A 174,155-nucleotide genomic window follows, 5' to 3' on the forward strand; every position below is an offset into this window, starting at 1 on the left:
ACACGAGCCGAAGCTTTGACCGTCCTCTTGCGAGCGATCTCATTAAGTTCCGAAATCGATCAGTTGTTAGAGAGGATGAACTAAGCCATGGCTGCGAACGAATACTACATGCCGACCCGTTGGCGGGTGAAGGGGAACATCTGGGTGATTTATGAGATCTGCTCCGACTTCTTGGACTATCAACGTTGGTGGCCCGAAGTATACTTGCAGATTCAAAAGGGAGGCACGGACAAGGAGACGGGCAACGAGGTCTACGACATTCTCTCGAGGGGCAAGCTGCCGTATAAGCTCCGCTGGAGGTCATGCAAGACGGCCGAACAAGCACCGCATTCCATCTCCTTGAAGTCTTCGGGAGATTTGGTCGGTCACGGAACGTGGCAGTTCGAGCAGGACGGGGAATATGTGAATGTACAGTTCGATTGGTATGTGAATGCCGAGAAGCCCTTGCTCAAGCTGTTCTCGCCGATATTAAAACCGTTCTTCACCTCGAACCACCACTGGGCGATGGAGAGAGGGAGAGAGAGCCTTGAGAAGGAACTGATGCGAAGGCGCGAGTCTTCAGGGGGCTTGCGTTCGAGTCGACAGGTGTCTGATCCAGAGGAAACGCCTGTTCCTCCGCAACATAATTGATCCGGGAAGTTTCCGCACGTGACGACCCCAATCCGATAAGAAGAATGCCCAAAAAGATCGTCCATGAAGATGGCCTCTTCGGACGATCTTTTTTTCACAATGGTCAATTACTTATTCCCCAACACCTCCACTCTGTCCTGCAATTCTTCTACAACCTCCTTCGGTATTTCCCTGACCTTGATATCTGCACCCAAGAAAAGCAGCCAATTTGTGATCTCGGTCAATTCATCCGGATGATGAACATTGAGGAACGCCTTTAAGATCGCTGTAGTTTGATAAGGATTCGTATATGAAATCGTCATTTTTAGAGGATGATACTTTTTGAACTGGGCAATCGCCTTGGGACCAAGCTCGACGACCAGGTTGATGGCTTCTTCCTGTCTGCCTAGTTGTTCCGCGATCTTTTTCTTGCCCATCCTTTTTTTCTCGGGGTATGGTTTGACCTCGGTGAGGTTGTCGACTGGAATAATCCGCCTCTTCTCCTCCACAAGGTCGAAGCCTTCGATTTGCCATGCGCTTTTTTCGCGATACAGGCGCATGAGATAGATGGGATAAGACTTGATTTCTCTTGCTTCTTCGACGGAAATCGTTAAGTAGCGATCTTCAAGAAGGATCTGGATGAGCTGCTCTAACATCGGATGGGGCAGGTCCGAAAGATCAAGCAGGTCAGGATTATGAGGGTTGGTACCTTCGAAAAGCAAAATCTGATTTAACAGAACAAGATCATCCTGCTGGTTTTGAGAGATGAGGCCGAGCAACTTTTCCGCCAAAGAGTGGCGGCTTTTGAGATAAGGGAGCTGCAGATTGCGCGTGGCCATGAAGGCGATAAAAAGGGCCTTAATCTCATTATCGGTAAAGCGGACTGTGGGCAGAACGGAATTGCTCATCACAAAGTAGCCCCCGTCCCTCCCAACTTCGGCGACTAGCGGCATTCCCATCGCTTCAATCTCCCTGATGTCCCGAATCGCCGTCGAACGGGAGATGTTGAACTCACGCATAATTTCAGTAATGGTAAAGTGGGCGCGGTTGTTAATGTACCGCATGATAATGTTAATCCGTTCAACTTTTTTCATGGGGCCCTCTAAACAGTATCATATTTTGACATGATTAATTGTTATTATAAACCCATCAAGCAGAAAAACAAATAATCAAATCGAAAAAGGAGCTGGGATGATGGCAATATTTTGCCGACGTCATGACAGAGGCAGCGGTACCGGAAGAATACAGCGTGATCCAATTCCCTAAAGGACAATATCTCGTCATTCAAGGCGAGGGGAAGACAGCTGATGAGCTCAGCAGCTCGCTTACCGGCATCGCCTTTGGTCAAGTGCTGCCGGCAGCCGATAAATTCGCCTATGTCGGCGGCCCCAATGCAACGGTCGAGAAGGGGCGGCGAGACGGCCCTGTATACGGGGAAATGTGGATTCCGGTTGTGCCGAAATAAACGAGATCAAAGGAGGAATTGGAATGAACACGATTACCGGTAATGAGAAGATCGCTAAGGTTGAAGCTCGTCCTGTCGGAAGGACGGCCGCTTATTGGATCATCACCAGCATTCTCGCATTCTCCATTGCATTAAGCGGGATCGGACAATTGATGAGATATGGCGGCAATGTCGATTTGGTCACCGATATAGGTTTTCCGTTATATATCACGCAAATTCTCGGGGCTTGGAAGTTACTTGGAGTCATTGCGATCCTCATCCCAGGTTTCCCCAGGCTTAAGGAATGGGCTTACAGCGGTATCTTCTTTCTAATGACGGGCGCGTCCTTATCTCATGTGTTCGCACATGATTACGGCGATGGCGGATTCCATGTGATTCTTCCGCTTGTCTATGCCGCTCTGGGCATCGCTTCCTGGGCGCTGCGTCCGAAAAGCCGCAAACTTTAAAAGACCGTGACGCTAAACAGTAGCAGCTTTTGACACGATTTATGGTTATGATAAACCTATCAGGTAATGAACCAAATCAATCCATTCATTCAAAAAAAGGAGCTGGATTCATGGCAACGTATAACTTTGAGGAAAAAGACAGCTTTATCGTGCTTGGTATCGGAACGGAGCTGAAGAGCGATTACACGGACTATGCCGGCATAAATAAGGAGAAGGAGAGCTTTTGGCGGACTGTGGAGCAGGATGGAAGGCTCGACACGTTAAAGGCTGTCGCTGCGAACGCCTACATCTTTGCCGTGAACGAAGCGGTCAATCAGAAGATGATGTATTACGCCGGCGTCATGACGGATTCATCGGTACCGGAAGAGCACAGAGTCATCCAGTTCCCTAAGGGACAATACCTCGTCGTTAAAGGCGAAGGGAAGTCGGCCAACGAGCTCAGCAGCATGCTGACCGGCATTGCCTTTGGTCAAGCCTTGCCGGCAGCCGATAATTACGCCTATGTCGGCGGGCCCAATGCAACGGTTGAGATGGGGCAGCGGGACGGCCTTGTTTATGGCGAAATGTGGGTTCCGGTTGTAGAGAAGTAGAAGTAAACGAGATCAGTAGGAGGAATGAGGATGTCCACTATCGTTGATTTTAAAAACGTGTCTACGTCGGGTCTGGATTCTTCGCCGGTAGCAGAAGCGCTAGCTGGTTTGCGCGCGAACGAAGCCCGTTACTTCATGAACAAATACAAGCATGAATTCACGGTCATACCTGCCGGCGAAAGCCAGGAGACACTAGATTATGTGGAACGAGTGTTAAAAGAAGAACGTGGTATTGTGTTTGCAGCCAAACCGCTGGAAACGGCGCGTTTTCAAGTCGAAAATATCCGGTGGGCCTTCGTCTTCTATGAAGACGGTCTGGCCGTTAACGTCATGTATACGGTAGATGATCCTAAGAAGCGGGCCGTAGGGTTTAAGCTGTCTGAGGGGATGGAAGTACCTCGGGAGCTGGAAGAGAAAGGGTTTAAATTCGCAAGACAGAAGTCCAAGCTAGCCGGGACGATTCGAGGTTCGTTCTTCGTCATTAAAGGGGAGCTTTGAAGCAATTAGGTTCTCGGGATAAAGAATTGCATTGCAGCAAGCTTCAGCTAAACACAACAAATGGCGGCCGCTAGGCCGCCATTTGTTGTGTTTTCGCCGATAGACCCTTTACGGTGAGGCTTATCATAAGTAGGGAGGAGTTTTAATTATTTCAATTGTTTGAGTATAGTTACCCATATTCTCAAACCCGTCATCCATAGAGTCAAAGCTGACCCAAAACCGATAAAAGTAGAAGTCGCAATCAGAGATACACCGCCAATCGTGGCGTCCATGGGTAAAAAGAAAGTGATAATGCCTAAAATACAGAGAACTACACCTGTACCATAATAAAAATTTTCGCGGAATAATTGAGCTAAAGGGAAAAAATGAATGCCAACAATGATAGCCATGATAGGAAAAAAGATTTCAAAATGATTGATCAAGTTACAAATTATACTTGCTATAAAGATCGCAACACCTTCAAGACCAAAGATCAAACCAAATTTTTTATTTATTTTTTTCCAATGTTCCTTCCCTTCCGGTGTAACAGCATTGTTCATATTACGAGCTTTACCAAAAAGCGTAATGGCTCCAATCAGTAAGACTAATGTTACAATACCCGAAAGAACAAGTAGCCATGGAGCTCCAAGCTTATGTGAACCTACAATTCCAATGGAAGCCCAAAGCGCTCCAAAAAACGTCATGAACATTACGCCATTTGCAGCTCCAAAGACAGCAGACTTCGGTAATTTAACTAAATCACTCATTCTCATCAGACTCCTTATAATCCCATTTTTCAAGCATGAACTTCGTTCCCATACTTCATACTCGCAACAATCGGAAAAAGAGAGACTCGCGATTTTTGTATTATGGGGCTGCGCATCTGTGGTTAAAAACTACTTTCATAGGCTACCCAGGAGAAGGGTTTAATAGTTTCTTCAAAATGAATAGTGTCCATATTGTTCCAATCCTTTGAAAAGTTCATCGCGCAATTTGTCATCAAGCACGCATCGGAAGGCGGAGAGACGGCCTCCTATAACTCGAAGGCTTACAATATTCAGGTCAGCACCGATGGTATAAAACGGAAAATAATTCTAGATGCGATCAACAATACGAGTGGTATTTCGGTAAACAAAATAACTGAAGTATCGGCTCGATATATTAAGCTGAACGTAACAATGCCACGCAGACCACCAACGCTGCAGCAAGGATTTATGATTTTGAGGTATATGGACCAGTATTTCAAAATAACATCGCGACGTATGTGTAGCGCAAATCACCATTAGCGCGGATGGACAATGAAATCGAAGATGTAACGGCGGAAATAGCAAAGAGGGGCGCACAATGGAGCCCCCACGACTGGCGGAAAAGCCGAAAATGGGCTGCTGTGCGTTTCATAGAGGCACAGAAAGGGAAGGGGCGATTCAGTTCCTTATCGTTTTCGACCACGCAGCATGGATAGCACCCAGAAAAGTGATCAAGATAACTAGGCTATAATGGGCTAGGGCCGCTTTTTTGTTCTTTCCGCCAGCTTCGTAATCGATTCAATGTCTTGATCGGTTAATTGATCTAGAAAATACTTGCGTATTGCCATTGAGACGATGGGGAGGGCCTCATCCAAAGCAGCTTTTCCAGCAGAAGTAATGATGACCTGGACACCTCGATCTGCGTCTAATGGATTTCTTATAACATGGCCCCGTTTTTCCATCCGCGTCAAATGATGGGATAATCTGCTCTTATCCCAGTTCATCGAGTCGGCTAGTTCCTGTTGGCGAAGCTTGCCATCTCCTAATTGGACTAATCGGTCTAATATTCCAAAGTCCCCTTCCGATAGTCCTGTATGTTCAGTAAGCTCCTTAACAACGCGACCGAAGATTCGCTTAAAGGAGCCTTTCCACAGATTCCATATCCGCATTTCATCGTCACTTACTTTGTTAATATCCATGCAAGTATAATATCACGGTTGACATATCAACCACAAGGTGTTAATCTTCTTCAAGGTTGACATATCAACCATCTGAAGCGGGAACTGGCGGGTTTCAAGTTGATGTATCAACCTTAATGTAAAATCGAGCAGTAAACGCTCAAGAAAGGGGGGACGGCTGCGAAGAGCGTCGGAGCGGATGCCTGTGCCCTTCAACTCGACATTACAAATCAGGATTCCATCTCCGCCGCGGCAGAGCGCATCCGCAGCGAGCTCGAACGAAAGACGCCAACTCCCGTGGTGATGTAGTCTCGAGCATTGGCTCACCGAGATAAGTATAGACAACCTGAAGGCGTAAATGCCTTCTCAATATCCTTAAGGAGTGTGCTATCAAATGGAATATGTAAAACTTGGACGCAGCGGGTTAGAGGTTTCAAAGTTAAGCCTTGGAACCATGAGCTTCGGAGTACCTGAAAGCGGCAATACCCCATGGTCTCTGGGTGAGGAGCAAAGCAGACCGATTATTAAGAAGGCGCTCGAATCGGGCATCAACTTTTTTAGTACCGCCAACATGTATTCCGACGGAACAAGCGAAGAAATTCTCGGGCGTGCCTTAAAGGACTTCTCTCAACGTGACGAAGTCGTCATAGCTACAAAGGTATTTGTTCCGATGCGCAAAGGTCCGAATGCTATGGGACTTTCCCGTAAGGCCATCATGACCGAAATTGATAATAGTCTAAGACGACTCGGAACAGACTACGTCGATGTGTACCAGATTCATCGGTGGGATCCTAATACGCCGATTGAAGAGACGATGGAGGCTCTTCACGATTTAGTTAAGGCGGGCAAGGTCAGATACATCGGAGCATCTTCCATGCTGGCATGGCAATTTGCGAAAGCTCAGCATGTCGCAGAGCGCAACGGTTGGACACGGTTTGTCTCTATGGAGAACAGATTAAACCTGCTCTACCGGGAAGAAGAAAGAGAAATGCTCCCCCTTTGCAGAGACGAGGGAGTTGGCGTCACTCCTTACCTGCCTTTGGCTGCAGGCCGGCTAACCCGGGATTGGAATGAGCAGACCGCGCGATCAGAGAAGGACCAGATAGCAAAGGCCTTGTTTATTAAAACGGAAGACGCTGATCGCAGAGTCGCGGAAAGAGTTGCGGAAATTGCCGCTAACCGGGGAATTTCGCGTGCGCAAATTGCCCTTGCATGGTTGCTGCAAAAGGAAGAGATCACAGCGCCGATTATGGGTTCGACCAAAATCAGCCATCTGGAGGATGCGGTTTCGGCGTTGTCGGTTAAGTTGACTACTGAAGAAATTATCCGTTTAGAAGAATTGTATATTCCACATCCATTCGTATAAATTTGACGCAAGTAAGGTGTGCATCTGCTAATCATGCAAAGCCTCCTCCTGGGTTGGCAATGCTGTCAATGACAAAATGCCATCTGTTAAGATCTATACGGGTTTACCAAATCCATCAGTATCAAAGCCTTCCGAAGTTCCAAGCCACATATGGACATATGCAATGAATGCAGACAATAAATTTGGTAAAGGCGGAGATTTTGCTTTATTGCTGAGTGCTGTTATCAAAAAAGAAAGCAGCTTTGGAGCGGGTTTACCAGGTAGTCCATCAGCCGGCGACGGATTGATGCAGGTAGAACCAAACACACGTAATGCTTATTTATCTCAATTCAGCTCCACATTTGGCCGTGCTTATAATCACAGCAGTGAACAAGATCAGGTGTACTTGGGTGCACTGATTCTAAACGAAAAAATTGTTAGATTCGGCAACATCTATAACGGCTTATTACGCTATAACGGAGGAGATAACTGGTACCCGGGAGCAACAGATTCTTATGGCCGTCCTATTCTGGCAAATCAATATGCAGATTCAGTTTACGCAACATATAAGAGCTATGGAGGTAAGAATTAAGTGGAATAGGAAATGCCCTGGGAAGACGCTGAGCGAATCGGCGTCTTTTTTTGTTTCCCCAGAATGAGGATCAGTTGAACTATGAGCTCGATGGCCAACTTAAATTTGATTTCGTCTAAGTTGTTTTCCGTACCAAGTAAACTGGAACTAGCACGATTCATGATGAAACTTAGAATTTGCTTATTAATGAAAGAATGCAGGGAATAGTGTGTGCGTTATTGAATAATAAAACTAACATATGATATTGAGGTGTGGACTATGGGGGATATTAAGCTTTTCAAACTGGGCGATGGAAGAGTTACTGAGCTGGAGGGTAAATCTGTTGCAGTTGAAAAAACGCTTCAGACCCTAATAGAACGGCATTTAGAAGATATGTTGGGTATTCGGTTCCTGGCTACAGAATATTCAACTGGTAAAACACATAGCGGACGAATAGATACTTTAGGAATAGATGAAAATAATGCTCCAGTAATTATTGAATATAAACGGTCGACAAATGAAAATGTTATTAATCAAGGGTTGTATTACCTTGACTGGCTTCTTGATCACAAAGCGGAATTAACCCTGCTTGTCATGAAAAAGTATGGAATTGACGTGGCTGATAATATCAATTGGTCATCTCCTCGACTGTTATGTATTGCAGGAGGATTCACGAAGTATGATATGCATGCTGTTCAGCAGATCAATAGGAATATTGAGTTGTACAGCTACAAGCAATTTAGTGAAGAATTGTTGTTACTAGATTTGGTAAATGCTACAACTGCTCAGAACATGGAAATAGAAGAAGTAAAGCGTCCTTTCAGTCAAAACAAATCATCTGAAAAAACAGTGTCAGAGTACTTACAACAGTCTAATTCAGAACTTAAGAACCGATTCGAGTCCATCAAGGCCTTTTTATTAGCTTTTGGGGATGATGTGCAGGAAAATATTTTAAAGCAATACATTGCCTTTCGCAGAATTAAAAACTTTGCATGTATTGAGATACACCCCCAAGTAGGGAAAATCACTGTATTTGTTAAAGTTAATCCTGATACTATTGAAATTAAGCCTGGTTTCACAAGAGATGTAAGAAAGATTGGACACTTCGGAACGGGTGATTTAGAAATAACGATTTCTAACGATGAGCATTTTGAGTTGGCAAAGCCACTTTTAATAAAGAGCTATGAAGTGAGTTAATCGGAATTGCAATTACATAGTTGAATGATGAAACGGCGCGTTTTCAAGTCGAAAATATCCGGTGGATGATCCTAAGAAGCGGGCCGTAGGGTTTAAGCTGTCGGAGGGGATGGAAGTATCTCGGGAGCTGGAAGAGAAAGGGTTCAAATTCGCAAGACAGAAGTCCAAGCTTGCCGGGACGATTCGAGGTTCGTTCTTCGTCATTAAAGGGGGCAATCAGGCTCTCTGGATAAAGAATTGCATTACAGCAAGCTCCAGCTAAACACAACGCATGGGCGGCCGCTAGGCCGCCATTTGTTTTCGATGATAGGCCATTGTGGTGAGGCTTGTCATAAGTAGAACAGGACAAATTTTAGGGGCTGCACCTATTTTGAACTTCTCATTGTCAGTTTGATCCGCCCACTAGAGAGCGCACCTGCTCGCAGGAAGCATGTTAAGCTTGGTCGTTCATGGAGTTTCATCTGTGCTTCGACCTGCGAATGAGTTCGGTGTTAAGTAGATCGGGAGCGGACATATTGATTATATATTATTCAATTTGTACTACCTATGTTCCATCGGAGACTATTTCTCCATCCTTTAATTCAATGATGCGATCACATTGATTTGCTACATCTGTATTATGTGTAACAATTATAATTGTGTTTCCAAGTTTATTTAGTCCTTTTAATACCTGCATAATTTCTTCAGTTGTTTTTGAATCTAGTGCTCCTGTTGGTTCATCTGCCAATATAAATGCTGGATTATTCACTATGGCACGAGCAATTGCTACTCTTTGTTGCTGTCCGCCAGAAAGCTGTGACGGTAGTTTATTCATGTGGTCTTCAAGGCCTACAGATATTAATGCATCTTTGCTTCTTTGTAATGCCTCTTTATTACTTACTTTTTTCTTGCTATGCAAATTATAAAATTGTAGATTGATCTTAACATTCTCCAACGCAGATAACTCGTTGATTAAATTGAAGTTTTGAAATACAAAACCAATATTTTTATTTCTTGTGAAAGCTCTATCTTTATCTTTTAATAAACTTGTATCCTTACCATCCAAGAAGTACGTACCTTGTGACGGGCGGTCTAGTAATCCCAAAAGATTAAGCAACGTAGATTTACCGGACCCAGATGGACCAATGATGGCAATCATTTCCCCTTTATTGATGCGTAGGGATATGTCTTTTAATACATTCTTTCTTTCCCCGATTTCAAAATGTTTATTAATTTCGTTTAGCCCAATAAAGCTCATCTATCTGTTCACTCCTTTAATCAATTCAATGGGTTCTATCTTCTTTAGTTTTATAAAAGGCATGATTGTAGATAGTATAATGCAAATAATCATAATGACGAATGCAACAGCAACAACAGATATATTCATATTGAGTGCTTCATTACCTAAAAGGGTTGCAAAGAGAATTTTACAAATACCTACAGCCAAAACAAATGAAACTCCAAAGACAGCAATTATTTCTCCAAGCACCAAACGAATCATATTGCTTTTTGTGAATCCTAATGAATAGTAAATGCCAAAATCTCTGTACCTTGTTGAAATACTAGTTAAAATAGCACCAATACTTCCTAGCAAGGATAGTAATAAAAGAATGGCTGCGAAAGTGACTGTACTTATAATAACTACTTTTTGACGCTCATTATAGGAGTCTATTTCTTGGTGTAATGTGGTATATTGCAAACTCAAATCGTTATGCTCAAACACTGACTTAATTTGTTCTAAGCTTTCTTCACGTGTTTCGTGTTTTGGCAATTGAATTAATGAGTTGTATGCATATGTCATAGCCAATTCAAAATCCTTAAATTGTGGAGCTAAGATAAATTCTTTGTTGTTTACGATATTTTCACTAATATAAGTTGAACCCCCACGCCAAAAAAGTGTAGAAGATTTTAGTATTCCAACGACCCTGACATCTATCTTTTCATACTTTTGTGTTTGTCCATCTATATAATATAGCTGATAATTATTTCCTACTTTATATTGATCTTTCATTGCAAAACTAACAACTACAGGTATATATTCAAAAGAACTCACATTGGATTGTAAGGGTTCTATTGTTCCTTCCTGCAATGTAAGCTTTGACATTTCAATATTATCGTTGTTTAGAATATACAAACGTGATTCATTCTTTGTTTCTTCTGAATTAACACTGTCATAAACATACATAGTCTCAAATAAGCCTAGTTTTTCAACTAGATTGCTTTCCCGTAGTTGTTCAAACACATTGCTGTTTTTGTTAAGCATGTTTATATTTTTTTCTGATAAGCCATTATCTTCATTTATATAAGCATGAACGGTATCTAATGGCACTAATGCTTCAATACTTTTTTTATATTGTAACAGATTAAAAATACAGCTTAATCCAAATAACAACGCAGCAAAACCAATTGTAAACTGCACCATCAGCAATATAAATTTACTTTTCTTATTGATAATTGATTGGTAGATCAGTCTTATCAAGTCAGGCACCTCACTTACTATTAATTACACTAATTGGCTCAAAACGCATAGCATTCAACGCAGGAGCTATTGCCGAAATCATTCCGAAGAATAAAGAGACACCCAGTGCAGAGAATAAATTTAACCATGTTACCTGGAAGGTAATCTCTTTTGCGAGGGAAGAACCAGATAAAAGCAGCATTGCAGCATATTGTATTAAGATAGCTAGTAAGCCGCCAATAATAGACATGATTAAGACTTCAAGAAGAACTGTTCTGGCAATATAAGCGTTATTCGCTCCCAAAGCTTTCATAATACCAATTTCTCTTTTTCGCTCAATTAACCAATACATCATTAAATGAATAATGTTGATAACCGCGATTGTATAGATAAGTACTGTGGCCACTACAGTGATAACAAGTGTATTTCGGAAGGAACTATTATCTACATTGCTCACATTCTTGTAAACTAATTTGATTCCTTGCTGAGACGCAGTTTCTATAAGTTCCTTGCTGTTTTGCATAAACTGGTCTTTCCCACTTTTCAAGCGAATGCTAACACCATGAAGATTATTTTCTTCAAGAAAACAATCTTGATATATATCCAGATAACTTTTCCAAGGCATATATATAGCATACTCCCATGGGGTTTCTCGCGAAGAACGCCCACCAATACCAGTCACAAGAAATTTTTCATCCTCAATTACTACGCTATCTCCTAAATTGATATCATGTTTCTCAGCGATACTTTTTCCGATGATAATTGATTTATTTCCCTCCATGTCTTCTGTTGAAAAGTACTTACCTTCTACTAATGGTATATGCCAGTCTGGAGCCTGGTGAAATAATACTGGGACAACGGGGAAGCTTTCATTATATTGGTCGAGCTTTCGATTCCCCATGCTAAGAAGTTGCATTTCACCAAAATCACCTAATCTCTCCACTGTATCTTCTACATCTTTTTGGTTCCATTGGCCATCCTGAGATATAAAAACATCTAATTGCTGATCAGGATTGCCCCCCCTTTGATCATTTATATAAGCAATTGATTCCATAGATGCACTTGTTCCAAGTGACATTACTAAACTGCCGATAAAAAAGCCAATTACAATTAATAAAATCGTGGCCTTTCTATTTTTCCATTGCCGAAAAATAAACTGATACATGTTTAATCCACCTTTACAGTGTACCTCTTTCCTGATATAACCTCTTTTAAGCCAGTACTCATTTCCTCAGGTGATGGTACACAATATATTTCTAATTCATATATTCCTGGTTGAACTGTATTTTCAATATTTATATTTGAAATACTTATCATATTTCTATTAACCTCTAAATTAACATATGGATGCCCGTTTATTTTTACTTGTTTTGAATCCAAATAGGCCCAGATCAAATACTCTCTTGTTTTATTTCCCCCAACACTTAAATCTATTAAGATATCTTCATTTTTTTTAGTTTTAATCATTTATATACACTGTTTCTTTGTTTATTATTTTGGGTTTCACCATTTTTGTTTGTAACATATGGCTTTGTAAGCAACTATAGTTTTTTATACCTACTTAATAAATATCATCATATTATTTCCAAATGTTACTCTTATAGTATGTTATCGCATTTAACTATAAAATTAAACCTTTTTTGAAGGTATGGTTCCAACGAACTTAGGCACCATTTAGATTTGCTTGAAAAATTAAGAGTTTCCCGAGCTTTGTTTTAGCATAAATCTTTGATCCTAGTAGATTGGATTGAAAGAAACGTACCAGGGTATTTGATAGAGAAAGGTCTTTGGGGGAACTTTACATCAGTCAAGCGAGAATTATTGTAGAGTGATGAGAAGATTTTGATTTTCGGCATAAATGGGTGAGTGAACGAAATGATTTAAGTGTGATCTCGAAACGAATAATTTCATAACTTATCATGAGCCATCCGCTTAGGATGGCCCTAACTTAACCAACTGCCGGAATAGTAATAATTATCTGCAGATGAAAAAATACGGATACCCCAAGGGTACCCGTATTTTTTTAAAATAATTCCAGTATTATTGGCAGCAACCGACTTGGTACCATGTCACGCCGTTGTTATCCGACTTGTACGCTGCTCTGGATGCTGGGCAAGCTCCGAATGCACATTTGTACATAGATTTCACCTCCTTTCATAAGGCAGATGACTATTGATACCACTCCGCTTGGGTGCGGAACATGCCTGCATACTCCCCGTCTAATGCCATTAACTCGTCATGGCTTCCCTGCTCAACCAGCCGGCCGTCCTTCAGGACGAGAATTCGGTCAGCCGCCCGGCAAATGCCGAGTCGATGCGAAATGAAGAAAGTGGTTTTACCTTTGGTTAACTGAGCAATATGCTCGAATAGTTGCGCTTCCGCCATCGGATCCAAGGCCGAGGTTGGCTCGTCCAGCACTATAATATCAGAGTCGCGGAAAAAAGCCCGGCTAATCGCGATCTTCTGCCATTGTCCATGGGACAACTCATGCCCGCCAAAAAATTTATGCCCCAGCTCGGTATCAAATCCTTCCGATAGCTCATGGAAGAAATCGTCTACGCCCGATTTTGCGGCTGCTGCTTGCAGCCGGGCCTCCTCTTGCATCCATTCCACATGGCCTACCCCGATGTTCTCGCGCAGTGTAAGTTGATATTGCGCAAAATCTTGAAAAATAGCGGTTACGCGCTCACGGAATTCATTCGTATCCATTTGATCCAGCGGAATACCGTTGTAGGTTATCGTGCCAGCGGTGGGCTGGTAGAGCCCAAGCAAGCATTTGGCAAGGGTGCTTTTCCCCGCACCATTCTCGCCCACGATCGCTATTTTCTCTCCCATGCTGACCTCGAACGAAATATCGCGCAGAATCGTTCTTCCGTTGGTTGGATAAACGAATTCGAGATTTTTCACCGATATGCCATGCTCCAGAGAGGCGGGTAACGGTAACTTAGGTGTGTCGTCTGACTCCTCCTCTTTCATCGCAAGGAAGCGGAACAAATCGGTTGTATATAAGGCTTGCTCATAGATTCCAGCGATGTACACGGCCATCGTTTTCAAATTCGTTTGAACGGAGAATATGGTTTGGATCAATGCTACAAAGCTAGCAATGGTCATGGCCCCGGCAGCAGCCAAGGTGAGCAAGAAACCGCTGATCAGCGTCACCATGACAAGCAGAAACCCATTAACCGCAACCTTGAAAATGGACATTTTCCGTTCCAGATCGATCTGCTCTTGGCCATTCTGCCTGGTGTACTTTCGCCATTGCTGAATGAAATAATCGGCTAAGCCAAAGATACGGACTTCCTTGGCCCATTCCCGTTCGGTTAGCAACGAGGAGAAATAGATCGATCTTCTTCGGAACGGCGTTTGATTCACGAACTGGGATACCTTAAAGCCGCTCTCCTTGATGTCTATATATAAGGATGGGACGATCAACAGCAGAATTCCGAACGCCAGCAGCCAGTGAAAGCCCAGCAATACAATGACGAAGCCGGCAATGGTAATCAGGTTTTTGGCAATCTGCAGAAAGGACTGAAAAAATTGCATCCCCCGGTACTCTAAGCCCGTTGAAACTCTTTGCAGCAGATCATAAAATTCATGGTTTTCAAAATGAAGCAGAGATAGCCGTGAAGATTTCTGATTCACTTCTTGGCCGAAATGCAGCAAGGCGGCCAGCTTTATTTTGTTCACCAGGAAATCTACATACACTTCCAGCGCCAATTGCAATAAGAACAGAAGCAGCTGGTACAGCAGAATGGTGAAGGCAGGTCCAAATTGCGATGACCCGTCTTGAATCACTCGCTCGGTTCGATGCACCAATTCAATCGTTACATAGACTTGCAGCACGGGAATGATCGCGGTAGAAATCTGGGCAGCGCTTAAAAAGGTCATCTTGGCCGGAGTCAGCTTGAACAATATGCGAATCATGCGGACCATCATCTGCAGCGTTAATCGGGTTTGCTCCGCAATACTCTTCAAGGAAGCAGCCTTAAGAAGATTTACCATGCTCTTTTTAAGCGGACCTCATGATCTGCAAGGGTTGAAGCCATAAGGTCGAAATCATTTTCTTTATTCAGATGGCTTTTGGAACAAACAAGCCCGTCTTGGTTAACTGCATAGCCAAATGGGAAAAACTTGGTTTGGAAAAAGTCCGTATCCTCAGGAGTACATGCGAGAACAGGAAGATCAAAGGGATATTTATCAACCGTTTGCTGAATTTGTTCTTCCTGATCCGTGAACAACAGAATATAGATCGAAACGTGCGGATTCCGTTGATGGAATCGGAGCAAGCTCGGATACATCGCTTCACAGGAGCCGCATGCAGTCATCGAACAGATAATCAGCGAGTTTCGAAAATCAGGTACGGCTCCACCCAGCGTTAATCGGCCGTCATTCGGAAAGGGCGCTCCTGTCGGCAAGCCTAAGCCTTCCAATTCATCCGAATCACTCTGTAAATGGGTGTCTTGCTGCAGGCTAGCCGGTTTTCTTTTTAAGAGATGGATGCAAGCAACCGTTAAGAGGATGACCAACGCCCATAATATGACATACGAGACATAGAATATAGCTGACACGATAAGCCCTCCTTTAATCCGTCTGTGATTGTGAAATAGCGTTCAGAACAAATGGAACAATGAAATATAGGCCCAAAATGCCGGTCCACGAAAGCAAATACAGAACCAATTCCTCTAGCTTTATGGCCGTAAAGGAAACAGGCTGATTGGCAATCGTAATGTAGCTGTTCATAACGATTAATAGGGCAATCCTCAGTATCGTGCTCCGCCCGAGATAATCGTCCCGCAGCTTCCCAAAGCAGTTGCATTGGATTCGCTCTTTCTTTAGCAAAGCTACAAGAATAGCATAAATAAACGCTCCGATTAAGCCGAATGCAAGGGTTTGTCCTAGCCATACGGTTGCGCTGGATACCAATAAAACGGCGGTCAGCATCTCGAGCAAAGGAACCAGCCAAGCGCCTGCGGAACCCAGCGGCTTAGGTATACCGAGAGCCACAAGCGTGCTTCTCAAAGAGGACGGAGAATACAATTTCAGCAAGCCAGATAGACCGAAAATAATAGCCAGACCGATTTGAATAAAGCTTGGAATGCTCATCTCAACCTCCCTGGTAGCTATCTTGAGAATATTGTAATTATTGGGCTATCCCATCACAATGTCGTCTATTACTCTAGTTATGTGCAGAATTACTATAAAATGCGCTTTCAATTCCATGTATGAGTATGCGATGTTCGTAACGAAAGAGCGATTAGCAGGCGGAGAAGAGCATGGAAGAGGCAGCAGCCAGATTTAAACTCAAAAGGGGCTCAGCATGCTTTAGGCTGCTGAGCCCCGTAAAGTGTTTGGAGTTAAAGCATTATTTTGAAAGCTGAATGGAGCCGATCCGTTCATTCAATTCGGACTGTAATTGCTGCCGGAACTTCTCTACGATCGAAAAATCCGTGGCCGCAATATAGTAGGCCTTAATTTGAGAATCGATGGCTTCGGCCTCCGCCAGATGGGAGGTGGCCTCTTTCATTTTTGCCGAATAACGTGCTTTAATACCGGCGATTTCGGCAGCATGGGCTTCATCTGTTCCAGGGGCTATAGTCCGTGTATACATATCCAGGATCTCATCCCCGTCCCGATCCGGAAAGTATTCATGCGGAGCGGTACTGTCGAAGATAGCTGTCCCAAGCTTCGGGAATATCAGCATATCCAGACTGTTCGGATCAAAGCCGCAATGGAACACTTGCACTTCGATTCCGTTCGTCTCGGCAGCGGAGGCAAGCTTTTTCAGCAGAGTTGATTTGCCAGAGCCCGCCCTTCCTTTGATGAAGATCCGTCTGTCCAGGTTAGCGGTCAAGCTTTGAATAAAGTCGAATGCACCTCTTGGAGTCGCAGCTCCGAAAAACAAGTGATGCGAGACCGTTGGCGTATCGTTTTCATGGCCGGCGTATAATGCTTGAGTCAAATCCAGCGCAAGCTGGTCGGCCTTCGCGAAGTCCATGTTATCGATATAAAATTTTTCCCACTCGTCATGGATCCGCAATGCCGTTGCGAACGTTTCATACGCTTCTGAATAGGCTCTCTCAAGCTTGTCACGAAGATCTTCTATTGCTATGTTGTGTTCCGGCAGAATAAGGCTGTTATTAAATGCATCGCCGAAAGGGACAGAGACGATTTCACCAGCCCGGATATCCGCAATCTCCTTGCAGGCTCGCCCGTCGACAATACCAACCTTCAATTCCGTAACAATGATGCCATCCAGCTCGTCGGGACGGAGAGGGGAGTGGAAGCATTGCACATGCAAGCCTTTATCCAGCAGGCTATCCGCCAAGCCCCTTATGACTGTCGATTTCCCTGTACCTTGAGGCCCTATAAGGACGAATATTTTGTCCAGCCCATCAAATGCGGATGTATACAAGAAATGAGCTCCGTGCGCAGTGTTGCCGCGGGCAAAATAGTGAGATGATTTTACTGCCAACTTGAAACACTCCTTTGTGCTTATTCCGATTCCCAACAGAATAAGCATGATTGGGATAAATGCCTATTCTTTTGTATATTCCGCATTATAAAAAGTGGTGTTCGCCCTCGCCCATGTTTTTCGCTATTTGTGTTGCAGGAAAACACTATAACACTTGCCAATTATTCATTATAATAGAGTGAATTAAGTGACGGAATGATAGTTGCTACCCTCTTTTTATTTGTACCTCCTCGCTGCTCCAAACGAGTAAAGTTGCCTATTAAGATTTCAAGATTAATTACAATTGAGAAACTAGGTGAAAAATGAAAATGTTGCTGGAGGAGTTAGACAAAGAACTGGGCAAGCTGAAGGATGATGAGAATTACATTATTAAAATATGTGAAAAGTTAAGAGGAACGGATTCTAAGGCTGCATTAGAAGCCTACGAAGCAGCCACTCAATTTGTAAGAGAACATCATATGTTAACCTGTGCTTACCCGTGGATTCTTTATAATAAAGGCTGGGTATACTTTGATTCCACGGACTTTAAAACGGCGACTGCTCTTTATGAAGAGGCTTATCATATTTTTAAAGAAAATAACAATATCGATGGACAATTAGCGACCAGCAGCGCTTTTGTAAGCGGTTATTCGGTACAACAAAAGCTTTCCCAAGCCATAGAGCATGGTATGGAAGGGATAGAGCTTGCAGAAAAAGTAGGCAACTATGAGCGGCTGACCCAAATTAAAGGGAACCTTGCAGCGCTGTATATGGAAATCGATGAGTATGAAAAGGCCAAAGAGCTATTAGATCAGATTGTGAACATACCTCGTGTCTATAGTAATGCTTTTCAAGTGGCTTGTTACACCAATCAAGCCGAATGCTGCAACCATTTGGGCGATCCAGAGCAGGCTATCGTGTACATCACGAAGGCGCTTGAGTTGGCTGAAGAATACATTCCCAAAATGGTGCCCAATGTGTTAAAAGAAATGGCTCATATTTACGCGACTAAAGGGTGCTATGGTACAGCAGAGGAATATTTCGTCAAGAGTGTCGAAATGGCGAAAGCGGGAGGAGCGCAGCTGTATCTTCAAGATGCGCTAATGTACTGGGCAGAGCTGGATCTGGTGCAAGGCCGATATAAGGAGACGGTTGATAAGCTGCAGCGAGTAGAGAAAGGGATAGAAAAGGCCAAATCAACAAGGAATTTAAATAAAGTGTATTTGAATTTGGGCAAGGGCTATAAAGGGCTGGGGAATTATGAGCAAGCCTATGCTTATTTAGAAAAACATATGGCATTAGAAAAACAAATGCAGGCTATTCGCAGTGCTGAGAGTATGGAGATGCTGAATCGAAAAAGAGAAGAGGAAGAGGGGAAGAACTACAAGTTTCTCTACACTCAAACGGAAGCTTTGAATGGTGTGGGACAGAAGATCCTGTCTAACTTGGACAAGGAAAGTATCTTTAGTATTGTTGCCAAGGAAATACAGGATTTGATCCAAGCGGATATTATTCAAATTGGCATTTATAACGAAGAAGAAGGGATCCTTCACAATGAGTTGTCTATCGAAAAGGGGCAACGGTTGGTCGTAGGGCCTAAGTCGATATTAGATGATAGCTTCTGGGCATATAGCGTCAAGCACAAGCAGGATATCCTTATTAAGGACACGGAGAAGGAATACAGCCGTTATTTTGAAGACTTTAAGGAATACTTAGAGAAGATCAGAAAGAAGAAGGAGTATGTCGTAGAGACAGTACCTTACTCTCTTATATTCGTACCTATTATTATGAAGGAGAAGGTAGTTGGGGTGATAAGCACTCAAGCTTATAAGAAAGATTCTTTTAACTTAAAAGACTTGAGTACATTGAAGACCCTGTCCAATTATTTGGCGATTGGATTAGAGAATGCCCGACTGTATATGAAAGTTGAATATGCATCCAAGTATGATGCCTTAACCAAAGTCTTTAATCGGAAAGAGTTGTTCGAAGGAACAATCCAAATGTATGAGCAGCTGAAAGAAAGCAATAACGCCAATAGAACGCTATGCATCCTGATGATTGATGTGGATAATTTCAAGAGAATCAATGATGTTTACGGGCACCAGGAAGGAGATAGGGTGCTGGAGCGTGTGGCAGATCTGATTCAAGCTAGTATAGGAGAAAAGGATAGGGTAGGCAGATATGGCGGGGAAGAGTTTATGGTGGGAATCCCTGATGAAACATTAGAGCAATGTATGCAGAAAGCAGAGAAAATTCGGATAAATGTGGAGAAGGCCGTAATAACCTCAGCTTTAGGGACATCCATTCCTATTACCGTGAGTATAGGGGGAGCCAACCTGCATACAGAGGGGCATACCTTAGAGCAAATGATTAATTATGCGGATAAAGAATTATTCAAAGCCAAACACTCAGGAAAGAATATCGTATGTGTATACCATCAAGGTTTTCTATAAAACGAAGAGCCACCAATACCTTTTCAGAAGGATATTGGTGGCTTTCGTTTATCTGGATTCCTCCGCCGGAGGGATGGGAGCAACATTTAGGCCAGTAATTCTGCAGCAGGCTGCAATTTGTTCCGCAGAGCATACAGCATGACGGCACCAACAAGGAATGCGACGGCATCCGCAATGACGAGCGACCAGATTACCCCGTGAAAGCCGTTCATGCGATCGGCGATAAACAACACAGGAATCAGAGTCATTCCTTGAATAATGGACATCATAAATGCGGCGGTTCCTTGCCCTGTTGCTTGGAAGATCCCGACAAACAATGTCGTCAATCCTGTAATGAACAAGGATAAGAACGTCACATGCAGAATATAGCTGCCCATTTCAATTAATTGCGGGTCGGCTGTAAACAGACCAATCAAATGGTCGGAAATCAAATAGACGATAATGCCGAACACGACTGCTAATGCCAAAATCGCTTTGATCGTAAATCCAATGGTATTTTTCATGCGCAATTTATTAGCTGTAAAAGAGAAAGCGATCAACGGCACGACGCCCTCGCACAAGCCCATTAGAATAAACTCTGGGAATTGCAGCAAACGCGATGAAATTCCGTAAGCCGCTACGGCCTGATCCCCATATTCAACAAGAAAATGGTTGAGGATGAGCGACATGGCACCCAAGAAGACACTCATGACAAAGACGGGAACGCCGATTTTGAAGACATTGGCCAGGATGTCCTTGGTTGCCTTGAACCACTTGATGGAGACGGTTAAGAACTGGCTTTTGTGTCTCATATGGAAGGCGTAGAACATACTCGCAACCAGGTTAGCAATGACTGTGGCGGACGCAACGCCGATTATGCTCCAATGGAAGACGAAGATGACAAGCGCATCGAGAATAATATTTACGACAACGCTGAGGATCATACCAGTCATCGACGTGATTGCGGAACCCTCCGAACGAACGATATTCTCCAGCGTGAAGAACAATACGACGAATGGCGAGCCCAAAAGCATAACCATGACATAGTCCTTCGTGAAGCCGAAGGAGTCAGGCGTTGCCCCCAGCCCATGAACGATCGGATCGATCAACGGGAGGCCGACGGCGATCACGATAAGACCGAGAACCAGACTGCTGTAAAAGGCGAAGGATGACACATGCCTCACATCGTCGTATTTTTTCTCTCCTAGCAACCGGGAGATGAACGTACCGCTGCCTATGCCAATCAAATTGCCAAGCGCCATAATGATGGCGAATAACGGCAAAGTGAGTGCTAGTGCGGTTAACATAGCAGTATTGTGGAGCGTACCGAGAAAATAGGCATTCAAGATGGCGTAGACCACACTCATCGACGTGCCTAACATCATTGGAATTGCGAAGTGAGCTACGGCTTTTGCGACCGGCGCTTTTTCAAAGTAATGAAGGTTTTCTGCATCCATGCGGGTCACTTCTTTCTTTTATTGTTTATCTAACAGTGTTAGATTGAACCTTACAGTGTTAGATGATATCATGAACGTATGAACCTGTAAAGAACAAACTTACACTGTTAGATAAAAGGGCGGATAACGATGAAGAAACAGCAGCCTCAGATTTCGGAGGACATGATTCTGGAAGCCTCTTGGGAGCTTCTGGGGGAGGAAGGAATAGAGAAATTCAGTATGAGGCGATTGGCCGACCGGCTGGGGATTCAGGCTCCCTCTCTATACTGGTACTTCAAGAGCAAGCAAGATCTCTACCAGCGTCTGGCCAACCAGGTGTCCAAAATCATTCTGGAGGAGTTTCACTCCGATGGGGATTGGAAGGAGCAGCTCGCAGGACTTGCCGAGACGGTACGGAGCGTGCTATGCCGATACCCTTGCTCCACGCAGCTTATGATGATGACGCTGCCTCACGAGCCGGACTACATCCGCTTCACCAACCGTACGCTGCTCTGCGTGGAATCGACGCCTCTTGGGCAGGATCAGAAATTTCAAGCGATTCTTACGCTTCTCAATTATGTCTTCTACTTTGTTCTGGACGGTTATCAGCATCAGCGCAATGTAGCCACTATCGTTAAGGAAAAGGGCATGCTTCCGGGTGATGAGATGGTCCGTCTTTTGGATTCCATGACCGAGGCGGAAGCGGGACTGTTCCGGAGGATGTTCCATAACGGCTTGTTCGAGCTGATGGGGACCGATGGGGCGTTCCAGTTCGGCCTCAAGCTGATTCTGTCGGGGATTGAGCAGGTGATAAAGGAGCAGGAGAAGTAGGGGATTCAAGGCAAAGGCTTCATATCGGGTCTAAATATAGAAGCTTACTCAAAAGCCCTTCATCACTCTGAGGGCTTTTGTTCTGGTAACAAACTTGCCATGGAAGGAACTAATGAGGTTCACGGAGGCACACATTTTCCAGATAAGCAGCAAAGCTCCTGATATTCATTCGCATATGCCGATTATTGCCTTCGAGTTTGCTTATCATAATTCCGCCTTCCATGATGGAAAGGGTGAAGGTAGCCAGATCCTCAATATCGAGGTTTTCTTTAAATTCGCCGCTTTGCACGCCTTGGGAAATGATTTTCTTGAGGGATTCCAGCGTGTCTAATAGGGCTTGCTTGGCTCTTTCACGTAAGCCTGGATGGCTGTCATCGCTATCAATGGCGGTGTTGAGGAGCGGGCAGCCTCCGATGAAGGGCGGCGCTTCCACTACTTTCTCGTATACGCGCAAATATGCCAGCAGCTTGCCAGAGGCCGTTTCTTGTTGATTGACTGCATGGGCAAGCTGGGCCCCTACAATTTGGCCGGCATAGCTAAAAGCTTCGTATGCAATTTCGTCTTTACTGGAAAAATGGCGGTAGATGCCGCCTTTTTTGATGCCTGTCAACTCGGTTATATCGGATAAGGATGAACCCGAATATCCTTTTTGGTTAAAAAGTTCAGCAGCCTTAGTGATAATAAACTCACGAGTTTTTTCGCCTTTCTCCATCGTCATCCCCCTATTTAACTGTATTGTACACGTAGTATAACAAATGAATTTCCACTCTTGCAAAACCATGCAGCTGTGTTAATATTGAAGATACCGATCGGTATCTTTTTTGAGTGACAAGGGGGATAAGAGTGGGCGCGACATGGTTTAAGGAATCCAAGCATGCTTGGATTGGATTGGGGTCTCTCTGGATTGTTGGATTTATCGGCGCCTTGACCCGATTTAGCATGGCTTTTTTTCAGGTGCAAATCTCGGAGGATTTACTGATTAGCAGGGGATTTATCTCAATGGCATGGTCAACCAACTTATTCATAACAGCTATATGCGCGCTTGTGGGAGGCTGGCTTGCCGATCGTTACGGCACAAAGAAGGTGCTTTTTTTAAGTGCAGTCATGAGTATTATGGGCACTGGCGTTGTCTTGTTAGGGAACGAACCTATCGTCTTTTTTGTTGGATATGGCGTGATCTCTGGGTTAGCCGGCATTGGGGCAACGACGAGCTATTTATTGATGTTAGAATGGTTTAGGCATCACCGGGCTAAAGCCATGTCGCTGTTGGCGAGCGCATCCTCTGTAGGGTTAGCCATTATTACGCCAATTTTCGTATCCATTGGTTGGCTGACTTGGAAGGATGCCTTTATGGCTTCTTTTGCCCTAGGCATTTTTGTGACATTGCCTGTGATTTGGCTAGGAATCAAGAGCCAGCGGCAGAAAGAGATGGAGAAACCCCAATCGGATCATCCAATAGAAGTTGAAGAGTCTGATGCGCCTCTTACCGCAACCCCATCCTCCAAGAAATTCATTCATCTTCCTGTCTTTATTGTGGTCGCATTTGCGCTTTTCACCTGCGGAGTCAATATGGGATCCGTCGAAATGAATTTAGTAGCCATACATCAGCTGGCAGAGGTGTCACCAAGCATGATCGCCCTATCCATGAGCATACTTGGCATTATGGAAATTACGGGGGCACTCATTTGCGGCTATTTGCTGGACCGGTACAATAAATTAATGATGATGTCTATTTTGTATGGCATACGTATACTGGGCTTTGCTTTCCTCTTTATGCATCTGGGAAGTTCACCTATTGTTTTTGCGATAGCGTTCGGAGTTACCTACTTAAGCGCAGTGCCGGGAGGGATCCTTGTCATCAATGAATTTGCCAACGGAAAAGGGAAACATGCAGGGACATTACTCTTCTTCCACCAGGCCGGTGGCATTATGGGGGCGTTAATAGGAGGCTTTTCCTTCGATTATTTCCGAAATTATCAGAATCTGATCCTTGTTGACATCATGATTTGTATCCTTGTCACGCTGGGATACTTGGTATTATTCATGACACATAGAAGAGGTCTTAGCATACAAAATAAGAAGGCTGCACTAAGCGGGGCACTTTAACTTCGTGTATTTTACAATATCTTTACTATCCTTATGACTATCGGTTTGCTACGATAGTCCAAATGAAGAAGAAGGATAGGATAGCATGCGAGCGACTTCGTTAGAATGGGAAGCATACAATCAAATCAAGGACCGGATCGTGCGGGCGGATGTAATGCCGGGCATGCTCTTGTCGGAGAACGAGCTGGCGGGTGAGCTTGGCATGAGCCGGACGCCGGTTCGTGCGGCGATCTCACTGCTGGAGAAGGAAGGGCTCGTCGAAAGCTTCAAAGGGCGTGGCGTTCTCGTGAAGGAAATCTCTTTTCGGCAATTCAGCCAGATGCTTGAGGTTCTCGTGTCGATGCAGTTATTTGTATTGGAAGCGGCTAAGCAAAGAGAGCTGGCATTCGATCTACAAGCGCTTCATCTTTATTTGCAGCGCCAGGACGCTTCCCGTGAGAACGGGGACTATCTAGGCTACTATAACAATTCGTTAATGTGTATCGAGACGATCTTAAGCGCTATTGGCAACGATTACATGCTGCAGGTGCTGGAATCTTACCGTGGCAAGTTCGTCTGCCGGATGGTTACCTTCCGCAAGCAATTCCCGCAGCTCAAGCCGCAGTGGGCCAATGTAATGAACGGGAAAATTTATCAAGCCCTGCTGCGCAAAGATTATGACGGGGCGAAAGCGGCTATTGAAGAGAATTATAAGTATACGACGGAGCAGCTGATGCTGAGCGGCGTCATCTAAAACTATATCTAATAGACAAGAAGGGTGCCTATAACAGGCATCCTTTTTTGCTTTTTAGCCCAGCATGGAGATTTACATATCATTTAGACTGCGATAACAATTCACTTACATACAACTTGTATACTGATCTCGATTGAACGAGCATCCATTCCGCGATCTGAGAGGAGAAAGACTTGTGACAATACTTCAAGCAAGCCGATATGCTGGCGAGGTATGGTATGATGATGTCCGTTTTCAAACGGACAAGCGGCCTTGGTTCGGCCAACTGCGGGAGATTGCGGCAGGAGATTTTACATTTGCAGTATTGGGCGACCGTTGCGGAATGGCAACGGCAGGAGTATTCGAGAAAGCGCTGGAGGTTGTAGCGGATTTGAAGCCGGATTTTGTCCTGTCAGTAGGGGATTTGATCGAAGGCTACTGGAAGGATGCTGCGGACGCAAGAGCGGAATGGGAGTATATCGATGAGAAAATCGAGGCCACGGGATTGCCTTTCTTCCATGTCGTCGGCAATCATGATTACGGCAATCAAGTGATGCTGGACGTCTGGAGGGAACGAAAAGGCTTCGACTATTATGCTTTTCGGGCAGGAGACGCGCTGTTCCTCGTACTTAACACGGAGGATCCTCCGACAGAGCTTTCTGATGAATTTATCGACATGATCAAAAAAGCGACGTACAACGTTCAGAACGATCCGGAACATATGACGGCGCATATGCAAGCCTTTTACGATGACATCGTAAGCCGCATGTCTCCAGAGCAACTGGAAGGAATGTCCCGCATTGATCTCGCGCTCAGCGACGAGCAAATGGCATTCGCAGAGCGTGTGCTGGAAGAGAACCGCGATGCGAAATGGACGTTTGTCAGCATGCATAAACCAGGATGGAAATCGGAGAACGAGCGATACAATAAGCTGATCGGCTTGCTGGACGGACGGCCTCATACCATCTTCGCTGGTCACCTTCACGCGATGGAATATTCCGTATCCGGCAATGGCGAACATATTCAGCTCGGCAGAACCGGCGGACATGCCCATGGCGAAGGGCCGGAAAGCGATAATGTCCTGTTATGGGTTAACGTGCGTGATGGAAAGCCAACTTACCGGGTTATGCATTTGGACGGAATTGGCGAGATCGGCAGCTACAAGCCGCAAACACATTCCCAGGAGGCAAAAAAATGACAACATCCATTTTCTTCGCACATCTGACTGATACGCATATTAACGTACCTGGTAAAAACCCGCTGTTCGAAATGGACATGACCAAGAAGCTTCGTGAAACGTTCGCGGAGCTAGGAAGACTCAGTCAAAAGCCGGCGTTCGTCGTCATCAGCGGCGACTTGACACAAGACGGCGACACGGAAGATTACCGCCACCTTCGTATGCTGCTGGACGAGGAGAAAGAGAAGCTCGGCGTGCCGGTCTATGTAGCGCTTGGCAATCACGACACGCGATCCTTTTTCCGCGAAGGCTACTTGCGGGAAGAGCCTTCCGAAGAATCCTACTATTACACTGTGATGGAAGGCGGACTGCGCCTGATCGTCCTTAATACGCAAGTTCCAGGCAAGCATGCAGGGGAATTGGACGAGGAGCAGCTTAAGTGGCTGCGCGAAGAGCTGGAGACGCCTGCTCCGAACGGAACGATTATCGTGCATCACCATCCTGTCGTTCCTACGCTGACTCCGCTAATGGACAGCCATCTGCTGGACAACCCCCAGGATCTTGCTGCAGCGATCGCGGGCAGCGACGTTATCGGCATGCTCTCCGGCCACATTCATTGCAACAATATCGGACTGTTCCAAGGCGTTCCAAGCGCTGCGGCAACAGGTGTCGCATTCGGAATCGAACCGACGAGCAATGACAGCATGAAGTTCGTCGACAACAGCGGCTACAACCTCGTGCTGGTGAAGAAAGGGCAAATGGTCGTGCATCCGATGGCGATGGCGGGCGATCATAAAGTCGTTTTCGAGTGGAAGATGGATGCCGCGCACGCCCATGCTTAATGATTGGCAGGCATCGCGTTAAATAGCTTTGAATACAAACAAAAAGCCGAAAGAACTTGCAGAGGAGAGGGAGAAACAATGGCTTACAAGAAAAGATTGGCGGCTGCTCTAGTGTCGCTCGCCTTGATTGCGACAGCGTGCGGCAATGGGGCGACAGGCTCCGGCACGGATGCTGCTAATGGCGGCAATGCGGGTGTAAACGAGCAAATTACGCTGAAGTTTTACAGCTACAATCTGGCGATTGCCAGCCAAGTGCCGGGAACAGAGAAGCTGATCAGCGAATTCGAGGCGGCGCATCCGAATATTAAGATCGATGCCATTCCGGTTTCTTCTACCGACATCAACGCTAAGGTACAGGCGGATATCGTAGCCGGTTCGGCGCCGGATGTCGCACAGCTGACGTTCGACGGCCTTGATTTCGCTGTGAACAATTTCAATGCCAAGCCGCTTGAGGATATCGTGGCTGCGGACGAGTTGAAAAGCAACTTCGAAGGTTTCTCGCCCAACGGCTTGAAGCTCGGTCAATTAAATGGCAAGACATTCGGTCTGCCATTCACGTTCAGCACGCCGGTGCTGTTCTACAATGCCAAGCTGTTCGAGGAAGCAGGCCTTGATCCGGCTGCTCCGCCGACAACCTGGACGCAAGTGAAGGAATATGGCTTGAACATCGCCGAGAAGACCGGCATGACAGGCGCACATGTCGGCGGAGCCACGGGCGGAGACTGGATCATCCAGGCACTGATCGGCAGCAACGGCGGACAAGCTCTCTCCGACGATCGCAAAACGATCAAATTCGGCGAACCGGAAGCGGTTGAAATGGTGCAAATGTGGCAGGATCTGATCAAGAGCGGCGCCAATGGCAAGCTGAATGACGGCGAAGCGATCGAAGCGTTCAGCCAGGGCAAAATCGGGATGCTGCTGTTCACCAGTGCGCTGCAAAGCTCGTTCGTAGCCGCATCGCAAGCAGGCGGCTGGGAGCTGAAGACGGCCAAAATGCCGGCATTCGGCGATAAACCGACGACCCCAGTCAACTCCGGCAGCGCATTGTTCATTTTGTCGGACGACAAAGCGAAGCAGCAAGCGGCATGGGAATTCCTTAAATTTGCAACCAGCGAACGCGGTTATACCATTATCACTTCGGAGATCGGCTACCTGCCCCTTCGTCCAGCTATCATAGACGACCCGAATTACTTGAAGGATTGGGTAGAAGCGAATCCGCTTGTGAAGCCGAACCTGGAACAGCTCGACAGCTTGAAGCCTTGGGTATCGTATCCGGGCCCGAACTGGAAGCAAATCGAGACGATTCTGAACGATTCCGTCTCGAAGGCGATCGCAGGAGACGTCGATGTTGCCGCAATCATGCAGGATGCGCAAAAACGCGCGCAAGCGCTGATCCAATAACAGATGAGAACATATGACATTCATAAGCAAACATGATTTAGGAAGAGGAAGGAAGTTAAGGCGATGAGCTATGAAGCAGTAGGAACGACCCGTCAGGCAGCGGGAGCCAAGGCGCAAAGCAAGGAACGGAAGCCGTTCCTGCTGCGGCTTGGCCGAATCAAGCCGTACCTCTATCTATTGCCGGCCCTGGCATCCATCGGCTTCTGGGTATATAAACCGTTGATCCAGACGTTCCAGTTAAGCGTCTATCAATGGAATCTGCTGCCTACTTCGCCGAAGCAATATGTCGGCATGAAAAATTTCACTAATCTGACGGGCTTGCCGGAGATGGGCATTGCGTTATGGAACACGCTGATCTATACGCTGGGCGTCATTCCGTTCTCGCTTATTATCCCGTTGATCATTGCGATTGCAACCGATAATATCAGCAGAAAGGCGAGCAATCTTTACCGGGCGCTCATCTTCCTGCCGATGATTATGGCTCCGGTAGCGGTATCGTCCGTATGGCGCTGGATCATGCATCCGACGAACGGGATATTGAACAAGGCGCTCACGGACTGGTTCCACCTGTCCGAACCGATCCGGTTTTTTACCGACGAGCGCTGGGCGATTTGGTCGATTACGTTCATAACGGGCTGGAAGCTGATCGGCTTCAGCACGCTTATCTTCTCGGCGGCAATGACGGGCCTTAATAAGGAATATATCGAGGCGGCGAAAATCGACCGGGCCAACCGGTTCCAGATCATCTGGCATGTCATTCTGCCTTTATTGTCGCCGACGATTCTGTTTATGGCGATGATGAGCACATTGTTCGCTTCCGAATGGAGCTTCTCGTATATTAACGTTCTTACGCAAGGCGGACCTTTTAATACAACCACGAATATTTACTACTTGCTGTGGACGTACGGCTTCCAATCGTTCAACATCGGCTCGAGCTCCGCTGCCGCGGTCGTCTTTTTCCTTGGATTCGGCGCGCTGGCTTGGCTGTTTCTGAAGCTGACGAAGAAGCTGTCGTTCTTCGATAATTAGAGGGGGCAGACATAAATGGAGAAGGCAGGTCGTTCCTTCGGTTCCTTTACCGCCGTGACGGTCAAGCATTGCGCGCTTATCGCGCTCGTGCTGCTGGCGGTATTTCCGCTCTATTGGATGGTTGTAACCTCCTTGAAGCCGGAGAGCGAAGTATTTACTTCAAGCTTAATTCCGCTTCATATCACCTTAGACAATTACGTGCAGGCTTGGAACGCCATTCCGATGGGCCGGATGCTGACCAATTCCTTCGTGGTTGCAGTCATTCAGACGGTGATGCAGCTGCTGACGAGCATCTTGGCCGCTTATGCGTTCACGCGCTGGGAATTCCGCGGCAGCAACCTGATCTATGGTTTGATCGCGCTCACTTGGCTGGTTCCGTTTCAAGTGATTATGATTCCAAATTACGTGGCGATCAGCGGGTTTGGCTGGCGGGACCAGTTGGCCGGTCTGATCATACCGAACATCGCATCGGCTTTCGCGGTGCTGCAGCTGTACAATGCGTTCAAGTCTTATCCGAAACCGCTGATCGAAGCCGCAAGGCTGGATGGCGCTTCCGACTGGGGCGTGCTCTGGCGCACGATTATGCCGAATCTGAAAGCACCGATTGCCTCTATCGGCATTCTCTTATTCATTACCTCATGGAATGATTATTTCTGGCCGCTGCTCGTGACGACCAAGCTGGACAATTCCACCGTACAAAAAGGATTGCAAATGTTCATCTCCTCTGACGGCAACATGTGGGGAGCGCTTATGGCGGCAACGACAATTGCCAGCTTGCCTGTATTAATCATCTACTTATTGCTGCAAAGACAAATCATAGATTCTTTCGTAAAAGGCGGGCTGAAATAATGACGATTTCAACGAATGATAACGCACGGCTTCTTAAGCTGGAAGGTGCATTTAATGTAAGGGATATCGGCGGCTACGCAGCTGCTGAAGGACAATCGGTACAAAAGGGACGTTTCCTTCGTGCCGACGGCATGCACAGGTTGACCACGGATGATCAGGAAGCGATATGGGGAGCGGGCGTGCGCATCGTAATCGACCTTCGCCACCAGCTTGAACTCGATACGAAGCCCAACGTATTCGCTGCTTCGGAGCGGATAGCTTACCATAATATCAGCTTGATTAATCCCGCAACCACGGCGACGATGAACATCCGCTGCCTGGGCGATATGTACGTCAGCATGTTGAATGAATGCGGTCCGCTGCTTCGCGAGGTGTTCGAGCGGATGGCGGAAGCGGAGGGTGCAGGCGTCCTGTTCCACTGCACGGCGGGCAAAGACAGGACCGGCGTAATCGCCGGCCTGCTGCTTGATCTCGCGGGCACGCCGCGTTCGGTTATCGTAGCTGATTATGCTGAGACGGAAGTGAACCTGGCACCAATTATGAACGTGCTCCGTGAGGACCGTCCTCCGCAGATGCCGGCTGAGATGTATGAAATATTCCTCGGCAGTGCCCCGGAGAATATGGAGATGATGCTCGACCATCTGTATGAAGCATTCGGCGGCGCAGAAAGCTACTTGGCGGAAATCGGATTAAGCGAGGCGCAAATCACGGGCTTGAAACGGATGCTGCTGCAGCCGTAACCGTTAGTATATTGAAAAAAGCATTCAACGGATATGGTCAAGACCCCATTAGTGGACATTTAGAAAAAGCCCTACCCTATAAGCTGCTTTGGCTATTGTGCCGGAGACAGCTTATTTCACTTTCTCTGCGGGCGATGGTTGTGATTGTTTCATCGGTTTAAACATTTCCACAAATATTCCGCTAATTGATCAAAGGTGCCGGATTATTTCCAAATCCACTATTTTATAAAAAGCTAGACACGCATCCTATTGCGCTCCATCCAGGCCGTGGCCCAGTCCACCAATGGACGTTGTTCCAAGAACCGTACATCGGCATTTCCGACTTTGTGAATCTTCACGTTCTTTTCGGTATCGTAATCCTGTCCCAATTGAATAAAATCTTCGTCGTCTACGGCTTGGGTCTTGTAGGTCACCCATTCGCGCTTGCCGTTAATCATCATGGCGCTGCTTTCCTCCGAGAACTTCTTGCCAGGGAAATTCGCTCTCGTCTCCGCTAAGTGGAGCGATGTGTTTTTATCGTAGCCGACACCAACCAATAGCACGCAGCCGTTTAACTGGTACAGCTTATCGAGCGGGGAGCCTTCTCCAAAAATATTGCTTAAATCATGATTTTCCGTAAGGTATGACGCATGCTTGCCCACCGCCGCTATGGAACGAGCAGGGTGATCGGACCTCTTGGCTCCCGGCCACTTGCAGAACATCTCGGCTACGACACCCATACCGATTGCCGGAGTAACCTCCTTATCATAAGCGGGCCAGTGCGCTCTAATGGCAGGCCACCACTCTATGGGCTCTTCCCAGTGCACGCCTGTGGACGGGTCGAGATTCTTCCATGTTTGGGATGGCATGACCAGGGTTCCTGTTGCTCCGACGATTTCAAGCAGGGATCGAATGAACGTCTCGGCTCCGCCTACAACAAAGCCAAGCTTGCTTAACGAAGTATGGACCATGACGGTCTGTCCTTCCATGAGACCGCATTTTTTGAATTGTGCTATGAGGTCTTCTTTGGTGAGGAGGGCTCTTGTTTCCTGGGTATTCATAATCGGAATCTCCACCTTTTCATTTTAATGAAAAAACAAAAAAACAACCCAGCTACAAGTAGCGGGGTTGTCTCTAGCAAGGCTAGCGATGCAGTGCCCTAAAATTTCATTACTGGCTATATTATACCAACTCTTTTTCTATGCGGCAATAGCTTTGACGTTGTTGTAGGAAGGCTGAGAGGGCAAACTCTTGTCCTAATGGCGAAAAGGATTCGAATAGGAGCTTTTGTCTCATTTTAGTGACGGCCAAAGCTCTGTTGCAAACAGATAAAGCGAGGAATATAATGTGAGAAGGGCAGTTACCCTTCACTAAATTACGGGTAAGTCCGTAGGCTAGTGCAGTAAAAGAGAATGACTCATGCAATATGAGTCAATTAAATGCCCTGATGATGGGTTTGAAGATTCTAAGCTATATGCTTGGCTAATTGCACTCTTTACGAGTGGAGGAGACGACCAATTTGGTCTATACGAATTTGTACTTATCTTCATTCAGCGGTTCTGGAAATAGTGTATAGAAAAAGAGAGGGGTAGGCCACCCCTCTTTTTTGCATTTCGTTGCCACCGTATCGCGCCCAGCGACTTCGTCTTAAGCTGATGAGACGCTGTGAATGCAAAATCTTAGTTGAAAAATTAATTAGGAGTGATGATATGAGCATATTAATTCAGCGCAGAATAAAGAGTGCAGTTGATCGCTTGTTTTATTTCGATAAAGAATTGTTCATCCATAACTCAAGCGAGAGATCCATTACTCATAGATTGGCTATATATCTAGGACAAATGTTTTATAAGTGGGATATTGATGTTGAATATAATCGCGTTGGAAATGATCCTAAGACAATTGATAGAATAAACCAAAGTTTAAGAGAAGAAATTACCGACTTGGATGATGTCTATTCAGGTCGCATGACAGTGTACCCAGACATAATCGTACATAAGCGCGGTGAACCTAAAAATCATCTAGTAATTGAAGTAAAGAAAGTAAATTCAACCAATCATGTTCAAGATCAGTATGATTTAAAGAAACTGCGAAATTATATTTTAGATCCAGCACTTAGATATAAGTATGGCGCCTTTGTTAAACTTGGCTTGAATAATCAGGAGCCAATCTTGGAGATTAAGATTTTTACAAAAGATGATTTTCGGCAGTAGCTCAGTAAGCTCCACTTTGCCGGTCTTCAGGACATTAAACAAAATTCACGTTCGTAAATCGAATCAATTCTCTCTAATACACTCCGCGCCTGATCTTTAAATTTCAATTCCGCAACCTGGCCCTTTAGCAAAAACACGCCTGATTCATTCCGGTGCTGCCCGAAGGCACCTTCATACAGTCTGCCCGCGCCGTGGGTTGGCGGAGAGAAGAACAGCTTCATTAACGGGACGACTAACAGGGGCAGTCCAGATTTTTTTCCTTTCCTAAGCGTGTTGTTGCCGCCGGGGTCAACGCTGCGAATCTTGATGCCGTCCTTGGCAAGCTGCGGAGCGATCGCCTGAGTCCACAGCGAGAGCGCTAGCTTCGAGGTGGCATAAGGCCCAATCAGCTTGCGAAAGCTTGTAGGGCGCTCCAGGCTTTCGATAGTAAACTCCTTCGCAAATTTTAGCGCTGAAGATGAGGTGTTAATCACCGTTTTGTAGCGGCCATTTTTGATAAGCTCCTTTAATTCCATCAGAATGATATACGGAACGACCGTCATCAGCTCATAATGAATCTCGCGTCCTTGTTTCGAATAGCTTAGCTCGGAGAAGGACCCTCCGGCATTGTTGAACAAAATATCGATACGCCGCTCCTTGCTTTTGATTTCTTCCAATGTCCGTCTCAAGCTGGCGTAATCTGCAAGGTCCTCCGTTTTATAAATGCGGAGCCGCCCCAGCTTGATTGCTTCTTGCATCTCCCTATCGTCCTGCGGAAAGCCGGAACGGTTCAAAGCAACCACTTGCCAGTTTTCGGACAACAATCTCCGGGTTAATGCCAATCCGATCCCGGCGTTAGCACCCGTAATTACGGCGATATGTTCACGTTGTTCTTGATTCATCGCATGTCTCCTCCTCATACCGAAATATTTCTCTTGGTAATGCCCACTCTATATCTTGGAGCCGACTCCAAGTCAAGAGGGGAAACCAAGCTTTGTCCAAAGGATAAGAGGCTTGACTTGGAGCCAGCTCCAAGATGTATAATGCACAGCAAATAGCCTTTAGGAGGGGATAGGATGAGGGACGAGCAAACTTTTACGATAAAGCAAACCGCCAGGCAAACCGGAATTTCTGAAGATACAATTCGTTATTACGAAAAGATTGCGCTATTGCCCCGGGCTGAACGGAAGGATAACGGGCATCGTGTCTACCGGGAGGAGGATATTGAAGCAATCCAGTTGATAGCTTGTCTGAAAAAAACAGGGATGCCGCTGGAGGAAATGCGGCCTTTCTTGACGGTCTCTGCAGATGCCGACCCTGCGGAATATCCTGAGCTGGTGGAGCTCTTAAGGGGCCACCGGGAAAGTATCATCAATCAAATCGCCTCTCTGCAGCAGGTCGTCGATTTTATCGACATGAAGCTGGAGAAGGGAAAATACCGACGGGACTGCGCGGATGACATACAGGACGGCGTCCGGACGGAAGAGCCTAAGCCAAAGGCGGTCTCGTCTGTTCAGATGAGTTATTTTTCCGCTTCGCCCGGAACGCCCAAGTCACCCACGTCCCCAAGATAACGCAAAACGCCCAAAACACCTCCAAGAGGAAATGTTTTGGGCGTTTTAAGCCAAAGCTACTATATTATTTGGATTCCGTAAGTCTGCCCACAAGCAACCCGTACAATAATAGAGCGAAGAGGGCAACGCCGGCAAGGATCCATAACACGGTTCCAAAAGATACTACATCCATAAGAGATGCCGTATAGGTGATGCCGATAGAAGCGGCTACGTTCAAGACCAAGTTGTAGAATCCAATGGCTGTTCCTGACTTTTCTGCAGGAATGGAGCGTACACAGGAATCAAGCATAGGCGCATACATGAATGCGAATGACCCCGAGAACAGCAGCATGGAGATCACATATACAGGTACCGAGCCTCCAGTAAGGCCAGGCAAGGCCAAGCTGACTGCGATTAAGCCCATAGCGATAGAAACCGCTTGCTTATTGGACAATACTTTTGCTATTTTGCCAGACAGTGATCCGACGATGATCGCCGTTACATACCCTGGTATCAGCAGCAGTGAGATTGTGTCGAGCTGAAGATCATACATCTTTTGAAGCAGGAACGGAAAAATAAAGATGTAGCCCAGTTGAACGGTATAAATCACAAAGGCGATGGCCAGAACGGCTGCAAATCGTTTATTTTGGAAAAAGGAAATCCCGATGAATGCCTTTTTACTCTTGCTGATATAGCCAAGGAATAGGGCTGCTGTGGCCACGAAGGTCACAATGAAGATCCAGTTGAAATCCGTTAAATACATCAGCACTGAAGTCGTAATAGCGGATATGAGAATCAGGCCGATAAGATCCACATGGCTCTTCCGGGATTGCTCCTTCGGCAAATATTTCAGAATAAAGGGAAGCAGGATCAACGACAGCAGCGGGATTAAGAATAACGTGGTCCAGCTTAGATAGGTGGATACGAAACCGCCTGTAAGGGAACCGATAACAAGAGAAAGCGAATAGCTGCTTGTGCTAAGGCCCAGGAACTTTTTCTGTTCTTCTTTGGGCAGGTGTTTCATGACATAGATGACATATAACGTTTCGGCCGCGGCCAGACCAGCAGTCTGGATCATACGGGCAATAACAATGATTAAATAAGAGTCTTGAAAAATATACCCGATAATCGAGCCTATGCAGATTAAGATTATCCCTGCAACCAGCAGCTTTCTGATGCTGATGGAGTCGGCCAAAGAGGCATAGATGACAGCGCCAATGCCAATGACGAGCCCTGCTAATGAGGCCTGCAAGCTAACCATAGTTGCCGAGATTCCCAGATCATCGCCTATCGCTACCGACACCAGCTTGAATGAGTTATCGATAATTAAGGCAAAAACGAAAAAGAGCAAAATGACGGGCACTGCCCTTTTCGCTTGAAAGGATGGGGTAGTTTGCGGTGCTTGTTCAGTTATTGTAGCCATTCGCCACATTCCCTTCTTGGAATCAGATGATTAAGCAAGTTCCAGTGCAATTTCCATCATTTTAGTGAAAGCGGTCTGTCTCTCTTCAGTAGTCGTGGACTCATGTCTGAAGATATGATCGCTGATCGTCAAGATGCACAGTGCGTTAACGCCAGCATGAGCCGCGTTCATATACAGGCCCGCAGATTCCATCTCGGCGCATAGAATGCCCATCTCGCTCCATCTCTTCAGCGCAGTTTGATCCGCATTGTAGAAGATATCACTGGAGAGCACATTCCCTACATGAACCTTCTGCCCCTGCGCATCCGCGATCTTCTTAGCTTTTTCCAACAGCTCGAACGATGCCGTAATCGAATAGTGGCCTGGGAGATTGTATTGGTGTCCGTAATTGGAATCGGTTGCAGAACCCATCGCAAAAACAATGTCATACAGATTCAAATGATCTTGAATCGCCCCAGCGGAACCAATTCGAATGAGATTTTTAACGCCGAATACATGAATCAGCTCCCATGAATACAGGCTCATGCTCGGAGTTCCCATTCCAGTTCCCATTACGGAAATCTTTCTGCCCTTGAACGTTCCCGTGTAGCCCAGCATACCGCGGACATTATTGAACTGAACGGCATTCTCCAAGTAGTTCTCTGCAATAAACTGCGCTCTTAGGGGATCGCCCGGCAATAGAATCGTTTCGGCGATTTCCACGCCTCCAGGTTTAATATGCGGTGTTTCTTTATGGGATGTGCTCATGTCAAATCTCCTTTTCCTTACAAATTGGTATAGTTGTATAGAAAGTTGTCTAATTGGTACATGGATAAAGTACCACATATCGCGGTCCCTTATCAACACATTTTTTCTGGAGGAATTTCCCGTATTTTATCCCTTATGCCGATCTCCTATGCAAAAAGGGCAGCGGTCTCTCCTGTATGGAGAAGCCACTGCCCTGTAATGGTTATACGTCTTAATTTTTCGAAGCGTTAATCACAATCTGGCTGAATTCTTTGGGAATATAATATTTGTTATAGACAATAGGGTACTGTTCATTGATATACAGACTTTCCAGCAGCAGGTCGCACCCCTCGCCGGCATCCAATTTATATTTTTGCGAGGAGGTATTCATCACCGTGGAATGCTTGACCTCCACAGTTGCAGAATTAGCTAAGTCATAGACCTTATTCTCAAGCATGTCCAGCAGCTGCTCTTCATTCTGAAGGTCCAGGTTCAATTCGGTTACGGCCTCAATGGCCATAAAGGTGAACCCGTAGGCCACTGCTTGCCCTTTGCTCATATACCACCGTTCAATGGCTACTACGGCCGTAGCTTTTCTTTTTAAGACCTCTTTCGTATAGTCGCTCTCCAGGTCCAATCTGAACTGAATATCGACATGATCAATGTCTTCTGTATGGCACTTATAAATAGGGTTGCCGATTGTCTCCAGCCCGTCATTCCTCTGTACCAAGCGAGATCGGGTCACAAAGTTCCCTTTGCCATGAACACTCGTCACCAGCCCGTCATCCTGCAATAGAGCTAATGCTTGTCTTAACGTCATTCGGCTGACGTCGAACATTTTGGCAAGCTCAGGTTCAGTAGGCAATTGGCTATTGGAGGGGAACACGCCGCTCATGATCATTTTGAAAAGTTCATCGTATACGGTAAGGTATAGCGGTTTTTTTGCTTTGGGCAGATGTCCCGGCTTTATATCCATCGGTTCACACACACCTATTCTCTCAATTCATCATTTAGAGCATATTATAGCACACCTGTAATTGTTGCCTATCCAGCCGCAGCGCGCGAGCACAACTCATGGAGATGAAGGGTGACGATCTGCTCAACGGTCTCCGGTGTGTAGAGCTCCGGGCGAAGCATGGCAAGTATCGTCAAGCCTTCGATAACCGCAGCCAATCTTAGTGTTTCGAGTTGAATGTCCGCCGCAGAGGGAAGAAGCTGCGCCTGAGCCAGTATCTCAAGGGCAGCTTTAGTCAGATAGTGGAGTCCGTCCGTGAGCTCGTCTTTTTTTGCCTGTAATGCCAAACTTCTGAGGGATCGGATGGCGAAGATGCACCAGACGCCGGCGGCAGTCCGTTTTTCCGTATCTAGTGGGAGCAGCTGCAACAGAATTTCCCTCGCAGCCTTTATCGGAATATGGCTGATCACCAGCCCCTCTGCCGCTCTGGCAGCTCCTCTTGTCAAATAGTAATCCACGATAAAGAGCAGCAGCTCGTCCTGTGTTGAAAAATAATGCCGCAATGCGCCGGGAGACAATCCTGCCTTCGCGGCGACGGCACGGATAGAGGCATGCTCGAGCCCTTTTTCTTCAATAATTTGCCATGCTGATTCCGCAATCAGCTTTCTTTTTTGCTCATGGTCCACGATTTTCGGCAACGGTAAATGCCCCCTTGCTTTAAATAACACAGTGAACTAAAATAAATAATACAGTGTGTTATTTAGTTTTGTATTTAGTTATAGCGCGTAGTGATGATCACGTCAATAGTATTGAATCTTGTCATAATTGACGGGAGGGAATTCGGTGCAGGAGCAAATCGATGGAGTTTTTCGTTTTCGTTCCACTTGTTATAGTTGCAGAAGAGAGTTTGACGTCATCGAGGGGACTCAAGCTTACGACAATGTGAAAAGAAATTCGAAAGGAATGCATTGCTGCGAAGATTGCAAAAACAGGATCGAGCTTGAAGCACGTCTGAACTTCGGAAGACGACTGTTGACCGGGAAAGATTAAGATTCTTGGAGAAAGACTATGAAGTGAATGCTCCCCTCACGGCAACAGGTTTTACTTAAACGTTGGTCGAGTCCAGATATAAGATTGGAAAACAGGTGCCGTGGCATGCCGCCTGCGGATTGTGTTTATCATTGTATCGGCCCTGATGCTGCGCGAGAGGAAAGGAAGAGGTTCGTTGTGAATAAAACCGATCGGATGTTGGCCATTGTCATCGAGTTACAGCGTAAAGGTGTGCTGCGTGCCGAGGATTTGGCTGCCCGGTTCGAGACGAGTATCCGCACGATTTATCGTGACATGCAAGCGCTTAGCGAGGCGGGCGTTCCTGTGTCGGGTGCGCCTGGCACAGGTTACTCCCTGATGGAGGGCTACTTTCTCCCGCCGGTCAGCTTCACGGCGGATGAAGCGGTATCGCTGCTCGTCGGGGCGGACTTCGTCGAATTGAGGTTAGACGCTGTGTATGGCGCGAAGGCCCGCAGCTCGCAGGAGAAGATTGAGGCGATTCTACCGGAGAATGTACGCGAGGAGACAGCTCGGGTGAGATCGGTGATTCGTCTTCTGAACGAAAGAGCGGCGAGAACGCGGGGGCAGGAGAAAGAAACGTTCGAGCAGTTGCGCGAGGCGATTCTACAGAAGCGCAAGATCCATTTCCGCTATTCCAAAACCTTGCCGGAACCTGATGGAAATCGTCACAGTGAGCGCACGGCTGATCCGTACGGGCTCGTTTTTTCCCAAGGGGCGTGGGTGCTTATCGCGTTCTGCGGGCTGAGGCGCGACATACGGCACTTTCGATTATCCCGCATGAAAGAGCTCGTCGTACTGGAAGAACGGTTTGAGGTCCTTCCCGGCTTTCGCCTTCAGGACCACCAGTCCGCGGACGATAGGCATGTCATTGTGCGGATGCTGGTCGACCCGGCCGTCGCGGACCGGATACAGGAAGCGGACAACTTCTACATGGAATCGTTCGAACCAGGGAAGGAAGGCTGGCTGGCAACGTTCCGCGTCCGGCGGATTGAGGAGCTCCTTCAATGGACGCTTGGCTGGGGCGCAGCGGTGCGGGTACTGGAGCCGGAGTCGCTGCGGGAACGAATGCGAGAGGAAATAGAAAAGATGCTTGAACACTACTGACAGACTGATGTCAGTAGCTTTGTTGTATGCTGGAGCCAGCTTAAGCAAGAAGGAGTTGGATTCAGTAATGGATACAAAGCAAACGTTGGATAAGTTCAAGGAGACAGTCAACAGCTATATTCGGGAATTGGACGGCATCAGCCTTGAGCAGCTGCTGTGGAAGCCAGCGGAAGACGAATGGTCGCTCGGTCAGATGCACATGCATTTGATCCAATCCGCACAGTTCATGCACTTGCGGAATGTCTCGCTGTGCCTCGCGCCCAATGGCGACCCGAGAGTTTCTTCGACGGAGAAGACGAAGCTGGGAGAGGAATTGTACAAGGCGGGAAGCTTTCCGCCGAATCGCGTTCAGGTGCCTCCATCCCCCCAGTACACACCCCAGCAACCAGAAAGTAAAGAGCAGCTCGTGGATGGACTGCGCGACACGGTTCGTCGGATGACCGAGCTCGAACCGGCGGTGGCGGCTTTTAATCGGGCTGCCCAGGAAACCATATCGGAATCAGGGAAGGCCACGGCTTTCCAGCTTGTGCGAAATACGGTTGTCCATCCGGCATTCGGAGGATTGAATGGGCTCGAATGGTTCCAACTGGTCGAAATGCACTTTCGCCATCATTTGCTTCAGAAAAAGCGACTAGATGACGCTTGGAAGTCAGCCAATTTGTGAGGTCAGGCCAGGTGAAAAGAATCGAGATGACAATTTACTAGGAGCTTTCGCGGTACTATATTCTAACAAAGAAACCACCATTCCATGAATGGTGGTTCTGCATTTGTGAAGGATCTGCCTAGGAATTATAACGGCGTCCGTTCATATAGAAATCTTCCTCGCGGCCAACCCGGAAGGAAATCTCCAGATCAGGTATGCCGAGCGAGCGCACATGGCGATCGATCGCCTCGGCCATCTTATCGCGCACTTCAACTCCGCGCTCAAACCACCATACGTCGATGAAAGGGTAGGAATCCGTATATTTTCCGTCGAAGATAGCAGTGACATGCAGGCATTCCAAAGTGAAATTATCCGTTCCGCATTGGCATATGGCAGCCATCTCTTCTACAAGCGGTATGCTAATGGAGCGTATGCCCTCGGCTGGAACTCCTCTAAAAATTAATTGCGGCATCTTATGTTCCTCCTATCGATATATCTTAGCCTTATTGTATATGCACAAGTCTGCCTGAGGCAAACGGCTAGGATTCATCTATTTGTTGTCACCTTCTTATTATTTCCATAGTTTTCATATGATACAATTAACAGAAAGAATAGAAGTTGGCATTTCAGGAATGGAGGGATAGCTTGCTTAAGTGGGATAGCGATGTATGGGGAAAGCTTACAGGTCCGTATAGTTCGGCAGATAACGTGCCTGATTTATTGCAGCGGCTGGAGCAGGAGTATAGCCAAGAGGTTTTTGACGAGCTCTTTCAGGAGTATTTGTACCATCAAAATACGATCTATACGGCGACCTACGCGGCCATGCCGTATTTGGCACAGCTAGCATGCTCCACATCGGATGCGGAAGTGCGCAAAGAGCTGTTTATCAATTGCGGTATTATTGAGGCTAGCCGCGATGGGGGAGACGAATCGCCATTCCCAGCATCATGGGCTGAATTAGCTGAGGATGCAGGCAGCTCCATTTGTACGGAGTTATATCGAGAATACATGGAAGCAATGGATAAGCTCCGAGGGCTTACAAAGGATGTATTCGCCTACGCAGCAGCCCAACAATCCATGGATGAGACAGAGAAAAAATACATTTTGATTGCGGATGCCGCTTATCGCGGCTCATATACCATTGCCAGCATGTTGATGACATTCAGCGAGGGTGATGAATATGTGGCCGTGTGTCCATCTTGCGAGGAGGAAGTGTACATATGGCCCGGTGAAGATGATGCAGGAATTCTACAAGCCTATGAGCAAGACCCCGTCTTTCACGATGGACAGGAGCCTCAAGCCATTATCCCGGTCACATCATTTGCAGACGAAGAGGTACAAGCATTAGCGGAGCGGGCGGAGGCGATCGGTGAGCAGACGTTGGCCCGGCAACTGCGTTATTTGGCGGGGGACACGACATGTCCATCCTGCCAAGAGAACATATCCGTCTGGTCAGCCTTACTAAACACCTTTGCGGAGTAAGATGCAAAGGTAAGGAACGGCAGGGGAGATAGATTTGAGAACTGTAACAGAAGAACAACTGCAGAAGCTTAAAGATGTTGGCTGGGACAGACTTAGCCCTGACGGGATGAGTGCATTTTTGGCTGTAACTTTTATTTATAGCAGCTTTATGAACCTTATTCCCTTCTTTGCCGATCGTTCACACGAAGTGCAAATAGCGTGGATTTCGGTAATCGTTAACCTTTTTTTGGGACTTTGGATTATACAAGGAGCATTTGCACTTTTTTTTCTATCGCTTGATCGTGCATTTCGCTATCAGCGTCTGCAAGCGGTAGTCACCAATTGTGCCTTTATTAAACTGACCCTTGACGGCTATCTTTTGTATTTAGTGGATGTTAAAGAAAAACGAAGCGTACTCTTGTGGCTTGGTCTTGCCTCGTTGGTTTTAGGAATCGTATATATGCTATGGTCTGTTCGTAGAGCGCGAATCAATATTGCTGAAGGCGAAGCTCGAAGGGAAGGACAAGGGCTTCTTTATGCCGGTAATTTTAAAGCATGGACTATCATCCCTATTGTATTTATCATTGCATTGTTTATTACAGCGATTATATTTACATTCACAGGAATAGGAAACATATGGTTTCTCTTTTTGATAGCGCCACTTCAATGGATACTAGGCTATGTATATCCAGAATATTATTTTTTTGCTTACTGCAAGTGGGTTCATCCGTCTTTTATCTTTGAACGGCCCCAAGCAAGAAAGAAAGGATAACTATAAAGCTGAGAACGCTCAATGAACGAAATGGAGGTTATAAAATGGCATTCCCGACACATATCGTATCTGCAGGCGGAATTGTAGAGGATGGCAACGGAAATATTCTGTTGGTCAAGGCACATGATGATGGCTGGGTATATCCCGGCGGCATTACTGAGGTTGGCGAAAATTTGATTGACGGCGTCATTCGTGAAATTAAAGAGGAAAGCGGAATCGATGTTACGGTGAGCCATTTGATTAACATCGTGTCCAGCACAAGTGTACATAAGTGGTATGACGGGGTAACGGATGTCCCGACGAAGGTCATGTTTGATTTCGTGTGCAAAGCTGAAGGAGGAGAATTGGCGACCTCTGATGAAACAAGCGACTGTCGTTGGGTTCCAAAGGACAAGGTTCTTGATTTCATTGTACTGCCGATCATCCGAACCCGCTATGAGGCTTATTTGAACTTCAATGGCTCGGTCAATTATATCGAGTGCACGACTCCGTCCACAACAGAGTTTAATGTCAAGGTGAATAGACACGTGTAATCAACACAGACTGCACGATGAACCATACCTCAGATAAGAAGAGAAGAACCTGATCGGCCCAGTCGCCAATCAGGTTCTTCCTTTTGCTTTTATTTCACTTGATCTTCAATCTTTCTTACAAACACTTCAACCGTGCTGCCGTCTACTTCTTTTCTTATCGATTCATGGGATACGGATGCGTCCTCGATTTGTCCGAAAGCCCAATAAGAAGCCGGAACATCCGGCCATGTTTGTTCTGCGCCCGTTAATGGACCGCGGTACAGCATCCGGTTAATCAGCGTCACCGCTTCGGAACGGACAATGCCGTTCTCAGGCTTGAACGAGCCGTTGGAGTAGCCGGTGATCATACCGTTGCGATATAGCGACTCGATTGCCGGAGCCGCCCAGTGTCCAGCCTTGACGTCCGAGAAGTGAAGCTCAATCGGCTTGCCTGTTTCGAGCTTCAGATAGCGGGTCATGACGGTTGCGAGCTCAGCCCGGCTAACGGGATCGTTCGGACGGAATTTGCCATCCGCACTGCCCTCGAAAATCTTGTATTTGGTAACTGTACTAATATAGCCAGCAGCCCAGAAGTCCTTTGGCACGTCTGTATACGACTTCGCCTCGCTGTCGTACTCGCCAATCATTCTTGCAATGATGGCAGCCAGCTCAGCGCGAAGCAGCAGCTTCTCGGACTTGAAGGTGCCGTCCGGGTAGCCCAAGATATAGCGTTCGCGAACAAGGCTGCCGGCACGTTCCGAGTAGACGAGCAGCTTCAGTGAAGAAGACAACTCCGCTCCGCCCGATACTGTTCCGTCACTGCTTACGAATTCAACTTTAATCGTCACTTGGCGATCCTTCTCTTGATCACCGAGCTCAGGCCATTGAAGCACGATTCCGAAGGCTCCTGATGTATCCTTCTTCACATCTTTAACATTCCACACAATCGCGCCTGCAAGTACGGTGCCGCCATCCGCGCTGATGACCTTCACGCCTTCAGGCAGTGTCACCCGAATTTGTCCTTCTTTCAGGTCTGCATCGGACATGTTCTTATACTGGACAGTCATTTTGCTCTCAGCGGATTCTTGATGAATCGGTCGGTCCGTCTGCAGGTTAACCGTCAATTCGCCGTTTTTATTCGACTCCGGCTTATCCGGGTTCTCAGGATTGGAAGGGAGAGGGCCGCCTCCGCCGCTGCCGGATCTAGGCGTCATCACAAAATCGAATTGCACGATCGAGCGCTCAACCTTAATGGCCATCTTGCCATTTTCGATATAGGTGGAGCTTTCCGGATGCGCCGTAGTATCGTTGCGGCTGTCATACGGATAGTAGCCGTTAGCCTCGGCTGTGATGTAATAGTCGCTGTCTGCATAAACCATCCACGCGTAGAACCCTGCCGTCACGATCTGCGTCGGGCTGGCGTTGTTTTGCGGCGGGAAGCCTGGCAGCGCAGGCAGTGTCACCGGACCAGGGGCAATGCCGTTAGCGGCATTGCGCGCCGTATTGGCGTACCATAACTTAACGGTGACGCTGCGATCATCAATTAGGCTGCCGGTAGCCGAATTTCGAATGCTGCCAAAAGGATCGATCAGCTCTTCGCTAATGTTCATTTCACCGGATGCCTGCACCTTGGCTGTAGGCAGTTCACCGTTACTCTTGGAGTTGATAATCAAGTACGGCCGATCGATTACGGTGCCCGAACTGTCAGAAACATTGTAGTAATAGCGGATTTCCAGTTGATACGTTTCGTTTTCCTGCGGCAGGCCGTCAGCAATGAACAACCCGTTCTCGTCTATCTGGAAGCCGTCCGCTTCGGTCGGAGTGGCCAGCAGTGCGCCGCTTGGATCGCTAGCGTTCACATATTCGTTGTCTTTCTTCAGGAAGACCACGAATGCTGGCTGGCTCGGTTCATTGCCAAGCGAGGCAAAATCAATCAGATGCAGCGAGCCTGCGGAGTCCTTGCTGCCAATTACGCCGGCAACAGCTTTATTGGCCGTGACTTCGTCCGTACCATCGCCCCTTAGCGGCTTGTCCACGACAGCGCGCTGCTTGTACGTGATGGTTTTGCCATCGCTTACCGTCTTGCTGTATTCAATGGTATAGTCTTGTTTGCTCGGAATGAGGAATTCGTACTCCCCGTTCTCGTTTGTTTCGATCGTGGCCACAATGGAACCGTCTTGGCCTCTTACAATAATGGTTTTGCCTGCAACAGGATTTGTGACTCCTGAGCTGTCTGTCTCTGTAATTTTCCCTTTTAGCTTAGGCGGATCGAATGTGATCTTGATCGTCGCCGTTCCGCTGACTTCATTGGGAACGTCAAAGACGGAAGCTGTTACGACGATCTCCTGGGAATCAGTCGATCCAGTGAGGTCTGGGGACTCGTAATAAATAATGGCTTTGCCGTCTGGGCCTGTCGTAACTTCTGTAACCGGATCGCCGTTCTCGTCCACGAATCGTCCGCCCGCATTCGGCGTGCCTGAAGCATCGTCACGGTCGAAGGTTACCTTGGCGCCAGGGAGCGGATTGCCGTTGTCGTCCGTTACGGTTACCGTCACCTTCGTAGGGGTCTCTCCATCGCCCACATTGCGGGAAGGGCCGGCAACAATGCTGACGTTCCCGCCCATCGGAATGGTAGAGTCCATCGTAAATGAGCTGTTTGCGGTTGCACTGGTGTTCAGCTTGCCTTCAGCTGTTGCAGTTACGGTATATACGCCGTTCACGCTAATTGCTGTATCTGGAGTCCATAACCAGAGGCCAGAAATGGGATAGCTGACTACGGAACCGCTTAGTTGGACATTGTTATGGTCTTTTACGATAACAGAGACGGTTGAGCCGGGTTCGCTCGTACCTGTTACTTCTGTAACCGGTTTGCTGCCTGCCCAATCGTTAAGCGGCGTCTCGATCGTGACAAAAACGTTGCTCAGCGGGAAGCCGCCTGTTTGCGGGCCTAGAGGGCTAAGCACCCGCAGAGGATCCCCCGCGTCCACAATGTCGCCGCCGTTTGGCTGGTACACCAGCTCTGCTGCAGCACCGCGCGGAATCTCGTTGCCGCCTGTCAGCTCCAGCGTTAACGTATCGGTACCCGAACCGGATACAACAATGGCTGGTATTACTGTGCCGTCAATCAGGACGCCGAAGCCCGGCTGGCCGATGACATCTACATTGGCAGGAAATTTGACAATGACCTGGTTAGGTTTGCTGCCTATTGCCCCTGCGGTAGGCTCGAATGTCATTTGGTTGTCAACCGGGAAGTCCGCCAGATAGCCTAGACTGCGGCCATTTGGTCCAGATTCCCGGATATCAATAGGCGCATATTCTTCATCTGCTTGTCCCGTTGCATAATGCAAGGTAATATTCGTTGGCGCGTTCTCGTTAGGCAGCGTCGGAATTCCATCTGCCGGGAGGCCCTCGCTAAGCGTGAACACAATGGTCTTGCCGCTGGAGTCCGTGCTGTCGAGAGCAACGCTCGCCGCTGTAAGGGTTTCGACTTGCCCGTCCACTTCCAGAGAGAAGGCAAATGCGCTTAAGCTGTTCATTATACTTGCTTCATCCAGCGGCTGGGCGAATACGACACGGATTTTATCCCGGGTTGTATCGTTGATGACCACGGCTTGAATCGGCTTCATCTGGTTATTCACCGGATCATTGATGAAGGATCCCAGCTCGGCGCTTGAGTCTGTGATGCGGTCAACCGCATCTAATTTCTCTGCCTGATAAGACAAGGAAACGACTGCGTTGAGCGGGATTTGACCGTTCCAATTCGCAGGAAGCGCGCCGTTTGCAAGCACCAGCTGAATTTTGTCAGGGGATTGTCCTGCCTCAATAGCGGCATTGCTGCTGTTCAAATCAAGCTTGAATGGCGGATTGATCCCGTCGTTGATCGTAAGCGCAAATGCTTCGAGCGCGTTGGCCGAAGCAGTAACGAAGGATGGGAACTTCACTTCAACCGTATTGCGCACCATGTTGTTCACAACCTCAATGCTTTCAGGAGCAAAGCGGTTGTTTACCGGAATTTCAGGCGCACCCGGAGCGGGGAAGCTGTCCAGCGGAGCGCCGCCTTCGCCTGCGCCTTGTACAGAGCCCTTGTCTTTGTCGTAGTAAAGCAATGGCGGCGTATTCGGCGGAATGACAAAGTCAGTCGGGAGATCCGGCGGATAAGACGGACTATCCGGATCGATCTCCAGCACAAGGACGAATGGATCGTCAACGCCGTATTTGTCTTTGCCGTGGCCAACTACTTTCAGAGGGATATCCTTTTCGCCTTCAGGTGTCGGAAGCTTGATCGAGAATCCGTCCCGTTCATCCTCGTTGAAATCGGTAGGGCTGTCCATATTGACGATAATAGTGTGACGGTCTGGACCGACCTCTGCCGTCTGAATCTCTGGCGCTATAGCATTGGCGAATAGAACCGGAGCGATGTCGGAATTGCCTCCGCCGTACCGCTTATCACCATACTCCCCGCCGATACTCGCTTTTACGTTGGTAATATGCGGGTACTTGCCAAGGTTCCAGAGGTTAACCCTTGCAATACCGTTAGCATCCGTAAGCACGGTAATCTCGCGGAAAGTGACAAGTGCCCCGTCACGGTCGTATGTGCGGGTTTTGACGGTTTCACCTTCTGCAGTCAGATAGACATCGGCATCATCGACCTGCTTGGCCGCAACCTCCGTCCGGCCGCTGCCGATGCCGACATTGCTGTAGGAATCCACATAGTACATCGAGAAAGTCACCGGATAACCGGCAATGGTCTCGCCATCTACCGTCTTTACTTCTGCTTGCACTTCTGTGTTGGCTTCAATTGCGGATAGACCCGAAGCTGCTGTCGTGCCTGTCACAGGAGTGTTGCCTTTTGGACGATTGCCGAACGCAGCATCTTTTTGGAAATCATAGTTTTCACCTTCTACCACCAAAGGCGTTTTTCCTAGGATAGAGATAGTTGTCGGAGCCTGCTCAACGGATTGAGTGTCAGTGCCGGGAACGATCAAGCCGCTGTAATTGTTGAAATACCAGGAGTTGATGTCATGGAACTGATTGGCCCCGCCAGTCGCGGCTGTAAAGCCCACATAGACGTCGTCCTGCAGCAGATTGCTGCCAAGATCCTTTTTGTCTGCCATGATCGGCTTAATTTCGTACTCTGTTCCATCCGATTTCAATGGCGCGACAAGTCTGCCTTGTGCGTTCAAGTACGGGAATGCGCCAAGCTCTACCGTATCCACCTGGGCATTCTGGCCGCTGCCGGTGGTCTGAATCGTTCCATCGGATTTGATGACTGGGGCGTAGAATGTGCCAGAATTGTTTTCGCGAATCAGATAGACCTCGAAGCTTTTGGTCAGGCCGTTGTAATCGATCCAGGAGTGAAATTGTTTATAAGGATCCGCTTGCGCTTCGGCGGTGGTTTGCGCTAGCGACATGCGTTTCAAATCCAAATTGGCAATATCCTTGCCATATTGATGCACCGTATGGCCAACATCGCCATTCAGGTCGAGCGCAACATGGGACGCCCGCGTATTCGCGATGGAGCCGACAGGCGTCGGATCGTTGCGTACCGGGTTAACTTGGTCCAAGCCATCTTGCCCGACATTGCGGTAGGTATCGTATTCGATGCCAATACTTTTCCCGACGCCGGAATAGCCAAGGCCCCCGCCGACCGCGCCAGCTTCATTGGAAGCAGTCTGCATGACAAATACAATGCCATCGGCTTGCGAGCCTCCATGCATCTTGAAGCTGAAATACGAGCTGAACGAGCGATTGTCCGTAAGCGTTATACGCTCTTTGTTGAACACGCTCCCGAAAGCGTTGCCTGACTGAATGGCCAAGCGAACCTTATCTTGTTGAAAGCCGAGCCCGTTTATCTCGGAACCCGTATAAGAATTGCTGCTAGATTTGCCGTAATTGTATTGCAGCCATGCTGTGGTCTGGCCGCCGAGCTGCCCTAAGCCGCTTCCGGTCGGTGTCGAAGGGCCAGTATGGGTTATAGCGCCTCCTATCATCGGGTTGGACACGGTAAAGTCTGCATTTTTCATGGAGACATACGTCTTGCTGGAATCTGCAGCAGAAGATGGCGCGGCCGCGTATGCAATCGGAGCCGCTGTTACCGTCAGCCCGGATAAGGCGAGGATAAGAGCTAACCCTAGATTTAATAGGCGCCGCCACCTCTTGTTGCCGGGTGAGCTATGTTGTTTCAATTGTTTTTTCTCTCCTTTTCGATAGATTTGTGCTTTCAAAATGGACACAAAACGCCATTTAATATTATACAAACGCGATATAGACAAAATCTAAACAAAAGACGGATTGACGTATGAAAATAAGGGATTTTAGTCCTAGTCCCTACTCTGCAATTTGATTACATCAGCTCAGCTTGGCAGCTTGGACAAGGAGGATAGGCTGGCGGCGTGGAAATAGGTACCAAACCTCTTGGATGCGAGGGTGGTTAACTAAACCTGAAATGGCGGTGAGAGCAGTGAATAATTTGAAGCACGGCGGGTTCTATAAGCTTAGATTCATCCTAACGCCAGAAGAATTTCAAAGTGTGCTGCAGCGCTTAGCGCAAGGGGAAGCGCAGTATCATCAGACGAACCATGACCGGACCAAGCATGATCAGAGTCAGGTGCATGAAGCCTATACAACCTTCTATCAATATTTTACGGCAACGGAAAAGCCTGATTATTTTCCTTTCTTTGTGTACTCGATTTCGCTTACGGTGGGCAATGAAAGCTCAGGATTTTTTGTAAGAAATGAAGGAATCAGCTTTCCCTATAACGAACAATGGGCGGAAGACGAGCTGCCGAATGTCATGCTCTCCTTCCCCAAAGGCTTTCAAATTGACCGGGAAGATGAAAGCGGGAGGCACTATATCTACGAGGATATTCGGGAGCATTGCCCGTTAACATATGGATTATATGGAGATCTAGCAGCTGAAATAAAGAAAATGACCAAGCCGCTTCGATTCTCCGTTCCAGCAGGCGATACGCTACAAGAGCAAAAATCATCTGTTCGTATAAGCAAAGACGCGATGAACGATATGGCGAACTCCTGGATTTTCAGGAAATATCGGCTCGTTATGAATAGCAAATAGGGTGTGACGGGATATGGGGAAAAGGAGGGAGATGTATATCCCTCCTTTTTGCATTTCGTTGTCAAAGCTCCCGAGCAATAAATATTCTGGTAACAGTGGGAATTAATTATAATGAAATCATACGTTTTTTCCGATATGAACATAAAGACCCATTCTCACTTTATTAGGAGGTATTCCGATGTCTTCTTTCTCTGCTGTCTCGAAAACGGATAGAGGGTTAAATAAATTGACTCCAAATGCCGCAAAGGACAAGGAAATGCAAGAACTATATAAACAAAAGATGAAAGTACAGGATGAGATCAACAGAGTAAACAACAACCAGGAGATGGATTCCAAGTTAAAAATGGAACGTGTTAAGACGCTAACAAGCAGCATGCAACAAATTGACTCCAGGATCTCTGAGCTCAAGATGGAGAATATGAAGAAGAATTCTCCTGAAAAAGCCTCATCAGATTCAAAAGCCGCTCCTTCCAAATCGGCTCAGGACCCTGAGCTTGCTATTATTATTGAGAAGAGCGCCACTTATTCTCAGTTAAATAAATCAGTGGAACTGCGGGCTAAGCTGGATGGTGAAATCAAAACCTTAGAGGGTGGAGTTCGATTTGACCGCACACTCTTGGAAAGCAGCCCATCGAATGATAGTGGAAAATCAATGATGCTTCAAAATGCTGAGGACACTGTCTTCAAGATGAAGCGTGAAATGGTGCAAGACATACAGGTCCAGCGAAACGTTGTAGATCAGAGAATTAAAGAGCTTGTTTCAGAGATTAATGACACCGAGGAGAGCGACGAAGCCCGTCCAATTATTATAGAGGATGTTCCTGATCATAATGAAAGCCAAAACAATACGTCTAATACCAAAGTACAGCAAGAAGATGTATCTGCTTCTTCTGGTACCAAGGAACAGCAAGAAGATGTATCTGCTACTTCTGATACCAGGGAACAGCAAGGAAGTGCAGCCGCTTCCTCTGATTCGTCACGCCCAGAAGCTGCATTTATTGATATTCGGGTATAAGAAAAGGTCATTCGTTTGAATTACAGCTTGCAGAAATTAACGTCTCCAAGGTATAGCAACTTATGAGAAAGCCCCTCTGCTGCCAACGCATGCGGAGAGGCCTTTTTTGTGCGAGGCGGCCATAGGCCTTCCTTACTCATCCCTTGGAACCAAGTTTTCTTTTGCAGGCGGGTTATCGAAACTTTCCATTCCATGGAAGCGTAAAGAAACTAACTCTATCGTTCGGAGGTATACACGGATATGGATAAAAAGAAAATGGGCGTTCTCAAGAAGCTGTACCTGGCAACAAACTACACCTATGATCGTGAACGGGAAGTAAGCTTGTATCAGGAGGATTCGTTAACGGACCGGGAGAAAGCGTTGCTGAAGGAAATGAATTGGCCGGCCAATCAGTTGGAGTGGCTTTCTCACGACTCCTGCGTAAAAGAATTGGTCAAGCTTAGAGGGGACAAGCGGTTAACCCGCGAACGCATCATGGACGGTTTTGTGGCAGGGATAGGCGGCAGCTATCCTCGGGGGCTGTCCCCGTTCATCAGCTATTACACCATGCAGAACATGCCGGAGCATGAGTTTCAGGAAGCGGAGCGTTATGCAGCTTGCCGAACCTGCTCCTTTTCGAAGAATAAGAAGGATGGGTTTTGGGAAAATGCTCCTTACCTTCACTATGTCCTTTATTTAGGCAATACGTATGGCTCCAGCCCTTGGGGCGCGCTGCTCGACTTGAAGGAGCTGGCCGGGCAGCCTCCGGTTAAACCAACGAACGAGGATATTGAGGTATTTCGAAGTCTGCTGGACAGCTTGGCCCGTTCGGGGCCGGATGAGACGCCGGGTGAGTTCGAGAAGCGGCTGGCGGCAGAGAAGCTCATGCCGAAGAACAAGTATGTGCGGCGGGGAATATTGAAATCCCTGGCTATAGCAGGGGTTATTCCGAACTCGTTGGTCCAGACTTATTTCCATACATGGATCGATTTCGATGATATGGAGCGCCAAGGAGAGAAGCTTGCGAATACAAAAGGCCGCTCGGACATGGAGATGCCCTGGGCAGCCTGGATCGGAGAGCTAGGAGTGAATTGGGATGTAGCCAAGGAGCTTTTTGGCGATGAATACGTTGTTCAAGGCTAGATTAGCCCTTCCTGGCCACAATGAAATATTCTTGGGAGCTTAGGTTTAAGCAATCTGCCTCCATTAGGGAGAAGTTCGCCTTCTTCATGTTTTCGACGAGTTGGCTGCTTTTGAATGCTTGGATTGCGGGCATCAAGCCTGCTTTACCGGCAACGGATAAGAGGCCCTTAAGCAATCTTTTTTCACCGACGCATGGGGTTGCCGAGATGAATAATGCTCCTGGCTTTAACAGCTCGTGTATTCTTTGTAATTCAGCCCCTTCATCCTCTAGCAAATGCAAAATATGAAAGGCCAAAATAGCATCGAATGACCCTTTTTTATATCTCTCATCGAATATGGTCGTGTGAGCGTAGCTGATATTAGCGATACTCCGTTCGAGAGCCTTCTTCCCGGCAATCTCAACCATATTTGCAGATAGATCTATAGCATGAAGCACCTGCACGCTGTCTGCAATTTCATTGGCAATTAACCCCGTTCCACAGCCGTAGTCCATGACTATGTCACTTGGTTTAAGATAGGTTTTTGTTCTGTTGATGATGGTGTTGTAGATCTGCGCATCCTTCATCTCGATCTGATCATACTTGCTTGCTGTTTTGTCCCAGAAGCGTTCGGATTTGCTCACTTTAGCGGCACCTTCTTTACTGGAATGTCGATTGCAGGTTGAAGCGGCAGTAATAGCAAGGACAGAAACGAAGCAATTTTTAAGAAATTTGGTTATGCATAATATTGTAAAGTAGAAAGGGCGGAAGCTCAAATCTTGGAGGAGTGTGCCTATGAACCATTTGGAATGTATTGAAGCCTACAAGAGCGCTCTACAGCAATATTCGGCAGAACAGCTTCGTTTTATCCCCGCGCAGAAGGTGTGGTCTCTTGGACAGATGTACGACCATGTTATCCTGACGGCACTTGATTATTTGGATCAGGTAGAAAGCTGCGCATCTGCAAGGGAGGAACAGTCCGGCGGCAAGACGGAGGCCGGGGAGCAGCTCTTCCGCGCTGGCGGCTTCCCCGCTATTAAGATCAAATTGCCGGACGGACCGGAGAATAACCCTAACAATTTGAGAACCAAAGATGATCTATCGGAAGGGTTAAGCCAAGTTCTCGCGAGAATAGCGGAATGGGAAGGCCGATTAAAGAATATCCCTCCGAATTATAAAGTAAGGCATGACGGCTTCGGCTGGTTGAATGCGCAGGAGTGGTTCAGTCTTATTGGTATGCACTTTCGGCATCATCTACGACAACAGCGAGAGCTTGAAGCTGCGTATGCTTTGGCAAGCGGGAATATGAACTAACCACTGCAAAGGTGCTGTTCCCAAAAAGCAAAATAGCAGTGCTAATTAAATAGACATTCATTTCCCTACATGCGCTGATCCATATAAACAAAAATTAAGCCGCTGCAGATACTGCAGCGGCTTTCCTACTCCCCAAACTACTGATACAGCCAAATCCCCGATACCGTCATAACTGCTGGCAGCGCGGATTCATCGATGTCAACATTGTCATACCAGCCGCCTACGGCAAGATTAAGTACCAGGTAGAAGGACTTGTCGAACGGCATGTCCGGCTCCATCCGGCGCTCGGCATAACAATGCCCGTCAACGAGCCAGCGGATAGAGCCTTCGCTCCACTCCAACGTGTAATCCCGGAATTGATTAATGGTGCCGTCTTCAAGCTGGAGAGAATACTCGTCAAGCTTCTTATGGTCCCAATCCTTCCCGTAATGCAGCGTGCCGGACACCTGCTGAGGCAGGCGGCCTCTAGCCTCCATAATATCGATCTCTCCGGAAGCGGGCCATGGTCCGTAAGCCTGCTCCTGCGGCAGCAGCCATATGGCGGGCCATAAGCCTTGCCCGACCGGCAGCTTGGCGCGAATGACTAATTTGCCGTAGAGATAGGAGAAGTGGTCCTTTGTATCCAGTCGCGCAGACGTGTAGCGGAAGCTCCGACCGTCTTGCGTCTCGGTAAGCTCGCGACGGGCACACAGGTTAAGGCCGGCTTCATCGATATACAAATTGCTGTCATGGTTCGTATAATATTGCTGCTCGCCGTTCCCCCAGCCCGGGTGGATCGGCTTGCCGTCGTTATCCAGCAAGTCGTTGCCAAGGCGAATATTCCATGAGCTCAAATCCGCGCGGCTGTCCGCGAAATCCTGCTTCCATATCAGCTTGTTCATCCCCTGAACACTCCCTTCTTCTAATCCCAGAATACTGAAATTTGACCCTTGGTGGAACAAATCCAAAAAAATGGGATAGGGTCAAAAATCATGGCCTTTTTTTCCTATGCCTATTTTCATTACGATGAGAGGGAAGGGGGCACAGAATATGTTCCAACAGAGGACAGGACTAGTTAAGTCATTGCTCAGGCAATGGCAGCTGCAGAGCATGGTAATCCCCGGGATTATCTGGATGTTCATCTTTTGCTACATTCCCATGCTATGGCTGATTATCGGATTTATGGACTACAGCATTGCCAAGCCTATGCTGCAATCACCCTTTGTCGGGCTGAAGCACTTTGAGGAATTTATAGGGGATGACCGCTTCTGGCGCTCGATTCGCAACACGCTGGGCATGAGCGCGATCAAGCTGGTATTCGGTTTTCCGATTCCGATTTTTTTTGCTTTGCTATTGAATGAAATCAGGAGCATACGCTTCAAGCGTACGGTCCAGACGATCTCGTATTTGCCGCACTTTATCGCATGGACGATCTTCGGCGGCATTATGCTCAACTGGCTCGGTGAAGGCGGTGTCATGAACCAATTGATGATGGGCCTTGGCATTCAGGAGCGCGAGATTCTATACAACAGCGATCCGAAGTACTTCTGGTGGATTACGTATTTCTCCGACGTGCTCAAGGAGACAGGCTGGAGCGCCATTATTTATATCGCTGCTATTGCCGGCATTGACCCGGCGCTGTATGAGGCAGCGGAACTGGATGGCGCTAACCGATGGCAGCGGATGTGGCATATTACGGTGCAGAGCATTCGTCCGACCATCGCAATCTTGTTCATTCTGGCAGTCGCCGGAATGCTGGGAAGCAACTTCGAGCAGATCTTCATGCTGAAGAACAACATGAACATGAGGATGGCGGAAAGCTTGGATCTGTACATTTATAACATGGGTCTCGTATCCGGGCGTCACTCCTTCTCAACAGCTGTGTTGTTCGCCCGCTCGATCGTGGCGCTGGGACTGTTGTTCCTGGCCAACTACATGTCCAAAAAACTGACAGGCGACAGCATATTCTAACGAAGGGGGCAGATCCATGGAATTACGGGGAAGAATGCGGCGCATCGGAGTGTTTGAAGTCTGCAATACCCTGGTTATGCTGGCGGTTTGTTTTCTGACGCTGTACCCGATCTGGTTCGTATTTATCAATTCGCTTAATGCGCCGGAGAAGGCAATACTAGGCACCGTCAACTGGTTTCCGGAAGCGTTCTCGTGGGCAAGCTACAGCGTTGTCTTTAATGATAAAGGCTTAATGAATGGCTTCTATGTCACGACCATGCGTACCCTTATCGGCACGACGGCGCATGTGCTGTTCACGGCAATCGTAGCGTATGGCATGAGCAAGACTAATCTGATTGGCCGTAAGGTCTATATGAAGATTGCCCTGATTACGATGCTGTTCTCAGGCGGACTTATTCCTACGTTTATTCTCATGACGAAGCTGGGTCTCTACGACAACTTCCTGGTCTTCATCATTCCGGCGATGTACACGTTTTTCAATATGGTCATCTTCATGAGCTTCTTCCGCACGATTCCGGATAGTCTGGAGGAATCGGCGAAGGTAGACGGAGCTTCTGATTACGGCGTATTGTTCCGCATCGTCATGCCGAACAGCATGGCTGTTATTGCGACCATCTCGCTATTCTCGGCTGTCTATCACTGGAACGATTATTATCAAGGCGTCATCTATATCTACTCGCAGGAAAATCTGCCGCTGCAAACGATGCTCTACAAGATTATTGCAGAGAACTCTATGTCGTTCATGCAGCAGCAAGCGATGGCGCAGTTCGGCGCCAGGCTGCCGGGCAACTCCATTAAGTTCGCTTCAATGATGGTAGCCACGCTTCCTATTCTACTGGTGTACCCCTTTATACAGCGCTATCTGGTCAAAGGTGTTATGATTGGCGCCATTAAAGGGTAAGCGTCATACGCCGATCCAAGATAATGAGCGGAGCGGCGTATGATCCATATATACTAAAAAAGGGATAAAAAGAGAGGATGATCACGTAATGAAGCGCAACCGCATGAAGCAAAGCATCGTTATGGCTCTGGCTTTAATTATGGTGCTGAGCTTGGCCGCTTGTACCGGGTCGAAGAACAACGAAAACCAGCCTACCTCCCAGCCTTCGAACAGCTCGCAGCCGCCTGCCGGCGAAGCGACGCCGAATCCTGAGGTTCCGGCATGGCAGCTGGATACTAGTCCGGTAGAATTGTCTTGGTTCGTGGGAGCTTCCTGGTATCCGCATTCCTGGGGCGAAAGCTTGGCTTCCAAGTATGTGACAGAGAAGACTGGCGTCAACATCAAGCTTGAAGTGCCATCAGGCGAAGCGAACGAGCATATTACGCTTATGATGACTTCCGGTAAACTGCCGGACATTATTACAATGGGCTCTTGGGAAAACGCTGTCAAAAAGCTGTGGGAAGGCGACTTTGTCTATGCTTTGAACGAACTGGCAGACCAGTATGACCCATACTTCTACAAAGTAGCGGGCGACGGCACGCTGAAGTGGTATCGCCAAGAGAATGGCAACACATACGGCATACCGAATGATTCGTACAGCCCGAACCTGATGCATGAGACGGGCATGACTGCCGCCAATCAGACGTTCCTGGTCCGCAAGGATTTGTATGAGGAGATGGGAACTCCGAACCTGAGCACGCCGGAGGGCTTCCTGAGCGCTCTGCAATTGCTGAAGGATAAGTATCCGGAATACAAAGGGCAGCCGATCAGCCCGTTCTTTGCGCAAGGCAATGTGCCTTATGGCATGACAGAATATCTGCAAAACCTGCTGGCTATCCCGCATGAGAAAGATGGCAAAGTATATGACCGCATTACGGACCCTGATTATATTGCTTGGCTGAAAACGTTCCGTACCGCTTACGAGCGCGGACTTATCAATGTTGATTTCCTGGTAGACTCCGATACGCAAGTAGAAGAGAAAACAAACAATGCGCGTTACTTCATGATGGTGCGCGAGTGGAATGGCATGGCGGCTGTTAACCCGATGCTGGCTGCAAGCGCCAACCCTGAATCCTACTATGTTGCTGTAGATGGACCACAGAATAGCAGAGGCGACAGCGCGAAGCTGTTCCCGGGCAACATGGATGGCTGGATGGTTACGATGATCAGCAAGAATACGAAGCATCCAGAGCGTGCAATCCGCTTCCTGTCTTACCTGGCAAGTGAAGAAGGACAGCGCGATCTGTTCCTCGGCAAAGAAGGCGAGACATGGGATATGGTCGATGGCAAGCCGACGCTGAAGCCGGAGATGGTGGACCTTCTTTCCAACGATATTGAGAAGCTTGAAAAAGAATATGGTGTTATGGACACGTATTGGATGGTCCGCAACCCGGTTATCATTAATCAGTGGAGACCGGAGAAAGCGCCTGTTCTGAAGCAAATGGAAGACTTTGCGAACGCGCAAGCCGATATCGACAGCGGCATCTACAAAGGGCTCGACCCGCTTGGCGATTCCGATGTAGCGGTAGCATGGGCGCGCATCTCCCAGAACTGGGAGGAAGTCATGCCGGAGCTGATTACGGCTAAGGATGAAGCGACTTTCGATAAAGTGTTCGAGAGCTTCCTTGCACGCCGGGACAGCTATGGCTTCGACAAGGTCTTGGAATTCCGTCAGGCTGAGCTGGATGTGCGCAAAGCCAAGATGGCGGAGTAATCGAATACGTATACAATCTTTATTGCCGGCTGCCGTAATGGCGGCCGGTATTCCCTGCTTTTGCGGGGGGGCGTTCCAAATGGAACAATATGGTCTGATTACCTACCCGCCGGTTCGTCATACATGGTATATTACAGGTGGGGGAGGGCGCTGGAATGAACTATTTGCTGACGAGAATGAAAAAGCTGTATCGCAATTCCCGCATATCTCAAAAGTTTTTTATGGCCTTTAGCCTGACGATCGCCATACCAGCCTTGCTGGTATCCTTCTTGTTTATCCGGACTCAGGAGACCCAGCTTTATAAGGATGCGATGGCTAGCGGAAGCAGCCATGTATCGAGGCTGAATGAGCAATTGCGCAGTCGGATGGATATGATTGAAAACGCTTCCTCTACAGCGCTGACGCAAAAGGCTTTTGTGGATTTCATCCATTCCAATATGCGCGGCGACGGCCTCCGATTGGTGAAGTTCAGGCAGAACCAATACGAACAGATGCACAATATTATTCAAAGCCATGAGCTGATCAGCCAGCTCAGCTTTTATGTCGATAATCCGAATTTGTATGAGATTTGGCCGGAAATCTATCACTATGACAAGTTTTATCCGCAGGATTACTGGACCGCGCTGCGCGACGAAGGGGGAGCGGCATTCCGTCTCTTCGCCTACCAGGATGGGGACCGTACGCTGTCCTATTACCGGCTGGTACGCTTGCAGGGGCAGCAGCAGAAGCGTCCGAGCATTATGGAGATCCGCGTGGAGCACAGCGCATTCTTCCGGGATATGCTGGAGGAGACCGGAGGCAATTTCTTTTCGGTCGTTATGGATGGGTCCAACCCTGACCGCTCGGTATACAATCCGCGGCATGAATTTATAAGCAACGCAGGGGAGGAGCTTGGCGACATTCTGGGCAGCGTTCACCAGGAACTGAATGTGCTGGAGCAAGAAGAGCCGATCAAGCTGAAGGTGGGGGATCATACCTACTACGCGCTCTATCGCTATATTGCTCCGCTAGACGCCTACGTGGTGGACATCGCCTCCCACCAGGCCCTGATGAAGGGCCCGCGCAGCTGGTATACCCTGGTGGTAGCCATTACGCTCAGCGTTCTATTGCTTATGATGTTTTTCGTCTCTCTTACGACCCGGCGCATGTTCCGCAGACTTGATAGTGTGCTTATTTCCATGCGCAAGGTGCGAAGGGGCCAGCTCGATGCCAAGATTCATACAGGTCTTGAGGACAAAGAGAGCGGCGATGAGATTGATGAAGTGGCTGTAAGCTACAACAATATGCTGGATGAGATCACACGCCTCATGACACAGGTGGTGGATAAGCAGCTTATAGCCAAGAACGCGCAGCTTCATTCTCTGCATTCGCAGATTAACTCGCATTTTCTCTATAACGCACTGGAGTCGATCCGAATGCAAGCGGAGGTACAGCGGCAGCCGGCTATTGCCGATGCGCTGGTGTCGCTGGGCTCGCTGCTTCGTTACAGCATGCAGTGGCGCAGCGATACGGTAGCCCTCGGCGAGGAACTGGCGAATATTCAGAGCTATATTCAATTTATTAATTTTATGGAGGGCGGCAGTATTGAATTAAGTGCAGATCTTCCGCCGGAGGTGCTCCGTTACGCCATTCCGAAGATGTGCATGCAGCCGATTGTGGAGAATGCCGTTCATCATGCGGCGCCGCGGGGCGGCAGCATACGGATTGAGATTACGGTGTCCGTGGAGGATGAGCGCCGGCTGCTCATCAAGATAAGGGACAATGGCGCGGGCGTAGAGCCCCAGATGTTAGCCAGCTTGCAGGCTGTGCTGCAGGGCGATTCAGATACGCCGATTGTGGCGAGCAAGAACGGGCTGGGCCTTGAGAATGTGCATAAAAGGCTGCAGCTTCATTATGGCAAAGGCTGCGGTCTATGGATTGAGAGCGAGCGGGGCTCCTATACCTGCGTCACGATTCGTTTGCCTTGGGAAAATGTGAATCTTGGAGGGTGGTAGAGCATGATCAACATATTGATTGTGGACGATCAGAAGCATATACGCGATGGCTTGCAGGCCATGCTGCGCCAATTTCCTCTGGAGCTTGACGCCGTCTATTGCGCCGCCAACGGGGTAGAGGCGCTGAATATCCTGCGCCGGCACAGCATTCAGCTGGTGATTACCGACATTATGATGCCAGATATGGATGGGCTCGAGCTTATGGCGCACACCAAAGAGGAACGGATCAAGGTGGAATATCTGATTATTAGCGGCTATAGCGACTTCGCCTATGCGCAGAAGGCAATCGGGCTTGGAGCCAAAGGGTATCTGCTCAAGCCGGTGAAGCGGGAGGACCTGCAGACTGCAGTTGAGCATGTATGGCAGGAGATCAAGACCCGGCAGGCGCTCTCGCGCAATATGAAGCATGTATCCCGCCGCGCCAAGGAGGCGGACCGCAAGGAGCTGTGCATGTATATGCAAGGCGCAGCCAATGACGAGGCATGGATTATTCAGACCCAGCAGCAGAATCCCGACCTGTGGCGCCATTACCGCCTGTGCCTGCTGCGGGAGGACATGTGGATTAACCAGCCGGGAGCAAGCAGCGCCCACAGCATGGAGTCCATTGCCTACCGGGTCTACGGCAGGCGGGGCTGCATGTGCCTTCAGCATGGCCCGCATCTGATTCTGGCGGTCGCTGCGGACGTCGATACAGGCGCTTTGCCCGCCGCGCTCAAAGCGGAGCAGATTGATGCCACTACCGTGATGACCAGTCCGCAGAAGGGGCTGAAGGGGCTGCCAGCCAGCTATACGCAAGTGCTGGAGCTGTATCGCCACAGCTATCTGTTCCCCGATAAACGCTGCATTCTCCCTTCGCATGCGGATCGGCTGGAGCAGCAGTGGGAGCTTCCATATGAGGAGATCTATGCCCTGTTCCAGCTGATCGGCACGAAGAATAGCGGCAAGATCGCTCAAGGCATCTCTTCGATGTTCCACAAGGATGTGCTGCAGCGCTACCATATCCGCTACACGCAGCAGCTCTGCCGGGCTATGGTGGAGATGTTCGAGGAGTATGAGCGCGTAATCCGACCGTATATGGGGGAGGAAGCGCTGGATATTGACTGCTTGCGCAATTTGTTCGACTATCCGGGCATTCGCGATTATATTCAGTCGCTGCAGCAGCAGCTGCTGCGGCTGAACCAATTCTATTATGAGTTCAAATGCAGCTACCGCAATTCGCAGGATCTGAACGAAGCCATTCGTTTCATACACGAGAGCTACCATAAGCCGCTTGATCTGGCGATGGTCTCCAATCATGTGTCGCTTAATTATGCGTACTTCTCCAATCTGTTCAAGAAAAATATCGGCAAGGGCTTCGCGGAATACTTGCGTGACGTGAGGCTGGATAAGGCGCGGAGGCTGCTTGCAGAGACAGAACACAAGATTGTAGAGGTTGCGGCAATGGTCGGGTATGAAAGCTATAAGAGCTTCACCCGCGCATTCCGGGATGTCATGAATATGCAGCCTACCGAGTATCGGGTGCTCATGCGGCGGAAGTATGAACGGGAAGATAAATACCAGGACACGGCGCTATGATTCCGATCATAGCGCTTTAATCTGCGCTTTAATCTAAAATATTGGGTCATAACAAAAACAATTGTACCTTTTCAGAGGATCGGGATATTCGATAGAATAAAAGTGTTCTCCCATGTAAGCGGTTTCCATAGGCCGAACGGGACATATTCGCATTGTCCAACACAGAAACCGCAGGCTCAATGAAAGCGAAATACTCGGCAGGAAAGCTTGAAGTCTAATGGCCTTGCAGAAGGTGTGCCAGCGGCTGTACATGAGCTAGCCATGTATGCGAAGCGGCAATCCCTATCTGTGCAAGCGGGCCTGCAGCGCGTCAGTCTTCATCTGCTGGCGAGCCTGCCTGGGCTTCACAAGGGAGTAACAGCAGGTCGCCATGATGGACATCGCTGACGAGCGAAGCACGCAATAATCGGGGAGCAAGCTTGGCTATTGGGACATTACTGCGCTTAATGGCACAGTTCCCTGCTTCTAATGAATACCATATTTATGATTTTTACTTAAAATTAACCTATTGATCATGGCGCAACAAACTTCTATGGATTAAAGGAGGACAAGTGTAATGCAATATTACTGGATGGAGAATAGATTAACGCGCAAAACATTGAGTTTGATCTTGGCTATTGCGATGGTCGTCAGCGTAGGGCTGCTGCCGCCGGCGGCGGTGCAGGCCAATGCTTCAACCGTCACCTCTATGGCTTACTTTTCCCCAAATGACGGACCTGTCATCTCCAAATCAGGGGTAGGCCAAGCCAGCTACGGATTTGTAATGCCAATCTTTAACGGCGGCGCTGCTACTTGGAATGATGTATCAGGCGATGTAGGCGTTAAGGTAAAGGTAGGGAGCAATTGGATCGACATTGACAGTGTCAGCGGCTATGTCTACAACCAGAACTGGGGGCATTGGAGCGACGGCGGAATGAACGGCTACTGGTTCATGCTCTCCGCTACTACGGAGATTCAGCTGTATTCCAAGGCTAATCCGGGAGTGACGCTGAATTATACCCTTCAATTCCAGAACATTAACAAAGCGACGATTACGTCCATGGCCTATACGCAAGGGCCTCAGATTACAGCGGGCTTTACGGGCGGAGCAGGCTTCACTTATCCGACCTTCAACAACAATGCGGCCGTTCCTTACGCGGCTGTTGCGGATGATCTGAAGGTATATGTGAAACCGGTGAGCAGCAGCACGTGGATTGATATTGAAAACAACGCAGCCAGCGGCTGGATCTATGACAACAACTTCGGCCAGTTCACGGAAGGCGGCGGCGGCTACTGGTTCACAGTAACGGAGTCCATCAATGTGAAGCTGGAGTCGAAGACATCTGGTGCGAACCTGGTCTACACGATCGTCTTCAATGTGCCGGTCAGAAATTCGTATACCCTGACTCCATATGACGGAACGACTTATACCGCGGATCAAAGCGGCGTCATCGGCATTCCGCTGCCTAAGATCGACGGCGGTGCGGCAATCGGCACGGAGCTGGGCAAGTTCGTCTACCAGATCAATGTGAACGGCCAATGGGTTGACATGGCGAATTCCAGCCAAAGCGGATTCAACTACTCTCCGAACGGCTACAACAATATGTCCGATGCCAATCAGTGGGGCTATTGGGCTGACTACATCTATGGACTTTGGTTCCAGCCGATTCAAGTAGATATGCAGATCCGTATCGGCTATCCGCTGAACGGCCAGTCTGGCGGCAGCGTAGGCAATAACTATGTCTATTACACCTTCATCGGCAACCCGAACGCTCCGCGTCCGGATGTAAGCGACCATGACGATATTGAGATCGGCACGCCAACCAATCCGGCTATCCAGAACTGGAATCTGATCTGGAACGATGAGTTTGCCGGCACCCAGCTCGATACGAGCAAATGGAATTATGAAACAGGCTATTACATTAGCAACGACCCTAACAGCTGGGGCTGGGGCAATGCAGAGCTGGCACATTATACTAACAGCTCGCAGAACGTATTTATTCAAGACGGAAAGCTTAATCTCAGAGCGCTCAACGAGCCGAAAAACTTCCCGCAGGACCCGACTCGTTATGCGCAATACTCCTCCGGCAAGCTGAATACAAAGGATAACTTCTCCTTCCAATACGGCAGAGTGGATATCCGGGCGAAGCTGCCAACAGGCAATGGCGTCTGGCCGGCCCTGTGGATGCTTCCGGAAGATTCGGCTTACGGCGCATGGGCGGCATCCGGCGAGATCGACATTATGGAGGCAAAGGGACGCCTGCCTGGCACAACTAGCGGAGCCTTGCACTTTGGCGGACAATGGCCGGTGAACCGCTATATTGCTGGCGAATACCACTTCCCTCAAGGGCAAACCTTCGCCAATGACTTCCATGTCTACTCCATGGTATGGGAAGAGGATAACTTCAAGTGGTATGTAGACGGCAAGTTCTTCTTTAAGGTATCAAGAGAGCAATGGTATTCCGTCGCTGCTCCGAACAATCCGAACGCTCCGTTCGATCAGCCGTTCTATCTCATTATGAACCTCGCGATCGGCGGATACTTTGACGGACTGCTCAGCCCGGATCCAGGCGATATCCCTGCAACGATGCAGGTCGACTATGTGCGTGTGTACAAGGAGAACGGCGGCGGTGGAAACCCGGGAAACATATCGGTGACTGGGGTTACGCTGAACCAGTCTTCTGCACAAGTGGAAGTAGGCAAGGACGTGCAGTTGAACGCTACGGTAGCGCCGGCTAATGCGACGAATAAGCAAGTGACGTGGACGGTATCGAACCAGAGTGTCGCTTCCGTGAATCAGAGCGGCAAGGTGACGGGGCTCGCCCCAGGCACAGCCACGGTCACAGCGACGACTGTTGACGGCAATAAGACAGCTGTAAGCACAATTACGGTGGTGCCTGCAGCGCCTACGGTCATTGTTATCGGTGACGCGGTACGCGGACTGAAGAAAATCGGCAACAACCTGCAGTTCTATGTCAATGGCGCGACCTTTGCGGACCTGCACTATAAAGTCAATGGCGGAGGCCAGCTTAATGTAGCGATGACTCCGACTGGCAACGGCAACTATACCTATGCGGTTAACAACCTGCAGCAAGGGGATACCGTTGAATATTTCTTCACTTACAATCCAGGTCAAGGCGCGCTAGATACACCTTGGTTCACTTATGTTCATGGGGTAACGCAAGGTACGCCTGAGTAAGCGATGATTTGGAGCATTTAATAGAAATGATATAGATAGGCGAGGGGAAGCATCGTTCCCCTCGCCTTCTTCTTGTTATATCGCCAGTGCTCCATATAGGGTTATGGCATTACATGCAGCGGGCCTGCTGCGCAATTAAGATAGTCCCTTTTGGCTAAACTTAGCAGTTTCAGCAACTTAAGGCGTGCTGCTTCCGTACATAAAAGAAAAGCAGGAGAGCAAAGGAGGAAGATGATGTATTTGGTATCGCAGCCAGGTTCCCTCACATCGGCCCAGATGGAAGCGATAGAGCGGAGTCTGGCCGTCTCATTCCCGCCGGGGTATATCCGGTTTATGGAGCGATTTGGCGCAGGAACGTATAGAGGGTGGATGAATGTCTACTCACCGGATCATGAGGTGCTTCGACCGTTCCCGGAATATGAATTATGGGAGCATGATGCGGACAGTCCGATTACGCAAGAGCAGATTGGCGAATGCATCGCAATAGGCCATACCGCAGATGGCGACTTTCTGGCGGTGCATCCGCAATCGCAGCAGCTGCTTTGGCTGCCCCGGCATGCGGAGCGTATTGAGCGTATGGATGTGCAGATTCAGGAGCCGATAAAGGATGACACATACGCTAAGGTATTAGATGACATCTACAGCCAAGCATACGGGGGCGGACAGCAGGGGGCGGTCTATTATGAGCCATGGTCTGATACGCGCAGTCATCGCTTTTTGCGGCTGCCGCCAGGAACGGATGGGCTGACGCTGCCGGTTCTGTCGGGTATGCTCCGGGAGGTTTTTTTGCCTAATTTGGCCATCGAAAATGAATATACTTGTCTGCTGTTTTATCAAGCGTTAGGCGGTTATGTACGTTTTAATTATGCCTACGGACAAGAAGTGGCGGTCATGTATGACAAGGATGCGATGGAGCCGTTCGCCGCTATGGAGCAATGGCTATTGTCAAACGGATGCGAAGGGTAGCTTCATCGGCGCTTTCTCGCACATTGCTAAAGGAAGGAGAGGAGCTGCTATGAACATAACCTTTGGCTTGGATACGCATGGCACATGTGTAGGCCAATTACAAGACGAGCTGCTGCCGCTCACTGATTTGGCGGAAGCTTGGACGTTTCCTTATCAAATCTATATGATGTGGCGTGTACTGCCGGAGAGCTATGAACGCAAAACCTTCAGGCGATTCGATAGCCGGGATCAGACACTTACGCTGGATATGAGCATCCCCTATGAGCCGTATTCGCGAATGTCCAAAAACGAACAGCGCGAGGCGTTAGGGTTGCTGCTCTATTCGTATTTGGCCGAGTCGATTGCAAAGTACAAGAAGTATGCGGATACGGAGGAGCAACAGCAATTATTGGCGAAGGTGAAGAGCTGGATGCTGGAGCATAATTGGCTGGAGGGGAAGATCGAGCAGGCGAGGAAGCTTCTTGCGCAGGACATCGGGCTATACGATGTCAGTAAGCAGCTGCACATGTCCCTGGAGGAAGTGGAATATATTCTGCTTCGCATGAATGGTTACGAGCAGACTGACGTACATCCCGACAATATCGTTGCCGGCAAAGCGACGCCCTATCATTTATGAGGGAAGTGGTGGGAGAAGGTGAATCAAGCGCAGGCGGCACCGGCTGAGAGGAGAGCATACAATGAATGACGCGCTAATGGAAAGGCTGGCAGCCTTTCTCCATCGAACAAATAATCACACTCTAGTAGGCATTCCGGCAAGCCAAGAGGAAGTGGCCCAGGCTGTGCAGCGCCTGGGCATTTGCTTTCATGTTTCTGAATCCGGCCGGCGAAGTGATGATCTGCTTCCATGTTGAACATAGAACAAAGCCTATTGCAGACGCCGTGGTCTTAAATAGGCTTGCTCCAGATATTGAGTCGCTAGCTTTCGTCGAATCCTAGATTGACCGGTTCGAGGGGCAGTTCTTCCGGTGTCAGCATATTGGTGGAAGGGACGGAGAGATCCACTTCCTCAAAGGAGAAGCCGTCGGCCCACACGGTCCCTGTCCCGATCAATAGCACGCCGAAGTGGATCGAGGCGCTCTCTTCGGGCACATCCAGCACAATGGCATAGTAGTTCCAGTCGGTTGTCCCTTGAACAGGGCGATTGTCCATATTATCGAATTGAATGCTGTCGCTTGCGGCATTGTCCACTCTGCACCAGACGCCGCATTTCACTGCGTCCTCTGTTCTCATGAAGCAGGATACCTTAATGCGCTTGCCTCTCCACTTCTCCGCTGAAAAACTTTGCATCATCGTTCCGAATTGGCCTTCTCCGGCATTTCCAGTTGAAGCCAGCCGCCCCGATCTGGTACCCGTATGAAAAACCTTACTGTCCGATTTTATCTCATACAACTGGGGATGCGAGCCGCTTAAAAACCACCCTTTGATCAACGTTTGTCCACTCATCTTATCGTCCTCCATTCCTTGTAATGTGCGCATGAGCTTGCGGTATTTTCCCGGCGGCAATTGATAGAGCTCCTTGAAAGAACGAGTGAATGCCTCTTGGGATTGAAACTGCAGGTCAAAAGCAATGTGAATAATCGATTCATCCGAATAAAGCAAGTACATCGCAGCGGTAGCTAATCGCCGTTTCCGAATGTAGTCGCCAATCGTAATGCCGGTTTCTTGCTTGAACAGCCGGGACAAATGAAATTTGGAGTACCCGATGCGCGCAGCATAATCCTCCAATTGCCACTCTTCCAGCAAGTGCTGCTCCAAAGAGGAAATGACATCTCTCGTTACTTTGCTATACATATTGCTCACCTCACTTATAAGTTTAGAGGATAGGCGACCATTATTTTTGATTAAAATTGCTATATCCATAGCTTCCATTAGAATAAGCCATCCCTAGGGATGGCTTTTAAGCGCGCAGTGATATTCTTATTCCTGCATCCGTGTTGCTTCAAACACGTAGGTTTGGCTGGCATGAGCAGGCGCCTGGCCGTATTCGAAGTCGGCCGATACGACTATATTGGAGAAACCGATGCTCTCCAGCACGAGCTTAAATTCTTCTATACCATACCATCGCAAGCCAAAACGCTGCATTTCCGTCTGAATCAACGTCCCGTCGCGCCACTTCTCATATCGCAGATGGGAGACCTTATATTGATGAAGCAGGTCGGCTTCTACGAGCTTCTCTTCCAGCGTAATGCTGTCACCGCTCGGCAAATGGTAAGTCGACGTTGGCCCAATTTTGCCAATTTCGAAATGAGTGTCGGGCAGGAACAAGTCCAGAATAAGGCGCCCGCCTGGCTGAAGATGCTGATACAGGTTCTTCAGAACGGTAATGGACTCCTCGCGTTTCTCGATCAGCAGGAAAGAGCCTGCTGGAATAATGATGGCTTCATATTGATCAGGCAGGGACAGCTTGTGGAGATCCGATTGATACAGGCTGGCGGTAAGCCCTCGCTCCTCTAGGCGCTGACGGCAAGAAGCCAGCATATCTGAAGAATAGTCCACGCCGTCGATCTGAAGTCCTGCCTCGAGGAGAGGAATCAGAACACGTCCCGAACCAACCATCGCTTCCAGAATACGCCCCTTGCAGGGTGCCAATCTTTCGCGGTAATAGTCAATCTCTCTCCCGAAGGATTGTCCCACCTTCTTCGTCAGGTCATAAACCTCTGTACACAATTCGCCGTAATAGCTAAAAGACATATTATTTTCCCTCCGCTTTCGTCATGGTTACACGGAACGGGACCGTAGTTGTATTATCCCTTCCGCACCGTATGCATGGATGCTGCGCTTGAAAGGACTGTCATGGAAATCACTCGCCTTTATGTAAAATTACTTCTATTTTAGTTGAGCTGTGGGGAGGACTTCAAGTTACAGAATGGTTTAAATCAAATTGGCTGTTTGTTGACCCGCATACAGATAAAAGGTAAGGTTCTGCAAAGAAAACAGACCCAGTCGAAGCGACTGAGTCTGCCATTTAATTGGATTGGGTTTTTAAGAAACTTCTTTAGTACCGCAAGCGGATGGAATGTTTTTATTCTCGTTCGCTTCGAAGGATACGTATTTCGTATTGTAGCAATTGTAGTAATAGATGGAATAGAAGTTTTTATAGCCTGGTTGCAGCGAATTCCCGTTGCTGCTCCAGCCAACGATACTTTCGGTATTCGTGCTTGTAAAACCATTAGCTTCAGTGAATGGAACCCACGTTCCATCTGATTTCTTCACCTGCACATTGGTCCAGTCCATTTGGGAATACGAAATTTTGGTATAGGCTGCGCCATCATTATAACTGTGGTCATAAGTATCGTTGGTAAACTTAACGTTGAATGTTTTGCCAGTGCCTAGGTTTCTCGTGTGTGTAAAGTAGGTGTTGCCATTAGGTGCGTTCGGGCTCGCAATATAATAAGTGGCGTTGCCGGTGCTGGGGTTGTATTCGAGTGTGAATGTAACGGTCTGTTGCCCGCTTTGGAATTTATCCGTTCCGATCGCTGTTTCGGTTGTGACGAATGTTTTTACAGTATCTCCTCCGTCTGGATCCCACGGTGAACCGCCCGCAAATTTGCAGCCAGGCTCAAATCCGCCCGGTCTGGAGGAAGATCTGGACATGCCGCATTCGGCGACAGATCCGCCGCTCAGGTTGTTAAAGCCGACATAAAAAGCGAGGTAGTCGCCGGCGGTAGGGCTATAATTATGCAGTGTATAGGTTTGAGGTATCTTGACTGTTGCTTTTATGCCGATATAGCCGTTAGAAGTGACTTTTGTTCTTGTAAGGGATGCGTTGTAGTTATTGGCAGGTCTGTCGTTCGTGTAGGCTGATAATTGCTGGGGCACGATCAGGGCCAAGATCAGCAACAAAGAGTATAACAGTCTTGTTTTATTCATCACTGCACCTCATTTGATTTTATTGGAAATATCCGGCCGGATAACGAAAATTATAGCATGCGAAAAATCAAATGGAATGGGTCGAAATTACCATAAATATACTTCCATATATTATATATGGAAGTTCCATAAAATCTTAATATGTGAGCCCTTACATCCCTTTCATAAGTCCGAGGCAGATACATGAAAGACTGATAGATTACCCAACATTTGCTAGGCATGTATCGTATAATAGGGACTATGCTGTCTCTAGAATGTGACTAGGAGAGAATACGACTTGTCTATACTTTCATCAGCAAAACCGTTCCCCAAAATAAAATTGATATTTTGGATTGGTCTGGTACTAGTAGTCGCATCAGGAGCTAGGATGCTATGGATGGAATGGTTCCATCTGCAAAAGCAGGTCACCATTCAGAACGGACAACTAGACCTGCGCGATTGGCGCGTAGAGGATGGAGATGTGCTGCTGCTGGATGGGGAGTGGGAGTTCTATCCCTCACAGTGGCTGATTAGCGGCGGACGCGAGCGAGCTGCTGAAGCCGGTGCAGTGCTCATTCCTGTTCCAGGAGGATGGAATAAGGCGCTGAATGCTGAGCAGCCGACTCCGTACGGCTATGGCTCATATCGCCTTATTCTACATGTAGACCCCGGCAAGAATCAGAATTACAGCGTCCGGGTGCCAAGCGTACGCACTTCATCCGAATTGTACGTCAACGGCCGGCTGCTTGCCGGATCGGGAGGGGTTGCGGATACGGAGGACGGGTATACGGCCAAAAATCTGCCGTACTCCACCACTTTTACAGCCGATGAGAATGGCGTCATTGAACTTGTCATTCAGGCGGCCAATTACGTGGATAGCCGCAATAGCGGCATTGCCCGTTCCATTAAATTCGGTTCAGAGGATGCGATAGCCCGGGAGATGAAAATCTCCGTATCCATGCAGCTGATGGCAACGGTAATCTTCCTCATGCACTCCGTCTATGCGTTTATACTCTTTTTGCTCGGCAATAGGGAGAAGAAGCTGCTTTACTTTTCTTTACTGACTTTATGTATTTCATTTGCCAACTTGTTAAGCAACGATGAGAAGCTGTTTCATCAATTGTTTTATATCGGCACGACTTGGGATTTCCGGCTGGCCAACTGCGCTTTGATGCTCGGCGTCTACGCGTTGCTGCAATGCACGAATCATCGCGAGCTTCGGTATTGGCGCCGCATTTCTCCTTTCGTAACCGTCATGATTTTGGGTGCTGCCGTGATTACGTTGTTCTTGCAGCCTGAGCAGATCATTACTATTTTTCCGGTGTATATGCTGAGCGGAGGCATTGCCATTGTCGTTACGGTTATTGCGATAGCGAAGGCCGTCATCAAAGATATTAGGAGCAATCTGCTGCTGCTGATTGCCTTTCTAGTGCTGGTGCATCATTATGTGTGGTCATTATTTTGGCGGGATAGCGGGCTCAGTCTGGTCTATTATCCGTTCGACCAGATCCTGGCGATGGGATGTCTGGCTTCTGTCTGGTTCAAGCAATACTTCAACATGCATGCCCATACGAAAGAGATTGCAGCCACCCTGCAGCGAATGAATGAGCACAAGGATCAATTCCTGGCTAATACCTCGCATGAGTTTCGGAATCCGCTGCATAGCATTTTGATTATGTCGCAGACAGTCTTGAACAGGGAGCGGCATCTGATGCAGGCCCGGAGCGTCAAGGAGCTGGAGACGGTGCTGACGGTAGGACGCCGCCTTACTTTGATCCTCAATGATTTGATCGATGCCATGAGTCTGCGGGAGGGCAACCCGCGCCTGCACAAGACATCCGTCTCGATTCCGTCCATCGTTACCGGAGTGCTGGATATGCTGCAATATCATGCGGAAGCGAAGTCGCTGCGGATTGCCAATGAAATTCCGGTGAACTTCCCGCCAGTCTATGCGGATGAGAACCGGGTCATTCAGATCATCTTTAATCTCCTGCACAATGCCGTAAAATACACGAACGAGGGAAGTATCGTGATTCAGGCTGCTATTAAGGATGGCAAAGCGCATATCACCATTAAGGATACAGGGATTGGAATGGAGGAAGAACTGCTGAAGCGCTTGTTCCGTCCCTATGAGCAAGCGGGCAGAAGCGAGACGATGATTGAAGGAGGCTTTGGCCTTGGCTTAAGCATATGCAAGCAACTGGTGGAGCTGCATGGCGGTACATTGGATGTGTCCTCTGAAGCTGGAGGAGGCTCTACGTTCACCTTCTCCTTAGAGCTTGCCGAGATGGGCGCTTGGAATGAGGTTGCAGCTGCAAGCTCCTATGACTCGGAAGGCAGGACGATGATAGCATCGGATGAGAGCGCTGCGGCTTTGGCTGATGCTCTGCCAGTACTCCCAGCTGTAGAGACCAAGCGTGATCGTCCGTGTCTGCTCATTGTGGATGATGATCCCGTCAATCTTCAGGTGCTGGAATCGATTCTGCCTTCGGACGAATACGAGACGGCTATGGTCACGAGCGGCAAGGAAGCACTGGTTTTGCTTGATCAGAGGGAGTGGGATCTGGTGATCTCGGATATTATGATGCCGCAGATGTCCGGCTATGAGCTGGCGCGAATCATTCGCGGGCGCTTCACGCTTACGGAGCTGCCGATTCTGCTCATTACTGCAAGAAGCCAGCCGGAGGACATTCAAAGCGGGTTTATGGCAGGTGCCAATGATTATGTGACCAAGCCGGTGGATGCTACGGAATTGAAGTCGCGGATCAAAGCGCTTATTACGATCAAGCAATCCGTTCGGGAGCAGCAGCGATTGGAAGCGGCATGGCTGCAGGCGCAAATTCAGCCGCACTTCCTCTTCAATGCGCTGAATGCCGTAACGGCGCTAAGCAATATTGATTTGAACAAGATGCGACGCTTGCTGGATGAGTTCAGCAATTTCTTGAGGAACAAATTCAAATTTCACAACATGGACGGGCTGGTGCCGATTGAAGAGGAGCTAAGTCTGGTTCACTCCTACCTCTATATTGAGCAGGTTCGGTTCGATGAGCGGCTGAAGGTGAATTGGGAGATCGGGGAGTGCAGGGATTTGAAGGTGCCGTTCCTGTCCATCCAGCCGCTGGTGGAGAATGCGATTATACACGGCGTAATGAAGCGGGTTCGCGGAGGGCGGATTGAAATTCGAATCGCCGTTCACGATACGCATACGGAAGTCATGGTTGAAGATGATGGTGTCGGGATGGATGAATCCCAGTTGGAGCAGCTATTGGAGCGAAAACCGGATAGCCAGTCGGGGGTCGGATTAATCAATACCGATCAGCGGTTGAAGCGGCATTTTGGCACGGGACTGCAGATCAGCAGCGTGCCTGGCAAAGGGACGAAGGTCATCTTTCATGTGCGCAAAAAGTGAATAGGAAAGGAACATTTGTAATATAATTCGTGATTCGAAACCAGCTACCTGCTATTCGACCGAAATGATTTTACCGGGATGCTTTGAGCGAAGCGGAACACATTATGGGGATCATACTTCCGCTTGATCTTCTTCAGCCTGGCGAAGTTTACGCCATAATAAGCTTTGGGCCAATTCTTGATCTGGAGATCGGGGAAGTTCACGTAATCGCCCTTCACATATGGACTCAGCGCTTTGCGGAACTTCTCCACCCACTGAATATTCCGCTGCTGCTCCCGGTTGTTTCTCCATCTTGCTGACAGCTCATAGATCGTCTCTGCCTTCCGGTGCGGATAGGCTGTTGCGGTCGGTGAGACCCTGCTCACTGCGCTGCCGGCCCCCCCTAAGCTTTGGCTCCATACGGAGGAATGCTTGTTAGGCGCTTTGGACAGGAACTCGCGAATAACCCGCACACCGTCGCGGGGCAGGGGATGGAATCCGTAAGCTCCCGTAATCTTGAACTTCGGCTCCAAATTGAGATCAGCCTCGGCGAAGAAGCGAGTGGCTTCAATAAACGGTACAGTCCGCACTATCACCTTTACCGGCGTCCCTGTCCGCAATAAAGGCCGGATTAACCGCCGCAATTCCTTCGCGCTGCCGAGCAGTTGGCCGGTAGACACGATCGTTCCCACCTGTCTCGCAGCTACCTCTATAGTTGAAGTCAATCGGTTCGTCACAGATGGCGCCCAGCGCTGCCAAGCGGGGAATACCTTCTCCAGATCGCGCCATCTCCAGGTGATGCTGTAAATGGACACTGTCTTGATCGGTCTCACCCGGAAGGTATAATCCGCAGCCACTCCAAAATTCCCTCCACCGCCCCCCCGCGATGCCCAGAGCAGATCGGAATGCTTTTTCTTATTGGCAATGATCGTTTTTGCTCCGAAACGACCTGAAGCAACGACCATCTTCACTTGCAGCAGATTATCGCAGGTCAGTCCGTATTTGCGCGACAGAAGTCCAATTCCGCCGCCTAGAGCCAGTCCGCCGACGCCTACATCAGGTGCGGTGCCGGCCGGCAAGGCCACTCTCTTATTCCATAGCTTCCTATATACGCGGGCAAGAGGATTGCCCGTCTGTACATGGGCCACCATCCTCTTGCGATCCACCTGAACTTTATTCATCTCGCTCACGTCGATAATGATGCCGCCATTGACCGAGGAAAATCCCTCATAGCTGTGCCGCCCGCTGCGCACTCGCAGCCGTACGCCCCGCTCGCGAGCCCACTTCACTGCATGGACTACATCCTGCGTCCGCCTGCAAAAAACGATAACCCGCGGAAACTTGGAGAAGCGCCTGTTGAATTCCATTCTGGCTTTATTGTACGTCGGGCTTCCCGGCAATACGATTCTTCCGGTCAAGCGGGTGCCCGTTTTTCTTCGGCTTTGCGCCAATGAATCCACCATCCCTCGTTATGGAGTAAGCTGTGTTGTTGCTTATTCCTATGTCGGGACACTTGACCTGGCAACGGCGTTTGCCTGGGAGAAGAATGACTAGTTGCTTTAGGAAGGCAAGGGGGCGTTTAAATCTATTCAAAATACCGGATGCTAAAAAAAGTTTGGGCGCGATGAAAAATATAAGCCTCCTCAGTTGTATTTAAAGTGAAAGGAGGTGCTGAGGTGTACAATTCATATGAGCTCAATGAATCTGTACGGCGGGCCTTGGATCAATATTCGCAAAGCATGATCAAGATTGCTTTTACGTATCTGAAAAATATAGCGGACGCAGAGGAAGTGGCGCAGGACGTATTTCTCGCCTACTTACAGAAGCGACCCGTATTTGAAAGCAGCGAGCATGAGAAGGCATGGCTGATTAGAACGACGATTAATAAAAGTAAAAATATGCTGAAAACCGGATGGTTCAAAAGCAGGAATCCTGTTCCCGAAGACTTAAGCTACCTCCCGAAAGAAGAAAATGAGGTTCTACAGGCCGTGCTGGCTTTGGACAAGAAGTATCGAATTCCGATTCATCTGCACTATTATGAGGGATATTCTATCCAGGAAATTGCAGCTATTATGCGGACCAAGTCGGCAACGGTTGGAACATGGCTTGCAAGAGGACGCCTTATCTTAAAAGAAAAGATTGGAGGCCTGGAGGATGAAAAAATCAGTTTATAAATCGGCGATGTCTCGTGTGAAGACCAGCGAGAACTTTGAAGAGGCAACGTACCGGAAGCTGATGTCCGAAATGGAAAAAACAACACCATCAAAGATAAATGACCAAAAGGAGCGGGTTAGAATGAATACAGCGAAAAAAAGAACGATTACAGGCTGGTCTATCGGAATTGCGGCATGTGCGGTATTGTCGGTGAGCTTGATTGCCACGAATCAGACGGCGCCCAAGCTGCCGGGCCAGCCCCCAACGACAATTACACAACCGCCGATTTCGGGCAAAGTTGCCGTGAATATCGACGGTGTTATTACGGAAGTAAGCGCGGACGGCAAAAGCTTCAAGGTCGGCGATCTATGGGTTCAAGTAACCGATCAAACGAAGCTAGGCAGCAACGAGCCAACGGCAACAGCGCCTTCTGAAGAGCTTCTTCAAAAGGAATTCAAAGTCGGCAACATCGTCTCGGGTTATACCTCCCAGGATGTGGGCAGCGGCAAAGTAACGGCAGACGTCATCTACAACAACATGGCACCGGCGAAGGAGGAAGCAAGCGCACCGCCGGTTACAGGCAAGGCAATGGTGAATATTGACGGACAAATTACTGAAGTAAGCGCAGACGGCAAGAGCTTCAAAGTAGGCGATCTTTGGGTAACGGTAACCGACGACACGCTTCTCGGCATCCCAGGCCCGACTGCGGCTGAGCCTTCCGAAGAGCTGCTGCAGAAGGAGTTCAAAGTGGGCAATATCGTATCCGGTTATACATCGGAAGATCTGAGCACAGGTAAAGTGAACGCGACACGCATCTACAACAACATGGCTCCGCAACAATAAGATCGGGCTTTAATAATATGCAAATAAACTGCAAGATCGCGTCCTATGGGGGCGGTCTTTGCAGTTTTTTTGTTGCGTGAAGCGGAAAACTGTAGGATCTGAATGGGAGAAAGCCTATCTTGGAATTCTATAAGCGGAGGTGATTCTGGTGAAGATGAAAGAATCCATATCAGAACGGGAGCAGGCAATCCAAAAGGTCCGAGAGTTGATCAAAGGCATCGATGTAGCGATGCTGACCACGATCTCGGGCGAAGATGGCCTCGTATCCCGTCCTATGAAGACGCAGGAAATCGAGTTCGACGGAGATTTATGGTTCGTGACGATGAAGGATACCGCTAAATTCCAAGAAATTCGGATCAGTCCCAGCGTGAACGTCTCATACGCGGGACAATCCTATGTATCGATTAGGGGCAAAGCCGAATTTGTAGAGGATCTGGAGAAGAAGAAGGAATACTGGAACAAGGCGTATGAGAAGCTGCTGCATGCTTCCTACGATGACCCGAATGTCGTCCTGATTAAGGTTCATGCAGAGACAGCGGAATATTGGGAGAGCGGCAGTATCATCAAGTCGGCGAAGCTCCTGCTTCATCAATTGACGGGAGCGGGCGGGGACAGCAAGCTGAACGAGACCGTCCAGCTGAACTAGCGCCCCTAGGCACTGACTGCTTGCTTATGTCCGAGGCGGATGCTGCGGGTCATCCGAGCCGCGTCCTACATATTCCAGGGCTTGCATATGCGTTTTGGTCAGATCAATGAGCTCCTGAATGAACTCTTCCTGGGAGGCTCGGAATCCCGTCTCAATCCAGTGGCGCACCAGCCCATAGAAGCCGTAGGCCGTGTACCGCTTGAAGTAGTCCATATTGACGGGCATCCGATTAATCGTCTCGAACCGGAATTGCTCATGGTAGATCTTCAGCAGCGTCTGAGGAAATCCCGTATGGAGCCCCGGCAGGGTGTCCTCGTACATGATCAGCTCGAAGAAGTCGCGATTCTCGTATATGTACGACAGAATGCGGAAGGAGGGGACGCCGAGCTTGTCCGTATGGACCTTCTGCCCAGGGGAGTAAGGCTCTCCGACAGCCGCTTCCAGTCCTTGCAGCATCGTATTCAGCAGATCTTCCGCCAGCTCGATCTTGTCTTGGTAATGCACATAGAAGGTGCTCCGGTTATAGGCGGCTCCTTCCACGATATCCTTTACCGTCACTGTATGATAGCCCTTCTCCTTCACCAGCTTGATGAAGGCTGAGCGCAGATGCTCTCTCGTCCGGTTCTGCCTGCGGGTTGCGGCCGTCCGTTCTTTATCCATTCTCCAGGCCTCCTTCGAAAAAAGACACTTTTCCCGTGTGTGTCGACGAATGCGACACATCGCAAAAGGTTGCTGATTGTGATCTATATTCAGAGTCGTACAATGAAATTGTAGTCAAAATTAAACAGATGCGTATAGCTTCTGCAAGCATACGACTCTATTATACGGGAGGTTTCCTTAATGGGTAAACTCGAAAACAAAGTCGCCATTATCACAGGCGGAGCATCCGGCATTGGCGCCGCTACAGCACGTCTATTCGTGTCCGAAGGCGCGAAGGTCGTGCTGGTCGATCTGAACGAAGAGAAAGGCAAGGCGTTCGAGCAGGAGCTGAAAGCGTTAGAGGCGGATGCGCTGTTCGTAAAGGCTAATATTACAAGTGAAGAAGAAGTGGCTGGCGTGTTCCAGCAGGCGAAGGATGCTTTTGGACGCGTAGATATCGTGTTCAACAACGCGGGCATCGGACGTGTGCATCCGACGCATGAGCTGGAGTATGCCGAGTGGCGCAATACGGTGAACGTGGACCTTGACGGCGTGTTCCTGGTCGCCCGCGAGGCGATTCGGGCGATGCTGGCATCCGGCGGCGGCACTATCGTCAATACCGCTTCGATGTACGGCTGGGTGGGATCCCCAGGCTCCGCGGCTTATAATGCGGCCAAGGGCGGCGTTGTGAACCTGACTCGTTCGCTTGCGCTTGAATACGCGGAGAAGAATATTCGTGTGAACGCGCTGTGCCCAGGGTTTATTGATACGCCGATCATTCCGGAGGAGAGCAAGCAAGCACTATCAGCTATGACGCCGATGAAGCGTCTTGGACAAGCGGAAGAGATGGCGAAGGCCGTATTGTTCATGGCCAGCGACGATTCTTCCTTCATGACGGGCGGCAGCCTGATCGTGGATGGCGGTTATACGGCTCAGTAATAGATATGGTCCACGGCGGAAGCCTGTTACTCACTCCCAAGGTGAGCGGCAGGCTTTTTTTATTTGGAAAAAACCCTTGAAAGTGACGCTGCGTCATTTTGTATAATCAACCCAGAACACTTCAAGGAGATGATTGTCATGAAATCCGGAGACATTATTATTTATGCTTGCGTCATTGTTGGCGCCGGGATCGGCCTTATGCTGGATCAGGCGCTCCCTGGCGTGCTGGTCGGATTAGGGTTGGGCTATATGATCAAGTATGCTATAGATAACAAAAAGGAAGAATAGATTTCGGTGGTGGGGGGTGCAAGGAATTGATTCATATCAAAGAGGTTGCTAAGCAGACACAAATTACGGTTCGAACGCTCCGTTATTATGATCAGATTGGTCTGCTCTCAGCTCCTTCCAAGACAGAAGGGGGACATCGTCTTTATTCCGAGGAAGAGCTGAAGAAGCTGCAATACATTCACTTTTTCAAGCGTATGGGATACAAATTGCAGGAGATTAAAGACATGCTGTCAGACCCCGAATGGGATTGGTCGTCGGGCTTGAAGAGCCAGCTGGCCTTTATTCTTGAGGAACAGAGGCGCTTGAGAAGCATGGAGCTGTCTATGCGTGAGCTTATTAACGGAATTGCCGTCGAGGGCGGGAATGAGCCGCTGGCGGTCCAGAAGCTTATTCAGCTGTCGAACCAGCACAAGAAGGGGCTGCCGGATTTGAAGGAGCATCAGTTGAAGGCCAAGGAACCGGATCTCTGGGCCAAGCTTCCCAAGATGAATGGCGAAGACCCGGATTCGCTGGAGTGGATTGCGCTGCTGGGCCAGATCAAGCGCTTGATCAAGGGCGATCCGGCTTCATCGAAGGTGCAGAATATTATACGGCGAATGGCAGAGAAGCAGGGGGAGCAATTCGGGGATGAGGAGCAGTTCGTCAATGAGCTGTGGGAGATCAGAAAGTCGCCTAAGCAATCGGAGCAGCTCGGGCTTTATCCAATCGAGCAGGAAGTGCTTGATTTCATGGAGCAAGCATTCCAGATCTATCTCTCTGCTGCAGATAGCAGAATAAGCAAGGAGGAGACAGATGAGCACTGAGCTGCTGATTACAGTGGGAGGGTTGGCTTTATTAGATACGCTAAGTCCTGCGACCTTGGGCGTGACGGTGTACTTGCTGCTTACGGAGAAAGAGCGGCTCAGCTCCCGTCTCATGATCTATCTGGCGACAGTTGCCGTTTTTTATTTTTCCGTAGGCGCTGCTTTGATGCTGGGTCTGGATGCGCTGCTCCCGGCTATGACATCGCTATTGGAGAATCGTACGATCAGCTGGGGATTGTTCATCTTGGGCGCCCTGTTGTTCATCGCAAGCTTCTATTATCCCAAGAACAAAAAATCATCGAATATGCCGCGGCTAAGATCCAAGAGCATGGCTGCCATGATTGCGCTTGGCTTTACAACATCGTTAGTCGAGGTTGGAATGGCTTTTCCGTATTTTGCGGCTATCGGGCTGATGACAGCCCATCAATTGCCGTTGCTCCAATGGCTGCCGCTGCTGGCCGGATACAATTTCATTATGGTGCTGCCGCCGCTGGTCGTATTTGTCCTGCATAGCTTGCTAGGCAGAGTGATGCAGAGACCGCTGGAGAAGCTTCAAGCTTACTTCGCCAAGCATTCGGGATCGGCTGCCTCTTGGATTATGTGTATTGTCGGATTAATCCTGATCTTTAATACGTTGGACTATCTATGAGGAGAGTGCAGGGGAAGCCTGCAGCGCTTTATTCAAAACCAAAGCCGAGTCCCTGGCATATACTGGGGCAAAGCTTTGGTTTTTTGTGTGGATTGGGTTGGTAAAGGAAGCTTTCTCCCGACTTAACAGCAACAGGATCGCAGCACTAAAATTTAACGGCTTTCAAATACCAACTAACTATCATATAATAGTATATATATTAAATTCAAAATATTTTGTTGTTCGGATTAGTTTTTCATTTAGAAAAGGTGCGTGACTGGTTCGCACCCTGCTTTGCTATGTACTTTGAGCGGGAGGTCTTACATCTTTTCTTTAAATATTAGCGTGTAAGGGCGGTAAAAATGGGTGACAAACAAACCAAATCAGACGTTATCTTAATTGGTGCTGGCATTATGAGTGCAACTTTGGGGGCATTGCTGAAGGAACTGGTCCCCAGCTGGAAAATCACGGTGTTTGAGAAGCTGCCAAGCGCAGGCGAAGAAAGCTCGAATGAATGGAACAATGCCGGAACCGGCCATGCGGCTCTGTGCGAGCTGAACTACACTTCCGAGAAGAAGGACGGGTCTGTAGACATCGGCAAAGCGATCCAAATCAATGAGCAATTCCAAGTCTCCATGCAGTTCTGGTCTTACCTGGTGAACAACAATTTGCTTCGCAATCCTCAGGACTTTATTATGCCCATCCCGCATATGAGTCTAGTCCAAGGGGACAAGAATGTCGCTTTCTTGAAGAAGCGCTATGAGGCCATGTCCGCGAATCCATTGTTCAAAGGCATGGAATTCTCCGAAGATCCGAAGAAGCTGATGGAATGGATTCCGCTCATCATGCAGAACCGCAATGTGGGCGAAAAGATTGCAGCTACGAAAATTGACACGGGCACGGACGTGAACTTTGGCGCTTTAACGCGCATGATGTTTGACTATCTGAAGAGCCAGAACGTGGATATCAAGTACAAGCATAGTGTCAATAACATGAAGCGTACGGGCGATGGCGGCTGGGAGCTGAAAGTGCGCAATGAAACCAGCGGCACAACCGAGCATCATACAGCCAAATTCGTATTTATCGGCGGCGGCGGCGGAAGCCTTCATCTGCTCCAGAAATCCGGCATCCCAGAAGGCAAGCGCATGGGAGGTTTCCCGGTCAGCGGTATATTCATGGTGTGCAACAACCCTGAGGTGGTTGAGCAGCATCACGCGAAAGTATACGGCAAAGCGAAGGTCGGCGCGCCTCCGATGTCGGTGCCGCATCTGGATACCCGTTTCATCGACAACAAGAAATCGCTGCTCTTCGGTCCGTTCGCAGGCTTCTCGCCGAAGTTCCTGAAGACGGGCTCCATGTTCGACTTGATCACTTCCGTCAAGCCGAATAACTTGTTCACCATGCTGGCGGCAGGGGCGAAGAACATGTCGCTGACCAAATATCTCATCGAGCAAGTGATGCTGTCGAAGGAGAAACGTATGGAGGAGCTTCGCGAGTTTATCCCGAATGCCCGTATCGAGGACTGGGATCTCGTGGTAGCCGGCCAGCGCGTGCAGGTCATCAAAGATACGGAAGCCGGCGGCAAAGGCACGCTCCAATTCGGAACGGAAGTCGTCAGCGCGGCTGACGGATCAATCGCCGCTCTGTTAGGCGCTTCACCAGGCGCATCGACGGCAGTATCCGTTATGCTTGAAGTATTGAACAAGTGCTTCCCGCAGCATATCAAGGAGTGGGAGCCGAAGATCAAAGCTATGATTCCTTCGTATGGCGAGTCCTTGTTGAATAATCCTGCTCTGCTTGAGGAAGTTCATGCTACGACAGCACAGACGCTTCGCTTAAGCCGGGAATTGCAGCCAGTCTAGCCCTTATATCCATCATCAACGAATGATGCGGCCTTTTATCCATGAATAGATGGATGGGGCCGCTTTTGTTATACCCGGCTGGCTGCAAACCTTAGACAAAGCGCGGCTTCTATGATATGGTATCTGTAATCCATAGGCATTCCACTCTTTCTCGAGTGGGGTGCCTTCGCGCGTATTAAGGGGTTTTTACATTAAATGTATAGCTCTATGGGCGCGAGAAGGGTTATGGGAGGTGATGCTATGTTTCTCTTTGTATCCCCGCCAGGGGAGGGTTCAGCGATTAGGCAATTCACGCTAAATTCATGAAGAGGAGCGAATTTATTATGGCAAAAAGCTTACTAGCAGAAAAACGTACTCATATGAATACATCGGCGCTTCGAAATCTGCGTCACTCGGGCCGCATTCCCGGCATCGTATTCGGCAGGAACAAAAGTAATGAGATGATTCATATTTCAGCCATAGAATTTCAGAGATGGCTCAGGCAAGACGGATCGGGCATTATTCAATTGGAGCTAGAGGGGAACATGCAATTGCCGGTATTGCTGGAAGATCTTCAGCGCCATCCGGTCACACAGGATGTGATCCATATCGACTTCCAGCATGTACAATCGAATGAGAGCGTGCGCACCAAGGTTGCCGTCAAGTTCCTGGGCACAGCAGTGGGCACTAAGTCCGGCGGCGTCGTGCAAATCCATAAGGAATTTATCGAAGTGGAGACGTTGCCTCAGCACTTGCCGAACGTCATTGAACTCGATATTAGCGGCATGGATATTGGCGAGTCGCTGTATATTAGAGACGTCGAGTTTGCCCCGGAAGTAACGGTTCTCTCAGGAGCCAATGATTTCCTCGTATCTGTCGCCAAGCCTTAATTTGACTCAAAAAGAAGCTTTCCTCTCCATGATTATGAAGGGGAAAGCTATTTTTGCAGGGCACAACTATGCACGATAGACTTCAATGACTACAGAGTCTGACCCCTTTTTCCTCGCATGTAATGATTTCAATGGAATCCTCTATGAACTGCCTTCGATTAATGGGAGCACGATGGCCCAATTACTACTGTATAAACTCAGCCAAGCTTATCTCCCGCTTTTCATATTCCGCACCGATCTCCTTCAGCTGTGCCTCTACATTCTCGGCACCTTGATGAATTCCCTTATACACAAGGAGAGGCATCGACTCCATATATGCTCTTGCTTGCGCGTAGTCGCAGGAAAACTTCTTTTTGATAAACGCCAGCGTCTTCAGCTTGTTGCTGCCTTCACCTGTAATGAAGATCTTGTAATAGGTGTATGTTTCGGATTCATCTGTATCCCAATCCAAGGAGCTGCTTGGCGGCAGAAGGACGCTGCGAAGAAAGTCGGTCAGATTGTCGTACGCGATGTCAAAATCCCATGACCCCGTGCCATGCTCCGCGGCATACACAACGGTATCTCCTCTGGAGAGATCGATACAATAGGGATCGCCTTCATCGCTGGCAATGACCAGGTAATGGCTGGGCCATTCTTCGAAGACTTCATTCGTCTCCGGATTATGGCTGTACCCCCATTGCCCTCTCTCCAAATCCATGGCGCCAAAAATGTCCAGGTTTACATAGTCGCCGGTACTCCATGTGACGGATTGCGGAGCATAGCGCTTCAAAAAATACAGGTACTCTTCCGGCAATGCGTACTTGCTGACGATATTATGGAAGGGCTGCTCCTCCGCTTCTCCCGCCAACGACATAGGATATCGGCTGTAATGCTGAGGGTCTTGATCCTGAAGCTCCTGTATGCAGCTCCGCATCTCTTCAATAATATGATCAATGGCTGGGAATGACTGATTCATAAGGCCTCCACCTTTCCTAACTTAAATCCTGCAACACCATTTCAATAATCAGCACCGTATCCTCTTCGAGCTCTGTCTGAATTAATTTGCCGATATGCACATCATAAGAGCTCATCTGCGAACCGATCCTTTCTTACAAGCGTTTATGCAATATTCAACAGGAGAGGCGGCATTCCTGCCCGCGACCGGCAACTTGTATTCCCGTACTTTCCTGATCTAAGTCCCTGGTCGGATGCATTTTGCCGGACGGTTCAACTATACTTTTTGTAAGACTTAGGCAGGAGTGGATAAATCGATGATTAAGCTGAAGGATATCGGAAGGTTCGAGAGTCTTCCGGGCATCGCGATGCATATTTATAACGGCGATATTCCGGCCTTGAAGGAAGCTATTGAGGCAGGCTGGGACACGGAGGAAGGTATAGCGCTCAGCCCCAATACTACGGTAAGCCCGCTGGACATGGCGCTGCTTTCTGAAAAGCTGGAAGTTGTGAAGCTGCTGGTGGAGCATGGCGTTAATTTGAATGATCGCAACAACCCCGCTTTTTTGCGGGCGGTCCGATACTGTAAGGAAAATATCGTGCGCTATGTGACGGAGCAAGGCGCCAAGCTGGATCTGACGAACAAGGTAGGCTCCAACGCTTATAGCGAGGCGTATTACGGCAACAAAAACAATATCCCGCTTATTGCAGAGCTGGGATTGGATATCCAGCAATATGGAGGACGCATATTGCGAACGGCTATTTCTGACTATGACTGGAAGACAGCCTCTTATCTGCTGGATCAAGGAGTGGACATCAATTATAACCAGCCGGATATGGTATATCCGTATGGAGCGACCCCGCTGACTGTAGCGGTGCGCATGGGCAATCAGGGAATGGCAAGAAAGTTGATCGAACGGGGAGCGGACGTAACCCTCATGGAGAAGGACGGCGAACGCCCGTATACGATCGCTGTGGCCAGCAAGAACAAGGAACTGGCCGATTATTTGAAATCGTTGGAGCCGGCAGCGTTCCATGATGCCGCTAACAAAACATACGAGCTGAAGTCCTATCGTTTATCTAAGGAAATTATGGATTTCTTGACCGGCGACCAGCTGCGTGTGGAATTGGCGGCTAATTCGTACGAGATCGGCTATATCGACTTCTTCTCCCTGAGCGATACGATTCCGTTCAAGGCTGGCCGTCAGAAGCTGCTTCGCTTGTCGGCCGACATCGACAACTACTCCCATCTCCAACTGGTATGGAATCCGAAGAAGAAGGGGCTGGGCTGCTATGACTTGGAGCACAAGGAATACGGGGACCTATGCGGGTTTTCCGAATTTCTGGCTGAGCCGGAGAGCTATCTGATCCGGTTCATGGAGGGAGAGCTGCACGCATGACGGCAGTGCAAGTACAACAGCCGATCGTTGAGAGCGCCGCAGCTTCGGCGTCAATGGGACTGGAGCTTACGCTTGGACAGTGCACGGTCGTGCAATGCAACTATGCGCATGGACGCCAGTTCGTTGACTCCATTCTCGGAGAGCCGCTCCATCAAGGTTACAACGTGCAGTACAAGGGCACAACGCTTCATATGCAGCGTACGGAGCTGAAGCATCGAGCCGGCTTTTGCCTATTGGATGACGGCGTCTACAGTTATATGAAGGTCTATGATTTTCTAAGCTTTTGGGCGCGGTTATATAACGCAGGGAAGCCGGTTGACGAGCTGCTGAAGGCGGTGGGACTGGAGGACAAAGCCAAGGTTCGGCTCTCCAGGCTCAGCATGTCTGAGAAGCGGCGGCTCAGCTTCGCCAGAAGCATTGTCCATGATCCAGAGCTGGTCGTATGGGAGGACCCTGAGCAGAATTTGGACCTTGAGGGCTGCATCATCGTCCGGAAGCTGATTGCCAGTCTCATCGATCAGGGCAAGACGGTACTGGTGACCTGTTCTACCATGGAGCAGGCCATCTCGCTGTCCGAGCATGTATACCGGCTGACGGAGAACGGCTTCCACCGGTTCTTGACGCAGGAAGAAGCAGAGCCGGCTGAACAGGCAGCCCCATTAGATGCGGCTGATATTCTGGATATAGAGGAGCCAACCGCGGAACAGCCGGAGACTGCGATGCCTAAGCTGGAGAAGCTAATGGTGAAGGCGGATGATAAATATGTGTTTCTCGATCCGTCGGATATTTATTATGTGGAGAGCAATGACGGATTGTCGCATATTCACTCAGGAGCGGGAGAGTTCGCGGTGACCTGGACGCTCACCGAGATGGAGTCGAGGCTCTCCCGCCAGCAATTCTACCGCTGCCATCGATCCTATCTCGTCAATCTCCAGCATGCGGCGGAATTGATTGTATGGTCACGCAACAGCTACAGCTTGGTAATCGGCGACGGCAAGAAATCGAAGATCCCGATGTCGAAGGCCAAATTCGAGGAGCTTAAGGCGATTGTCGGCTCGCAAACCTGATTCGTTCAACCTCAAAATGACCTATTTCATCCCCCTGACGGCGCAATTCATGGGGGATTTGCTGTGTCTGCGGGGGAATTTCGGTAAGCTTGCCGTGAGCTTGAGAAAAGCTACTAAGCGACAGTGGGTGACGGCAATGGAAAGCATTATTGAAGTGGAGAACCTTCAGAAATCGTACAAAAATAAACAAGCTTTGAAGAACGTCAGCTTCCGGGTGCGGAGAGGAGAGATATTCGGTTTTCTCGGTCCAAGCGGCTCGGGAAAAACAACGACGGTGAAAATTCTCACCTCTCAGCTGCAGCACACATCAGGACGGGTGAGCGTCTTCGGGGCGGATCCACTCCGCAATCGAAGGGCCGGTTTCCTGAGCCGGATTGGCGTGCTGACGGATAACAGCGGCATGTACGACCGGCTTACCGTGTACGACAACCTCAAGCTGTTCTGCGGCTTATATGGTGTCCCGGATAAAGAAATAGGACCGGTGCTGGCGTCTGTTAATATGGCAGCTGACCAGTCGACGCCGGTGCAGAAGCTGTCCAAAGGCATGAAGCAGCGGATCACACTCGCCAGAGCGATTCTGCATAGGCCGGAAATTCTGTTCCTGGACGAACCGACCTCAGCGCTCGATCCCGTTAATATGGGGCAGATTCATGATACCCTTAGACGGCTTAACCGCGAGGGCACCACGATCTTTCTGACGACGCACAATATGCAAGAGGCGGAGACGCTCTGCGACCGGGTAGCGTTTCTGAACAATGGAGAGATATCTGCGCTGGATACGCCGCTGGAATTGCGGCTGCAGCATGGCGACCGAACGATTACAGTTACAACGTCCAGAGGGAAGGAAATCGTATCGCAGGATGAAGCGGGAGCGAGACGAATCAGTGAGCTGATGGCAAGAGGAGAGCTGCTTGCGATTCATTCGAACGAGCCGACGCTCGGAGATATATTTGTCAAGATTACGGGGAGGGGCCTGGAATGAGTTTATCGCTGCATCGACTGCTCGCCATTATCAGCAAAGAATGGAAGGACTCCATAAAGAATCCGCAAATTCTGTTAATGGCGGGCATACCAATCTTAATGGCTATTCTGGGGAAGGGAAGAGCCCAGACGGCGGAAGGCGCCATGGATGTCTTTACAATGCCTCTAATGGTTGCTATTGTGACCGTCGGCGCCTTCGCTCAGGCCTTGATGATTTCGGAGGAAAAGGAAAAGAACACGCTGCGGGCGCTCATGCTGTCCCCGGCATCGCCTATGGAAGTGCTGCTCGGCAAAAGCGTGATGACAGCAGCCTTTACGGTCATCGTTATCTTTATATGTACCCAAATTACGGGCATACCTGATCTCCATTTTGGTTTTCTTATTCTGTTTGTGCTTATGATGCTTATTATCTCTATGGCTTTCGGTACGGTTATCGGGCTTATCTCGCGCACCGCATCGGAGACCTCAATTGTAGGGCTTCCTGTATTGCTAATCTTTATATTCGGACCTATGTTCGGATCCGGCATTGACTCTGCTGTCGTTGTGAAAATTGTGGAAATGCTTCCGTCTTATCAGTTCATGCTCGGGCTGTCAGATCATGTGAATGGCGGGGGATTGGAGGAAGTGAAGGGCAGTCTGCTGAACCTGGTGATCTGGACTGCGGCGGCCATTGTGCTCACTTTCATCATCTATCGCAGCAAAAGCTTTGATAAGTAGAGGAACAGACGAGAGTGGAAGGGGAGCTGGAATTGGATAAAAACAAGCTGGCAAGAAATATAGTGACAGCCGTGGTTGTCATCGCGGTGGTGCTTATTGTCAGGCGTTATTGGCTGCCGGATGGCATCATCGGATTTCTGTTCGGGGATAACGATTAATAAGAGAACCGGCCCTTAAGACAACGACCCGCAGCGGGCACATCATGTGCTTGCTGCGGGTCGTAATGATAGGTTAAGGGACATAGGCTCCAACAACCTCATAACGCCGCTCCCCGCCGATAGTCATATATTTCACTTCAATGGTATTGCCTTTCTGGAAAGCGGGAATCGATATGATTGGAATCACGGTTTTCACTTCGGCAGGGACCACATTTCCTTCGGGCTCGCTCACTGCCAAGCTGAGCAGCACCTCCGGCTGGTCATCAAGCTGTGCGTTAGTCTGATGGATGGACTGAATGACAGCCTGCGCCATCGTGCCTTCAGCCAGAATCATCTTTTGCTGCTTGAACCGCTGACCGCGGGATCGCAGCATCCTCACAACAATCACGATAACTATGGTTGCTGTAATCAGGGACATGACGGTTAACGCCGCCAAAAAAATCATCATCCTCTTCACCTCTCTGTTCATATGGAATGAGCAAATGGGATTGGCTTCCTTTTATTATAAGGCCATCTCCTCTAAAAGGGTAACAGTTTTCATAATCTTTAACAGTTTCCCACACAGAGGGGATGCAGGAGTAATTTGGCCCGTCGTAATACTTCCGCCCTGTTCGGGGCGTGCCCGTTATGTGAAGATAGGGACATCAAGGCAAGCGGCTCCGGCTGCCAGCTTTGGCCTTCAGGCTACCGCGTATCCTTCCTTCTATATTTCAATTAGGTGAACTAGGGGCGCAGCTTTCCTGAAGGAATTCTCTTGAGAGGAGGCATCCAGGCTATTATATTCCTTCCTTCTACACCAACTTCCAATGATTAGGGATATAGCTTTCCTGGTAGTCCTTATGCATATGAATACCATTTATTTGAGAAGAGCAAACAAGTTGATTGTGGGTCGGGGGGAGAATCCCCACAGCCTGCTGCCCCATACTTACTTGGCGACAGCGCTGAACAATATGGAGCAGCTAGGCTATACATTCTCGTCTTCATTGACGCAGGCTGTACGAACCCTGTCCCTTAAGCAGTTCATAGAGCTTTATATTCGGCTGATGTCAGATCTGAGAGAGATGACAGGCGCTCATGTTACATACAGACCTATGTACCCTGACTTTCCGAATCAAGTAATGGAGGCTCATGATGCTGAACTGTATTTGAACGCTATATATCACTATTACACGTTGAACGTTCCTGAATACGAGGATTCCGCCAGATCTCCACTGATGGAGAAGACGAAGCTGAATGTGATTGATCTAGGCAGCGAAGCGGAGTTCCGCGTCATCATATCCAGGCTGATTGGGGCGAATACATCCATCTCCGAGACTGACAAAGCAGATATCGAGTCGGTGATAGAATATGCGGATCACCAGATGCTGAGCGAAATATTGCCCCAGCAGATTCCTTATAAGGAGAATATGGGATTCATCGCAGGCGCATTGCTGAAGCATGGCAAAGCCGATACCGCATTAATCGGGCGCTATGTGAAGAGCGCAACCGATGTCCTTCGTCTGGCTGTCGCCTGGTCGGAAGGCGATGTCAGTCTTGCGGAGCCTGCACGCTTCCGCAAATTCAAGCGTTCCGAGAGGAGACTGCTTCTTGGGCTGCTGGAGCAATGCCATCCTATTACGGAGGATATGCTCAGATACAAGCAGCGCTGGATCAGGCTCGGCGAAATATTGCATCCTGCTGAATATAAGCATCGTTATACACGCTGCCACGAGGCCTTCGATATATTGCGCAACAATAAGCCGTTTACAACTTTTCGCGGAAGCGTCGAGCTTGCCTTGCAGTACCGGGATGTATGGACAGCAATGGATCTCTTGATGCAGCGTCCCGGCGAGTTCGCCAGACGGCTGGATCATCTGCTGCGTATAAGCGATGACAATGGGGAGTATGTCACGGCCGCCTTCAGCGAGATTGCGGACCGGGCAGCTACGCCTGTCTTGCTGCAAGTGAAGGCGCATTTTGCCCATCGTCATGAACGGGTCGAGCTGCGTACCTTTTTCCCCAAAGGCAATGCCGCCAAGGCAGTCGCGATTCCGCATCGGCTGCCTGGAATAGACCGTGCGCTGTGCGAAGAGCTGGTGCACATCTGTGACCGGACTCTGGTCGAGCGCTTCTCGGAGCTTCCGCCGCTTGGGAAGACCTATATAGACCGCCGATTGGCGAGTTGTCTGGTTCCGTTCTCTCAGCGTTCGGCTAGCAAGGCGCTGCGCACCATCGTAAGAGGCAGCCGTCTGGCGATGCCGGAGGGGGATACGATCCGCTTCTTCAGCTGGTGGAAGGAAGGGGATGTGAACGGCAAGCCTACTGGCCGGGTGGATATTGATCTGTCTGCAGTGATGTACGACAAGAATTGGGAGTACATGGAGCATATTTCGTATACGAACTTGCGATCCTCGAGCATGCGCGCAGTGCATAGCGGGGATATAGTAGCCGCTCCCAATGGCGCTTGCGAGTTCGTCGATCTGCATATCCCTTCCATTGTCGAGCAAGGCGGCCGATATGTCGTCGCAGTGCTTCAATCCTTTACCGATCAGCCGTATTGCGACCTGCCGGAATGCTTCGCGGGCTGGATGATGCGCAAGAAACCAGGCTCGGGAGAACTGTTCGAGCCTTCGACGGTGGAGAACAAAATTGATATGACCGCAGGGACTAGGATTGCGATCCCTGTTATTCTGGATCTCGTGTCGCGTACCGTCGTATGGGCAGATTTGTCCCTGACCAGACATCCGAACTACAACAATAATGTGGAGGGAAACAAGCGGGGGATTGTAACCATGGGCAAAGCAATGTGTTCGCTGCGGAAGCCCAATCTGTACGACTTGTTCACGCTCCATGCGATGGCAAGAGGAGAGCTGGTCGGCTCCCCGGGCGAGGCCGATGCGGTATTCTCGATGGATCAAGGCGTTACGCCATTCGCTGTCGAGGAGATCATGGCGGAATACCTTGCTTGAATAGCGAGGCCCCTGCCAGAGTGGACAGCAGGGGCTTCGCTCCATAAGGGGAGTTTCAGGCAGAGGCAAGTCTTATTCTGCGATGGGAAGCAAATACTTATTGGTGCCCATGACCTTGCCTTTCTTATCGAGCGCCGCAACCGTATATTCCTCAAGCTTGGAGGTCGCGGGCGTGATGGCAAACCAATAATTGCCGGAAAATTGGCTTTGAACCGTTTCAGCATCCCAATAGTTGCCGGAGCTGTCTGAGAGGCGGATGCCATCGATATCATAAGCCAATTTGCCATGAAAAAGGTGCATATTGCCGACGGTTGTAACGGCGTCCATGGTTACGCCATCCATAACCGTCATATAGGTATACGGACCGTCTACACTGAACATATGCGACCACCCGTCCACACCAGTCCCAATCGCCTTGCTCCCGCCATAGTCTTTCCATTGCAAGATATCGATATAGATATTGTCTTTGAGTCCTGATTCCTTGGGCATAACCGAGTAGATGATAACCTGATTGTCAGGAAGCGGCTTCTGAAGCAGAACTTGCTTCTTCCATCCGGTCTTGCTTCGGTAGTTAATGAGCAGGTCGCGAATTTCCCTGTCAAGCTCAGGGCCAGTCGCACCGGCATGAGAAGGCGGGTCTGTAACTAGACTCTGCTCAGGCATATTGGTGAAGAAAACGATAAAGCAAAGAGCCGCGGCAATAAGAACCGCGCCAAGCGTCCTCCGTTTACGCCAGGACATGGCTTGCCGCGCTGGCTTGCCAAGAGCCCGGTTATGTATATCCGCAGCCATCTTATCAGTGAAAGTGCGGGAGCGGAGCGGCTGATCCAACTTCAGGGCGTCATACCATTCGGGATTAGACCCATTGTTCATGCGCGTCATCCTCCTTCAGCAGCTTGGATAGTCTCTGGCGGGCTATATACAGCCTGGATTTGACGGTTCCTTCCGGAATGTCGAGCAGCGAGGCGATCTCGACCAGCGGCAGCTGATGCCTCGCGTGAAGCAGCAGCACTTCCCGATGCTTGGCGGGCAGGTTGAATACTTGTCGCCATACTTCGTTCGACGCCTCTTCGTCCAGATAGGCCTGCTCCGCCGATCGATGATGGCCGCTTGGAATAATGCGGTCAAGCAGCAGCGTTCGCCGGAAGAAAGCCGAATTCCGGTAGTTGTAGCTCAGATTGCGCGTTATGCGCAGAAGCCACGTCTTGACGGATGCCTCGCCCCGGAACGACTCAAGATGGCGGTAAGCCTTCAGGAACACTTCCTGGGCAATATCATCCGCCATGCTGCGGCTGCGGCAGATGAGAAAGGCATAGTTCCATATTTCCTGTCCGTAATCACGCATCAGCGATTCAAGTGTCTGTGCGTCCATTTCTATGGCATATTTCAAGTAGCTATAGTCCAACGTCGATCACCTCCTACAGAATAGACAAGATAGGGGGACCCCAGGTTCATTTATATCCAACGTTTTGTGATAAATCAACTCCTTTGTGGGACGTTGTTAGGGTCTATCTGAATAATGGGGATATAGATGAGGGTGTGAATCGATCCATTCTTTCATTTCGATAATCATTTGTTCGTAACTAGGAACCTGGAACGAAAAATCATGGCGGTTATTACGTAATGTCTTATCCAGATTCACAGCGTCTGAGGGTAAGATGTTTAAAGGCTTGGACTTAAAATGCCGATTGAACAGATGCAGCAAATCAAGCTTGCTGATGCTCGCATTATTGACTAGATTATAGATTCCGGTTATTGGTTCTGCCGCTGCGCGTTCCATGGCTTTGGCCAAGGTTAGCGTAGTCACACCTGTCCAGATAGCGCGGGTATAACCATGTATGGTCCCGGATTGCTTCATGAACCAATTGAACAAGCCTATGCCGTCTTCTTTCATATCCGGCCCAATAATTGAATTTCTAAAGGTTAAATGATGGGGGTGATCGATTTCTCCGAGAGCCTTTGTTCGATCATAAAAAGTTTCGCCATCACGCAAGCTCTGTTCATGATAAGGTGCCGCTTTGCCCGAAAAAACGCAATCTGTGCTCATATGAAAAAGTCTGGTTCCCCTATCTTTCAGCAGATCGGTAAGGAGGTGAGGCAAATAGGAGTTGAGATAGACGGCTCGTGACGGATCACGATCGCATGAGTCGTTTAAGACACCGATACAATTGATTATGACATCATAGTGTTCAGACAATGCGGATTTCAGCACGGAGGGATCGGAGAGGTCGCCATTTTGGTTATAGCCATAGGGGAATGGCGTTCTTGAGAGGGTAGCAACGTCATGTCCTCTTTCGTGCAAGTACAAGGAGATGGTGTGGCCTGCCATGCCAGTGGCTCCAAGAACTAAAAATTTCATCTTGTTCACCCCTTCCATTTGCGAAGCTCTTCTTGAATGAACGGCAGTTTTAACAGCTTTTCTTTGATTTCAGGGACAGAAAGAATCTTGGTGTTATTCGAGTTGTATTCATCGGTTAACCTAATCTTGTGAGACCCGTGCTCCAGATATTTTCCATAATTCAAATCACGATTGTCTGAAGGAACCCGGTAGAAATGATCCAGCTCAATCGCTTTCGCGGCCTCTTCTTTGGTGAGCAGCACCTCGTATACTTTCTCGCCGTGGCGCGTTCCGATCACTTCGATTTTATTATCCGCGCCGAATAATTCCTTTAATGCTTGCGCTAAATCCCCTATATAAGAAGACGGCGATTTCTGGACCATGATGTCCCCATTTGATGCATGATGGAACGCATATAACACCAGCTCGACGGCTTCTTCAAGACTCATAATAAACCGCGTCATGTTGGGATCCGTAATGGTGATTGGTTTTCCAGCTTTAATCTGTTCGATGAATAAGGGGATGACGGAGCCGCGGGATGCCATAACGTTCCCGTATCTCGTACCGCATATCAAGGTTTTGTCTGGAGAGACCATTCTGGATTTGGCAATGAACGTTTTCTCCATCATCGCTTTAGAAATGCCCATTGCATTGACGGGATAAGCGGCTTTGTCGGTAGACAGGCAAATGACCTTTTTGACACCCGCCTGAATGGCTGCTGTCAGTACATTGTCTGTCCCCAGCACATTGGTTTTGACGGCTTCCAGCGGGAAGAATTCGCAGGATGGAACCTGCTTAAGGGCTGCAGCGTGAAACACATAATCCACATCCGTCATGGCCGTATTTACACTGCTAATATCCCGTACATCCCCAATGAAAAACTTGATTTTATTGTTTTTATATAACGTGCGCATGTCGTCTTGCTTCTTTTCGTCTCGGGAGAAGATCCGGATTTCCTTAATATCCGTATTTAAAAACCGTTCCAATACCACATTGCCAAATGAACCCGTACCGCCTGTGATGAGCAACGTTTTATCTTTAAACATGATATCCCGGCACCTTCCCTCGAAAGATTTATTTCAATCCTCTTTGATATAAATCATATTCAGAATTTGTCCGCGGGTAATTGTACCAATAAGCAAAAATGCCCGTATAGTTGCGGGACGGATTTCGATTAAGCAAGGCTCTATTAAAATCGCAATCCCCAGCCATATCGCTTCTAATGGTGAATCTGGCATCGCCAATAAAGCTCCTGCGAATGATTTTGAACTGACCACACCAGCCATATCGATTTTCCTCGTTGATCACAAAAGGCAAGCCTAATTTGGTGAGCATGTTGTAGTAATAAAAATCATATCGGCCATCCACTTGCGCCAGCACATCCCGAATCGTAGGCAGATATATATCATCGCTGTCAATGATTCCAACATAGTCGCCTGTTGCGGCTTCTATACAGCGGTTATAAGAATAGCTGGCGCCCATATTTTTTTCGTTGCGCAATATTTTTAACTGGGGATGCTGTTTTTGATATTCTTGTAGAATGGCTAAAGTTTGATCGGTTGAACCGTCATCACATACGATTATTTCATAGGCATATTCTTTGGGAATGCTATCCAGCATGGTTCTAAGCCATTGTGCACTATTATAAAGCGGGCTTAAAAAACTGAATTTCATAGAGGCTTTCATTCCTTCTTAAATTATATTTACCCCGCTACTATATGCGTTTCGTGATTCAAAAGTTCGGAAATCCCATGGGAATGGGCAAATAAGCAGCTATGCAAGCCTTGAATCCGCCAACCGAAAGATAGACTAGGCTCAGGTTTACAAGGCAGCGAATATATTCACTTTATCTTTACTTTGATATAATCGGATTTGCAACATATTCCAATCTGACATGATGAGGTAGACTCATGAAAAATATGAACTTTCAAGTAAATCTGCAAGGCGTAATTGACCTATTATCCAATCATTTGTACTCCGATCCCGGCGTATTCGTGAGGGAACTGCTCCAGAACGGCGTCGACGCGGTGACGGCCAGAAGAAGGCTCGGGCATGCCTTCGATGAGACAGTGAAGGTGGAGGTTTTCTCCTCTTACACGCTGGCTTTCTCGGATAACGGCTGCGGCCTGACGGAATCGGAGATTGAGCAATTTCTAGCCCGCATTGGCAGCTCGACGAAGCGGGAGCAGCAGGATACGGCCGATGATTTCATCGGACAGTTCGGCGTAGGGCTGCTCTCTTGCTTTGTCGTCAGCGAAGAGATTGCGATGATTACCCGTTCCGCCTTGGAGGGCGATGCTCTGGAATGGCGCGGCAAGCCGGACGGCACCTACACCATTAAGAAGCTCCAGCATGAGGTTCCAATCGGGACAACGGTATACCTCAAGGCCAAGCCGGACTATGAGGACTACTTCGAGTATTATCAGACCAGCGAGCTGCTGGAGAAGTACGGACAATTCCTGCCGATTCCGATCATGCTGATCGAGGACAAATATGAGCGTACGATTAACGTGCCTACCCCTCCGTGGCTGATGGACAAGGAAGAAGCTATTGCTTATGTGGAGAGGGAGACGTATTCCAAGCCCATGGACATTATTCCGCTATCCTCGGTCATTGGGGGCGTGTCCGGCATTGCGCATATTCTTCCGTACGCAGTCAGCCTGCAGGATGAGAAGAGGCATCGCGTTCATTTGAAAAACATGCTGCTGTCCGACAAGATGAACAACATCCTTCCGGCATGGGCTTTTTTCGTCAACGGCATATTGAATACAGACAGCCTCCGGCCCACGGCATCACGGGAAGCCTTTCAGGAGAATGACCTGTTCTTTGCTGTCCGCGACGAGCTTGGGGAGTGTATCAAGCGGTACCTGATGGAGCTGTCCGAGCGCGATCCGGAGCTGTTCCAGCGTATTATTCGCGTGCATTATGCCTCTATTAAAGCGATGGCCGTGGAGGACGATGAGCTGTATGCCTTGTTCATTCGCCATTTAAGCTTCGAGACTTCCTACGGGGATATGAGGATGGCGGATATTCTTCGCGATCATCGCATGATTCTTGTTGCGGTTTCTCTGGATGAATTCCGTCAGGTTGCGCGCGTGGCGAAAGCGCAGGAGCTGATGGTTGTGAACGGCGGCTATGTGCATGATCTGGACCTGGTACGGAACGTGACGGCGGTAGAGGATGATGTATCGGTTGATATTCTAAGCATTTTGGAATTCGCCAACCGCTTTGAAGAGCTTGGCTATGAGGAGAAGCTGGCCGTTCAGCCGTTCCTGGATCAATCCGATGAGCTGCTTGAACCGTTCCAATGCCGCACGCTGGTGCGCTGGTTCGAGCCCGCGGACATTCCTGTGCTGTACAATACCGACCGGGAAGCGAACTTCTTCAAGCTTGCAGAAGCAAGCGAGCAGGAAGCGAACCCGCTATTCGCGGAAGTCGTCCGTGTGATCAAGGAAGGGCTGTATGAAGGGCCGTATGCGCGACTCTGCTATAACTACAACAATCCGATGGTCCGCAAGGCGATTGAATCCCGTGATCCGGAGCTGCAGAGGGCCAGCATCGAGCTGTTCTATACGCAGGCGCTTCTGCTCGGCAACCATGTTATGGGGGCGGAGGAGCTGCGGATGATGAATGCGGCGCTGCTGCGATTCATGAATAGAGGATTTGGCGGAGAGGCAGAGGCTGGCCTATGAGGAATCGGTTCAATGAACTCAGACGCGGCAGCTGGAGCATAACGGATGAGAAGCAGAAGGTGGCCACCTTCGAGGAAATGATTGTGATGGCCGATCGCTATATGACGGAAGAGGACGCCTACGACACGCGGATTAACTACATGTCGGCCGCGCTTGATGCGGGCTCGCGGGAGAAAATATTGGTCGCTTTCTCCTGGTGCTTGGCGAAATTCGAGCAGACGCCGGGCGAATATTCCGTGCATACCTTGCTCTGGTATTACAAGTGGGTCCTGAATGAAATCTGGCGGATGCCGGAGTTCAGTCTGGATCAGGTGGAGCGGATTTACGAGGATTTTAAGCAAAAGTGCATTCAGCACGGCTATAATCTCCGGCCGTACTATCAGCAGAAGGTTAACTTTTTGCTGTCGCAAGGAATGCTTGCGGAGGCGACGGAATTTTATAAGCTATGGCGTGCCACGCCGCGGGATTCCTTGGCAGATTGCAAAGCATGCGAGCAGAATCTGTTCGGCGTATACCAGTTCAAGATGAATCATTACAAGAGGGGCATGGGGACGCTGAAGCCGATTCTGGAGGGGAAGATGAGCTGTCATGCCGTCCCTCAGAATACGTACAGCCATACCATTGTGCCTCTGCTGAAGCTCAAGGAATATGATCAAGCCATAGCGATTGCGAAGAAAGCGCGCCGGCTCATCAAGGGACCGCAGTTTCTGGAGGAGCATGGCATCTTCCTGGAATTTTTCACTGTGACCGACTTGCCGAAGGCGGTGAAGATCTATAACGATACGATCCGATATGGCTTGGACAGCAAGGTGGGATGGGATCGGTTCCACTATTTCCTGTCCGTTCGGATGTTCCTGGCAGAGTGGCACAAGAAGAGCCGGCGGAAGAAGCTGGCCGAGGCTGATCGCGTGACGATGGATTGGCTGGACTGGGAGATTGCGCGGCTCGCAGAGGCGTTTGACCGCAGGAATGGCAACTCGTATATGACCGGATTCATTGAGGAGAAGAGCCTGCATACCCGCCGACTGATCGCGGCTTTCGCGTCGCGGTCGTAATATCGGGAGAGCGGTGTCTTCGCGCTGACCCGCAGCAGCAAGGAACTGCACCTGAATGGGGTGGCGTCACGCCGCCCCTACGGGTGCAGTTCTATTCAATTCAGCTTGCAATAGAGGTAATGAAGCTATGCTGCGCAGGTTCTAGCCGGGGCTGCTTCCAGGTGAAGACTGTATTTGCCGGGCGACGCGGTCGCCGAGCTCCGGCGATGCCTGCGACAGATAGCCCAGCACGACGCCTCGCGTCTCCTGAGAGATGCCGGCAAGATCAGCGGCCAGATTATCGACCAGATGCTCCTGCTGCATGGGAGGAAGAGCTTGATAGAACTGGCCGGCCTGCGTGAAGTTGTCAGGCCTCGGAATGTCGGAGCGCTGCAGACGGCCCTCTACAAGCCGTCCGTCGCCGCTGGTGACAAGATTGGCGGGCGTCCAATTCTCCTGATGATTGACCGGGATTTTGCGGAAGCCGGGCCCAAGCCGCCGCCGCTGCGAGTCCCAGTAAATATTGGCGCGTCCCTGCAGCATCTTGTCGTCCGATAATTCGGCGCCTTCAAGCAGATTGGAAGGCGAGAAGGCGAGCTTCTCTACTTGTTCCATATAGTTGTGGGGGTTGCGGTTAAGCACCAGCCTCCCTACCGGCCTCATGGGGTAGAGCCTTTCATCCCATATCTTCGTATCATCCAGCGGATCGAAAGGAAGCACGGCCTCATCCTGCGGGTTCATAAGCTGCACATACAGCCCGTATTCTACCGTCTTGCCCGCTGCCAAGGTGTCGTATAGGTCCTGCCCGGCGTAATCGGGGTTCTCGGCAATCCATTTGGCTGACTCCTGACGGTCTATGTACTGAATGCCTTCGGCCGGAATCCAGTGATACTTGACGTACACGCGTGCGCCTTGCGCGTTCCTCCATACATAAGTATTGACGCTGTGTCCCGGAATGTGGCGAAGACTCTTGACCGTGCCTGCGTCAGAATAGAGGTAGAGAAGGAAATGCGTCGCTTCCGGCGCCCGGGCGATAAAGCTCCAGAATCGTTCCGGGTCAAGCAAGTTGTTTACCGGCGAGGGCAGGAATGCCTTGATCGATTCCGGGAAGCGAATGGCATCCCGCACAAGGAAGACAGGAATATGGTTGCAGACGAGATCGAATACCCCTTCATCGGTATAGAATTTGGTGGCAAATCCGCGTACGTTGCGGGATGTGTCCGGTGTGCCCCGGTTGCTGACGGCCAGGGAGAAGCGTACGGTTACGGGAACCTTTTGGCCGGGGCTTTGGAGGAAGCCAAGCTTGGTATAAGGCGTCATGGAATGAACGGTCTCGAAGTAGCCGAAGGCGCCGTAGCCCTTGACGTGAACCGGCCTTTCCATGATTTTCTCGTGAACAAAAGTCTCCAGCGTCTCATGCAGGATGTTGTCCTGCTCTAGTACCGGGCCGCGGTCGCCTACGGTCTGCGAATGCATCTCGGCGGGCGCATCGCCGGCCCAATGACCGGAGACATGAGCCTGGCGCTGCTCATCCCCTGCCGCATGCTGCGTTGTTCGGGCGGACGGCTTTTGCGAGTTTTTGTTGGAGTCAACCATCAATCTACCTCCCATATCTTTGAATGTATCCCTACTACCATATGGTTCAGGTCAGGCATCCATGCCATTACGATGGAATCGATAAAAGGAGTGAGTTCCGAGTGGCCGCTATTCTTATTGCTGAAGATGATGCTCATATACGCGAGCTGATAAGCGAGCACATGCTGGCTGCCGGCTTCCGAGTGGTGGAAGCCGGCAACGGCGTCCAGGCGCTGGCTATGGTGCAAGATTCAGAGATCGACCTGGTCATACTCGATATCATGATGCCGGAGATGGACGGCTGGGAGCTGTGCAAGGCTATTCGCAGCGAGGGAAGGGATATTCCGATCCTTATGCTGACGGCGAAAGGCGAGACGGGCCAGAGGGTAAAAGGCTTCCAGCTTGGTACTGACGACTATTTGACCAAGCCCTTCGATCCGCTGGAGCTGGTGCTGCGTGTGAAGGCCTTGCTGAGGCGTTACCGAATCGCATACTCTCATATTGTGCAGCTGGGCGGAATTGTGTTGAACCGGTTGACCTGCGAGGTTACGCGGGGAAGCGAGAAGCTGACCTTGCCGCTGAAGGAGTTCGAGCTGCTGTTCAAGCTGGCCAGCTATCCGGGCCAAATCTTCACAAGAGAACAGCTTATTGCCCATATATGGGGAATGGCTTATGAAGGCGATGACCGGACGGTGGATGTGCATATCAAGAGACTGCGGGAGCGGTTCAGGGATGAGTCTAACGGGTTCCGCATTGAGACAGCCCGCGGCCTCGGCTACCGGGTTGTGGTTCTGCCATGATCAAGTCGCTTTATATGCGGGTCGTCCTGACCTTTCTGGCTGTCATACTCGCAGCTATCGTGTGCGCTTCTTTGGCGGGACTCCTGCTGTTCCAGAGGGATCTGAACGCCTTGCAGCAAGAAGAGATGCGGGCAGCGGGAGAGCATGTGCTAAGCGTATATGAGCAGGCAGAGGCGAAGGATCTGGAGCGATTCATCAGGGATGTGTCCGCTTTATCCTCGTATCCGGTCCGCATCTTGTCGGAGACCGACCATCAGGAAGCCTATAAATCGATTAACGATACATACGATGTCCGGCTTACGCTTGAAGCTGTGCAGAAGGTGCTTGGCGGAGAGATCTATCAAGCGGCGATTAAGGCAGAGGGCGCATTCATCGGCTTGCCTATACAGTTCCAAGATGAGCCATACGCGCTGATCTTATTGTCTTCTTCGAGGAATGAAGGGCTCATTATTCGATTATTCCTTGTTATTCTTGGCCTTGTCTTGCTTGCAGGCAGCTTGTTTATTCTGTTTGCTGCGGGTTATCTGGTGAAGCCGCTCCAGAAACTGACGTCGGCCACCAGACGTCTGGCCAAGGGCGACTTCGATGTGGCGCTGCGGATGAAACGAAGAGATGAGATCGGGACGCTGGCGGAAAGCTTCAATGAGATGGCGAAGGAGCTGAAGGAGCTGGAGACGATGAGGGGGGACTTTGTCGCAAGCGTCTCGCATGAGATTCAGACACCGCTGACGTCCATCTCCGGCTTTGCGAGAACGCTGAGGCATGGCAAGGGGATTGCCGACGAGAAGAGGGACCGTTATCTCGATATTATTGTCGCCGAGAGCGAGAGACTGTCGCGATTAGGCGACAATCTGCTGGCTCTGGCTTCGCTGGAGTCCAGCCGCCATCCGTTCGAGGCCCGGACTTTCCATCTGGATGAGCAAATCAGGAGCGTTGTCGTTGCTTGCGAGCCGCAATGGTCAGCCAAGAGCATTCAGTTGGACGTGGACCTGGGCGCTGCCGCCTCTATTACAGCAGATGAGGATCAGCTCAAGCAAGTATGGCTGAATGTGCTGGGCAACAGCATCAAGTTTACGCCGGAGGGCGGACGCATTGATGTATCCCTATCATCAACGCCGGCTTTTCATACAATTACATGGACCGATACAGGCCAAGGCATGTCACCGGAGGAGCTTAGCCGCATATTCGAGCGGTTCTATAAGGCTGACCGGTCGCGCAGCGGAAGCGGCAACGGATTAGGACTTGCGATTGTCCACAAAATAGTGGAATACCACTATGGAGAGATCGAAGTGCGGAGCCAGGCGGGACAAGGCACGGCAGTCATCGTCAGGCTGCCGGTCATCCCTCCTTCCCGCGGGTAGAGCTCGGGGTACATGCCATTTATGCCCATTCAGCATGCCGTCACCGGACAGGTGGCGGTTATTTGTTGTGTTCATCACTTAAGTTCATGCTCCGTTCATAATTCCCCTCTATCCTCTAGCTGAGCAGCTGCACAATAGAGCTTAGGAGGAAAAGTCTTGATGGATTCAGTTAAATGGCTGACGGTGTATGAAATGATTTTGGGTGTGCTTCAATTGTTCCTATTGATCTGGTACGCGGTGCCTGTCACCAGAAGAAGCGCCCGCTGGATTGATTGGGTGCCGGGCGCGGGCATTGTTGTTGCCGCGGCCAGCGTTGTGTCGGGAGATACTTCTTTGCTGGCATTGGCGTTTTATTTGCTGACCGCGATTTTATTTTTGAGCACGTTAAGGCGGCTGTTCAGGAGAAATCCTCTCCTAACTCCTCCGAAGCGAACGCTCTATAAGGCTGTGCGGATAGCTTTGAGCCTGCTTGGGGTGCTCTTCTTGGGGCTCGCCGTTCAATCGGCCGGGGAACTGCGCTATAACCCGGAGAGCGACTTCAGCCGAATGAGCTACTCCGACGCTTTCGTCCAATTAAATGAGCGGCTGTCGATTGAATATCCGTTCGGCGAATGGAAGAGGATCGATTGGGACGGTTTGAGAGAGCGGTATGAGCCACTCTTCGAGCAAGCGGAGCAAACGAAGGACCCGGATATCTACAACAAAGCCTTGCGGCAGTACCTGGCCGAGATGAGAGACGGCCATATCCGCATAGTGAACGATAAGGTGTATGACAGCCCCGTGTATAAGAGGGAAGGCGGGGGCGGTTTCGGAATAAGCACGATTCGGCTTGATAATGGGCGAGTGCTGGCAACGCTGGTGTTGAAGGGAAGTCCGGCTGATAAAGCGGGAATTCGAGTAGGCACGGAAATCTTGAAGTGGGACGGGGATGATGCAGGGAAGGCTTATGAGGCGGTAAGCTGGAGCGATACCCCGAATACGGATCAGAATGAAAACGTAAATCGGGGACGATTCATGCCAAGGGCGCCAATCGGTCAGGTCGTGGAGGTTGTATACAGAAGCGAGGCAGACGGGGAGGAGCAGACGGCAAGTCTGACCGCTTACGATGACCAATATGAGACGCTGAAACGAACAAGGCCTCAGCTAACGGTCGAGACGCCGCCGGTTGAGGGACGGATGCTGGACAATGGCTACGGCTATATTCGAATCAGCCGCTTCCTGCCGGGCGCATCGTCGCCCAATCCCGCCAGCGACCTCAAGCAGTTGTTGCAATCATTGATGGACGAAGAGATGAAAGGGCTAATCATCGACCTGCGGGATAACCCGGGCGGGGAGGACGCTCTGGCTGTATGGATGGCTGGACATTTTGTGAGTGAAGTGACGCGTTACTCTTATGTAAGCTACTATAATCGCTATACCAAGAAGTTCGAGCTCAACACTGGCGAAGATTATAGGATTCGGCCTTCCAAGCCGTATTACGGCGGCAGCATCGCGATCCTGGTCAACGGTCGGACAGCCAGCTCGGGAGAGGGGCTGCCGCTTGTCTTGAAGGGGAGGCCGAATGTGACGATTATCGGCTTCACAGGCACGAATGGCTCCTTCGGTGTAATGACCAGCCCGATTACGGCGGCAATGCCAGGGGGTTATATTGTAGAATCGGCAGACGGACGGGCGCAGAATGGGGACGGCATTATTATGGGCGACGGGGATTATACCGGTGCGGGCGGCGCTGTGCCGGACATTCGAATTCCGCTTAATGAAGAGACCTTTGCGATGAAGTACATCCAAGGAGAGGATGTTGAGCTGAAGGCCGCCATTGAAGCTCTTGGGCAATAATGCTTGTCCGGCTGCGTATTTGGGCAAGATTATGGTAGAGTGGAAGGAGCAGGACGAGCAGAGAGGAGGACATGTATGTTAGCCGTATTAAGGCAAGTCCAAGGAGGATATCGGGCACGGTTCGAGCGTCGGCTGAACCATCCCGTAGAGAAGGTATGGGCCATGCTTACGGACAATGAGCAGCTGAAGAAGTGGTTCCCCGAGCTGCATGTGGATGATTTGCGGGAAGGCGGAGTCATTAAGTTTGATATGCAGGACGGCACGTTCGAGGAGATGGCGATTCTGGAGCTGAAGGATCAGTCGGTGCTCCAATATACATGGGGCGAGGATCAGGTTCGATTCGAGCTGTACCCGGAGGCGGGCGGCTGCAGTCTTGTGCTGATCGAGGACATTCAGGCCTTAACGGATCATACGCCGTAGGATCTTGCAGGCTGGCATGTATGTCTCGATGTCATTGAAGCTTTATTAGAAGACAAGACGCTCGATTCACGCATGAGCGTTTGGGAGATGCAATATACGGAATACAGGCAGCTTGTCGAGCTGCTTCAGAAGAGCTAGATGTGTCCGGCCCGCCACTGTATGGCGGGCCGGTTCTAATTGCAGCGCCCTGTTATAATTCGATAGCGTCTTGCCTGGCGAGCGGCGGGTAGGGCATGGAATGGCTCATGTACAGCTGCTGATCAGTGAAGCGGCGTACGCGGTTATGGCCCCATTCCGCAACGGTATAGCCGGATCGGACCAGTGTATCCCATGCCGGATGGCATTGAGACGCGCTCAGGACAGCGGCCTTGGCTCCCCAGTTCTTGCTCTTGATACCGCATAGCCACTCAGGAGCGGTCAACAGAATAATAAGCGATTGATCGGGCTCAGGCGCACGGGCGGACAGCCACTCTTCCATAGTTTTGAAGGAGGGATGGGCGTAGTCGATACGCAGGACCGTGACCTGAGCGCGTACGGGAATATCATGCCGTGCCATCAGCCTGTGCAGCAAGGCTAGCTCAGACTGCCTTATCCTTCTCCTGCAATACCACAAGACCAGTGAAATCGCGACTATAGTGACACATAATAGAGTAGGGTATAGGATCATAGCTCTATCGCAATCTCCTTGCTCCGCTTCAGGCTCGAATATAGCTCCCAAAGCATGGTTCCGCCAGCGATAACGGTTATTCCGGCGAGTGCGATCACGGCTGCATTCATATCGGCGGGGGAGCGATCGGGCAAAGCGATGCGGCCGCCAGCCAGCAGCATCAGAATAACGTTGCGAAAGACAGGATATTTATTCAGCACTTCAATCTTGCCAAAGCAAGAGCAGCTGGTATCGTCGCTTTCTTGCAATCGCCGCTTCCGAAACAGCATGACCGTGAATCCCGCGAAGAGCAGGACGGCGAACAAATCCTTCCACATATGCAGGAAGCCGAAGCCGTATAGCAAAAACAAGGCAAATTCAGCCGTTAATACGCCCCCTGCCGCCAAGGTTAATAGCTGTCTTGGCAGTATGCGATAGGCGGCGATAGATAGCCGGAAGTCGGCAAACGACGATCCCAGCTTAGAGAATGCCGCCAGAAAGAACATGGCAGCGAGCAGCATATCCGTTAAATAGGCTAATACATGCATAGGGTCACACTCCTTCTTCCTTCTAACAGAACGTCAGCGATAAGGAAGGGAATTCTAGTTTCATCTCTAAAATGAAATATTTGTATATTTCATGCTAGTAAACTATTTGGAGGCTGTCAACTAAAAAAGATTCATCAAAGCCGCTTACTTTACAGGAAGCGGTCTATGATGAATCCAAGTTTCAGACCGGCGGGATCTTCATGGCGGTCTCAATGTTCTGCTGATCCAATTGGAATTGCTCGTTCACTTCATGCGTATGATACAAGCCCCGCTGGATCAAGTAGTCGGTGATCATCTCATGGGCATCTATCGCTTCTTCAAGCTGCTTGGCCAGAATAGCTATGACCTCCGGGGTGACGCACTCCGTAATGGCCATGGCGTAGTTGCGCACCCCGCTCTTCGCGTTCATATGCAGGTCCATGGCAATGACTTCATCGGTCAGCTTATTTACGCCCATCATATATTCCAGTATCGGGTTCATGTTGTGATCTCCCCTTGCTGCTGAGCATTGGACAGCAGATCTCTCAATTCCTGCAGCTGCTGTGTGGATACTTGTACGTCATGCTGCATGATGCGTATCAGCTCGGGGTCCGATACCAGAGCCTGCATCGTTTTGGATTTGGTCATGCCAATGGTTTTGAACGCAGCGAGCTCATGAACCTCCAACGTCTCGTGCCATGCATAGCTTTTATTCATAATTAATACATGATCCTCCCATCCTGGTTGTGGCTTATGGCTTCAAAATCACCTTGATGCAATTGTCGGTTTTCGTATCGAATACCTCATAGCCTTGCTTAGCGTCATTAAGCGGAAGGACGTGAGTAATGATGTCGCCCGGATTGACTTTGCCTGTGGTTATCAGCTCGTACATGTAGGGCATGTAGTGAATGACCGGAGCCTGCCCGGCGCGAATGTTAATGTTACGCTGCATAATATCGCCGAGCGGGAAGGCGTTGTAGCGTCCGCCATACACACCTGTGATTTGAATGGTCCCGCCTTTGCGCACCGCCTGGGAAGCGATAATCAATGGACTGAGCGTGCCGCCTTGCAGCTTCAAGCCGCTAGCCAGAAATTCGAGGTCGCTCATTTTTCCGTCCATACCGACCGCATCGATGACGACATCGGCGCCGCCTTTCGTAATTTCCTTCAGATAGGCCCCTGTATTCCCATGCTGCTCGAAGTTAATAATCTCTACATGGTTGTTGCGTTTCGCATGCTGGAGACGATAGTCCACGTAGTCGACGGCAATAACCCGTTTGGCTCCCTTCAGCCAAGCGAACTTTTGGGCTAGAAGCCCGACCGGCCCGCAGCCGAGCACAATAACCGTATCGCCATTCTTGACGCCGGCGTTATCTACGCTCCAGAAGGCCGTAGTCATGGCATCGGCGATCAGGCATAGCTTCTCATCCGGCTCCTCGCAGCTTTCGGGTATTTTGAAATGGGTGAAGTTGGCAAACGGCACGCGCAAATATTCCGCTTGTCCGCCCGGGTATCCGCCGGTAGTGCCGGAGTAGCCGAAGTAGGCGCCCATGTCGCCATTGTCATTGGAATTATCGCATTGGCTCTCCAGCTGGTTTTTGCAATAGAAGCATTCTCCGCATGCGATGTTGAACGGAATGATGACCCGGTCCCCCTTCTTAAGCTTGGTGACGCCAGGCCCTACCTCCTCTACAATGCCCATAGGCTCATGTCCGATCACGTAATCCTCCTGGAGGTTGGGGATCATGCCATGAATCAGGTGCAGGTCGGAGCCGCAAATCGCCGTGGTTGTCATTCGGACAATCATATCGTCCGGCTTTTCGATTCGGGGATCGGGGACCTCTTTGACCTCAATATTTTTAATGCCTTGATAAGTTACGGCCTTCATGCAAAATGTCCCCCTATATGTTCATCTGGCGTGCGGTCGAACATGCCCTTGCGCCGGGTATCCTCCGGGAATAAGTTCATCTGCCCGATCTTGACGGTGTTATTCGCCGACAGCATGTCCAGCTTGTACTGCTCCTTTAGCTCATACGGGTGGAACCATTTCTTGCGGATCATGAGCTCCGTAATCTCCTGATGAAGCGCAATGGCTTGCCTCAATTGGTTGCGCAGCAATGCTCTTGCATCCGGGGCTACCGTCTCGGTCAAGGCGACCGCCGTATTTCTTACGCCTTCTTTGGCGCGAATCAGAAAGTCCATGGCCAAGGTCATATCAGCCAGTTCAGGCATGTGTAAGGAGTTAATAGGATCTAAGTAGTCATTGTTCACGGGCTTTCTCCTTTAATTTAGAATAGGAGTCGGCCGATTCTGAGGAACCGGCGCTTGGAACGGGGCTCTTGCATAGATCGCCTGCACATCCGCGATAGCTTGAGTAGTCTGCTCGACATCCTTTTGCATCAGATCCTTTAGCTCCTGGTCAAATACAATCCCTTGCATGAGCTTGGATTTGGCCAGGCACAGCGTTTTGAAATTAAGGAATTCATGCAGCTCCAACGACTCATGGGGCGCTAACGGTTGAGAATTCATTGCGAACGAATCACCTCCGGCTTCTTTTCCAGAGATAGCATCTCCTAACTCTTTCACGTTATGCAGAAAATAAGGAATGCCGGATGTAGGGCTTCCGGCATGACAGCTTTAAGATTGAGGTTTTTGCAGGGGTGTAGATTTAATTAGGGTATGTTCAGGAGGATCCGGCTTAATCAGGATCTGCAGCTCGTAGCACAGCTTCTTGTTGCCGAAGAGGGATAGATAAGACTTTTCTACGAGAACCAAAGGTCCCCCTACATCGAGCGAGTGTGCTGAGATTGCCGTATAGAACGGTTCGATGTGCTGCTCCAGGTTTTCATCATTCTCCACAAGCACTTGCTTGGTGAAATAAGTGCCTGCCGGCAGCGTCAGGTCGCTGCGCTTGTTCGACTCCATATACAGTGTAATGCTGTTCGTGCCGTCCGATATCCAGTAGACATCTGATTCGAACAAATCCGGTACGTTCCGGGCATGTTCCGCCAAGTGCCGGGCATTCAGCGCAGCAGCCCAATCAAGCTCCAGCCATTTGGCAAGCTGGACGGCTTTGCGCTCCTTGATCTGATAGGGCTTGTTGACCGGATCGAAGTTCTGTCCTTCACGGAGCACCTGCCGGATGAATTGCTGCAGCTCCGTCAGCCGCCCGATCTCCGCTTCGACGCCCTCCAGGGAATGGCGAAGCAGCTGCTGGTACTGGCCAGGCGTATATGCCATGCTTTCCTGAATGGCGGAGACAGAGACTCCGAGCTTGCGCAGCAGCAGAATATGAGATAAGTGATAGATTTGATCTATGCCATACATTCTGTATTGGTTGTCGCTCACGTAGGCAGGCTGAAGCACTCCTTTTTCCTCGAAATATCGGATTTGGTGCACGGAGACCCCCATCAATTTAGCGAATTCGCTTATGGTAAGCTCATTTTTCACGGTAATCACTCCCAAGCCAGGCACGGTTTATTATCTTTAAGTTACACCTTAGGTCTGGCCTAAGGTCAAGTCGTTTATTTTCTCCAAAGGCAGGGAGGATGGATAATTTCTGGATAAAAATTAGTGCTTGGGCGCAAAAAAGGGTATGATGGCAGATAGGAATGGTTGATGAATCTAGAATGATGAGCAGAGAGCAGGCTATAAAACATGACAAAACAAAGATATCGTTATAGCGAATCGCCAATTTGGCAATTGCAGCGGGATTACTATGAAGAACTGGGCTTGAACGCCTGGAGGAACGACCAGGTGCCACAATATATTACGAGCAATCCGATGATTGCGGCGGCCTATGCAGAGATGATATTCGGATTTCTGCAGGACCGGGCGGGCAAAGGGGAGGCCGAGGAGCCTGTCTATATTGTCGAGCTGGGCGCCGGAGCGGGGCGCTTCGCATTCCATGTGGTGCAGGAGCTGTGCCGGCTGAGAGAGTATGCGGAGCTGGAGCTGCCTCCGTTCCGTTATATCATGACCGATCTGGCTATGAGCAATGTACTGGCATGGAGAGAGCATCCCGCGCTGCAATCTTTTATCGCAGAGGGGCTTCTGGACTTTGCGCAATTCGATGCGTTTCAAGACAGCGAGCTGCATCTGATGGTTGCAGGCGAGAGCATCCGCCAAGGCCAATTGAAGCAGCCGCTTATGCTTGTTGCCAATTACTTTTTTGACGGAATTCCGCAGGAGCTGCTGTATATAGGCGGCGGACAAATCTATGAAACGGATGTCATCATAGATGCTCCAGAGGTAACGAAGCGGCACAAACCATCTGAGGCGCTAAAGCGGCTCTCCCTGCAATATGAGCATCGGCGGGCGCCGGAGTATGAGGAGGAGTCTTATCCTTATCGGGATGTGATTGCCGTATATCAGGAGGAGCTTGAGGACTCGCATATCCTGTTCCCGACAAGCGGGCTTTTGTGTCTGGAGCGGCTGAATAAGCTGTCTCAGGGGGGATTTGTACTGATTACGGCGGATAAGGGCGACCATCTGCTGGATAACTGGAAGTTTGCAGACCCGCCGGAAATCATCCTGCACGGCAGCTTCTCGCTCACGGCCAACTTTCATGCCTTTCAATATGTGTATGAGCAGCAGGGAGCGGAGGCGTTATTCCCGCCGCATCATTACAAGAATATCAACGTGGGCTGCCTGATTCATCTGGATCAGCCGAAAAGCTATGCCCATACAAGACTGGCCTACCGGCGTTCCGTAGCGCGATTCGGACCGGATGATTTTTTCAGCTTGAAGGAAAGTGTAGACCGCCATATCGGCAGCATGGGCATGCAGCAAATATTAGGTTTTTGGCGGCTGGGTGGCTACGACGCAGAGTTCTTTATTCAAAGCGCGAAGCGTATATCCGCTTTGCTGCCGGAGGCGAACGATGAGGAGAAGGAAGATATCAAGTTTGGCATTGATCTGATGTGGTCATCGTTCTACGTCATGGCGCAACGCTACGACTTGGCGCTTGATGCGGGTCTAATCCTGTTCGAGATGGATATGTACGAAGAAGCGAAGTGGTTCCTGGAGACGTCCGTTGCAGCGGATACCGATTCGATTGTGCCGACCGTTTATTATTGTCTGGCAATCTGCTGCTTCGAGCTGGAGATGGACGAAGAGGGACTCGATTATACACGAAAGCTGCTTGAGGCAGAGCCTGATAACGAAGAGGCGCTGGCGCTGTTAAGCCACTTCTGACGGGGGCTGGTTCGCTCTGAGTAGACCGGAGTAACGGTAAAAGCTGCATCCGTACCTATATGGATGCAGCTTTTCTAATCTACGGCTTTATTGAGGGTTCGTGGTCCAGATGCCGGCTGTTTTCATAAATACGCGTTGCGGCAGCTTCAAGGCCGCCAAGATCAGCTCGGCTACGTCCTCTGGCTGCATCATGCGATCCTCGTTGCCAATCGGAAGCCCTGTTTTTACAGCCAGCTCCGTGTTGACAGTAGACGGATTAATGGCGGTTACACGGATATTCGACTTGCGAACCTCTTGCATAAGCGATTCCGTGAAGCCGATAACCGCGAATTTCGACGCACAATAAGCAGAGCCTGTCGCGAAGCCGCGTTCGCCTGCGGTAGAAGCAATATTAATTATGCTGCCGCGATTGTGATTGATCATGGTCGGCAGTGCCGCGCGAGTCACATAATATGTGCCCATTAGATTAGTTTGAATAATGCTCTCCCACTGGTCAGGGTCCATGTCCGCTACTGTGCCGAATTGAGCCGTACCGGCATTATTGAGCAGAATATCGACAGTGCCCAGCGCCTCAATCAGCCCGGCCACAGCGAACTCGGCCTCTGACCGGTTAGAGATATCGGCAGCGGCAATGCTTACTTTGACACCATAAGTGCTGGTTAGCTCCTGCTGCAGAGCTTCCAGATCCGAATAGCTGCGTGCCAGCAAGCCTAGATGAACGCCTTCTTTGGCTAAAGCAATAGCTGTTGACTTGCCGATGCCTTTTCCGGCACCTGTAATAATGGCATGTTGATTGCGTAAGGTCATAATAAAAAGCTCCTTTTCGTGGTTGTATGGGAATGGCACGGCCTAAGGCTACATTTGCAACAAGGTCATTACGGCCTTTATTATTAATGATAATGGAATCTAATACAAGTGCTTGCTTGTAAGCAAGCTAGGATCTCAAAGCACTAAGGAGTCTTAACGATGGGTGATCTGCACTTTAAAAAATCGGTCGAATTGACCTTGAAGGTAATGGGCGGCAAGTGGAAGCTGGTTATACTGTGCCACTTAATGGACGGAGTGAAACGCTTCGGCGAGCTGAAGCGCGGCATGCCGGACATTACGCAAAAAATGCTGACTCAGCAGCTTCGCGAGTTGGAGGAGGACGGTATTATCCATCGGGAAGTGTTCGTGCAAGTCCCTCCTAAGGTAGAGTATTCCTTGACGGAGTATGGCAAGACGATGGAATCCGTGCTTCATGTCATGGCCGAGTGGGGAGAGAGGCATCAAGAACGGATAGAAGCTGATTACGATGAATAAACCATGTCCCCAAGGTTATTTATTATTTCAGGAAAAATTTCAAGTAGGAGAGAAGCCTTCAAACCCATTTTAACGGTGGTTTTGAAGGCTTTTTCGTTCGATATTTTGGGACAAGCCAACTCGCTGCTCCCCTTTTGGAATTGTCTTTTTTTGAGGTCCATAGTTTCAAAATGGGTACTACGTTACTGAATAGTGCGTACTTTTTCTTTTGGAAGCAACATCGTACAATGGTCCCGTGACAGACCACACTATACGATAAGGAGTGACACCCTAATGAAATTGCAGTTAGCGCTTGATCTGGTCGACATTCCACAAGCCAAGCAAGTGGTGAAGGAAGTGGAAGCCTATATAGATATCGTGGAAATCGGCACGCCGGTTGTCATTAACGAAGGACTTCGCGCGGTGAAAGAAATCAAAGAAGCTTTTCCGCATCTGCAAGTGCTGGCAGACCTGAAGGTGATGGATGCAGCCGGCTACGAAGTGATGAAAGCATCTGAAGCAGGCGCCGATATTGTTACGGTATTAGGAGCTTCGGAGGACATGACGATCAAAGGTGCAGTAGAAGAAGCGCGGAGACAGGGCAAGCAGATTCTGGTGGATATGATCGCCGTGAAAAACCTGGAGCAGCGTGCCCAAGAAGTGGATGCGCTCGGCGTTGATTACATCTGCGTGCACACAGGTTATGATCTTCAGGCAGTGGGGCAAAACTCATTCAACGATCTTTTAACCATCAAGCGCGTGGTGAAGCAGGCCAAGACAGCGATTGCCGGAGGCATTAAATTGGACACGCTGCCTGAAGTCATCGAGGCCGGCCCTGATCTTGTCATTGTCGGAGGCGGCATTACCGCTCAAGAAGACAAGCAAGCAGCTGCGGCAGAGATGCGCAGATTGATCCGGCAATGAGCTTGAGGCCCATGAAGGAAAATCGGCATGCGGCTGCTATCCTGGAGGAGCTGCAACGAACGGTTAGCCAATTGGATGATGAGCATGCGGGGGTGCTGGCAGAGCGTATTATGCAGTCGCGCAAAGTCTTTCTGGCAGGAGCAGGCCGCTCGGGCCTGATGATCAAAGCCTTCGCCATGCGGCTTATGCATCTGGGCATTGAAGCATATGTGGTGGGCGAGTCGGTTACACCGAATGTAACGGAGCATGACTTGTTCATTATCGGCTCTGGCTCCGGGGAGACGAGAAGCCTCCTGTCGATGGGGGAGAAAGCCAGAAGCCTGCACGCTTCCGTCGCGGCTGTCACGATATTCCCGGAATCGTCGATCGGGCTGTTGGCGGACACCGTCATCAAGCTGCCGGGTTCGCCCAAGGATCAACGGAATGATGAGTTCTCTACCCGGCAGCCGATGGGTTCCTTATTTGAACAGACCCTGCTCGTATTTTTCGATTCCGTCATCCTTCGGCTTATGGAGCAGAAGGGGTATGATTCTGCAGCTATGTACGGCAGACATGCCAATCTGGAATAGCAGCCGCGCCCACAAAAAGCACATCCGAAGCGTCATGTACGCTATCGGATGTGCTTTTCCGGTTCAGATCTTAAGTGGTTGTGGTTGCTACAACACGATCTCTCTGCCGCGTTCTGCGGATTCGTAGATCGCGCTTAGAATCTTGATCATATCCACGCCGTGCTCCGGCGTAATAATCGGCTTCTCGCGGCCGAGCACGCATTCGATGAAGTGGTGGATATTCGCCGTATGCTGAGGCACTTCATCCGCTTTGAAGTACGGCTGCTGGTTGATCAGCGTACCCTCATTCTCCGTGAAGAGGCTAAGCTTGTCGTTCACAAGGCTGAAGCCGCCTTCCGTGCCGCGCCATTCGAGGAACTTCTTCTCTTCCTCGACGTTGGACGCCCAGCTGAACTCGATTTGCAGCGATGCGCCATTGTCGAATCGGATGAAGCCGGCTGCCAGATCCTCCACGTCGAAGGTACCCTCCGGAATTTTGCCCGAAGCGTCCGGACGGTCCGCGAATTTGCGATAAGTGGAGCCCGATACCGTCACCGGCTTCGGATTGCCGCTCAGCCACATCGCCATATCGATCATATGCACGCCAAGATCGATCAGCGGGCCTCCTCCTGACAGCGCCTTAGTCGTGAACCACCCGCCGCGGCCCGGGATGCCCCGGCGGCGAATCCAGCCGCAGCGGCCCATGTAAAGCTCGCCCATTTGGCCCTGCTCAATAATGCGCTTGGCGAACTTTGCGGACTCTGTGAAGCGGTTGTTGCGCATAACCATCAGCAGCTTGCCAGAAGCGCGGGCAGCGTCGGCCATCTTCTGCGCTTCGATCGGATTGATCGCATCAGGCTTCTCGCAGAAGACATGCTTGCCTTGCTGCAGGGCCGCGATCGCAATCTCCGAATGCAGCAGATTCGGCGTGCTGATGTCTACAATATCGATGGACGGATCTGCCAGCAGCTCCTTGTAATCCTCGTATACTTTTGTACCCGGGTATTCAAGAGCCAAGGCTTCGGCAGAAGCGCGGAACGGGTCGCAGAAAGCCACGATCTCGACCTCTTTATGAGTAAGCCAGCCTGGTAGATGCACGGCTTTGAATATGCCGCCGGTGCCAATAGCGCCAACTTTCAATGTCATGATGATCTCTCCTTAAGTGGATATATCCGTTGTTGTCATAGGCAACAAAGATAAAGATTGGGATGCATCCCTATCGTATCACGAAAGCACCTACCTATGCGCGATCCTCTCTTGAACCATCTTGTCCTTTTCTTATTCCATTTTGTCTTTTGGCCATCGGCAGGCATTCAAGCCGGCATGGATGCTGCAGACTCGGCGGACCGAGCCGGTTTCCATAGCCAGCGCTGCAAGACCAGCCCGATGAGTCCGATTCCGCCGACTGCTAAGCCTACGAAGAGGAAGGTGGAGGATGCGCCCCACAGCCCGATGAGCACCCCGCCAGACAGCGGGGCCACAACGAAGATGGCGCTGCTTACGGAATCGAAGATGCCGCTGACCCTTCCAATCGCTTCAGGCGGCGTCTCCTTCTGTAGAATATAGTTCATGCCGGTCGATGTGAATCCCGTTCCGACCCCGCCGACGAAGGTTGCGCCCAGCAGCAGCCATAACGGGAAGCTCGGCTCGAACATGCCCGCAGCGGCGAACATAATTCCGATTAGCATGACCCCGCCGCCCAGCAGCCATCCATAGGCGGAGAGCTGCCGGAACCGGCGCAGCCAGGCAACGCTGGCGAGGCCGCCCAAGCCGATAGCTGTAACCAACCAGCCGACGAGCTGCGGCTGATCAGGCGCGACATCCCGAAGCAGCACGGTAATTTGGGCGTCAATCATCTGTATGCCCGCCAGCCCAATGAGGCAGAAGACGAGGCTGACCCTCAGCGCTCTGCTTCCCAGCAGAATTCGCCAGCCATCCCGCCAGGCGGCACCCATGGGCAGGGCAGCTTGGGAGGCGGATCCAGCGGCAGCGGCAAGCCCTTCTCTTGCGGGAATGCCGAGGAGCAGCAGCGCCGACACGATATAGCAGACGGCATTGACGGCCATGCAAGCCGCAGGAGAGAGGGCTGCGGCGACAGATGCGCCCAGCAGCGGGCCAAGCGCCTTCGACAGCTGGAACACCGCGCCGTTGAGCGAGGCGGCTTGCAGCAATTGGTCGGCTGGCACCACATTCCGCGTCATCGCTTGCTGGGCGGGATAATGGAAGACGCGGGCGGAGGAGCGCAGCGTGATGAGTCCAAGCAGCACCCATGCATTCGGCGCGAAGATCAGCAGGATAGTGATTGCGGCGCGAATCAGATCGGTTGCGATCATCAGATTCCGCTTGTTCCATCGGTCCGCGAGAATGCCGGCCAGCTGGCTGAACAGAATGCCCGGCACGGCAAAAGACAGCGGCACGAGCGCAATGGTCATGGCATCCCCCTTCCAGATGAAGCCGAGCAGAATGGCGACGGCCATAAAGTCGAAGTAGTCGCCGAATGCTGCGAGACCGTAGGCGGTGAACATTTTGGCAAAGGAACGATTGCTTTTTAACATAAGAAAAACCCCCTGACATCATCATGGAGATGATCGTAACAGGGGAATGTCAGAGAATAATCAGAGGCACTCGCGAAGCACGCGTTCCGTCTTGGCCAGCAGCTCATCGAAGCGGTATTGCTCATCCAGTTGGCCCCATTGCCTCTGGCAGGCCAGCAGGTAGGTCTTGTCACACTCGTATCTTCCGAGGTATGTCAAAGCCAATCTGAGGTTGCCAAGCAAGTGGGGGATGAACTGCGTCTCTCTCGTTATATCGATGCCGTCATCCAGCGCTTGGCGCGCCGAACGAATTTCCCCCTGCCGGTACAGAAGCATAGCCTTGGCGACAAGGCAGGCGCCCCGTTCCCGCTGGATCGGATGAAGGCTTAGCAGCTCCTCGCATTCCTGCAGCTTGGCTGAGGCCTCTTCGAGCCGATTCTCTTCTATTCGCAAGCACATTTCCTTCAGCAAAAAGATGGCTGTGAAGCTTGGGGAGTTCAACTCAGCAACAGCGTCCCGAGCGGCATCAAGCGCTTCCCGCGCTTCGCTTAACATGCCGGCTTCAAGGTACAGGAGAACTGCGTTGAGCCGCAAGTCCTGCTTCCATGCCGGCGACAGTGCATGGCCTTTGGCAATCAGCCGTTCAAGATAAGAAATAGAAGCCGCAGGCTCCGGCTGCACGATGGAGTAGATAAAGCTCGCGTAGGCGGCCTTTTGCCAAATCGAAATGTCGGTTGAAGCCAGCAGCCGCTCGAAGTCTCCCCGCACAAAGTGGATATAGACATCGTAATACGGATCCCCGGGCAGGCTGAGCACCTCGCGATGCGCCGACAGCAACTGCATGGCTGCCCCCATGCCGAGACTGTGATATTTCGAGAACATCCGGTTGACGTCATCTGCGAATTGGTGGTCATGCAATAGCGGGCTGTGCGGTCTTCTCGTGTCTTGGCGCAGCAGCTTATAGCCTTGGCCGCGTATGGTCTCAATCCGAAGCAGATGCGGCCACGGCGCAACTTTCTTGCGGACCCGGTAGATATGGTCGTCCACCGTCCGGTCGCTTGGTTCCTCCAGCGGCCATACCGCTTCGAGCAAGGCTTCCCTTGAGAAGGAGCGCCCCGCATGCTCATAGAGATAGCGAAGCAAGGCGAATTCCTTCGGCAGGAGCTGAATGCGTTCTCCCCCGTATACGGCTTCATAACGATCCGGGTCAAAGTGAATCATCATTATCCCCTTGCCTTTCTTGGCGTACAGTTTCTTTATAGTGATGATGGCATGGGCGGCGGAAGAAAGCAAGGGAGGCTAATCCGGGCGCCAGGAACGGTGAAATCCGTGCAGCCGTGAGAATAAGCGGTTCAGGAATACATCGGTTTGCCGCATGATCTGGTCCAGATGATGAAGCTCCAATATGCCGCTGTCAGAATGACTGCCGAATGCCAGATCATCTAGCTTCTTGTAGTGAATCAACAAGTCGTCCCCCGGGTTCGTATCCGTATGCATGCATGCGATTAAGTCCAGCATGGAGAGGCTGGAATGGAGCTTGAACGTATTCTCATGAAAACATAGCGCTCTCAGCATGGCAATGAAAGCGGAGTGGCAGAGCTGCAAGGAAGTACGGCTTTGATTGTCATCCTGCATCCGATAAGCCAGCAGCATATGATAATGCGCCAGGGTATAATACCCCTCGATCTTGCGCTGAATGTGATTTTCCACGGTTGAAGCCTCCTTGACAATGGAAAGATACAATCCTCAACAATAATACCTATAGATATCAAAAATATCAATGATATCATTTGTTTGGTGTTTACCTTTGGGAAACTTGTCTACACTTTTGACATAGAGAGAGGTGAGCCACCATGAAGGACAGAGAAGTATTGAAGCTCGTAGGAAGCCGAATTCGGGTGCTGCGGAAGGAGAAGGGGCTCTCGCAAGAGTCGCTTGGAGAGAAGGGCGGATTTCATTTTTCATATATCGGACAGATTGAACGGGGCGAAAAGAATGTGTCGCTCTTGAACCTGGCCAAGATTGCAGAAGCGCTTGAAGTGAATTTAATCCAGCTATTTGCTTACATAGATGAAGGTTTTGAGGCTACGCCGCTTGATGAAAGCATTCAGGAGGTCGTGAGCATGCTGCGTGAAGCCAATGAAGAGAAGGCAAGACTCGCCAGAAATGTGCTGAGAGAGATCGTTAAAGGCAATACCTCGATTTGAAACATGGACTGGGATCGGGGAAGTTAGAGCTTACCTGGTCTCTCGGCCGCCTGGCTGAGGATCTCTTGATTGATGCTCCATCCCGCATCGTTTCGATATGGATGGACCTGATGCCTGACTGAGATAAATACGCCGTGCCGATGCATACATCCTCGATTAAAAGCCAATTATTCTTCTTTTCCTGCGAATGCAATGGGTTTCCTCTAATGCTTGTGAAGCAGCTTCCGTCATTAAAAACTGAAAATTTCCGCAATATAAACTTTTTCCGCCGCAGTCTTTTGCCGAAATCCCGGGAATATGCTCTATACGGGATTGCAAATAAAAGGTAATTAGGAGGAGCGGGAATGGCTGTCGGATTGGTGCTTAGCGGCGGAGGAGCGCGAGGAGATTTTCAGGTAGGAGCGGTGCGCTATCTCTACGAACGCAACATTAAGCCCACTGTAATTGCAGGCACATCGGTGGGAGCGATTAATGCAATCAAGCTAACGGAAGGCGAGGGAGACGGCAATGATGCCGCTCGCGGTCTGCGCGGACTGACGGGAATATGGCGTGAGCTGCAGACAAGCGCGGATATGTGGAAGGAAGAAGCATGGCTGGTCAACGTTCAAAACTCGGAAATTCTCAAATTTCTGAACGCGTCGGCTGGCCGCCAGCTGGGTACAGCTGCTTTGGAGGTTGCGAAGCTGGGACTGGGACCGATCGGCTGGGCATGGGTCGCCTATGATATTGCGCAGGTCGTAGGCGATATTGAAGAATTGAGACGGGAGCTTGGCAAAGTCGTCAACGCGCAGGCTCGTTCTTTATATAATCTGGGACCGATTCTGGCGAAGCTGAACGATCCCGCCAAGCTGGATCTGAACAAGGTTAGGCAGAGCGGCATTAAGCTGCGGCTCGGCGTGGTTGCGCTAGAGAGCGGCGCGTTGCGGTATGTTACAGAAACGGGGCAGCTGCTGGAGCGGGACAGCGTGAGCTATGTGCAGACTGGACCCCATCTGGCGCCGGAATGCCGTCCGATAGCAGATACGATCAAGAGTCTGGAGCTCAGCAGGGCTAATCTTCAAGATGAGCTTCATAGAGCTGCGACTGGGGAAAAGGCGAAGCTGGTCGCACAGATTCGCGATCTGAATGCCCAAATCTCGCATCAGAACAGCTTGCTGACGGCCTGCAAGCAGGCTCATCCATCGCAAACCAGCCCGCTGAATGTCAACCTTATTCAAGGCACGCTTGCATCGGCTTCCATTCCGCTTGCGTTCCCTCCTGTCAAGCTGGGCAGTGAGAATTACGTAGATGGCGGTGTACGAGAGATTGCGCCGATTGAAGCGGCTATTGGGGCTGGCGCTACCGAAATTTATGCCATACTTGCTTCAGACAGCCGAATGGACCCTGCCCGCAGCGCCATTGGCGGACATCTACTGCCTTCCTTTGACGCGGGCGTTGCGAACGTCGGCGATGTGATCAATCGTTCGGCCAACGATATTATGACCAATGAGATCGTGCTGAACGAGGTGGAGCCGCATAATGGCTGGGCTCCAGGCATTCATGTAACGATAATCCAGCCGGATAACGATATTCACGATATTATGACGATAGATCCCGGCCTTATTGATATACGCATGGCGCATGGTTATATGCGTGCAGACGATACATACCAAGCCAAGCAAGCCAATGCACCGGGTTATAAGCAGCTTGCGGAGCAGTATTCCCGCGACCGGAATACGATTCTGATCTACGAGACGCGGCACGAAATATGGAAGCTGGAATATGCGGCGAACGGATATAAGCTGGAATACGACAGCAACGGAAGGCCCGTTCATCCCGCCAAGCGGATGGAGGCCAGCCTGCAAGCGATGCGCGAGGTTCGCGCGCTCAAGAATGTATTGCGCGACCTTGTCCGAGAGCGGCAGCAGAAGGGCGGCTATGTTCCGTCGGAGGCCGAAAGCTGGTGGACGACATGGGAGCGCCATCCCTGGACGCCGGAACGCGGCTTGTGGCTGTCCACAGGTCCCGTGGCGCAAGGCGACGATATGCTGCCGGGAGAAATTCTCGCGTTTGAACAAGGCATTCATTCGCCGAATGGGCAATATTCATTTGTATTCCAGGGTGACGGCAATCTTGTCCTGTACAAGATTACGAGAACGACAGGTGCGGTCTCCCCTCAATGCCGCCCGATCGCGAACGAAATCACGGATTTGCAAAATAACGTCGCGCTTCTGCAAGAGGAATTATCTACAGCTTCGCCGAGGGAGAAGCCCGGTATTTTGGCCGAAATTCGCCAGCTGAACACCCTCATTGGTCAAAAGCAGAATGCGCTGAATGCCTGCAATGTAACCTACCCGCCGCAGGTGAACATTCAGCGAACGGCGATCTGGGCAAGCGGCACGGGAAGTCCGGCAGGCGTGTGCATCATGCAGCCGGACGGGAATTTGGTAATTTACGATGAGTTTAACCGTTCGCGCTGGCATTCCAATACCTTCACTCATCCTGGCAGCCGTCTCGTCGTGCAGGACGACGGCAATGTCGTCATCTATTGCCCGGACGGCCGGGCGGTGTGGTCGACAAGAGGCTAGACAGAACAATCGCCGCGCGCTTCCAATAATGGGGGCGTGCGGCGATTTTTTGCGTTAATTAAATTGCGCCAGAAACTTCGTCATCCAGGCAATATAGTGAGCGCCTGGAATGAAGAGCAGCTGCGCAATCAGCGTGCCCAGCAGGCGGGAGGCGATCATAATGACAGAGATGCCTTTGAGGTGCAAGTAGCTGCCCCGGCCGTTCACGACATCGTCGGCGAGCACCGATATTCTGGGATCGATGAAGAGGGCCAGCAGAATGGTAGCGATTCCGTTAACCAGACCGGAAGCCATACTGGTGGCTCCATACCGGTCAGGAGCGAGCAGTGATGCGTATAACGCCGATAAAACCCCGATGGTATATACGGCCGTGACGATCATATTGAAGAAAAACAGCCGGAGCGGCACATCCTTCAGCTTGATATCCTTGAGATAGGAGAGCTTCGGAACATGAATGTGCTTAACGCCTCGTCTGATATATTCGAGAGAGAAGCCTTTTTTGACTAGAGATGGAAAAGAGCCGCGCTCCTGGGACAGATGGATGATCGCCCGGGAGAAGATGGCGGTGAACGTAGGGAGCAATATGATGCCCGCAATAGTGCCGAGCGTAGAAGCGCCGATTAATATGCGGAATTGCTGCTCCACGAAGGCTAGCGTATTTTCTTTGGGAGCCGTATCGATCAGACTGCCCGTGACGGGCAGCTGCATCATATTGGCCATGCGCGAGACAATGACCATCATATTGAACAGCGACAGCGCCGAGGCGATCAGCTTGACCCTGGCTCCCGACAGCCGCACGGCATAGGCTAGTGTCTCAATGCTATGAATGATGAGAATAAATAAGGCGATAAATAGAACCTTGCCTGTTAGAGCATCCAATGCGCACACTTCTCTCTTGTCTACTATATCTGGATGTTAGTATACCATATCCTACCGTTTCTTCCGATAAGCCCCCGGCGAGATGCCATACCGTTCCCGGAATAACCGATGGAAGTAGGCATAGCTGCCAAGTCCGGTCTCTGCCGCAATCTGCTCCAGCGACATAGGGCTGTGATCCAGCAGCTTGATCGCATGGCTTAGGCGCAGCTGCTGGGCATAGCCAATAATCGAGACGCCAAATTGCGCCTTGAACAAATGGACGGCCCGGGATACGCTGAGGCCCGTATGCTGGGCCACTTGGTCCAGCGTCAGCGGCTCTGCCGCATGCTCCTCGATATATTGCCTCATGCGAAGCGCATGAAAGGCAAGCGGCGACTGGCCCTCTGGCGATTCCTCGATGGCGCGGTCGATCAGCATGAGCAGCGACCACACCAGTGACGAGGCAATGTTGGGATTGCCGCCGTCAAGCCGCCTTTTCTCCAGTATAATTTGGTACCATACGGTCTTGAGGCGATTGTCCTCGGCAATCTTGGTCAAGGTTGGCCGCTTCTTCTGATCCCACCACTCCCGCATACCGGGACCGTTGCTCATAACGTAGTAATCCCCGGAGGGCTGAGGGGCCCCTTCCAGATATCCAATGCGCAGATCGTAGATATCGCCCGGCTGGAACAGCAGCAGGTCCCCCGGACGGATTTCTCTCATCTCCCCATGAACGAGCGCCTGGCAGATCCCCTCCACCTGAAGCCTGATAATATAAGTGTCTAGACCGCTGCCATAAACTTGATGGAACGGCTCTTCATGTCTGGAAAATTCGCTTAACTGGACGTTAATGGGATTCATGGCGACGCTGGCCCCCTTTGCCATCATTATAACATTCAATCAGATTGTTGATGTATTCGATTATATTGTTTCTACAAAGAATGGAGGGCCGCCCCTTATAATGGAAGCATCATGGATCAGGAAGGGGCATGCATTCATTATGACTACTCGTACAGTAAAAACGATTCAGACATCGCAAGGCACGCAGGACCGGCTGGCGGAGGTCGAATCGCTGACGCTGCGTGCGGATGAGGCGGGCGTAGAGAACCAAGTGATTAACGTCTATGAAGACGTTGAGTACCAGTCGATTATCGGCTTCGGCGGCGCCATTACCGAGGCTTCCGCTGTGACGGCATCGAAGCTGAGCGAAGAGAACAGCAACCGCATCCTGAATGCGTATTATGACGCGGAGGAAGGCATCGGCTACACGATTTGCCGTACACATATCAATAGCTGCGATTTTGCGCTGGGCAATTACACTTACGTAGAAGACGGCGATGTGGAGCTGAAGACCTTCGACATCAGCCATGACCGCGAGGCAATCATTCCGTACATCCAGAAGGCCAAGGGGCTGGCTGGAGAAGACTTTACATTCTACGCTTCGCCTTGGAGCCCTCCGGCATGGATGAAGACCAATGGCGAGATGAACCATGGGGGCAAGCTGAAGCCGGAATATTGGGATGTATGGGCTCGCTACTATATCAAATTCATTGAAGCCTATGAAGCGGAAGGTCTGCCGCTGTGGGGGCTGACTGTACAGAACGAAGCGAAAGCGGTGCAAATCTGGGATTCCTGCATTTACACGGCTGAGGAGGAGCGCGACTTTGTGCGCGACCATTTGGGGCCGGAGCTGCATAAGTCGGGCCGCCAAGATGTGAAGGTCATGATCTGGGACCACAACAAGGAGCGCGTATATGACCGTGCGAAGGTCGCCTATGAAGATGCGGTAGCGTCCAAGTACATCTGGGGTCTCGGCTTTCATTGGTATTCCGGCGACCACTTCGATGCCTTGTCGGCTGTGAAGCACCGCTATCCGAACAAGGGCCTGATGTTCACGGAAGGCTGCCATGAGGGCGGCGTGCAGATCGGCTCGTGGAAGAGCGGCGAGCGCTATGCGCATGACATAATCGGCAATCTGAACAATGGCATGGAAGGCTGGACGGACTGGAACATCGTATTGGACGAGCAAGGCGGCCCGAATCACGTAGGCAACTACTGCGACGCGCCGATTATCGCCGACACGAAGTCCGATTCGCTAACCTTCCAATCGTCGTACTACTACATCGGCCACTTCAGCAAATACATCCGTCCGGGCGCGATCCGCATTGCCTGCTCGAAGTATACGGAAGCGCTGCAAACTACTGCGTTCAAAAATCCGAACGGCGAATTGGTTGTCGTTGTCTTGAACCGTACCGATGACGGGCATCCATATGTTCTTCGCAACAATGAGCAAGTCGCGGAAGGCAGCATTCCTGCACACTCTATCCAGACGCTGATTTTCCCGAGCGTATAAGGGGGCAGAAGAATATGACAGCATCTTCAAAGCGCAATTGGCTGACGCCTGAGATTCTGGAACAAGCGAAGCAGATTCTGTCTGGCTTGACTCTGGAAGAGAAGGTTGGGCAGATGACGCAATATGACTGGGGCTATAATCCGATTAACCCGGAGACAGGCGTGTCCCAGCGCGACCTGCTGGTCGAAGAGATTCGCGGGGGGCGCGTCGGCTCTATCTTCAATTTGTCCGGCGCCGCAGAAGCGAATGAGCTTCAGAAGCTCATTCAGGAGAATACGGCGAGCCGCATTCCGCTCTTGATCGGACGCGACGTTATTCACGGTTATAAAACGGTGTTCCCGATCCCGCTCGCGCAAGCATCGGCATGGAATCCGGATCTGGCGAGACGAACGGCGGAGGCCGCTTCCCGCGAGTCCATCACGGATGGCGTAGCTTGGGTATTCGCGCCGATGATCGACATTAGCCGCGATCCAAGATGGGGACGCATTGCCGAGAGCATCGGCGAGGATCCGTTGCTCACAGGCGAATATGCGAAGGCTTGGGTAGAAGGCTCGCAGATCGATGACGGAGCGGGGCAGGCGACGGCAAGCTGTCCGAAGCATTACGCCGCATACGGGCTTGCGGAAGCGGGACGCGACTACAATACGGTAGACTTGTCCGACCGCGTATTGCGCGAGGTGATCTTGCCGCCGTTCCGCGATGCCGTGGACGCCGGAGCGCTGAGCATCATGGCTTCCTTCAACGAAGTGAACGGTATTCCGGCTTGCGCCAACGAATATTTGCTGAAGACGATTTTGCGTGACGAGTGGGGCTTTGAAGGGATTGTAGCCAGTGACTATAATGCGCTTCAGGAGCTGATCACGCACGGCGTTGCCGGCAGCGAAGAAGAGGCATGCGAGCGCAGCATCATGGCAGGCTGCGATATGGATATGCATTCCGGCTTCTATATGCGCTACCTGCCGAAGCTGGTTCGTGAAGGGCGCATGCCGGAGAGCGTCGTGGACCAGTCGGTGCTGCGCATTCTGGCCGTTAAGATTAAGCTGGGCTTGTTCGAGCAGCCTTATGTGACCGTCCCTTCGGAGGAGGCGGCTGCATCGGCACGCGCTTCGTTCACGGAGCTGGCGCGCGAGGCGGCGAGGGAGTCGATCGTCTTGCTGCGCAACGAAGGCAGGACTCTGCCGCTGAGCAAGCAAGCCGCGTCGATTGCCGTCATCGGACCGCTCGCGGACAATCGCAAGGACCCGCTTGGCTGCTGGGCATTCGACGGTAATCCGGAGGATGTGGTCAGCTTGCTGGAGGGCGTGCGTCAAGCTGTTGGAGCGGGTGCTGCGATTCATTATGCGGAAGGCTGCTCCATGGACTCGGACGGCGAGGAGGGATTCGAAGCTGCGCTAGACGCGGCACGTCAAGCGGACGTCATTGTGCTGGCACTGGGCGAGGCGCTGGAGATGAGCGGCGAGTCCCGTTCCCGGACGTCGTTGGACCTGCCGGGCGCGCAGCGCAAGCTAGTCGAGGCTGTGGCTGCGCTGGGCAAGCCTGTGACAGCAGTGCTGCTGAGCGGCAGGCCGCTTGCCTTGCCATGGCTGCAGGAGCATGTCTCCGCCATCGTGCAGGCTTGGCATCTCGGCGTACAGAGCGGGCATGCTATTGCGGACGTGTTGTTCGGCGACTACAATCCTGGCGGCCGCTTGCCGGTCACTTTCCCGCATAATGTGGGCCAAGTGCCAATCTACTACTATCGCAAGAAGACAGGCCGCCCGCCAGCGGGCGTCTATTCTTCCTACTACATCGATTCTACGACAGAGCCGCTTTATCCGTTCGGCTATGGCCTCAGCTACACCGAGTTCGAGTATAGCGGCATTACAGCTGACTGGACTTCGATTGCGGCTGATGGCGAGCTGACTGTGTCGGTGACGGTATCGAACGTCGGAGACCGTATGGGCGAGGAAGTCGTCCAGGTTTATATCCGGGACGAGGCAGCAAGCGTCACCCAGCCGCTGAAGAAGCTGATCGGCTTCGGCAAAGTGAGCATCGGGCCGAACGAATCGGCTACGCTCACCTTCAAGGTCGGACGCGAACAGCTCGCTATTATCGACCAGCACATGAGGCTGACCGTCGAGCCGGGTGACTTCACCTTGTGGGTCGGACCAAACTCCAGCGAAGGACAGTCGATTACAGTTACAGTAGTATAGTAAAAAAGGGCTTCTGCGTTTGAGCAGAGGCCCTTTTATTATTTGATGCGCTTGCGCTTCTGTAACGTTGTTAGGCATGGGTACGATCAGCTTTTTGCAAGGACAAATTAGCTTCTCACGTACTAGCCGGATTAGCCCCGACAGGTCCCGTTAGAGCTCCATTTGGTGCGATTTCACCGCTGTAACGACGCCAGGCGTCACTGCAATCGCAATTCTGGCTTTCTAGCGAGTGTAGCCTCGTCAGGCCCCGTTAGAGCGCCATTTGGTGCGATTTCGTCGCTGTAACGACGTCAGGCGAGCCTACAATCAACATTTAGTCTTTCTAGCGAGTGTAGCCCCGTCAGGCCCCGTTAGAGCGCCATTTCGTGCGATTTCGTCGCTGTAACGACGTCAGGTGTCACTACAATCGCAATTCTGGCTTTCTTGCGCGTGTAGCCCCGTCAGGAACCTTTAGAGCGCCATTTGATGCGATTTCGTCGCTGTAACGACGTCAGGCGAGCCTACAATCAACATTTAGTCTTTCTAGCGAGTGTAGCCCCGTTTGGCCCCGTTAGAGCGCCATTTGGTGAGATTTCGTCTTGTAACGACGTCAGGCGTCACTACAATCAGCATTTAGTCTTTCTAGCGAGTGTAGCCCCGTAGCCCCGTCAGGTCCCGTTAGAGCGCCATTTGGTGCGATTTCGTCGCTGTAACGACGCCAGGTGTCACTACAATCGCAATTCTAGCTTTCTTGCGCGTGTAGCCCCGTCAGGAACCTTTAGAGCTCCATTTGGTGCGATTTCGTCGCTGTAACGACGCCAGGCGTCACTGCAATCGCAATTCTGGCTTTCTTGCGCGTGTAGCCCCGTCAGGCCCCGTTAGAGCGCCATTTGGTGCAATTTCGTCGCTGTAGCGTTGCCAGGCGCGCCTACAGTCAGCATTTAGTCTTTCTAGCGCGTGTAACCCCGTTTGGCACCGTTAGAGCGCCGCTTGGTGCAATATCGTCGCTGTAGTGACGCCAGGCGTCACTACAATCATCATTTCGGCTCACAAGCCAAATTAGCCCCACAAGGCACCGTTACGGCGCCGGCTAGCGGGTTACTCTGCATCTCTCTCCAACTATCAATTGCCATCAAATAGGCCCCCACAAGGCGCGGGTCCAGGCGAGGCTCATGCCAAGACGCTCCATGTTGTGCTGGCTGGAGCTGCCGAAGCTGGCTTGGCCCGCCACGAGATCGCAGCCCGCTCGATGAGCTTCATAAAGCCTCCACTGCAAAAGCGCGGTTTGCAGTCCTCTTCCCCTGTATTCAGGCAGCGTCGCAGCCAGTGCGAGCGAGGCTGTGCCCTCATGAATATGCATGACGCCTACAGCAGCCGGAACCTCGTTCCAGCGGGCCAGTAACAGCCTCCAGCCAGGGCGGTTCAGCAGCCCGATGTTGTTGTTCACGAAATGATGCTTATCGTCCAGACTCATGCCAGCGCCGACGCAATGAATACCCGCATATACATCAAAGTCCGTCTCATTCTCGATGGACTGGACAGTAATCGAAGGAGCCAACGCCGGACGTTCCTCACGTGGAAGCCCATAGAGCACGGATTGGAAGCCCGTCTGATGCAGTCCTTTCCCAGCCAAGTGGCGAAGTGTCTCGGCATTGTTGCCGACAGGATCAATATCCATCTGGAAGCGGCGCTCCCTCTCCCGATAGAAGGCTAGAATCTCGTCGAGATGGCCAATATCCACATGCGAGAATCCTCTTATTGAATTGAACAGTCCCCAAGGCATCGTTTTAATATAGAAGGCTGCTATGTTGCCGAGCTTCATAATTTCTACCCCTTCGGGGTTGCCGATTCTTTCTCCAATCGAGCTTATGCGCGAAGTTATAAATGCTGCCTCAGCCTGCTGAATACGCGCTGTTAACGTTTCGTTTAGAACAGGAGGTCTCATTGCACAATCACACATCCTTTTTAGATTTTAACGATAAAAGCCGCGAGTAAGGGGGTTACGGACTGCCCTTGCTCTTCTGTTGATCGGGTATGATGAACGATACGCTCGTTCCCTCGTCAGGCGTGCTTTGAATCAACAACCCTTGACCATACAGCTGGAGGAGTCTGCGGTTCGTATTGGCAACGCCGATCCCGCTCTTGCCGCTCATGGTCCGGTTCAGCAGCTGATGAACGGTTTCTTGACTGATGCCGATTCCATTATCCCTCACTTCAATGAGCGTGCCTTGGTCTACGCGTGCGACCCGAATCAGCACGGTCCCGCCTTTATTGCGCTTCAACAAGCCATGCTTGACGGCGTTCTCGATAAGCGGCTGTATGGTCAGCGGAGGAAGCAGCGGATTGAGGCCTTGCTCAATGTCCCATTCGACAGACAGGCGTTCCTCGAACCGCTCCTGCTCGACATAGAGATAGGCCTTGGCTAGCTCCAGCTCATGGGACAGCTCGACCAATTCCTCTGTGTTCAGAAAATCAAAGCTGATCCGGAGATACGAAGAGAAGGCTTCAACAAGAGAACGCATCTTCTCGGTATCTGTCATGCTTAACGCCATGATGGAATTAAGTGTATTGAACAGGAAATGCGGATGAATCTGCGCCTGCAGATAAGCGGCCTCCATACGAAGCCGTTTGTGAATCGATTGCTTGAGCGTAATCAGCGCTTTAATTCGATATTTCAGCTCCAGGGCGTCTACCGGCTTGGTCACGTAATCATTGGCGCCTGACGCGAAGCCGGTATAAATATCGGTAGACTGGCTGCGCGCCGTCAGCAGCAAGACAGGCAGCTCTGATAAGGAGTAATGCTCCCTGATCCTCTGAGTCAGCTCATAGCCAGACATCTGCGGCATCATCACATCGGCAATGACGAGATCCCAAGCCCCGGTCGCGAGCAGTTCCAATGCTTCGCGGGCAGAATGGGCGGTTGTCAGCTGATAGGGCTCTGAAGACAAGATACCGGCGAGGACGCTCAGATTGACAGGGTCATCGTCTACGGCAAGAATATGAACCTTGCTGTCATTCAGCAGCGCAGGGATAGACTCTTGCGGCAAGGAGGCCAGAACGCCTGCAGCCATTTCGGCTTGGCTGAGAGCAGCTGCGGACAAGGCCGGATTAAGCGACGGTGCAAGATGCTCGTCGCCTGCCAGCGGAAGCTGGAAGCTGAAAGTCGAGCCCTGCCCAGGTGATGACCGGACAGTAAGCTCGCCGCCGTGCAGCTCGACCAGCTGCTTGCATATGCTTAGGCCAAGTCCCATGCCTCTGCCGTCGCTAATTCCGTAGGCCCCTTGCTCGTAAGGCCGGAAGATGCGTTCCTGTGTCTCTTTATCCATGCCAACCCCGGTATCGGATACATGAATGACCACGAAGCCGCCGCGGACTTCTGCGGATATGTCGATTTGGCCTTCCTCGGTGTATTTCAGCGCGTTGTGCAGCAGATTGTACATAATTTGCACCAGCCGCTTCTCATCGGCCATTACAAGCGGCGTGGAGTCTGCAATGTTCATTTGCAGCCGGACAGGCTTGCCCTCCATAAGAAAAGCCAGCATGGCGATAATGCCGGGCACGAGCGACTGAATATGCAGCGGTTCTTGCTTCAGCGCGATGCGATGCTCCTTTAGGCGCGCGACGTCGAGCAGGTCGCCCAGCATATGGGACATGCGCCGGCTGATCTTGATTAACAGCTCCATGTCCTTGATGCTGCTGGCGTTCATTCTTTCCTTTTCCTTCGTGACGACGGTTTCGGCAATGTTCATAATGCCATGCAGGGGTGTCCGAAGCTCATGCGACGTATTGGCAAGGAATTGGTCCTTCAGCTTATCTTCCTTTTTCAACTGCTCGTATAGCTCCGAGTTCTCTCTGGATTGGCGGTAATATTTTTTGAACCAATAAGTAGAGAAGCCGATCATGGCCGCCATGATATCGAGAGGATAATAGACGGTTGTCACATCTTTTGATGCAGAAGCGAAGCTCCACAACAAATTGGAGATAATGCTTACAGCCGATAACAGCAGAAATATGATGTCAATGTCGTTTTTCTTATTAAAGATCATGCCGCCCGCAATGCCTATGAACCATATGAACGGCACAAAGAAAAAGAAATAGATGACTTTATAAGTGACCAAGATGTCGATCACATCCGCCGGTGCAGCGAATAGGACAGCTGTAAAGGCGACTAGAGATATGGTGAAGGCGCGCACCCATACGTTGCCCGGCTTGGCAGCCGAGAATCGCCTGAACAAGAGCAGAATGAGAAAGATCTGCCACATGAGAGAGATAAGCCTGATCTTGATTGCCCAAGTGTAATTGATAGGCAGCCACAGCATAAGCAGATGGTCATGGCCGGCGGCGACAGAGATGGCAACGGCAATTAGCAGCAGGCTGGTTAGCAGAAGGGTGCGTTCTTTCCAATTAAAGTAGTAAAGAATGAATGCGTACAGGCTGTGCAAAACAAGCAATACAAACGTAACCAGCTGGAACCCGATCGAATACCATCTCACGTTATCTATCGCAGCTAACGAACCGAATCGAAGGGAACGGGTAATACCGCCTTGGCTCGGCTTATCGTAGTTGGCGACGCGAATAAGCACATCAAGCTCCGTCGTTCCTTCCACCGAATAAGTGGCTGTATACGATACGTTCTTCGGGGAATAGCCGTTGGCGCTGGCGGCAGGCCGGCCTAAGGCAGCCAATTCGTCTCCGTTAATCTCAATTTCTGATGAGGCTTGAATGCCCTTCACCCAGATCGATACGGGCTGCACGAGCGGGTCGGTCAGTATGCGAAGGCGATATGTGCCATAGCCGTAGGCATAGCCGTCATCACGGCTCAGTAGATTCCCCCAACTGCCGGGCACTTGAATGTGCTGGGAGGGCGGCGCAGCGGTCTGAACATCTTGACCAGTCAGCAGCTGCTCCGGATAGAAGAGCCATTCCCCGTCCATATAGAAAGCATGCGAGGCTTCCAGATCAATGCCGCGCATGTCGAGCACGCCGTTCTCGATAGGAAGGGATTGGGAAGTAGGGAAGATATCTGACCATACCAAGCGAAGTCCTGTGAGGCAGGTTAGGAATAGAATCGCTATAAGTAAGTAGGCAATCTTTTTATGTTTAAATAGTCGCGTCATCATGATCATAAAATTCGACATCATGGCCGATAATCCTCTAGGTTATGCGAATCGCGCAGAAGATTGAATATGCCCGCGCGGGTGGGTTTGAAAGAAGGGGCTATAACCGATACACTGTAACGAAGCGGGTTAGAGATGAGGAGGACTGTCTTGGACCATTTTTTGATTTTTATCTTAATTATTCTGGCAGCTTCAATCCTGCAGACGAGCACAGGCTTTGGCTTTTCTATCATGGCAACGCCATTCCTGCTCTTGTTATACCAGCCTCAGGAAGCGATCCAGATCAACATTATTTTATCGCTGGTGATATCGGCATCATTAATTGTGAGGATAAGACGGGATATTGATATTACGCTTCTCAAAAGATTTACGCTAGGCAGCATAGCGGGCGTCCCCCTAGGCCTGCTCATCCTGTTATCTGTAGACATCGGCACCTTCACGTTAGGCATCAGTATTCTGCTGCTCGCCTTAACCGCATTGTTGGTCTTCAATTTCAAAGTTAAAGCGACGGGCTCCAGAGACTATATGGTGGGCGGAATATCCGGACTATTAACGACCAGCATTGGGATGCCGGGACCGCCGTTATTGCTGTACTTTACGGGAACGGATGCGGAGAAAGGGAAAATAAGAGCCACTACACTCGCTTTTTACCTGTTTATTTATTTCGTAAGTTTGCTGACCCAGATTATTTTTGCAGGGACAAATAATAGAATATGGACAGCGAGCCTTTATGCGATTCCTGTCGTATTTCTCGGTTTGCTGCTTGGCCAGCTGCTGTTCAACAAGTTGAATCAACGCATATTTCGGGTTATCACGTATATTCTGCTGAGCGGGACAGGCCTATATCTGCTAGTGGATAGTCTGATAAAGCTGTAGGAATGGTGGGAGCGGTCTGGTAATAGCTTGGGGTGTATGTGCAATTACATCTGCTCGATTTAGGCGAATGAAAAAACCGGCTTCTGCACGCAGAGGCCGGTTTTTCATGCATATCTATTAGATCAATGATTGCTAAGCTTGATTAGACTACGCCTTGCTCGATCATGGCATCAGCTACGCGTACGAAGCCTGCGATGTTGGCACCGACAACAAGGTTGCCTGGATAGCCGTATTTCTCGGCTGCGTCCATGCTGTTCTGGTAGATGCGGCGCATGATGTCATGCAGCTTCGCGTCTACTTCTTCGAATGTCCAGGACAAGCGCATGCTGTTCTGAGACATCTCCAGCGAGGATACCGCCACGCCGCCTGCATTCGCGGCTTTCGCCGGTCCGAACAGAACGCCGTTGTTCAGGAATACGTCGATCGCGTCAAGTGTCGAAGGCATGTTCGCGCCTTCGCCGATGGCCACTACGCCGTTCTTCACGAGCAGGTCTGCCGCTTTCTCGTCGATCTCGTTCTGAGTCGCGCACGGAAGCGCGATATCGCAAGGAATCGACCAGATGTTCTCGCAGCCTGGCGTGTATGTCGCGTCAGGATGAGTCAGAACGTATTCGCTGATGCGCTTGCGTTCTACTTCCTTCAGCTGCTTCACGAGCGCCAGGTCAATGCCCTTCGGATCGTAGATATAGCCGTTCGAGTCGCTGCACGCTACAACATGCGCGCCGAATTGCTGTGCTTTCTCGATCGCATAGATGGATACGTTGCCGGAACCGGATACGACCACAGTGCGGTCTTGGAAGCTCATGCCTTTCGACTCAAGCATTTCTTTTACGAAGTATACGCAGCCGTAGCCCGTTGCTTCCTTACGTGCAAGGCTTCCGCCGTAAAGGAGGCCTTTGCCAGTCAAGACGCCAGCTTCGTTGCCGCTCTTGATCCGCTTGTACTGACCGAACATATAACCGATCTCGCGAGCGCCCACACCAATGTCGCCTGCCGGTACGTCCATGTAAGGACCGATGTAACGGTACAGTTCCGTCATGAAGCTTTGCGTGAAACGCATAACTTCGCCTTCTGATTTGCCCTTCGGATCGAAGTCGGAGCCGCCTTTGCCGCCGCCGATCGGCTGGCCGGTCAAGGAGTTCTTGAAGATCTGCTCGAATCCGAGGAACTTGATAATGCTGGCATTAACGGAAGGATGGAAGCGAAGTCCGCCTTTGTACGGGCCAAGTGCGCTGTTGAATTGGACGCGGAAACCGCGGTTGACTTGCGGCTTGCCGTTGTCGTCAACCCATGGCACGCGGAAGTAGACGACGCGCTCAGGCTCAGTAATTCTCTCCAGGATGCTGTGCTTCATGTAATGCGGATTGGCTTCGATTACAGGGATCAGGGAGTCAAGAATTTCTTTGACCGATTGGAAAAATTCCCGCTCCCCTTGATTGCGATTGAGAATCGTTTCGTAGACCGACTGGACATATTCCTTGGCGGTCTGCTCCTTTACCAATACATTGTTCACGTGGGTGGACGCTCCTTCTATCGGGAAAATGACTAGCTAGGTACTTCTATCTATCAAACCGGTTGATTACAGCAGATCGCGACGCAGTTCCTCGCCGGACTTCGGCGACAGGTAAGCGAACGGAATATCGAATACCGTCTTGGCGCCGTTCTGACCTTCGTTGCTCAATCGGTTGGCAGCTCTTGCATAGGCAACCAGTACGCTTGCCGTAAATTCTGGATTGCTCTCCAGCTTCAGGCCAAAATCAATAATTTGCTTCGTGCCTTCGCCAGTCACACCGCTGCGAATAACGAATCCGCCGTGCGGCATGCCTTGATGTTCCGCTTTCAGCTGTTCCTCGGTAATGAACGTCACTGTCGTATCGTAGTCTGAGAAGTAGTTCGGCATGGATACAATCGTCTCGCGGATCAACTCTTGGTCAGCGCCTTCTTCCGCTACGACGTAGCACTCGCGAAGATGCTTCTCGCGTGTTGTAAGCTCAGGAGTTTCACCGTTGCGAATACGATCGATGACGGACTGGACAGGAACGGTGTATTGTACGCCGGCTTTCACGCCGGGTACGCGGCGAATCGCATCGGAGTGGCCTTGGCTGACGCCTTTGCCCCAGAATGTGTAATCAGTGCCTTCAGGTAGAATGGATTGGCCTAGCAATCGATTGAGCGAGAATAAGCCGGGATCCCAGCCTGTGGAGATAACGCTTAGATTGCCGCCTGTTGTTGCTGCAGCGTTAACCGCGTCGAAGAACTCCGGGATTTTTGCATGTGTATCGAAGCTGTCCACTGTGTTGAACATGCTTGCGAAGAACGGAGTCTGTTCTGGCAGGTCTGTAGCCGATCCGCCGCACAGAATCATGACGTCGATTTTGCCTTTGTATTGCTCTGCTGCCGAGATGTGCTCGAACTTCACGCTGCCTGTTGCCAGCTGCTCTGGCTGTCTGCGCGTAAATACTGCAACGAGCTCCATGTCCGGGTTTTGCGCCAGGGCCTTCTCGACCCCTTTGCCTAGGTTGCCGTAGCCTACGATGCCAATCTTGATTCTACCCATGTTAAATCCTCCTAAAAAATGCGAGATTCAGCCTAATGCCAGTCACTCTCTCAGAGCGCGATTTCGTATTATTTTAAGTTTTTTGACGCAATAATGCAAATTAATAATAACATAGTACAAACCAATTAGGGAGGAAATAGAAAGATATGGTGTTTTTTTGTCCAAAAACCGAACGATCCAAAGCTCGTGGAAGCCGCATAAAGTCTGGCTTTATTGCTGTGATAGGGTAGTGGATTAACTCGTTTAAGCGGCTCGAAAAATTTTTTTTATATCCAGAAGATATAAGGGCCTTGACGCAGGTTCGAAGGGTATAATAAGGGAGATATAGAAGGAAAATGACTCATAACAGATTGTTCCAAAGGAGATATCATGACGGCCAAAAACACGAACATAAACGCTGGTTGGAACTTTGACAATAGTTATGCCGGCTTGCCGGAAATGTTTTATAGCAGAATAGAGCCTAACCCAGTGGCTGACCCCGGGCTGGTCGTGCTCAATGAGCCCCTTGCCGCTGCACTTGGACTGGATGCTGAGGCGCTGAAGAGCGGGGAAGGAGTAGCCGCATTCGCGGGCAATGAGATGCCGGAGGGCTCGCTGCCGCTGGCTGAAGCGTACGCAGGCCATCAGTTCGGGCATTTCACGATGCTGGGAGACGGGCGCGCCATGCTGATCGGTGAGCAGATTACGCCTGCAGGCGAGCGATTCGATATCCAGCTGAAGGGCTCGGGACGGACGCCGTATTCCCGCGGCGGCGACGGGAGAGCGGCCCTTGGCCCCATGCTGCGCGAATACATCATCAGCGAGGCGATGCATGGACTAGGCATCCCTACGACACGGAGCCTTGCTGTCGTGACAACAGGCGAGCCGGTCTACCGCGAGACGGTGCTGCCGGGCGCTGTTCTGACTCGCGTGGCGGCAAGCCATATTCGCGTCGGAACGTTCCAGTATGCTGCGGGAGGCGGGACGATAGACGATTTGCGCGCCTTGGCCGACTATACGTGGAATCGGCATTATGCGGACGCCGACCCCGGCGGCAATCGTTATCTCGCACTGCTGAAGGAGGTCATCAAGCGCCAGGGCGAGCTTATTGCAAAATGGCAATTGGCGGGCTTTATCCATGGCGTGATGAATACGGACAATATGGCGCTGAGCGGCGAGACGATCGATTATGGCCCGTGCGCATTCATGGATGCTTATGATCCGGCGACCGTATTCAGCTCTATCGATAAGCAAGGGCGCTATGCTTACGGCAATCAGCCCAATATTGCGGCATGGAATCTGGCTAGACTTGCTGAGGCGCTGCTGCCGCTCCTTCACGAGGAAGAAGAGAAGGCAATCGAGCTGGCAGAGGAAGCGATCAAAGGTTTTGTCGACAGCTTCTACAGCCGCTGGATGAACGGTATGCGGGCGAAGCTTGGCTTATTCCATGAGGAGCCCGAGGACGAGTTGCTGGTCAAGGCGCTGCTGGACGTGATGCGGGAGCATCAGGCGGACTATACGAATACCTTCAAGGCGCTGACAATCGGCAAGCTGGAGGATGTGGCGATGTCGGATGTCGAGGGCTTCCGCGAATGGCATGCGCGCTGGCAAGAGCGGCTGAGCAGTCAGCCGGAGAGTGCCGAAGAGGCAAGGCAGCTGATGATGAACAGCAATCCTGCCGTAATTCCGCGCAATCACAGGGTGGAGGAAGCGCTGAAGGCGGCTGTGGAGACGGGCGATCTTAGTGTGATGCATAAGCTGATTGCCGTGCTGCGCAATCCATATGCACATACGCCAGAGCAAGAAGAATATGCGGCGTTGTCTGAGCCGTCGGCACATCCGTACCGCACCTTCTGCGGAACCTAGCTTATAATGCTGTGTCAAAGTGCGGGAGGATGATAAAGGGACTTTTCCCAAGAGCAGAAGTAGCAGTGTGTGGCACCGTTAGAAGCGTGGAATCGCCTCAAAAGCGGAAATAGTAACGCCACACACCGTTACACGCGAGAAAAGGGCGAAATCACGTAAACAGCGGTATGTAGCCCCGTTAGAAGCGTGGAATCGCCTCAAAAGCGGAAATAGTAACGCTACACACCGTTACACGCGAGAAAAGGGCGAAATCACGTAAAGCATAGCCGTGGATTGTGAGCCAAATGCCAAACCTGGCTGCAGTCATATGAGAATGAACATCATGCGAGCATCAATCATCATTCTGACACCGCGATAGTAACCTTGTGAGCTCTCTCACTCTACCGCGACTTCGTTCAATCCAGTGGAATCAGCTTGCTTTCAATTTCGGCGCGGCGCCCCTCCAGGAATGGCGGCAAGTCCAGCTTGCGGCCCAGCTCTTCCACGGACGAGTCGGCGGTGAAGCCCGGTCCATCCGTTGCCATCTCGATCAGGATCCCGTTGGCTTCGCGGAAGTACAGGCTGTGGAAGTAGAAGCGGTCTATAATGCCGGATGAGCGGAAGCCCTGCTGCCGGATGATGGCATCCCAGTAACGAAGCTCCGGTTCGTCCTTGACGCGAATGGCCAGATGATGAACGCTCCCTTTGCCGGGCCTCTCGTTCGGGCCATCCTCTTGCTTCACGACGATTTCGCCGAATGCTTCTCCCGCCATGGATTGATAGACGGCTTCTTCGCTTGTGCGGGAGGCCTCTACATAGCCCAGCATGTCCCGGAGAATGCGGGCCGTGTCTTCCAAGCTTCGCACTGTGAATTCGACCGTACCCATCCCGAGAATACGGTGCTCCTCCTCGACGCTTGGTTCATCCCAAGGGGCCCAGTGCTCCGGCACAGCTTCTCCAGCATGATTGATCAAGGCTAGACGGAGCCCTTCACCGTCTTCGAAGAGCAAGGATTCCCGTCCGGCAAAAAGCGTGATCCCGCCGTGCTGCACGCCGAATTGCTCGAAGCGCTTGCTCCAGTAATGCAGGCTGTCTGCAGACGGCACGAGCAAGCCGATGCGGGTAATCGCATTGGTGCCGCGGACCGTGCCGGCAAGCCGGGGCATCTCGAAGAAGGAGAGCTCCGTTCCTGCAGATCCGGTCAAGTCGCCATAGAAGAGGTGGTACATCGACGGATCGTCTTGATTGACCGTCTTCTTCACGCGTCGAAGCCCCAGAATGTTCCGGTAAAAATAATTGTTGTCCTTCGCATGCTTGGTCAGCATAGAGATGTGATGATGTCCGGTAATCGTTGGCATAGGGTACATCCTCCTTTTATAACTTGACTAGTCAACTGATAGTTAAAAAAATTACTCGTGCGGTAATTCTTTTTTCTGGCTATGTTTGTGAACGCGGGTCATAAGCGTGTATAGTGTCTGCTGCTCTTCCTTGCTCAGCACTTCCTCGAAGAAGGAGGTTTGAAAGGCCAACTGCTCCGGCATCGCCAGCTCCAGCACGGCTTCTCCTCTCTCCGTAAGGCGGATCGTCTTCGTTTTCCAGTCCTGCTTGCGAACGATGTAGCCTTCCTTCTCCAGACGCTCCAGCATGCGCGAGATGCCGCCTTGCGTCACCGTCACTTTTTCTGCGAGCTCCATCTGGGTCAGCGGCTGATAAGCGCGAATCTGCATGAGGGCATCGAATTGAGCCGTAGTCAGGCCAAAGCGCTTCAAAAAGGCATTCGACATCTGATTGCTTTGATTCGTGAAGCGCATCAAGCGCAGCCAGATTAACGAGCCGATGGTATTATTCTGCATCTAGGATCTTCCTCGCATTCGCTTGTCTTGTTATCACTTTACTACTCAACTGATAAAAACGCAAGCGCCGCTACACAATATCTTATTTTGACATATATGCTAGTAATTGCTATATTATAGGTGGACGTCCAATCTTGAGTTTTAATATAGGAGTACTCCTAGATTTATACCAAATATACAAATAGGAGAGAGATTATGAGAAAGATTCAAAAAAAACTGGCGGCGTTAGGCTTAACGCTTGTTCTATCCCTATCCATATTCGGAGCGGCAAGTGCGGAACCGGCAGTCGCTTGCGAGAAACCGGGTGACTTCACCCTGACTGCAACCCCGGGCAATCGCACGATGGCGCTGTCTTGGACACCTTCTGCAGGCGCTGACGCTTATGATGTCTATTATTCCCCAAGAGCGCCGTATGCTGCTCAAAATATTCAAGATACCAGCTTCACTGTCACGAATCTGCGCAATGGCTATATCGGCTATTCCTTTGGCATTATCGCGAAGAATGAATGCGGCTCGACTTGGTCCAACTCCATTAATCAGGTAGCTACATCAGCCACTGGAGCCCCTGCCAAGCCTAGTATAGAGCTTAATGACAATAAATTACACACAACAGGCGAGTTTGTCATAAATTGGACAATTTGGAATGGCAACAAAGCGACCTCCGGACGACTTCTGGAGAATGGGCAAGAGTATTCGCACCATTACTACGAGGAGTTCAGCAGTTCGCCGGGACAATCCGCAAGCTGGACCCTCAGACGTCCGTCAGGAACGTACACGTACCAGGTTGAGCTTACTAATCCGTTCGGTACAGTGCTCAGCGACACGATTACGGTAGTCGTACCGTAAAGCATCAGCAATCAAGAGCCTCCGCCTGCACTTGGGCGGGGGTTCTTTGCTATTCCGGCAGGCGGTATTCGTCCAACCATTTTTTTCAGTATACGAGAAGATCGTAATATTAGTATAATGGCGTCGAATAGGATTATATTGGATAACGGCAGGCTTGGATTGATTATTTCTATAACGCGCCGTCCCGGCAGTGCGGACAGGATAGGGGGCTAGCGGTTTTGAAAAGATACACGATGCGGCACGCATGGCTGGATTTGATTGGTTATGCCTTTCTGATTGGAGGCTCGTTTATTCTGGCAAAGCTATGCGTAGCCATCGTCCAGAATAGAATGCAGGAGAGCTTCTCGTGGGACGGCCTTAATGTCAATGCCGCCACCATCCTCGGCGTGCTGCTTTCGCTATCTATGCTCGCTGTCGTGACCCGCCAGGAGAAGAAGAGCTCGCTATGGGAGTTTAGCGGCTTCCGCAGAATCGGAATGCGGCAAACGGGCCTCTTTATCGGACTCGGCATGCTGCTCAGCCTGATGTTCGGCTATATTCTCCAGCTCGATATATTGGGGCAGCTGGCAGTCAGCCATGAGCGGAAAGTAACGTCGGAGCTGACCTCCGGCTCCATTCTGATCGTATGGATGACCGCAGGGGTACTGGCTCCGCTGCTCGAAGAGATCATGCTGCGCGGAATCGTCTTGCGGACGCTCCGTCATGTATATTCCCTTGCGACAGCCGTTGTCGCGCAGGCTATTCTGTTCGCGCTTCTCCATACCCATCCGTTTCAAATGGCCTACGCATTTCTATTAGGCCTGCTGTTCGCGTGGGCCGCGCTTCGCGCGAAGAGCCTTTGGGCTTCCGTCCTCATGCACATAGCCTTCAATTCGACCACCATCCTCATTATCCATGCGATTCGCGAATACGAATCGGCGGAGCTGTTGGTCGGGTCTACTATTTTGGCCATCCTTCTCATTGGAACCGGACTGTTCCCGGCCAGCAAGAAGCCTCAGGGAAAAGCGCTATAATATAGGAGGAATAAATGGATAACGCGGTATATTGCAGCGAATAAATTAAATATAGAAAAAATATACAGGCAGGTGTAAGATATGATTGAAAAAGTAATCGAAATTGTACGTGAAGCAAGCGAATTATTCAAAAATAAACAATTTACCGTCCTTAGCAAAGGCTCGGCCTCAAACCAGGTGACTTCCGTCGATTTGTCGGTGCAGCATTTTTTGAAGGAGCGGCTGGTGCCGTTAGTTGCGGATTGCGGATTTATTGGCGAGGAAAGCGAAGAGGTTGACTACAACCACGAATATCTATGGATTGTAGATCCGATCGACGGGACGTCCAATTTTATAAGAGATATCGGGCTTAGCGTCATTTCGGTCGGACTTGTGAAGGGTGGCGTGCCTGTGCTGGGCGTCGTCTATCATCCGTACCGGGATGAGATGTTTTATGCCGAGCAGGGCAAGGGCGCTTACGTGAACGGCAGACCGATGAAGGTCTCCGATCATGATTTGTCCCATTCGTTATTCTGTACGGCCATGAGCTTGTACAACAAGGACTTGGCGGGGCCTTGCTTCCGCATTATCGAGAAAGTGTATGAGGACTGCGACGATATTCGCCGTCTGGGCTCTGCTGCGCTGGAGCTTGCTTATTTGGCGGCAGGGCGAGTCGATTTGTATTTTGAGATGCGTGTCTTCCCATGGGATTTTGCAGCGGGTGAGATTCTGATCCGGGAAGCGGGCGGTTATGTAGGGACGGTCGAGCTCAGCCGAACGGTCTTCCACCGTCCGATCCCGCTAATCTGCGCGAATACGAAAGAGAATTATGATTACTTGAAGCGTGCCGTTACGGATGAGGTGCCTAAGATTCCGTACGACCGCTAAGACATGACGAGTCGGGGGCTGTCTGTGTGGCTGTGCAGAAGAAAAAGAAGAAGTTTTTGTATAAGGACTACAAGATAGACAAAGAGATTTTAGACGATGAAAAGGACTTCCATCTGGAGCAAGCGTACAGCCTCTGCGTTAATGAGCTGGGCCTCCAGCAGACGAAGAGGGATCAGATCATTGCGTTTTATATTGCCATTATCAGCTTTGTTATTCCTGCCATCATTGATTTAAGCGTAGCCACGTTCATAAAGGGGCTTAGCTTCCTTGCCTTGTTTATACTAGGCATATTGCTTACTTGGGTTGTCGTAAGGTACCGGGTGTACAAGGAAGTGTACTGGATCACTTGCCGGGTGATCAAGCAGCTCAATAACTTTGATAAAGAAGCCATTAACAAAGCGCTCGTCCAGCATATGTTCTACCGGAATTTGAAAAAAAGCATGGATTCGGTGCTGGTAACCCGCCAGGCAGGGAACGAGGTCAAGGTTAAAGGGTGGAGCTCCTACTGGAGGAATCTCTACAGCTCCGAGACGATCCTGTTCCATATTCCAGTGTTGATCAGCTCCGTCGTGCTTTGGATCGGCATGTATATGCTGCTGATTGACTTTACTCTGATTCGTTATATCATTCCGTCAGCGCTTACTCTGGCGAATCTATTGTATTTCACTAGACACTACTACAAGCAGCTCGCCAAAATATACAATGTCGTGTTTGACGGCAACGATGATTCCTTCAATGCTGTCTTCGGCAAAGCATGGTTTCTCCACTTTCATCTGGACTTCAACGAAAATAAGAAAGACTCGGATAGCTTACAAGCGTAAGCACCCGAGTCTTTCTTATTTATGTCAAAGCATCTGCATGGCGGACGGCTTCTTCCACGATAAGATACGCCAGGTTGTGGTCTTCCATGACATAGGCGGAGAGCTGTGGCTCGACCCAAATTCTTGACGTGCATTCATGTTCTCTAAGATAAGGAAGGCATTCCGCGACGTCTGCCTGATAGAAGAGCTGATAGCCAATCAGCGGATATCTGCCGTTCGGATCGAACTTCGGATTCTCCTCATGGCTGACTTGAATGGCGCCAATCAAGCGAGGGTTCGCGCACTTGACATAGCCCTCCTCCATACATTCCCGAATGACCGTTTCCTCCGGCGATTCCCCCTCCTCCACATGCCCGCCGGGCAAGTTGAAGCCCCGGCCTGTGACATGCACAAGCATGATTTTGCCTTGATCTATACATACGCCGTGGACGCTTGTCACAAGGGCTGGATCAGGACTGTTTATCCCCGGCAGCCAGGTTAATTTCACATAATGTCCGCCCCAGTCGGCGTAGATAGTAGTTGCCATGCTAGAACCTCCAATCCGTACCATTGAGCGCTCCTGAGGAGCAAGCAGTATCCCTATTGTAATACAACCTCCAGACGAAATCGAAGTGCGGTTTAATTTCCAGCCAAGGTATGATACATTAGGCTGTACCTGAGGAGAACGGCACTTAACCTATATCGATAAGGAGTCTTGCATGCAGCCATTTACGAGACGAGTCATACACATCATACAAAACATTCCAGAGGGGTATGTGATGACCTATGGACAAATCGCCGAAGCCGCCGGAAGTCCGAGAGGCGCGAGGCAGGTCGTCCGTATTCTGCACTCGATGAGCGCCGCCCACAAGCTGCCCTGGCACAGGGTCGTCAATGCCAAAGGCATGATTGCCCTAATGGATGAAGAGTCGCGCTTCAAGCAGATTCTGTATCTAAGCAGCGAGGGAGTATTGGCCGATGAAGAGGGCCGCGTGGATTTGGAGCAGCATCGGTATCAGCCGGGGGAGGATTTCTCTTGGCCGGATGAAGAGGAGCATTAGCGGGTACAGTCCAATAGAGTACTCAATAAGAAAGAGCGCCGGACAGGGCGCTCTTTTTGCATGTCTATAATGGCTCTACGCCTTCAAAATATCATGATCCACATAACGCGCGCCATTCAGCTCGCTGATGACGTTAATCGCGACCTTGGCGCCGTCGCCGGCTGTTACAATGGTATGCACGCTTACGCCTGCCACTGTGCCTGCCGCCCAGATGCCCGGAACGGATGTTTTGCCGCTGGCATCGACGTCGACAACAGTTTTAATCCGGGGCTCTGTTCCATCTTTGGTGGCGATGCCAGCCTTTTCGGCCAGATCTACGCTCAAACCGGTGGCGAGAATGACATGGTTTGCCTCGTAGCTTTGATTTTCCGTCTTAACTTGAATGACGGAATCGCTTTGGATTAGATTGATGACCGTATCCTGAATAATCTCCGCGCCGAACTCGGCCGCTTGCTTCTTGCCGGTCTCCACCAGATCGGGCCCGGTAATATCGGGAGCGCCGTAATGGTTGCGGAGAAGGGCTTTCTTGGTGATGCTTTTGTCATTGTCAAAAAGGAGCGTTTTCTTCCCGGACTTGGCTGCGTAGATAGCCGCGCTTGCGCCTGCGGGTCCTGCGCCAATAATGACGATATCGTACATATTCATCTACTCTCCTTCGGCATAGTGGGATAAGTGCGAATACGTGACTATTATAATAGATTCCAGAAGGAATGGACAGCTTGGGTCCCGCTTGAAGGAACGCCGCCCGTCCGTGGAGCATGCCTTCAGCATGTCGGCTTATTTCAAAATAAACGTCCCTGTCACCGGATTATGGTCGCTGTTCTCGAAATGCAGAGACGTCCCTGCAACCTGCACAATCTCGATGTTCGGCGAGACGAAGAAGCCGTCGATGACGGCAAGGAAGTTGACGCCCTCCTCATAGGCGGCATCTAACGTGCGGACGGTAGGCGTGGCCCCATCAACAGCCCACTGGAAGCCATCGGGCCCGAATGTGTCCGGGAACGGCTGCAGCCATTCCGGCCATTCCTGCTGCGCCGGAAATGTATCGGGCTCGGTGGACGGCAGGGAGTGGTTCCAGTCGCCGCCGACCATAATGTAATTCCCTTTAGCGGCCTCGCCCTCCAGATAACCCTCGAGAAAGTCGAGCTGCTGCTTCCGTATCCGCCCGCCTTTATCAAAGGCCGATAGATGGAGATTAACAAGCACGAGCTCCTTGCCGTTATCGACAGGCAGCCTGCTCTCAATGAAGCCGCGGTCCAGCTCGAACAGCTGTACCGGCCAGCTTTCCTTGCCCGGAAGATCGAAGCGGGTATGAGAGCCGGTGGAGAAGGCCGACAGCGTCAGCAGTCCGCTCTTCACCGCACCCATAGGCTGCGTCAGTGGAACGGGAACCCAAGGCACTTTATAGTTATAGGCAAAGATCCGGTCATAGCCTTGCAAGCCCTCTTCAATACGCTGTGCCTCGTCAATCTTATAGCTGCGGGAGGATTCACGGTCAACCTCCTGGAGCAGAATGAGCTGCGAGTCCGAATCGCTCAAGAAGCCCATTATGGCATCCAGATTAGCTTCGGTCTGCTCCTTGCTCGCGGATCTGGACTTCGTTCCGCCATCCATGAAGAAGTCCTGTCCCCGATCCAGGCCGGCATAGCCGATATTGAACGTCGTTGCTTTGAAAGGCTCGCCTTGTTTAATAATCGCAGTTTGATGGCTCTCATGGGGCAGCTTCACCTGAGCTGGCGGCTTATAATCTATTGCGGTGATGTAAATCAGGAATGCGGCTAATAGGGCGACGGCTGTGATCACAATCCAGAGCAGCCGCTTTACGATTTTTTTGAACATGGCATTCGGAGCCTCCTAGCATGTAGTGGGACGCAGTAACGCGGCATCCCCATTATGACTTTCTAAAATGTACTATATTTCCATACATTCTAGAAGACTTCTATAACATCGAGTCTATTCGACAGCATGGTGCAAACGTTGCCATCAGGGCGCTTATTTTATTTATACAGCGGAACTAGGACGATAAAAGGATTGACAGCGCTTTATTTCTGCGCTTAAAATGACCTTAAGCAAGCGCTTTCAAGTTAATTTTGCCGTTTCAAGCAGGCTGGATGTTGAGACTTGAGTTCGTTTGTTTTTATTTTGCGCAAAATGCAAACGTTTGCGCAAAGAAAGGGGACTAATTCATGGCTATGATGAACAGGTTCAGAAGGCTTGTAGCGATGCTATTGATCGCCGCGCTGACCTGGACGACGCTCGGCATTCTGCCCGCACAGGCGAGTGACGGGCTGCCCGGCAAGGTGACATTGGTGGGAGACCTGCAGAGGGCGCTCGGCGCTGCTGGAGACTGGGACCCATCCTCAGCGGATACGGTGATGACTTATGCGGGAGGAGGGGAATATCGGCTTATTGGCAAGCTGCCTGCGGGAGACTACTCCTACAAGGTTGCGCTTAACGGTACATGGGATGAAAGCTACGGCTTCGGCAGTTATACGAATCCGGACGGAGTAGAAGATGGCGGCAATATTGTGCTTCAGCTCAAGGAAGAGACGGAGATCACGTTCTACTACAACCATATGACACGGAAAATTGCCGATTCCACGTACTACACGCCGCTGCCGCAGGAGCAGACGCCAAGAATTGTGGGCAACCTGCAGACGGCGCTCGGCGATGCGGGCAATTGGAGCCCGGCGGAAGCCAAACTGATACTTGCCGATGAAGACTACAACGGTGTGTATGAAGCCGTGGCGACTTTGCCGGGGGGCAATTATGAGTATAAGATCATTCTCGGCAACAGCTGGGACGCGGCAGCTTATCCCGGCTCGAACGCTGTGCTGGCGCTGCCGCAGGAGCTGCCGGTCACGTTCACGTATGATGCGGCCACGCATGAAGTGGAGGCCCGCTACAGCGTGCCGGTTGATCCTGATGCTGACCCGGTGCCGGATGGGCATCTGCGGATTCACTACCAGCGTGCGGACCAGGGCTATGCCGGTTATGGCCTATGGCTGTGGGACCATGTGGCGTCGCCGTCGGCGAACTGGCCGTCCGGCGCGACGGCGTTCCCGGCAGACAAGCGGGACAGCTATGGCGCTTATGTCGATGTGCCGCTGGCTGACCATGCGTCCAAAGTTGGCTTCCTTGTCGTGCATCGCACGTCAGGCGAGAAGGATGGCGGAGACAAGTCGGTCGTGCTGTCATCGGTAGAGAATAATCAAATTTGGATCAAGCAGGGCGACGACAAGGTCTATGCCTCGCCGACAGGCGAAGTGGCCAAAGCGATCGTATCCGCCGAGATTGTCTCGGAGAATGAGCTATTGCTTGGCTTTACGTCGACAGAAGGGCTGACGGGAGACGCCTTGCTGCAGGCTATCGCGCTTGAAGACAAGGACGGCAATCCTCTACGTGCAAAGTCGGCAAGCGTAACCGGAGGGACGACGGTGCAGCTCGTGCTGTCCGGCAGCATCGATCTGGAGCTGGCGCCGCTCTCCGTCACATACGGGGGAAGAACAGTTGCGGCGAATGCAGGCTGGAGAATGATCGATCACAAGTTCACCTACAATGGCAACGATCTTGGCGCAACCTATCAAGGCGGCAGCGTGAAGCTGAAGCTATGGGCGCCTAAGGCAAGCAAAGTGACGGTTAATTTCTATGACAAGAACGATGCATCGAAGCTTGTAGGCCAAGCAAATCTGCTGCTAGGCGATTATGGCGTATGGGCTGCGACAGTGGCGCCAGGCGATCTCGCGAACGCTTCGGTCACGGATCTGCGCGGCTACTTCTACCAATACGAAGTGACGAATGACGGCGTGACGAAGCAAGTGCTTGATCCGTACGCCAAATCCATGGCGGAGTTCCGCGTGAATACGAAGGGAGAGGCCGGGCCGGACGGCGATACAGTGGGCAAGGCTGCCATCATTGATCTTGGCGTCACGGATCCTGCGGGCTTCGGCTATGCGTCCATCGACGGTTACGGACAACGCGAGGATGCGATTATATGGGAGGCGCATATTCGCGACTTCACTTCCGATCCCTCCATCGAAGGCGACCTGAACTCGCGCTGGGGCTCGTATAAGGCGTTTATCGACAAGCTGCCGTATATCCAGTCGCTAGGCGTCACTCATATTCAGCTGCTGCCGGTGATGGCATGGTATTACGGCGATGAAGCGGCTATGGATATCCGCGAGCTCGATTATTCTTCCAAGGACAATGAATATAACTGGGGTTATGACCCGCACAGCTACTTCTCGCCGGACGGCGCTTATTCCGAGAATGCGAAGGACCCTGAGCTTCGCGTCAAGGAGCTGAAGGAGCTGATCCATGCCATTCATGAGGCGGGCATGGGCGTTGTGCTGGACGTTGTCTACACTCATATGGCCAAAGCCGATTTCCTGAACGATATCGTGCCGAACTATTATGCGTTCCAGAGGCCGGACGGTTCCTTCATCGGAGGCTTCGGCAATAACCTCGCAACCAATCACGCGATGGCCGAGAAGCTGATGGTCGATTCCGTGAAGTATTGGTTCGATGAATACAAAATCGACGGCATGCGCTGGGATATGATGGGCGATGCGACGTATCCGTCCGTACAGAAGGCGTACGATGCGGCGGCTGAGCTGAATCCGAACGCGCTGTTCATCGGCGAAGGCTGGCGCACATTCGCCGGGCATGAAGCAGACCCGTCGCTCGCAGGCATGGGCGCCGACCAGGATTGGATGGACAAGACGGACGATGTCGGCGTATTCTCCGACGAGATTCGCAACGAGCTGAAGTCCGGCTTCGGCTCCGAGGGCGAACCGCGGTTCATTACAGGCGGAGCTAGAAGCATTCAGACGATCTTGAACAATATTAAAGGCCAGCCGAGCAACACGGCTGTGGACGATCCGGGCGACATTGTGCCGTATATCGAGGCGCATGACAATCTGCCGCTTTATGACGTCATTGCGCAATCCATCAAGAAGGACCCGTCTATTCGGGAGAATGACCTGGAGATCCACAAGCGCATTCGCCTCGGCAACCTGCTCGTCTTGACGTCGCAGGGCACGGCCTTCCTTCATGCCGGCCAAGAGTACGGACGCACGAAGCAGTGGCTGGCGCCGGGCACGCCGGAGCATAAGTACCATGCGCTGGAGGATCAGAGCGGCGAGGTATTCGGTTATTTCGTCCATGACTCCTATGATTCGTCGGATGCAATCAACATGTTCGATTGGACGAAAGCGACAGACGCCGCAGCTTATCCGGTCAATCATGTAACCAGCGAATATACGCAGGGGCTGATCGAGCTTCGCCGGCATACGAATGCGTTCCGGCTGGGCGATCAGGATCTGGTGGATTCCAATGTTACGCTGATTGACGCGCCTGAGATCGGCGATACGGACCTGCTCATCGGCTACAAGAACATTGCGATGGACGGAACGGGCCATTACTATGTCTTTGTCAATGCCGATGACGAGAGCAGGCAGCTGACGCTTCCGGTCGATTTGACAGGCGGCACCGTCATTGTCGACAACGACGAGGCGGGTACAACCGCCGTATCCGATCCGTCGGGCTTTACGCTAACGAGGCAGTCGCTGACGATCGATCCCCTTAGCGCAGTTGTTATCCGCGTGGATGCGGCGGCACAAGCGCTTGTATCGATTCAGCTTGATAGCAGCGAGCGTACGCTCAAGGCGGATGACAGCCATTCGATTGCGGTCTATGCCCAGTACGAGGGCGGAAGCCGGGAGAAGGTGAAAAGCGGAGCAAGCTTTGTCTCCGACAAGCCGTCCGTAGCGACGGTGTCTTCGAGGGGCATCATTAAGGCAGTCAGCCCTGGACGAGCGGCTATAACAGTCGAATACAAGGGCTTCCAGGCAACCATGCAGATCGAAGTCGCCGATCCGGATTCGGCACGAACGCTTCAATTCAGCTACATCCGTCCCGATGGAGACTATAAGGACTGGAACATCTGGGTATGGAACACTGGCGTGAAGGATGGAGAGGTGTTGTTCGACAAGGTAGAGAACGGCATCGCCACCGCTGCCATTGAAGTGCATGAGGATGCGATTGGCGTCGGCTTTGTCCTTCGCAAGGGCACCGACTGGAACACGGCGAAGCAGGACATTCCGTATGATCGCGTCATCCCGCTGACGGAAGGCGATCGCTTCATGAAAGTGAATGTGCATAGCATGGTTGGCGAGCTGGACGTATTCCCGTCTATCTACGGTCCTTACCTGCATGACGGGAATATCACCTTCCGCTACCGCGACGCCAGCCTGTTCCGCAAAGGGCTGATGAATATAATCGAAGGCGTGCAAGTGAAAATCGGAGGCAAGTCATACGACATGGTCTACGATGCATCCAAGGAATGGTTCACTTATACGCTTCGGAATGTATCTCCGGGGAGCTATGAATATAGCTATCTGGTTGCAAAGGACGGCGCGGTTACAGAAGTAAGCGATCCGTCGAACACACAAGACGGCAAGTCTGAGGTCGTCTATAAGAAGCCTGCTGTTGCTCTTTCGGGCAGCGTTCAGCCTGGCGCCATTACGTATGACGAGAATGCCGTGCTTCGCATCAGCACTGCCAGCGCAGAGCCTCTGGCATTCCGTGAAGGCTATATGGATCTGACCGCGCTGGGCGGATCGGCCAAGGCGCCGTTCAATGCAGAGCTGATGGCGCATACGATTGCGGTCAAGCAATCGGTAACGGCAGGCGTGAAGTCGATTCCAGTCACGCTGGTGGACCAATACGGCAATGCGTATACGCAGCGGATACAAGTTGCAGTTAAGCCGAGAACGTTCACAGGAGATCTTGATTTCGACTGGGATGAGTCGCGCATCTACTTCCTGCTGACCGACCGTTTCTATGATGGCGACGAAACGAATAATATCAACGTAGATAAGTCCCATCTGGAGGCTTACCACGGCGGAGACTTCAGAGGCTTGATCGACAAGCTCGACTACCTGGATGAGCTGGGCATCAACACGCTCTGGATCACACCAATTGTAGACAATATTGATTTTAATCAGGGCGCGGGCTTCGGCGGCAAGCAGTATGGCTATCACGGCTACTGGGCGAAGGACTTCACGAAGCTCGATGAGCATCTGGGCGATATCGAGACCTTCAAGGAGTTAATCGAGAAGGCACATGACCGCGGCATCAAGATCATGGTGGACGTCGTTCTCAATCATACCGGCTACGGCTTGAAGCCTGGCGACAACCAGGCGGGCGTGACGGAGGAAGACAAGGCGCGCTTCAAGGATATGCTTCGGACCAATGACTTGTCGGCGAACATTAATCCGATCAAGGGAGAGCTTGACGGCCTGCCGGACTTCATCACGGAGAACGCGGATGTGCGCGAGCAAATCATCGAATGGCAGACGGGCTGGCTGGAGAGAGCCAGAACGGATCGCGGCGATACGATCGATTACTTCCGCGTCGACACGGTGAAGCATGTTGAGACAACGACTTGGGTCGCATTCAAAAACGCGCTGACCGCTATCGATCCGGGCTTCAAGCTGCTGGGCGAATACTTCGGCGGCACGGTAGAGGGCGACGGCGGCATGCTGGAGAGCGGCCAGATGGACGCGCTGCTCGATTTCGGCTTCAAGGCGCAAGCCAAAAGCTTTGCGAATGGCAGCATCGACGCGGTGGACGCTTATTTGCAAGACCGTGAATCGAAGCTGTCGAATACGACAATGATGGCGCAGTTCCTGAGCAGCCACGACGAGGACGGCTTCCTGTCCCATTACGTCGATGGCGACAAGAGCAAGCTGATGCTTGCAGCCGCGCTGCAAATCACGGCGAAGGGAATTCCGGTGATCTACTACGGAGAGGAGCTTGGACGCTCCGGCGCGAATGCGCGGGATATGAGCCAGGGCCAATTCAGCGAGAACCGGAGCGCCATGCCATGGGAACGTTTGGACGAAGAGCAAAAGCTGCATGAGCATTATACGAAGCTGCTTCATATTCGGGCGAAGTACTCCAAGCTTTATGCTAAGGGAGAGCGCTCGAAGCTGGCAGGCTCGGATGAGCTGGGCTATCTGGCCTTTAACAAGAAATACGGCAATGACAATATCGTAACCGCGATTAACACTGCTGAAGAAGCGGCAGCCGTGACGCTGCCAGTGCCATTCGCGCCTGGCACGACGGCAACGGATGAGTATAGCGGCGAGACGTATATCGTCTCGGCGAACCGTACCATTGCGATCGAGCTTCCAGGGCGCGCAGACGGCGGAACGGCGATTCTGAGCGGTGTCTCGCCGAAGCCGCCGCAGCAGGGCGGCGGAGAGTCAGTTGTGGAGACTCCTGAGTGGCCTGGAGCGGACATTATTCCGGACAGCGCCCTCGCAGCAGGAACGGAGGGCACAACAACAATTAAGCTATCAAGTGGACACACCTCTGCCATTCTGCCGCTGCAGGCTGCCATGCTCCTTGGCGGCCGCGATCTGGAGCTGGCAGCCGATGGTCTGACCGTCCTGCTGCCGAATGAAGTGCTGTCCGCTGCGGCAGCGCTGCTGCCTGCGGGCGGTTCGGCTGACGATACGGTCATCCGGTTCCAGGCGAAGCCGTTGACTGGAGGAGAGCTTGAAGCGCTGTTAGGCAAGCAGGCTCGGGAAGGCTGGTCGTTCAAGCAAGGCTCGACCGCTTACGCCTTCCGCATCTCACTGATGCAAGGCAATAGCGAAGTCGGCGTGCTGAAGCAGTTCGAGCAGCCGGTTACCGTCACATTTGCAGTAGAAGCAGGCATCAATGGCGAGCTGAGCGGCGTTTATTACATTAGCGAGAATGGCACGGCAGCTTATGTTGGCGGAGCCTTGCATGATGGCCGGATGACCGCGATGCTGAATCACTTCAGCACATACGGCGTGCTTGAAGCCGATCGCAGCTTCTCTGATGTGCCGGCCAGCCACTGGGCGGCGCAGGCTATTAAGTCGCTCGCGGTGAAGGGCATTGTCGAAGGCATGAACAGCAAGCAGTTCGCGCCGGAAGCCCGCGTGACGCGCGCGCAATTCGCAGCGATGCTCGTACGGGCGCTGGATGCGGAGGCAGGCAAGGAGCCTGCGGCAGGCGTCTTCGCCGATGTGCCGCGCGGGGCCTGGTATGCGCCATATGCGGAAGCTGCCTTCCGGCTTGGCATCGCAACAGGCCGCGATGAGGAACGGTTTGCGCCGAATGACGCCATTACGCGCGAGGAGATGGCTATCATGCTGCTCCGCGCATATCGCGCAATAGGTGCAGAAGGCAAGGCGGCATCCAAGGATTCGCCATCCTTCGCCGATCAGAGCCAGATCAGCGCTTGGGCATTGAAGGACGTCCATGCAGCTGCCGAGCTGGGCCTCGTGCAAGGACGCACAGGCGGACGGTTTGCGCCGAAGGAGAATCTGACGCGCGCAGAGAGCGCGCAAGCTATCTACAACGTGCTGAATATGCGCGATTAAGCGACAGCCGGATAGGCATTGTAATGCCTGAATAGGGAAGACCCCGACCATTTGGTCGAGGTCTTTTTCTATTTTGGGGAAATTATTGAAATGTAGAGATTCTAGATAGATTTATCGAAAAAAGAGCTTTATAGCAGCGAAAACCTGCTTAAGGCTGGTAGATACAGGCTCTGAAGTTGGGTAAGTTATTCTTTGTTGATTCGTAAGGGAACTACGAGACTCTATTTGCCCGTTTTTCTACATTTTTAAACGGTAAGGGAACAGAGAGCCCCTATTTGCCCTAAATGAACCGAAATACGGGTCGGATGATGCAAATAAGGCATCTTACTTCCGTTAGACGTGATAAACGTAAAAAAATCGAAGCATAGAGTCTCTCAGTTCCGTTAGGAGGCAGGTTCAGGAACACACAGGAGCACACGGAGCACACAGGTACACACAGGAGCACACGGAGCACACAGGTACACACAGGAACACACAGGTACACACAGGAACACGCACTTGTGACTTTCAATCGCCCGCAGGGTGAGTTTGTTTTGCGCGGAATGGCCTTGAACGCTTTTAAATATTTCAGGAGCATTGCATCATTGGCCCATATGATAGTATTGGATTTAAAAGGGGCGCGGTCCTATGATAAAACAAACGAAGCCCAAACTCATTAGGCTGGAGTGACTTCCCTCTACGGACAAATCGGTCAATGCGAGACCAATCGTTTCTTGGTTTGCGTAGAGCGGGAACCAGGCGGAATGGACAAAGATACGCTATTTTCGATGGCGTGAATCCGGCGTTCGTCTATTATTCAACCAGCGGGAAGGCGTAAGGGACCGTTGTACCCGGGTGTTAAGTACCTTTTTGCCCTTGGAGGAGGCTGCCCGTCTTCACTCTGCCAGCTTTGACGCCGATGGGATTTATGTAAGCGCTCACTTTAAGGGTCGGATCATCATGGAGGGCGAAGAACTCATTATGCCAAGCGGTGCAAGCAAAAGCTGATCATGAGCGGACGGCAGGTCCAGTCTCAGCGATCTTCCTGTGGTCATGCGAGTGGAACAGGGCCGTCTTGTCATTGAGGGTGCCCTTGCGCCTGTGAGGGACAACGCCCGGGGCGATATGCAGACGCCATAGCCGTACTTCCATAAGCTTGGGTATACTTCAAACGCTTCACATCGGGGGGAGAGCGTGTTATGAAATGGACGCACAGGCTGTCGAACAAGTCGATCCGCTTCAAGCTGCTGGTGGGGTTTCTCTTATTTGTCATACCGCTTCAGCTTCTGCTCATATTCGATAACTATTATGCGATGAGAGTCGTAAGCGAGCAAGTGGCGAACTCCAACCGCAATCTGGCCGCCCTTTACATGGATCAGATTGACCGGAATCTGGAGGAGGTCGACAAGTATTTGCGTACGACGGTCGCTTTTGAAAGCGATTTAATTATGCTCGATGTTCCCAAGGAAGTGAGCAGCGACGATTATTATTTGGCCAAAATCAATCTGTTCAACAAGCTGGAGCGGGACATTAATACGTACAAGGAGATGGACTACCTGTTCGTCTATTCTTCCGTCAACAAGGAGATGATTACGAATCAGCCGGCAGGCGAGACGATGGATCGCCTGAAGGAAGTGCGGGAGGGCATGGTCGCCATGCTGACGGAGCGGGAGGCATGGCCGAAGCATGCGTTCGAGCAGTGGTTCCCTTACCAGCTGGGCGACGACTATTATATTAGCAAAATCCAGAAGATCGGGAACGTCTATATCGGAGGGTGGGTGAAGGCGTCGAAGCTGATGAGCCCTCTTGGGCTGCTCGATATGGGCCCGGAGGGGAAGTCGCTGCTTGTGACTAGCAGCATGGAGCCGATGACTGGCATGATGCCGGACAATAAAGGCGACGATTATCTGCAGGTCAGCACCCAGTCGGAGCAAGGACAGTTTTCCTTGCTGATCTTGATCCCGTACAGTGTCATTCTGGAGCATCTGCCGTTTCTCCAGCGTATCTGGTACGTCGTCATTCTGGGCGCGCTCATTATATTGCCGATCTTCTATATGTTCCTGCGGCAGAATATTCTCATCCCGATCAACCGCATCGTGACCGTCATGCGCAGGGTGCGCGACGGCAATCTGGATCAGCGGGTGGAGCGCCATCCGGTCTCCTCGGAATTTGAATTGATGAATGACGTATTCAACAGCATGGTCGATCAGATCAAAGCGCTGAAGATCAATGTCTACGAAGAGAAGCTGCTCAGCCAGCAGGCGGAGCTGAAGCATCTGCAGCTGCAGATTAACCCGCATTTTTTCCTGAATGCGCTGAATACGATCTATAACCTGGCTCAATTCCGCAATTATCAATTGATCCAGGACATGTCCGACTATCTGATTCAATATATGAGATTCATGTTCCAGAACAATCTGAAGCTGGTGGCGGTAGAGGACGAGATCGCCCACACCCGAAACTATTTGAATATTCAAGCGATGAGGTTCCAAGACGGCTTCACGTATGAAATCAAGTGCGAGAGCGCAGCGCTGATGAAGGCGCGCATCCCGCCGCTGATGATCCAGACGTTCGTGGAGAATACGATCAAGCATGCGATTACGATGGATGAGACGATCGCCCTTCTCGTCGATATTCGCCTGTACGAGGGAGGCAGCTCTTCATATCTTCGTATTGTTATTCGGGATACAGGACAGGGCTTCACGGAAGAGGCGCTGGAGAAATGGCGGCAGGAGCCGGAAGCAGAGCATCATGGCGACCGCCATATCGGCATCTGGAATGCCAGAAGGCGGCTGCGCCTGCTGTATCAGGATAAGGCTCAATTAGAATTGTCCAATCATCCGGACGGGGGCGCGCGGGTCGAGATTCGGCTGCCGCTTCGGTTCGAGGATCAGCCCTGAGGAGGGATAGCATGTATCAATTATTAATTGTTGATGACGAAATCCATGCGGTAAGGGCCGTTCAAGGAGGCGTTAATTGGGAGGAGCTGTCGATCTCCCGGATTCACGTCGCCCACAATATCAAGCAGGCGAAGGACATCTTCAGCGAGCATCCCATTGATATTATGATTTGCGACATCGAGATGCCGCAGGGCACAGGGATTGAGCTGCTGTCGTGGGTGAGGGAGAAGCAGGTGCTCACGGAGTCGATCTTTCTGACCTGCCATTCCAGCTTCGACTATGCGAAGGAAGCGCTGCAGCTTGGAAGCCTGGACTATATGCTGAAGCCGGTCAAATTTCATGAGCTGCAAAATGTGGTGCGGAAGGGCGTCGAGAAGGTGAGCGAGAAGCGGGAGCAGCATATGAGCAAGGCGGAGGGCCAATATTACTCCATGCTCTGGCAGACGCATCGTCCCGTTCTGATGGAGCGGTTCTGGCATGACGTCATGGACCGCCGCCAGTCCTCGCATCCCGACCGGATACGGGATGCGCTGCATAACCAAAGCCTGCCGATCAAGGAGACGGAAGCCTTCCTCCCTGTGCTTGTCTACGTCCAGCGGTGGGCGGAGAAGCTTAGCCAGCGCGACGAGAAGCTGATGGAGTATGCGCTTCGCAATGCCGCTGACGAGATCATCTGGCGGGGCTGCGAGAGTCGTCCATTCGTCCGAATGAGCGGCGACCTGTATGTCGCCATTCTGCCTGATGATCATCCGGGAAGGGACCGGGAGCGGCTGCAGGGTATGCTGGCCGATTATATTGCGGCATGCAACCGCTACTTCCGCTGCGATATTTCCTGCTATGTCGGCGAGCCGGGCCTGCCGCATGAGATCGCGACGCGATACGACAGCCTTATCCGGATGAGAGACAATGTGCTGAACCGCAGCAATGACGTTGTCTTCGGGGGCGAGGAGCTCGCCAGCTCGGAATCGGTCGATGTGATTCGCATGAATGTATGGCTGAAGATGCTGGAGCAAGGCGCTTACGATGCCATTCTCTCCGAGTCCGAGCATTACTTGCAATCGCTGCAGGAGGTGGGCTGCCTGAAGGCGGAGGTGCTGCAGCAGTTCCTCCAGAACTTCCTGCAGATGCTGTATCACTTCTACCAGTTCAAGGAATGGCAGGCCTATCAGGTGCTGGGCGAGGAGGTGTCGCCGGAGCGCATGTCGCAGGCTGTCCGTTCGCTGACTGACCTGAGAATATGGGCTAGAACGGCGCTGACACGGACGATCGGCTATGCGCGCCAGACGGAAGACAACTCCACCGTGATGGATAAGGTGAAGTCTTTCATCTCGCAGCATGTCAGCCAGAGCATCTCCCGCGAGGATATTGCGAGGCATGTGCATCTCCATCCCGACTATCTCTCGCGGCTGTTCAAGAAAGAGACGGGACAATCGATTGTAGAATATATATTGGACGAGAAGATGGCTATTGCGAAGGAGCTGCTGTCGGGTACGGAGCTGTCCGTCAGCGACGTCGCTTCATCCGTAGGCTACTCCAATTTCTCTTACTTCTCAAAGGTGTTCAAGAGCGCAGTCCAGATGAATCCCAATGAATACCGCAAGGCAGCGAGGAGGCCGCCAGGCAGGAAGCTGTAATACCGGTGGAGCCGAAGCTGAGTCAGAGGGCAAGAGTCGAGCTGGCAAAGCGGCTGGCGAACAAAATAGAAAGAAGAGTTGATGCAGATCAAAAGTCAAGTGTCAGCATTAGGCAGTATCGGGACATAACTCCCCCAATTGGACAAGCCCTAATCAGGCTCTCCCCAAAGCACATTCCCTCCCCATACCGGCCAGAAGTCAGAATATTGCGATTAACAGGTCAGTATGTTGGCGGATAGCGCTTACATGATCCTCTACAATAGGTGTTGTAGCCGGCACTACGATCATGTAAAAGAGGGAGGGAGGCTGGCCATGAAGGCGATGGCTAACGGGAGTACCCTGAAGAGAGCTATGAAATACAAGATGTTGTACATCATGTTAATTCCCGGCATTGTCTATCTGCTGATCAACAACTACGTGCCCATGCTAGGGATGATCATCGCGTTCAAGGACATCAACTTTGCAAAGGGGATTCTCGGCAGCGACTGGGTAGGCTTCAAAAACTTCGAGTATCTGTTCAAGACAGCGGATGCCTACATCATTACCCGCAATACGATCCTGTACAACGTCGTCTTTATCGTGGTGAATCTGGTCGTCGCGGTTGCGCTGGCGATTCTCTTGAACGAGATGAAGAATCGGTTCATGTCTCGTTTCTATCAAAGCATCGTCCTGCTTCCGCATTTGATCTCATCCGTCATTATCGGATATCTGGTGTTCTCGCTGCTTAGCGCGGAGACGGGACTGATGAACAAGACTATTCTGCCTTGGCTCGGCATCGATCCGATTATGTGGTACAACGAGCCCGGGTTCTGGCCGTACATTTTGACCTTTGTGAAAATATGGAGTACCGCAGGGTATCTATGCATTATATACTTTGCGGCCGTGGTCGGCATCGACCAAGAGTATTACGAAGCGGCAACGCTCGATGGAGCGAACAAGTTCCAGCAAATCTTGAAAATTACAATTCCCTTAATTACGCCGGTCATTGTCATTATGACGCTTATGCAGATCGGACGCATCTTCTACTCCGACTTCGGTCTGTTCTATCAAGTTACGCTGGATTCCGGCGTGCTGCTGCCGACGACGAACGTTATTGACACCTATGTCTATCGCTCCTTGCTGCGCAACGGCGATATCGGCATGTCGTCTGCCGCCGGACTGTATCAGTCCATTGTCGGATTCATCATCATTCTGATATCCAATTACGCGGTGAAAAAAATCAATCCGGACAACTCGCTATTCTAAAGGAGGGAGACAGACACTATGCGCGTCAATCGACGGGAGCAGACGGTTATTCATATCATTTTCTTCGTGTTCGCTTGCATTTGCTTAATTCCGTTCATCGTGCTCATCTCCGCTTCCTTTACGAATGAGCAAGCGATTATCCAGAACGGCTACTCCATCTGGCCCAGCGTGTTCAGCGTGGAGAGCTACCGCTACTTGCTGAAGGAGCCGATGATGATCCTGAATGCGTACGGCATCTCGATCCTCATCACGGTTGTCGGGACTGCCATCAGCTTGATCATGATGACCTTGCTGGCGTATCCAATCTCCAGAAAGGACCTGCCTTTCCGCAACGTCATCGCCTTTATCGTCTTCTTCACGATGCTCTTCAATGGCGGTCTCGTGCCGACGTATCTGATGTATACGAATGTCTTCGAGATCAAGAACACGTTAACGGCTTATCTTGTGCCGGGTCTGCTGGTCAGCGCGTTTTTCGTCATTCTGATCCGCACTTTCTTCACGATGAACATTCCGAGCGAGGTAATTGAATCGGCGAAGATCGACGGCGCGGGCGAATTCCGCATCTTCTGGGGCATTGTGCTTCCGCTATCGAAGCCTGTGCTGGGTGCCGTAGGCATCTTCCAGATTATCAACTATTGGAACGACTGGTTCAACGGGCTGATCTATATTACCGACAGCAAGCTGCACAGCATCCAGGTGATGCTGAACACGATTCTGCTGAACTCGCAGTATCTGATGACGAACGTTCAGGCTGCGGACAACATGATCGAGGCCGGTGATATTCCGACCCATGGCCTGAAGATGGCCATTGCGGCAATCGGCGTAATTCCGATCTTGATTACGTATCCTTTTTTCCAAAAATATTTTGCGAAGGGACTTACGGTTGGCGCGGTAAAGGGCTAGTGCCCGCATGAGAATAGCAACGCTATACGGATGGCCAAAAAAAGGGGAGGCTTCGGGGATATGTTCAAAAAAATCAGCACGACGGTATTGGCAATGATGATGACGGCAAGCTTGGTGCTTGCGGGCTGCGGCAAGTCGAATGAGCCTGTGAATAAGGGGCAGAACGGCGCGAATGACGGCGAGCTTGCGCCTTACGAGATCAATATGGTGTTCTACGGTCCGCCGCAGAAGGATCTGGATGAGATTGCCGCAGAAATGAGCAAGATTACGAAGGAAAAAATCAATGCGACGGTGAAGTTAGTCCGTATTGAACCTGCTGCATGGGCGGAGCAATCCATCCTGATGCTGACGGGCAATGAACAAGTGGACTTGATTGTAACCGGCGGAGGTGATTATTCCAGACAGGTGGCGCAGGGGCAACTGATCGCTCTGGATGACTTGGTCCAGAAGCACGGACAGGGCATCGTGAAGGCGTTCGAGCCGGAGGTGCTGGGCGCGTCGAAGGTGAACGGGCAGACCTATGCGATTCCGACCAACCGCGATTTTGCGTCCCATCCGCTAGTGCTGATGCGCCAGGATATGCTGGATAAGTATAAGCTCGACATTAGCAGCATCAAGACCATTGACGATCTGGACGCCATCTTCAAGGTTATCCACGAGAATGAGCCGAATGTCAATGTGCTGGGCAAGGCAAGCGCAGCCGCATCGATTGCGAACAGGCTGCTTGAGACCAGATGGGATATTCTTGGCGACTACATCGGCGTACTGCCGAATCTGGATGAGCTGAAGGTCGTCAACTTGTACGAAACGCCGGAGTATGCCGACATGCTGAATACGATCAGAAGATGGTATCTGGAAGGCTACATTCATAAGGATGCAGCTACAAGCAAGGAGACTGCGGTTGATTACATTAAAGCGAATATCGGATTTGCCGTTATCAATAAAGGAAAGCCGGGCGCAGTCGGTCAGACCGAGAACAGAGTCGATACGAAGCTGGCATCGGTGGACATTGGTTCGCAAATTACGAGCACCACATCCATTACAAGCATCATGCTCGGCATTCCGACCAACTCGAAGGACCCGGATCGCGCAATGATGTTCCTGGACCTGCTCTACTCCGACCCGGATCTGGTCAACCTGATCAACTGGGGCATTGAAGGCAAGCATTACGTCAAGGTAGGAGACAGCTCGATCGACTTCCCTCCTGGCGTAGATGCTTCGAACAGCGGCTTCAACCTCAGACAAGGCTGGATGTTCGGCAATCAGCTCCTGTCCTATACATGGGCGACAGATGTGCCGAATCTGTGGGAAGAGATGGATAAGTACAATCGGGAAGCGAAGAAGTCGGCAGCACTTGGTTTCACTTACAATCCAATTCCGGTCAAGACAGAGCTCGCGGCCATTACGAATGTCACTCGTCAATATGCAATGGGGCTTGAGACGGGCACGATCGATCCTGAGGTGAATCTGCCGAAGTTCATCGCCGCTCTGAAAGCCGCGGGCATTGACAAGGTTATTGCAGAGAAGCAGAAGCAGCTGGATGAATGGGCCAAAAATAAATAATCGGGAGGCAACCTTATGAAGCTTTCAATCGGCGGTTATTCTTTCAACAATACGTTCCTGGAAGGCAAGATGGACATATTCGGCTACCTGGAGACGGTCAAGTACCGCTATGGACTGGACACGGTTGATCTGTACAACGGCTTCTTCGTCGATAAGAGCAAGCCGATATGGAAGCTGGCCGACGAGGATTATTTGGTGAAGATCCGCGAGGCGCTGGATGAGAAAGGGATGACAGTCGTCAACTTTGCGATCGATACGGCTTCGCTGTGGGATAAGGACCCCGAGAAGCGCGAGCTGCAGTATCAGAATGCGCTGGAGCATCTGAAGGCGGCAAGAATACTGGGCGCCAAGACGGTCCGCATCGATACAGGCGGCTCGTATTCCAAGGAAGAGAACGGCGATTTCTACGAGATGAGCAACGAGCAATACGAGCATCTGGTGACGAGATACCAGGAATATTGCAAGATTGGCGCCGACTATGGCTTCAAGGTTGGTCCGGAGAATCACATGGGACCGTCTCTGAATCCGCACTTCCTGAGGCAAATTGCCGAAGGCATCAACCATCCGAACTTTGGCGTTCTGCTCCATGTCGACCGCTGGAAGGTGGATCCGTCGCGCGGCGACGAGATGATTGCTCCATGGGCCTGCCATATCCACTTTGGCGGCAATACGCTGGCGATGGAGGAGCGGGCGACTTCCATCGCGAAGATGCTGGTCGATTCCGGTTTTAATGAATACTGGGCGGTCGAGCATAATGCGCCGAAGAATCAGTATATTGAGGTAGAGTGGACACTATCCACGATGAAGAAAATACTAGGCAACGTACTTTAGGAGGCGAAAGCAGCGTGAGCAAAGTTAGAATCGGTATTGTCGGAGTAGGACTGATTGGGCAGACACACTTGAGCAACTATGCGAAGATTCAGGACGCCGAAGTGGTGGCGGTCTGCGATATTAATGAGCAAGCGGCGCAAGCCGTGGCCAGCCAATTTGGCATTCCGGATGTGTATACGGATTTCCGCGAGCTGCTGAAGCGGGACGATATTGATGCCATCGACGTCTGCCTGCATAACAACTTCCATGCTCCGGTGACGAACGAAGCGCTTAAGGCCGGCAAGCATGTCTATTGCGAGAAACCGATCGCGGGCACGTACTTTGATGGCGTCACGATGCTGGAGACAGCCAAAGAGACGGGCAAAATGCTTCATATCCAGCTCAATACGTTATATAAGAAAGAGACCAAGGCGGCCAAAGCCTTGATCGAGGAAGGAAGCCTCGGCAAGCTGTATCATGCAAGATCGACCGGCTTCCGCCGACGCGGCCGTCCGTTCGTGGACGGCTACGGCACGAAGTTCTTCAACCGCAAGGAGACGGCTGCGGGCGGTGCGCTGCTCGACATGGGCGTGTACCACATTGCCCAGATCTTGTATCTGCTCGGTGTACCTACGCTGAAGAGCGTCTCCGGCAAGGTGTATCAGGAGATGGATATGGATGCTTCGAGACGGGAAGAATCCCAATTCGATGTAGAGGAGCTTGGCCTTGGCTTCGTCCGGTTCGAGGAAGGCGTAACGCTTGACCTGATCGAGGCATGGTCGGTTCATATGGGCGGCTTCGAGGGCTCCAGCGTGCTGGGCAGCAAAGGCGGGGTTCGGCTGCCTTCGTACTCCTCGATCTCGCAGACGAGCGCGTTGACCTTCCATACGACAGTAGCCGATATGGACCTCGACAGTACGATCAACCTGGATGATATGGACTTGCGCTGGGGCAGATTGAAGCCCGACTATGATGCTTACGCCTCCTCGCAGCAGCACTGGATTGCCGCCATTCAAGGCAGAGTGCCGCTTCTGCCTACGGCGGAGATTGCGCTGCAGACGATGCTGATCAGCGAAGGCGTATACCTCTCGGATCAACTGGGGCGTGAAGTGACCGCTGAAGAAATTATCGCGCATTCGCAATCTACCAATGTCTTAGTATAAGGGATGAAGGAAACATGTCGGACCACACGATAAGCCGTAATATGCTGGGAATGCTAAAGGTATTCAACTTTGTGCTCTATGGAGCCCTTGCGATCTACAGCACGTTCTTTGCGCTCTATCTCAAGGATCTCGGGATTTCCAATGTACAGATTGGATTACTGGTAGCGGGCGGCCCGCTCATCGGGCTGGTAGCCAATCCTTTCTGGGCGTATTGGGCGGATCGGCTTCGCAACAATAAGCGCATCCTGATCATTTGCTTGATCGGCAATTTCATCTGTATGCAATTCGTCTTTATGACGGAATCCTATACGCTGATTTATACGCTTATGCTGTTTTATTTCGCTTTCCAGAGTCCGCTGTTCACGCAGAGCAACAGTCTTATTCTGAATGTAATTGAAGGAACGAATCGCAAATTCGGCGAGTTCCGCGCATGGGGCTCGCTGGGCTGGGCGCTGATTGCGGTGGCGGCGGGACCGATTATCGGCTGGCTGGGCATCGGCAAGCTATGGATCGTATTCGATGTCATGCTGCTGTTCGCCATCTTCTTCACCTTCCTCATGCCTAGCGGCAATGAGCGGCCGCTCAAGCAGAAGTTTTCGAACAAGGGGTATCTGCAAGTCTTCCAGAACAGATATTTTCTCATGTTCGTCTGCCTGGGCGTCCTGATCTCCATTCCCAATTCGATCAATATGACCTTTATGGGCATCTATATCAAAGGCCTGGGCGGATCGGATACTGTAGTAGGGTGGTCGGCCTTCGCGACAGCGATTCTGGAAGTGCCTGTTTTCCTGCTGCTGGATAAGTATTTGAAGAAAAATTCCCGCACAATGCTGGGGTGGCTGGTCATCATTAGCGCGCTCTTCTCGGTTCGCTGGCTGCTGATGTCTCTCGCCACCTCGGCGTTCCAGGTTATCTTCATCCAGTTGCTTCATTCCATCACGTTTGGCGGGTACTATTACATCGGCACGCAGCTCACCTCGCATCTGGTGCCGGCGGAATACCGGTCGAGCGGTCAGGCTGTCTACGGCCTGACATGGGGCGGAGTATCCGGGATTGTCGCCGGCGTGCTCGGCGGCTGGATGTTCGAGAATCTCGGCGCATCGACGCTGTATCAGATTTGCTTCGCCATTACGCTTTGCGGCGTGCTCGGATTTTTCCTGCTGCGGCAGCTTTTCCTTCGCACAGGAGGTTCGGTCGGCGCGTCCAATAGACAAGAGACCATGTAAGGATAGAGAACAAGTGGAATGTGAACAACCCGCAAGCAGCGCTCTCCGGAGCAGCCGCTTGCGGGTTTTCGGCGTATTCGGGTAGGCAGAGCCTTATATTCGGGTGTACACTGGTATCATTCTGTTGTTGGAAAATCCAGTAGGGCCAGCCCTTACTTAGGAGAGTGTGATAGATGATGCAAGGCTTGCATGCAAGAGATAGATTAAGCGAGGCGGAGCTGGAGGAGATTAGCCTCTTGGCTGACAAGTGCAACCAATACGAGGGGATCGAGCTGAAGCTCAACTGGAATATGCTGCGGGAGCGTTCGGGCGCAGAGATAAGCGACTTCCTGTATTACGAATCTGGGCAGCTTGTAGGGTTTCTAGGCATCTATCAGTTTCAGTCGAAGGAAGTAGAGATTAGCGGCATGGTGCATCCGAAGCATCGCAGCCAAGGCATGTTCGGCAAGCTGGTGCAAGCAGCCAAGAAAGAATGCCAGCGGCGGGATGTGCCGAAGCTGGTCTTCATGTGCCAGCAGGGGACTGCGTCTGCCAAGGCGGTTATGGACCGGTGGGCCATCCCTTACGGTTACTCGGAATACTGGATGCAGCTATTGGAGCCTCCTGTCCAGGAGGAGCGCGGGCGTATGGAGGCATTGAAGCTCCGCGAGGCTGATGCAGGCGATGACGCCGCTATTATCCGATTGAATGTGGAGGGCTTCGGCTTGTCGGAGGAGGATGCGGCGAGCTTGCTGGAGAAGCCGAATGGGCCTGGGCCGCGGACCAACCGAGTCTATATGGCTGAGCTCGCAGGTGTGGACGGCGCATGCCGCACCATAGGCAAAATTCATGCCCGCGTCGTAAGCGGCAATGCGTTTATCTATGGTTTTGTGGTAGCGGCAGATGAGCGTGGGCGCGGACATGGCAGAGCGATTCTGGCGAAGATGATCAAGGTCGTTCGGGCAGAGCATCCGCAAGCAGCCATTGCCCTTGAGGTAGCTGTAAAGAATGAGCGGGCGCTAGGGCTCTATGAGTCCTTGGGCTTCCGTGCGAGCAAGGCTACGGACTACTATGAATGGACGGACGCGCTGCAGACGAATCGAAGCTGAGCGCGTCCCCTTGCATGCTGTGAATGACAGCCTGCATGCGACGCGGCCCCTCGCGATGGGAGATTCGCGAGGGGCGAAAGGTCGGCGCATCTGCAAGGCTTGCCCAAGCCGTGATGTCTCAAGGCTTCTGCTGGATATCAGGGTTCATCTGAAGGATACGCTCCGCAGCACCCCATAGCTCCGGCATGAATTGCAGCACCGCCTCTGCCCGGCCGGCCATAGCCGAGGAGTCAGTCACGCCGAGGTCATCGGTCAGCGCCAGCAGGGAAGGCAGGTACTGCTGCTGCAAATGCGGTGCGTCGGCTGCAAAAATCTGGTGGCATCTGGCGAAGGTCGCGGCAATCCAGAATACCGCTTCATGATGCATGCCCGCATTAATCAGATCACGGCTGCCATCGATCGCGATAGGCCTCGACAGCGCTGTAATGTCGGAGCGGAAGAAGAAGGGAGTCTGTACGACTTCAGCAGCTGCATCGAATGTCCTGGCGAGCTCATTCAAGTGTTGCTCTACGCGGGATGCCGGCAGATGGCTGCTGCCAAGCAAGCTGAGCAGCTGCGGGTATACAGCATGAAGGCCGTACTCCTCCAGAACATCACGAGCGGCGGCATAACGCAGCCGGATCGTCGGATTGCGCAGCGCGGCGACGAGCAGGACATGGGTCGTCACGCCTGTCGGGAACAGCCATCCCGTCAGGCGGTCATGCAGCGGGGCATGCACGTCGAGCCCGCGGAGCCCGCTTTCGATGCGATCGCGTGCGTTCCCGCAGCGCCGCCGAACCCATTCCAGTTCATTGAATCTCGGCCCTGCTTCGGCTAGCAGCTTGCGCAGATGTCCCGAGGGATCGGATATTATCGTGTCCCTGCGGAAGCTTCCCGCCAGATGATAGGAAGCAAGCACCTCTTCCGCCGAGGCGAGCTGGTTCCAGGGCAGCAAGGTTACTTCGATCAGCGTGTCTTGAAATACGAGCTTGCCGGGCTTGACCGGCGGTACGTCTTCAGCGGTGACGACCACAATATCGATATCGGAGCTAGCGGGCAGCACGGCATCCTCAGCCATGGCGATAGTGGAGCCGCTATAATAGGCTCCGCGGAACCATTCTTCTGAAGCGACATGGATCTGGACCCATTCAGCCGCTGCGCGCCGCGCGTCTTTCACTTTCATGGTAGAATCCTCCTTTGAAGGCATCCCCTCTCACTCTCCAATAGGGGAGGAAAGGGGATGCTCTTGTTTATGATCGATATTTTTGTCCGATTAGAATGGTTACGTCCATAGTTAGCTCCAGACAGTCCAGCGCTTGCAAGTGTTGGATGCGCTCAGGGTCCGCATGCCATGACAACGGGGTCATCGCAATGGCGTGGGGAATAAGAGCGGCGTCCAGCCTGGATTGCGATCGCAGCGGCAATGCCTCGACCAGCTCGAAGCTGTCCCGGAACCTCTCTTCCAGCCTGACACCAGAGGGAGATTCGCGGCTTAAGCGGAGAGCGCTGCGCAGCTCTTGCAGATGCCTGCTGCCGGGAACGGCTTTAATGAGAAAGCCGTCATCCTTCAGCAAGCGATGACATTCCGCATAGTTGGTCGGCGATAAAATGTTGAGGATAACGTCGAAGCCGCCGTCTGCCAGCGGGCTGCGAGCCAGATCGGCGACGCACCATAGGAGCCTGGGCGCCCGGCTGGCGGCCATTCTGACGCCTTCCTTGGCAATATCCAGCCCGACGCCAATCGTTCCATCGCGGCCGGCATTCTTCAGTCTATCGAGCATAAAGGCAAGATGCGAGCCTTCACCGCAGCCCAGGTCGAGAAGATGCAGATTCGGCTTCTTGTTAAATTCAAGAATTCTGTCGCTTAATAAGCGGTCTAGAGATTGAAAGAAGCGGCTCTCGCTCACGATGCTTCTGGAGCGGAATAAGGATTGATCGTATTTGGAAGCCGCGGGATGCGGCAGGAAATTGACATAGCCTTGTCTGGCAATATCGAAGTTGTGCCCTTTGAGGCAGACGAGCTGCCGGAGTTCCTCCACATGCATCGGGGAGGAGCAGATTGGACATTGGAATAAGCTGTGGTGGACGGCCATTGCTTCGGCAGCAAGGATACGATTGCTTTTGTGCAGCACAAATAAACACCCTTTCATTCGTTTGTTTCGTAATGAAAAAGGCACAGCCAAATAAACCTGACTTTTGCTTCAGCAAAAAAGCCGGGTTCAGTCTAGCGTGCCTCTCATTATCGCAAACGAATGTAATGAACCATGGTGAATATGGCCTCCAATCGTATACAGCTTCTGTGCGGTACTATACCAGCATAACACGGATCCGGCAGGCGTGCGAGGAAGGCAGGAGCTGCCGGGATTCGTTATAATGGTGAAAGGCAAGACGGTTAGGCAGATCAGGCAGGGAGGAATGGTCGAATGAGTTCGGAGAAGGAAAAGATGCTTCGGGGCGAGCTGTATATGGCGGCTGACCCGGAGCTTACCGAGGATCGGCTGAATGCGCGCAGGCTGAGCCGCTTGTATAATCAAACCTTGGAGACGGAAGACCGCAAACGAAAAGCGATCCTGAAGGAGCTGCTTGGCTCCACAGGAAATCATATTTACATTGAACCGACGTTCCGCTGCGATTACGGATACAACGTCCACGTCGGCGAAAATTTCTATGCCAACTTCGATTGTGTCATTCTGGATGTATGCGAGGTGCGGATCGGCGATAATTGCTTCCTGGCGCCTGGCGTGCATATCTATACGGCGACTCACCCGCTGAATGCTCAGGAGCGCATATCCGGAGCCGAATTCGGCAAGCCCGTCACAATTGGCCATAATGTGTGGCTCGGAGGAAGGGCGGTCATTAATCCCGGCGTTACGATAGGCGATAATGTCGTAGTTGCCTCCGGCGCGGTGGTGACCAAGGATGTGCCTCCGAATGTGGTGGTAGGCGGCAATCCGGCAAGGGTTATTAAAACGATTGATGTGTAAATCGCAGGCTAGAACGGAGAAAAGCTGCCTTTTGGCAGCTTTTTTTCGTTTCATCATCATTCATTTACGACAAGTCCGAACAGAGCTGCGAATACATAAGCTTGCTCGCGCGAGATGATGCACCCCTTCAAGTCCTCAACGTTAACGCTTAGCCCGTTGAACTCACAGTCGCTCAGATCCATGCCGCCAAGCGGCGTGCCGGAGAACTGGGCCCGGTCGATATTGCAGCGGGTCAGCTCGGTCTTCTGAAGTTTGGCGAAGCAGAAGTCAGCCCGGCTGAGGGAGCTGTCCTGAATAACGAGCTGCTTCGTATTCGATACCCGCAGAGAAGCATAGTCGGCAAGGGCATTGTCGATCAGCACGTTGCGAATCGTGGCGCCTGTCAGCTGCATGCCGATCATTTTGCAATCGCGGAATTCGGTGCGGTGGATGACGGCATCTGTCCAGTCGGCATTGGATAGATCGCATTTCTCGAAGATGATGTCGGTCAGCTCCATTCTGCTCCAGGACGTGTCCGCAAACGTTACATTTCGGAAAATAACTTTCTCGAAAGTGACCCGGTCTACATCACGCTCGTCGAAGACGCAGTCCTGAATGACGCCCATCTCCACAAAGTCCTGCACAGCAAGGTCGGGCTTGGGCTGAATCGGCAAATCCGCGGGCAGGATGGGTGTTTCGATCTTCATCGTTTTCTTCTTCGTCATGAATTCATCTCCTATAGATAAGGCTCCGAACAATTGTTCCCTACTTCATACTAACATAAGCACAGGCAGTAGTGGCTAACCCCATGCGAGATAAATATTGTTTATATAGGATCGAGCAACTGGGACGTCAGCGTGATGTATGCCATATTTACAATAATATGACGGATCGGCAGCTTCACTTGGATTGTTATAAGAAGGGTCTGTTGCAGGAGACAGAGACAATTCTCGCAGAAACAGACGGTCACGGTCGATGGTTTGAAAGACTTTAGCTTAAGCTTGTTACCGATTTTATTTGAGATTACTAATGCCCTGATGAGAAATAAATTGCGCACAACGTAAAATGGATTTAATTTTCAAAAATGCTCATGTTTTTCAGTGAAAAATCCGTTATATTAATAGTATAAAATTTAGGGAGGAAGTGGCATGAAAAGAATTGTAGCAGCATGGCTCTTGATTGGCTGCATGATGTTTTCGGCGGCAGCGGGAGCTTTTGCGCAAGATGGACAATCTGGTAGTTTTCAAGATCTAAAGGACTTGGATGCGGCGACGAAAGCAAAGTTTGATGCTTTGATCCAAGCGGGCGTATTCGATGGAGTTAGTGATGGGCAATTCGGTCTTAAGGAAGAGATGAACCGCGCTCAATTTGCCAAGGTTGCGGCTTTGATTTTTGGCCTTCAAGTGGATAGCTCCCTCAAGAGCTCTAGCTTCAGTGACGTGAAAGCCGACGATCCGGCTAACGGATATGCGCTGCCGTATATTGAGGCAATCAAGAAAGCCGGCATTACGTCGGGTACAGGCTCGGGAGCGTTCAACCCTGCTGGCGATGTAACCAAGGAACAGCTGGCTGCCTTTCTTGTACGCGGATTAGGGCTGGAGGGAGAAGTAGGTCCAAGACCCGGAACGGCGGATTCGACTGTATCGGACTGGGCCAAGGGCTATGTTCAGTTAGCGCTTGAATTGAAGCTGCTTAACCGTGAGCAGTCAGGCGAATTCGGCGGCAAGTCCGGGGCCAAAAGGGATGAGCTGATCCAAGCTTCGTTCGAAACAAAGAAACAGGTTGAGCCTCCGCCTGCACTGTCTGGCGCAGTGGTGGATGGAACAAGCGAGCTGAAGCTGACGTTCACAGGCGCGATTGATCCCAAATCGATTGATCTGTCCCAATTCAGCATTAATGGCCACGTCTTGAGCAATACAGAGGACCGCTTCACGCTATCCGAGGATGGCAAGACCTTAATCATCACGTTCCGCCCGGGCTTCTACTGGGGCTCCGGATCGAATCCGGCGATTGGAATTGGCGCCGTCCAATCGACCTTCGGGAATAAGCTGGACGATAAAGCGCCTGCGCCTGTTGTGACAGTGACCAATCCGCCAGCGCCTTACATACCGGCGTCGACGCCGCGTCCGACCAGTACCCCGGTACCAACCGTGACGCCAGGTCCGACTCCTTCTCCTGAGCCGAGCGAAAGCACGGGGCCAACGGAGTCGCCGAATCCGACAACCACACCAGCGCCGAATCAACTGCCTGAGGTTTCGTTTGTTGAGCCTTACAGTTACACAGATCTCGGTGTTACTTTCACTGTGGAGTCGTCTGATACGGACACGCTTTATTTGATTTATCATTCCGGCACGCATCATATTCCGTACACCAAAGATCAAGTTAAAATATTTGCGATTGAGTCTGCTTCCAATGTGAATGTAAGAACGGTTAGAGAGACTTTTACGGAATATGCTATTGAGTTTCCGCTTCCGGAGGAGCCTTATACGCTTTATATCGTTGGAGAGAATGAGCATGGTCTTTCCGAAATCAAGTCCCTTACGATACGCAAAGAAGTACGAGCTGAAATTAGCGGGGGCTTGTGGTTTGACGACGAGGAAGAGGCTTATGTCAATGGGATTCGATTGTTCTTGGAATATTCGCCTATTGAACCTGTAATGGTACATTATCTTATTGCCACCAGCAAATATGAAGTGGCTCCGACGGCTGAGCAGGTTGCAAAGAAGGTGCCGAGCAATTACGAGCATGTATATGCACACTCCAGTAAGCAGATGTTTGGCGGCGGGGATAATATACAGATCTACAGCCCGCAAATTGTCGAGCTGGCAGGAGCGACGTTTTACGTATATGCAGTAATTGAAACAAGCGAGGGCAAGCTCCATGATGTCGGGTATTTGGACGAACCGTATCCGTTTGAAATTGATGTATTCAACTAATTGGATGAGGAAACCTTCCACCTGTGCGGGTGGAAGGTTTTTTAGTGGTTCGCTAGCTTAGGGGTAAACTAGAAATAACCATAAGGAGGTCGTCATGAGGATGGCAAAACGAATCGGAGAAGTAAGCGCGATCTATCGTTATCCCGTGAAGTCATTCCGCGGAGAACGGCTGGAGGGCTGCGAAGTGGCGGAATACGGGCTGCGCGGCGACCGGGTATGCTCGTTTTATGATGAGACCAAAGAAGGATGGAGCCGGTTTGTTACCGCTAGAGCGATTCCGGATATGCTGTCTTATCAGGCAAGCTATGCATCTGAGGAAGTGCGTATCATAGGGCCGGACGGCAGCCAGTATAACTGGGATGACAGGCTATTGGAGCAGATCCAGTCTCGCTCGCGCAAGACATTGTCTATGTCGGCGATGTTTGCGCCCAATCCGGAGAGCGATGAACTGCTGTCTGTCGATGCGGCCAGCTTGCTCATTCTGACGGACAAAACGATACGTGAAATTGAAGCGAAGTGGGGCAAGGAGCTGGATGAGCTTCGTTTTCGGCCTAATCTAATGGTAAAGCTGGAGGAAGATGAAGAGGAGGAGCAAAGCTGGATTGGCAAGCGGTTGCGGATAGGTGACGCTGAGCTGCGTGTTGATTCAGCGTGTGAGCGCTGCTCGATGATTACGATTGATCCGGCAACGCTTGAGAGGGACCCTTCTTTGCTAAAGCAAGTCAACGAGCATTTTCAGCTGAATGTTGGTGTATATGCGTCGGTCACGAAAACAGGTTTTATCCGAATGGGGGATTCCCTCTCCCTGTTGGATTAGTCTTCAGCATCACGAAAGTTAACCGATTTTATTGGCACCTCTGTTATTTGCCAATCTTCATGGGGCGTAAGCCGGACCAAACCGGGCATCCTATAGGGAAAAGGCAGAAGGAGCGATTGGGATGGCTCGGAGAAGAAAATATATTGTGCCTGAAGCGGCACGCGGCATGCAGGCATTCAAGTCGGATGTGATGAAGCAGGAAGGATATAATGTGAATCCTGAACGCCCTGATGATGTGAAATATGAGGTAGCCAAGGAGCTTGGCATTCCGCTAAGGCAAGGCGACAACGGTGATCTGTCGACGGAGTCTGCGGGGCATATCGGCGGCAAAATCGGCGGTTCAATGGTGCGCGAGCTGGTGCGTATGGCGCAGGATCGGCTATCCAAGCAATAAAGCAAAGAAACCGTCAGAGGAGACTCTGGCGGTTTTGTCATCTCTTAATAAACAAGCGCGGCTGCATCCTGGCGAATATGCTCGGCATATGCTTTTGCTTGACCGGCAAGATATTCATCTGTCCGTTCCTGGACGTGATACAGGACGAAGGCGGGCAGATAGCTGCCGCCTACTTTGGCAATAGTGGCCTGAATCGGCCGAAGCAGCTCGCTGATCGTAAAGGCATTCTGCCCGCCGGAGCGATATTGCTTCTCTGTCCCGCCAGTCGTAACTGCCGCCAGGAATTCCTTCCCTTGCAGCCTATTGCCGCCTGGTCCGTAAGCCCAGCCGAAGGTAAGAACATCATCGAACCATTTTTTCAGAAGCGGCGGCGTACTGTACCAGAACACGGGAAATTGGAAGACGACCCGGTCGTGAGCGAGCAGCAGTTGCTGTTCTTTCTCTACGTCAATATTCCAGTTCGAATATTGCTCATAGAGATTGTGGAACTGGATATGGTCGTAAGTCCCGAGTTCTTGCGCCAAAGCTTTATTGCCGCGGGATTCCTGCAGATGAGGATGAGCGGATATCACTAAAATATTCAAGGAAATACACCCTTTCATGTGTTGTAGCAATTGCGATTACAACATCATTATTGAGCAAGAATTGCACGTTGAAAAGTACGCAGTTTTCCCGTACTAGGTTCTATAATACGTACTATAGACGAATGCTGGCCTTTATTCGGCAGGTACGGAAAAACGTACTAGGTATGATAAAACGTCGTACTGTCGCTATTTGGGATACTCTGATAAAGTAACAATAACGTTAATTGAATCGGAGGAGGCGGATCGAATGCCAATGGATGAGAAGGACCCTGATCGGACGCAGGGGATACTGGCTACGCTCCAAGTAATCGGTGGAAAGTGGAAGCCGCTTATTGTCTTCATCCTGCTCTATCACGGAACGAAACGATTTGGCGAGCTGCGCCGGATGCTGCCTAATGTGACACAAGGTATGCTGACCAATCAGCTGCGTGAACTGGAGCGGGATGGATTAGTCGTGCGGAAGGTATATCAGGAGATTCCTCCGAAGGTGGAATATGAGCTATCGGAGCATGGACGGACATTAAGCGCGGTACTCTCGGATATGTGCGGCTGGGGTTTTAAGCATATGGAGTTTATAAAGGAGCAAGAGGGCAAGCGCGAAGAACAATATGCGGCTCAGCCGCAGCCACAATCGCATTAAAGCATACAGGCAAGCGGAGGCTGTCCCAGAATGGGTTGGGCCACACAAGGTTAATCGTACAGCGTCTCTCAGTCATTTAACCTATTGGCACAGTCTCGTGTGAACTGAGCTGCAAGCCGAGAAACTCGGCTTAGAGTGTGCGAGCCGGGTGGAAACTATGCTGCAAGCCGAGAAACTCGGCTAAGAGTGTGCGAGCAGGGCGGAAAGTATGTTGTAAGCCGAGAAACTCGGCTAAGAGCATGCGAGCCGGGTGGGAGCTATGCTGCAAGCCGAGAAACTCGTTTTAGAGTGTGCGGGCAGGGCGGAAAGTATGTTGTAAGCCGAGAAACTCGTTTTAGAGTGTGCGAGCAGGGCGGAAAGTATGCTGTAAGCCGAGAAACTCGTTTTAGAGTGTGCGAGCCGGGTGGAAACTATGCTGCAAGCCGAGAAACTCGGCTAAGAGCATGCGAGCCGGGTGGGATCTATGCTGCAAGCCGAGAAACTCGGTTAAGAGCTTGCGAGCAGGGAGGGAAGTATGCTGCAAGCCGAGAAACTCGTTTTAGAGCGTGTGAGCAGGGTGGAAGCTATGCTGCAAGCCGAGAAACTCGGCTAAGAGCGTGCGAGCAGGGTGGAAACTATGCTGCAAGCCGAGAAACTCGGCTAAGAGCGTGCGAGCAGGGTGGAAGCTATGCTGCAAGCCGAGAAACTCGTTTTAGAGTGTGCGAGCAGGGAGGAATGGATGTAGACTAAAAAGTGGACACGCTGTAACAGCGACCTGATACAATAAACCTAACAACAGAGAGGTTGAGGTGAATCATGGGAGAGCAGCGTCAACATTTTGATGAAGCATTTAAACGCGAAAC

General features: G+C 50.8%; 155 protein-coding genes and 2 pseudogenes (1 of these 157 only partly in view). 93 read left to right on the forward strand and 64 right to left on the reverse strand.

Annotated elements, in window-relative coordinates; genetic code table 11:
- Together D3P09_RS24385 and D3P09_RS24390 are read left to right on the forward strand one after the other, a co-directional pair.
- A protein-coding gene (locus D3P09_RS24385) for an InlB B-repeat-containing protein (protein ID WP_165867571.1) crosses the window boundary here: on the forward strand, positions 1–84 show its end. 3,738 nt of this gene lie to the left of the window's left edge; only the last 84 of its 3,822 coding nucleotides appear in the window; its start codon lies beyond the left edge, outside the window; the stop codon is at positions 82–84.
- A gap of 3 nt (positions 85–87) precedes the next feature.
- Positions 88–630 (forward strand): SRPBCC family protein, encoded by a 543-nt coding sequence (locus tag D3P09_RS24390; protein WP_120114050.1) that lies wholly within the window; start codon positions 88–90, stop codon positions 628–630.
- Between the two features lie 107 nt (positions 631–737).
- Here the strand turns inward: D3P09_RS24390 and D3P09_RS24395 are convergent, their stop codons facing one another.
- Positions 738–1,703: a helix-turn-helix transcriptional regulator gene (locus tag D3P09_RS24395; protein WP_120114051.1), complete on the reverse strand. Its 966-nt coding sequence runs from the start codon at positions 1,701–1,703 to the stop codon at positions 738–740.
- Positions 1,704–1,810: 107 nt separating this feature from the next.
- Here D3P09_RS24395 and D3P09_RS24400 point away from each other — a divergent pair.
- The 4 genes and pseudogenes from D3P09_RS24400 to D3P09_RS24415 form a co-directional block, all read left to right on the forward strand.
- Positions 1,811–2,074, forward strand: a pseudogene (locus tag D3P09_RS24400) (effector binding domain-containing protein); the annotation flags it as partial.
- A 23-nt stretch (positions 2,075–2,097) separates the two neighbouring features.
- Positions 2,098–2,520 (forward strand): DoxX family protein, encoded by a 423-nt coding sequence (locus tag D3P09_RS24405; protein WP_120114053.1) that lies wholly within the window; start codon positions 2,098–2,100, stop codon positions 2,518–2,520.
- Between the two features lie 110 nt (positions 2,521–2,630).
- A complete protein-coding gene (locus D3P09_RS24410) occupies positions 2,631–3,110 on the forward strand; it encodes a GyrI-like domain-containing protein (RefSeq protein WP_120114054.1) in 480 nt (159 codons plus the stop codon).
- A gap of 30 nt (positions 3,111–3,140) precedes the next feature.
- Positions 3,141–3,608 (forward strand): phage tail protein, encoded by a 468-nt coding sequence (locus D3P09_RS24415; RefSeq protein ID WP_120114055.1) that lies wholly within the window; start codon positions 3,141–3,143, stop codon positions 3,606–3,608.
- A gap of 146 nt (positions 3,609–3,754) precedes the next feature.
- Here the strand turns inward: D3P09_RS24415 and D3P09_RS24420 are convergent, their stop codons facing one another.
- Positions 3,755–4,354 carry a DUF7010 family protein gene (locus tag D3P09_RS24420; protein ID WP_120114056.1) on the reverse strand — a complete coding sequence of 200 codons (600 nt, stop codon included), beginning with the start codon at positions 4,352–4,354 and terminating at the stop codon, positions 3,755–3,757.
- Positions 4,355–4,537: 183 nt separating this feature from the next.
- Here D3P09_RS24420 and D3P09_RS28535 point away from each other — a divergent pair, with 183 nt between their 5' ends.
- The gene (locus D3P09_RS28535) at positions 4,538–4,873 is read left to right on the forward strand and encodes a discoidin domain-containing protein (protein ID WP_120114057.1); all 336 of its coding nucleotides are present in this window, start codon (positions 4,538–4,540) and stop codon (positions 4,871–4,873) included.
- 215 nt (positions 4,874–5,088) lie between these two features.
- Here the strand turns inward: D3P09_RS28535 and D3P09_RS24430 are convergent, their stop codons facing one another.
- Positions 5,089–5,532 carry a MarR family winged helix-turn-helix transcriptional regulator gene (locus D3P09_RS24430; protein ID WP_120114058.1) on the reverse strand — a complete coding sequence of 148 codons (444 nt, stop codon included), beginning with the start codon at positions 5,530–5,532 and terminating at the stop codon, positions 5,089–5,091.
- A gap of 373 nt (positions 5,533–5,905) precedes the next feature.
- Between D3P09_RS24430 and D3P09_RS24435 the strand changes: the two genes are divergently transcribed.
- The 4 genes and pseudogenes from D3P09_RS24435 to D3P09_RS24450 all read left to right on the forward strand — a co-directional run.
- On the forward strand, positions 5,906–6,877 hold the full coding sequence (locus D3P09_RS24435; protein ID WP_120114059.1) for an aldo/keto reductase: 972 nt from the start codon (positions 5,906–5,908) through the stop codon (positions 6,875–6,877).
- Positions 6,878–7,040: 163 nt separating this feature from the next.
- The gene (locus tag D3P09_RS24440) at positions 7,041–7,448 is read left to right on the forward strand and encodes a transglycosylase SLT domain-containing protein (protein WP_243644457.1); all 408 of its coding nucleotides are present in this window, start codon (positions 7,041–7,043) and stop codon (positions 7,446–7,448) included.
- A gap of 258 nt (positions 7,449–7,706) precedes the next feature.
- Positions 7,707–8,624, forward strand: coding sequence for an endonuclease NucS domain-containing protein (locus tag D3P09_RS24445; RefSeq protein ID WP_120114061.1), 918 nt, complete (start codon positions 7,707–7,709; stop codon positions 8,622–8,624).
- Positions 8,625–8,679: 55 nt separating this feature from the next.
- Positions 8,680–8,886 (forward strand): annotated as a pseudogene (locus D3P09_RS24450) (hypothetical protein); the annotation flags it as partial.
- Between the two features lie 282 nt (positions 8,887–9,168).
- Here D3P09_RS24450 and D3P09_RS24455 read toward each other — a convergent pair.
- The 8 genes from D3P09_RS24455 to D3P09_RS24485 form a co-directional block, all read right to left on the reverse strand.
- On the reverse strand, positions 9,169–9,861 hold the full coding sequence (locus D3P09_RS24455; RefSeq protein WP_120114062.1) for an ABC transporter ATP-binding protein: 693 nt from the start codon (positions 9,859–9,861) through the stop codon (positions 9,169–9,171).
- Entirely contained in the window at positions 9,862–11,082 is a 1,221-nt protein-coding gene (locus D3P09_RS24460; RefSeq protein ID WP_120114063.1) for an ABC transporter permease, read from the reverse strand.
- Between the two features lie 10 nt (positions 11,083–11,092).
- A complete protein-coding gene (locus tag D3P09_RS24465) occupies positions 11,093–12,226 on the reverse strand; it encodes an ABC transporter permease (protein WP_120114064.1) in 1,134 nt (377 codons plus the stop codon).
- A gap of 2 nt (positions 12,227–12,228) precedes the next feature.
- On the reverse strand, positions 12,229–12,528 hold the full coding sequence (locus D3P09_RS27440) for a hypothetical protein (RefSeq protein ID WP_133305053.1): 300 nt from the start codon (positions 12,526–12,528) through the stop codon (positions 12,229–12,231).
- Between the two features lie 702 nt (positions 12,529–13,230).
- Positions 13,231–15,036, reverse strand: coding sequence for an ABC transporter ATP-binding protein (locus D3P09_RS24470; protein WP_165867572.1), 1,806 nt, complete (start codon positions 15,034–15,036; stop codon positions 13,231–13,233).
- A 20-nt stretch (positions 15,037–15,056) separates the two neighbouring features.
- Entirely contained in the window at positions 15,057–15,629 is a 573-nt protein-coding gene (locus D3P09_RS24475; RefSeq protein ID WP_120114066.1) for a TlpA family protein disulfide reductase, read from the reverse strand.
- 13 nt (positions 15,630–15,642) lie between these two features.
- Entirely contained in the window at positions 15,643–16,164 is a 522-nt protein-coding gene (locus D3P09_RS24480) for a MauE/DoxX family redox-associated membrane protein (RefSeq protein ID WP_120114067.1), read from the reverse strand.
- A 259-nt stretch (positions 16,165–16,423) separates the two neighbouring features.
- The gene (locus D3P09_RS24485; protein ID WP_120114068.1) at positions 16,424–17,533 is read right to left on the reverse strand and encodes a PRK06851 family protein; all 1,110 of its coding nucleotides are present in this window, start codon (positions 17,531–17,533) and stop codon (positions 16,424–16,426) included.
- A gap of 308 nt (positions 17,534–17,841) precedes the next feature.
- Here D3P09_RS24485 and D3P09_RS24490 point away from each other — a divergent pair, with 308 nt between their 5' ends.
- Positions 17,842–19,965, forward strand: coding sequence for a sensor domain-containing diguanylate cyclase (locus tag D3P09_RS24490; protein WP_165867573.1), 2,124 nt, complete (start codon positions 17,842–17,844; stop codon positions 19,963–19,965).
- Between the two features lie 86 nt (positions 19,966–20,051).
- Here the strand turns inward: D3P09_RS24490 and D3P09_RS24495 are convergent, their stop codons facing one another.
- Complete coding sequence (locus D3P09_RS24495) at positions 20,052–21,401, reverse strand: MATE family efflux transporter (protein ID WP_120114070.1); 1,350 nt, start codon at positions 21,399–21,401, stop codon at positions 20,052–20,054.
- Between the two features lie 129 nt (positions 21,402–21,530).
- Between D3P09_RS24495 and D3P09_RS24500 the strand changes: the two genes are divergently transcribed.
- Positions 21,531–22,211 (forward strand): TetR/AcrR family transcriptional regulator, encoded by a 681-nt coding sequence (locus tag D3P09_RS24500; protein WP_120114071.1) that lies wholly within the window; start codon positions 21,531–21,533, stop codon positions 22,209–22,211.
- Positions 22,212–22,320: 109 nt separating this feature from the next.
- Here the strand turns inward: D3P09_RS24500 and D3P09_RS24505 are convergent, their stop codons facing one another.
- A complete protein-coding gene (locus tag D3P09_RS24505; protein ID WP_120114072.1) occupies positions 22,321–22,923 on the reverse strand; it encodes a TetR/AcrR family transcriptional regulator in 603 nt (200 codons plus the stop codon).
- 131 nt (positions 22,924–23,054) lie between these two features.
- Between D3P09_RS24505 and D3P09_RS24510 the strand changes: the two genes are divergently transcribed.
- From D3P09_RS24510 to D3P09_RS24545, 8 genes are all read left to right on the forward strand, one after another.
- Positions 23,055–24,317, forward strand: a complete 1,263-nt coding sequence (locus tag D3P09_RS24510; RefSeq protein WP_120114073.1) for an MFS transporter — start codon at positions 23,055–23,057, stop codon at positions 24,315–24,317.
- 85 nt (positions 24,318–24,402) lie between these two features.
- Positions 24,403–25,050 (forward strand): GntR family transcriptional regulator, encoded by a 648-nt coding sequence (locus tag D3P09_RS24515; protein WP_120114074.1) that lies wholly within the window; start codon positions 24,403–24,405, stop codon positions 25,048–25,050.
- 175 nt (positions 25,051–25,225) lie between these two features.
- On the forward strand, positions 25,226–26,227 hold the full coding sequence (locus D3P09_RS24520; protein ID WP_120114075.1) for a metallophosphoesterase family protein: 1,002 nt from the start codon (positions 25,226–25,228) through the stop codon (positions 26,225–26,227).
- A complete protein-coding gene (locus D3P09_RS24525; RefSeq protein ID WP_120114076.1) occupies positions 26,224–27,048 on the forward strand; it encodes a metallophosphoesterase family protein in 825 nt (274 codons plus the stop codon). The genes D3P09_RS24520 and D3P09_RS24525 overlap by 4 nt, the downstream gene beginning before the upstream one ends.
- Positions 27,049–27,126: 78 nt before the next feature.
- Positions 27,127–28,449 carry an ABC transporter substrate-binding protein gene (locus tag D3P09_RS24530; protein ID WP_120114077.1) on the forward strand — a complete coding sequence of 441 codons (1,323 nt, stop codon included), beginning with the start codon at positions 27,127–27,129 and terminating at the stop codon, positions 28,447–28,449.
- A 63-nt stretch (positions 28,450–28,512) separates the two neighbouring features.
- A complete protein-coding gene (locus D3P09_RS24535; protein ID WP_120114078.1) occupies positions 28,513–29,478 on the forward strand; it encodes a carbohydrate ABC transporter permease in 966 nt (321 codons plus the stop codon).
- A 15-nt stretch (positions 29,479–29,493) separates the two neighbouring features.
- On the forward strand, positions 29,494–30,327 hold the full coding sequence (locus tag D3P09_RS24540; RefSeq protein ID WP_120114079.1) for a carbohydrate ABC transporter permease: 834 nt from the start codon (positions 29,494–29,496) through the stop codon (positions 30,325–30,327).
- Positions 30,327–31,067, forward strand: a complete 741-nt coding sequence (locus D3P09_RS24545) for a tyrosine-protein phosphatase (RefSeq protein WP_120114080.1) — start codon at positions 30,327–30,329, stop codon at positions 31,065–31,067. Before D3P09_RS24540 ends, D3P09_RS24545 begins: the two co-directional genes overlap by 1 nt.
- 233 nt (positions 31,068–31,300) lie before the next feature.
- On the opposite strand, the gene D3P09_RS24550 is transcribed toward D3P09_RS24545, so the two are convergent.
- Positions 31,301–32,107 (reverse strand): AAC(3) family N-acetyltransferase, encoded by an 807-nt coding sequence (locus D3P09_RS24550; RefSeq protein WP_243644459.1) that lies wholly within the window; start codon positions 32,105–32,107, stop codon positions 31,301–31,303.
- A gap of 648 nt (positions 32,108–32,755) precedes the next feature.
- Here D3P09_RS24550 and D3P09_RS24555 point away from each other — a divergent pair.
- Positions 32,756–33,256 (forward strand): hypothetical protein, encoded by a 501-nt coding sequence (locus D3P09_RS24555; protein WP_120114081.1) that lies wholly within the window; start codon positions 32,756–32,758, stop codon positions 33,254–33,256.
- A gap of 26 nt (positions 33,257–33,282) precedes the next feature.
- Here D3P09_RS24555 and D3P09_RS24560 read toward each other — a convergent pair whose 3' ends face one another.
- On the reverse strand, positions 33,283–34,137 hold the full coding sequence (locus D3P09_RS24560; RefSeq protein ID WP_120114082.1) for an SDR family NAD(P)-dependent oxidoreductase: 855 nt from the start codon (positions 34,135–34,137) through the stop codon (positions 33,283–33,285).
- A 174-nt stretch (positions 34,138–34,311) separates the two neighbouring features.
- Between D3P09_RS24560 and D3P09_RS24565 the strand changes: the two genes are divergently transcribed.
- Positions 34,312–34,809 carry a MerR family transcriptional regulator gene (locus tag D3P09_RS24565; RefSeq protein WP_120114083.1) on the forward strand — a complete coding sequence of 166 codons (498 nt, stop codon included), beginning with the start codon at positions 34,312–34,314 and terminating at the stop codon, positions 34,807–34,809.
- A gap of 64 nt (positions 34,810–34,873) precedes the next feature.
- Here the strand turns inward: D3P09_RS24565 and D3P09_RS24570 are convergent, their stop codons facing one another.
- The 4 genes from D3P09_RS24570 to D3P09_RS24585 all read right to left on the reverse strand — a co-directional run bounded on the left by D3P09_RS24570 (position 34,874) and on the right by D3P09_RS24585 (position 38,590).
- A complete protein-coding gene (locus tag D3P09_RS24570) occupies positions 34,874–36,211 on the reverse strand; it encodes an MFS transporter (RefSeq protein WP_120114084.1) in 1,338 nt (445 codons plus the stop codon).
- 30 nt (positions 36,212–36,241) lie between these two features.
- Entirely contained in the window at positions 36,242–36,958 is a 717-nt protein-coding gene (gene deoD / locus D3P09_RS24575; protein WP_120114085.1) for a purine-nucleoside phosphorylase, read from the reverse strand.
- A gap of 211 nt (positions 36,959–37,169) precedes the next feature.
- Positions 37,170–37,913, reverse strand: a complete 744-nt coding sequence (locus D3P09_RS24580) for a GntR family transcriptional regulator (protein ID WP_120114086.1) — start codon at positions 37,911–37,913, stop codon at positions 37,170–37,172.
- Between the two features lie 68 nt (positions 37,914–37,981).
- The gene (locus D3P09_RS24585) at positions 37,982–38,590 is read right to left on the reverse strand and encodes a TetR/AcrR family transcriptional regulator (protein ID WP_120114087.1); all 609 of its coding nucleotides are present in this window, start codon (positions 38,588–38,590) and stop codon (positions 37,982–37,984) included.
- A 529-nt stretch (positions 38,591–39,119) separates the two neighbouring features.
- On the opposite strand from D3P09_RS24585, the gene D3P09_RS24595 reads away from it, so the two are divergent.
- Positions 39,120–40,067: a helix-turn-helix transcriptional regulator gene (locus D3P09_RS24595; protein WP_120114089.1), complete on the forward strand. Its 948-nt coding sequence runs from the start codon at positions 39,120–39,122 to the stop codon at positions 40,065–40,067.
- Between the two features lie 67 nt (positions 40,068–40,134).
- Positions 40,135–40,731 (forward strand): DinB family protein, encoded by a 597-nt coding sequence (locus D3P09_RS24600; protein ID WP_120114090.1) that lies wholly within the window; start codon positions 40,135–40,137, stop codon positions 40,729–40,731.
- 118 nt (positions 40,732–40,849) lie between these two features.
- On the opposite strand, the gene D3P09_RS24605 is transcribed toward D3P09_RS24600, so the two are convergent.
- On the reverse strand, positions 40,850–41,182 hold the full coding sequence (locus D3P09_RS24605; protein WP_120114091.1) for a DUF1904 family protein: 333 nt from the start codon (positions 41,180–41,182) through the stop codon (positions 40,850–40,852).
- Positions 41,183–41,355: 173 nt separating this feature from the next.
- Between D3P09_RS24605 and D3P09_RS24610 the strand changes: the two genes are divergently transcribed.
- The 3 genes from D3P09_RS24610 to D3P09_RS24620 are packed head-to-tail and all read left to right on the forward strand — an operon-like array spanning position 41,356 to position 43,476.
- Positions 41,356–42,192, forward strand: coding sequence for a hypothetical protein (locus D3P09_RS24610; RefSeq protein WP_120114092.1), 837 nt, complete (start codon positions 41,356–41,358; stop codon positions 42,190–42,192).
- A gap of 34 nt (positions 42,193–42,226) precedes the next feature.
- Positions 42,227–42,943, forward strand: a complete 717-nt coding sequence (locus D3P09_RS24615; protein ID WP_120114093.1) for a cytochrome c oxidase subunit II — start codon at positions 42,227–42,229, stop codon at positions 42,941–42,943.
- A 44-nt stretch (positions 42,944–42,987) separates the two neighbouring features.
- Complete coding sequence (locus D3P09_RS24620; protein WP_120114094.1) at positions 42,988–43,476, forward strand: NUDIX hydrolase; 489 nt, start codon at positions 42,988–42,990, stop codon at positions 43,474–43,476.
- 89 nt (positions 43,477–43,565) lie between these two features.
- Here the strand turns inward: D3P09_RS24620 and D3P09_RS24625 are convergent, their stop codons facing one another.
- Entirely contained in the window at positions 43,566–49,640 is a 6,075-nt protein-coding gene (locus D3P09_RS24625; RefSeq protein WP_120114095.1) for an S-layer homology domain-containing protein, read from the reverse strand.
- 173 nt (positions 49,641–49,813) lie between these two features.
- Between D3P09_RS24625 and D3P09_RS24630 the strand changes: the two genes are divergently transcribed.
- The 3 genes from D3P09_RS24630 (at position 49,814) to D3P09_RS24640 (ending at position 52,667) form a co-directional block, all read left to right on the forward strand.
- Positions 49,814–50,530: a hypothetical protein gene (locus D3P09_RS24630; RefSeq protein WP_243644461.1), complete on the forward strand. Its 717-nt coding sequence runs from the start codon at positions 49,814–49,816 to the stop codon at positions 50,528–50,530.
- A gap of 178 nt (positions 50,531–50,708) precedes the next feature.
- Entirely contained in the window at positions 50,709–51,545 is an 837-nt protein-coding gene (locus tag D3P09_RS24635) for a hypothetical protein (protein WP_120114096.1), read from the forward strand.
- Between the two features lie 240 nt (positions 51,546–51,785).
- Entirely contained in the window at positions 51,786–52,667 is an 882-nt protein-coding gene (locus D3P09_RS24640) for a hypothetical protein (RefSeq protein ID WP_120114097.1), read from the forward strand.
- 1 nt (position 52,668) lies between these two features.
- On the opposite strand, the gene D3P09_RS24645 is transcribed toward D3P09_RS24640, so the two are convergent.
- Positions 52,669–53,289 carry a class I SAM-dependent methyltransferase gene (locus D3P09_RS24645; protein WP_165867574.1) on the reverse strand — a complete coding sequence of 207 codons (621 nt, stop codon included), beginning with the start codon at positions 53,287–53,289 and terminating at the stop codon, positions 52,669–52,671.
- Between the two features lie 151 nt (positions 53,290–53,440).
- Here D3P09_RS24645 and D3P09_RS24650 point away from each other — a divergent pair, with 151 nt between their 5' ends.
- On the forward strand, positions 53,441–53,959 hold the full coding sequence (locus D3P09_RS24650; protein WP_120114099.1) for a DinB family protein: 519 nt from the start codon (positions 53,441–53,443) through the stop codon (positions 53,957–53,959).
- A 137-nt stretch (positions 53,960–54,096) separates the two neighbouring features.
- Here the strand turns inward: D3P09_RS24650 and D3P09_RS24655 are convergent, their stop codons facing one another.
- The gene (locus D3P09_RS24655) at positions 54,097–54,840 is read right to left on the reverse strand and encodes a glycoside hydrolase family 16 protein (RefSeq protein ID WP_120114100.1); all 744 of its coding nucleotides are present in this window, start codon (positions 54,838–54,840) and stop codon (positions 54,097–54,099) included.
- Between the two features lie 148 nt (positions 54,841–54,988).
- Between D3P09_RS24655 and D3P09_RS24660 the strand changes: the two genes are divergently transcribed.
- The 9 genes from D3P09_RS24660 (at position 54,989) to D3P09_RS24695 (ending at position 66,892) form a co-directional block, all read left to right on the forward strand.
- The gene (locus D3P09_RS24660; protein WP_120114101.1) at positions 54,989–55,909 is read left to right on the forward strand and encodes an ABC transporter permease; all 921 of its coding nucleotides are present in this window, start codon (positions 54,989–54,991) and stop codon (positions 55,907–55,909) included.
- Positions 55,910–55,925: 16 nt separating this feature from the next.
- Entirely contained in the window at positions 55,926–56,810 is an 885-nt protein-coding gene (locus tag D3P09_RS24665; protein ID WP_120114102.1) for a carbohydrate ABC transporter permease, read from the forward strand.
- A gap of 88 nt (positions 56,811–56,898) precedes the next feature.
- Positions 56,899–58,563 carry an extracellular solute-binding protein gene (locus D3P09_RS24670; RefSeq protein ID WP_120114103.1) on the forward strand — a complete coding sequence of 555 codons (1,665 nt, stop codon included), beginning with the start codon at positions 56,899–56,901 and terminating at the stop codon, positions 58,561–58,563.
- A 155-nt stretch (positions 58,564–58,718) separates the two neighbouring features.
- Positions 58,719–60,557, forward strand: coding sequence for a sensor histidine kinase (locus tag D3P09_RS24675; RefSeq protein ID WP_120114104.1), 1,839 nt, complete (start codon positions 58,719–58,721; stop codon positions 60,555–60,557).
- 3 nt (positions 60,558–60,560) lie between these two features.
- Positions 60,561–62,132, forward strand: a complete 1,572-nt coding sequence (locus D3P09_RS24680; protein WP_120114105.1) for a response regulator — start codon at positions 60,561–60,563, stop codon at positions 62,130–62,132.
- A gap of 207 nt (positions 62,133–62,339) precedes the next feature.
- Positions 62,340–62,519 carry a hypothetical protein gene (locus D3P09_RS27445; RefSeq protein ID WP_133305054.1) on the forward strand — a complete coding sequence of 60 codons (180 nt, stop codon included), beginning with the start codon at positions 62,340–62,342 and terminating at the stop codon, positions 62,517–62,519.
- A gap of 169 nt (positions 62,520–62,688) precedes the next feature.
- The gene (locus tag D3P09_RS24685; protein ID WP_120114106.1) at positions 62,689–65,310 is read left to right on the forward strand and encodes a family 16 glycosylhydrolase; all 2,622 of its coding nucleotides are present in this window, start codon (positions 62,689–62,691) and stop codon (positions 65,308–65,310) included.
- Between the two features lie 231 nt (positions 65,311–65,541).
- Positions 65,542–66,276, forward strand: a complete 735-nt coding sequence (locus D3P09_RS24690; protein WP_243644463.1) for an SMI1/KNR4 family protein — start codon at positions 65,542–65,544, stop codon at positions 66,274–66,276.
- A 49-nt stretch (positions 66,277–66,325) separates the two neighbouring features.
- Positions 66,326–66,892 carry a hypothetical protein gene (locus tag D3P09_RS24695; protein ID WP_120114108.1) on the forward strand — a complete coding sequence of 189 codons (567 nt, stop codon included), beginning with the start codon at positions 66,326–66,328 and terminating at the stop codon, positions 66,890–66,892.
- A gap of 299 nt (positions 66,893–67,191) precedes the next feature.
- On the opposite strand, the gene D3P09_RS24700 is transcribed toward D3P09_RS24695, so the two are convergent.
- The 3 genes from D3P09_RS24700 to D3P09_RS24710 all read right to left on the reverse strand — a co-directional run bounded on the left by D3P09_RS24700 (position 67,192) and on the right by D3P09_RS24710 (position 70,146).
- Positions 67,192–68,067 carry a helix-turn-helix transcriptional regulator gene (locus D3P09_RS24700; protein ID WP_120114109.1) on the reverse strand — a complete coding sequence of 292 codons (876 nt, stop codon included), beginning with the start codon at positions 68,065–68,067 and terminating at the stop codon, positions 67,192–67,194.
- Positions 68,068–68,193: 126 nt separating this feature from the next.
- Positions 68,194–68,967 (reverse strand): class I SAM-dependent methyltransferase, encoded by a 774-nt coding sequence (locus tag D3P09_RS24705; RefSeq protein WP_120114110.1) that lies wholly within the window; start codon positions 68,965–68,967, stop codon positions 68,194–68,196.
- Between the two features lie 291 nt (positions 68,968–69,258).
- Positions 69,259–70,146, reverse strand: coding sequence for a hypothetical protein (locus tag D3P09_RS24710; protein ID WP_120114111.1), 888 nt, complete (start codon positions 70,144–70,146; stop codon positions 69,259–69,261).
- A gap of 367 nt (positions 70,147–70,513) precedes the next feature.
- On the opposite strand from D3P09_RS24710, the gene D3P09_RS24715 reads away from it, so the two are divergent.
- Positions 70,514–73,534 carry an ATP-binding response regulator gene (locus D3P09_RS24715; protein WP_120114112.1) on the forward strand — a complete coding sequence of 1,007 codons (3,021 nt, stop codon included), beginning with the start codon at positions 70,514–70,516 and terminating at the stop codon, positions 73,532–73,534.
- Positions 73,535–73,578: 44 nt separating this feature from the next.
- Here D3P09_RS24715 and D3P09_RS24720 read toward each other — a convergent pair whose 3' ends face one another.
- Positions 73,579–74,964 (reverse strand): FAD-binding oxidoreductase, encoded by a 1,386-nt coding sequence (locus tag D3P09_RS24720; RefSeq protein WP_243644466.1) that lies wholly within the window; start codon positions 74,962–74,964, stop codon positions 73,579–73,581.
- Positions 74,965–75,189: 225 nt separating this feature from the next.
- Here D3P09_RS24720 and D3P09_RS24725 point away from each other — a divergent pair, with 225 nt between their 5' ends.
- The 3 genes from D3P09_RS24725 (at position 75,190) to D3P09_RS24735 (ending at position 77,156) form a co-directional block, all read left to right on the forward strand.
- Positions 75,190–75,687, forward strand: coding sequence for an RNA polymerase sigma factor (locus D3P09_RS24725; RefSeq protein WP_120114114.1), 498 nt, complete (start codon positions 75,190–75,192; stop codon positions 75,685–75,687).
- Positions 75,668–76,510: a DUF5666 domain-containing protein gene (locus D3P09_RS24730; RefSeq protein WP_120114115.1), complete on the forward strand. Its 843-nt coding sequence runs from the start codon at positions 75,668–75,670 to the stop codon at positions 76,508–76,510. The genes D3P09_RS24725 and D3P09_RS24730 overlap by 20 nt, the downstream gene beginning before the upstream one ends.
- Before the next feature lie 154 nt (positions 76,511–76,664).
- Positions 76,665–77,156 (forward strand): pyridoxamine 5'-phosphate oxidase family protein, encoded by a 492-nt coding sequence (locus tag D3P09_RS24735; protein ID WP_120114192.1) that lies wholly within the window; start codon positions 76,665–76,667, stop codon positions 77,154–77,156.
- A 24-nt stretch (positions 77,157–77,180) separates the two neighbouring features.
- Here D3P09_RS24735 and D3P09_RS24740 read toward each other — a convergent pair whose 3' ends face one another.
- Complete coding sequence (locus D3P09_RS24740; RefSeq protein WP_120114116.1) at positions 77,181–77,816, reverse strand: TetR/AcrR family transcriptional regulator; 636 nt, start codon at positions 77,814–77,816, stop codon at positions 77,181–77,183.
- 180 nt (positions 77,817–77,996) lie between these two features.
- On the opposite strand from D3P09_RS24740, the gene D3P09_RS24745 reads away from it, so the two are divergent.
- The 6 genes from D3P09_RS24745 to D3P09_RS24765 all read left to right on the forward strand — a co-directional run bounded on the left by D3P09_RS24745 (position 77,997) and on the right by D3P09_RS24765 (position 83,184).
- Complete coding sequence (locus D3P09_RS24745; RefSeq protein ID WP_120114117.1) at positions 77,997–78,734, forward strand: SDR family NAD(P)-dependent oxidoreductase; 738 nt, start codon at positions 77,997–77,999, stop codon at positions 78,732–78,734.
- Between the two features lie 138 nt (positions 78,735–78,872).
- Entirely contained in the window at positions 78,873–79,022 is a 150-nt protein-coding gene (locus D3P09_RS27860; protein ID WP_165867575.1) for a hypothetical protein, read from the forward strand.
- A 26-nt stretch (positions 79,023–79,048) separates the two neighbouring features.
- Positions 79,049–79,825 (forward strand): MerR family transcriptional regulator, encoded by a 777-nt coding sequence (locus tag D3P09_RS24750; RefSeq protein ID WP_120114118.1) that lies wholly within the window; start codon positions 79,049–79,051, stop codon positions 79,823–79,825.
- On the forward strand, positions 79,815–80,474 hold the full coding sequence (locus D3P09_RS24755; protein WP_120114119.1) for a GAP family protein: 660 nt from the start codon (positions 79,815–79,817) through the stop codon (positions 80,472–80,474). Before D3P09_RS24750 ends, D3P09_RS24755 begins: the two co-directional genes overlap by 11 nt.
- A gap of 341 nt (positions 80,475–80,815) precedes the next feature.
- Entirely contained in the window at positions 80,816–82,315 is a 1,500-nt protein-coding gene (locus D3P09_RS24760; protein WP_120114120.1) for a malate:quinone oxidoreductase, read from the forward strand.
- A gap of 323 nt (positions 82,316–82,638) precedes the next feature.
- Positions 82,639–83,184 (forward strand): 50S ribosomal protein L25, encoded by a 546-nt coding sequence (locus D3P09_RS24765; RefSeq protein WP_120114193.1) that lies wholly within the window; start codon positions 82,639–82,641, stop codon positions 83,182–83,184.
- A 184-nt stretch (positions 83,185–83,368) separates the two neighbouring features.
- Here D3P09_RS24765 and D3P09_RS24770 read toward each other — a convergent pair whose 3' ends face one another.
- Complete coding sequence (locus tag D3P09_RS24770; protein ID WP_120114121.1) at positions 83,369–84,139, reverse strand: SMI1/KNR4 family protein; 771 nt, start codon at positions 84,137–84,139, stop codon at positions 83,369–83,371.
- Between the two features lie 295 nt (positions 84,140–84,434).
- Between D3P09_RS24770 and D3P09_RS24775 the strand changes: the two genes are divergently transcribed.
- From D3P09_RS24775 to D3P09_RS28390, 5 genes are all read left to right on the forward strand, one after another.
- The gene (locus D3P09_RS24775; RefSeq protein ID WP_120114122.1) at positions 84,435–85,517 is read left to right on the forward strand and encodes an ankyrin repeat domain-containing protein; all 1,083 of its coding nucleotides are present in this window, start codon (positions 84,435–84,437) and stop codon (positions 85,515–85,517) included.
- Complete coding sequence (locus tag D3P09_RS24780; RefSeq protein ID WP_120114123.1) at positions 85,514–86,584, forward strand: LytTR family transcriptional regulator DNA-binding domain-containing protein; 1,071 nt, start codon at positions 85,514–85,516, stop codon at positions 86,582–86,584. The genes D3P09_RS24775 and D3P09_RS24780 overlap by 4 nt, the downstream gene beginning before the upstream one ends.
- A 136-nt stretch (positions 86,585–86,720) precedes the next feature.
- Positions 86,721–87,566, forward strand: coding sequence for an ABC transporter ATP-binding protein (locus tag D3P09_RS24785; RefSeq protein ID WP_120114194.1), 846 nt, complete (start codon positions 86,721–86,723; stop codon positions 87,564–87,566).
- Positions 87,563–88,282, forward strand: coding sequence for an ABC transporter permease (locus D3P09_RS24790; protein WP_120114124.1), 720 nt, complete (start codon positions 87,563–87,565; stop codon positions 88,280–88,282). Before D3P09_RS24785 ends, D3P09_RS24790 begins: the two co-directional genes overlap by 4 nt.
- 32 nt (positions 88,283–88,314) lie before the next feature.
- Positions 88,315–88,440 (forward strand): hypothetical protein, encoded by a 126-nt coding sequence (locus D3P09_RS28390; RefSeq protein WP_279387147.1) that lies wholly within the window; start codon positions 88,315–88,317, stop codon positions 88,438–88,440.
- A gap of 73 nt (positions 88,441–88,513) precedes the next feature.
- On the opposite strand, the gene D3P09_RS24795 is transcribed toward D3P09_RS28390, so the two are convergent.
- Positions 88,514–88,888: a hypothetical protein gene (locus D3P09_RS24795; protein ID WP_120114125.1), complete on the reverse strand. Its 375-nt coding sequence runs from the start codon at positions 88,886–88,888 to the stop codon at positions 88,514–88,516.
- 391 nt (positions 88,889–89,279) lie between these two features.
- Here D3P09_RS24795 and D3P09_RS24800 point away from each other — a divergent pair, with 391 nt between their 5' ends.
- Complete coding sequence (locus D3P09_RS24800; RefSeq protein WP_120114126.1) at positions 89,280–91,388, forward strand: TerD family protein; 2,109 nt, start codon at positions 89,280–89,282, stop codon at positions 91,386–91,388.
- 72 nt (positions 91,389–91,460) lie between these two features.
- Here the strand turns inward: D3P09_RS24800 and D3P09_RS24805 are convergent, their stop codons facing one another.
- The 5 genes from D3P09_RS24805 to D3P09_RS24825 all read right to left on the reverse strand — a co-directional run bounded on the left by D3P09_RS24805 (position 91,461) and on the right by D3P09_RS24825 (position 95,400).
- A complete protein-coding gene (locus D3P09_RS24805; protein WP_120114127.1) occupies positions 91,461–92,261 on the reverse strand; it encodes a hypothetical protein in 801 nt (266 codons plus the stop codon).
- Positions 92,245–92,793 (reverse strand): RNA polymerase sigma factor, encoded by a 549-nt coding sequence (locus D3P09_RS24810; RefSeq protein ID WP_243644467.1) that lies wholly within the window; start codon positions 92,791–92,793, stop codon positions 92,245–92,247. The genes D3P09_RS24805 and D3P09_RS24810 overlap by 17 nt, the downstream gene beginning before the upstream one ends.
- Before the next feature lie 96 nt (positions 92,794–92,889).
- The gene (locus D3P09_RS24815; RefSeq protein WP_120114196.1) at positions 92,890–93,747 is read right to left on the reverse strand and encodes an SDR family oxidoreductase; all 858 of its coding nucleotides are present in this window, start codon (positions 93,745–93,747) and stop codon (positions 92,890–92,892) included.
- A 5-nt stretch (positions 93,748–93,752) separates the two neighbouring features.
- A complete protein-coding gene (locus D3P09_RS24820) occupies positions 93,753–94,772 on the reverse strand; it encodes a polysaccharide biosynthesis protein (RefSeq protein ID WP_120114128.1) in 1,020 nt (339 codons plus the stop codon).
- A 28-nt stretch (positions 94,773–94,800) separates the two neighbouring features.
- Entirely contained in the window at positions 94,801–95,400 is a 600-nt protein-coding gene (locus D3P09_RS24825) for a glycosyltransferase family 2 protein (RefSeq protein WP_120114129.1), read from the reverse strand.
- 236 nt (positions 95,401–95,636) lie between these two features.
- Between D3P09_RS24825 and D3P09_RS24830 the strand changes: the two genes are divergently transcribed.
- Together D3P09_RS24830 and D3P09_RS24835 are read left to right on the forward strand one after the other, a co-directional pair.
- A complete protein-coding gene (locus D3P09_RS24830; RefSeq protein ID WP_243644470.1) occupies positions 95,637–97,418 on the forward strand; it encodes an HSP90 family protein in 1,782 nt (593 codons plus the stop codon).
- Positions 97,415–98,473 carry a hypothetical protein gene (locus D3P09_RS24835; RefSeq protein WP_120114130.1) on the forward strand — a complete coding sequence of 353 codons (1,059 nt, stop codon included), beginning with the start codon at positions 97,415–97,417 and terminating at the stop codon, positions 98,471–98,473. Before D3P09_RS24830 ends, D3P09_RS24835 begins: the two co-directional genes overlap by 4 nt.
- A gap of 141 nt (positions 98,474–98,614) precedes the next feature.
- Here D3P09_RS24835 and D3P09_RS24840 read toward each other — a convergent pair whose 3' ends face one another.
- Entirely contained in the window at positions 98,615–99,928 is a 1,314-nt protein-coding gene (locus tag D3P09_RS24840) for a catalase (protein WP_243644482.1), read from the reverse strand.
- Between the two features lie 221 nt (positions 99,929–100,149).
- Between D3P09_RS24840 and D3P09_RS24845 the strand changes: the two genes are divergently transcribed.
- From D3P09_RS24845 to D3P09_RS24860, 4 genes are all read left to right on the forward strand, one after another.
- The gene (locus D3P09_RS24845) at positions 100,150–100,827 is read left to right on the forward strand and encodes a response regulator transcription factor (RefSeq protein ID WP_120114132.1); all 678 of its coding nucleotides are present in this window, start codon (positions 100,150–100,152) and stop codon (positions 100,825–100,827) included.
- Positions 100,824–102,188, forward strand: coding sequence for a sensor histidine kinase (locus tag D3P09_RS24850; protein ID WP_120114133.1), 1,365 nt, complete (start codon positions 100,824–100,826; stop codon positions 102,186–102,188). Before D3P09_RS24845 ends, D3P09_RS24850 begins: the two co-directional genes overlap by 4 nt.
- Positions 102,189–102,347: 159 nt before the next feature.
- On the forward strand, positions 102,348–104,024 hold the full coding sequence (locus D3P09_RS24855) for a S41 family peptidase (protein WP_120114134.1): 1,677 nt from the start codon (positions 102,348–102,350) through the stop codon (positions 104,022–104,024).
- Positions 104,025–104,099: 75 nt separating this feature from the next.
- Positions 104,100–104,444: an SRPBCC domain-containing protein gene (locus tag D3P09_RS24860; RefSeq protein ID WP_424452627.1), complete on the forward strand. Its 345-nt coding sequence runs from the start codon at positions 104,100–104,102 to the stop codon at positions 104,442–104,444.
- A 190-nt stretch (positions 104,445–104,634) separates the two neighbouring features.
- On the opposite strand, the gene D3P09_RS24865 is transcribed toward D3P09_RS24860, so the two are convergent.
- The 8 genes from D3P09_RS24865 to D3P09_RS24900 all read right to left on the reverse strand — a co-directional run bounded on the left by D3P09_RS24865 (position 104,635) and on the right by D3P09_RS24900 (position 109,067).
- Entirely contained in the window at positions 104,635–105,000 is a 366-nt protein-coding gene (locus tag D3P09_RS24865; protein ID WP_133305055.1) for a hypothetical protein, read from the reverse strand.
- A 107-nt stretch (positions 105,001–105,107) separates the two neighbouring features.
- Positions 105,108–105,638 (reverse strand): MauE/DoxX family redox-associated membrane protein, encoded by a 531-nt coding sequence (locus D3P09_RS24870; protein ID WP_120114136.1) that lies wholly within the window; start codon positions 105,636–105,638, stop codon positions 105,108–105,110.
- A 181-nt stretch (positions 105,639–105,819) separates the two neighbouring features.
- Entirely contained in the window at positions 105,820–106,119 is a 300-nt protein-coding gene (locus D3P09_RS24875; protein ID WP_120114137.1) for a spore coat protein, read from the reverse strand.
- Positions 106,116–106,334, reverse strand: coding sequence for a hypothetical protein (locus tag D3P09_RS24880; RefSeq protein WP_120114138.1), 219 nt, complete (start codon positions 106,332–106,334; stop codon positions 106,116–106,118). Before D3P09_RS24880 ends, D3P09_RS24875 begins: the two co-directional genes overlap by 4 nt.
- 34 nt (positions 106,335–106,368) lie before the next feature.
- A complete protein-coding gene (locus D3P09_RS24885; RefSeq protein ID WP_120114139.1) occupies positions 106,369–107,505 on the reverse strand; it encodes a zinc-dependent alcohol dehydrogenase in 1,137 nt (378 codons plus the stop codon).
- Positions 107,502–107,888 (reverse strand): spore coat protein, encoded by a 387-nt coding sequence (locus D3P09_RS24890; protein WP_120114140.1) that lies wholly within the window; start codon positions 107,886–107,888, stop codon positions 107,502–107,504. The genes D3P09_RS24885 and D3P09_RS24890 overlap by 4 nt, the downstream gene beginning before the upstream one ends.
- Before the next feature lie 12 nt (positions 107,889–107,900).
- The gene (locus D3P09_RS24895; RefSeq protein ID WP_120114141.1) at positions 107,901–108,146 is read right to left on the reverse strand and encodes a spore gernimation protein GerQ; all 246 of its coding nucleotides are present in this window, start codon (positions 108,144–108,146) and stop codon (positions 107,901–107,903) included.
- 108 nt (positions 108,147–108,254) lie between these two features.
- A complete protein-coding gene (locus D3P09_RS24900; RefSeq protein WP_120114142.1) occupies positions 108,255–109,067 on the reverse strand; it encodes a MerR family transcriptional regulator in 813 nt (270 codons plus the stop codon).
- A 207-nt stretch (positions 109,068–109,274) separates the two neighbouring features.
- Here D3P09_RS24900 and D3P09_RS24905 point away from each other — a divergent pair, with 207 nt between their 5' ends.
- On the forward strand, positions 109,275–110,813 hold the full coding sequence (locus D3P09_RS24905; RefSeq protein ID WP_120114143.1) for a tetratricopeptide repeat protein: 1,539 nt from the start codon (positions 109,275–109,277) through the stop codon (positions 110,811–110,813).
- A gap of 87 nt (positions 110,814–110,900) precedes the next feature.
- On the opposite strand, the gene D3P09_RS24910 is transcribed toward D3P09_RS24905, so the two are convergent.
- Positions 110,901–111,620, reverse strand: a complete 720-nt coding sequence (locus D3P09_RS24910) for a 3-ketoacyl-ACP reductase (RefSeq protein WP_120114144.1) — start codon at positions 111,618–111,620, stop codon at positions 110,901–110,903.
- A gap of 159 nt (positions 111,621–111,779) precedes the next feature.
- Here D3P09_RS24910 and D3P09_RS24915 point away from each other — a divergent pair, with 159 nt between their 5' ends.
- The 3 genes from D3P09_RS24915 to hxlB all read left to right on the forward strand — a co-directional run bounded on the left by D3P09_RS24915 (position 111,780) and on the right by hxlB (position 113,587).
- On the forward strand, positions 111,780–112,115 hold the full coding sequence (locus D3P09_RS24915; protein WP_120114145.1) for a winged helix-turn-helix transcriptional regulator: 336 nt from the start codon (positions 111,780–111,782) through the stop codon (positions 112,113–112,115).
- 273 nt (positions 112,116–112,388) lie between these two features.
- Positions 112,389–113,018: a 3-hexulose-6-phosphate synthase gene (gene hxlA / locus D3P09_RS24920; protein ID WP_120114146.1), complete on the forward strand. Its 630-nt coding sequence runs from the start codon at positions 112,389–112,391 to the stop codon at positions 113,016–113,018.
- 11 nt (positions 113,019–113,029) lie between these two features.
- The gene (hxlB, locus tag D3P09_RS24925) at positions 113,030–113,587 is read left to right on the forward strand and encodes a 6-phospho-3-hexuloisomerase (protein WP_120114147.1); all 558 of its coding nucleotides are present in this window, start codon (positions 113,030–113,032) and stop codon (positions 113,585–113,587) included.
- 87 nt (positions 113,588–113,674) lie between these two features.
- Here the strand turns inward: hxlB and D3P09_RS24930 are convergent, their stop codons facing one another.
- The 4 genes from D3P09_RS24930 to D3P09_RS24945 all read right to left on the reverse strand — a co-directional run bounded on the left by D3P09_RS24930 (position 113,675) and on the right by D3P09_RS24945 (position 117,810).
- Positions 113,675–114,712 carry a Gfo/Idh/MocA family protein gene (locus D3P09_RS24930; RefSeq protein ID WP_243644472.1) on the reverse strand — a complete coding sequence of 346 codons (1,038 nt, stop codon included), beginning with the start codon at positions 114,710–114,712 and terminating at the stop codon, positions 113,675–113,677.
- A gap of 167 nt (positions 114,713–114,879) precedes the next feature.
- Positions 114,880–116,121 (reverse strand): MFS transporter, encoded by a 1,242-nt coding sequence (locus D3P09_RS24935; protein WP_120114149.1) that lies wholly within the window; start codon positions 116,119–116,121, stop codon positions 114,880–114,882.
- A gap of 60 nt (positions 116,122–116,181) precedes the next feature.
- Positions 116,182–117,324 (reverse strand): winged helix-turn-helix transcriptional regulator, encoded by a 1,143-nt coding sequence (locus D3P09_RS24940; RefSeq protein ID WP_120114150.1) that lies wholly within the window; start codon positions 117,322–117,324, stop codon positions 116,182–116,184.
- A 75-nt stretch (positions 117,325–117,399) separates the two neighbouring features.
- Positions 117,400–117,810: a hypothetical protein gene (locus D3P09_RS24945; RefSeq protein ID WP_120114151.1), complete on the reverse strand. Its 411-nt coding sequence runs from the start codon at positions 117,808–117,810 to the stop codon at positions 117,400–117,402.
- Positions 117,811–117,953: 143 nt separating this feature from the next.
- On the opposite strand from D3P09_RS24945, the gene D3P09_RS24950 reads away from it, so the two are divergent.
- Complete coding sequence (locus D3P09_RS24950; protein ID WP_120114152.1) at positions 117,954–118,307, forward strand: helix-turn-helix domain-containing protein; 354 nt, start codon at positions 117,954–117,956, stop codon at positions 118,305–118,307.
- A 344-nt stretch (positions 118,308–118,651) separates the two neighbouring features.
- Entirely contained in the window at positions 118,652–120,874 is a 2,223-nt protein-coding gene (locus D3P09_RS27945; RefSeq protein ID WP_207892552.1) for a patatin-like phospholipase family protein, read from the forward strand.
- A 54-nt stretch (positions 120,875–120,928) separates the two neighbouring features.
- Here the strand turns inward: D3P09_RS27945 and D3P09_RS24960 are convergent, their stop codons facing one another.
- Positions 120,929–121,753, reverse strand: coding sequence for a lipid II flippase Amj family protein (locus D3P09_RS24960; protein ID WP_120114153.1), 825 nt, complete (start codon positions 121,751–121,753; stop codon positions 120,929–120,931).
- 51 nt (positions 121,754–121,804) lie between these two features.
- The gene (locus D3P09_RS24965) at positions 121,805–122,593 is read right to left on the reverse strand and encodes a helix-turn-helix domain-containing protein (RefSeq protein ID WP_165867576.1); all 789 of its coding nucleotides are present in this window, start codon (positions 122,591–122,593) and stop codon (positions 121,805–121,807) included.
- Positions 122,594–122,732: 139 nt separating this feature from the next.
- Between D3P09_RS24965 and D3P09_RS24970 the strand changes: the two genes are divergently transcribed.
- Both D3P09_RS24970 and bglX read left to right on the forward strand, forming a co-directional pair.
- Positions 122,733–124,085 (forward strand): glycoside hydrolase family 30 protein, encoded by a 1,353-nt coding sequence (locus tag D3P09_RS24970; RefSeq protein ID WP_120114198.1) that lies wholly within the window; start codon positions 122,733–122,735, stop codon positions 124,083–124,085.
- Between the two features lie 14 nt (positions 124,086–124,099).
- The gene (gene bglX, locus D3P09_RS24975) at positions 124,100–126,277 is read left to right on the forward strand and encodes a beta-glucosidase BglX (protein WP_120114155.1); all 2,178 of its coding nucleotides are present in this window, start codon (positions 124,100–124,102) and stop codon (positions 126,275–126,277) included.
- 1,111 nt (positions 126,278–127,388) lie between these two features.
- On the opposite strand, the gene D3P09_RS24980 is transcribed toward bglX, so the two are convergent.
- The gene (locus D3P09_RS24980; protein WP_133305056.1) at positions 127,389–128,078 is read right to left on the reverse strand and encodes a GNAT family N-acetyltransferase; all 690 of its coding nucleotides are present in this window, start codon (positions 128,076–128,078) and stop codon (positions 127,389–127,391) included.
- Positions 128,079–128,256: 178 nt separating this feature from the next.
- Positions 128,257–131,397 (reverse strand): hybrid sensor histidine kinase/response regulator, encoded by a 3,141-nt coding sequence (locus D3P09_RS24985; protein WP_341538305.1) that lies wholly within the window; start codon positions 131,395–131,397, stop codon positions 128,257–128,259.
- A gap of 111 nt (positions 131,398–131,508) precedes the next feature.
- On the opposite strand from D3P09_RS24985, the gene D3P09_RS24990 reads away from it, so the two are divergent.
- Positions 131,509–132,249 (forward strand): sulfite exporter TauE/SafE family protein, encoded by a 741-nt coding sequence (locus tag D3P09_RS24990; protein WP_424452635.1) that lies wholly within the window; start codon positions 131,509–131,511, stop codon positions 132,247–132,249.
- A 142-nt stretch (positions 132,250–132,391) separates the two neighbouring features.
- Here the strand turns inward: D3P09_RS24990 and gdhA are convergent, their stop codons facing one another.
- Together gdhA and D3P09_RS25000 are read right to left on the reverse strand one after the other, a co-directional pair.
- On the reverse strand, positions 132,392–133,762 hold the full coding sequence (gene gdhA, locus D3P09_RS24995; protein WP_120114158.1) for an NADP-specific glutamate dehydrogenase: 1,371 nt from the start codon (positions 133,760–133,762) through the stop codon (positions 132,392–132,394).
- A 66-nt stretch (positions 133,763–133,828) separates the two neighbouring features.
- Positions 133,829–134,806, reverse strand: coding sequence for a diaminopimelate dehydrogenase (locus D3P09_RS25000; protein ID WP_120114159.1), 978 nt, complete (start codon positions 134,804–134,806; stop codon positions 133,829–133,831).
- Positions 134,807–135,175: 369 nt separating this feature from the next.
- On the opposite strand from D3P09_RS25000, the gene D3P09_RS25005 reads away from it, so the two are divergent.
- Positions 135,176–136,651: a protein adenylyltransferase SelO gene (locus D3P09_RS25005; protein ID WP_120114160.1), complete on the forward strand. Its 1,476-nt coding sequence runs from the start codon at positions 135,176–135,178 to the stop codon at positions 136,649–136,651.
- A gap of 395 nt (positions 136,652–137,046) precedes the next feature.
- On the opposite strand, the gene D3P09_RS25010 is transcribed toward D3P09_RS25005, so the two are convergent.
- Together D3P09_RS25010 and D3P09_RS25015 are read right to left on the reverse strand one after the other, a co-directional pair.
- Positions 137,047–137,988 carry a ring-cleaving dioxygenase gene (locus D3P09_RS25010; RefSeq protein ID WP_120114161.1) on the reverse strand — a complete coding sequence of 314 codons (942 nt, stop codon included), beginning with the start codon at positions 137,986–137,988 and terminating at the stop codon, positions 137,047–137,049.
- 51 nt (positions 137,989–138,039) lie between these two features.
- Positions 138,040–138,483 carry a MarR family winged helix-turn-helix transcriptional regulator gene (locus D3P09_RS25015; RefSeq protein WP_120114162.1) on the reverse strand — a complete coding sequence of 148 codons (444 nt, stop codon included), beginning with the start codon at positions 138,481–138,483 and terminating at the stop codon, positions 138,040–138,042.
- 195 nt (positions 138,484–138,678) lie between these two features.
- Between D3P09_RS25015 and D3P09_RS25020 the strand changes: the two genes are divergently transcribed.
- The 4 genes from D3P09_RS25020 (at position 138,679) to D3P09_RS25035 (ending at position 142,030) form a co-directional block, all read left to right on the forward strand.
- Complete coding sequence (locus tag D3P09_RS25020; RefSeq protein WP_120114163.1) at positions 138,679–139,329, forward strand: fibronectin type III domain-containing protein; 651 nt, start codon at positions 138,679–138,681, stop codon at positions 139,327–139,329.
- Positions 139,330–139,547: 218 nt separating this feature from the next.
- Complete coding sequence (locus tag D3P09_RS25025; protein ID WP_120114164.1) at positions 139,548–140,342, forward strand: CPBP family intramembrane glutamic endopeptidase; 795 nt, start codon at positions 139,548–139,550, stop codon at positions 140,340–140,342.
- Between the two features lie 81 nt (positions 140,343–140,423).
- Positions 140,424–141,209, forward strand: coding sequence for an inositol monophosphatase family protein (locus D3P09_RS25030; RefSeq protein WP_120114165.1), 786 nt, complete (start codon positions 140,424–140,426; stop codon positions 141,207–141,209).
- A gap of 26 nt (positions 141,210–141,235) precedes the next feature.
- A complete protein-coding gene (locus D3P09_RS25035; RefSeq protein WP_120114166.1) occupies positions 141,236–142,030 on the forward strand; it encodes a hypothetical protein in 795 nt (264 codons plus the stop codon).
- 19 nt (positions 142,031–142,049) lie between these two features.
- Here the strand turns inward: D3P09_RS25035 and D3P09_RS25040 are convergent, their stop codons facing one another.
- Entirely contained in the window at positions 142,050–142,556 is a 507-nt protein-coding gene (locus D3P09_RS25040) for an NUDIX hydrolase (RefSeq protein WP_120114167.1), read from the reverse strand.
- A 172-nt stretch (positions 142,557–142,728) separates the two neighbouring features.
- Between D3P09_RS25040 and D3P09_RS25045 the strand changes: the two genes are divergently transcribed.
- A complete protein-coding gene (locus D3P09_RS25045) occupies positions 142,729–143,070 on the forward strand; it encodes an MGMT family protein (RefSeq protein ID WP_120114168.1) in 342 nt (113 codons plus the stop codon).
- A 75-nt stretch (positions 143,071–143,145) separates the two neighbouring features.
- Here D3P09_RS25045 and D3P09_RS25050 read toward each other — a convergent pair whose 3' ends face one another.
- Together D3P09_RS25050 and D3P09_RS25055 are read right to left on the reverse strand one after the other, a co-directional pair.
- Entirely contained in the window at positions 143,146–143,709 is a 564-nt protein-coding gene (locus tag D3P09_RS25050) for an FAD-dependent oxidoreductase (protein ID WP_120114169.1), read from the reverse strand.
- A 138-nt stretch (positions 143,710–143,847) separates the two neighbouring features.
- Complete coding sequence (locus tag D3P09_RS25055; RefSeq protein WP_120114170.1) at positions 143,848–144,909, reverse strand: endonuclease/exonuclease/phosphatase family protein; 1,062 nt, start codon at positions 144,907–144,909, stop codon at positions 143,848–143,850.
- 347 nt (positions 144,910–145,256) lie between these two features.
- Here D3P09_RS25055 and D3P09_RS25060 point away from each other — a divergent pair, with 347 nt between their 5' ends.
- From D3P09_RS25060 to D3P09_RS25105, 10 genes are all read left to right on the forward strand, one after another.
- Positions 145,257–152,489 (forward strand): alpha-amylase family glycosyl hydrolase, encoded by a 7,233-nt coding sequence (locus D3P09_RS25060; protein ID WP_120114171.1) that lies wholly within the window; start codon positions 145,257–145,259, stop codon positions 152,487–152,489.
- A gap of 1,178 nt (positions 152,490–153,667) precedes the next feature.
- Positions 153,668–155,368: a sensor histidine kinase gene (locus tag D3P09_RS25065; protein ID WP_120114172.1), complete on the forward strand. Its 1,701-nt coding sequence runs from the start codon at positions 153,668–153,670 to the stop codon at positions 155,366–155,368.
- Between the two features lie 11 nt (positions 155,369–155,379).
- Positions 155,380–157,002 carry a response regulator gene (locus tag D3P09_RS25070; protein WP_120114173.1) on the forward strand — a complete coding sequence of 541 codons (1,623 nt, stop codon included), beginning with the start codon at positions 155,380–155,382 and terminating at the stop codon, positions 157,000–157,002.
- Between the two features lie 321 nt (positions 157,003–157,323).
- Positions 157,324–158,247, forward strand: a complete 924-nt coding sequence (locus tag D3P09_RS25075) for an ABC transporter permease (protein WP_120114200.1) — start codon at positions 157,324–157,326, stop codon at positions 158,245–158,247.
- Positions 158,248–158,265: 18 nt separating this feature from the next.
- Positions 158,266–159,150, forward strand: coding sequence for a carbohydrate ABC transporter permease (locus D3P09_RS25080; protein WP_120114174.1), 885 nt, complete (start codon positions 158,266–158,268; stop codon positions 159,148–159,150).
- A 60-nt stretch (positions 159,151–159,210) separates the two neighbouring features.
- On the forward strand, positions 159,211–160,713 hold the full coding sequence (locus tag D3P09_RS25085) for an ABC transporter substrate-binding protein (protein ID WP_120114175.1): 1,503 nt from the start codon (positions 159,211–159,213) through the stop codon (positions 160,711–160,713).
- Between the two features lie 15 nt (positions 160,714–160,728).
- Positions 160,729–161,544, forward strand: a complete 816-nt coding sequence (locus tag D3P09_RS25090; protein ID WP_120114176.1) for a sugar phosphate isomerase/epimerase family protein — start codon at positions 160,729–160,731, stop codon at positions 161,542–161,544.
- A gap of 14 nt (positions 161,545–161,558) precedes the next feature.
- Positions 161,559–162,686 carry a Gfo/Idh/MocA family protein gene (locus tag D3P09_RS25095; RefSeq protein WP_120114177.1) on the forward strand — a complete coding sequence of 376 codons (1,128 nt, stop codon included), beginning with the start codon at positions 161,559–161,561 and terminating at the stop codon, positions 162,684–162,686.
- A gap of 14 nt (positions 162,687–162,700) precedes the next feature.
- A complete protein-coding gene (locus D3P09_RS25100) occupies positions 162,701–163,912 on the forward strand; it encodes an MFS transporter (RefSeq protein ID WP_120114178.1) in 1,212 nt (403 codons plus the stop codon).
- Positions 163,913–164,085: 173 nt separating this feature from the next.
- A complete protein-coding gene (locus D3P09_RS25105) occupies positions 164,086–165,000 on the forward strand; it encodes a GNAT family N-acetyltransferase (RefSeq protein WP_243644474.1) in 915 nt (304 codons plus the stop codon).
- A 118-nt stretch (positions 165,001–165,118) separates the two neighbouring features.
- Here the strand turns inward: D3P09_RS25105 and D3P09_RS25110 are convergent, their stop codons facing one another.
- Both D3P09_RS25110 and D3P09_RS25115 read right to left on the reverse strand, forming a co-directional pair.
- On the reverse strand, positions 165,119–166,162 hold the full coding sequence (locus tag D3P09_RS25110) for a hypothetical protein (protein WP_120114179.1): 1,044 nt from the start codon (positions 166,160–166,162) through the stop codon (positions 165,119–165,121).
- 67 nt (positions 166,163–166,229) lie between these two features.
- Positions 166,230–167,111, reverse strand: a complete 882-nt coding sequence (locus D3P09_RS25115; RefSeq protein WP_165867577.1) for a putative RNA methyltransferase — start codon at positions 167,109–167,111, stop codon at positions 166,230–166,232.
- A gap of 291 nt (positions 167,112–167,402) precedes the next feature.
- Between D3P09_RS25115 and maa the strand changes: the two genes are divergently transcribed.
- On the forward strand, positions 167,403–167,963 hold the full coding sequence (gene maa, locus D3P09_RS25120) for a maltose O-acetyltransferase (RefSeq protein ID WP_120114181.1): 561 nt from the start codon (positions 167,403–167,405) through the stop codon (positions 167,961–167,963).
- A 56-nt stretch (positions 167,964–168,019) separates the two neighbouring features.
- On the opposite strand, the gene D3P09_RS25125 is transcribed toward maa, so the two are convergent.
- The gene (locus D3P09_RS25125; protein ID WP_120114182.1) at positions 168,020–168,667 is read right to left on the reverse strand and encodes a pentapeptide repeat-containing protein; all 648 of its coding nucleotides are present in this window, start codon (positions 168,665–168,667) and stop codon (positions 168,020–168,022) included.
- Positions 168,668–169,090: 423 nt separating this feature from the next.
- Here D3P09_RS25125 and D3P09_RS27950 point away from each other — a divergent pair, with 423 nt between their 5' ends.
- From D3P09_RS27950 to D3P09_RS25145, 3 genes are all read left to right on the forward strand, one after another.
- Positions 169,091–170,878, forward strand: a complete 1,788-nt coding sequence (locus D3P09_RS27950; protein ID WP_243644476.1) for an S-layer homology domain-containing protein — start codon at positions 169,091–169,093, stop codon at positions 170,876–170,878.
- 100 nt (positions 170,879–170,978) lie between these two features.
- A complete protein-coding gene (locus D3P09_RS25140) occupies positions 170,979–171,695 on the forward strand; it encodes an MOSC domain-containing protein (protein WP_120114184.1) in 717 nt (238 codons plus the stop codon).
- 121 nt (positions 171,696–171,816) lie between these two features.
- The gene (locus D3P09_RS25145) at positions 171,817–172,089 is read left to right on the forward strand and encodes an alpha/beta-type small acid-soluble spore protein (protein ID WP_120114185.1); all 273 of its coding nucleotides are present in this window, start codon (positions 171,817–171,819) and stop codon (positions 172,087–172,089) included.
- Positions 172,090–172,133: 44 nt separating this feature from the next.
- Here D3P09_RS25145 and D3P09_RS25150 read toward each other — a convergent pair whose 3' ends face one another.
- Positions 172,134–172,673, reverse strand: a complete 540-nt coding sequence (locus D3P09_RS25150; protein WP_120114186.1) for an NAD(P)H-dependent oxidoreductase — start codon at positions 172,671–172,673, stop codon at positions 172,134–172,136.
- A gap of 247 nt (positions 172,674–172,920) precedes the next feature.
- On the opposite strand from D3P09_RS25150, the gene D3P09_RS25155 reads away from it, so the two are divergent.
- Positions 172,921–173,313: a winged helix-turn-helix transcriptional regulator gene (locus D3P09_RS25155; protein WP_120114187.1), complete on the forward strand. Its 393-nt coding sequence runs from the start codon at positions 172,921–172,923 to the stop codon at positions 173,311–173,313.
- Positions 173,314–174,155 lie beyond the last annotated feature (842 nt).

The sequence above is a fragment of the Paenibacillus pinisoli genome, from assembly GCF_003605435.1.
GTDB lineage: Bacteria > Bacillota > Bacilli > Paenibacillales > Paenibacillaceae > Pristimantibacillus > Pristimantibacillus pinisoli.

Coding starts and splice junctions, on each gene's coding strand:
- D3P09_RS24390 (WP_120114050.1), top strand. CDS start 88: ATGGCTGCGAACGAATACTACATGCCGACCCGTTGGCGGGTGAAGGGG.
- D3P09_RS24395 (WP_120114051.1), bottom strand. CDS start 1,703: ATGAAAAAAGTTGAACGGATTAACATTATCATGCGGTACATTAACAAC.
- D3P09_RS24405 (WP_120114053.1), top strand. CDS start 2,098: ATGAACACGATTACCGGTAATGAGAAGATCGCTAAGGTTGAAGCTCGT.
- D3P09_RS24410 (WP_120114054.1), top strand. CDS start 2,631: ATGGCAACGTATAACTTTGAGGAAAAAGACAGCTTTATCGTGCTTGGT.
- D3P09_RS24415 (WP_120114055.1), top strand. CDS start 3,141: ATGTCCACTATCGTTGATTTTAAAAACGTGTCTACGTCGGGTCTGGAT.
- D3P09_RS24420 (WP_120114056.1), bottom strand. CDS start 4,354: ATGAGTGATTTAGTTAAATTACCGAAGTCTGCTGTCTTTGGAGCTGCA.
- D3P09_RS24430 (WP_120114058.1), bottom strand. CDS start 5,532: ATGGATATTAACAAAGTAAGTGACGATGAAATGCGGATATGGAATCTG.
- D3P09_RS24435 (WP_120114059.1), top strand. CDS start 5,906: ATGGAATATGTAAAACTTGGACGCAGCGGGTTAGAGGTTTCAAAGTTA.
- D3P09_RS24440 (WP_243644457.1), top strand. CDS start 7,041: ATGAATGCAGACAATAAATTTGGTAAAGGCGGAGATTTTGCTTTATTG.
- D3P09_RS24445 (WP_120114061.1), top strand. CDS start 7,707: ATGGGGGATATTAAGCTTTTCAAACTGGGCGATGGAAGAGTTACTGAG.
- D3P09_RS24455 (WP_120114062.1), bottom strand. CDS start 9,861: ATGAGCTTTATTGGGCTAAACGAAATTAATAAACATTTTGAAATCGGG.
- D3P09_RS24465 (WP_120114064.1), bottom strand. CDS start 12,226: ATGTATCAGTTTATTTTTCGGCAATGGAAAAATAGAAAGGCCACGATT.
- D3P09_RS27440 (WP_133305053.1), bottom strand. CDS start 12,528: ATGATTAAAACTAAAAAAAATGAAGATATCTTAATAGATTTAAGTGTT.
- D3P09_RS24480 (WP_120114067.1), bottom strand. CDS start 16,164: ATGAGCATTCCAAGCTTTATTCAAATCGGTCTGGCTATTATTTTCGGT.
- D3P09_RS24490 (WP_165867573.1), top strand. CDS start 17,842: ATGTTGCTGGAGGAGTTAGACAAAGAACTGGGCAAGCTGAAGGATGAT.
- D3P09_RS24495 (WP_120114070.1), bottom strand. CDS start 21,401: ATGGATGCAGAAAACCTTCATTACTTTGAAAAAGCGCCGGTCGCAAAA.
- D3P09_RS24500 (WP_120114071.1), top strand. CDS start 21,531: ATGAAGAAACAGCAGCCTCAGATTTCGGAGGACATGATTCTGGAAGCC.
- D3P09_RS24505 (WP_120114072.1), bottom strand. CDS start 22,923: ATGGAGAAAGGCGAAAAAACTCGTGAGTTTATTATCACTAAGGCTGCT.
- D3P09_RS24515 (WP_120114074.1), top strand. CDS start 24,403: ATGCGAGCGACTTCGTTAGAATGGGAAGCATACAATCAAATCAAGGAC.
- D3P09_RS24525 (WP_120114076.1), top strand. CDS start 26,224: ATGACAACATCCATTTTCTTCGCACATCTGACTGATACGCATATTAAC.
- D3P09_RS24530 (WP_120114077.1), top strand. CDS start 27,127: ATGGCTTACAAGAAAAGATTGGCGGCTGCTCTAGTGTCGCTCGCCTTG.
- D3P09_RS24535 (WP_120114078.1), top strand. CDS start 28,513: ATGAGCTATGAAGCAGTAGGAACGACCCGTCAGGCAGCGGGAGCCAAG.
- D3P09_RS24540 (WP_120114079.1), top strand. CDS start 29,494: ATGGAGAAGGCAGGTCGTTCCTTCGGTTCCTTTACCGCCGTGACGGTC.
- D3P09_RS24545 (WP_120114080.1), top strand. CDS start 30,327: ATGACGATTTCAACGAATGATAACGCACGGCTTCTTAAGCTGGAAGGT.
- D3P09_RS24550 (WP_243644459.1), bottom strand. CDS start 32,107: ATGAATACCCAGGAAACAAGAGCCCTCCTCACCAAAGAAGACCTCATA.
- D3P09_RS24555 (WP_120114081.1), top strand. CDS start 32,756: ATGAGCATATTAATTCAGCGCAGAATAAAGAGTGCAGTTGATCGCTTG.
- D3P09_RS24560 (WP_120114082.1), bottom strand. CDS start 34,137: ATGAATCAAGAACAACGTGAACATATCGCCGTAATTACGGGTGCTAAC.
- D3P09_RS24565 (WP_120114083.1), top strand. CDS start 34,312: ATGAGGGACGAGCAAACTTTTACGATAAAGCAAACCGCCAGGCAAACC.
- D3P09_RS24570 (WP_120114084.1), bottom strand. CDS start 36,211: ATGGCTACAATAACTGAACAAGCACCGCAAACTACCCCATCCTTTCAA.
- deoD (WP_120114085.1), bottom strand. CDS start 36,958: ATGAGCACATCCCATAAAGAAACACCGCATATTAAACCTGGAGGCGTG.
- D3P09_RS24580 (WP_120114086.1), bottom strand. CDS start 37,913: ATGGATATAAAGCCGGGACATCTGCCCAAAGCAAAAAAACCGCTATAC.
- D3P09_RS24600 (WP_120114090.1), top strand. CDS start 40,135: ATGGATACAAAGCAAACGTTGGATAAGTTCAAGGAGACAGTCAACAGC.
- D3P09_RS24605 (WP_120114091.1), bottom strand. CDS start 41,182: ATGCCGCAATTAATTTTTAGAGGAGTTCCAGCCGAGGGCATACGCTCC.
- D3P09_RS24620 (WP_120114094.1), top strand. CDS start 42,988: ATGGCATTCCCGACACATATCGTATCTGCAGGCGGAATTGTAGAGGAT.
- D3P09_RS24635 (WP_120114096.1), top strand. CDS start 50,709: ATGTCTTCTTTCTCTGCTGTCTCGAAAACGGATAGAGGGTTAAATAAA.
- D3P09_RS24640 (WP_120114097.1), top strand. CDS start 51,786: ATGGATAAAAAGAAAATGGGCGTTCTCAAGAAGCTGTACCTGGCAACA.
- D3P09_RS24650 (WP_120114099.1), top strand. CDS start 53,441: ATGAACCATTTGGAATGTATTGAAGCCTACAAGAGCGCTCTACAGCAA.
- D3P09_RS24655 (WP_120114100.1), bottom strand. CDS start 54,840: ATGAACAAGCTGATATGGAAGCAGGATTTCGCGGACAGCCGCGCGGAT.
- D3P09_RS24660 (WP_120114101.1), top strand. CDS start 54,989: ATGTTCCAACAGAGGACAGGACTAGTTAAGTCATTGCTCAGGCAATGG.
- D3P09_RS24665 (WP_120114102.1), top strand. CDS start 55,926: ATGGAATTACGGGGAAGAATGCGGCGCATCGGAGTGTTTGAAGTCTGC.
- D3P09_RS24670 (WP_120114103.1), top strand. CDS start 56,899: ATGAAGCGCAACCGCATGAAGCAAAGCATCGTTATGGCTCTGGCTTTA.
- D3P09_RS24675 (WP_120114104.1), top strand. CDS start 58,719: ATGAACTATTTGCTGACGAGAATGAAAAAGCTGTATCGCAATTCCCGC.
- D3P09_RS24680 (WP_120114105.1), top strand. CDS start 60,561: ATGATCAACATATTGATTGTGGACGATCAGAAGCATATACGCGATGGC.
- D3P09_RS24685 (WP_120114106.1), top strand. CDS start 62,689: ATGCAATATTACTGGATGGAGAATAGATTAACGCGCAAAACATTGAGT.
- D3P09_RS24690 (WP_243644463.1), top strand. CDS start 65,542: ATGATGTATTTGGTATCGCAGCCAGGTTCCCTCACATCGGCCCAGATG.
- D3P09_RS24695 (WP_120114108.1), top strand. CDS start 66,326: ATGAACATAACCTTTGGCTTGGATACGCATGGCACATGTGTAGGCCAA.
- D3P09_RS24700 (WP_120114109.1), bottom strand. CDS start 68,067: ATGTATAGCAAAGTAACGAGAGATGTCATTTCCTCTTTGGAGCAGCAC.
- D3P09_RS24705 (WP_120114110.1), bottom strand. CDS start 68,967: ATGTCTTTTAGCTATTACGGCGAATTGTGTACAGAGGTTTATGACCTG.
- D3P09_RS24710 (WP_120114111.1), bottom strand. CDS start 70,146: ATGAATAAAACAAGACTGTTATACTCTTTGTTGCTGATCTTGGCCCTG.
- D3P09_RS24715 (WP_120114112.1), top strand. CDS start 70,514: ATGCTATGGATGGAATGGTTCCATCTGCAAAAGCAGGTCACCATTCAG.
- D3P09_RS24730 (WP_120114115.1), top strand. CDS start 75,668: ATGAAAAAATCAGTTTATAAATCGGCGATGTCTCGTGTGAAGACCAGC.
- D3P09_RS24735 (WP_120114192.1), top strand. CDS start 76,665: ATGAAAGAATCCATATCAGAACGGGAGCAGGCAATCCAAAAGGTCCGA.
- D3P09_RS24740 (WP_120114116.1), bottom strand. CDS start 77,816: ATGGATAAAGAACGGACGGCCGCAACCCGCAGGCAGAACCGGACGAGA.
- D3P09_RS24745 (WP_120114117.1), top strand. CDS start 77,997: ATGGGTAAACTCGAAAACAAAGTCGCCATTATCACAGGCGGAGCATCC.
- D3P09_RS27860 (WP_165867575.1), top strand. CDS start 78,873: ATGAAATCCGGAGACATTATTATTTATGCTTGCGTCATTGTTGGCGCC.
- D3P09_RS24755 (WP_120114119.1), top strand. CDS start 79,815: ATGAGCACTGAGCTGCTGATTACAGTGGGAGGGTTGGCTTTATTAGAT.
- D3P09_RS24760 (WP_120114120.1), top strand. CDS start 80,816: ATGGGTGACAAACAAACCAAATCAGACGTTATCTTAATTGGTGCTGGC.
- D3P09_RS24765 (WP_120114193.1), top strand. CDS start 82,639: ATGGCAAAAAGCTTACTAGCAGAAAAACGTACTCATATGAATACATCG.
- D3P09_RS24770 (WP_120114121.1), bottom strand. CDS start 84,139: ATGAATCAGTCATTCCCAGCCATTGATCATATTATTGAAGAGATGCGG.
- D3P09_RS24775 (WP_120114122.1), top strand. CDS start 84,435: ATGATTAAGCTGAAGGATATCGGAAGGTTCGAGAGTCTTCCGGGCATC.
- D3P09_RS24780 (WP_120114123.1), top strand. CDS start 85,514: ATGACGGCAGTGCAAGTACAACAGCCGATCGTTGAGAGCGCCGCAGCT.
- D3P09_RS24785 (WP_120114194.1), top strand. CDS start 86,721: ATGGAAAGCATTATTGAAGTGGAGAACCTTCAGAAATCGTACAAAAAT.
- D3P09_RS24790 (WP_120114124.1), top strand. CDS start 87,563: ATGAGTTTATCGCTGCATCGACTGCTCGCCATTATCAGCAAAGAATGG.
- D3P09_RS24795 (WP_120114125.1), bottom strand. CDS start 88,888: ATGATGATTTTTTTGGCGGCGTTAACCGTCATGTCCCTGATTACAGCA.
- D3P09_RS24800 (WP_120114126.1), top strand. CDS start 89,280: ATGCATATGAATACCATTTATTTGAGAAGAGCAAACAAGTTGATTGTG.
- D3P09_RS24805 (WP_120114127.1), bottom strand. CDS start 92,261: ATGAACAATGGGTCTAATCCCGAATGGTATGACGCCCTGAAGTTGGAT.
- D3P09_RS24815 (WP_120114196.1), bottom strand. CDS start 93,747: ATGAAATTTTTAGTTCTTGGAGCCACTGGCATGGCAGGCCACACCATC.
- D3P09_RS24820 (WP_120114128.1), bottom strand. CDS start 94,772: ATGTTTAAAGATAAAACGTTGCTCATCACAGGCGGTACGGGTTCATTT.
- D3P09_RS24825 (WP_120114129.1), bottom strand. CDS start 95,400: ATGAAATTCAGTTTTTTAAGCCCGCTTTATAATAGTGCACAATGGCTT.
- D3P09_RS24830 (WP_243644470.1), top strand. CDS start 95,637: ATGAAAAATATGAACTTTCAAGTAAATCTGCAAGGCGTAATTGACCTA.
- D3P09_RS24835 (WP_120114130.1), top strand. CDS start 97,415: ATGAGGAATCGGTTCAATGAACTCAGACGCGGCAGCTGGAGCATAACG.
- D3P09_RS24840 (WP_243644482.1), bottom strand. CDS start 99,928: ATGCATTCGCAGACCGTAGGCGACCGCGGCCCGGTACTAGAGCAGGAC.
- D3P09_RS24850 (WP_120114133.1), top strand. CDS start 100,824: ATGATCAAGTCGCTTTATATGCGGGTCGTCCTGACCTTTCTGGCTGTC.
- D3P09_RS24855 (WP_120114134.1), top strand. CDS start 102,348: ATGGATTCAGTTAAATGGCTGACGGTGTATGAAATGATTTTGGGTGTG.
- D3P09_RS24860 (WP_424452627.1), top strand. CDS start 104,100: ATGTTAGCCGTATTAAGGCAAGTCCAAGGAGGATATCGGGCACGGTTC.
- D3P09_RS24865 (WP_133305055.1), bottom strand. CDS start 105,000: ATGGCACGGCATGATATTCCCGTACGCGCTCAGGTCACGGTCCTGCGT.
- D3P09_RS24870 (WP_120114136.1), bottom strand. CDS start 105,638: ATGCATGTATTAGCCTATTTAACGGATATGCTGCTCGCTGCCATGTTC.
- D3P09_RS24875 (WP_120114137.1), bottom strand. CDS start 106,119: ATGAACCCGATACTGGAATATATGATGGGCGTAAATAAGCTGACCGAT.
- D3P09_RS24880 (WP_120114138.1), bottom strand. CDS start 106,334: ATGAATAAAAGCTATGCATGGCACGAGACGTTGGAGGTTCATGAGCTC.
- D3P09_RS24885 (WP_120114139.1), bottom strand. CDS start 107,505: ATGAAGGCCGTAACTTATCAAGGCATTAAAAATATTGAGGTCAAAGAG.
- D3P09_RS24895 (WP_120114141.1), bottom strand. CDS start 108,146: ATGAATTCTCAACCGTTAGCGCCCCATGAGTCGTTGGAGCTGCATGAA.
- D3P09_RS24905 (WP_120114143.1), top strand. CDS start 109,275: ATGACAAAACAAAGATATCGTTATAGCGAATCGCCAATTTGGCAATTG.
- D3P09_RS24910 (WP_120114144.1), bottom strand. CDS start 111,620: ATGACCTTACGCAATCAACATGCCATTATTACAGGTGCCGGAAAAGGC.
- D3P09_RS24915 (WP_120114145.1), top strand. CDS start 111,780: ATGGGTGATCTGCACTTTAAAAAATCGGTCGAATTGACCTTGAAGGTA.
- hxlA (WP_120114146.1), top strand. CDS start 112,389: ATGAAATTGCAGTTAGCGCTTGATCTGGTCGACATTCCACAAGCCAAG.
- hxlB (WP_120114147.1), top strand. CDS start 113,030: ATGAAGGAAAATCGGCATGCGGCTGCTATCCTGGAGGAGCTGCAACGA.
- D3P09_RS24930 (WP_243644472.1), bottom strand. CDS start 114,712: ATGACATTGAAAGTTGGCGCTATTGGCACCGGCGGCATATTCAAAGCC.
- D3P09_RS24935 (WP_120114149.1), bottom strand. CDS start 116,121: ATGTTAAAAAGCAATCGTTCCTTTGCCAAAATGTTCACCGCCTACGGT.
- D3P09_RS24940 (WP_120114150.1), bottom strand. CDS start 117,324: ATGATGATTCACTTTGACCCGGATCGTTATGAAGCCGTATACGGGGGA.
- D3P09_RS24950 (WP_120114152.1), top strand. CDS start 117,954: ATGAAGGACAGAGAAGTATTGAAGCTCGTAGGAAGCCGAATTCGGGTG.
- D3P09_RS27945 (WP_207892552.1), top strand. CDS start 118,652: ATGGCTGTCGGATTGGTGCTTAGCGGCGGAGGAGCGCGAGGAGATTTT.
- D3P09_RS24965 (WP_165867576.1), bottom strand. CDS start 122,593: ATGAATCCCATTAACGTCCAGTTAAGCGAATTTTCCAGACATGAAGAG.
- D3P09_RS24970 (WP_120114198.1), top strand. CDS start 122,733: ATGACTACTCGTACAGTAAAAACGATTCAGACATCGCAAGGCACGCAG.
- bglX (WP_120114155.1), top strand. CDS start 124,100: ATGACAGCATCTTCAAAGCGCAATTGGCTGACGCCTGAGATTCTGGAA.
- D3P09_RS24980 (WP_133305056.1), bottom strand. CDS start 128,078: ATGAAGCTCGGCAACATAGCAGCCTTCTATATTAAAACGATGCCTTGG.
- D3P09_RS24985 (WP_341538305.1), bottom strand. CDS start 131,397: ATGATGTCGAATTTTATGATCATGATGACGCGACTATTTAAACATAAA.
- D3P09_RS24990 (WP_424452635.1), top strand. CDS start 131,509: ATGAGGAGGACTGTCTTGGACCATTTTTTGATTTTTATCTTAATTATT.
- D3P09_RS25000 (WP_120114159.1), bottom strand. CDS start 134,806: ATGGGTAGAATCAAGATTGGCATCGTAGGCTACGGCAACCTAGGCAAA.
- D3P09_RS25005 (WP_120114160.1), top strand. CDS start 135,176: ATGACGGCCAAAAACACGAACATAAACGCTGGTTGGAACTTTGACAAT.
- D3P09_RS25010 (WP_120114161.1), bottom strand. CDS start 137,988: ATGCCAACGATTACCGGACATCATCACATCTCTATGCTGACCAAGCAT.
- D3P09_RS25015 (WP_120114162.1), bottom strand. CDS start 138,483: ATGCAGAATAATACCATCGGCTCGTTAATCTGGCTGCGCTTGATGCGC.
- D3P09_RS25020 (WP_120114163.1), top strand. CDS start 138,679: ATGAGAAAGATTCAAAAAAAACTGGCGGCGTTAGGCTTAACGCTTGTT.
- D3P09_RS25030 (WP_120114165.1), top strand. CDS start 140,424: ATGATTGAAAAAGTAATCGAAATTGTACGTGAAGCAAGCGAATTATTC.
- D3P09_RS25040 (WP_120114167.1), bottom strand. CDS start 142,556: ATGGCAACTACTATCTACGCCGACTGGGGCGGACATTATGTGAAATTA.
- D3P09_RS25045 (WP_120114168.1), top strand. CDS start 142,729: ATGCAGCCATTTACGAGACGAGTCATACACATCATACAAAACATTCCA.
- D3P09_RS25050 (WP_120114169.1), bottom strand. CDS start 143,709: ATGTACGATATCGTCATTATTGGCGCAGGACCCGCAGGCGCAAGCGCG.
- D3P09_RS25055 (WP_120114170.1), bottom strand. CDS start 144,909: ATGTTCAAAAAAATCGTAAAGCGGCTGCTCTGGATTGTGATCACAGCC.
- D3P09_RS25060 (WP_120114171.1), top strand. CDS start 145,257: ATGGCTATGATGAACAGGTTCAGAAGGCTTGTAGCGATGCTATTGATC.
- D3P09_RS25065 (WP_120114172.1), top strand. CDS start 153,668: ATGAAATGGACGCACAGGCTGTCGAACAAGTCGATCCGCTTCAAGCTG.
- D3P09_RS25070 (WP_120114173.1), top strand. CDS start 155,380: ATGTATCAATTATTAATTGTTGATGACGAAATCCATGCGGTAAGGGCC.
- D3P09_RS25075 (WP_120114200.1), top strand. CDS start 157,324: ATGGCTAACGGGAGTACCCTGAAGAGAGCTATGAAATACAAGATGTTG.
- D3P09_RS25080 (WP_120114174.1), top strand. CDS start 158,266: ATGCGCGTCAATCGACGGGAGCAGACGGTTATTCATATCATTTTCTTC.
- D3P09_RS25085 (WP_120114175.1), top strand. CDS start 159,211: ATGTTCAAAAAAATCAGCACGACGGTATTGGCAATGATGATGACGGCA.
- D3P09_RS25090 (WP_120114176.1), top strand. CDS start 160,729: ATGAAGCTTTCAATCGGCGGTTATTCTTTCAACAATACGTTCCTGGAA.
- D3P09_RS25100 (WP_120114178.1), top strand. CDS start 162,701: ATGTCGGACCACACGATAAGCCGTAATATGCTGGGAATGCTAAAGGTA.
- D3P09_RS25105 (WP_243644474.1), top strand. CDS start 164,086: ATGATGCAAGGCTTGCATGCAAGAGATAGATTAAGCGAGGCGGAGCTG.
- D3P09_RS25110 (WP_120114179.1), bottom strand. CDS start 166,162: ATGAAAGTGAAAGACGCGCGGCGCGCAGCGGCTGAATGGGTCCAGATC.
- maa (WP_120114181.1), top strand. CDS start 167,403: ATGAGTTCGGAGAAGGAAAAGATGCTTCGGGGCGAGCTGTATATGGCG.
- D3P09_RS25125 (WP_120114182.1), bottom strand. CDS start 168,667: ATGACGAAGAAGAAAACGATGAAGATCGAAACACCCATCCTGCCCGCG.
- D3P09_RS27950 (WP_243644476.1), top strand. CDS start 169,091: ATGAAAAGAATTGTAGCAGCATGGCTCTTGATTGGCTGCATGATGTTT.
- D3P09_RS25140 (WP_120114184.1), top strand. CDS start 170,979: ATGGCAAAACGAATCGGAGAAGTAAGCGCGATCTATCGTTATCCCGTG.
- D3P09_RS25145 (WP_120114185.1), top strand. CDS start 171,817: ATGGCTCGGAGAAGAAAATATATTGTGCCTGAAGCGGCACGCGGCATG.
- D3P09_RS25155 (WP_120114187.1), top strand. CDS start 172,921: ATGCCAATGGATGAGAAGGACCCTGATCGGACGCAGGGGATACTGGCT.